The sequence below is a fragment of the Streptomyces sp. NPDC045846 genome (assembly GCF_056431605.1).
The window spans coordinates 1-224933 of record NZ_JBWKKJ010000004.1 but is presented as its reverse complement, the minus strand read 5'-3'; the positions used below and the strand labels follow the sequence as shown (position 1 = coordinate 224933).

Here is a 224933-nt window from a genome sequence, read left to right as displayed (position 1 = left end):
TGAACGGGTCGAGCAGCGCGCTCCCGCCGAAGCCGAGGTTGACCAGTTCGACGCCGCCGAGCGACGCGGCGAGGGCGGGCCACGTGGTGGTGGGGCTCGCCGCGTCGGAGCCGTGGCTGATCGAACTGCCGTGGTGCAGCCACATCTTGCGGCCCCGGTCGGACGCGGGTTCGACGGGCGCGTCGGTGCGCAGCGCCACGAGCTCGGTGGTCTCGTTGTACGGCAGCCAGATCTCGACGTCCTTGGCGGCGGGGGACAACCCGTCGAAGCGCAGGGTGCCGGGCTCGCCCGGCCGGTGCTCGGCGGTTCCGGCGGCCATGTCGACGGTGAGGGTGTGCCCGCCGGACACGCTGCCCTGACCGGTCAGGCGGCCGTCGACGAGCAGGTCGTACAGGCCGTCCGGCCGGGCCGGGGCGCCGACGTACACCCGCTTGGTGGGCAGCGTGTCCAGCTCGATGGCGGTGGCCCGGGTGCGGAAGGCGAGGCGCACGCCGGAGGGCTGGGACTCGGCCATGGCGAGCTGCGCATCCGCCCCCTGGGCGAGAGCCCAGGCAGGCAGCCGATGCGGCAGCACGCCGCGCTCGGTCTGCTCCAACTCGATGACGCCACGCAGGAGTTGAGCGGTGAGGGGCGTAGTGATCCAGCCCCGTACGGGCTCGGCGTCGCGTACAGGCTCGGTCATGATGCCACCGGCCAGTTCCGCAGCAGGGTGTCGAGGGCGTCCAGGGCGCGGGTCCAGCTCTCCTCGGGCTCCGGGGCGCTGTGGCTGAAGCCGCCCGCCGACTCCAGGTCGACGAAGCCGTGGAAGACGCTGCCCAGGAGCCGGACGGCGTGGGTCTGGTCCGGTTCGGTCAGCGAGTAGCCGCGCAGGATGGCCCGCATCATCAGGGAGTGGCGGAAGGCGGCGCTGTCCGCCGCGGTGTCGGGGTCGAGCCGGAACCGGGTCGCGGCGTAGCGGCCGGGATGCTCGCGGGCGTAGTCGCGGCAGACGTTCGCGAAGCCCGCGAGCGCGTCCTTTCCGGCCCGCCCGGCCACGGCGTCGGCGGCCAGGTCGGCGAGTTCCTCCAGGGCCAGCAGGGCGATCCGGGTCTTGAGGTCCTGGGCGTTCTTGATGTGCGAGTACAGGCTCGCGACCTTCACGTCGAACCGCCGGGCGAGTGCCGACGGGGTCACCTGGTCGAAGCCGATCTCGTCGGCGAGTTCCGCACCCGCCCGGACCAGGCGTTCGGTGGTCAGTCCTGCGCGCACCATGCTCGTCATCCTCCCGTTCCCCCCATTCTCCTTCAACGATTATGCAGTTGCCTAAAGCGTTTAGGCAACTTAGCATCATGTTTATGAAGCCGCTGACCGAACAAGAGATCCGTGCCGCGTTCCTGAACTGCACCAAGGGCGAGGCCAAGCGCCTGTCCGTGCCGCGCGACCTGGCCGACCGGCCCTGGGACGACCTGGACTACCTGGGCTGGCGCGACCCGCAGGCGCCGGACCGCGGCTACCTCGTCGTGGAGCTGGACGGCCGCCCGCAGGGGCTCCAGCTGCGCTGCTCCAGCCCGGCCGTCGGGCAGCAGCGCCGCAGCATGTGCTCGCTGTGCCTGACCACCCACTCCGGCGGCGTCTCGCTGATGGTGGCGCCCAAGGCGGGCAAGCCCGGCCAGCAGGGCAACAGCGTGGGTGCCTACATCTGCGCCGACCTCGACTGCTCGCTCTACGTACGGGGCAAGAAGGACGCGGGCATCGGCGCGCGGCTGCACGAGACGCTCACCGTGGAGGAGAAGATCGAGCGGACCGTGGCGAACCTCGCCGCGTTCGTCGCCAAGGTGACCAAGGTGACGGCCTGAGCGTGTCCGGCCCGGCGGGACCGATCGACCGAGTGCGTCCGTCCGGCGTGTTGGGCCGTCGGTATCCGCGTAGTCCCTGAGGCGGACCTCGAAGGATCCCCATCGCGCCGGACGCCCCGGCCCCCCTCGCCGCCTACCTTGGAGCCTGTGAACGAGACGACCAGGCTCCGGCAGGGGAGCGGCAAAGCAGCGGGCGGCGCGGGCGGGCGCACCCCCGAGTTCCGGCTCGCCATGGGTCTCTACGGCGGGCTGCGCCGGGACCTGTTCGAGGACGCCTTCGCCTACCGACCGCTGGGCCGGAGGCGGACGGACGGCCCGCTGAGCCGGCGGCTCCCGGGCCGGATACGCGAGGCCGTCTCCTGGGCCCCGCACGCCGCGGTGGGCTTCCTCGCCTTCTTGGCGATGATGACGGAGCTCTCCCAGGGCTCCGGCGGAGTGGGCAGCAGCGTCGGCTGGCTGATCGGGGGGCTCGTGATCGCCGCCCCGATGGTCATGACGCTGGTCCGGCCGATCGGCGCGTTCTGGCTGGCCTGCGCGGCGACCGTCGTCGTCGGCGCGGTGGCCGGGCGGCACGGCGGGATGGGCCCCTGGACGCCGGGCACCTACATCATGTACCTCACCGTGCTCGCGGTGGTGGCGCTGCGCACCCGCCCCCGGGTGGCGGGCTGGATGTGGCTGATCACGCTCGTCCTCGGCCTCGCCACCGGCACCTTCACCGGCAGCTACGGCGACAACACCGGCCCGATGGCGGTCCTCTCCGCCCTGGTGCTGCTGGTGGCGTCCCTCCTGAACACCCGGCGGGACGCGCAGCGGCAGGTCAGCGCGGAGAAGTCGGTCACCGCCGTGGAGCGGGACAAGCGGACGGTCCTGGAGGAGCGCACCAACATCGCGCGCGAGCTGCACGACGTGGTGGCCCACCACATGTCGGTGGTCGCCATCCAGGCCGAGGCCGCGCCCTACCGGGTGGAGAACCCGCCCCCCGAGCTCGCCCAGGCCTTCGCGACGATCCGCGAGAACGCGGTGGCGGCCCTCACCGAACTGCGCCGGGTGCTCGGCGTCGTACGCGCGGAGGACTACGAGGCGCCGGACGCCCCCCAGCCCACCCTCGCCGACCTGGACGGCCTCCTCGCGAACGTGCGCGAGGCCGGTCTTCCGGTCGAGAAGATCGTCACCGGTGCGGTGCGCGAACTCCCGCAGGGCGTCGAGCTGTCGGCGTACCGGATCATCCAGGAGGCCCTCAGCAACACCCTGCGGCACGCGCCCGGGGCGGGGGCGCGGGTGGAGATCGGGTACGTTCTGGGCGGGCTCGGCCTGCGCGTGGTCAACGGCCCCGCGACCTCCGAGGCGGGCCCCTCGCAGGGCTCCGGGCACGGGCTGACGGGCATGGCCGAGCGGGTGGCGATGCTCGGCGGCGCGATGACGGCGGAGCGCACGCCGGAGGGCGGGTACGAGGTGACGGTCTTCATCCCGGTCGAGGCGGCCGAGCCGGTGGAGCCGGTCGCGGGAGCGGCAACGGGTACGGGCACGGGCGTGAGCATGGAGAAGGAAGACCAGTCATGACGATCCGGGTGCTGATCGTCGACGACCAGATGATGGTGCGCGAGGGCTTCTCCGTGCTGCTCGGCGCGCAGCCGGACATCGAGGTCGTCGGCGAGGCCGTCGACGGCCGCGAGGCGGTCGCCCAGGTGCAGGCGCTCCGCCCCGACGTGGTCCTGATGGACATCCGGATGCCCGGCATGAACGGCATTGAGGCGACGCGGGAGATCGTGGCGGCGGGCGACGCGTCGAAGGTGCTCGTCCTGACCACCTTCGACCTGGACGAGTACGTCTACCAGGCGCTGCGGGCGGGCGCGTCCGGCTTCCTCCTGAAGGACGCCTCGGCGCGCCAACTCGCCGAGGGGGTACGGGTGGTGGCGTCCGGAGAGGCGCTGCTCGCCCCCTCGGTGACCCGGCGGCTGATCAACGAGTTCGCCCGGGTCGTGCCGGCGCAGCGGGCGGGGGCGTCGGCGACGGGGCAGGTGGAGGAGCTGACCGACCGCGAGACGGAGGTCCTCGTCCTGATCGCCCAGGGTCTGTCGAACCAGGAGATCGCGGATCGGCTGGTGGTGGCGGAGTCGACGATCAAGACGCATGTCAGCCGGGTGTTGGTGAAGCTGGGGCTGCGTGACCGTACGCAGGCGGCGGTGTACGCGTACGAAACCCGCCTGGTAACCCCCAACTAACCCCCTGGGCCTGCGCCCCAGCCCCCTAACCCCTGGGGCTCCGCCCCAGACCCCGTTCGCGCCTTGAGGGCGCTCGTCCTCAAACGCCGGACGGGCTGAAGATGCTCATGCCGACCAGCACTTGCCCTGCTAGGGGCGCGGGGAACTGCGCGAGCAACCCAGCACGGTCCGCAGGGGCCCTGGGGCTCCGCCCCAGACCCCGTTCGCGCCTTGAGGGCGCTCGTCCTCAATCGCCGGACGGGCTGAGGTTGCCCCTGCGGGCCAGCACCATGCCGCCGAGGCGCGCGGCGGAGGCATGCCTGCATGGGCACCCCGTCAAGCACGGCCCTGCTAGGGGCGCGGGGAACTGCGCGAGCAACCCGGCACGGTCCGCAGGGGCCCTGGGGCTCCGCCCCAGACCCCGTATCGCGCCTGAACGGCGCTCGTCCTCAAACGCCGGACGGGCTGAGGATGCTCATGCCGACCAGCACTTGTGCTGTTAGGGGCGCGGGGAACTGCGCGAAGGGACCGTACGGCCCGCACCCGTACGCACCGCACCCGCACGCACCCAGCACGGAAGCGCACCCCGCACGCAAGCACCCCCCCTTGATCCCCGCGGAGCGACGCCGCATTGTCGAGGGCATGGACGCCACCCCCCTCTTCCGCCCCCACGCCCCGGACTTCGTCGCCGATCCCTACCCCGTGTACGCGGAGCTCAGAGCGGCGGGCAGGCTGCATTACTACGGGCCCACGGGGCAGTGGCTCGTCCCCCGTCACGAAGACGTCTCCGCGCTCCTGCGCGACCGCAGGCTCGGGCGGAGTTACCAACACCGCTTCACTCACGAGGAGTTCGGCAGAACACCCCCGCCCCCGGCGCACGAGCCCTTCCACACCCTCAACGACCACGGCATGCTCGACCTGGAGCCCCCGGACCACACCCGCATCCGCCGCCTCGTCTCGCAGGCGTTCACCCCCCGCACCGTGGAGCGGCTCGCCCCGACCGTGCGGCGGCTCGCCGCCCGGCTCGTGGACGACTTCTGCGCGGCGGGCGGCGGCGACCTGCTGGCGGAGGTCGCCGAGCCCCTCCCCGTCGCGGTCATCGCCGAGATGCTGGGCATCCCCGAGCCGGACCGCCCCCTCCTGCGGCCCTGGTCCGCGGCGATCTGCGGGATGTACGAGCTCAACCCGGGGGAGGACACCGCCGCCCGCGCCGTACGTGCCTCCCTTGAATTCGCCGCGTATCTGCGGGAGTTGATCGCCGCGCGGCGCAAGCAGCCCGGCGAGGACCTCGTCTCCGCGCTCATCGCCGCGTACGACGACGAGGACGGCGGCGGTCGGCGCCGCCTCTCCGAGCAGGAGATGGTCTCCACCTGCGTGCTGCTGCTCAACGCCGGTCACGAAGCCACCGTGAACACCACCGCCAACGGCTGGTGGACGCTGCTGCGCGACCCCGGGCAGCTCGCCGCGCTGCGGGCCGCGCCCGAGGCGCTGCTGCCCACCGCCGTCGAGGAGCTGATGCGGTACGACACCCCGCTCCAGCTCTTCGAGCGCTGGGTGCTCGACGACATCGAGTTCGCCGGGCACACCCTGCCGCGCGGCAGCGAGGTCGCGCTGCTCTTCGGCTCCGCCAACCGCGACCCGGACCGGTTCGCCGACCCCGACACCCTGGACCTCGCCCGCGCCGACAACCCGCACATCTCCTTCGGCGCGGGCATCCACTACTGCCTTGGCGCCCCCCTCGCCCGCCTCGAACTCCGCGCGTCCTTCGGCGAGTTGCTTGCCAAGGCGCCCGGCCTGCGTCTCGCCGCCGAACCGGAGTGGGGCCCGGGTTTCGTCATCCGGGGCCTCACCGCGCTCCAAGTGGAGTGCTGAGAGGAGCCGTTCACGACAGCATGTCCCGGCGGCGCAGCGCTCCCAGCCCCGTCGCCACCAGCGCCGCCGCGACCGCCGTCAGGACGAGCACCGGTGTCCACGCCATCTCCGTACCGGGCAGCTTGGGCAGATGGCCGAAGGGGGACACGTCCAGGACGGTCCGCGGCAGGTTCAGCGCGGGGCCGATCCAGCCGAGGGACAGGCACAGGCCCGTCACGCCGAGCGAGGCCTGCGCGATCCTCGGGAACGCCCCGAACAGCAGCACCGCGAGGCCCGCGAGCGTCCAGATCGCGGGGAGCTGGACCAGGGCCGCGCCCAGGATCGGACCGGGCTCCCGGCCGTAGCCCGCGGCCAGGCCGAGCCCGCCCACCACCATGATCAGGGCCGCCCCGCCGAACGCGATCACCAGGTGACCGGCCGCCCAGCGGACCCGGCCGACCGACGCCGCCAGGACCGGTTCGGCGCGCTGCCCCGTCTCCTCGCCGTGCAGCCGCAGCACCGACGAGGTGGCGTACAGGGCGGCGACCATCCCCAGCATGCCGACCATCGTCGCGAGGAACGCGTCGGTCAGGCCCGACTGGCCACCCATCCGCTGGATGATCTCCTTGGTCTGCGCGTTGTCGCCGACGAGGTCGGCCGCTCCGTCGGTCATGCCGCCGAACAGCAGCCCGGCCAGGGCGAATCCGAGGGTCCAGCCGACGAGCCCGCCCCGCTGGAGGCGCCAGGCGAGTCCGTACGCCGTCGAGAGGCGGCCCTCGGCCGGTCCGGGGCGCGGCGGCACGAAGCTCATCCCGATGTCGCGCCGCCCGGCGAGGAGGTAGGCCGCGGTCCCCTGCGCGAGGGCCGCCGCCCCGATCAGGATCAGCGCCCACCACCGTTCGCCCGCGTAGGGCCGCACGTTCTCGGCCCAGCCGAGCGGGGAGAGCCAGTCGAGCACCGAGGAGGCATCCCGCGTCGCCGTGTCGCCCGCAGCCTTGAGGAGGAACGCCGCGCCGAGGACCGCGCCCGTGAGTCCCTTGGCGAGCCGGGCGCTCTCCGTCAGCTGGGCCATGATCGCCGCCAGGCCCGCGAACAGCATGCCGATGGCGCCGGTCGTCAGGCCGAGCGCCACCGAACCCGCGGCGCTCCCGGTCGGCCGGGCGAGCCCCGCCGCGATGATCACGGCGACCGCCGCATTGGCGACCAGCGCCGCGAGCAGGGCCGAGGTCAAGGGTGCCCGGCGGCCCACCATCGCGGAGGACAGCAGTTCCTGGCGGCCCGTCTCCTCCTCCTCGCGGGTGTGCCGCACCACGATGAGCAGGCTCATCACCGCCGCGAGTACGTATCCGAACCCGCCGAACCGCCATGCGGTGAGCCCGCCGAGCGAGTCGTCGAAGACCGGCCCGTACAGCGCCCGCAGCGAGCCGTTGCCGTTCATCGAGTGCGCCACGTCCGCGCGCTCGGCGGCGGTCTTGTACACCTTCTCCAGGGTGCTCGCGCCGCTCGCGACGAGGCCGCCCAGTGCGAGGGCCCACACCGGGATCATCATCCGGTCCCGGCGCAGCGCCAGCCTCAACAGGGCGCCGCTGCCCGTCAGTTCGCGCGTGGCGCGCAGGGGCGCCGCCAGGGTGGTCATCGGACCGCCACCTCCGCGTCGGCCCCCGTGTAGTGGCGCAGGAACAGCTCCTCCAGCGTGGGCGGGGTGGAGGTCAGGGAGCGTACGCCCGACGCGGTGAGCGAGCGGAGCACCGCGTCCAGCTTGTCGGTGTCGACCTGGAGCTTGACCCGGCGGCCCTGGACGTCGAGGTCGTACACGCCGGGCAGGCCCGCCAACCCGTTGGGCGCGCCCGCCAGTTCGGCCGTCACCGACGTACGGGTGAGGTGGCGCAGCTGGGCGAGGGAGCCGGTCTCCACCGTGCGGCCCCGGCGGATGATGCTGACCCGGTCGCAGAGGCTCTCCACCTCGCTGAGGATGTGCGAGGAGAGCAGCACGGTGCGGCCCCGGTCGCGCTCCTCCTCCACGCAGCTCTGGAAGACCTCCTCCATCAGCGGGTCGAGACCCGAGGTCGGCTCGTCCAGGATCAGCACGTCCACGTCGGACGCGAACGCGGCGACCAGGGCGACCTTCTGCCGGTTGCCCTTGGAGTAGGTGCGGCCCTTCTTCGTGGGGTCGAGCTCGAACCGCTCGATGAGGTCGTGCCGCCGGGACCGGTCGAGCCCGCCCCGCAGCCTGCCGTACAGGTCGATGACCTCACCGCCCGAGAGGTTCCGCCACAGGGTGACGTCGCCCGGTACGTACGCGACGTGCCGGTGCAGTTCCACGGCGTCGGCCCACGGGTCGCGGCCGAGCAGCTGGGCCGCGCCGGAGTCGGCGCGCAGCAGGCCGAGCAGCACGCGGATGGTGGTGGACTTTCCGGCGCCGTTGGGTCCGAGGAAGCCGTGGACCTCGCCGGTCTCGACGGTGAGGTCGAGCCCGTCGAGGGCGTGGGTGCGCCCGAACGACTTGTGCAGCCCGGAGACCGTGATTGCCTTCGTCATGTTTTTGAACGTACTGTACTTTCACGAAGTTGTGAAGTTAAGGAAGCGTATAAAGTCGGCGGCGGAACCGGGGCGGGGCGGCGAGGGGAGACGATGAGGCCATGAGCGGCGTGGACAGCGAGCGGGAGGTGCCGGGCGGCATGGCGGTCGAGCGGGACGAGGACGCGGTGGGCCGGTTCGTCGAACGGTTCGCCTCCGAACTGGCCGAGGCGGGCATGCAGCGGATGGCGGCCCGCGTCTTCGCGGCGCTGCTCGTCTCCGAGAACGGCTCGATGACCTCGGCGGAACTGGCCTCGGCGCTGCGGATCAGCCCCGCCGCCGTCTCCGGCGCGGTCCGCTACCTCTCCCAGGTCAACATGGTCGGCCGCGAGCGCGAGCCCGGCTCCCGGCGCGACCGGTACGTCCTGCACAACGAGCTCTGGTACGAGACCTTCACCAACCGCGACCGGATCCTGTCCCGCTGGGAGCAGGTCATGAAGGACGGCGTGGCGAGCGCGGGCGGGCCGGACACGGCGGCCGGGGCGCGGATGGCGGAGACGGCCGCGTTCTTCGCCTTCCTGCACGGCGAACTGTCCCAGCTGATGGACCGCTGGCGGCAGCACCGCACCACCCTGGACCTCCCCCCGATCCCGCCCCGCTGAGCCCGCTGCGGACACCGGTCACGTCGGCAGACCTGCCTCCGATCCCGGCCCGCCGACGCCCGCTCCGGACGCGGACCGCGTCGCCGGGACCTGCGCCGATCCCGGCCCGCTGAGCCCAGTGCGCACGCGGATCACGTCGGCAGGACCAGCTCCCACGCGTCCGCGAGGGCGGTCCAGGTGCGGGTGCGCACCGGGCCCGCCACGGTCTGGTCCGCCCGGTAGCGGAAGCCGCCCACCGGGCCCGAGATCGTCACGGCCCGCGCGGCCGCCCGCACCCGCTCCCCGGTCCGCCCGTGCACCACGACCTGCGCGAGCCCGCCCGCGGAGGCCACCGAGACTCCCGCCACCGGGCGGTCCAGGTCGCTGAGCAGCTTTCCGTCGGCCTCCACGCGCAGCCGGTGGGCGACCGCCGCGGCCACCGGCGCGGGCGCCCGCACCAGGGTGCGGACCAGGGAGCGGGCCGCGCCCCACACCGACGGCGGCTCGGGCCGGGCGACGGGCGGGCCCAGCGCCGGGATCCGCAGCGCGCCGATCACCACCTGGTCGCTGTCGTCCACCAGCAGATCGAGCCTGCGCCCGGTGCCGTCCAGGGCGGCCCGGGCCGCGGCCACCGCGCCGAGCGGCACCCCCAGCGAGCGGGCCAGCTCAAGGGAGTCGGCCGCGCCCACCGGCACCAGGGCCAGCGGCCCCCGACCGAGCTCACGCTCCTTGTGCAGCAGCGTCACGGTGCGTAGCAGCGCCTGGTCGTCACCGACCACCACGGTGCGCCGGCCGGCCCGGCGGGCCAGCGCCCTGGCAAATTCCTCCGGCCCCTGTGGCCAGCAGATCTTCGCCTGTGCTCCCGCACACAGCACATCCTTCGCGATCCGTACGGACTCGCCGTCAATACGGCGGGCGACCGGGTCGATGAGCACGACGAGCTGGTGCGCAGCCGACACCTCGGTCCTTCCTCGGGTAGCATCTTTGTGCAAGAGCCCCTTGCGCTATTGCGCCAGGGGCTTCGTCTATTCCGGGGCAGCTTTCTACGGTTCAGGCCCATGGTGTACGCATCCACATGTGGAGCGCGTATGCCCCTGACCTTGGACATGCCCCGCCCGGAAGGGGTGTACGCCTGTGCCCGCACTTGTGCTGCTCGGTGCTCAGTGGGGTGACGAGGGCAAGGGAAAGGCCACCGACCTCCTCGGTGGATCCGTTGACTATGTGGTGCGTTACCAGGGCGGCAACAATGCCGGCCACACGGTTGTCGTAGGCGACCAGAAGTACGCGCTGCATCTTCTCCCTTCCGGGATCCTCTCGCCGGGGTGCACCCCGGTGATCGGTAACGGAGTCGTCGTCGACCCGGCGGTCCTGCTCTCCGAGCTGAGCGGGCTGAACGAGCGCGGCGTCGACACGTCCAAGCTCCTGATCAGCGGCAACGCTCACCTGATCACGCCGTACAACGTCACGCTCGACAAGGTCTCCGAGCGCTTCCTCGGCAAGCGGAAGATCGGCACCACCGGTCGCGGCATCGGCCCGACCTACGCCGACAAGATCAACCGCGTCGGCATCCGCGTCCAGGACCTCTACGACGAGTCGATCCTGGAGCAGAAGGTCGAGGCGGCCCTGGAGGGCAAGAACCAGCTGCTCGCCAAGGTCTACAACCGCCGTGCCATCGAGGCCGGCAAGATCGTCGAGGAGATGCTCCAGTACGCGGAGCAGATCAAGCCCTTCGTCGCCGACACCACGCTGATCCTGAACCAGGCGCTGGACGACGACAAGGTCGTGCTCTTCGAGGGCGGCCAGGGCACCCTGCTCGACGTCGACCACGGCACGTACCCCTTCGTCACCTCCTCGAACCCGACCGCGGGCGGCGCCTGCACGGGTGCGGGCGTGGGCCCGACGAAGATCAGCCGCGTCATCGGCATCCTGAAGGCGTACACGACCCGCGTCGGTGCCGGTCCCTTCCCGACCGAGCTCTTCGACGAGGACGGCGAGGCGCTGCGCCGCATCGGTGGCGAGCGCGGTGTGACCACCGGTCGCGACCGTCGCTGCGGCTGGTTCGACGCGCCGATCGCCCGCTACGCGACGCGGGTGAACGGCCTGACCGACTTCTTCCTCACCAAGCTGGACGTGCTGACCGGCTGGGAGGAGATCCCGGTGTGCGTCGCGTACGAGATCGACGGCAAGCGGGTCGAGGAACTCCCGTACTCCCAGACCGACTTCCACCACGCGAAGCCGATCTACGAGAAGCTGCCGGGGTGGTCCGAGGACATCACCAAGGCGAAGACCTTCGGTGATCTGCCGAAGAACGCGCAGGCGTATGTGAAGGCGCTGGAGGAGATGTCGGGGGCGCCGATCTCTGCGATCGGGGTTGGGCCTGGCCGCACCGAGACGATCGAGATCAACTCGTTCCTCTAGCAGCCCGCCCTGAGCGGGGCCACCCGGCCCCGCTCACCCCCCCGGGGCCGGCCCCCTTCCGGGGCTGCCCCGGCCCCCTTTCGTCCGCGGACCGTGCCCGCTTCTCGCGCAGTTCCCCGCGCCCCTTAACCCGTTTTCGTCTGCGGGCCGTGCTCGCTTCTCGCGCAGTTCCCCGCGCCCCTGGCGGTACTGGTGCTGGCCTGCATAGGCATCTTTAGCCCGTCCGGCGATTGAGGACGAGCGCCGTTCAGGCGCGAACGGGGGGCTGGGGGCGGAGCCCCCAGGGGCCTTCCGGGGGGTGGTTACGTCGGGAACTCGCCGAGCCAGGCGCGGCGCAGGAGCTCTCCCGGCAAGTAGGGCGTCTCGACGCCGATCTCGAAACCCGCGTCGAGCGCGAGGCACGCGATGGCGAGCGGCCCGAGAGCGAGGTACCCCTCCACGCTTCCCTCCCGCTTCTCGGTAGCCGTCCAGTACGCCTTGTGCGCCTGAACAGCCTCCAGCAGAGCCTGGTTGAAAGCCTCGTGGTCCTTGGTGAGGAAGCGGTGGAAGAGGCTGATGGGCTGGTAGAGGATGTTCTGGAGCAGGTCGCGCGGAGCGATGGTGGCCACGTCGGGGTGCGAGGTCTGGATGGCCAGGGTCAACTTCTCGACCAGGCCCGGCCGTTCGAGCCAGTACGTCTGGAGCGCGTCCACCCAGTGGTGGACGTACTCGTCGCCCTCGGCGCCCGAAGCGCGCAGGACGTCGAGGGGGATCTCGCAGAGCTGGGTCATCCGGGCCTGGTCGCGGCAGACGATCGCGAGCCAGAACGCGGTCAGCCAGTTGCCCGCGTTGGCGTAGTACTGCGGCCCGGTCGCCGGGATGGTGTGGATCTCGTGGTTGATCCGGTACTCGCCGCTGCCCTCCGTGGCATTGGCCGCGGCGAACGCGGCGGAGTGCACCTGCATGGCGGTGACCACCGCCTCCCAGGTTTCCAGCTGGGAGCCGTCGGGATTGACGGCGAGCCAGGCGTGCACGCAGGAGAGCGATTCGCTCAGTGCGAGGCTGAAATTGCGCGGCGTCTGCGGAAGGGTCTCGATCGAGTCCGCCAGGTCCTCTCCGAGTTCCCGTGCGTACTCCTCGTCGTCGGGTCCGGGGCTGCCGTGCCGAGATACGTTCACCGTCATCAGAAACTCCCGTTCAGCCCAGGTTGAAACGCCGCATGGAATACCCAGCGTACGTTCCTGCCTTGGGGTTCCCCTTCACGAGGATGTAGTCGATCTTCCCCTGCTTGAGGGCCTTGCTGAGCTCTCGGTAGAGCCGGCGTTCATTCGGGTTGGTACGCCCGCGCTCCTTCATTTCCTTGAGGATGTCCTCGAAGTATTCGCGTGACCCCTGCCGTGCGTTGAATCCGTTCGGCAGTCGGCGCTGGCCGAGTTCCGTGTCGAGACTGCTCTTCGCCTCGACCACCACGAAGCGGCCGTCGTCGCGCTTCCACACCTGGTCGAACTGGTCGTTTCCGTTCTTGGGGCCGTCGAGCGTCTCCCACTTCGCGTCGGGATAGTGCTCCGGGATCACGTGATGCCGGGCGACCGCCTCACCGAAGGCCTCGGTGTCCTTCGTCATCTTCTCGTGCAGCGGCGCGTGCTCGGCCTTCGCTTCGTTCCAGGCGTCGAGGTGCTCCGGGGTCGGGTGCGCCTCGTAGAGCTCCTTGGCGGCGGTGACCTTCGGGTGGATCGCGTTGTCGGCGGAGACCGAGGCGTGCCGGTCGCGGGCGGCCTGGTCGAGGATCTCCCGGCCCTTGGGCGTGACCACCGTCGAGGCGTCGCGCTTCAGGTCACCGCCCGGGACGTACTTCTCCGGGATCGGCGGCGGCTCGTCGCTCTTGGCTATCCACTCACCCGTGGTCGGGTGCTTGACGAGCTGCGGCGGTACGAGGCCGCTCTCGTCCGGAATGTTGGAGTACTTCCGGTAGGCGCTGACCTTGTAGTCCTTGTAGTACTTCTGGAAGTAGCCGGGCTCGTGCCGGGCGCGCTGGACCTGGTGGTCCATGATTTCGCGTGCGCTGGCGCCGTTCCACCGGCTGGGGCCGTCGTAGTTCGGGTGCGGGCCGCTGCCTCCGTGCCCGCCGGTCGGCGGCTCGTCGCCCGACCCGCCTCCGTGCCCGCCGGTGCCACCGTCGTGCCCGCCGGTCCCGCCGTTGTGCCCCCCAGTACCCCCGTCATGCCCGCCGGCCCCGTGCCCGCCGTGCCCGCCCGCGTCCGCCGAGGGGCCCGTTGTGTGGCCCGCTGTGTCTCCGGCTGAGGGGGTGCCGCCGCGGGAGTTGCCCGTGGCGCCTCGGTCGAGGTCGTTGGTGGGGCCGTGGCCGAGGTCGTGGGCGGTGCCGCCCGGGGTTCGTGTGCCGGGGTTCGCGGGGTGGTCGCCCATGTGGCCCGCGCGGTCGCCCGCACCGACCAGGACCGGTTCCTTCACGCTCGCGGGGACGGTTTCGCCGACGTGGGGCAGGGAGCTCTTGAGGCGGGCGATGTCGTCGGCGCTGAGCTCGACCTTGGCTTCCGAGACGGTGCCGTCGGGCTTGTAGACCTTGCCGTCGTCGAGGTTGAGGCGGCTGCCGCCGGGCCATTCGACGTAGTTGCCCTTGATGGTGGGCAGGTCCGCGGTCTTGGGGAAGGTGCCGTCGAGGTTGACCTTGCCGCCGTTCGCGAAGATGTCGGCGTAGTGGCCGTTGGTGATGTTCTTGATGCCGGTGAACAGGTCGCCGACCTTGATGATGCCGAACTTTCCGGCCTTGGCGACGTAGGTCATGGGGTCGACGACCTTGGCGACCTTGCCGGTGACGGACAGCACCTTGGCGACGGCGCCGCCCTTGGCGGCGCTGCCGGAGCCGCCGGTGAAGACGGTGGTCAGGACGTTGAAGGTGACCCCGCCCGCAGCGCGGGCCGGGTTCTTGCCCCACTCGTCCCAGGCGACCAGCGCCTTGCCGGTCTCCTTGACCGCGGTGCGCGAGTCGCGCAGCCAGCTGGGCAGGTCCTTGTCGGGGGCCGTCCAGTAGGCGGCGGCGAACGGCGTGGAGGAGATCGCGAGACCGGTGGCGAGCTTGGCGAGGCCCGTCCAGGCCTGCCCGGCCTTGTCCCAGCCGTCGGTGCCGACCAGGGTGCCCAGGCCTTTGACGGTGCCCCAGATCCCGTCGACGATGAAGCCGTCCCACACGAAGGACTTGACCTGGTGCCAGACCCAGGACAGGCCCGTGTACTCGCGTTCGGCGTGGCCGCCCCAGGGAGTCTCCTCGGCGTGCTGGAGCGCGTCGGCGGTGTACCCGTACATGCCGGGCTTGTGGCTGCCGTCGTCGACGGTGAGCTTGCTGCCGTTCACCAGCGCGGTGATCTTGTCGTGGCAGGCGCGCTCGGCGTCGGTGAACGCGGCGATGGTCGCGCCGACCTCGCTCATCAGCCGCTCGTTGTGGTCGATCTTCTTCTGGTCACGGCGCCAGTGGTCGTCCCCGGCGATGCTGTCGGTGAACGCGAACGCCTCGGTGCGCAGCGACGCCAGCTTCGCGACCAGCGGGCGCACCACGCCCTCGTACTCGGTCAGCGCCGCGGCGGCCTTCTCCAGGCCGCCCGCGAAGTCGTCCGCCTTCGTCTTGACCGGCAGGGTGGTCGCGAACAGCTGGTCGGCCTCCGGCGCGTGGTAGCAGGAGGACAGGCCCTGGAACTCCTTGTGGACGTTGGCTCCGCCGTCGCGGAAGTCGCCGGCCTGTTTGGTCAGGGCGGCGGCGTCCTTGGTGAGCTGCTCCAGGTTCCCGGTGAACATCGGGATCCCGCCGGGCTCGATGACGTCCTTGCTCACTTGGGTGCCCCCGGCTTCTCGACCGGCTTGCCGTCCGGGCCGATCTCCTGTCCCTTGTCGTCGATGACGGGTTCCTTGATCGCCTGGCTCTGCTTGTTCGCGGCCATGGCCAGGTCGCCCTTGGCGTACTCCGTCGTCGCGTCGTACGCGCCGTTGAGCGAGTGCTCGGTGCGCACCGCGATGTAGCCGAGCTCCTGCGCCTTGTGCTCCATGAACTCGCCCAGCGCGCCGCCGACGGGGCCCATCGGAGCCTCCACGCCGCAGTACGGGCCCGACAGGGTCCCCGCCGACGAGGCGGCCGATTTCAGGCTCTCCTGCATGGCCGTTCCGGCGTTCGACATGGCCTCGGCCGCGGTGGCCGTCTTCTTCAGTACGCCCGACACGTCGGACGGTTTGATGTCCCAAGCCGACACGAAAAAATCCCCCGTTCCCTGCCTGCTGCCCAACTACCCTGCATCAGCGCCGAGTTGCTGCCGAACCTGTGCTCAGCCGATGGCGTCGACGGCGGACTTCGCCTTCGACAGCGTCGACTGCGCGGTGCCGTCGTTGAGTTCCAGCGTGCCGCGCACGAGGCGGATGATCTCGCGGACCTCGTTCGCGGCCTTGTTCCAGCGCAGTTCCTTGCCGTGGTACTCGTCGGAGACGCCGTCGGCGGTGAACTCGGCCATGGCGGCCTTCACCGCGCGGTCGCGGTCGTTGAGGACGCGCTCCAGATTCCCGACGATTCCGGCGAGACCGCCCTGCACCTCGGTGGAGGCACCCGTGTCGTAGCTGAGCCGGTCGTGATTCTGACCCATGATCCTGATCCCCCGGTTAGTGACGTCCGCCGAAGCGGGCCGCGTCGAAATTGGCCGCCGACATGTTCTGGTGCGCGTTGGACTCCTGCTCGTGATCACCGGTGCCGAACGCGGAGTCCATCCCGGACTGCCCGCCCAGAATGTCCTGGAGCGAACCGTTCAGGTCATTGGTGATCTCGTCCGCGTGCGCCTTGAACGAGTCGAACGCGACCTTTCCGGCCCCGTTGAACTTCCCCTCCAGCGGATCGGCCGCCGCGATCAACTGCCGGATCAGCGCACCGAGATCACCACTCGACCCCTCGGTGCTCTTTCCCAGATCGGACAGAGTCGTGGACCCCATGTCGAACTTCACGCACACACCCCCGTAATCGTCCTTGTCGTGATCGTCGCGGTTTCCGCGAATCGCCCCACGAGCCTCGTGCGACGACATATATGTCTATCGAACGCGTGTCGCGGGTGCAACGCGCTTCCGTCGCAGGTTTGTCACCAGAGTTTGTCGATGGGGCCCGGGTGCAGGGCGATGCGGGCGGCTCGCAGGGTGGGTTCCGCGGCGCGGGACCTCGGGGTGAAGAAGGCGGCCAGGGTCACCTTGTCGAAGCCCGCGGCGTCGCTCGGGAAGGGGTCGTCCGCGGTGCCGCCCACGAGTACGGTCCCCGCCAACCGGCGCCAGCCCGCTGCCTCGTAGAACCCGGCGAGCGGGCGGTCGCAGGTGAACAGGCCCAGGTCGATCCCGTACCCGGGCATCGCCTCCCGGGCCGCGCTCACCAGGCGGTGGCCGTGGCCCCGGCCGCGTGCCGACCGGCGGGTGACCACCGTGCTGAGGCCGCCCGCGCGCAGCCGGTGGCCCGCGTGCTCGATGTCCTTGCGCAGGATGTCCAGCGCGGCCAGCACCACGCCGTCCTCCACGAGCAGCATCGACAGCGGGTCGAGCGCCGGGTCGTGGCTCAGCCCGCTGCTCGGTACGTCCGGCGGCCACGCCTCGTCCTGGAGCGCGAGCACCTGGGCGCGCAGCGGGGCCGGGGTCTCCGCCTCGGGGTACGTCAGGATCGGCATCGCTCGATTATGAGCCCGATGACGGAGCCCGATGACGGAGGCCGGTTCCGGAGCCCGATGACGGAACCCGATGGCGGATCCCGGTCACGGAGCCCGATGACGGAGCCCGATGACGCGGCCCGGTCACGGAGCCCGAACACGGGCTCCTGGTGGGCGGCTTCCTACGGCAGGCCCGGCAGGCTGACCGTGACCTGGAGGCCTCCCGCCGGGCGGGCGGCGAGCTCCAGGGTTCCGGCGTGGGCACGGACGACGCTGTGCACGATGGCGAGGCCGAGGCCCACGCCCGCGTGCTCGTCGCCGCGTACGCGTTCCGCGCCGCGCTGGAAGGGCTCGGTGAGGGTGGGCACCAGCTCCGGCGCGAGCGGCGGGCCGGTGTTCTCGACCCGCAGCACGCTCGCCCCGCCCCGCGTCCCGGTGTGGACCGTCACGGCGCCGCCGCCGGGCAGGTTGTGCACGATGGCGTTCTGGACGAGGTTCGTCACCATCCGCAGCAGGAGCTCCGCGGAGCCGCCGGTCCGGGCCGCCGTGCCGGTGACGTCGAGCGTGATCCGGCGCTGTTCGGCGAGCGGGAGCAGGGTTTCGGCGACCTCTTCCGCGACGAGCGAGAGGTCGACGCTCTCCCGCGTGAACGTCCCGCGGTCGCTGCGGCTGAGCAGCAGGAGCGCCTCGGTCAGGCCGATCGCGCGCGTGTTGACGCTCTGGAGGCGGGCCAGGACTTCGTCCCGGTCCCGTGTCGGGTCCTTGCGGGCGACGTCGAGCAGCGTCTGCGAGATGGCCAGCGGGGTGCGCAGTTCGTGGGAGGCGTTCGCGGCGAACCTCTGCTGCTCGGCCACGTGCGACTCGACCTGTTCCAGCATCGCGTCGAAGGCGTCCGCGAGTTCGCGGAACTCGTCCTGGCGGCCCTCCATGCGGATCCGGTGGGACAGCGACCCGCTCCCGGCCAGCCGCGCCGCCCCCGTGATCCGCGTGAGCGGTGCGAGCATCCGGCCCGCGAGAACCCATCCGCCGACGAGGCCGAACACCAGCAGGAAGGCCATCGCCACGGCCGCGGCGGGCGCGAAGACGCGCAGCAGGACGTGGCGGTTGGGCGAGATCCCCAGCAGCCCCTTCGAGGTGTCGGGTACGTAGCGCAGCAGGAACCACCACACCACCGCCAGCAGCAGGGCCCCCGCCACGGCGAGGAACCCGGCGTAGCTGAGGGTGAGTTTCAGGCGGGCGCTGAGCCCCGGGCGCCTACGCATGCGTACGGTCCCCGGGTCCCGCGGTGCCGATGCGGTAGCCCACCCCCGGCACCGTGGCGATCACCCAGGGTTCGCCGAGCCTCTTGCGCAGGGCGGAGACCGTGATGCGGACGGCGTTGGTGAAGGGGTCGGCGTTCTCGTCCCAGGCCCGCTCCAGGAGCTCCTCGGCGCTGACCACTCCGCCCTCGGCGGCCATCAGGACGTCGAGCACCGCGAACTGCTTCCGGGTCAGCGCCACATGGCGTCCGTCGCGGAAGACCTCCCGGCGGAACGGGTCCAGGCGCAGCCCCGCGATCTCGCGCACCGGCGGCCGGGCGTGCCCGCGCCTGCGGTCGAGCGCCCTCAGCCGCAGCACGAGCTCCCGCAGCTCGAACGGTTTGGTGAGGTAGTCGTCGGCGCCGAGCTCGAACCCGGACGCCTTGTCGTCGATCCGGTCGGCCGCGGTCAGCATGAGGATCGGGATGCCGCTCCCGGACGCCACGATCCGCCGCGCGACCTCGTCGCCGGAGGGCCCCGGGATGTCGCGGTCGAGGACCGCGAGGTCGTAGGAGTGGGTGCCGAGCAGTTCCAGGGCCGAGTCCCCGTCGCCGGCGATGTCGGCGGCGACGGCCTCAAGGCGGAGCCCGTCCCGGACGGCTTCCGCCAGGTAGGGCTCGTCCTCCACGATCAGTACGCGCACGCCCGCAGCCTAGGCACCCCGACATATCGCCGACGTATGCGAAGACGCGTACACACCGGACACGTCCCTCAGCCCACCGGCGCCGAAGCGGGACGAGGCGCCTGAGGCCCCTCCTGCTCCGCGGTACGCCACCAGCGGCGCGACGCCAGCGCGGCCAGTACGGCGCCCACGGTGTTGACCAGTACGTCGTCCACCGACGACACCCGGTCGAGCCGCAGCACGTACTGCGCGACCTCCACCAGGGTCGAGCACCCCGCCCCGAGCGCCAGCACCCTCGGCACGGACGCCAGCGCCGCGAACCGCACCGGGGCGAAGAACCCCAGCGCCGCGAAGACCAGCAGATTGCCCGCGATCCCCAGCGGCCCCATCGTGACCAGGTCCCGCAGCGGCACCAGGCTGACCCGGCCCGGTACGACGCCCGCCCCCGACCCCGGGATCATGGTCAGCCAGACGAACGGCACCGTCCCGTGGACCATGCCCACCTCGGCCAGCGAAAGCCGCCCCGCCCCCGCGACACCCGCCGCCCGCCGACGCACCGCCAGAGCCCACGCCACCAGCGCGGCCAACGGCAGCGTGACCAGCGTCATGAGCACCACGCCGTTGAACGTGTCGTAGCAGCCGTGCCATCGCCCGGCCACGCAGCGCGGAGCGGACATCATGAGCGGCCGCCGCATCACGACGAGGACGCCCGCCAGGGCGACGACCATCAGGACCGGGAGCACGAGGCCGCCCGCGCGGCGGAGCGGCTTCGACGGGGACGCGTTCTGGTTCATGCCCCCATGAGAGACGGAGCGCGGTTGCGGGGGCGTATGCGGTTTTCGATACGTCCGCGATATGCGGCAGCACCAGCGGTGTGCTCGCCCCGCTGGTGCCCGCGCCCACTCCGACCGGACCGGCCTCCCGACCGGCCCCGCCTCAACCGGCCGCCGCACCTTCCCAGTTCAGGAAGGCCGTCCACGCGCCCGGATCGACGGCCAGCGAGGGCCCGTCACTCACCTTCGAGTCCCGTATGTGGACGGCTCGGGGGCAGGCGGCCACCTCTACGCAGTCCCCGCCGCTGTCACTGCTGTACGAGGACTTGTGCCAGGGGAGGGCTACTTCTACGCACTCGCCGCCGCTTGCGTTGCTGTACGAGGACTTGCGCCAGGCGACGGCCACCTCTATGCACTGCCCGCCGCCGCTGTCGCTGTAGCTGGACTTGAACCACTGGAGGGTGTTGCTCATCTCTGCTCTCCTGCCAACTGCTCGATGAGGCCCAGTGATTTGCGAGGGCCCAGGGCCTGTGCCCGGATCTTCGCATAGCGCCGGGCGTACGTACTCACCTTTGCAGGGTCGGAGATCAGCAGCCCTTCGCCCTGGACTTCGAAGAACGCCAGGTGGTCATGCTCTGGGGTCTCCACCAGGGTCATCCCACCACGGTCTCCCGCGTATTCGCCATCCGCGCCGCAGTCCAGGGGCAGCACATTGAGGGTTACGTTGCGCCGCCGCGCGCATGCGGCTAGGTGGCGCATCTGGTCTCGCATGATCTGAGGGCTGCCGATCACCCTTCGCAGCACCGCCTCTTCCAGGATCAACTCGATCGACACGACCGGCTGTCGGTCGAAGAGGGCCTGGCGTTCCATACGTGCCTGTACCAGTTCCTCGACCCGCTGCTCAGGGAGCGGTGGAAACCCTCCGCCGATCAGGGCGCGTGCATACGCCTCGGTCTGGAACAGCCCGTTGATGACCAGCGTCTCGTACATCTGGAGAACTACCGCCTGCTGTTCCAGGAGCGCGAAGCCCTTGAACTGCTCCGGGTACTTCTCAAGCCGCACCGGGGTCCGGGCATCCTCGAAGATCTCCATGCCATCGCCGAGCACCCGCTCCAACTCCACCAGCATCTGGTCGCTGGCAGGCTGGGCCAGCGTTTCCATCGCGCTGACCGCCGCGGCGGAGAAGCCGATTTCGGTGCCCAGCTTCTCCTGCGTCCACCCCTTCCGCAGACGCAATTTGCGGGCCAGTTTGGCCACCATCTGGGCGGTCGGTCCCGCCGTCTCCTTGTTTTCCGCTCGTGCCATGTTCGATCACGCTCCGACTCAACCGGTCTCAACCGGTCTCTACTCAGCCCCGCCGAATTCGACTCGCCTCAAAGGGAGTTGGGGCTGATCAACGGCTGCCCGACGGTCCCTATGCGGCCATGGAAAACGCTAGCGGCGCGGAACGAAACTGTCCTTGTGGATACGCGAACTGGCGAGGAAAAACTCGAATGGATTCCGCTCTCCGGGTTCCATCTCAGAAAGGCGGGCGTGGAATTCGACGCCGTACGGATCGACGGGGACGCCGGGCGGTGCGTGGCGGACGTGATGGAGGAGCTGACCGGGGGCGACCCGGGGCCGATCGTCGCGGATGCCGCAGGGCGGCGGTCGGTGTACTTCCTGGTGCCACCGCGCAGCACGTCCCACCGGTCGTGGCCCGCTGTGGCCGTGCCGTTCAACTCGGGCCCGGGAAAGGTGAGTTACGTTCCGGTCCCGGCGATCGGCGGGCGGACCTGGCCGCTGTCGTGGTGGTGTCTGCCGTCGGGGCCGGACCGGTTCGTGCACACGCCGCTGCTGTGCTCGGTGGTGCGTCAGCTCCGCTGAGGGGGCTACCAGGGGACGGTCTCGCCGTGGCGGTCGAGGAACTGGAGCCCCGGGGCGCCCGCCTGCGCTTCGAGGACGTCGACGACGGCCGGGATGCTCTCCTCGGGGTCGAGCGGGGCGTCGGGTCCGCCGAGCCGGGTCCGGTTGTGGCCGGGGTCGATGAGCAGCTTGGTGTGCCCGTCGTCGCCGTGGCGGGTGGCGTAGCTGCGCATCAACTGGTTGAGCGCGGCCTTGCTCGCCTTGTAGAGCTCGTACCCCTCCTCGGTGTTGCGCGAGATGCTGCCCTGCTCGGAGGACATGACGGCGACGGTGCCGCCGGGTGCGACGAGCGAGCGCAGGGCCTCCAGGGCGCGCAGCGGGCTCAGCGCGTTGGTGGTCATGACCTCGGTGAACATGTCGGTCGGGACCTGGTCGATGGGCAGGTCGCCGCGGTCGATGGCGGCGTTGACGAAGAGCAGGTCGAGCCGGGTGTCCGCCAATGCCTGGCGCAGGGTGGCCAGTTGCTCGGTGCTGGTCATCTCCAGGGAGACGATCTCCAGCCGGTCCTTCCAGGTGTCGGCGCGCTTCTTCAGCTCGCTGCCGTCCTGGCGGGTGGTGGCGATGACGTGCCAGCCGCGGCGGGCGAGTTCGTCGGTGAGGACGAGCCCCAGGCCCCGGGAGGCGCCGATGACCAGGGCCTGGCGGTGGGGTGCGGTGGACATGGCGGGCTCCTTCTTGGTGCCTCCGGCGGCCGCCTTGAGTCGCTGTCTTCGGGGGCCGTCTTCGGCATTCGTCTCTGGCGTTTGTCTTGGGCGTTCGACTCGGTGGGCGTCTCGGTGGTCGTCTTCCGGGTCCGTGCCCTTGAATCTAGACGAGACGGTGCGTCTCGTCTAGACGGGACGGTGCGTCTAGGCAACCGTGGGCCGCGCCTGCCCGGGTACTGTGGTGCGCATGCCCGCCACCAGCCCATCGCCGGCCGCCAGACCCCGCTCCGGCCCCCGGCGCGACGAAGCCGCACGCCTGGCCGTGCTGCACGCCGCGGACGATCTGCTCGTCGAGCACGGTTTCGGCGGGCTGACCGTCGAGGCCATCGCGCGCCGTGCGGGCGTCGCGAAGCAGACGATCTACCGCTGGTGGCCCTCGAAGGTCGAGATCCTGCTCGACACCCTCATCGAGGACAGCGGCAAGAGCCTGCCCGTACCGGAGAAGGCCACGGCGGCGAGCATCCGCGGCTATCTGCGCGGCTTCGCGCGGTTCCTCACCCGCGACCCGGCGGGCAAGGTCCTGCTCGCGCTCCTCGCCGAGGCCCAGCACGACCCGGCCACGGCCAAGAGCTTCCACCAGCGCTATCTCGGCCCGCGCCGCGCCCAGGAGCGCGAGCTGCTGACCCGGGCGACGGAGGCGGGCGAGATCGCGCCCGTGCTCGGCCCCGACGCCGCGCTGGACGCGCTGCTCGGCCCGGTCGTCTACTGCGCCCTGACGGGTTCCGCCGTCCCGCGCGCGCTGGTCGACACCCTCGTCGGAGAGCTGCTGCGGCCCCGCGCGAAGTGAGGACCGCCCGCCCTGCGCGGGGCTACTGGCCGTTCGCTCTCGTGTAGTCGAGGAACTCGCCGGTGCCGTCGGTCTGGCGGTGCAGGCGGCCGTCCGGCAGCAGGCTGAGGGTGCTGGCCCTGCCCGGGTTGCAGGCGCCGGTCGAACCGGGGCCGACCCGGGACGGCCCGATCCGGACCGGACCGTCGCCCGAGGCGGGCGCGGCGGCCAACTCGGCCTGGAACACGCAGTGGTAGCCGCTTCCGTCGGCGGTGAGGGTGAGCACGGGCTCGCCCACCCGGCCTGCGCGGATCACCAGACGGCGGGGGTCGCCGCCGGTGCCGGTGGGCACGGTGGCGGACCAGGCACCCACGTACCGCTGCGGTACGCCGCTGGTGGAAGGGGTCGGCTCCGGATGCGAACTGCCTGATGGTGAAGGTGAGTTGGTGCCGCTCGGGGCGGTGCTCGCCGTGCTGGGTCCGGTGTCGTCCTTGGCGTTCCTCGGGTCGCCGCTGCTCATGAACGCGTACACCGAGCCACCCGCCCCGACCGCCACCACCAGGGCCACCGCGATCAGCGCCACCGTGGACTTCGCGCTGCGGCGCGGCGGCGGCTCGGGCGCGGGGGAGGGGTAGTACGGGTCGTACGGCGGGGGCGCGGGGCGGTACGGGGCCGGGGTCGGTTCCGGGGCGGTCCGCGTGGGGGCGGCGGAGGGCGGCTCGGCGGTGTCCGGCGGGTTCTCTATGTCCAGCAACTGGGCTGCGTGGCTGCCCAGTTGGGCCACCAGGGGCGCGGGAAGCCACGGGTCGGGGGCGGCGTCGGGGATGCGTTCCAGGATGCGGTCGAGACCGGGGCGGGCCGCCGGATCCTTGTGGAGGCAGTCGCCTATCAGCTCCTGGAGGGACTCGGGGACGCCTTCGAGGTCCGGCGGCTCCTGCGCGATGCGGAACATCAGCGCGTGCACCCCGCTCCCCGCCTCCCCGAACGGCAGCCTGCCGCTCGCCGCGTACGCCAGGACCGAGCCGAGGCAGAACACGTCGCAGGCCGGGGTGACCCGGTCGCCGCGCACCTGCTCCGGTGCCATGAAACCCGGCGAGCCGACCAGCGCGCCGGTCCGCGTCAGGCCCGCTTCGGTGCCCGCCTCCAGGGCGCGGGCGATCCCGAAGTCGATCACGCGGGGGCCGTCGATGGTGATCAGGACGTTGGAGGGCTTGAGATCGCGGTGGACGAGCCCGGCCGCGTGGATGTCCTTGAGGGCGAGGGTGAGTCCGCGCGCCAGGGCGGCCGCGGAACGTTCCGGCAGGGGGCCGTGCGGGCCCGTCACCACGGACTGGAGCGAGGGGCCCGCCACGTAACCGGTCGCGACCCACGGCACCGGCGCCTCGGTGTCCGCGTCGAGCACCGGCGCCGTCCACCGGCCGCCGACCCTGCGCGCGGCGACGACCTCCTGGCGGAACCGGCCCCGGAACTCGTCCTGTTCGGCGAGGTCGGGGCGGACCAGCTTGACCGCCACCGTGCGGCCCCGGTCCGAGCGGGCGAGGTAGACCTGTCCCATCCCGCCGGACCCGAGCCGGGCCAACAGCCGGTAGCTGCCTATTCGTTCCGGATCGCCCGGTTCCAGCCGCTGTGTGCCGCCCATGCCCATGTCGGACGCGCCTCCCCGCTCACACCGCCCCAACGGGCCGAGGATAGTGCCGCCTCCCGGCCCGCGGACGCGGGGTCGCCCCGTGGGTTCAGTACGCGGTGGCCCGGTCGGGCTCGGGGGCGGGGTGCGGGTGGCTGTCCGCGGCGGGGCGCGGGCGGACCGGCCACCACAGGGACCGGCCCAGGAGGGCGGCCAGAGCGGGGACGAGGACCAGCGACAGGACCAGCGCGGAGAGCATGATGCCGAGCGCCATCGCGAAGGCGACCTGCTCGCTGCCCGGGCTCGTGGCGAGACTGGCGAAGGACGCCGCGAGCACCAGACCGGCCGTCGCGATGGCCGGGGCGGTGTGCCGCACCGTGCGGGCCACGGCGGCGCGGGCCGGGCCCGGGCGCCGCATCTCCTCCCGGATCCGGTCGGAGATCAGGATGTTGTAGTCGGTGCCGAGCGCCACGACGAACAGGAACAGCACCAGCGGGAGCGTGAAGCTGACGCCCGGCCTGCCCAGGGTGTGCTGGAAGAGCAGGGTGGCGGCGCCGAGGGTGGCGACGAAGCCGAGGCCCACCGAGATCATGAGGACGACCGGCGCGAGCAGGCTGCGCAGGAGCAGCAGCAGGATCAGCGCGATCAGCGCGGCCGCGACCGGGAACACGATCCTGAGGTCGTGGTCGACGGCGGTCGCGATGTCGGCGATGATCGCCGGGGTGCCGCCCACGTGCGCCGTCGTTCCGGCGGGCGTGTGCCGGGCGACCGCGTCCCGGACCGGCCCGGACGCCAGGTCGCGGGCCTCTTCGCTGTGCGGGTCGGCCGTCGGGTAGAGGTCGATGCGGGCGGCGCGGTGGTCCTTGCTCAGGACGGTCGGCGCGACCTGGCCGATGCCCTGGACCCGGCCGAGCGCATGCGCGAGGCCGTCGAGCCGGGCGGTGGTCAGGGCGCCGCCGTCGTCGGCGGTGACGAACACGCTGGTCGGGTCCGACACACCGGCGGGCAGCGCGCGTGAGATCTCGGCCGCGGTGGCGGCGGCGGGGGTGGTGGCACCGGCATCGCCCCGGCCGTAGTCCATGCGGATGCCGATCAGCCCGGCGGCCAGTGCGGCGAGCAGGGCGGCGCAGGCGCAGAGCATGGCCACGGGCCGCCGGGTCACCAGCGCGCCCAGCCGGGCGGCACTGCCCCCGCGCGGCGCGCGGCGCAGGGCCCGGGAGGGCCAGAACATCTTGCGTCCGGCGGCCGCGAGCAGCGCGGGCATCAGGGTGAGACTGCCGAGCAGCATCACCAGGACCGCGACCGCGATGGCGGGGCCCAGCGAGCGGAACTGCCCGAAGGTCGCCACGCCCAGCGTCGCGAACGCGGCCACGATGGTCAGCGCCGCCGACGTGATCGCGGTGCCCACCCGGGCGCAGACCTCCGCGGCCGCCTCGCGCGCGGGCTGCTCGGGCCGGGCCCGCAGGTGCTCGCGGAAGCGGAACAGGAGGAACAGCAGGTAGTCGATGCCGATGCCGAGCAGCACCACGTTGATCAGGCTCGGGGTGCTCGCGTCGAGCTTGAGCCCGGTGAGCGCCGCCGCGCCCGCGACCGCCCCCGACGCCGCGCCGCCGATCACGGCCACCGCGAGCAGGGGCAGCACGGCCGCGAGCACACTGCGGAACACCAGCACGTTGAGCAGGACGATGAGCCCCGTGACGAGGGCGCCCCCGATCGTCGTGGCGGTCTCGTTGGCATCGGCGGCGTCCACGGTGTCGGCGAGCGCGCCCGTGAAGCCCGTCCGCATCCCCGCCTCGGAGAACTGCGTGCGGGCGGCGTCCCGGAAGGCCCGGTAGACGCCCTGGACGCCGGTGTCCGATGCGCTTCCGGTCAGCTCGACGGAGAGCAGCTCGAAGCTACGGTCGGGCGCGGTCATCGCCGGGGCGACCCGCGGCGTCTGGGAGCGGTCCGGGATCAGGAACTTCGGCTCGCCGCCCTTGACGGGCATGACGACCCGCCGCCCGCCCAGCTTCGCCGCCTCCGCCGCGACGCGCTCGTGGTCGGCGGCGCCCAGCGCCTTGCCGTCCGCCCGGGCGACCAGGACGGTCACGGTGGTGGCGTCGGGGTCCACCCCGAACCGCTCCTCCGCTATGTGCAGGGCCGCCGCCGAGTCGTAGCTGCGGGGCAGGAAGTTGCCGGTCTGGTTCTGGGTGACGCGGGCGAACAGGGTCGGGGCCAGGGCGATCAGGGCGAAGCCCAGCACGGCCCAGAGGGCGATCACCTTCCAGGGATGGCGGGTGGAGCATCTGGTCAGGGCGCGGATCACGGTGTCCTCCGGGGGACGGGCTGGAGTGTTGCGTGCGGGTGGGCCGGGGTTCGCGGCCGCTTCGCCCGGTGCTGCCGGGGGCTCCCCCGGACGTTCTCCAGACCATCAGCCGCGGGGGCGGGTCGGCGTCCTGGCAGCGGATGATCCGCACCGGGGCCCTGGGTCCCCGCCGGGCCCGTGACCAGGACCCTGGTCCTGGTCGCGATCCCGTCCCGCCGTCGGCGCGGTCGCCACCGGTGACGTGACAGGCTGGTGCGGGGGAGGCCGACGGACCGGACACAGAGGGCGGGCATGAGCGGAAGTCGGGACGACGCGGGGTCCGGTGGTGCGACGGTGGCCGTCGGGTCCGGTGCGGGAGCGCCCGGGAGGCCGGGCGGCGTGCGGGAGTCGTGGCGCGGCACAGTGCTGTCGCGCCTGGACGGCACCGATCCGCCCTGGACCCGCAACGACGCCCTCGTGGCCGGTGGGGCCTGCGCGATCAATCTGCTCAGCTACGTGTTCGTGAACGACCCGGGCGGTCAGCGCGCGGTGAGCGCGCCCGGGTTCCTCCTGGTCGCGCTGGCCGCCGTGCCGCTGCTCGCCCGGCGCACCCGCCCGGTGGCCGCGCTCGCCGCGGCCCTCGCCCTGGACGCGGCGGCCTCCCTGACGCTGCCGCTGTCCGCCCACTTCGGCGCCGTCCTGATGGTCGCCCTGTACTCGGTCGCCGGGCTCGGTCGGGTCCGGGTGACGGTGCCGGCGACCCTCGCGACGGCCGCGGTGACGCTGGCCAGCCAGAACGGCGGCCGGGTCCCGCCCTGGCAGCACACCGTGTCCGCGGTCCTCTCGCCGCTGATCGTGGTGGGCGCGGCCCTGGTGGTCGGACGCTGGCAGCGCGAGGTGGCGGCCAACCGCAGGCTCCTGGCCGACCGCGCGGTGGCCGACGAACGCCGCCGCATCGCACGGGAGTTGCACGACATCGTGGCGCACCACATCACCACCATGCAGCTGATGTCCGGCGGAGCCCGGGCCAACCTCGCCCGGCCGGAGGTGGCCCGGGACGCGCTGGTCACCCTGGAGGCCTCCGGACGGCTCGCGCTGAGCGAGATGCGCCAGCTCCTCGACGTGCTGCGGGCCGGGGACGAGCCCGAGGCCGCCTCCGCGCAGCCCCAGCCCGGCGCCGACGACCTCGAACGCCTGGTGGACGAGTCCCAACTGGCCGGACTGCCAACGGAGTTGACCGTGCTCGGGACGCCGCGCCCGCTGCCGCCCACCGTCGGGCTCACGGTGTTCCGGATCGCCCAGGAGGCCCTCACCAACGCCCGCAAGCACGCGGGGCCCGCCCGGGCCACCGTGCGGCTGACCTACCGTCAGGACGGTGTTCTCATAGCCGTGTTGGACGACGGCAGGGCGGCGCCGCAGGAGTCGGCGGGCTCCGGCGGGTACGGCCTCATCGGCATGCGCGAGCGGGTCGCCCTGCACGGGGGCACCCTGACCGCCGGGCCGCGGGCCGACGGCGGGTTCGCGGTGGTGGCCGACCTGCCGCTGAACACGGCCGAGGCGGACGCCGCGGCCGAGGAAGGGGTACGCCGATGACCGGGGCCCCGATCAGGGTGCTGATCGCGGACGACCAGCCGCTGGTGCGGCGCGGCCTGTCGCTGATCCTCTCCCCCGACCCGTCCTTCGAGGTGGTGGGCGAGGCCGAGAACGGGGCGCGGGCCGTCGCGCTGGCCCGCGACCTGCGGCCCGACGTGGTGGTGATGGACATCCGGATGCCCGTCCTCGACGGGGTCGCCGCGACCGGGGAGCTCACCGCCGCCGTGCCCGGCTGCCGGGTGCTCGCGCTGAGCACCTTCGACCTGGACGAGTACGTGGTGGGCGCCCTGCGCGCCGGGGCCTGCGGGTTCCTGCCGAAGGACAGCTCGCCGGAGGACCTGAGCGCGGCGATCCGCACCGTGCACGCGGGCGAGGCCGTCGTCGCGCCGCGCCTGCTGACCCGGCTGATCTCCACGTACGTCACGCCGCCGCGGGAGGCGCGCCCCGCCCCCACGGGCCTCGGCGAGCTCACGCCCCGCGAGGTCGAGGTGTGGCGGCTGATGGCGACCGGCCTCGACAACGGCGAGATCGCCCGGGGTCTGGACATCAGTGTGTCCACGGTCAAGAACTACATCACCAGCATCTTCGACAAGCTCGCCGTCCGCGACCGCGCCCAAGCGGTCATCGCGGCCTACGAGTCGGGTCTGGTGAGCGCGCGGGCGGCGCCCGGCGGCGGGTCGGCCGGATAGCGGGGCGCCGCACCCGACACCTTGCCGAGCCGGGCCGGTCTCGGTGGACAGGATGGCCATGGCCGTTCCCACCTGGGCGTCCTTACCCTGGGGGCATGACCCCTCAAGGCACTCCCGATCCCCAGGCCGGCGCGGCAGTGAAGGCCGCCGACCGTGCGCACGTGTTCCACTCCTGGTCCGCCCAGGGATTGATCGACCCGCTCGCCGTGGCCGGCGCGGAGGGGTCCTACTTCTGGGACTACGACGGCAACCGCTACCTCGACTTCACCAGCGGGCTCGTCTTCACCAACATCGGGTACCAGCACCCGAAGGTCGTCGCCGCGATCCAGGAGCAGGCCGCGACGATGACGACCTTCGCGCCCGCGTTCGCCGTGGAGGCCCGCTCGGAGGCGGCCCGGCTGATCGCCGAGCGCACCCCCGGCGACCTCGACAAGATCTTCTTCACCAACGGGGGCGCGGAGGCGGTCGAGAACGCGATCCGCATGGCCCGGCTGCACACCGGGCGCCCCAAGGTGGTGAGCGCGTACCGCTCGTACCACGGCGGCACGCACACGGCGATCAACGTCACCGGCGACCCGCGCCGCTGGGCGTCGGACAGCGGCGCGGCCGGTGTCACCCGGTTCTGGGCGCCGTTCCTGTACCGCTCGCCCTTCCACGCCACCACCGAGGCGGAGGAGTGCGAGCGGGCCCTGAAGCACCTTGAGGAGACCATCGCCTTCGAGGGCCCCGCGACCATCGCCGCGATCATCCTGGAGTCGGTGCCGGGCACCGCGGGCATCATGACGCCGCCGCCCGGCTACCTGCCCGGGGTGCGCGAGCTGTGCGACAGGTACGGGATCGTTCTCGTCCTGGACGAGGTCATGGCCGGGTTCGGCCGGACCGGCAAGTGGTTCGCCTGCGAGCACTTCGACGTCGTGCCGGACCTGCTGACCTTCGCCAAGGGCGTCAACTCCGGCTATGTGCCGCTCGGCGGCGTCGCCATCAGCCAGAAGATCGCCGAGACCTTCGAGCACCGGCCCTTCCCCGGCGGGCTCACCTACTCCGGGCACCCGCTGGCCTGCGCCGCGGCCGTCGCCACCATCAACGTGATGGAGGAGGAGGGCATCGTCGAGCAGGCCGCGCGCATCGGCGCGAGCGTGCTGGAGCCGGGCCTGCGCGAGATCGCCGAGCGGCACCCCTCGGTCGGCGAGGTGCGCGGCATGGGCGTGTTCTGGGCCCTGGAGCTCGTGCGCAGCAAGGAGACGCGCGAGCCGCTCGTGCCGTACAACGCGACCGGCGCGGACGCGGCGCCGATGGCGGCGTTCGGCGCGGCCTGCAAGAAGAACGGGCTCTGGCCCTTCATCAACATGAACCGCACCCACGTCGTGCCGCCCTGCAACATCACCGAGGCCGAGGCCAAGGAAGGCCTCGCGGCGCTCGACGAGGCGCTCACCGCGGCCGACGGACACACCGTGTGACACGCCCCTGATCCGGGGGTAAATACCCGCTCTCCTTTGTCCGGTTTCCGGGCACCCCATAGGGTGGCCCGAAGCCGGAGGAGGGGAGCGAGTCATGCCCGCTAGCGGAGCGGTCACCCGCAGCACCCTTCGACAACAGATCGCGGACGCACTGCGTGACGAGGTGCTCGCGGGGCGTATGCAGCCCGGCGAGGAGTTCACGGTCAAGCAGATAGCCGAGCAGTACGGCGTCTCCGCCACCCCCGTCCGCGAGGCGCTCGTCGACCTCTGCGCCCAGGGCCTGCTCGACTCCGACCAGCACCGGGGCTTCAGAGTGCGGGTGTTCTCCGTCGAGGACTACAAGGGCATCGTCGAGGCGCGGGCCCTGGTGGTCGACGGGATATTCCGGCGGGCCGCGGTCCCCGGCTCGCTCGAAGCGTACGGACCGGCCCTGGTGTCGGTGCGACGGCGCGGCGAGGAGGCCGCGCGGGCCGCCCGCGGCGGCGACCTGAACATCCTGGTCGGCTACGACCTGCGGTTCTGGCGGGAGTTGTGCGCGCTCGCCGGGAACTCCTACATCTCCGAGTTCCTGCACCGCCTGCGCATGCAGAGCTGGGTCTTCGCGGTGCCCTACCTGCGCGGCCACGGCGAGCTCAGCGACTGGCTCTGGACCGGGCACGACGAGGTGGTCTCCGCGCTCGCCCTGGGCGACTTCGAGGCGGCGCGGGCCCTGATCGCCGCGTACAACGACGAATCCCTGATGTGGGCGGAGCGGCTGCCTCGGTGATCACAGACCCGGCCGGACAGGTCGAACTGAGCGTGGTGGTCCCCGCGTACAACGAGGAGCAGCGCCTCGCGCCCACCCTGGAGGCGATCCGCGGCCACCTCGGCGACAGCTGCTCCTGGGAGCTGATCGTCGTCGACGACGGATCGGCCGACGAGACGGTGCGGGTGGCCCGCGAGGCCGCCGCCGTCGACCCCCGCATCAACGTGGTGGTCAGCGAGTCCAACCGCGGCAAGGGGCACGCCCTGCGGCTCGGGGTGCTCGCCTCCTACGGCCGCCGCGTCCTGATCACGGACGCCGATCTGGCCACCCCCATCGAGGAGTTGGACCACCTCGCCAAGGCGATGACCGAGGGCGAGACGGCCGCCGCGATCGGCTCGCGCGCCCACCCCGAGGCGAACATCGAGGTCCACCAGAGCCGGCTGCGCGAGGTGCTCGGCCGGATGGGCAACCGGCTGATCCGGGCCGTCGCCGTGCCCGGCATCCGCGACACCCAGTGCGGCTTCAAGCTGTTCGACGGCGACAAGGCGCGCGCCGCGTTCGCCGACGCCCGCCTGGACGGCTGGGGCATCGACGTGGAGATCCTCCAGTTCTTCCGCCGCAGGGGCTGGGCGGTCGCCGAGGTGCCGGTGCGCTGGTCGCACCAGGAGGGCTCGAAGGTGGGGGCGGCGGACTACGGCAAGGTGCTGTGGGAGCTGGCCCGCCTCAAGGCGCGGGCGATACGCCGCGCCGACCTCGTGCTCGGCGCCCTCTACCTGCTGTCCTCGGTGCTGCTCTACAAGAACCTGTGGGGCGACCTCGGGCGGAGCTACCTCAGCGACTCGATGCAGGACCAGAACCAGTGGGAGTGGTTCTTCGCGGTCACCGCCGACAACGTGGCCCATCTGCGCGACCCGCTGTTCACGACCGTCCAGAACTTCCCCGACGGCGTGAACCTCATGGGCAACACTCCGATGCTGGGCCTGTCCGTGCCGCTCGCGCCGGTCACCCTCGCCTTCGGGCCGACCGTCACCTGGGCGCTCGTCCTCACCCTGGGGATGTCCGCGACCGCGTACGCCTGGTACTGGCTCTTCGCGCGCCGGGTCACCGAGAACCGGTGGGCGGCCGGGCTCGGCGGGGCGCTCGCGGCCTTCGCGCCGCCGGTGGTCTCGCACGGCACCGCCCACCCGAACTTCTGCGTCCTGTTCATGATCCCGCTGATCATCGACCGCGCGCTGCGCCTGTGCGAGGGCCGGAACGTGCGCCGCGACGGCGTGGTCCTGGGCCTGTTCACGACGTACCAGATCTTCCTCGGCGAGGAGGTGCTGCTGCTCGCCTCGGTGGGCATGGCCCTGTTCGCCCTCTCCTACGCCCTGGCCCGGCGCGACACGGCCCGCGCGGCGATCCGCCCGCTGGCCACCGGACTCGGGTACGCGCTCGGGGTCTGCCTGGTCCTCGTCGCGTATCCGCTCTACCGGCAGTTCGCCGGGGCGCAGAGCTACCACAGCGTCCTGCACGGCGACGACGCGGGCAACTCGCCGCTGGCGCTGATCGAGTTCTCCGGCCGCTCGCTGTTCGGCGACGAGGCGACCGCCGACAAGCTGGCCCTCAACCGCACCGAGCAGAACGCGTTCTACGGCTGGCCGCTGGTGGCGCTGGCCTGCGCGCTCGTCATCCGGCTGTGGCGGCGGCCCCTGGTCAAGGCGCTGGCGTTCACGGGCGCGGCGGCGGCGCTCCTCTCGCTCGGGCAGAAGATCCGCGTCCCGTACACCGACGTGGTCCTCCCCGGCCCCTGGAAGGTGCTGGCCCACCAGCCGCTCTTCGAGTCGGTGATCGAGGGCCGGGTCGCGATCATCTGCGCGCCGGTGCTCGGCGCGCTGATCGCGCTGGCCGCCGGACGGCTCGCGCTCAGCCGGACGCGGGCGACCCGGGCGTTCGGCTTCGCCGCCATCGCGCTGGCCCTGCTCCCGATCGTGCCGACGTCGTACCCGACCCACGCCCGCCCGGAGATACCCGAGTTCATCTCCGCGGGCCTGTGGAAGAAGTACGTGAAGCCGGGGGAGTCGCTCGTCCCGGTGCCGCTGCCCGACCCCGGCTCGGCCGAGGCGCTGCACTGGCAGTCGGCGACCGGCCTCGGATTCCCCGTCCCGGGCGGCTACTTCAACGGCCCCTGGGGCCCGGACCGCATCGGCATCTACGGCGCCTCCCCGCGCTGGACGTCGAACCTGTTCAACGACATCCGCTCCGGCAAGCCCCTGCCGGACATCGGCACGGACTGGCAGAACCGGGCCCGGGCGGACTTCGCGTACTGGCGGGCGGGCGTCCTGGTCCTGGAACCCCAGCCGCAGGCGCCCCAGTTGTACGAGGCGGTGACCCGGCTCGTGGGCCGCGAGGGCGCGAAGGTCGGCGGGGTGTGGATCTGGGACGTCTCGCGCCTGCGCTGAGGTCCCGCGGCCTTCCGGCCGGCGGGCCGTCGCCGGGTCCGAGTAACGGACGGTCTCGTGGGTAAACCCTCCCGACCGGGGCGCGGGGGGATCCGGTCACCCCGCACCGGGAGTTGACGGGCACTCTTCGCGCGGCGTGCCCAGCGCACTACGCTGTCCCGACCATCGCATGAAACGAGTTGAGAGCGAGCCCGTCTTGGCCTGTGACCTGTGGCTGGTCCCCCTCGTCGATGTGCTGTGCCACAGCCCCGACAATCCGTTCGCGGAGGAGATCGCCTCGTACGACAAGGCGCTCGGCGACGCCGGGCTCCCGCCCGTACCGGTCTTCGCGTACATGCCGGGCCTCTCCGGTGACGTGGCCCCCGTGGCGGGGTTCGACTACGACGCGCTGCACTTCCTGCGCCGCGCCTACCTGCTCCAGCTGTGCGGCCTCGCGGTGACGCCCGTCGACGAACTCGGCGGCGACTACGAGCAGCTCCTGGAGATGTTCGAGCCGACCGCCCAGCAGTCGCACCTGGTGTGGCACTACGACCACGCCGGGGCCTATGTGCCGGTCGACTTCACGGTCCCGCTCTCCAACGAGGAGCTGCTCGCGGGCGGCGGCCCGCTCGGCTCGGCGCAGGGGCTGCTGCGGGAGCTGGAGTTCGTGGCGCCCGCGATCGGGATAGATCCGGCCAACCCGCCGACTGCCCCCGCCCCGCCGGACCGGCCCACCTCGCTCGAGGAGCCCGCGGGACCCATCCCGTACGACGAGAGCCCCTTCGCGCGCGAGCGGCACGTGTGGCTCGGGCTGCACGCGGCGGCGACCCGCAGCCTCGCCCAGGGCTCGATGATCATCTTCAGCTGAGGGCGCCCGCCCCCGGCCCCGTCCCTACCGCGGTCCCTCCGGCGGACGCTGGCGCGGCATGTTCGGCCGGGTGGCCGGGGGCAGCGGGAGGCGGCCGGGTCCGGGGGCCCCGTCGGTGCGCGGGGCCGCCGCGCTCAGCGTCTGCATGACGAGCGGCGCGGGCCCCGAGCGGAACTCCACCATCCAGTCCGCCGTCTCCGAGCGCACCAGCTCCGTCACGTCCTCGGTGAACCGGCGCAGCACCGACAGACAGCGCTCGGCCGCCTCGCTCGCGGTGCCCTCGGTCGGCCCGAGCACCTCCCGCACGCTCTCCGAGGCCCAGTCGAACTGGAGGGCCTGGAGCCTGCGCTGCACGGCCTGCGCGGTGGCCACGTCCCGCATCCAGCCCGAGGTGAGCCCGAAGTAGCGGTCGCAGGCCATGCAGGCCGCGCCGAGCAGCAGGCACAGATAGCCCCAGCCCGCCGCCCCCTTCAGGGCGCCCGTCAGATCGAGCAGCGGCAGGACGGCGCCCGCGATCGCGCCGGAGGCCGTGCCGCAGCGCAGGGCGCGGGCGCCGCGGCGCTTCCAGAGCCGGTCGGCGAGGTACCAGTCCGCGATGCGCAGGGCGTCGTTCTCGACCCAGCGGTAGAGCTCGTAGAGGCGCTCGGCCGGCTCGCCCCAGTCGCCGAGCGGGAACGGCCTCCCGGTCAGATCGCCCGTCTGTGCGCCCTCGTCCCGCCGGGCCGGGCCCGGGGGCCCCTCGGGCTGCATGTCCGGCTGGCTCACCCGGCCGCTCCCTCCGCGCTTGCTGTGACCCTCTGTGACGTCGAGTGACGTAAGGGCACCTGGCTGTGTGCCTGACGTACTGGACGTCTACAGGACGTAGTAAATGACGTCACGCCCGGCGACACCGGAGGTGCGCGTGCGCGTATTGACGCGTAGTGATGCGCCCGACCGCCATTCCTACCGCCGAATGGAGGGCCCAGGGGGCGATATCCAGGTATTTCCCCCCGGAAGTGGCCCTTGATCAGGTATAGGAACACGCACGGCGTCACTCGAAAGAGTTGCGGAGCAGGGCGCCTGTCGACCACGTAGGCTCGGAGTGCCGAAAGGGACGGCGCGGTCCGGCCGTCCTTGTGAACCGTTCTACCGAAACCCGGAGTGAAACGTGATCCCTGGTGGTGGCCAGCCCAACATGCAGCAGCTTCTCCAGCAGGCCCAGAAGATGCAGCAGGATCTCGCCCTCGCCCAGGAGGAGCTGGCGGCGACCGAGGTCGAAGGCCAGGCCGGCGGCGGTCTCGTCAAGGCGACCGTGACCGGCTCGGGCGAGCTGCGTGCCCTCGCCATCGACCCGAAGGCGGTCGACCCGGAGGACACCGAGACTCTCGCGGACCTGATCGTCGCGGCCGTGCAGGCCGCCAACGAGAACGCCCAGCAGCTCCAGCAGCAGAAGCTGGGCCCGCTGGCGCAGGGCCTCGGCGGCATGCCGGGCCTGCCGTTCTAGGTCCCCGACACCGGGCGTACGCCCGGCCTTCGGGGCCCGGCCGTGCGCCTGCCCTACTGGGGCGGACGCACACCAACTACCGTAGGCACCAGAGCAACCCACGAGAGGCGTTCCGTTGTACGAAGGCGTGGTTCAGGACCTCATCGACGAGCTGGGCAGGCTGCCCGGCGTCGGTCCCAAGAGCGCGCAGCGGATCGCCTTCCACATCCTCCAGGCCGAGCCGACCGACGTGCGCCGCCTCGCGCACGCCCTCCTCGAGGTGAAGGACAAGGTCCGGTTCTGCGCGGTGTGCGGCAACGTGGCGCAGGAGGAGCGGTGTGCCATCTGCCGCGACCCGCGCCGCGACCAGAGCGTCATCTGCGTCGTGGAGGAGCCCAAGGACGTGGTGGCCATCGAGCGGACCCGCGAGTTCCGCGGCCGCTACCACGTGCTCGGCGGGGCCATCAGCCCGATCGAGGGCGTCGGCCCGGACGATCTGCGCATCCGCGAGCTGCTCGCCCGCCTCGCGGACGGGACGGTCACCGAGCTGATCCTGGCCACCGACCCGAACCTGGAGGGCGAGGCCACGGCGACGTACCTCGCCCGCATGATCAAGCCCATGGGCCTCAAGGTCACCCGGCTCGCCAGCGGCCTGCCGGTGGGCGGCGACCTCGAGTACGCCGACGAGGTCACCCTGGGCCGGGCCTTCGAAGGAAGGCGGCTGCTCGATGTATGACGCCCAGCAGGAGTACGCCCGGCAGGGGTACGAGGAAGGTCGACTCGATGTCTGACGCAACGCTGCACGCGACCACCCAGGACCCGGACTCCTTCGCGGTCCAGATCGCCGACCAGGTCGAGTCCTTCATCGTCGCGGTCACGGAAGTGGCCAAGGGCGACGAGCCCGACAGCGCGGTGCCGTTCCTCCTCCTGGAGGTCTCCCAGCTCCTGCTGGCCGGCGGCCGCCTCGGGGCGCACGAGGACATCGTCCCCGACGAGCGCTACGAGCCGGACCTCGGCCCGGAGGCGGACGTCGACGAGCTGCGCGAGCGGTTCGCCCGGCTGCTCGAACCCATCGACGTGTACTCCGAGGTCTTCGACCCGTACGAGCCGCGCAAGGCGCCGGTGCCGTGCCGGATCTCCGACGACCTCGCCGACGTGGTCACCGACCTGCGCCACGGCCTGGCCCACTACCGCGCGGGCCGCACCACCGAGGCCCTGTGGTGGTGGCAGTTCTCGTACTTCTCCAACTGGGGCTCGACGGCCTCCGCGGCGCTGCGCGCGCTCCAGTCGCTCGTCGCCCACGTCCGCCTCAACCAGCCGCTCGAAGCGCTGGACGGCCTCGACACCGACGAGGACCTGACGGAGGACGCCCTGGCGGAGGAGGCGGGCCGCGTCATGGTCGAGGAGCTCTCCGGTCCGCTGGGGCTGCGCCACCTCAAGTAGGCCTGGTTCCGGGCGAGTTGGCGCGGGCCCCGGCCCGCGCCCGCCGCGGGCCCGGTCGCGGCCCCCGCTGTGACCCCGCCCACAAGTCGCGTACAACGGACCGGCCCGGGCAGATGGACCCTCGCGAGCGGTCCGGAGAACGCCCGGTGATCATGGTGTGAGCGGGACATCTCACGAAGTGATACGGCGCGGGCGATTCCGGCCCGCTCGTTAGACTGAGCCGACCAGGAATGAACTGAGCGAGGAGCGCACGTGGGCCTTGTCGTGCAGAAGTACGGAGGCTCCTCCGTTGCCGATGCCGAGGGCATCAAGCGCGTCGCCAAGCGGATCGTGGAAGCCAAGAAGAACGGCCACCAGGTGGTCGTCGTGGTTTCCGCGATGGGCGACACGACGGATGAGTTGATCGAGCTCGCGGAGCAGGTGTCGCCGATGCCTGCCGGGCGGGAATTCGACATGCTGCTGACCGCCGGAGAGCGGATCTCCATGGCCCTGCTGGCCATGGCGATCAAAAGCCTGGGCCACCAGGCCCAGTCCTTCACGGGCAGCCAGGCCGGTGTCATCACCGACTCGGTCCACAACAAGGCGCGGATCATCGACGTCACCCCGGGCCGCATCCGGACCTCGATCGACGAGGGCAACATCGCCATCGTCGCCGGGTTCCAGGGTGTCAGCCAGGAGGGCAAGAACATCACCACGCTCGGGCGCGGTGGTTCGGACACGACGGCCGTCGCGCTGGCCGCGGCCCTCGACGCCGAGGTCTGCGAGATCTACACCGACGTCGACGGCGTCTTCACCGCGGACCCCCGCGTAGTGAAGAAGGCGAAGAAGATCGATTGGATCTCCTTCGAGGACATGCTGGAGCTGGCCGCGTCCGGCTCCAAGGTGCTCCTGCACCGGTGCGTCGAGTACGCCCGCCGGTACAACATCCCGATCCACGTGCGCTCGTCCTTCAGCGGACTTCAGGGCACCTGGGTCAGCAACGAACCACGTTCCCAGTCGGAGGGTCAGCAGGTGGAGCACGCCATCATCTCCGGAGTCGCCCACGACGTCTCCGAGGCGAAGGTCACGGTCGTCGGGGTGCCCGACAAGCCGGGCGAGGCCGCGGCGATCTTCCGCACCATCGCGGACGCCGAGATCAACATCGACATGGTGGTGCAGAACGTCTCCGCCGCGTCGACGGGGCTCACCGACATCTCGTTCACGCTGCCCAAGGCCGAGGGCCGCAAGGCGATCGATGCCCTGGAGCGGTCCAAGCCGACCATCGGCTTCGAGTCGCTGCGCTACGACGACCAGATCGCCAAGATCTCCCTGGTCGGCGCCGGCATGAAGACCAACCCGGGCGTCACGGCGGGCTTCTTCGAGGCCCTGTCCGACGCGGGCGTCAACATCGAGCTCATCTCGACCTCCGAGATCCGCATCTCGGTCGTCACGCGTGCCGACGACGTGAACAACGCCGTCCGCGCGGTGCACTCCGCCTTCGGCCTCGACTCCGACAGCGACGAGGCCGTCGTCTACGGGGGCACCGGGCGATGACCCGCAGACCGGCGCTCACGGTCGTCGGAGCGACCGGGGGCGCCGGTGCGGTGATGCTCCAGATCCTGTCCGAGCACGCCGACGTGTGGGGCGAGGTCCGCCTCGTCGCCTCGGCGCGCTCGGCCGGCCGCAAGCTGCTCGTACGGGGCGAGGAGTGCGAGGTCCTCGCGCTGAGCGAGGAGGCCCTGGACGGCTCCGACGTGGTCGTCTTCCTCGTGCCCGCCGACATCGCCGCCCGCTGGGCGCCGGTCGCCGCCGCCAAGGGCGCGGTGGTGGTGGACAGTTCGGCCGCCTTCCGGATGGACCCGGACGTGCCGCTCGTGGTGCCCGAGCTCAACCCCCATGCCGTACGGATGCGTCCGCGCGGCATCGTCGCGAGCCCGCACGCCAGCACCCTCGCCATGATCGTGGCGGTCGGCGCGCTGCACGCCGAGTTCGGCCTGAGCGAGCTGGTCGTCTCCACGTACCAGGCGGTCAGCGGGGAGGGGCGGCCCGGGGTCGAGGCGCTGCGCCGGCAGATCTCGCTGGTGGCCGGGACGGGGCTCGGCACGAGCCCGGGCGACGTGCGCCGGGCCGTGGGCGACGACCTCGGCCCGTTCCCGGCGCCGGTCGCCCTGAACGTGGTGCCCTGGACCGGCGAGCTCGCCGAGGACGGCTGGTCCTCGCAGGAGCTGGGGCTGCGCGACGAGTTGCGCAAGCTGCTCGACCTGCCGCGGCTCCCGGTGGCCGCGACCTGTGTGCGGGTGCCGGTCGTCACCACGCACTCGGCGTCCGTGCACGCCCGCTTCGAGAACGAGGTGGACGTGGCGCGGGCCCACGAGATCCTGGCGACCGCGCCCGGCGTGGTGCTCTTCGACGACCCCGCCGCCGACGAGTACCCCACGCCCGCGGACGTGGTCGGGACCGACCCCACGTGGGTCGGCCGGGTGCGCAGCTCGCCGGACGATCCGCACGTACTGGAACTTTTCGTCTGCGGCGACAACCTGCGCAAGGGGACGGCCCTGAACGCCGCGCACATCGCCGAGTTGGCGGCTCGCGAATTCACCGCGCGGTGAGCTCCACCGATTTGTAGGATCTGTGAACGCTCTGTGAGCAAGTCGCTGGTCTGTACCACTTGAACTGCGCCAAGCCCTTGTTACACGATTCATTTCCGTGTCCCTGCAACCGCAGTCCGGCATGGAGCGTCTATGCGGTCGCCCCTCAAGGTGCCGTAAAAATCGGGGCATTGGGGAAGAGCGGGTACGGATGAGGGCATGTGGCGCACCGCCAAGAACAGTGTCGTACGCGTACAACCCTGACGGGGAGGAACGTGTCCAACAGGCGTGGCAGAGGTACTCGACTTCAGAGCGGTACCGGCGCGCGGTGGCACGGTCGTCCGCCCGCGTCGGCGCCTCGGCGTGCCCGGTGGCATGCCGGTGATCGCGCCCATGCCCGCCACCCGTCCGGCCCGTGTTCCCGCGCAGACGACCACGCGCGAGAGCGCTGACGAGGCCATGGCGGCCGGCACCACCGTCGATCACCTCACCGAGACCTACCGCGCGCACTACCGCTCGCTGCTCGGGCTCGCGGCCCTGCTCCTGGACGACACCGCCTCCTGCGAGGACGTCGTGCAGGAGGCCTTCATCCGGGTCCACTCGGCGCGCAGCCGGGTGCGCGAGCCGGAGAAGACCCTCGCCTACCTCCGCCAGACCGTCGTCAACCTGTCGCGGTCCGCGCTGCGCCGCCGCATCCTCGGGCTCAAGCTGCTCTCCAAGCCGATGCCCGACATGGCGAGCGCCGAGGAGGGCGCGTACGACCAGCTGGAGCGCGACGCCCTGATCAAGGCGATGCGCGGACTCCAGCGCCGCCAGCGCGAGGTGCTCGTGCTGCGGTACTTCGCGGACATGACCGAGGCCCAGGTCGCCGAGACGCTCGGCATATCCCTGGGCTCGGTGAAGGCGTACGGATCGCGCGGCATAGCCGCCCTGCGCGTCGCCATGGAGGCGACGGCATGAACGGGCCCGACGGCGACAGGTGGCAAGGGGAGCACGGGGCACACGGGGCACACGGAAAGAAAGGGCCGGACCAGCGGCCCAGGAATGACCTGAACGACCTGACTGGATACGGATTCGTGGACAAGACGCCGGAAAAGAACAGCACCGGCACCCCTCCCTTCGGCCTTCCTCCGGCCGAGGCGGGCCCCGACGCGGCCGACGAACAGGCGCTGCGCAGGCTGCTGCACGGCGCGGTGGACGGCCTGACGCCCTCGGAGGGGGCGCTCGACCACCTGCGGGCCGCGGTGCCCGCGCGGCAGGCCCGCAAGCGGCAGGCCGTCGTCGGCTCCGTCGCCGCCGCGCTGCTCGTGGCCACCGCGGTGCCCGCGTTCATCCATGTCGCCAACACCTCGGGCAGCGCGGGCGACCGGCCGGCCGTCGCCGGGCACGGCGAGCGGACGCACGGCACCTCCGGCGGCGCCAGGGGCGCGGCGGACGGCGTACAGGAGGGCGACCAGCCTCCCGGCGCCGGGAGCCGGCCCGGCAGCCCCGGTGCCACGGGTCCCAGCGCGCTGCCCAGCAGGGGCCCCACGGGCGCCACCGCGGGCGGGGCGACCGGCACGGGCGGCGGGCCCGTGCAGGCGAACTCGCCGGTGTGCGAGGCGGGCGAGCTCAGCGTGAAGTCGGCGAAGGTCGGCCGGCCCGACGCGACCGGCAAGGTGTACGGCGCCTTCCGCATCGTCAACGCGTCCAACAAGCAGTGCGCCATAGGAGGCGTCGGCAAGTTCAACGTCAAGGCGCAGGGCGCGGCCGACCCGGCGAAGATCACGGTGGTCGAGCACGCGGCGGGCGACCCGGCCCCCGGGCTCCCCGACCCTTCGCAGGACGCCACCCGCCTGGTCCTGAAGCCGTCCGGGGCGTACGAGGTGCGGTTCGCCTGGGTGCCGTCGGACACTTGCCCCAAGCCCCCGCCCTCGCCCGACCCGAGCCCGTCGGGCGGCAGCTCCGGCAGCACCAGCGGGGTCGTCGCCCCGACCACGGCGTCGGGCGGCGCGACCACCCAGCTCGGCGCGGACGGCGGCACCCCGACGGCCACGGCGGGCGGCACGGTCGCGGTCACCCACGTCGCCGAGCCGGGCGCGCCGTCCGCGGAGGCGAAGATCCCCAACGCCTGCGCCGGAACGATCTACAAGACGGGCGTCCTGGACGCGGGCACGGGCACGCCCGCGGCGGTCACGCCGTAGGCGGCATCACGACGGCTCCTCGTTCGCGGAGGGGGAGGAGCACGAAGGGGGCCGCTGTCGGCGGCCCCCTTCGCACGTCGTGTTCGCTGCTGCTGTTCGCTGCCTGCCGCTCGCTACTTGAGGGCGGGCGCCGCGGGTGCCTCGTCCGCGTCCGGGACGAGTCCGAGCTCGGCGTCCTCCAGGGCCTCCGCCTCGCGCCGCACCAGGCGGAACCACATGAAGACCACGAACCCGGCGAAGACGAACCACTCTCCGGTGTAGCCGAGGTTCTGGAACGCCTTCAGGTCGAGCCCGCTGTTCTGCGGGGCGCTGGCGGGCACCGCGGTCATCCCGGCGTCCGCGCGGGGCAGGGTCACCCAGGCGTCGTACACCTGGTACGGCACCAGGTTGACCAGGGAGGCCGCGCTGATCATGCCGACCTGGCCCCGGGGCAGCCCGCCCTGTGCGTGCACCCCGTCGGAGCCCGCGTTCTCCGAGGCCTGGAGCACCCCGGTGACGTCCACCTCACCGGCCGGCGGGGCCGGGGCCTTGGCGCCCTGCGGGATCCAGCCCCGCACGACGGGCAGCGCCTTGCCGCCGTCGGTGCGCAGCAGGGTCAGCACATAGCTGCCCGACCTGCCGTCGACCTCGCGGCCGGGGACCAGGAACTGCTCGGCGTACCGCCCGTGGGCCGCGGCGGGGCGGCCGGAGGTGCGCTGGTCCACGGGGAGCAGCGAGGCGAGCGGCTCCGCCTTCTGCGTGGCGGGGTCGGGGGCCTTCTCGGCCGCGTCGTGGGACTGCACGCGGTCCTCGAAGCGGCCCAGCTGCCAGGAGCCCATGAAGATGCATACGGGGATGGCCAGCAGGACGAAGACGTGGATTCCCCACCAGCGGGGTGTGAGCAGGAACCGGTACACACCCCCACGGTACGGCCCCCTCCGCCCCCGGGGTCCCCCCGCCCCCCTGCGGGCTCCGCCCCCAACCCCCCTTGGGGGCTCCGCCCCAGGACCCCGTCTCCCGCTTGGCCGCGGACCGTGCCCGCTTGTTCGCGCAGTTCCCCGCGCCCCCAACCCTCGTCCGTCTGCGGGCCGTGGTCGCTTCTCGCGCAGTTCCCCGCGCCCCTAGCAGGGTCGTGCTGGCCTGCATGGGCATCAGCCCGTCCGGCGTTTGAGGACGAGCGCCGTTCAGGCGCGAACGGGGGTCTGGGGGCGGAGCCCCCAGGAGCACCTTCACCCCCGGAGGGTTTAGGGAAGGGGCGGGGTGGGGGCCTCCGGGGTCTGGGGCGGAGCCCCAGGGTCAGGGGGTCAAGTGGCGGGCGGCGAAGTCGAGTTCGAGGCGGACCTGCTTGATGCGTTCCTCCACCACCAGCGACCCGTGCCCCGCGTCATAGCGGTACACCTCGTGCCGGGCCCCCCGCGCCGCGAGCCGGTCGACGTAGTTCTCGACCTGCCGGATCGGACAGCGCGGATCGTTGACCCCGGCCGAGATGTACACCGGCGCCCGCACCGCGTCGACGTACGTCAGCGGGGACGACGCGCGGAAGCGGTCCGGCACCTCCTCCGGCGTGCCCCCCAGCAGCGTCCGGTCCATCGCCTTCAGCGCCTCCATCTCGTCGTGGTACGCCGTGACGTAGTCCGCGACCGGCACCGCCGCGAGCCCGAGCGCCCACGCGTCCGGCTGGGTGCCGAGGCCGAGCAGGGTGAGGTAGCCGCCCCAGGAGCCGCCCGCCAGGACGAGCCGCTCGGGGTCGGCGAGGCCCGAGGCGACCGCCCATTCGCGGACCGCCGCGATGTCCTCCAGCTCGATGAGCCCGACCCGGTGCTTGAGCGCGTCGGTCCACGCCCGCCCGTACCCCGTGGAGCCGCGGTAGTTGACCCGGATCACGGCGTACCCGTGGTCGACCCAGGCCGCCGGGCCGGAGGCGAAGGCGTCGCTGTCGTGCCAGGTCGGGCCGCCGTGGATCTCGAACAGGGTGGGGAAGGGGCCGTCCCCCGCGGGGCGCTGCACCAGGGCGTGGATGCGCCCGCCCGGGCCCTCCACCCAGGCGTCCTCGACGGGCACGGAGGGCGGCGCCTTGAAGCCGGGCGGGTCGAGCACGATCCGGCCCGTCGTGGAGCGCACCTCGGAGGGGCGCTGGGCCGACGACCACAGATACTCCACCGTGCCGTCCGGCCGGGCCGTCGCGCCCGACACCGAACCGGCCGGGGTGTCGATCTCGATCAGCGAGCGCGTGGCGAGGTCGAAGCGGAACAGGCCGCTGCGGGCCTCGAAGCTGTGCACGACGAGCAGCGCCGAGCCGTCCGGGTACCACTCGGCCGAGACGTCGCCGGGCAGGTCGAGCGCGAGGTCGCTCTCCTCGCCGGTGGCCACGTCCCAGATCATCGGCTCCCAGCGGCCGCGCCGCTGGTGGGCCACGAGCAGCCGGGTGTCGCCCGCCAGCGGCGCGAAGCCGAGCACTTCGAGCCCGAGCTCCTCGGTGCCGCCCTTGGTGTCGTCGAGCTCGGCGACCGGCGTACCGTCCGGGCGCACCACGCGCACCGCCGAGTGCATCGCGTCGCCGTGCTCGGTGTGCTCGACGGCGATCAGCGTCCCGTCGTGCGAGAGGTCGCCCACGCCCGCCGACTCGTGGTGCCGGTAGATCTCGACGGGGGCGGAGCCGGGGCGTACGACGTGGATCGTGGTGCCCTCGTCGTCGGTGGAGCGGCCGACCACCGCCGTGCCGTCCCGGCCGAGCGCGAGGCCCGCCGGGTAGGACGGGGCGAGGCCGGGCACGGCCGGCTCGTCGGGGCCGCCCCCGAACGGCTGGCGCTGCCACACGCCGAACTCGTCGCCGTCGGTGTCGCAGAACCACCAGATCCACTCGCCGTCGGGCGTCAGCACCCCGTCCGTGGTGCCGTTGGGGCGGTCGGTGGCCCGCCGCTGCGACCCGGTGGCCCGGTCCCAGGCGTACAGCTCGTACGTCCCTGTCGCGTTGGACACGAACAGCGAGCGGTCCGGGGCGTCCTCCGCCCAGTCGGGCAGCCCCACCCTGGGCGCCCTGAACCGCTTCTCCCACTCCGGCATCTCGTTCATGCCCCCCATCATGCGCCGTGCCGCTGTGCCGGGGTGGGCGGGGTTTCGGCCCGGCGGCCGCCGGGGGCCCTGCGCCCGGTCCCCGCGCGCCTAGCGGGATTCCCTCCGGGCGGGGCGCCCCGCCTGTCCCACCAGCTCCGCGAACCGCGCCACGTCCACGTTCCCGCCGCTGATGATCACGCCGACCCGCCCGCCCCGGTACCGCTCGGCCAGAGCCGTCGCCGCGGCCAGGCCCAGGCAGCCGGTCGGCTCGACGACGATCTTCATGCGGCTCGCGAACAGCCGCATGCAGTCGGTGAGTTGGGCGTCGGTGGCCGTGAGGATGTCGGTCACGTGGTCGCGGATCAGGGGGAAGGTGTGGGCGCCCAGGTGCTGCGTCTGGGCGCCGTCGGCGATGGTCGCCGGGGTGTCGATGTGCACGATCCGGCCCGCGCGCAGCGACCGCCGCCCGTCGTCACCGGCCGCGGGCTCGACCCCGTACACCGCGCAGGACGGCGAGAGCGCGCCCGCCGCGAGCAGGGTGCCCGACAGGAGCCCGCCGCCGCCGAGCGGGACGAACAGCGCGTCCAGGGGGCCGGTCTCCTCGAAGAGCTCCTTGGCGGCGGTGCCCTGGCCCGCGATCACGTCGGGATGGTCGTACGGCGGGATCAGGGTGAGGCCGCGCTCCTCGGCCAGCGCGGTGCCGATCTCCTCGCGGTCCTCGCGGTAGCGGTCGTAGGGGACGACCTCCGCGCCGTACCCCCGGGTCGCGGCGAGCTTGGCCGCCGGGGCGTCGTGCGGCATGACGATGGTGGCCGGGATGCCGAGCAGCGCGGCGGCCAGCGCGACGGCCTGGGCGTGGTTGCCGGACGAGTAGGCGACCACGCCCGCGCGGCGCTGCTCCGCGTCGAAGCGGGACAGCGCGTTGAAGGCACCGCGGAACTTGAAGGCCCCCATCCGCTGGAGGTTCTCGCACTTGAAGTGGAGGCTCAGGCCGAGCTCGGCGTCGGTGAGCCGCGAGGTCAGGACCGGGGTGCGGTGGGCGTGCGGGGCGATCCGCTCATGGGCGCGGACCACGTCGGCGTACGTCGGCAGCTGTTCCATGCCTGCCGAGCGTACGGCCGGGTCACTGGGCCGGGCGCGCGGGCGCGTCCGTGGTGGTGTGGACCGTCTGGACCGGGGCCGGAGCCGGGGTGACCTGCGGGGCCGGGGCGGCGGCGGCGGCGGGGGTTGGCTCGGTGCCGTCCTCGCGCATCGCCTTGGTCTCGCTCTTGAGGATGCGCAGGGACTTGCCCAGCGCGCGTGCCGTGTCGGGCAGCTTCTTCGAGCCGAACAGCAGGATCAGTACTACGGCCACGATCAGCAGGTGCCAGGGCTCGAGCCCGTTGCGCAGGAACATCCCGCCGTCCTCCCTCGTTCGCGTCCTACAGTCGTTTTCTCTGAACGACTGGGGCTGATGACTCTCCATGAGACTTGCTACATTGCGCAACTGTACAACCAGAGTGTGCGACTCACCGTCTCCTCTACAGAAGAGGCGTGAATGAGGGATGAGGGGTCCGATGGCCGGCAGCCACAAAGCGGGAGCGGCAAGCAGGCGTGAGAGCGGCAGCGCCGCCGCGCCACGGCGCCGCAACAGACGCAGCCGAGCCCGTCTCGTGGGCGTCACGGTGGCCTCGGTCCTGGTCCTGGCGCTGGCGGGCGGTGGCTGGATCTACTTCCAGCTGAACGGCAACATCAGGACCTTCGACGACGGCGGCGTCTCCGCCAACCGGCCCGCCGCCTCGACCAAGGGCTCGAACGTCCTGGTCATCGGCTCGGACACCCGCTCCGGGGACAACGCCCAGTACGGCCACGGCACGGGCGACATCGGCCGCTCGGACACCGCGTTCCTGATGCACGTGTACGCCGACCAGAAGCACGCCGTCGCGGTGTCCATACCGCGCGACTCCCTGGTCGACATACCTCCCTGCAAGCTGCCGAACGGGAGCTGGACCAAGGAGAAGCACGATGTGATGTTCAACTCGGCCTTCGAAGTAGGAGAAACGGTTCAGGGGAATCCCGCCTGCACCCAGAACACCGTCGAGAAGCTGACCGGGCTGCGCGTGGACCACACCGTGGTGGTGGACTTCGCGGGCTTCGCGAAGATGACCGAGGCCGTCGGCGGCGTCCAGGTCTGCGTCCCCAACGACGTCTACACCGGCGACCTCAACCCCAACCTGCACCACAAGGGCACCCTGCTCTTCTCCAAGGGCCCGCAGACGGTCTCCGGCCAGAAGGCCCTCGACTACGTGCGCATCCGGCACGGCATCGGCGACGGCTCGGACATAGGCCGCATCCAGCGCCAGCAGGCCTTCGTCGGCAGCCTGCTCAAGAAGGTGAAGAGCAACGGCCTCGACCCGACCAGCCTGCTGCCGCTCGCCAACGCCGCCACCAAGTCGATGACCGTCGACCCGGGCCTCGGCTCCCCGAACAAGCTGATCTCGTTCGCGATGTCCATGAAGGACATCGACCTGCACAACACCAAGTTCGTGACCCTGCCCTGGCGGTACGAGGGCGCGCGCGTCGCGGTCGTCAAGCCCGAGGCCGACGCCCTGTTCGCGGCGCTCCGCGCGGACCGCACGGTCGACGGCCAGAACGCCTCCGCGAAGGGGTCCGACGCCTCGCCGAGCCCGTCCCCGTCCGCCGAGGCCCCCGCCTCCGGCAAGGGGATCAGCGTCGCCGTCTACAACGGCACCACCGAGAAGGGCCTGGCGGGCAAGGCCGCCGACGAGCTCAAGAGCGCGGGCTTCACGGTGACCGGCGCCACGACCGCCGCGACCCAGGACTACACGCACACCGTCATCGAGTACGGGGCCGGAGACGAGGCCAAGGCCAAGACGCTGGCCACGCACTTCCCCGGAGCGCTGCTGCGCACGGCGAAGGCGCCGGGCCTGAACCTGATCCTCGGCACCCAGTACAAGGCGGGCGGCGCGGACGCGGCGCCCAGCGCCCCCGCAGCGGTGCCGTCCTCCGTCGCGGACAAGGCCCGCTCGGCCGACGACAACATCTGCTCCAACCTCTCCTACGGGTGAGGACGGCCCGGGTCCCCGGGTAAGGGCGGCGCACAGAGCGGGCAAAGGGCAGGGACGGGAAGGTTATGGATAAGGCAAAGGCGTTCGCCTCGCGGCCGCCTGAACCTCCCGGTCCGTTCACATGCGACTCATAGCTTCACCGCCATGACACACAAGGCAATGAAGACGCTCGCGGTCCTCGCGGCGGCCTCCGCGGTCGCCGCGGGCCCGGCCGTCACCGCCAACTCCGCGCCCCAGCACGGCGGTCACGGCAGCCGCGAGATACGCAACGTCATCTACCTGCTCGGCGACGGCATGGGCCGCACCCACGTCACCGCGGGCCGCGAGCGCTACTACGGTGCCCAGGGCAAGCTGAACATGGAGCGCCTGCCCTACACCGGCGCCGTCGCCACGTACGCCGTCGAGAAGGGCGGTGACCAGCCCGCCCTGGTCACCGACTCGGCGAGCGCCGCCACCGCCTGGGCCTCGGGCGTCAAGACGTACAACGCCGCGATCGGCGTGGACAGCTACGAGAAGAAGCGCGCCACGCTGATGGAGCAGGCCAAGGCGGCCGGCTTCGCCACCGGCAACGTCTCGACCGCCGAGATCACGGACGCCACCCCGGCCGCCCAGTTCAGCCACGCGCTGCTCCGCGGCTGCCAGGGGCCCACGTACTCGGACGCGGCCTGCCTGCCGAAGAACGCCGACGGCAGCTACGAGAAGGCGCCCGCCGACAAGACGCTGATCACCCCCATCGCCGAGCAGATCGCCCGCAACGGCACCGCCGACGTGATCCTCGGCGGCGGCCTCGCCCGCTTCGAGCCGGACGACCAGAAGGCGCTCCAGGCGCAGGGCTACCAGGTGCTCGGCTCGTTCGGCGACCCGAAGCTGCCCGCGCAGACCGCCGCCACCCAGAAGGTCGCCACCAGGGCCGACCTCGACAAGGCGCGCGGCAAGAAGGTCGTCGGCCTGTTCAACCGGGGCAACCTGACCGTCGAGCAGGCGAAGGCCTCGCTGCCCGCGGGCGCCCCGCAGAAGCAGGAGCCGACGCTCGCCGAGATGGCGAAGAAGTCGATCGACCTGCTGGACGGCCGCTCCAAGAAGGGCTTCTTCCTCCAGGTCGAGGGCGCCCAGATCGACAAGCGCTCGCACGCCAACGACGCCGCCCAGACGCTCGCCGAGGTCAAGGCGTTCGACGACGCGGTCAAGGCGGCCACCGACTTCGCGAAGCGGGACGGCCACACGCTGGTCGTCGTGACCGCGGACCACGAGTGCGCGGGCTTCAACATCATCGAGAAGGGCACCTACACCAACGCCGAGGCGGCGGCGCCCCCGGCGAACACCGACGCGGGCAACCCGGCGAACAACTCCCTTCCCTCGCGCGCCACTTCGGGCGCCAAGGACCCGGCCCGCTCGACCGGCATCGTGAACGGCGCGGGCTCCGGTGACGCGAAGAACTTCGGCCCGGCGACCTTCCGCACCCCGGACGACCCGAAGGGCGTCAAGGACGGCAGCCCCGAGGCGAGCCTGTGGCTGACCTACCTGTCCGGCAACCACACCGGCGCGGACGTCCCGATCTTCGCGTACGGCCCGGGCGCCGACCGCTTCGCGGCCAGCCAGCTCAACACCGACCTGTACGGGAAGATGTACGGCTCGCTGTTCGGCCGCGCCCCGCGCGGCTGACCACCCCGCCCCGCCGCAGCGGGGCCGCTTCCGGGGCCCGGGCGCACTGCCCCCGGGCCCCGTTCACCGCAGCACCCGAGGAGCAGGAGCACCCACCATGCGACGCATCGCCCCGGCCGCCCTGGCCGTCCTCACCCTCGCCCTGGCCACCGCGTGCGGCGGCGGCACCGGCGTACGCGTCGAGGACTCCCCGAGCCCCGTCCCCTCGGTGAGCTTCGCCGCCCCCAAGCAGGCCGCCGCCCCGGCCGCGTACCAGAAGCTGGGCCGGGGCGAAGTCCGCCTGGAACAGGGCCCGTTCACCGACCGGGTGAAGGTGACCGGCAGCGCGCTCGGCGCGGGCTCCGCCGTCACCGGGCACCTCGCCGTCACCTCCGACGTCAGCGAGCTCATCGCCCTGGAGCTGCGCGCCGCCTACTACGACGCGGACGGCAGGCTGCTCGGCACCGGGTCGTTCCAGTACGCGGAGGAGGGTCACGACGAGCACAGGGGCGGCCACACCCCCGCCGCCGAGGGGGCCGGAATCGACTTCAAGGTCGAGCCCGGCGCCCTGACCGGTACGCCGACCAGCGCGGTGCTCTCCATCCCCGTGCTGGTCAACGAGTAGTCGGCCGCCGGGAGTTCAGAGCTGGGACGCGGCCACCGCGCTGAGCTCGCGCTCGATGTCCGGACCGGCGTTCCAGCTGCCCACGCCGATCTCCGCGGTGATGCCGGGGCCGAAGCCCGCGATCAGGCCGCGGGCGCCGTCGGCCATGCCGCCCTCGTCGAAGAGGCGGGCCAGTGCGTCGAAGACCACCGAGCTCGCGATGTTGCCGCGCTCGGTGAGGGTGCTGCGGCTGAACCGGAACATCTCAGGACCGAGGTCCAGGAAGTGGCACAGGTCGTCCAGGATGCGCGGGCCGCCCGCGTGCACGATGTAGAAGTCGAGCGCGCCGACCTCCCAACTGTGCTGCGCCACCAGGGTCTTGAGGGCCGGGGCGAGCATCTCCATGGTGCCCGGCACCCGCTTGTCGAGCTGGAAGTGGAAGCCCGTCTCGCGCACCGCGTACGAGATCCAGTTCTCGGTGTCCGGCACCAGGTGCGAGCCGTTGCGCTCGATCCGCATGCCGGTGCCGCCCTCGCCGCGTACCACCGCCGCCGAAAGGGCGTCGCCGAACAGGCCGTTGGACAGCAGCGAGCCCACCCCGATGTCGGTGGGCTGGTAGAGCAGCGAGCAGAACTCGCACGACACGATCAGCACGTTGGAGCCCGGGTAGGCGGTGATGAAGTCGTGCGCGCGGTTGATCGCGGCGCCGCCCGCCGCGCAGCCGAGCTGGGCGATGGGCAGCTGTCTGGTGTCGGAACGGAAGCCCATCGTGTTGATCAGCCAGGCGGTGAGCGAGGGCATCATGAAGCCCGTGCACGACACGTAGACGATCAGGTCGATGTCGGCGGCCTCGACCTCGGCGTGCGCGAGCGCCTCGCGCACCACCGCGGGCACCCGTTTCTTCGCCTCGGCCTCGTACACCCGGTTGCGTGTCTCGAACCCCGGGTGGGACAGGGTCACTTCGAGGGGCTGGACGAGGTGGCGGGTCAGGACGCCGGTGTTCTCGATGAGGCGCAGGACCAGATCACGCTGCGGGTGCCCGCCGTGCATCTCACGGGCGAGCGCCAGGGTCTGCTCCTGGGTGATGACGTGGTCGGGAACGGCGACCGCCGGTCGGCACAAGGTGGCCATCTGACTGCCTTTCTACGAGGGGGAGTTGGTCACCAGGCGACCGGAAGGCTCAGCGGGTGGCGCCAGATGGAGTGGGTGTTCCAGGGCACGTCGCCGGGGGCGGCGGCCAGGCGCAGGTCCGGGAAGCGGGCCAGCAGGGAGGTGAACGCCACCTCCAGTTCCATCTGGGCGAGCGGGGCGCCGAGGCAGTGGTGCGCGCCCCAGCCGAACGTCATGTGCGGGACGGAGCCCCGGTCGAGGTCGACCTCGTGGGGGCGGTCGAACTTGCGGCCGTCCCGGTTCGCGGTGAGGTAGGAGACGTGGACGATGTCCCCGGCCCGGATGGTGACCCCGCTCAGCTCCACGTCCTCGGTGGCGACGCGGGGGATGCCGACGCCCTTGCGGAACGGGATGTAGCGGAGCAGTTCGTCGAGGACGGCGGGGAGGCGCTCGGGGTGCGCACGCAGGGCGTCGAGGACGCCGGGCCTGGTCAGCAGCGTGTACGCGATGTTCCCGAGTTCGTAGGTCGTGGTGTCCTGGCCGGTGATGAGCAGGACCATCGCCATCACGGCGAGCTCCTGGTCGTCGAGGAGCTCGTCGCCGTCGCGGGCGGTGGCCAGGGTGGAGATGAGGTCGTCGCCCGGGTCGCGGCGGCGGGCGGCGGTGAGGTCGGTGAAGTAGGCGCGCAGCTCGGCCTTGGCCCGGACGGCCGCCTCCCGGCCCGCGGCGCCGATGTTCATCATGGTCAGCGCGTGACTGCGCAGCCAGTCCCGCTCGTCGTCCGGGATCGCGAGGACCTCGCAGATCGTGACGAGCGGGAGCGGGGCGGCGACGTGCTCGACGAAGTCGGCGGGCGAGCCGTGCGCGGCCATCGTGTCGAGCAGCTCGTCCACCACCCCCTGGGTGCGCTCCCGCATCCGTGCCACGTGCTTGGGCGCGAAGCTCTTGGCGACCAGGCTGCGCAGCCTGCTGCTGGCCGGCGGGTCCATGAGGTTGATCGACTCGGCCTGCACGATGGGCTCGGGCGTCATCCGCGGGAAGTCCCGCCCGATGACGGCGCTGCGGCTGAAGCGGCGGTCGGTGGTCACCGTCCGCACGTCCTCGTACCGGGTGACCAGCCAGGCCTCGCCCTCGCCGTACGCCATCCGGATCCGCGCGACCGGTTCCTCGGCCAGCATCCGCTGGAGCTGCGGGTCGAATTCGAGCGCATCCGCAAAGTCGAAAGGGCAGCTCCACACGGTGTCTGTGGTCTCCACGAGGCGTACTCCGGGGTGTCGGGGACAGACTGGGCAGCGGACTAGCCCTGTATCCCCGACCAGGGTCATGAGCATGTCCGCATTCCCCTGAATTAACCGATTAGAGGGAGAGCGCGGGGAGTCGGGATGACAAAAGTGCGGCGGGGGCCACCGCGCTCCGGCGCCCTGCGGGCCGGGCGGCACGGGCGTTCTGGTGACGGCAGCGGGTCCGGCGGGCGCGGGCGTTTCGCTTACGGCAGCGGGGTCCGGGTGGCCGAGACGTCTCGCGTCACGGCAGTGGGGTCCGGGTGGCGTGGGCGCGTCGCGTCGCGGGAGTGAGGTCCGGGTGGCGCGGGCGTTTCGCTGACGGCAGTGGGGTCTGGCCAACGCGGGCGCGTCGCGTTACGGCGGTGGGGTCCGGGTGGCGCGGGTGCGTCGCGTCAGGACAGCGGGGTCCGGCAGTAGCGGCTCGTCACGTGCAGCTCGGTCTCGATGGCGGTGGCCGTGGCGCGCAGGGCGGGCAGCACCTCGGCGAGGCACTCCGGCACGGTCCGCCGGGTCGTGTGCATGGCCACGTTGACCGCGGCCACCGCCCGCCCCGCGGCGTCCCGCACCGGCACGGCGAGCGAGCGCAGCCCCTCCTCCAGCTCCTCGTCCACGAGCGCGTACCCCTGGTCCGCGACCCGGTCCAGGATCGGGGCGAGGGCGGCCGGTGAGGTGACCGTGTGCGGGGTGAGCGCCGACAGCTCCGTACGGCCGAGCCGCGCCGCGCGCTCCGTCGCGTCCAGGTCCGCGAGCAGCACCCGGCCCATCGAGGCGGCGTACGCGGGGAAGCGGGTGCCCAGGGTGATGTTGACGCTCATGATCCGGGTGGTGGCGACGCGAGCCGTGTACTGGATGGCGTCGCCGTCGAGCACCGCGAGCGAGGCCGAGTCGTGCACGGTGCGCACCAGCGCGGCCAGGTGCGGCGCCGCGATGTCGGACAGCGTCGTACGCGACAGCGGCGGGCAGCCGAGCGCCAGGACGCGCGGGGTGAGGCGGAAGGCGCGGCCCCGGGTGGTGACCAGACCCAGATGGTCCAGTGTGATCAGGGCGCGCCGGGCCGTGGCGCGGGCCAGGCCCGTGGCCTCGGCGACGGCGCTGAGCGTGAGCTCGGCCCGGTCGGCGCCGAACGCGGTCAGCACGGTGAGCCCGCGGGCCAGCGATTCGACGAACTCCGCGCCGAGCTCCTGCTTCGAGGCGGAGGTCCAGGCCGCGAGCGCCCGGGGCGCGTCCGGGGCGGGGGTGTGGTCGCGGGCGAGCTCCGCCTCCATCGCGCGGGCGGCGGCCCGCAGGCGGGGCAGGACGGCCGCGCGCAGGGACGCGGCGCTGTGCCTGCTGGTGTGGCTGACCACGCTGAGCGCGCAGAGCGGGGTGCCCGCCGGGTCGCGGAGCGGCACGGCCACCGCGACGAGGCCCGGCTCGATGAGCTGGTCGTCGACGGCCCACCCGGCGGTGCGGGCCGCCTCGGCGCGCTGCTCGAAGTCGGGGGCCGCGCCCTCGGTGGGCGGGGCCGCGGGAAAGGCGTGGCCCGCCGGGTCGGCCGTACGCCGAGCCCGCCAGGCCGTCCACTGCGCGGGCGTCCAGTGGGCGGCGAACAGGGGGCCCGGCGCGGTGCGTTCGGCGGGGAGCAGGTCGCCGATGCGGAAGGTGAGGGACATCGCGCGGCGCCGGGTGCTCTGGTGCACGAAGCGGATGCCGTCGCCGTCGGGCACCGCGAGGGACACCGACTCGTCCAGTTCCTCGGCGAGTTGGACCGCGTACGGGCCGAGCAGGGCGGGCAGGCGCAGCGCGCCCAGGTAGGCGTTGGCGAGCTCCATCAGGCGCGGGGCGAGGCTCGCGGTCGGGCCGTCGAGCCGCAGGTATCCCATGCGGGCCAGGGTCGCGGCGACCCGGTCGACGGTGGAGCGCGCGAGCCCGGTCACCCGGACCAGCTCCCCCAGGCTGAGCCGCCCGTCGGCGTCGCTGAGCGCGCGCAGGACGGCCACCCCGCGCATCAGGGGGCCCACGGCTTCGGCGGGGGCGGTGCTCATCTTGCCTCCGGGACAGGGGTGTTGAGGCCCGCGTGCTGCGGGTGCACGGGGCGTTGACACACGTACGGGCTGAACGCACACTCGGGGCACACGCATTATGAACTCTAGTTCATCTGGCGAACAAGCCACGAGAGCCCAGGACGCGATCCTCCAGGCAGGGTGTGAGCTTTCCATGGACAAAGTCGTACGGACCGCCGCCGACGCGGTGGCCGACATCCCCGACGGGGCCTCGCTCGCCGTCGGCGGCTTCGGTCTCAGCGGGGTGCCGAACGTGCTGATAGCCGCCCTGTACGCGCAGGGCGCCACCGCTCTGAGCGTGGTCTCCAACAACTGCGGGGTGGACGGCGGCGGGCTCGGCGTCCTGCTCGCGGCCGGGCGCATCGCCCGCGTGACCGGCTCGTACATCGGCGACAACAAGGAGTTCGCCCGCCAGTACCTGGGCGGCGAGATCGAGGTGGAGCTGGTCCCGCAGGGCACCCTCGCCGAGCGGCTGCGGGCGGGCGGCTGCGGCATCCCCGCGTTCTACACCCCGGCGGGCGTCGGCACCCCGGTCGCCGACGGCGGGCTCGCGCTGCGCCACGGCCCCGACGGTGAGGTGGCCGTGGCCTCGCCGCCCAAGGAGGTGCGCGCGTTCGGCGGCCGCGAGCACGTCCTGGAGCACGCCATCACCACGGACTTCGCCCTGGTACGGGCCTGGAAGGGCGACCGGCACGGAAACCTGGTCTTCCGGCGCGCGGCCCGCAACTTCAACCCGCCGGCCGCGATGGCGGGGCGGACCACCCTGGCCGAGGTCGAACATCTCGTGGAAGTGGGCGAGTTGGACCCAGACACGGTTCACGTGCCGGGGATCTTCGTGCAGCGGGTCGTCCCCCTGACACCGGCCCAGGCCGCCGACAAGGGGATCGAGAAGCGCACGGTACGGGAAGGCGGGACGGGCCGGTGAGCGGGTGGACACGGCAGGGCATGGCCGCACGGGCGGCCGCCGAACTGGCCGACGGCAGCTGTGTGAACCTCGGCATCGGACTGCCCACCCTGATCCCGGGCCATCTACCCCCGGGGGTGGATGTGGTGCTCCACTCGGAGAACGGCGTCCTCGGCGTCGGACCGTACCCCCTGGAGGAGGACGTGGACCCGGACCTCGTCAACGCGGGCAAGGAGACGGTGACCGTGCTGCCGGGCGCCGCGTTCTTCGACTCCGCGCTCTCGTTCGGGATGGTCCGCGGCGGCCACGTCGACACCGCGGTCCTCGGCGCGATGCAGGTGTCGGCGGACGGCGACCTCGCCAACTGGGCCGTTCCCGGGCGCCTGGTGAAGGGCATGGGCGGCGCGATGGACCTGGTGCACGGCGTGCGCCGGGTGATCGTGCTGACCGAGCACACCGCGAAGGACGGCACCCCCAAACTCGTGCGGCGCTGCACCCTGCCGCTCACCGGCCGGGCCTGCGTGCACCGCGTCGTCACCGACCTGGCGGTGCTCGACGTGCGGCCCGGCGACGGCTTCGTCCTCGTCGAGACGGCGCCGGGCGTCGGAGTGGAGGAGGTCCGCGCGAGGACGGGGGCGCCGGTCCACATCCGTACGAAGACCGCATCAGGAGAGGGAGAGGTGGCAGGGCGATGACGCTCACGCAGGGGGAGGGCCTCGTACCGGGGCAGGACGCCACGGCGCCGGCGGGGGTGCCCGCGCCGCGCCGCGTGGACGCGTACCGCAGCGGCGCATTGCGCGTGCCGACGCGGGCGCCCCTGGCCCTGGGCCGCGACCCGGAGGCGGTCGAGCTGTACGGCCCGGTCTTCGGCGCCACCGAGGTCACGGCGCTCGACGCGGACCTGACCCGTCGGCACGCGGGCGACCCGCACGGCGAGCGCATCACCGTGTCCGGACGGGTCACCGACCGTGCGGGCCGGCCCGTCGGGGGCCAGCTCGTCGAGATCTGGCAGGCGAACGCGTCGGGCCGCTACGCCCACCGCCGCGACCAGCACCCGGCCCCGCTCGACCCGAACTTCACCGGGGCGGGCCGGTGCCTGACGGACGCCGAGGGGAGGTACGCCTTCACCACGATCAGGCCCGGCGCCTACCCCTGGGGCAACCACGAGAACGCGTGGCGCCCGGCGCACATCCACTTCTCGCTCTTCGGCCGTGCCTTCGCCCAGCGCCTGGTCACCCAGATGTACTTCCCGGGCGACCCGCTGCTCGCCCACGACCCGATCCTGCACACGGTCACCGACCAGGCGGCACGCGACCGCCTGGTGGCCGCGTACGACCCCGAACTGTCCGTGCAGGACTGGTCGTTGGGCTACCGCTGGGACATCGTGCTCGACGGCCCGGCCGCCACGCTGCCCGACCCGGAGGTGACCGCGTGATGCCCGCACCCCGGCGCCTCGCCCCGACCCCGACCCAGACCGTCGGCCCGTTCTACGGGTACGCCCTGCCCGTCCCCGGCGGCGGGGAGATCGCGCCCACCGGGCACCCGGAGGCGATCACGGTCCACGGGTACGTGTACGACGGCCACGGCGAGCCGGTGCCGGACGCGCTCCTGGAGTTCTGGCAGGCCCGCCCCGACGGCTCCCTCGCGGGCGCCCCCGGCTCCTGGCGCCGGGACCCGGCCACCGGCGACCTCCTCGGCCGCGACGGCATCGGCTTCACGGGCTTCGGCCGGGTGCCGACGGGAGCGGACGGCCACTGGTCGGTGCGCACCCTGCCCCCGCCGCCGTCCGCTCCCTACCTCGCGGTGTGCCTGTTCGCGCGCGGCCTCTCGCGCCACCTGTTCACCCGGGCCTACGTCGAAGGTCTTGGCGGAGAGGGCCAGTTGAAGGCGCTGGCAGGGGAGCGGGGCGAGACGCTGCTGGCCCGGCGCGAGCCCGGCCGGGACGGGCTCTTCCGCTTCGACATCCATCTCCAGGGCGAGAAGGAGACGGTCTTCCTTGACTTCGACGCCGCCTGAACCGCTGCCGGAGGGCGCGTACGGGGATGTCGGTCTGCTCACCCCGGTGAGCGCGGGGAGCCCAGCCGACGGGGCGACCGGCGACCGGGCGGTGCTGCGGGCGATGCTCGACGCCGAGGCGGCGCTGACCCGGGCCCAGGCCGGTCTCGGCGCGGTGCCGGACCGGGCCGCGACGGCGGTGGCCACGGCGGCCGCTTCCGCCGCCTTCGACGCGCGGGGCCTCGCGCTGCGGGCCGGGGCGGGCGGCAACCCGGTGATCCCGCTTGTCTCCGACCTCAGGGAGGCGGTCGCGCACCTGTCGCCGGGCGACGAGGAGTTCGTACACCGGGGTGCCACCAGCCAGGACGTCCTGGACACCGCGCTGATGCTGGTCGCCGCCCGCACCCTCGACCTGATCGCCTCCGACCTGGCGGCGACGGCCGCCTCGCTCGCCACCCTCGCCGACCGGCACCGGACCACCCTCATGGCGGCCCGCACCCTGACCCAACACGCCGTCCCGACGACGTTCGGCCTGAAGGCGGCGGGCTGGCGCTCCCTGGTGCTCGACGCGCACGACCGGGTCGTACGGGTCCGGGACGGGCTGCCCGTCCAGCTGGGCGGCGCGGCGGGCACGCTGGCGGCGTTCGAGGCGTACGGAATGCCGGGACCGGCCCTGGTGTCGGCCTTCGCCGCCGAACTCGGCCTGCGCGCACCTCAGTTGCCCTGGCACGTGCTGCGGACGCCGGTGGCCGACCTGGGCGGGGCGCTCGCGTTCTGCGCGGGGGCGCTGGGGAAGGTGGCGGCGGACGTCCTGGTGCTGTCCCGCACCGAGGTGGGGGAAGTGGCGGAGGGCACGGGCGGGGGCTCCTCCACCATGCCGCACAAGAGCAACCCGGTGCGCTCGGTGCTGATCGCCTCGGCGGCCCGGCAGGTACCGGCGCTGGCCTCGGTCCTGTACGCGTCCCTGGCCGCCGAGGACGAACGCCCTCCCGGCGCCTGGCACGCGGAGTGGTCCCCCCTGCGCGAGGCCCTGCGCCTGTGCGGTGGCGCCGCGCGGGCCGCGTCCGTGCTCTGCGGCGAGCTGCGGCTCCTTCCCTCCCGCATGCGGGCGAACCTGCTGCTGACGGGGGGTGGGGTGCTGGCCGAGTGGGGGCGGGTGGCTCCGCCGGGGAGCCTCGAGGGTGGGTCGCTCGATCCCGGGGGGTATGTGGGGGCGGCGGGATTGTTGGTCGAGGGGGCGTTGGGGAGGGCGGTGGAGGGGCCGGGGTGTCGGAGCGGGCCGTGAGGGCCCGGGGCCCCCTGGGCGTCCTGGCCCCCTCCCCGGTTGCCTTGGGGAGGCCCGCCTTTGCGGGGAGGCCCGCCTCTGGGCTGCTTTTGTCTGCGGGCCGTGCCGGTTGCTCGCGCAGTTCCTCGCGCCCCCAACGGGGTTGGCCTTGGCGGGGTTTGCTCCGTGCTGTCGCTGCTGGCGAGCTGTTTTTGTCTGCGGGCCGGGGGTGGTTGTTCGCGCAGTTCCCCGCGCCCCTGGCGGGGTTGTTCTGGGCGGGGTGGTGGCTGGCCCTTGCTGGCGCCGGGCCTGTTCGGCTGCGGGCCGTGCCGGTTGCTCGCGCAGTTCCCCGCGCCCCCAGCAGGGTTGACCTTCGCCGCATGTGTCGAGGGCTTCTCCTGAGCTTCTGGCCACAGCTCCTCAATGACCCCCTACTCCCCAAGGAGTTCCGTGTTGCATCACCGCCTCACACCCGGGCCCGGCCCGGCCGCTCCCACTCTCGTGTTGGGGCCCTCTCTCGGTACTGGGCCAGGCGTTTGGGAGGCTCAACTCCCGCTCCTTTCCGCGCACTTCAATGTCGTCCGCTGGGACTTGCCCGGGCACGGAGGCTCCCCCGCGTCCGAGCTGGGGCCGGGGCGGGCCACGCTCGAAACGCTGGGTGGGCTCGTTCTGGGGGTTCTGGACGGGCTTGGGGTTCGGCGGTTCGGGTATGCCGGGGTCTCGCTGGGCGGGGCGGTCGGGGCCTGGGTGGCCGCGCGGTGCCCCGAGCGCGTCGAGGCGCTCGCGCTCCTGTGCACCTCCGCCCACTTCGGCCCGCCCGAACCCTGGCTGGCGCGGGCCGACGCCGTACGGCGCGAGGGGATCGGGGAGCTCGCCGACAGTGCGCCGGGGCGCTGGTTCAGTCCCGGGTTCGCCGCCCCGCAGCGCCTCCTCGCCGAGCACCACCGCGTGGACCCGGAGGCGTACGCCGCCTGCTGCGAGATCCTCGCCGGGCTCGACCTGCGCCCCGAACTCGCCCGCATCGCCGCCCCCACCCTGGTGATCGCGGGCCGCAACGACCTGGCGACCCCGCCCTCGCACGCCCGCGAACTCGCCGACGGCATCAGGGACGCCCAGCTCGTCGAGCTGCCCCACGCCGGACACCTCGCCCCTGTCGAGCGTCCCGGACCGGTGACCGACGCCCTGCTCCACCACTTCACGGGCGCCCGCCCCGACCCGCTCCGGCAGGTGGGCGAGGCCGCTCGCCGGTCGGTCCTCGGCGACGCCCACGTGGACCGGGCGCGGGCCCGCACCACACCCTTCACCGCCCGCTTCCAGGACTTCATCACCCGCTACGCCTGGGGCGAGATCTGGGGCGAGGGCACCCTGGACCGCCGTACCCGCAGCGTTGTCACGCTCACCGCGCTGGTCGCGGGCGGCCACAAGGACGAACTGGCCCTGCATGTGCGGGGCGCCCTGCGCAACGGCCTCAGCCCCGAGGAGATAGGCGACGTGCTGCTCCAGTGCGCCGTGTACTGCTCGGTGCCCGCCGCCAACGCGGCCTTCGCCGTCGCGCAACGGGCGATCGACGAGTACGCGGACGCCCCCGAACGGAAGGACGCCTGACATGGCCCCCGCCCACACCACCGTCGGCATAGTCGGCGCGGGCCCGGCCGGGCTGCTGCTCGCCCGCCTGCTGCACAACGCCGGGATCGACTGCGTGGTCCTGGAGAGCCGCGACCGCGCCTACGTGGAGCGACGCCAGCGGGCCGGGATCCTGGAGCAGACCACCGTGGACGTCCTGCGGGCGGCCGGTGCGGGCGGGCGCATGGACCGCGAGGGGCTGGCGCACGACGGGATCGAGCTCCGCCACGACCGCCGCTCCCACCGCGTCGACTTCCCCTCCCTGACCGGTGGCCGCCGGGTGATGGTCTACGCCCAGACCGAGGTGGTGAAGGACCTCGTCGCCCTGCAACTCGCCGATGGCGGGCCTCTGTTGTTCGGCGCCGAGGTCACGGGCGTCGAGGGGGTGGGCGAGGCCGAAGGTGCGCGGGGTGGCGGCGGTGCCACCCTGCACTACCGCCGCGCCGGCCGCCCCGCCACCCTCACCTGCGACTACGTGGTCGGCTGCGACGGCTTCCACGGCGTGGCCCGGGACGCCGTCCCGGCCGCACTCCGCAGGACGTACGAGCGCACGTACCCCTACTCCTGGCTCGGCGTCCTCGCCCAGGCCCCGCCCCGGTACGACGAGTTGATCTACGCCCACTCCTCGCGCGGCTTCGCGCTGGCCAGCATGCGCTCGCCCTCCGTCAGCCGGCTCTACCTCCAGGTGCCCAACGGCACCGACCCGGCCGACTGGCCCGACGCGCGCGTCTGGGACGAGCTGGACGCCCGCCTGGCCACCGACGCGGACCCGGGGTGGAGACTGGAGCGCGGTCCGATCACCGCCAAGTCGGTGCTGCCGATGCGGAGTTGGGTGGTCGAGCCGATGCGGTACGGGCGGCTCCTGCTGGCCGGTGACGCCGCGCACATCGTGCCGCCGACCGGCGCGAAGGGGCTCAACCTCGCGGTCGCCGACGTCGTCGTCCTGTCCCGGGCCCTGGTCCAGCGCCACGTCACCGGCTCGACGGAGCTCCTCGACGCCTACTCCGAGACCTGCCTGCGCCGGGTCTGGCGGGCCGAGCACTTCTCGTACACCCTGACCGAGCTGCTGCACACGGACCCGGCGCACTCGGCGTTCGAGGCCCGGCTCCAGCTCTCCCAGCTCGACCGCATCGCCCACTCGCGGCACGCCGCCGCCGAGCTGGCCGAGAACTACACGGGCCTGCCGATCGCCCCGCCGTCGCCGCAGGCGGGCTGATCACCCCGGCAGCAGATCTCCCCGTACGCGGTCGAGGCTCGCGCAGGCGCGCAGCCGCACCTGGGTGATGCCGCTGATGTAGCGCGCCCCGCAGCGGTCGGACGGCACCACCAACTGGGCGCCCGCGCCGTCCAGTTGGACTCCGTCCAGGGCCGTGGCGAGCAGGACGGGGGAGTCGCCGAAGTCCTGGTCGATCTCGGCCCAGGACAGCACGGTGCCGTGCCCGTCCTCGCCGGTGACCTCAAGCAGGAAGCGGGAGCGGTCCTTGCGGCGGGCCGGGTCGAAGCCGGGGCCCGCCGTGGTGATCACCTCGCGCAGCAGCGGGCCGCGGAAGGTGTGGGCGCGCGGCCCGCTGGTCGCGCAGTCGAAGGTGACGGCCGCCGTGTGCTGCGGCCACCGCTCGCGCAGCTCGGCCACGCTCAGCCGCACCGGCCGGTCGACCGCACCCACCACCGCCACGAGCCGCTCGGCCACGCGTTTATGAGTCATGTACGAGAGTATGGCTCGCATCTGCCGTTTTGCATCAGGGCGTGCGCGGGGTTCTCGCGGGAGCGCGCCGCCGTCCGGCTCAGAGGGTTCCCTCCAGCTCGCGGGCGCGCAGCCCGGCCTGGAACCGGGAGCTCGCCCCCAGCGCCGTCATCAGCTCGGCGACCCTTCTGCGGTACGTCCGCAGCGACATCCCGAGCTGACGCGCGGCCGCCTCGTCGGTGTGCCCGGCGCCGAGCATCCGCAGGATCCGCCGCGCCTGCGCGCTCAGCGCCACGGGCCGGCGGCGCAGGTGGTCGTCGAGGTCGGGGGAGGACTCCCAGGCGGCGTGCACCAGCGACCTGAGCCCGGCCACGACGTCCGGGGTGCGGATCACCGTGTACGTGCGCGGGCCGGAGCCGGGTGCGCTCGCGAGGATCGCGATCCGCCGGTCCAGGACGATGGTCTCCTGGGCGAGCGGCGCCGCGCAGATCCGGATGTGCGCCCCGCCGGAGGCCATCCTGGTGAGCCGTCGCTCGGCCCGCGCGTCGGGCAGGGCCTGCGGGGTGTAGAGCTTGCGCAGCGCGACCCCGCCGGGCTCCGTGGCGGGGCGCAGCCCGGCGGCGAAGGCGGTGCGCACCCCGGACGACCAGGTCAGCGGGTCGGCGGCGGCGACGAGGAACTCGTGCCGCGCCCCCGCGAACAGGTGCCCGGCCCGGTCGATGAGCGCACGCTCGCCGTGCAGTGTCACGATCTGTGCGTCGTCCATGGTCCGGCCAGTCTGAGCGGCCCGGCGAATCCGGTCAACGAGGGGCGGAAGCGGGGGCGTCCTCGATCGATCTTCTCCCCTCACCCTGTTCCGAGAACCGCCGTGACCTGCCACGCTGTTGCGATGACAGAGGTGTTCTTGCGGCGGCTGTCCCGATGGCAGGCCGAGCAGCAGCGGGAATCCGTCGCGGATCTGTACGTAGCGGCGTACGAAGGTGTGCGGGGCGGGGAGTCCCTGGATCGGGGGGAGTTCCTGCGCCGTTTCGCGCAGGACGTGCAGCGGCCGGGCTTCGACATGGTCATCGCGGGCGACCCGTTCCTGGTGGGCTGCGCCTACGGCTATCCGCCCGGGCGCGAGGGCGAGTGGTGGCACGGCTTCCGCGGTGCGAAGACCGACGGCGACGAGGAACTGGCCACCGCGGACCGGGTGTTCGCGCTCGCCGAACTGATGGTGCTGCCCTCGCGCAGGCGCACCGGCATAGCGACGCGCTTGCAGCAAAGACTCCTGGAACGCCAGGAGGCCGACGTCCTGACCACCCTGATCGCCCCCGACAACGCCCCGGCGGCAGCGGCGTACAGGTCCTGGGGCTGGACCAGAACCCCCCGCCCGGCCACCCCCACCTCCACCCCACCCCTGGACGCCTGGAGCCGCCGCCACCCGGGATGAGGCCCTTCACGAAACCCCGGGCGGACCGTGACCACCCGGCCCGCCCGGGGCCGCTTCAGACCTGGCCGAGGTCGATCTCCACGGAGAAGGGGACCGAAGCCCTGACCGTGCCGGTGAAGACGTCGCCGTCCCGGTAGGCCCTCGTGGCAGGGTCGAGAACGTAGGTGTAGACGAGGGGCACGCCGGTCGCGGCCTGCTCGACCCGCCAGTAGAAGGCGATGCCGGACCGGGCGTACTGGTCGGTCTTCACGATCCGGTCGGTGGTCTCCGAGCCGGGTGAGACGACCTCCACGACCATCAGCACGTGCTCAGGACGGGTGGGTGTGACGTCGAGGGTGTCCGCGCGATACACGACGACGTCCGGGCGGCGATTGGTGAGCGGGACGTCCTGGAGCCGTACGTCGAAGTCGGTGTCGGCGTTCCAGTCCGGCCCGGCAGCGGCTTCCAGGGCATTCGCCAGGATCCGGGCCAGCCGGTTGTGCCGCTTGGACGCGCTGGGACCCACGACGACCATCCCGTCCACGATCTCGATTCCCGCGCACTGTTCCTCGGTCCAGGAGTCGTACTGCTCCGCCGTGATCTGCTCGTGCATCCACGCTGGGGCCACCATCGCGGCAGTCATCACACACCTCCCGGACACCATGCGGCGGGCCCGATCCCGCTGGGTTCAGCGTACTGGCCGGGCCCTCGGGCCCGCCCGGTCGGCGGTGTGGGCTCAGCCGCCCACCTCCCGGTAGGCCTCGCCCAGGGCCAGCATGCTCTGGGTCAGGCCCGAGCACGGGACCGTGGCGTAGCTCAGGACCAGGGCGGGTGGGCGGGTCGGGTCGGACAGGGTGTAGAAGGCGCCGCCCCGGGTCAGGACCGAGCGCTGGCGGGCGGCGCGCACCAGGGGCTGCTCGGGTATGTGGGGCGGGAGTTGGACGTAGGCCTGGAGGCCGCTGTCGCCTCCGACGAGGCGGGCGCCGGGCAGGCACGCCTCCACCTGGCGGCGGACGGTCTGGCGGCGCCGGTGCAGTTCCGTACGCAGCTGGCGCTGGTGGCGGTCGAGGGCGCCGGTCTCGATGAAGCGGGCGAAGGCGAGCTGCTCCAGGCCCGAGCAGCCGATGTCCCAGCCCGCGCGGACGTACTCGACGGAGGCCATCAGCTCCGAGGGCGCCGCAAGCCAGCCCAGGCGCAGCGCGGGGGCCAGCGTCTTGCTGGCGCTGCCCGCGTACACGACCCGGTCGGGGGCGAGGCTCTGGAGGGCCGGGAGCCGGTCCGAGCGGTGCAGGAAGGCGTTGTCGAAGTCGTCCTCGATGATGTATCCGCCGACCTCGCGCGCCCAGGCGATGAGCCGCTCGCGGCGCGCCACGCCGAGCCGGACGCCGGTGGGGAACTGGTTGGCGGGGGTGAGCAGCACGGCGCGCACGCCGCTCCGCTCCAGGAGGTCCACGCGCATCCCGTCCTCGTCGACGGGGATGCCGACCACCTTCAGGCCCGAGCTGGTGACGAACTCGCGCTCGCCCGGGTGCCCCGGGTCCTCCACCGCGAGCCGGGTGTGCCCGCGGTCGAGCAGCACCCGGCAGATCAGGGCGAGCCCCTGGGCGAAGCCCGCGGTGACCATCAGGTCCTCGGGGCGGCTGCGCACGCCGCGCACCCGGCCGAGGTAGCCGGTCAGCACCCGCCGGGTCTGGGAGACCCCGGCCGGCGGGGAGTAGCCGAGTTCCTGGTGGCCCGCGTCGGCGACGACCGCGCTCATGCAGCGGATCCACTCCTGGCGGGGGAAGTCGACCACGTTGGACGTGCCGGTCCGCAGGTCCCACATCGCCTCGGGCGCGGACTCCGGGTCCGGCGGCACGAGGGTGGAGGCGGTGTGCGGAGCCCCGGCCCGCTCGGCGACCGTCGTGCCCGACCCGTGCCGTGTCCGCAAATAGCCCTCCGCCGAGAGCTGCTCATACGCCTCCACCACGACGCTGCGGGAAACCCCGATATCCAGGGCGAGTTGGCGGCTCGACGGGATCCGGGTGCCCGGCCATAAAGTTCCGTCCTCAATTAGTTTGCGCAGCGAATTGCGGATCTGAACGGCCAGCGGGAGGCGTGATTCCCGGTCCAGGGCGACGTCGAGCTGCAACGACAAAGTGGTCTCCTCTCCGGAGGCCGAAGTGGTATGGCTGGGCCGGTGCCCCTTTTGATGAAGTCGTCGCGAACACACATTCGTCGCCGGGGGGAAATCGCCGAGCGGGTGGCGCGGGGGGAGTCCGGACGGAGCGGTCCGGACCTGTGTGACGTGCGGAGCCGGGCCTTCGGCGCACCGCCGACGTGCTTGCTCATTCCCGAAGCCCCTACGGTCCGGCCGGATCAGGAAGGCTTTCGACGTGTCCTTGTTGTCGGACCTATCAAAAGAGTTGGAACTCCCAGCTTACGATGACGAATTGAGCCGCACACAAGTGGCCGACACCATTCCGGTCCGGGTCGTTTCCGAGGAACTTCCGCAGGTCGACGCGCTGGGACTGTACGAGGCCCTGGCCCGTACGCGCCAGGACGGTGACGTCTACCTTTTCGAAAGCCTCGACGGTCCCGACCAGGACCGGCACTACGCCGCCGTCGGCTACGGCCGCCTCGCCGAACTGCGCGTTCACGCCGACCGGCTGGAACTCGTCGCCGCCGGGCCGCTCGGCGACCGGCTCGCCCACGCCCTCTCGGCCGCCGTGGGGGAGCCGGGCACGGTCGCGGACGCGACGGGCCGCGCCCGGCGGTGGGCCGTGGCCGACCAGCGCACCGTCTGGCGCGTCCTGCGCTCCGTCCAGGCCCTGTTCGCGGTCGAGACCGCGATACCCACCGGCACCTTCGCCTTCGGCTTCCTCACCACGCTGTCGTACGAGGCGGCCTGGGCGATGGAGGAACTGCCTTCGAAACAGCCCGAGTCGGGCCTACCGCGCTGCACGCTCACCCTGTTCAAGGACACCGTCTGGTACGACCTGAAGCGCGGCGGCGTCCACCACCTGGCCGCATCCGGGCCCCAGCTGCCCGACGGCGCGGGGCAGGAACCGCTGCGCTCCGTCGTCGACGCCGTCCGCGCCCGGGGCGCCCACGACGACCTCGTGCCGGAGGCCCCCGTCGCGACCTCCGTACGGGACACCGTGGACGAGGCCACGTTCATCGAGCGCGCCGAGCGGTGCCTGCACCACATCGGCATCGGTGACAGCTACCAGATCCAGATCGGCCACCGCATCGACGTCGAGACGGAGTTGACGCCCCTTCAGGTCTACCGGCGGCTGCGGCACCGCAACCCCTCCCCGTACATGTACCTCGTCCCCTGGGCGGACCGCACCGTCATCGGCGCCAGCCCCGAGCTGTTCATCCGGGTCGAGGACGACGCCATCTCCATGCGGCCCATCGCCGGGACCGCGCGCCGCGCCGCCGACCCGGCCGAGGACGCCCGCCGGGTGGCCGAGCTGCGCGGCAGCGCCAAGGAACAGGCCGAGCACATCATGCTGGTCGACCTGTGCCGCAACGACATCGGCCGGGTCTGCGAGCCCGGCACCCTCTCCGTCGACACGATGATGGAGGTCGAGCCCTTCGCGTACGTCCACCACCTGGTCTCCACCGTCTCCGGCAAGGTCAGGAGCGGTACGGACGTGTGGGCGGCGATCTGCGCGACCTTCCCCGCCGGCACCATGACCGGCGCGCCGAAACTGCGCGCCATGGAGATCATCAACAACCTGGAGGACCACCCGCGCGGCATCTACGCCGGGGCGCTCGGCCTGGTCGACGTCCGGGGGTTCGCGGTGCTCGCGCTGTGCATCCGCACCGCCGTCCACGACGGCGTCCGCTACAGCACCCAGGCGTCGGCCGGCCTGGTCGCCGACTCCGAGCCCGCCGCCGAATGGCGCGAGACCCTGGCCAAGATGAGCGCCACGTACTGGGCGCTGACCGGCGAGGAGCTCCAGAAGTGAAGGTCCTCCTCGTCGACGCGTACGACAGCTTCAGCCACATCATCGACCAGTACCTGCTCAGCCTCGGCGCCGAGACCGACGTGGTGCGCTCGCGCACCCGCACGGTGGCGCAGCTGCTCGCCTCGGCGCCGGACGCGGTGGTCCTCGGCCCCGGCCCCGGCCACCCGGCGGACTCCGGGCACGTGGAACTCGTGCACGCCTTCGCCGGGCGGGTGCCGCTGCTTGGCGTGTGCCTCGGGCACCAGGCGATCGGGCTCGCGTACGGGGCGAGGATCGCCGTCGCCCAGCGTCTGATGCACGGCAAGACCAGCCCCGTCGAGCACGACGGGCAGGGGGTGTTCGCGGGCGCCGCGCGGCCGCTGACGGTCACCCGCTACCACTCGCTGATCGTCACCGACCCCCCGGCCGACCTGACCGTGACGGCGACCTCGGGGGACGACGGCTACGTCATGGGAGTACGCCACCGGACCCTCGCCGTGGAGGGGGTGCAGTTCCACCCGGAGAGCGTGATGACCGAGGACGGCACGCGCCTGTTCGCCAACTTCCTGAAGTCGGCGGCAGCCCCGAGCGTGGTCGGCTGAGACGCCCGTGAGGGGCGCGCTCCCGCCGAACCGCCCCGGAGCGGGCGCTCCCGCTGAGCCCTGAGTCCCCCTGACGGGGCGCGGGTCGACCCCGCAAGTGGACTTCTGGAATTGCCGGGAATTGGCCACAGCCGGGCCGCCGCCCGCTCCCTACTGTCGGACCGTCATCAGCGGTCCGCCTGGTACCAGCCAGGGAATCGACGGAATCGAAGGAACCCACGTTCATGGAGACCTCCCCCAGCAGCACCGGCAGCGCCACGGCCCTGACCGTCACGATCGACGCGCGGCTCTCCGAGCGGGTGCCCGGCTATGTGCTCGGTCTGATCGCGGTGCCGGACGTCGACGTCGTCCGGGAGTCCGGGCTCGTGGCCCAGTGGCTCACCGCCGCCGAGGACGCGCTGCACGGGGCCGGGCTCAGCAAGGCGGACGTCTCCGCGCTGCCCCCGATCGCCGCCTGGCGGGACGCCTACCGCACGGTCGACGTCAACCCGAACAAGTTCCCCTGCGCCGCCGAGTCGGTCCTGCGCCGGGTCGCCAAGGGCGACCGGCTGCCCCGGATCAACGCCCTCGTCGACCTCTGCAACGCGGTCTCCCTGGACAGCCGCCTGCCCGTCGCCTCGTGCGATGCGGGCGACATCCAGGGCGAGTTGGCGGTGCGGCTCGCGCACGGGAACGAGGTCTTCGCGCCGCTGGGCGCGCCCGACGCCACCGAGAACCCCGACCCGGGCGAGGTCGTCTACGCGGACGGCCGGGGCCGGGCCCACTCGCGGCGCTGGAACTGGCGCCAGGGCGACGTGGTCAAGACCGACGTCGGCCGGCGCAGGCTGCTGCTCACCGTGGAGTCCGCGCACGAGGGCGGCCGGGCCGTCGTCGAGGAGGCCCTCGACCGGCTGGTGTCGGCACTGACCGAGCTGGGCGCCGAGCCCGGACGGCCGCTGGTCCTCGACCGGTCCGCCCCGGCCGGCGAGCTGTTCACCGCCGCGTCGCCCGCGAGCGTCCGCTGATGGCGCATCCCACTCCGCTGGACCCGGACTCGCCCGAGGAGCACCGCATGAACCCCTCGATCCTGGTGGTCTACCGCCCCGCCGCGGGGCGCTACACCGCCCAGTTCCGCAGTGTCGTCGCGGCCGCCGCCGAACTCGGCAGGACCACCGTGGTGCTGTTGCCCACCGGCTGGGAGGCGCCCGAGGCGGACGGGCTGCCCCAGTACCACGCCGACCTGGACGACACGGCGGCCGTGCGCGCGGCGGTCGACACCATCGTCGCCGAGCACCGCATCGAGCGGATCTTCCCGCTGTTCGAGGGCGACGTGCTGCCCGCCAGCCGCGCCCGCCGGGACCACGCGATCCCCGGCCTGACCCCCGACCAGGCGCTCAACTTCCGCGACAAGAACGTGATGCACCGCAGGGCCGAGGAGCTCGGCGTGCGGGTGGCCCGCTCCTGCCGTCCCGACACCGTCACGACGGTCGCCGAGTTCGCCGAGGAGGTCGGCTATCCGGTCGTCATCAAGCCGTACGCGGGCTGGGCGTGCGGCAACACCTACTGCGTCGACGACCGGGACGAACTCGACCGCGTCTGGGCCGAGATGGGGGATGACCGGCACGAGTACCGGGTCGAGGAGTTCATCCGCGGCACCGAGTTCCACGTCGACTCGCTCTTCCAGCGCGGCGAGGCCGTCTTCGAGCAGCTCTCCCAGTACACGTACTCCGTCCTCGACTACCGCGACGAGCCCGGCGGCACCATCTCCCGCAAGCACGACCTCACGCCGAGGGAGCGGCGCATCCTGGAGCTGAACGCCGTGGTGCTGCGCGGCTTCGGCCTGAGCACCGGTGTCGTGCACGCCGAGTTCTTCCTCCTGGACGACGGCGAGATCGTCTTCGGTGAGGCCGGTGCACGGGCGGGCGGCGGCTCGATCGTGCCCGCCATCGAGGCCGGGCGCGGCATCAACCTCGCGGGCGAGTGGTGCCGTCTCGAACTCGACCCCGACCACCGCCCCGCGGCCCGCCTGGGCCCGGAGATCGGCACCGAGTACCTGTCGTCCGGCGAGTACGGGCGGATCACCGCCATCACCTCGGCGGCCGAACTGACCGCCCTGGACGGCGTGGTGGACGCGGACGTGTGGAAGCGCGTCGGCGACGTGCTCGCCCCGCCGACCGCCTCCAACGACGTGCTCGGCTGGTACGTGTGCGAGGGCGTCGACTTCGAGGACGTGAAGGCCCGCTTCAAGACGGTGCGCGACAGCTTCCGCGTAGAGACCGGGGCGTAGCCATGGTGTGGATCGCGCGCTTCAAGGAACTGCCGCTACCCTTACGGGTGTTGTTCCTCGCCTCCTTCGTCAATCGCGCCGGGATGTTCGTGTTCCCGCTGCTCGCCGTCTACCTGGTGCGCGGCAAGGACCTCAGCCCCGGCGAGGCGGGCCTGCTCATCTCGGTGGGCAGCACCGGCCTCCTGGTCGGCAGCCTGCTGAGCGGCCCGCTGTGCGACCTGAGGGGCAGGCGCACGGCGCTCCTGAGCGCGCTGATCCTCAACGCCGCCGGCTACCTCGGCCTCGCGCTGCTCGACGGCGCGCCCTGGACCTACGCGGCGCTCCTGTTCGTCGCCCTGGTCGGGATGGGCATGTTCAGCCCGGCGTCCAACACCCTGGTCGCCGATCTGACCACCCCCGAGCAGCGCCCGTTCGCGTACACGATCAGCTACGTCGGCAACAACCTGGGCATGGGCGTGGGCCCGCTGCTCGGCGGGGTCGCCGCCGCGTACTCGTACCACGTCATGTTCGCCGGGAACATCCTGGCGGGCCTGGTGTGCGCGGCGATGATCACGCTCTGGGTGCCGCGCGACCGCAGGCGGCCACGCGCCGACTCCCGTTCCAAAGGCCCGGGTTCGGGACCACTCGGGCACGGCCACGTGCTGCTGATCGTGCTGGTCTCCTTCTTCTACGTCGTGCCGCTCATCGGTCTCGAATACGCGCTGCCGCTGGCGGTCACCACGGTGCTGCACGACTCGGCCGGTCTGGTCGGGGCCGTGTACACGATCAACAGCGTCGTCGTGGTGAGTCTCGGACTGCTCATGGAGAAGCACCTGCGCGGGTACGGCACCAAGGCGCTGCTCCTGGTCGCGGGGGCGCTGTGGACGCTCGGGCTCTCGGTGATCGTCTTCGGTTTCTCGCTGCCCGCGCTGCTCCTGTCCACGGTGGTGTGGACGCTCGGCGAGATCATCGTGTCCGTCGTCGTGCCCACCTATGTCGCCGACCACGTGGACGCGGGCCGGGTCGGCGGCTTCATGGCGCTCAACGGTTTCGTCCTGGGCCTCGCCCGGCTCGTCGTGCCGGTGGGCCTGGGCGTCCTGTGGACGGCCGACGGCTACCGCCCCGTGTTCGTGACGCTCCTGATCGCCCCGCTCGTGGGCATGGCCGCGTTCGCGCTGCTGCGGATCAGGCCCTCCACCACCGCCCCCGCCGCCACCGCGCCCGAGCCCGACGCGGCCCCGGCCGGCACCTAGACCTCCCGCACGCTCCACCGCTCCGCACCGGTTCCACTTCACTCACAGGAAAGTTTTCATGTCCCAGACGAAGTTCCTGCTGTCCGAAGCCCAGATCCCCACCACCTGGTACAACGTGGTCGCCGACCTGCCCAAGCCGCTGGACCCGATGCTGCACCCCGGGACCCGCGAGCCCCTCACCCCGGCCGACCTGGAGCCCCTGTTCCCCGCGGAGCTGATAGCCCAGGAGTTCTCCACGGCCCCCGAGGTCGACATCCCCGGCGCCGTCATCGACGTCTACCGGCAGTGGCGGCCGAGCCCCCTGGTGCGGGCGCGGCGCCTGGAGAAGGCGCTCGACACCCCGGCCCGCATCTACTTCAAGAACGAGGGCGTCAGCCCGGCGGGCAGCCACAAGCCCAACACCGCGATCCCGCAGGCGTACTACAACAAGCAGGCGGGCGTGGAGCGCCTCACCACGGAGACCGGCGCCGGACAGTGGGGCTCCTCCCTCTCGCTCGCCTGCCAGTACTTCGGCCTCGTCTGCGAGGTCTACATGGTGAAGGTCAGCTACCAGCAGAAGCCCTACCGCCGCGGTCTGATGGAGACCTTCGGGGCCAGCGTCACCGCGAGCCCGAGCGAGCTCACCGAGGCGGGCCGCGCGGCCCTGGCGGCCGACCCCGACTCGCCCGGCAGCCTGGGCCTGGCCATCTCCGAGGCGGTCGAGGCGGCGGTGAAGAGCGGCGGCACCGCCAAGTACGCCCTCGGCTCGGTGCTCAACCACGTCCTCATGCACCAGACGATCATGGGCAAGGAGGCCCTGCTCCAGATGGAGCTGGCCGAGGACTACCCGGACATCGTGATCGGCGCGGCCGGCGGCGGCTCCAACTTCGGCGGGCTCGCCCTGCCGTTCCTGGGCGAGCAGCTGCGCGGCGGCCGTCCGGTGCGGGCCATCGCGGTCGAGCCGTCGTCCTGCCCGACCCTGACGAAGGGCACGTTCGAGTACGACTTCGGTGACACGGCCGGCATGACCCCGCTCACCAAGATGCACACGCTCGGCCACGACTTCGTGCCGCCGAGCATCCACGCGGGCGGGCTGCGCTACCACGGCATGTCGCCCATCATCAGCCAGCTCAAGGAGCTCGACCTCCTCGAGGCGCGGGCCGTGCCGCAGACCGCCTGCTTCGAGGCCGGGGTGACCTTCGCCCGCAACGAGGGCATCGTGCCCGCCCCCGAGTCGACGCACGCGGTGCGCGCGGCCATCGACGAGGCGCTGGCCTGCAAGGAGTCCGGCGAGTCGAAGAGCATCCTGTTCTCGCTCTCGGGCCACGGCCACTTCGACATGCAGGCGTACATCGACTACTTCGCCGGAAAGCTCAAGGACTGACCGTTCGCGCCCATCGGCCGGCGGCCCGGGGGTACCGGCCGACGGCGGGAGGGGCGGGTCCGGGCGGCCCGCCCCCGTGGGACCCGCAGGCAAGGGGGGAAGCACATGCAGGACGCAGTAGGCGGTGAGATGCCCGTCATCCTCGGCATATCGGGGTCCGAGCGGGCGGGGGGAAACACCGATCTCGCACTCGACTACGCGGGGGAGCTGGTGCGGGCCAGAGGAGGCACGTTCCGCGCACTCCACCTGCGCGACCACCGCATCTCGCCGTGCAGCCCGTGCGGCGACTGCAACAACCGGATCAGCCCGTGCGCGCTGCCGGACGACATGCCCGCCATCGTCGAGGAGATGAAGCGGGCCGACGGGATCATCTACGCGGTGCCGGTGCACGGATTCGGCCTCGCGCACCTGATGCAGATCTTCATCGAGCGGGCGGGCGTCGGTTTCCTGCGCTTCGACCGCCCGCTGGCCAACAAGGTCGGCGGCATCATCGTGACGGGCCGCCGCTACAGCGACGCCTCCGTGCACAACCAGCTCGTCGACAACCTGCTGCTCAACCGGATGATCCTGGTGGGCAGCGGCTTTCCCGCGCTCCTTCGCAACACCTCGGCGGAGCCGGGCCTGCACGACACCGAGGGCCTCGACGCCCTGGAGCGGATGGCCCACCGGATGATCGACATGACCCTGCTGCTGCGCAAGCACCGCACGGCCACGGGGGAGCCGGTGCTGCCGCTGGACGACCGCAACGAGCGCGCGGCGCGCAGCCGTTCGGCGTCCTGAACCACCCGGGGCCCCGGCCGCCCCGGCACACCCTTCGCAACGACACTCCGAGGAGAACCCTGCCCATGACCACCACCACCCCCGCCCTGGTCGGCATCGACTTCGACGCCATCCCGTGGGAGAAGTGGCACAAGCCCGGCGCCGACGGCCGGGTGAAGATCGCGTACACCGGCGGACTGCGGGTGCGCCTGATGGAACTCCCCGCCGGTTTCAACGAGTTGGAGTGGTGCGAGCGCGGCCACCAGGGCTACGTCCTGCAAGGCGAGTTCACGATCCACTTCGACGACCGCTCGGTGCCCTGCCGCCCCGGCATGGGCTTCATCATCCCCGGCGACGAGCGGCACCGCTCGCAGGGCTCCGACCGCGAGCAGACCGTGGTGTACGTGATCGACGAGGTTCCCGCGCCGTGACCGGGCCGGAACGCATCGACGAGCTGCGGCTGTCCATCGACGTGCTGGACCGCCAGATCATCGCCCTCCTGGCTCAACGCACTGCCGTGGTACGGGAGTTGACGGAGTTCAAGAACGACGAGGAGACCGTGCGCTCGCCCGGCCGGGTGGCCCAGGTCATCGAGAAGGTGCGGTCCATCGCGGCCGACGAGGGCATGCCGCCGGGCATCGCCGAGAACGTCTACCGCACCCTCATCACGGAGCTGACCGAGCTCCAGCTGGAGCGTCTTGCCGAGCGCAGGGCCGCCGCGGCCCGGGGCGAGGGGGCGCCGGCCGCCGCCCGCGAGGGCGCGGCATGACACGCCGGTTCGCCGATCTGCGCACCGCGCTCGCCGGTCTCGACCTCCTGCCCGGCGAGCTGGTGCGGGAGCGGGAGGAGGTCCCGGCCCGGTTCGGGGTCTCCTCCCGCTACGCGAAGTGGGCCGGAACGCCCGCCCCGCCGCCGACCGGGCCGGGCCCCGCCGTGCTGTTCGAGCGGGTCGCGCCCGGCGGCGGGGCCGCCTCCCGGGCCGTCCTGATCGGCCTGTACGGGACCCGGCGCCGGGCGGCGGCCCTGCTCGGCACCACCCCGGCCGAGCTGCCGGGGCGCATCCTGGACGCGGTCGCCGCCCCGCTGCCGCCCGTGCGCGGCCGGGAGCCGGTGCGCACGCTCCTCGCCCCGGACCTGACGGCGCTGCCCGTGCCGGTCCTCACCGACCAGGACGCGGGCCCGTACCTGACGCTGGGCGCGGTCCTGGCGACCGACCCCGACACCGGCGTACGCAACCTCTCGGTCCACCGGATGTGCGTGCAGGGCCCCGACCGGCTCTCCCTGTGGATGGTGCCGGGCCGCGACCTGGAGGCCGCGCACCTCGCGGCGCGCCGCCGGGGCGAGAACCTGCCCGTCGCGATCCACCTCGGCCTGGGCCCGGCCGCTCTGCTCTCCTCATGCTGCCCAACTTCCTTGGTTCCGGCCGTGGTTGACGAGCTCGCCGTGGCGGGCGCGCTGGCCGGGGCACCGGTGGAGCTCACGGAGTGCCGGACCGTGGCGGCGGAGTGCGTCGCGCACGCGGAGTACGTGATCGAGGGCGAGCTGCTGGGCGATCTGTCCCCCGAGAACCCCCAAGGCCCGTTCGCCACGCCGGAGTTCCTCGGCTATCAGGGCCGGGCGCATCCGGCGCTGCCGAGCGTGCGGGTCACCGGGATCACCGCCCGCGAGGGCGCGATCCTCCAGACCGTCTCGGGCCCCGGGCACGAACAGTCTGTGCTGCTCGGCTTCGGCATGGAGGCGGCGGTCCTGGCCCGGCTGCGGGAGCTGGACGCGCCGGTGAAGGCCGTGCACTGCCACACGGCGGGCGGCGGCCAGCTCATGGTGGTGCTCCAGTGGCGGGCCAAGCGCTCGCCCGCGGACGACGGGGCGGTCCGCAAGGCGGCCGAGTCGGTCCTGGAGGAGTTCCGGATGGCCAAGCTGGTGGTCTCGGTGGACGAGGACGTCGACGTGGAGTCGGACGCCGACCTGTGGTGGGCCATGACCACCCGGCTCCAGGCCGACCGCGACGTGGCGGTGCTGCCCGACCGCCCCGGCTTCCCGCTGGACCCGACGCAGTCCCCCGCCTACTCGCCCGCCCTGTCGGCGGACGGCCGCACCGCGAAGGCGCACTTCGACTGCACCGTCCCGCACGACCAGCGCTCCCGCTTCCACCGACCGCGCTTCACCGAGCCGTCGGCGTAAGGGGGTTGGGCGACCCCGTACCGGCGTCGCCCGCCCGGCCCGTCGCCTCCCGCACGGCGTCGGCGAGCAGGGCGACGCCGCGGGTGATGCGCGGGGCGGGCAGGGCCGCGTAGCCCATGAGGAAGGTGGGCTCGGCGGGCGGATCCTGGACGAAGTAGCCCGACGCGGGATAGATCCGCACCCCCCGCCCGGCCGCGACCCGCGCGATGCGCTCCTCCGGGACGCCGCGCGCGCCGGTCAGCGTGACCAGGACGTGCAGGCCCGCCGCCTCCCCGGAGATGCGGACCTCGGCCCCGAAGTGCTCGTACAGGGCCTCCAGGAGGCGGCTGCGGCGCTGGCGGTACAGGCGCGTCATGCGGCTGATGTGGCGGGCGTAGGCGCCGGTGGCGACGAAGTCGGCGAGCGCGTCCTGGGCGACCGTGGGCGTGAGCCGGTCGGTGATCCACTTGATGCCGAGGAAGGGCTCCACCAGGTGCGGCGGCAGGACCGCGTAGCCGATGCGCAGCGCTGGGAACAGCGTCTTGCTGAAGCTGCCCACGTAGACGACGGTGTCGCGGTGCCGCTCGGCGGCCAGCGCGGGCAGGCGTTCGCCGGTGAACGTGAACTCGTTGTGGTAGTCGTCCTCCAGGACGATCGCCCCGTGGTCGTAGGCCCATTGCAGCAGCCCGCGCCGCCGCGCGCCGGACAGGATGAACCCGGTGGGGAACTGGTGCGAGGGCGTCACGTACACGAGCTTCACGCGCGCCGGGTCGTGCCCGTGGGCCCGTACGCAGGCGTCGATGTCGCCGACGCGCAGCCCCTGTTCGTCCACCGGAACCGGCACCACGTGGGCCTGCGAGCAGCCGAAGACCTGACGCAGCACGGTGTGGCTCGGGTCCTCGATCACCACCACGTCACCCGGCCCGACCAGCATGCGGACCAGGATGTCGAGGGCCTGGGTGGCGCCGCTGGTCACCATGATGTGGTCGGGCGAGGCGTCCAGGGCCCGGCTCTGGCGGACCAGCGTGGCGATCTCGGTGCGCAGCGTGGGCGAGCCCTCGGCGGGCCCGTAGCCGAGGGAGGCGACGTCGGCGCGGCCGTACGCGTCGTGCAGCGACTGGCGCCAGCGGGCCACGGGGAACTCGGCGAGCGCCGGGGTGCCGTGCCGGAAGTCGAGGGCGCTGCTCGGATGGTGGGTGGGCGGCGGCTCCCAGGGCTGCCACAGCGCGCTGCTGCCGTCGGTGGCCCGGGGCGGCCGGGGAGCCAACACGCCCTTCGGTGACGGGAGTTGGGTCGGGGTCGCGGCATCCGCCCGCTCGGCGACCTTCGTGCCGGAGCCGCGTTTCGCGGTGATGACGTTGTTGGCGCGCAGCAGTTCGTAGGCCCGGGTGATCACCGTGCGGGACACGTCGAGCTGGTGGGCGAGCTCGCGGGAGGCGGGCACGCTGTCCCCCGGCCGCAGCTGCCCGGCCCGGACCAGCGCCGTGATCTGGTCGCAGACCTGCTGCTGCAACGGCGTGCCGCCGTCCCGGTCGAGGACGATGAGCAACTCCGACGACCCCACGGCCTCCCCCTCCGTCGGCTGACCTCTGCCGAGTCTGCCACTGCGGGGACGGGAAGCCGTGGGGTGGGCCGGGTCAGCGCTCGGCGACCGCCTCCAGCGGGCCGAGGGCGGCGGCCCGGCGGGCCGGGACGGCCGCCGCGAGGGCGCCGACCGCCAGGGACACCAGGCACAGCAGGAGCAGGGTGCCCCAGGGCGGCGCGAGGGAGTACTCGCGCATCGCGCCGTTCGCGAGGGCACCCACCGCCCAGGCCCCGAACAGCCCGCCCGCCAGGCCGAGCAGGGTGCCGAAGGCGGCCACGGTCACGGCCTCCAGGCGGATCATCCGCCGCACGGCGGCCCGGCCCATGCCGACGGCGCGCAGCATCCCGATCTCGCGGGTGCGCTCGCCGACCGACATGGCCAGCGTGTTCACGATGCCGAGCAGGGAGATCACCCCGCCGATGGCGAGCAGCCCGTACATCAGGGTCAGCAGCTCGCCCATGGTGCCCGCCGCCTCGTCGACGAGTTCCGCCCGGTCCTTGACCTCCACCAGCGGGCTGTTGCCGGTGGCGGCACGCAGCCGCTCCTCGGTCGCCCGCGAGACCGCGCCGCCCTCGGTGCGGACCAGGATGCGCTGCACCGAGCCGGGCAGGAAGCTGCCGCGCTGCACCTCGGCGCGGTCGCCCAGGGCGTCCTGGGCGGTGGGGTTGTCCTGGTAGACGCCGACGACTCTGTACGGCGTGAAGCCCTGGCCGGGACCGATGCGGGCCTCGACGACGGCGCCCGTGCCGACGCCCTGCTCCCGGGCCACGGTGCTTGAGAGCGCGATCCGGCCCGGCCCGAGGTCCTTGGCGGAGCCGCTGACGAAGTCGAGCTTCATGACGGCGTCCACGGTGGCGGGGTCGACGCCGGACACGGACCGGACCTGGCCGCCGGTGAACAGGGTGGAGTCGGCGACGGCGGACGCCGTGCGCACCCCGGGGAGGTCCGCCACCCGGCGCTGGGCGGCCGGGTCGATCGCGGTCGTCGGGGTGCGGCTCGCGATCACGTAGTCGGCGCCGAGACCGGCCGCGGCCTGCCGGTCGAGGGCCTGCTCGCTGGAGTTGCCGATGACGGCGAGCCCGGCGACCAGCGCCGTGCTGACCATCAGCACGGAGGCGGTGGCCGCGGTGCGCCGCGGGTCGCGCAGCGCGTTCTCGCGGGCGAGCCGCCCGGTGATCCCGAAGCGTCCGGTCAGCCGCCCGGCCAGGCGGATCACGGGGACGGCGAGCAGCGGCGCCAGCGCGATCAGGGCGGCGACGAGCAGGGCGCAGCCGGCCATCGCGTTCTGGAGGTTCGCGTCCGAGGCGTCCTTCGCCCCGGTCAGCGACACCAGCAGCCCCGCGCCGGCGACCAGCAGGACCAGGCCCGCGATGCCACGGCGGCGGGACGCGGTGGCGGTCGGCTGCTGCTCGGCCGAGCGCAGCGCCTCGATGGGCGCGATCTTCGCCGCCCGCCGGGACGGCAGCCACGCGGCGAGCACCGTGACGCCCACGCCGACGCCGAGCGCCGCGAGGACCGGAAGCGGTCCGATCACCAACGGGCCGTGCGGGAGAGGGCCTTGATCGGTGCCGAGCAGGTCGGGCAGCGCGGAGGCGATGCCGAGCCCGAGCACGAACCCGGCCGCCGACGCGACGAGCCCGACCAGCGCGGCCTCCCACAGGATCGAGCGGACCACCTGGCGGCGCGAGGCACCGATCGCCCGCAGCAGCGCGATCTCACGGGTGCGCCGCGAGACGAGCATGGTGAAGGTGTTGACGATGAGGAACGACCCGATGAACAGCGCGACCCCGGCGAAGATCTTCGGCATCTTCTGGTAGCCCCGGGTCCTCAGGTCCACGCTGATGGCCTGCTGGGCGGCCTGGGCCGCGCCGCTGGTGACCTCGGCCCGGTCGGCCGGGAGCACGCCTGCGACCTCGGCGGCCAGCGCGGACGGCGCGGTGCCGGGCGCGGCCGCCAGATCGATCGCGCTGTAGTGCCCCGGGGACGCGAACAGCTTCTGCGCGCTCGCCAGGTCGAACAGGGCGAGGGTGCCCCCGGCGGTCACCCGGGTGTCCCCGCTGGAGACGATGCCGACCAGCCGCTTGGTCATGACGGGCCCGTCGACGGCCAGCGTCACCGTGTCGCCGATGCGCAGGTGCCCGGCCTCGGCGGTGCCGCGGTCCATGGCGAGCTCTCCGCCGTTCGCCGGAGCGCGGCCCTCGACCAGCGGGTACCGGCCGTCCTTGCCGTCCTTGCCCGGTACGTACCCGGCGGCCAGGTGCGCCCAGCCCCGGCCCGCCCGCAGCGGGCTGCCGTCGGCGGCGTTCAGGGTGGCCGAACCGTCGGCCGACGGCCGCACGGACGCGACCCCGGGCAGAGCGGCCAGCTTCCGTACGAGCGCGTCGTCGAGCACCTCACCGCGCGGGCCCGCGGCGGTACCGGGCGGGGGCTCCTTCGCGGTCACGGTGACCGCGATGTCCGCGAAGTCCTTCGACGCGGCCGCGCGGTGGGCCGCGGCGGAGGAGTCGGCGAAGACGAGGGTGCCGCAGACGAACGCGACCCCCAGGCAGACCGCAAGCACGGTCATGACCAGACGGGCCTTGTACGCGAGGACGTTGCGCAGGGCGGTTCTCAGCATGAGGGGCTTTCGGGGTGGAAGGGGTCCGCCTGGCGGCGGAGGCGCGAAATGGGGTGAACGTGAAGTGAATTGACGAACCGTCAATTAACAGGCGCGCGGGTGTCGAAGGCCTTCATCCGGTCCAGGACGCGGTCCGGGGAGGGGCGGATCATCTCGTCCACGAGGCAGCCGTCGGAGAGGAAGACCACCCGGTCGGCGAAGCCCGCCGCGACCGGGTCGTGGGTGACCATGACGACGGTCTGGCCGAGCTCGCGCACGGAGTCGCGCAGGAAGCCGAGGACTTCGGTCCCGGTGCGGGAGTCGAGGTTGCCGGTGGGCTCGTCGGCGAAGACGATCGAGGGCCGGGAGGCCAGCGCGCGGGCGACGGCGACGCGCTGCTGCTGTCCGCCGGAGAGCTGGGCCGGACGGTGGCCGAGCCGGTCGGAGAGCCCCACCATGGCGACGACCTTCTGGAGCCAGTCCCGGTCGGGCGCGCGGCCCGCGATGTCCATGGGCAGTGTGATGTTCTCCAGGGCGGTCAGCGTGGGCAGCAGGTTGAAGGCCTGGAAGACGAAGCCGATCCGGTCCCGGCGCAACTCGGTGAGCTGCCGGTCGTCGAGCGTGCTCAGCTCGGTGGTGCCGATCCGCACGGACCCGGAGTCGGCCGTGTCGAGCCCGGCGGCGCAGTGCATCAGGGTGGACTTGCCGCAGCCGGAAGGCCCCATGATCGCGGTGAACTCGCCCTCCCGGAAGCCGATGCTGACCCGGTCGAGGGCGACGACGCGGGTGTCGCCACCGCCGTACACCTTCGACAGGTCGGTGGTGGCGGCCGCGATGCCGGGCATCGGATGCGGGGCGTACGGGGCAAGGGGTTCGGCGGTCACGAGGACTCCTCTTCGGGTGCGCGGGGCTGCACTTCGAAGGGTGTCCGGGCCACGTATCGGAGCCTGGGCCGCTGTGTATCGGCGGGGGCGCCGGTTCGTAGCGGTTGTGTAGGGGCGGGGCCCGGGGTGTCAGTCGGGCAGTCGCAGGGTGGCGACGGCGCCGCCGTCCGGGGCGTTGTCCAGGCGGAGTTCGGCGCCGAGGAGGCGGGCCTGGCCGAGCGCGATGGTCAGCCCGAGGCCGTGGCCCGCACCGCGTTCCCTGGCACCCGTGTGGAACCGGCGCGGACCGTCGCGCAGCAGCTCGGCGGGGAAGCCGGGCCCGTGGTCGCGCACCACGACCGTACGGTCCTCGACGCTGACCTCGACCGGGGCCGCACCGTGCCGGTGGGCGTTGACGACGAGGTTGCTGACGATGCGTTCGAGACGGCGCGGGTCGGTCTCGACGGTGGTGCGGGGGCGGGCGCCTGGGCTGGTGCTGGTGCGGGGGTCGGTGTCCGTTCCGGTGCGGGTGCCTGTGCTGGTGTCGGTGGGGGTGCCTGATGGCGGGGCGGCCTCGACGAACTCGACGTCGAAGCCGGTACGTGCCACGGCCTCGCGTACGACGGCGTCGAGCGGGACGTGGGCGCGGACCGGCTGTTCGGCGCCGGCGTCGAGGCGCGAGATCTCCAGGAGGTCCTCGACCAGGGCGCGCAGATCGCGTACCCGCCCGCGGACCAGGTCCTCGGTCTCGCCCGGCGGCAGCAGGTCGGCGGCGGCCAGCAACCCGCCCACGGGGGTGCGCAGTTCGTGGGCGACGTCCGCGGTGAACTGGCGCTCGGTACGCAGCCGTCGGCCGAGGCTGTCGGCCATGAGGTCGACGGTGGCCGCGATGTCGGCCACCTCGTCGCCGCCCTTGGTGGGCCCGGTCCGGGCATCGAGGTCGCCCGCGGAGATTCGGCCCGCGGTCTCGGAGACCCGCCGCAGCCGGCGGCCGAGCAGCCCGGCCCCGTACACCGCGAGCGGCACGGCCGCGGCGAGGGCGACGAGCGAGGCCACCGCCATGACCGCGTCGAGGCGGCGCAGGTCGTGCAGCTCCGAGCTCATGTTGGCCCGGACCGCCAGCAGCGGGCTGCCCGGACCGCCGGTCCGCTGGGCGGCCCAGACGCTGGGCCCGATGTTGCCGTCGACGCGCCCGTCGTAGGCGGTGTGCCGGGTGCCGTCGGAGGGGTGGCGCAGGGCGTCGGGCAGCTCGGGGGGATCGAGCTCGGCGCCGTCGACGAGCGCGCCGGTGCGCCGGTAGACGTCCACGGCCGAGTACACGGAGTTGAAGGCCCGCATCTCGGCCCGCTCGCGGATGTCGGTCGCGGTCCACACGTGGACGAGGACGCCCACCGCGGCGGCGACGAGACAGGCCGTGGCGGCGGCCAGCGCGGCGATCTTCCAGCGAAGGGACGCGCGGGAGCGGCGCGGCCGGGGGAGGGAGGGCACGGGCTCAGCGCCTGAACTTGTAGCCGAAGCCGCGGACGGTCTCGATCCGGTCCCGGCCCAGCTTCCTGCGCAGCCGCTGCACGCACAGGTCCACGACCCGGCTGTCCCCGTCCCAGCCGTACTCCCAGACGTCGCGCAGCAGGGTGTGCCGTTCCAGGACGACGCCGGGGTGGGCGGCGAACTCGAGGAGCAGCTTCAGCTCGGTCGGGGTGAGCGCGACGGGGCTTCCGGCGACGAACACCTCCAGGCCCTCGGTGTCGATGCTGAGGTCGCCGAAGACCAGCGGCTCTCCCTCGGCGGGGTCCGGCCGCCCGTCCCCCGCGGCGGTGGCGGGCGCGTAGGTGGCCCGCCGCAGCAGCGAGCGGATCCGCGCCACGAGGACGTAGGTGTCGACGGGCTTGACCACGTAGTCGTCGGCCCCGGCTTCGAGCCCGGCGACGACATCGAGCCCGTCGCCGCGCGCGGACATCATCAGGACGGGCACCAGGCTGCTCTCCCGCACCCGGCGGCACAGCCCGATCCCGTCGAGGCCGGGCAGCATCACATCGAGAATGAGCAGATCGAAGGCGTCGTCCCGGAAGGCCTCCAGCCCGGCCAGTCCGTCGGCCGCGACCCGCACCTCGTAGCCGTACCGCTCAAGGGCGACGGCGAAGGACCGGCGCATCAGGTCGTCGTCCTCCACGAGCAGCACGCGTACGGGACTCGGAGAGGCCGGGGCCGGGGCGGGCGACGACGACACGGGGTGGCTCCTAGCTCGACGGTCCGATTGACCCGCGGCCCGCACACGGCGCGGCGCGCCTGGTACGCGGACGGCGACTCGAAGGATCGAAGGGAACGATACGGCAGAGACCGGGCAGGCAGCCCGCCCCGAAACGGCCCCGCGCCCCCTCCCCGACGAACAAACCCGCAGGCCAAGCCCGCCCCCGAGCCATTCCGGCTTCCCACCCCGATGACGAACGGAGCGCTGCGCGATACACACCGGATACAAAGGGAGCCCCCGGCGCCTTCCGCGGCATGGCGGAAAAATTCGGCCCGATCACCGCATAGGGCCGGGGCCGACGGCAAGAGCTTCAATCGCTCCCCGAAGCCACCTCACCCGACCGGAGCCGACCCCCCTCCCACCCCCGCGGAGCCCGCCACGCTCACACCCGTGCGCTTCCCGGCCCGCCATTCGAGGGCTTGGGGCTCCGGTGTCGCTGAGGTCGACGCCCTTGCACACGGGGCAAGCGGCCGGGTGATCCGAGGTCGGTCAGAAGTGCATCATCGCCATCACGTCGGCGCTGCGCGTGCCGGTGGGGACCTGGGGGATCTGCTCTCCCGGGCGCATCCAGCCCGCGGCCTCGGCGGCCGCGACGGCGGTCTTCTCGGCCGTGTCCGCCTGGGAGTTCAGGGTCTCGTTCTCTCCCAGGGCCCCAGCGGCCGCGGCGGCTCCGGCGGCCTGGGCCGCTTTGACGGCGGCCTGGAAGGCGGCGGCGGAAAGCTCGCTGCCGCCGTCGTGGAGCCGGCCCATCTGGGCCGCCTGGGAGGCCGCGGCCGCGCAGTTCCTCGCGCAACGGGAGTCGGCGGCGGGGTTGGAGGTGCCTTCGGAGAGCACCGCGAGAGCCTGGGCCGCTACGCGGGCGGCGTGGGTGGTCTTGAAGAGGATCTCGGCCCTCTGGGGCTCGTCGGCGGCCGCCGCGTCGGCATCCGGCACTTCGACGTGGCGGAAGACCGCGGCAGCGCGCGAGGCAGCGCTCCGGGCCCGCGCCAGATGGCCCGCCCTGAGGGCCTCCGCCGCCCCCTGAGGCGCGCCACCTTCGGCAGACGCGCCCGCCTCTCGGTCGTGGTGCTGCTCGCTCATGCCGTCTCCTCCTCGCCCAGGACCGACCGTGCAGGTGCCGCTCTCCACATCGGCCGGAGATCACGTGCGTGCCGCTCTCCGCACCGGCTCACACCGGAGAGCGGACGATGCGGGGCAGGGTGACATGCCGGGCACCAACAGGCCAGGGATGCGCGGGAGTTCGGATCATTTGGCACTCCCTCGGTGACGGGCTCAGGGGCCCCGCGTGACCCGTGTCCGTGACGTGGCGGCAGGTTGGCTCTGCCAGGGGGATCGCGAAGCCGCCGAGTTCGACAGGAGCGCTTGCCGTCGGGGCCGCCGCGCCCATACGCTGAATCTGATGGGTCGTCAGAAACGGTCGGGAACGGGCAGGCAGTAGGGGGCAATCGCGTGGTCGGCAACGGAGTTGGCACCAAGGAACTTCCCCGGGTCATCAGCGTGGACGACCACGTGATCGAGCCCGCGCACCTCTTCGAGCGCTGGCTGCCGGCCAAGTACCGGGACCGGGGACCGAAGCCCTTCACCGCGGGCATCGGTGAGCTGGCCTACGTCGGGGGGAAGTACCGGTTCACGACGGATCCGGAGGGCCAGATCACCGACTGGTGGGAGTACGACGGCGCGATCTTCCCGTACAAGCGCATCATCGCGGCCGTCGGCTTCTCGCGGGACGAGATGACGCTCGACGGCATCACGCGCGAGCAGATGCGCCGCGGGTGCTGGGACCCGAAGGCGCGCCTGGCGGACATGGACCTCAACCACGTCGAGGCCTCGCTCTGCTTCCCGACCTTCCCGCGCTTCTGCGGTCAGACCTTCGCCGAGGCCAAGGACAAGGAGGTGGGCCTCGCCTGTGTGCGCGCGTACAACGACTGGATGGTGGAGGAGTGGTGCGGGGACAGCGGGGGGCGGTTGATCCCGCTGTGCCTCATCCCGCTGTGGGACGTGGAGCTCGCCGTCGCCGAGATCAGGCGCAACGCCGCGCGCGGGGTCCGGGCGGTGACGTTCTCCGAGATCCCGACCTACCTCGGCCTCCCGTCCATCCACTCCGGCTACTGGGACCCGTTCTTCGCGGCCTGCGAGGAGACGGGGACGGTGGTGAACATGCACATCGGCTCGTCGTCGCAGATGCCCGCGGCGTCCCCCGACGCGCCCCCGGCGGTCCAGGCGGCGCTCAGCTTCAACAACGCCATGGCCTCGATGATGGACTTCCTCTTCTCCGGGGTGCTCGTGAAGTTCCCCCGCCTCAAACTCGCCTACAGCGAGGGGCAGATGGGCTGGATCCCGTACGCCCTGGAACGGGCCGACGACGTGTGGGAGGAGCACCGGGCCTGGGGCGGCGTGAAGGACCTCGTCCCCGAGCCGCCGTCCACCTACTACTACCGGCAGATCTTCTGCTGCTTCTTCCGCGACCGGCACGGCATCGAGGCCATCGAGACCGTGGGCGTGAACAACGCGACCTTCGAGACGGACTACCCGCACGTCGACTCGACCTGGCCGCACACCAAGCGGGTGGCCGCCGAGCACATGGCGGGCCTCTCCGACGACGTGGCGTACAAGCTGCTGCGGGGGAACGCCATTCGCATGCTGGACCTGCCGCTCGATCGGGACCGCGCCTGACCCGGCGTCAGGGGCCGGGGGGGGGGCTCAGGCGCTTCTCGGCCGGGAGTCATGTGCCCCGGTCGCGCCGGGGGGTTACGGTGACCGGGCCCCACGGAAGGCAGGCACATGGCCACCCCCCTCACCGACACCCTGGTCACCCTCGGCCGCGGATACGTGCGTCACGCTCCGGGCACCCTCGGCAAGGCCCGGCTGGCGGAGCGCGTACTGAACTCCCACCTTCGCGACCACCCCCGGCAGCGCGTGGTCCAGGACCGCTCCGGCGCGCGATTCGCCGTCGACACCACCGACCTGATCCAGCGCTTCCTGTACCTCTTCGGGGAGTGGGAGCCCCACATGACCCACTGGCTCCGCGGCCGGCTGCGTCCCGGTGACGTGTTCGTGGACGTCGGCGCCAACATCGGGGTGTTCGCGGTGCTCGGCGCCCGGCTCGTGGGCAGCGCGGGGAAGGTGGTGGCGATCGAGGCCTCGCCCACCTTCCACCGCAGGCTGCTGCGGCACGCGGCCCTCAACGGGTGCGACACCATCCGCGCGGTCAACGCAGCCGTGTCGGACGAACGCAGGACGCTGACGTTCGTGCTCGCCAGCTCCCACAACACGGGCGCCAACTCGATCGTGCCGTACGACGGTCCGGCGGAGTCCGCCTTCGACATGGAGGCGCTTCCGCTGGCGGACGTCCTCCGGCCGGACGAGGTGGCCCGGGCGCGCGTCATCAAGATCGACGTGGAGGGCGCCGAGGGCGCGGTCGTACGAGGCCTCGCCCCCGTGCTCGACCGGCTGCGGCCGGACGTGGAGATCGCCGTGGAGGTCACCCCGGAGCGCATGGCCCAACTGGGCGACAGCGTCGAGGAGTTGGTGGCGACCCTGAGCGGGCACGGCTTTCACCGCTACCGGCTGCCCAACGACTACTCCCCGGCGGGCTACCCGCGCGCGATGCGGCACCCGGTGGCGCCGGTCCGCCACCGGGGGCCGATCGAGGGGGAGACGGAGCTGGTCTTCTCGCGCGTGGACGCCGAGGAGCTGACCGCTCTCCCCGGGGCCCCGCAGGCGTGAGGCCGGCTGTTCGCGGCAGCGGGCAGCCCGGTGTCCGGCGTCCTACTCCCCGTCGGCCGGGTAGCGCCACCGGAAGCCCGCGAGCGCGCGCGTCCGGGCCTCCACGACGGCCATGCGGGCGTCCCGTTCGGCGGTGTCGGTGTGCGCGGCCTGGCCGGTGACCTGGCCCTCCCACTTGCGGTAGTAGAGCCCGACCTCGGACGAGAACCAGCCGCGCGCCACGGAGTTGAGCGCGAGCAGGAGGCCCGTGTCCTCGGAGGCGGGAAGCGCCATCCACCCGCCGAGCGCGACCAGGAGGTCACGGCGGACGAACAGGGTGGCCGGGTGCACCGGGGCCCGGTAGTCGTGTGCCGCCCAGTGGTCGAGCACCGTCGTGCGCTCGATCGGGCCGTGGTCCGGGTCGCCGGGGAACCCGGCCGTGCTGCCGTCGGGGAGCAGATCGAGCACACGGGACGTCGCCCACCCCAGGGCCGGGTCGCCTTCGAGCGCCGCGAGGTCACGTGCCAGGGCGCCCGGGGCGAGCTGGTCGTCGGCGTCCAGGACCTTCACATACGCGCCGTCGGCGCGCGCGAGGGCCATGGTGCGGGCGACCCCGGGGCCGCCGCGCCGCCCCTGCCGGAACGAGATCCGCTCGTCGTCGGGGACGTGCGGCGCGACCTCGTCGCCCGTGCCGTCCTCCTGGATGAGCCAGCGCCACTCCCACCCCTCGGGAAGCTCCTGCGCGCAGAGCGACTTGTGGGCCTCGGGCAGGAAGCGCGCCGAAGGGGCGTGTACGGCCGTGACGATGATGATGCGCCGGCTCACGGCTCACCACCTTTCCCAGTGCGTGGTGAAGGCTGTCCGCGGAGGTCGGAGGCTTCGGTGGGTCCCGCTCAACGTCGTGGCTCCTCGGCCCGCGCGGTCCTTCCATGGGGTGCTCACCGATCCGTCGTCCGACCCGCCTCAGCTTACGACTCCTCAAGAAGCCCCGATGAGCGGCCTCGTACGGGATCACGGGACGGCAGCGGTAATTGCGGAGGGTTTCCCGCCGGTTGCCCCAGCGGTAATCGAGCCCTGGTCGAAGACAAGCGGAGCCGGGCTCGAATCCGCGATATACGGGGCATTGAGTGCGGCGATTGCCGTAATGCGGGCTCGTTATCCGCCGTATCGGAAAGCGCCCCGGCTATTGGACGCGGCGCGACAGACGGGTTCACGGCGACCGTTGGACGCGAGGTCCTGCCACGTCAGAGGGTGTGATGGACGGCTGTGACGGACCCTTCCCGACCCCGATGGGGCATGAAAGTGCCCGATCGCTGGCGACGGGGGATGCACCAGCGATCGGGCTGACGCCAAGACTAGCAACGCTGCTCGCGGGGTGGGAATCGGCTGCTCGACCGGAACGGCGATTTGTGATCGGGATCACAGCGCGTGTTAGTGCCCGCAAGGAGGCGCGTACGAGAGGCGGGGAAGATTTTCCCGCCATTTCTCCGGGGTCAGGACACCCTGTGTGGTGGAGCAAATACGGCTGATGGCCTCGTTCGCGTCCAAGTTCCACAGCCGGACGGTATCGCTGCCGCTCGACACCCCGAGCATGTGGGTTTTCGGACTGAATGACAGAAAATTGCCTGTCTTGGCGTTGGGGCTCATCGACTGCCCGATCGGCGAGGCCGTGGACGGATGGGCGATGTCCCAGAGCCGGACCGTGTTGTCGTTGCCCCCGCTGGCCAGGGTGCGGCCGTCCTGGCTGAACGTCAGGGACACCACCGCCTCGGTGTGGCCGGTGAGCGGGGCCCCCAGGCGGGTCGCCTTCGCGGGGTGCGCGATGTTCCAGAGCCGGACGGTGTCGTCGTCGCTGCCACTGGCGAGGGTCTTGCCGTCCGGGCTGTACGCGAGCGCGTTGACCGGGCCGAGATGTCCGGTGAGCGGCGCGCCCAGCTGGACGGTGTGCCCTGGATCGGCCACGTCCCAGAGGCGGATGGTGTCGTCCGCGCTGCCACTGGCGAGCGTCCGGCCGTCCGGGCTGAAGACGAGGGAGTTGACGTAGCCCTTGTGGCCGGTGAGCGGGGTGCCGAGCGCGCGATGGCGCGACGGGTCGCTGATGTCCCACAGCTGGATGGTGCGGTCGTCGTAGGCCGTCGCCAGCGTGCGCCCGTCGGGGCTGAAGGCCAGCGCGTCGGGGCCCGAGAACCGGGTCATCAGCTCGACGGGCGGCCCGTAGGGGCTGGGCCTGGTCGGGTCGGTGACGTTCCACAGCCGTACGGAGTGGTTTCCCATCAGCACCGCCAGCGTGTGGCCGTCGGGGGAGAACACGAGCGAACGCGCCTCGCCGTCCCCGGGCGTGAACGGCTTGCCCAACGACACCGGCCGGTCGGGGGCCTCCACGTTCCACAGCCGGACCCGCTCGTCCCGCGCCGCCGTGGCGAGTACGCGCCCGTCCGCGCGGAACGCCCCGACCCGGCCGATCATGTCCGACGTCGGGATCGACCACAGGCGGACCTTGCTGTCGCCGCTCCCGGTGGCGAGGGTGCGGCCGTCGGGGCTGAAGGACAGGGCGTACATCTCGCCGCTGCTCCCCGCCAGCGGCTCACCGACCTGGGAGGGGTAGGCCGGATCGCTGACGTTCCACAGGCTCGCGGTGCTGTCCGCGCTGCTGGCGGCGAGCATGGTCCCGGCCGGGTTGAAGGCCACGGACCAGATGGGTCCGGTGTGCCCGGTGAGCGGCGAGCCGATCGCCGCCGCGTGCCGGGGGTCGGCCACGTTCCAGAGGCGGATGGTGTCGTCCGAGCTGCCGCTGGCGAGCGTGCGGCCGTCGGGGCTGAAGGCCACCGAATGCACCGTGGCCGTGTGGCCGGTCAGCACCGCGTCGATCGGCCCGGGTCGGCCCGGGTCGGCCATGTCCCACATCCTGATCGAACCGTCGTCGCCCCCCGCCGCCAGCGTCCTTCCGTCCGGGCTGAACGCCACGGAGCGTACGGCGGAGGTGTGGCCCGTCAGCACGCCGTGGGCCTCCGGGCGGCTCGGGTCCGTCACGTTCCACAGGTGGACGGTGTGATCCTCGGTGGCACTGGCCAGGGTGTGCCCGTCGGGGCTGAAGGCGAGCAGGTAGATCGTGCCGTCGTGGCCGGACAGGGGTGTGCCCAGCGGCCGTGGCCGACTGGGGTCGCGTACGTCCCACAGGCGGATCGTGCCGTCGTCCGAGGCGCTGGCCAGGGTGGTGCCGTCGGGGCTGAAGACCGCGCTGCTCACCCAACTGGTGTGGCCGGTGAGCGGGTTGCCCAGCTGTTTGGGGCGAGCCGGGTCCGCCACGTCCCACAGCCGGACGGTCCGGTCGTAGCTGGCGGTGGCCAGGACCCGGCCGTTCGGGCTGAACGACGTGAGGTAGACGGCGCCGGTGTGGCCGATGAGCGGCGTGGCCAGCGGCGCGTTCACGATCGAGATCAGCCGGTTGTTCACGCCCTCGTCGTCCGGCCGCAGATGGTGCGCCACCAGGGCGAGCTGGGCGGACAGCGACGGATCGGAGTGCTGGACGCGGTCGGATTCGGCGACCACCTGCTCGAAGACGGCGTCGTCCCGCTGCTGCCAGGCGACCACCGCCGCGCCGACGGCCAGCAGCGCGAGGACGACCAGCGCCGAAATCGCGCTGCGGCGGATCCGGACGGTGCGCCTGCGCAGCTTGACCGAAGCGGCCAGGAACTCCACGGCGGCCCGGGCCAGAAAGGTGTCACCGGCGGACTTCGCCCAGGAATCGGCCTGTTCGAGGCGTGAGCCCCGGTAGAGCAGGGACGCGTCGCGGTTCGACTCCTCCCAGGTCCTGCCGTCCTCCTCCAGCCGCTGGCGCAGCAGGTTGCCTGCCCGGTCCTCGTCGATCCAGTCGCGCAGCCGCGGCCAGGCGTGCAGCAGCGCCTCATGGGTGATCTCGACGCTCTCGGCGTCGAGCGTCACCAGCCGGGCGCGCACGAGGGCTTCGAGCGATTCCTCCGTCTTGCCGGAATCCGCCGACTCCTCCGACAGTTGGCGACGCGTCCCGCGCCGACGGGTGGCCTGGGTGTCCTCGCCCAGCCTGACCAGCCGGAGCAGGAGCAGCCGCGCGGCCGTGCGCGCCGCCGGGTCGAGGCTCGACCAGGCCCGCTCGGCGGTCGCCGCCACCGCTCCCTGGATTCCGCCGGCCGCACGGTAGCCGGCCAGCGTCAGCCTTCCCGCCTTGCGCCGCTGCCAGGTGGCGAGCAGGGCGTGGGAGAGGAGCGGCAGTGCCCCGGCGTTCTGTGCGCCCCGGGGGCCGTCGGCGCTCACCTCCCGGACGATCAGCTCGGTGAGCCCGGGTTCCAGTTCCATGCCCACCGCCTTGGCGGGGCCGGTCACCGCTTCGCGCAGCTCGGTGGCCGTCAGCGGACCGAGCACCATGTGCCGGTGCTGCAACGCGTCGGCCAGTTCCGGGTGGGCCAGGCACTGCTCGTAGAAGTCGGCGCGTACGCCGAGGACCACGAGCACCGGGGCGTCCTCGCCCGTGCACGCGGCGTGGAGGACCTGGATGAAGGTGCGCTTGTCCGCCTCGTCCGAGCAGAGGGTGAACGTTTCCTCAAACTGGTCCACGATGACGACCGGAGGGCCGGACGAGGCCGGTTCGCGCCGCGCCCACGCCGCGACGGCCTCCCGCACGGCGTGGATGAAAGCCGCGCTGCCGGGCTCCTTCGCGGCCGAGGCGGAGAGGACGGGTGCGAGCTCGGGGATCTGACGGGTCAGCTCCGCGAGGGGATCGACGCCCGGCACGAGCTGGAGCGCCTTGCGCGCCCGCCCGTCCTCGTCGAGCGCGCCGTTCTGCAGCGTGGGCACCAGGCCCGCGTTCAGGAGCGAGGACTTCCCGGCCCCCGAGGCGCCCACGAGCATGACCAGGCCGCCGGTCTTCTCCACCGCGCGCAGCTGGGCCACCAGGGCCTTGGTGCTCCGCTCCCGCCCGAAGAACCACCGGGCGTCCTGCTCGCGGTACGAAGCGAGCCCCCGGTACGGACACACGCCACTGGGGACCGCCGGGGTCTCGGCCGGGGCGTGCTCCTTGTCCTCTCCGGACGGCGCGGGGCGGTCGCCGACCGGATCGGCGACGGCGCGCTCCCACAGGCGCTGCCACTGGGCCAGGTCGTACAGCCCCGCCGACACGGGCGCGGGGCGTGCGCGCCGCGCCTCGGGTATCAGGATGTGCAGCACCACCGCGAGGGCGGCGAACTGGGCGGGCACGTTCTTGGCCCGCCGCCAGTCGCTGATCCGCTGAGCGGACACCCGCACGGGCCGCCCCCGTTCGTCGACCCGCTGGAGCCGGACGACCGCCTCGGCGACGCGCTTGAGGGGAGGATCACCGGCTTCCTTGTAGAGCAGCGCGAGCCGTTCCGCGAAGGCCGTGCGTGCCCCTGAGTCGTGACTCAAGGTCTCCACCCCCTACTTCACCTCCGCCTGAACGTCCGGACCGGAAAACTCGCCCTACTGGGCTGACCTGCGGTTAAGCCGTGGACCCGGTGCCGGAGCCTCTGCGGCGGGGGCGACTGATGACAGGATCGCGACGTAACAGCGCATCAACCGGGGTGCCGCCCGCAGGGGCGGCCGGCTCAGCGCTCGACGAGACAGCTCATGATGCCGCATGTTCTCGCAAGGCTTCCGAGGAGTCGCGAGGCGGTGGCGACTTCTCGCCGCGCGAGGCCGGGCAACCGTGCACCCGTCCCCCTCCGGACGGCCCCCGCACAACCCCGGCCGCACCTCGACCCGCGCCCCACCGGCGCGGATCGACACCGACCGGATGGTTCGGCACCGGTCCCCACAGGGGAGGGACTGGCGCCGAACCAAACGGTCGAGGGTGGGGGCTGTGTTGGGTATGGGCGTGCCCGGGGAGCCCTTCGGGAGGGCTGGGTATGGGCGTGCGCCTGTGGAGCCCTCCGGCAGGGCTGGGTACGGGTATGCGCGTGGCGCTCTCCGGTAGGGCTGGGTACGGGTGTACGCCTGTGGAGCCCTCCGGCAGGGGCTGGGGATGGGCGTGCCCGTGGCGCTCTCCGGTAGGGCTGAGTACGGGTGTGCCCGTGGAGGATCCGGCAGGGCTGGGGGACTCGGTATCGGGGCCGTTCGCCTGCGGGCAGAGTCGGCCTCCCCCTACGCTGCGACCCACGGCACGCACGCCGCGGTCGTGGTGGTGGCCAGGGGGAGCGTGGTGGAGTGTGGTGGAGTAGCTTCAGAGACTCGTTGCCCGTCACCGCGGACGCGTACAGAAACCCGTGCCCTTCCGTCCGGCAACGTGGCGCCCGCGACTGGCGTCGCACGGTGCGGCGCATGTACTGGACATCGGCGTCGCGTCCACCAAGGGGCAGGACGGTGACCGTGAAATCTCGCGGGACGACCTGGCCCGGCTCCGTAAGCACGGAGGCGATGACCCCGACTCCCTGCGTGACCTGTTCGTGGCCGTGATGATCTGGGGCTCGGGGCTCTCCAACGGGCGTGGCCCGCGCTACACCGGTGCGGCCCTGGCCGACCCTTGCATGCACACCGTCCTGCGGACCACGCGGGATGCGGTCCGGGGCGGCGATCTGAGCGGGGCCTACCGTCAGTTCGCCCTCGCCGGAGTGGGGCGGTCCTTCTTCACCAAGTGGTTCGCGGCCGTGGACGACCGCGAAGCCCCCGATGACCGGGCCCTGATCCTCGACACCCGGGTCTTCCGCTCGCTGAACGCCCTCGGCTGGACCAGCTGGGAGGCGGCCGGCACCCGCCATTGGCCGACCCGCTACGCCACCTACGTCAGCTCCATGAACGCCTGGGCCGCGACTCTCGGCGTCCAGCCGGACTGGCTGGAGTGGCTTCTCTTCGACCGGAACGGCCGGGTGGACGAGGGTGATCCTTGCGGTGCCTGAGCGTTCGGGACGGCAGGGTGCCGCCTCGGCGGCGCCAGCCACGGAGGCGACGCACACGCAGCAACAGGTGAGGGCACTTACAGTTTTCTGTAAGTGCCCTCACCTGTTGCTTCAGCTGTCGGGGTGGCGGGATTTGAACCCACGACCTCTTCGTCCCGAACGCGATCTAGGGCTATCTGGCCTGGTCACGCGCCCTGCGAGCTACCCATTCACCATGTGGGCGCGTCCGTTGGCGTCCATCGCCGTATGGCGGGGGCTGCTGCGCTTGGCCCCCTGTTTGGCCCCCCGAAAAGACCAGGGAAGCGCAGATCAGGGCCTACGAAGAGCCCAAGGCGTCAGCCACCGACGACATGGTTGTGACGACCACGTCGGCGCCCGCATCGACTAGCGAACGTTCCTTGCCGGGCTTATTCGCGAAGCCGATCGATTGCCCGCCGATCGCCTTCGTGGCCTCCACGTCTGTTACGGAGTCCCCGATCAGGGTGCAGTCGTGCGGGTGCGTCTCCAACTCGGAGGCGGCCCGCAGCAGCGAGTGAGGATCGGGCTTCATGAAGTCGGGCCGGAACGGGGCCCGGCCAACAACGGCGTCGACGAGATGCCGGAGTTCATGGAGCATCAGGAACGCTCGGACGCACGCGGTCGAGTTGTTGCTGACGATGGCGACCTTCCGGCCGGAAGCGCGCACCGCCTTCAGCGCGGCGACGGCACCCGGAATCGGCGGGCCCGCTAGCCGGACGGCTGTCACCTCAGCCTTGGTCAGCTCCTCCTCGATCGCCCGCAGGGCAGACTCGCCGCCCTGCGGAGACAGCCGCAAGATCTCCATTGGGTCATCCGTGCCGTACGCCTTGCTCCCCAAGTCGGCGTCGTACGTGGCCAGGGTCTCTGCAAGGTGGCGCGCGACTTCCGGGGCGGGGCGCCCCGCGAACACATCGCAGAGAGGCCCATCGAAGTCGAACAGGACCGCTCGGGTCGCGCCGAGGATGGTCGAGACGGTACTACTTCCCATCCGGGTCAAAGTCCCTTCCGATGGTCTCCCACACGCTGTCGAACCACATGCGCGCCTGGCTCACCTGCTGTGCGCCGCTGGACGATTCGCCCTCGTTCAGCGAGTAATGGAACAGCGTTGCATCGGCTCCCACAAGGTCGTAGATCTCTATGACTTCGCCCTGGGTGACGACCTTGTTCGGCCGGATCGGGTAGTACCCGAAAAACGCGTCTTCCTGGTTGATTACGTAGAGCTTGAAGAACTGTGTGCCGCTGTGGACTCGCACACTGACCTTCGCCTCACTGACCAGTCCGAGCACGCTCAGCTCGTGCATCGTGTTGGCGATGCTGCGGGTGAAGCTGACCATCATGTCGTGCATCCGGGCCCGGAGACGCGGGTCGTCGGAGCCATCCTCGCGCCGGACAGGCGCAGCCTGGGGCACTGACATGTCCGGCACCAGGATGCGGATGTTGATGGTGGATGGCGTCAGGCGCCCGATCCGGATCTTGTCGATCGGCTCCTGAAGCGCCCCGTGCAGCGTCTCGCTGGAGAACCCCGCGAAGTCGATCGAGACGTTGGGGTTGGCGAAGGCCTGTTCCACGTACGGCCGCAGGCCCGCCGGACGTTCGGTGCGATTCCGCACGTACACGCCGCTTCCCTTGCGGGAGACGATTAGCCCCTCATCCTCCAACTCGCGAAGGGCGCGTTGGATCGTCGCGCGGGCGAAGCCGTACGCCTCGGTGAGTTCTTTCTGCGACGGGATCTTGTCGCCGGGACCAAGCTTCCGGGTCCTGATGGCGGCGCTCAGACTGCTTGCCACCTGCTCGTACGGCGGCCGGTCGTCGTCCGGGTCCAGGGGTTCAGGCGTGAACGTCATGCCGTCGATGCTACGGCCTCCTCCATCGATTGGGACAGCCAAGATAGTCAGGTGTTGACGTGGCTAGCCAGGATGGCTACGTTGTTCTCATCCGAACCGGGCTAGCCAGGTTGGTCAGGTCGATTCGGGTTGCAGTACCGCATGACCCAGGAGCCCCGCGTTGGTCGGGGGGAGGGTGCCGGACAGCCGTTGCCGAAAGGCGCGGTCCCTTGTCAGTCCGGACGGTCTGTCTCACCTGAGACGGGGCCACGACCTGTACCTGATACGGCAGGCGCGGTCCCGAACGAGACACCTGATCTACCAACAGCCCCGGCCCGGCCGATCCCGGGCCTACGCCTCGAAAGCAGGCCGGGGCACTCCCGCTGACCAGCGGGCCACTCACCCACAAAGGGAGACCGCCATGTTCCGTACCTCCTCTGCCGCGTCCGACACGCAGAACCGCACCAGCGACGACTTGCAGCGCGAGTACGACCTGATCACCCGCGAGCGCGACGGGGGCCACAACTCGCTCAGCGCGATCAACGCGCAGAACGACATTGCCCGCGAACTGGAGCGCCGGGAGCGCTGACCCGCCCGACATCACCGGTCAACTCCTCTGGAGTTCGCATGAGCACTGTCGAGATCGTTTCGTTCGGCTACCTGCACGACGCCGCACCGTCGGCGCACCTGACGATCGACCTGCGTCACCACTTCCGCGATCCGCACGTGTCGCCTGAGCTGCGCTACATGACCGCCGACGACGAGCCGGTACGCGCCGCCGTGCTGGCCACGTCCGGCATCACGGACCTGGTGGAGGCCACGGCTACGGCGGTCGCCGCCTTCGCTTCGGGCCCGAGCGCCGGAGCCGTGACTGTCGCCGACGGATGCGTCGGCGGCAGGCACCGAGCCCCGACCTTCGCCCGCGCACTCGCTGAGCGGCTGCGCGCGGAGGGCCACCGCGTCACGGTCACCCACCGGGACATGCACCGCCCCGTCGTCCAGCGCTGACCAAAGCCGCACGTCCCTTCCAAGCCCCGACCCCGCTGTACGGGGGCCGCGACGGCGCCGGATCGAATCCGGCCCGGCGCGCCGGCCGCACCCGCGGCCCGCCGCACCGCTCGCGTGCGGCTTCCACTTCAACGGCGCGCGGCCCCGGTGCTCCAACACCGGGGCCGCTGTTCGAGCCGTACCACCTGCTAGGGAGACCACGACTCATGAAGAACATCGCTGCACTTCAGACGGCCGTTACCAGCGTCCTGCCGGACATCGAGCCGACGCCGGCCGAGCTGGACGCGATCGAGAACGAGATGCCGCTGATCCTGGCGGAAGTCGAGTTGCTCGACGCACAGATCATCACGCTCGACCGCACCCCGAACGAGCTGGACACCCGCCGCATCCGTCGGGCCCGCCGCAAGGTCCTCGCCGCCCGCCGTGCTCTCGCCAACCACGTTGGTGCGCCGGAGGTGGCGTGATGACCACGCTTCCCGCGCAGATCTCCAACAGCGGCGGCCGGTGGCACCTGTACGTGCCGCTGCTGAACGTTCCGGTCTCGACGTGGCCCGCGCACGAGTGGCCCCCGGCCGCTCCCGTCCCCACGCTCGCTGAGCGTGAGCGGGTGCTGAACGCGCTCGGCTACAGCATCCCGGCCGACGACCAATGGTCCTGGACCGAGGACAGCGACGCCCCCGGGGACCCCACGACGCGGGTCCGCCTCATCGCCACCGTCACCGTCCACCCTGTCGCCGGGAGCGCACGATGAACCGGGCCCCCAAGACGCTGTTGGTACTCGCGCTCGTGGCTGTGGTCGGCATGGCGTTCCGGGTCTCCTGGAACGCGCTGCGGGACGTGGCCCGTGCGATCGGCGCGGACCACACCGCCGCGACGCTTTACCCGTTCGTCGTCGACGGTCTGATGGCGCTCGCGCTGGTCGCCACGCTCGTACTGACCGCCGACGCCCGCCGGTTCGCCCTGCGCGTGCTCGGCACCTACACCGGCGCCTCTCTGGTCCTCAACTACGTTCACGGTCTGGTCCCCGCGCTGCACGGCGCGTCGGTCGACTGGGGACGGCTTGCCGACTGGAACCCGGCGAACTGGACGCTCGTACTGCTCGCCACGTCGCTTCCGGTCGGCTCGATCTACTTCGGGTCCGACCTCGTCGCCAAGGTCCTCCACCACCGGCCCGCCCCGACCGAAGAGGCGGACGAACCGGCCGAGATCGTAAGTAATCGGTCGATGGCTGAGCAGGGCGGACCCGCCCCGGAGACCCGCGTGGTCAACGCGGTCCCGATTCCCCGGGCGGTACAGGTCGGCTTCCTCAAGCCGACTCTCCCGCTCAAGCCGCTGCCCGCGATCGAGCCGGTTGCGGTTCGGGCCGCGTCCACGGTCGCGGCCGACTCGACTAGGCCCCGTCGGGCGACCGGTCGGGTCCCCGACGTCGCGCGGTCGGCCCGACCGAAGCGCACCCCGGCCGAACTCCTGCAAGAGGCGCGGGCCGCGTCGGCCGACTGGCCCGACGCTCATCTGACGGCCGATCGCATCCGTAAGACGGTCCACACGTCGGCGGAGAAGGCGCGCGGACTGCGGGACACGCTGATCGCTGAGCGGGCCGCCTGATGGTCGCCGCGTACGCGCAGTGCTTCGACCCGTCCGGCGTCCGCTACGGCATCCCCACGTTTCCGTGGAAGTTCGCCCCGGACGGCTACGCGACCCGTCGCCAACTGCGGGCCCAGGGCCTGCGGCCCGGCGGTCAGCCGGTGGCGGCCCAGGTGATGCGCCGCTCGCGCCGCCGCGCGTCGGGGGTGAGTGTCGCGCACCTGTACCGGGTCGAACTGGCCTTGCCGGTGCGGCCGATGACGTCGCGGAAGTGGGGTGCGCTCGCGCTCGCGATGCTCGCCCGCCGCACCTGCCCGGTCTGCCGCGTCACGTACTCCTACTGCCTTCCCACGTCGCTCGGCATGTGTCTGCTGTGCGCCGACTCCGAGAGGACGAGCCATGGACTCGCTGCCTGAAGTCGCCCGGGTCGTACAGCTCCCGGAGGGCCGTTACGTTTACGCCGACCCTGGCGCGCTGCCCGCCGTACGGCAGGAGCAGGGGCCGCAGATCATCCACCAGCACATCCACCAGGCCCCGCCGGACCGCACGGTGCAGCGTCTCGCACTGGGTTCGGGCATGGGCGCCGGGGCGGTGGCGGCCGGGGTGTACTTCGGCCCGCTGCTGGTCGGCGTGCTCACCGCGATCGCCGCGAACCTCGCCCTGCTCGCGTTCCTGTGCGTCGCCCTGGCCTGGGGCGTTGTCACCGTCGTCCGCTCGGTGGGCGGCAGTGACGGCAAGGCCGCAGGCCAGTCCCTGCGCAAGGCGCGCCGCCGCTGACCCTCCGCCCCACGGGCGGGACAGGAGACATCGCCATGAGTGAGAACGTCGTCCAGCTCTTCAAAAACCCTCCCCACACCGACCCCCAACCGCCCCTGACGCCCGTCGAGTCGGCGCCGACCGGGGCGGCGCCGAAGGTAGCCCTGTGGCGCCGCTCGGGCCATGCAGTACGCCGCGTGGCCCGGCACGAACGCACCCGCGCGGCGGGGCGATCCGTGGTCCGCAACGGCATGTACGTCATCGGCGGCACGAGGATCGTGGCCCGCCGGGCCTGGGACGGCCGGACCGCTGCCCGCTACGAGCGGATGCTGCGCGCGGCGGAAGCCGAAGGCAACTACGAGGTCGCCGCCGAATGGGAGGAGCGCGGCCGGCAGTTCCGTGCCGCCCGCCACCAGCGCCGCATGGACCTCCTGATGGCCCCCCAGCGCATCGCCAAGGGCGCGCTGGTCGACACTGGCGCGACCGTCGCCGGGCTGTTCCTGCTCGGCATCATCCTGGCCATCGCGAACAAGCACCTGGCGGACGTGGTCGGCCCGACCATGGCGGTGATCGAGCTGATCCGCTGGATCGTCGTCATCGTCACGGTGGTGTGGGGCCCCGCGGTAACGCTCGGCCCGTGGCTGGCCCTGCTCGCCCTGTGGGGCGTGGGCCGCCACCAGCACGCCGCCCCGCGCTGGACCCTGCCCACCACCGACCCCGCCTCCCGTGACCTGGTGCCCGACGAGGGCGCGATCCTGGACGCCCTGCGCCACCTGGGCATCCCGGCCCTGAACAAGGCCGTCAAGGACGGCTGGCAGCCGCGTTGGGTGTCCGGCACCGGACGCGTCGGCAACGGCTGGCACACCCAGTTGCAGCTCCCCCTCGGTGTCACGGTGCAGATGGTCAACGCCAAGAAGACCGTGCTGGCCCACAACCTGCTCCGCAAGCCGGTCGAGGTCTGGCCCACCGAACCGAGCAGCCTGCCCGGTGTCCTGGACCTGTGGGTCGCCGACCAGGGCTCGCTGTCCGGCCCGGTGCCGCCGTGGCCGCTGCTCACCGACGGCGAAGCCGACTACTTCACCGGCGTACCCGTCGGCGTCTCCCAGCGCGGTGAGCCGATCATGGGCAAGCTCATGGCCGCCAACTACATGGTCGGCGGCATCATGGGATCGGGTAAATCGTCCCTGGTCATCAGCCTGTTGCTCGGGGCGATCCTGGACCGCCTCGTCGAGATCGACGTCTACGTCATGGCCTACAACGTCGACTACGACGTCCTGAAGCCCCGACTGCACACGCTGGTCAAGGGCGACGAGGACGAACAGATCGAAGCCGCGCTCAAGGCCCTGCGCGCGCTCCGCGACGAGGTCACCCTGCGCGGCAAGCTGCTGGACGAGATGGGCGGCGAAGAGGTCCGCCTCACCCGCAAGATCGCCGAGAAGGACGCCCGGATGCGGCCCCGGGTCGTGGTCTTCGACGAGTGCCACGAACTGTTCATGCACAAGAAGTACGGGCCGGAAGCCGAAGAACTCGCCATCAAGGTCATGAAGAAGGCACGCAAGGTCGGGATCACGCTGATCTGGGTCACGGTCTCCCCGACCGCCGACAGCATCCCGAAGGACGTCACCCGCAACACCTCCCACCGTGTCGCCTTCGCGGTCGGCGACCACGTCGCCAATGACGGCCTGCTCGGCACCGGCAAGCACAAGGCCGGGATCACCGCCACCACCCTCAACCCGGCCGAGAACATCGGCACCGCGCTGACCGTCGGCTTCAACAAGAACCCGTTCGAGCTGATCCGCTCCTACTACGTCCGCAAGGACTCCAAGACGGACGAGATCAGCCCCGTCGTGCGCCGCGCCCTGGCCCTGCGCGAAGGCATCACCCCCGCCGACGCGCCGGTTGTCGAGAAGGCGGACCACCTCGCCGACATCGCGGCCGTCCTCGCGGACGCGCCCCGGATGCGCAGTGACGAGGTCCGCCAACGCCTGGCCGAACGCAACCCCGGCGAGTACCGCGCCTGGACCGCGTCCGACCTCACCCAGGCCCTGGAGCCGTTCGGCGCCGCCCCCTACAAATCCCACGGCGTGATGGTCATCAGCCGCGCCCGCGTCCTGGAAGCCCTGGCCGACCGGGACGACGACACCCGCGAAAACCCGGCCGTCTGAAGGGGAGGCGACCGGGGAGCCGGGGAGAACTCCCCACCCGCCTCCCCACCCGGCCTCCCCCGCACTGACCTGCACGAACAGGCATCCGGGGAGGCGGGGAGGCACCCCGCCCACACCCCCGAAAACAGCCCCAGGAACACCCGCGCGGGCCTTCGCCCGCCTCCCTCCCCAACCGGCCGGACACACCGTCCGCATGCCCTCCCGAAGGAGCGCTCACCTCATGGCACTGACCGACAAGGACCCGCACAACCTCCGCGAAACCCTCCGCGTCATGCGCCTGTCCGCCCAAGCCGCCAAGCGCCAAGGGCGCGGCAAGCCCATCAAGCGCATTGAGAACGAGATCGACCGCATCCGCGAGACCGCTCAGGCCCGCGAAGACGCCCGCCGCAAGCACTGACCCGCGAACCGACAGGAGACCCCGATTCATGCGACTCCGCTTTCAGCTCACCGGCTGGTCCCGCCGAACGCTGATCCTGACCGACACCCCCCGCCCCGACTGCCCCGACTGTGAGGGCGACGGCGGCATCGCATACGACTACGGCGACCACGAGGGCGAGTACGCGGGCATCGACTGGGAGCCCTGCGGCTGCTGGACCGAATGGCGCATGCCCCTGCTGCCCCTCCCGCTCCTGCGCCGACACGCCGACCACCGCGACCCGTGGATCGACGAACCCCCGTTCTAGCTACGCCAAGGGCGGCCCCCGCATCTCGCCAAAGAACGGGGCCGCCCTTGTCCACCAGTACTTCTCACAGAACTGGAGACACCCAGCATGACGCAACCCACCCGCATCGGGCGAGCGGCCGACCGGCCGGCCCTGCTCGACCTGTTCTCCTGCTCCGGCGGTATCGCCATGGGCTACCACCGGGCCGGCTTCGCAGTGGACGGCGTCGACATCGTCCAGCGCCCCCGCTACCCCTTCCCCCACCACCAGGGCGACGCCCTGGAAGCCCTCGCCCGCCTCATCGCGTCCGGCGAGATCCAGGCGTACACCCTCATCCATGCCTCCCCGCCGTGCCAGCACGGATGCGCACTGACCGTCGGCACGAACCGAGCACGCGGCTGGGGCCGCACCCACGTTCAACTCATCCCCGAACTCCGGGTACTGCTGAACGCCACGGGCCTGCCCTACGTCATCGAACAGCCCACCGGCCGGGCCCCCGTCCGCCGGGATCTGTCGCTGTGCGGCGAGATGTTCGGGCTCGGCGTACTGCGGCACCGCAACTTCGAACTCGGCGGCTGGAACGTCCCGCAGCCGGCCCACCCCAAGCACCGTGGCCGGGTGCGCGGTTGGCGCCACGGCCAGTTCTACGACGGCCCCTACGTCGCCGCCTACGGCTCCGGCGGGGGCAAGGCCACCGTCGCAGAGATGCAGGAAGCCATGGGCATCGACTGGACCGACGTCCGCGAAGAACTCACCGAAGCCGTCCCCCCGGCATACGGCGAATGGATCGGCCGCGCCTTCCTCACCCAGGCCACGGCGGTGGCAGCATGAGCGACCACCTGCACATCGCGCTTGAGCTGGCCCACGCGGGCCTACCGGTCCTGCCCCTGCGGGCGGGCAAGGTCCCCTTCGGGAACTGCCGCACCTGCGCCAACAACGCGTGCGGCGGCCGGCCGAACATGAAGAACGCCGGCCCCTGCCAGTGCCCCAACGTGTGCCACGCCTGGGCCGCCGCCACCACAGATCCGAACGTCATCAACTCCCCGGCCTGGGCACGGGCCTGGCGCCGGGCGGTCGGGATCGGCTACCACCCCGGCGGCGCCGGGCTCACCGTGGTCGATCTGGACTCCCCGGCCGCCGTGGCCTGGGCCCGTGAAAGCCTGCCGGCCACCCGGACCGTCGCCACCACCCGGGGCGAGCACTGGATCTACCAGGGCGCCACGCGCTCCGTGAACGGCGTCCGGGACGGTGTCGACATCAAGTCGGCCATGGCCTACGCCAGGTGGCTTGGTGCTGGCTCCGGTCCGCTCGTGGCGCTGCCGGACGCGGTCCGCTCCCTGGCCGTGAAGGCAGCCGTGCACCGGCCCGCCCCGCCCGTCGTTGGCCTGGCCGCGCGATCTGCGGGCGGGATGTGCCCGCACCGGACCCCCGCCTACCTCCGCCGGGGCTTGGAGATGGCGGAGCAGCGGATCACGGACGCGTCCGCCGGTGTGCACGCCACGGTCTACGCCACGTTCCTGGCGGTGCTCTCCCGCCACGGACGGTGCGGGTGCCTCACGGACGTCCACGTGGCCCGGCTGTTCACCGCCGCTCAGGCCAAGGGCGAGAGCGCCCGGCACTGCGCGGACGCGTGGTCCAACGCCCGCACCGCACTGGGGATGTGAGCGCCATGTCCGACGAGGACAAGACCCCGGCCCGCGAGATCATCACCGACTACGCGCAGGGGCACTTCCGGTACTTCCGCACCGTCGACGGCACCGTCTACGCCCAGCGCACCGGCCACCCCGTGGCCCGGCCCATCCGCTCCCAGGGCACCAGCGGGAGCCACCGTCAGGAACTCATGGTCGGCCTCTTCCGTGACGGGGTCGGCGTCTTCAACGGAACCGCTCTCAAGGAGGCGTTGGACTTGATCGAAGCGCTCGCCCTCACCGAGCCGGTACAGCCCACCCACATCCGCGTCGCCCCTGGATTCGACGGGGCGACGTGGTTGGACCTGGGACGCGATGACGGCCAGTCGGTGCGCATCCACCCCACCGGATGGGACGTCCGCGTTCCCGATCCTGAAGAGGTGTGCTGGCGGCGCACCCAGCTCACCGGTGAGCTGCCCCTGCCCGCCAAGGACACCAACGGCAAGGGCCTGGACCTGTTGCTGCGGTTGTGCAACTTCGCCGACGCCAAGACCGAAGCCCTGGCCATCGCGTGGCTCCTCGGCTGCCTCGGGCCGTCCGTCCCCGTCCCCGCCCCGTTCCTCACCGGCCCCCAGGGCGCGGGCAAGTCGACCGGCGGACGGATGCTCGTGCGGATCATCGAGGGCATGACCGGCGACCTGCGCCGGGCCCCCAAGGACGAAGAGAACATGATCACGGCCGTCGCCGCCGGATGGATCACCGCCCTGGACAACCTCTCCCACCTGCCCCCGGACCTGTCCGACCTGATGTGCTGCGTCATCACCGGCGCCGAGTCCATCAAGCGTGCGCTGTTCACCGACGGGGACGTGGTGCGCTCCCGCTACCGGCGCCCCATGCTGCTGACCGGCATCGACGTGGGTGTCATCCGCCCCGACCTTGCAGAACGCCTCCTCACCCTCCGTCTGGAAAGGCCCAAGGTGCGACGCACCGAAGCGGAACTGTGGGCGGAGTACGCCGAGATCCTGCCCAACGTCCTTGGCTCCCTGCTCGACCTGGCCGTCAAAGTGCGCGCCGTGCAGGCAGAGACGCCGACCGACCTGCGCATGGCCGACTTCGCCCACCTGTGTGCCCAGCTCGACACGGCCATGGGGTTCGGGACGCTGGCCGCCTACCGGGCCAGCCTCGACGACCTCAACGACGACGTCATCGAAGGTGACCTGCTCGCGCAGACGGTTCTCAAGCGCGCGGAGGAGCTGGCGCCGGGCGAGGAGGTACGGATGACGTCGGCTGAGTGGCTGCACGCTCTGACCGCCCTCTACAGCGGTGAGGAGTGCCGTCCGCTGCCCAAGGGGTGGCCGACCACCGGCAAGGTGCTGTCCGACCGGCTGCGGCGCATCCAGCCCACCCTGGCCGCCCGGGGTGTCCTGGTGGACTGGGGACGCACCAGCGCCGCCCGCTACATCGAGATCACCCGCCAGGCCCCGCCCCCGGAACCGGAGCAGCAGACCGCGTTCTGACCGCCACTGGGCCGACAAGCAAGAGGAGCACGCCGCGCCGGGAGTGCTCCTCTTGCTGTCCCGGCGGCGCAGCCGCCCGGCACGAGTCGCGCCGCGAAGCGGCTCCTTCTTCAAGCCCTGACAGGGCGACGCAAGACCACAGACACCCCCCCTTTTTTTGTCCTAAGAGGGGAAGACCTGCGTCACTACGTCACCACAGGCCCGACAGACGGCCCCTGACCTGCGGCAACACGAGGTGACGCACCCGGCGAATCGTGCGTCATCACGCGTCACCCGCGTCATCCCCCTGACGAAAGCGCGTGTCATCGATGACGCAACCCCCGCCCTGCTGCGTCACCAAAAACCGCAGGTCAGAACCCTGATTGACGCACGTGACGCGATGACGCAGAAATCCCCGCTTCGGACAGCACAGCCCACCTGAGAACACCCAAAGGAGTCGAAGCGTGGCCACCCTCGTCGAATCCACCGATCAGATCCTTTACAAGCCGGAGGAGGCCGCCACGGTCCTCCGCGTCGGGCGCTCGACGGTCTACGAACAGATCCGGCTGGGCCGTCTTCGGTCGGTCACCATCGGTCGCCGCAGGCTCGTCCCGCCCGAGTACGTCGCCGAGTACATCGAACTTCTCAAGCACGAGGCACAGACCGCCGCATGACCCGGCTTCCCCATCAACGATTCGACAGGCCGCGCCAATCGGCGCGGCCTGTCCCTTTGGAGCGCACCGCATGACTGAGACACCCAAGCGTGCCCGCCGGGCCGGACACGGCGAGGACACGATCTACTGGGATGCCGCGAAGAAGAGCTACGTCGGCGCCGTGTCCCTTGGCTACGCCCCGAATGGCAAGCGGCGCCGCCCGAAGGTCTACGGCAAGACCAAGACCGAAGTTCGCCAGAAGATCAGGGACTTGAAGAAGGAAGTGCAGTCCGGGGTCAAGGCGCCCGTGAACTACACCGTGGCCGAGGCCGTGGGTGACTGGCTTGAGCGCGGACTCAAGGGGCGGGACGAGAAGGGAACTATCGGCAAGAACCGCTCGATGGCCAACAAGCACCTGATCCCGTTCATCGGCCGGGCGAAGCTCAAGGATCTCAGTGCGGACGACGTGGATGACTGGCTGGACGACCGGGCGGAGTTCCTGGCGACCCGCAGCCTGCGTGATCTGCTCGCCATCCTCCGTCGCTCCGTCGCTCACGCTCAGCGTCGGGACAAGGCCGCGCGGAACGTCGCGCTGCTTGTGACCGCACCGGAAGGGCGCCCCGGCCGGCCGAGCAAGGCCATGAACCTGGAGCAGGCGCGAGCAGTGCTCACGGCCGCGCGCCCGTCGCGGCTGTACGCCTACCTCGTGCTGTCCTTCCTCGGGGGTGTACGTACGGAGGAGGCGCGCCCGCTCACCTGGGATTACGTCTTCCTGGATACCAAGGACGCCATCCCGCCCCACGTCGCTGTGTGGCGCTCGGTGCGCAAGCACGGAGAGACCAAGACGCGGAAGAGCCGTCGGACCATCGCCTTGCCGAGGATGGTCGTTGAAGTCCTTGAAGAGCACATGCTGCAGCAGAAGAAGGAGAGGGCGGCCAAGGGGCTGGACTGGGACCCGGCGGGCAGGGTCTTCACCACCCGGAATGGTGAGCCGCTCGATGCGGCGAACATCCGGCGAGACTTCCGCGCCATCATCGCCAAGGCGGCCAAGATGTCCGGCGTCGACCTGAAGCCGCACGAGTGGACGACCCGGGAGACGCGCCAGAGCTTCGTGTCATTGCTCTCCGATCATGGGGTCCCGTTGGAGACCATTGCGCTGCTCGTCGGACACACCAGTCAGGCGACCACGGAAGCTGTCTACCGCAAGCAGCTACGACCGGTGATCACGAAGGGGGCAGAGGCCATGGATGTGATCTTCGGAGCGGAGCAGGAGGGGGGTGAAGAGGGCGACGAGGGCATGGCCCCCGCTGAAGCGTGACCAATTCTCTTTGGCCCCCTGTTTGGCCCCCAGACACGAAAGAGACCACCTACTAGTTACTAGTAGGTGGTCTCTGACCAGCGTCGGGGTGGCGGGATTTGAACCCACGACCTCTTCGTCCCGAACGAAGCGCGCTGCCAAGCTGCGCTACACCCCGATTGTCTCCGCTTGTCGCGGCGACGTCGTTTACTTTAGCCCACTGGCGGCCGGAGACGAAATCCGGTTTTCGGGGCCCCGCAGGTAGGGGCGCACGCGGTCCAGGCCCACGATCGTCATGGCCAGTGCGTAGAAGGCCAGGCCGAGGACGACCGCGTTGCCCAGGACGCCCGCGTAGCCGTGCTGGTCGACGTCCAGGAAGGGGTACGGGTAGCGGGCCGCGCTGCCGGGGTGCAGCAGGGCGCCCCTGGTCAGGGCGAAGGCGAAGTACGCCAGGGGGTACAGGAGCCACTGGGCCGCGTGGCGCGGGCGCAGGCCGCCGGGGCGGGTCAGGAGCAGCCAGTCCAGGGCCGCACCGAGCGGCGTGACGGTGTGCAGGAGCTGGTTCGACACCGTGCGCCAGCCGGTGACGGCCACCGTCTGGTCATCGGTCATCGAGAACCCGCTCGCGCTGTTCGCCAGGATCAGGTGGTACACGAGGCCGGTGATCGCGATGCAGAGGAGTACGCCGCCGGTGACGCGGGCGGGTAGGGGTGGGCCACCCCTCCAGGCACGTACCGCCGACCAGCCGAATGCCACCGCGACCAGTACGTTCGACTGGATCGTGAAGTAGCTCAGGACGCGGCCCGGGCTGCCCACGGCCAGGTCGATCACGATCCCCGCGACGGCCGCCGCGCAGATCAACGCCCGGAAGGCGGCGGCGTACGGGCGGCGGGGCGCGGGTGGCAGGACGACGGAGGCCGGGACGTCGGACAGACGAGTAGATATCTGGTCGTACCGCATCAGTTCACGGTAGGGGGTGTTCCTTGTCGCCGCAGGGTCCGGGGGCGTCGCCCGGTGCGGAGGGCCGAGACCTCCTGGCGGCGTCGGCCCCGCCGGACCCAGGGCCGAGACCTCTTGGCGACGTCGGCCCCGCCGAACCCAGGGCCGAGACCTCTTGGCGACGTCGGCCCCGCCGAACCCAGCGCGAGTCCCCCTGGCCGCGCCGTTCAGGCCTTCCGTTCCACCAGCGTCAGGAGGGTTGCCTCCGGGGGGCAGGCGAAGCGGAAGGGGGTGTAGCGGTTGGCGCCGCAGCCCGCTGAGACGTGGAGGTAGGCGCGGCGGCCCCCGGCGGAGTGCGTGGACAGGCCCTTCACGCGGTCCGTGTCCAGGTCGCAGTTGGTGACCAGGGCGCCGTAGAAGGGGATGCACAGCTGGCCGCCGTGGGTGTGTCCGGCCAGGATCAGCGGATAGCCGTCCGCCGTGAAGGCCTCCAGGGTGCGCAGGTAGGGGGCGTGCACCACGGCGATCGACACGTCGGCGTCCGCCTCCGGGCCGCCCGCCACCCGCGCGTACCGGTCGCGCTTGATGTGCGGGTCGTCCAGGCCGGTGAAGGCCAGCTCGAGGTCGTCGAACTTGAGGCGGCCCCGGGTGTTGCTCAGGTTCACCCAGCCCGCCGTGTCGAACGCGTCCCGCAGGTCCTCCCACGGGTTGTGGATGACCCCGACGGCCGGCGCGTTCCCGTTGAGGCCGTGGCGGCCCTGGGCCTTCTCGAACAGGTACCGGGCGGGATTGCGCAGCTTCGGGCCGTAGTAGTCGTTCGAGCCGAAGACGTACACACCGGGGAACTCCATCAGCGGCCCCAGCGCGTCGAGCACCTCGGGGACGCCCTCCGGGTCGGACAGGTTGTCGCCCGTGTTCACCACGAAGTCGGGGCGCAGGCCCGCCAGCGACTGGAGCCACGCCCGCTTCTTGCGCTGGCCGCTCACCATGTGGATGTCCGAGACCTGGAGCACGCGCAGCGGGCGGACCCCGGGAGGCAGCACGGGCACCGTCACCCGCCGCAGCCGGAACGATCTGGCCTCGAAGCCGGCCGCGTAGGCGAGACCGGCGGCCCCGATCGCCGTGACACCCAAGGGAATTCCGTATCGCGCGCGCATAAGCCCATCGTCGCAGACACCGACGGTGGCAGAAATCGGCGGGCGGGTCCGGCGGTGCACCTGACACACTGGGGTCATGACCACGCTCAAGGCCCGACTCAAGGACGACCTCACCACCGCCATGAAGGCGCGCGACGAGCTGCGCTCGTCCACGCTCCGGCTGACCCTCACCGCCGTCGCCAAGGAAGAGGTCGCCGGTACGGCCGCGCGTGAGCTCTCCGACGACGAGGTCCTCAAGGTCATCGCCAAGGAGGCCAAGAAGCGTCGCGAGGCGGCCGAGGCCTTCGACAAGGGCGGCCGCGCCGAGTCCGCCGCGCGCGAGCTGGCCGAGGGCGAAATCCTGGACGCGTACCTGCCCAAGCAGCTCTCCGACGACGAGCTCGGCGCGATCGTCGCCGCCGCCGTCGAGGAGGCGAAGGCGGCCGGTGCCGAGGGGCCGCGCGCCATGGGCGCCGTCATGAAGATCGTGAACCCCAAGGTGGCGGGCCTCGCCGACGGCGGCCGCGTCGCCGCCGCGGTCAAGAAGCTCCTGGTGGGCTGAGGCACGCACCCCGAGGCCCGAGAGGGCCTCGCTCGCTGAGCGACGCTCCTTCGCGGGAGCCCATGCGCCGCGGCAAGGTCGCGCGCACATGAGGCACAGGAAAGGGGCGTCCCGGGAAGTGAATCCCGGGGCGCCCCTTTCCCGTACCTGACTTCACGTACGTGACCTCATGGGCGTAACGCGAGCCGCGTAGGCCCTACTGCGGCCAGCCGCCCGTGCCGCCGCCGATCACGCCCGGCGGGAAGGAGATGCCGGGGAACGGCTGGCCGCCCTGGTTCGGGGGCTTGTTGTCGCCGCCCGGCTTCGGCTTGTGCTTGCCCTTGTTCTTGCTCTTGTCGTTGTTGTTGGCCGGCGGCGCGGCGGTCCCCGGGTCGCCGGCCGGCTTCTGGCCGCTGTCGGGGACGTTGGCTCCGGCGAACGGCGCCGAACCCTGGCCCTGGAGCGCGCCCGTCATCGCGTCGCGCCAGATGGGACCGGGGACCTGGCCGCCGTACACCTGGTCGTAGGTCTGGCCGCCGATGGTGATGTTGTTCATCTCGACGCGCTGGGACGGGCTGCCGACCCAGACGGCGGCGGACAGGTTCGAGGTGTAGCCGACGAACCAGGCGTTCTTGCGGGCGTCGGTGGTACCGGTCTTGCCCGCGTTGTCCCGGTCCTTGAGCCCGGCCTCCTGACCGGTACCGGAGTCGACGACGCCGCGCAGCAGGCTGTTGATGCTGTCCGCGGTGTTCTGCGACATCGCCTGCGAGCAGGACGACTTGGGCACCGGCAGCGCCTTGCCGTCCGCCTTCTTGATCGACTCGATGGCGATCGGCGTGCAGTACGTGCCCCGGTTGGCGAAGGCCGCGTACGCCGAGGCCATCGTCAGCGGTGACATGCCCGTGGAGCCGAGGGTCAGCGCCGAGGGCACCATCGGCAGCTTCTCGCCGTTGCCCTGGACCACGTGCAGCTTGTCGGTCATCTGCGAGACCGGGCACATGCCGATGTCGCCGAGCATCTGCACGAAGTACGTGTTGACCGACTTGGCCATCGCGTCCTTCAGCGAGAACGGCCCGACCTCGGACTCGTTCTCGTTCTCCAGGTGGTACGGGTTGGGCTTGCCGTCGTTGACCCACGGCTTGCCGGTGCACGTCTGGACGGACGCCGGGTAGTCCATCTCGTACGGGGAGGGGTACTGCTGGGTCGGCGGCTTGCCGCCCTCGATCGCGGCCGCGGCCAGGAACGGCTTGAAGGTCGAGCCGACCGGGAAGCCGTAATTGGAGCCGCCCATCTGGCGGTTGACCGAGAAGTTGATCTGCGTCTCGTTGTCGCCGAAGCCGTACGGCTTGGACTGGCCCATCGCGAGGACCTTGCCGCTGCCGGGTTGGACCAGCGTGACGGCCGTGGCCACGCTGTCCTTCTGGTAGACGTGGCTCTTGATCGACTCCTGGGTCGACTTCTGCGCCTGCGGGTCGAGCGTGGTCTGGACGGTGAGCCCGCCCTGGTTCCAGAGCTTGGCCCGCTCCTCCTTGGTCTTGCCGAAGACCGGGTCGGAGAGGAACACCTCGCGTACGTAGTCGCAGAAGAAGCCCGCGCCGTCGACGGCGGTGATGCAGCCGTTCTTCGGCTTGCTCACGTTCAGCTTGATCGGCGCTTCCTTGGCCTGGTCGGCCTCGGCCTGCGAGACGTCCTTCATGTCGACCATGCGCTGGAGCACCGTGTTGCGGCGCTTCTTGGCCTCCTGCGCGTCGTTGACCGGGTCGTACCGGCTGGGCGACTGCACGATCCCGGCGAGCATCGCCGACTCGTCCAGGGTGAGGTCCTTGGCCGGCTTGGAGAAGTAGCGCTTGGCGGCGGCCTCGATGCCGTACGCCTGCTGCCCGAAGAACGTGATGTTGAGGTAGTTCTCCAGGATCTTCTTCTTGCCGAGCTCCTCCTCGACCTGGATCGCGTACTTCAGCTCCTTGACCTTGCGGCCGATCGTCTGCTGGGTGGCCTCGGCGACCTTGTCGGGGTCGTCACCGGCCTCCTCGACGAAGACGTTCTTCACGTACTGCTGGGTGAGCGTGGACGCGCCCTGGGCCACGCCGCCGCTCGTCGCGTTCTTGTTCATGGCGCGCAGGACGCCCTTGAGGTCGATCGCGCCGTGCTCGTAGAAGCGCGAGTCCTCGATCGCGACGATCGCCTTCTGCATGTACGGGGAGATGTCCGCGAGCGGTACGACGGTGCGGTCGCGGGAGTAGACCTGGGCGATCGTGCCGCCCTTGCTGTCCAGGATCGTCGTGCGCTGGCTCAGCGGCGGCGTCTTCAGATTGGCCGGGATCTCGTCGAACCCCTCGACCGTGCCCTTGGCCGCGAGCCCCAGCGCGCCGGCCGCCGGAAGGGCGATCCCGGCGAGCACGGCCCCCGCCAACGCACTCACGCCGAGGAACTTGGCCGCCTGCTGGGTCCCGGTCAGGCCTCCGCCCGATCGCTTCTTTGCCATGGGGGCAGCCTACGTTCTCAATCGCCGGACACAGGTGAAGGCTCTGGCCTAAGCTGCTCTCAACTGTCACAGCAGTGCGGTTCCGTATCAAGCCCCCGGCCCTGCGCTGGAGTGTTCCGCCGTCCCCGAATCCGGCGGGAATCAACCCGGTTGGTGTCCGATTGCGCCTCATGCGTCGTCTGGCGTCCGTTGTGACTCAGCTGATTCGTCCCGTTATTTCGGATTGGTCACGCATGTCCTCGGCTCACTCCGTTGGGTGATCTGCCGCGTACGCATAGTCCGTTCGGACCATTCAAGATTGGGCCCGACGGGGGTGTTGCGCTGTGCCCACCTTCCGTAACGTCCTCAACTGGCAGCGGTGAATATGCCGCTGCCGCCGTGGGGGAGCCTCGATTCGGGAGAGGACGGCGCCGGCATGGGCTGGGTAACCGACTGGAGTGCGCAGGCAGCCTGCCGCACTACCGATCCGGACGAACTGTTTGTACAGGGCGCAGCGCAGAACAGGGCCAAGGCGGTGTGCACCGGTTGCCCGGTGCGGACCGAGTGCCTGGCCGATGCGCTCGACAATCGCGTCGAGTTCGGCGTGTGGGGCGGAATGACGGAACGGGAGCGGCGCGCACTCCTGCGCAGGCGCCCCACCGTCACCTCCTGGCACCGCCTCCTCGAAACAGCGCGCACCGAGTACGAGCGCAGCACGGGAATCCTGCCCGTGTGCGCGGAGGAGGAGTCGGAGTACGACTACCGGCATTCCTTCGGAGACGAGGCGTACGCGGCAGCGGGCTGACGAGGTCGGAGGATCAGGCAGCTCCGGCCGGGGCACCACCGGCCGCGAGCCGGTCCCCGATGGTCCGCAGTCCTTCGAGATCGTGCACGTCACCGGGCAGGGCGGCCACTTCGGCGACCGCCACCTCGGGATGGAGCGCGGTGAAACGGTCGCGCGTCCGCTGTTCACGCGCGAGCACCTGCATCCGCTCGGCGTGCAGCCGCAGGAGCCCGGCGGTCAGCCGCTCCACGGAATCCTGGTCAGCCTGGTCAGCGCTCCCATCGGCTGCGCGGGCATCGTCCGCCGTACGGGAACGGGCCGGTGACTCGACCGCGCCGTCACCGGGTTCGGCGCCAGCGCCGGGAGAGGAATCGCTGGGGCCACGATCTCCAGCCTTCCCGGCCTTCTGATCCACAATGCGACGGTCGTCAAGATTTTCCGCACGATGGTCCGGATCCGCCTCCGCGTGATCCGGAAGGTCCGGTGCCCCGGGCGGGTCCGGCAGCTCCTCCAGGCTCTCCGCCGCCGCGAGGGCCCGCTCGGCCGAGAGCCGGGCGGCCGCGCTGCCGTGCACACGGTTGAGTACGAGCCCGGCCAGCGGCATGTCATCGGCGGCGAGGCGCTCCACGAAGTACGCCGCCTCGCGCAGCGCGTCCCGTTCCGGCGCGGCGACGACGAGGAACGCGGTGCCCGGCGCCTGAAGCAGCCGGTAGGTGGCGTCCGCCCTGGTCCGGAACCCGCCGAACATCGTGTCCATGGCCGCCACGAAGGTCTGTACGTCGTGCAGGAAAGGGCCGCCGAGCAGCTTGCCCAGCGTGCCGGTCATCATCGACATGCCGACATTGAGGAACTTCATCCCGGCCCGGCCGCCCATCTTCGCGGGTGCCATGAGCAGCTTGATGAACTTGCCGTCAAGGAACGACCCGAGGCGCTTGGGCGCGTCCAGGAAGTCGAGCGCGGAGCGCGAGGGCGGGGTGTCGACCACGATCAGGTCCCACTCGTCCCTGGCCCGCAGCTGCCCCAGCTTCTCCATCGCCATGTACTCCTGCGTGCCCGCGAAACCGGCCGACAGGGACTGGTAGAACGGGTTCGTCAGGATCGCCTTGGCCCGGTCCGGATCCGCGTGCGCCTCGACGATCTCGTCGAAGGTCCGCTTCATGTCGAGCATCATGGCGTGCAGCTCGCCCTCGCCCCGGACCTCCTTGACCCGGCGCGGGGTGTTGTCCAGCGAGTCGATCCCCATCGACTGGGCCAGCCTGCGGGCCGGGTCGATGGTGAGCACCACGACCTTCCGGCCGCGCTCGGCGGCGCGAACTCCCAAGGCGGCGGCGGTAGTTGTCTTGCCCACCCCGCCCGAGCCGCAGCACACGATGATGCGGGTGCCCGGATCGTCAAGCAGCGGATCGATCGCCAGCGGCTCGGCCGCGTCCAAAGTCACTCACCCACCCCGAGCTTGCGCAGTTCCGAGGCCAGGCGGTAGAGCCCGGCCAGATCCATTCCCTCGCCGATCAGCGGCAGTTCGTACGTCGGGAGCCCCAACTCGGCCAGCACTGACCGCTGTTCGCGCTCCAGCTCCACCCGCTCCGCGTGCTCGGAGGCCTGCTCCAGGAGCGGCGTCACCAGCTTCGCCGAGCCGGTCACCCCGGAGCGTGTCAGCGCCTTGGCGACCTCCTTGCGCCGGTCGCCCGTGACCCCGCGCAGTGCCGCCCCGTCCAGGACGTGCGGCCGGACCATGTTCACGATGACCTTGCCCGTCGGGAGCTCCGCGCCCCGCAGCTCGGCGATCCCGTCCACGGTCTCCTGCACGGGCATCTCCTCCAGCAGCGTCACCAAGTGCACCGCCGTCTCGGGAGACTTGAGGACCCGCATGACGGCCTGGGCCTGATTGTGTATCGGGCCGATCTTCGCGAGCCCGGCCACCTCGTCGTTCACGTTGAGGAAGCGGGTGATGCGCCCGGTGGGCGGTGCGTCCATCACGACGTAGTCGTACGCGTACCCACCCTGCTTGTTCTTACGGCGCACCGCCTCGCAGGCCTTGCCGGTCAGGAGCACGTCGCGCACGCCCGGCGCGATGGTGGTGGCGAAGTCGATCGCGCCGAGCTTCTTCAGCGCCCGCCCCGCGCCGCCCAGCTTGTAGAACATCTGGAGGTAGTCGAGCAGGGCCCGCTCGGCGTCGATGGCCAGCGCGTACACCTCCCCGCCGCCGGGCGCGACCGCGATCTTGCGCTCCTCGTACGGAAAGGCCTCCGTCTCGAAGAGCTGCGCGATGCCCTGTCTGCCCTCGACCTCGACGAGGAGCGTGCGTCTGCCCTCCGTCGCGAGGGCGAGCGCGAGTGCTGCGGCGACCGTGGTCTTGCCGGTACCGCCCTTGCCGCTGACGACCTGGAGCCTGCTCACACCTTCGAGCCTAACCAGTCCGCCCACGGCTCACGCATGTGGTCCGCGTAAGGCGCCCGCGCGAGCGGGCGTCGGCCAGCGGCTACAGTCGGGCCCATGACCAAGTGGGAATACGCGACCGTGCCCCTTCTCGTGCACGCGACCAAGCAGATTCTGGACACCTGGGGCGAGGACGGCTGGGAGCTGGTCCAGGTCGTCCCCGGGCCGAACAACCCCGAGCAGCTGGTGGCCTACCTGAAGCGGGAGAAGCAGGCATGAGTGCCGTCGAAGACAAGCTGGCCGAACTGGGCCTGACCCTTCCGTCGGTCGTCCCGCCGCTCGCCGCGTACCAGCCCGCCGTGCAGTCCGGGGTGTACGTGTACACCGCCGGTCAGCTCCCCATGGTGGAGGGCAAGCTGCCCGTCACCGGCAAGGTCGGCGGCGAGGTCACCCCGACGGAGGCCAAGGAACTGGCCGCCACCTGCGCCCTCAACGCGCTCGCCGCGGTCAAGTCCGTCGCGGGCGACCTGGACCGCATCGCGCGCGTCGTGAAGGTCGTCGGCTTCGTGGCCTCCGCCCCCGACTTCACCGGCCAGCCCGGCGTCATCAACGGCGCCAGCGAACTCCTCGGCGCCGTCCTCGGCGACAAGGGAGTCCACGCCCGCAGCGCGGTGGGCGTCGCGGTACTGCCCCTGGACGCCCCGGTCGAGGTCGAGATCCAGGTGGAGCTCGTCGAGGCGTGAGGCCAGGTGCTGATCGCTGACCGCGGATCGCGGATCGCTGACTGCTGATCGTTGGCTGTCTGCTGTCTGCTGTCTGCTGTCTGCCGTCTGACGCCCGGCGCCTGACGACCGGCCGCTGATTGTTGGCCGCTGACGTCTGACCGCTGATTGCTGATTGCTGATTGCTGGCTGCTGGTCGGTCGGTCGGTGGCTGGCGGGTGATATCTGTCGGCTGATACCTCACGAGTGTCAGTCGACAGATGTGGGCCGGTGGGTGGCTGCTGTCGGATGACAGACGCCGGTTTCTGTTCGGCTGTGCGTGTCAAAGGGATGTCACCTACACGGACCCCCTCGAACATCCGCACGCCACCCCGTAGCATCCGCCCATGCCCAATGGTCAGTGGTACCCGCCGGAGTGGCCGGACCGCATCCGTGCCCTAACCGCAGGCGAGCTCATCGCGGTCGAGCCGCGGCGGGCCGCGACCGTGATGCTGCTCCGGGACGGGGCGGTCGGCGCGGACTCCGGCCCCACCGTGCACATGCTGCGCAGACGCGCCTCCATGGCCTTCGCCGGGGGCGCGTACGCATACCCGGGCGGCGGCGTGGATCCCCGCGACGCCGAGGACGCCCAGCTCGGCTGGGCCGGTCCGTCCCGCGAGACCTGGGCCGAACGCCTCGGCACGGACCCCGCCTCCGCCCAGGCCATCGTCTGTGCCGCGGTGCGCGAGACCTACGAGGAGGCGGGCGTCCTCCTCGCGGGCCCCGACGCCGCCACCGTCGTCGGCGACACCACGGGCGACGACTGGGAGGCCGACCGCCAGGCGCTGGTGACCCGCGCCCTGAGCTTCGCCGAGTTCCTGGAGCGGCGCGGCCTGGTGCTTCGCTCCGATCTGCTCGGCGCCTGGGCGCGCTGGATCACCCCGGAATTCGAGCCCAGGCGCTACGACACCTGGTTCTTCGTCGCCGCGCTCCCCGAGGGCCAGGTCACCCGGAACGCCTCGACCGAGGCCGACCGCACCGTCTGGATCCGCCCCGCCGAAGCCGCCGCCGGCTACGACAAGGGCGAGCTCCTGATGATGCCGCCGACCATCTCGACCCTGCGTGACCTCCTTCCGTACGCCACCGCGGCCGAGGCCCTCGCGGCCTCCGCCGACCGCGATCTGACCCCCGTACTCGCCCAGGCCCGCCTGACCGACACCGGGGAACTCGTCCTGAGCTGGCCGGGCCACGACGAGTTCACCAAGCACATCCCGGCAGAGGGCCGACCGTGACGAACCCCGCCGCCACCCTCATCGGCCTCGCGCGGGACGGCCTCGCGAGGCGCGGTCACCGCACCCTGGCCCGTTCCGCGAGGCTTGCCCAGGTGACCACCGACTCCGTCACCCCTGGAGGTGCCGTATGAGTGATGCCGCCGCTCTTCCCGGGCAGCCGCGCGGCGGGGTCCTTTCGGGCCCGGCGACCGACCGCGCGACCAACGTCCTCGCGCCCAACGCCTCCGCGATGACCCTGGACGGCACCAACACCTGGATCGTCGCCGAGCCCGACTCCGACCTGGCCGTCGTCATCGACCCCGGGCCGCTCGACGACGCGCACCTCAGTCACGTCATCGCGGCGGCCGAGAAGGCGGGGAAGCGGGTCGCGCTGACCCTGCTCACCCACGGGCACCCCGACCACGCCGAGGGCGCGGCCCGCTTCGCGGAGCTGACCCGTACCCCCGTGCGCGCCCTGGACCCGGCCCTGCGCCTGGGTGACGAGGGCCTCGCCGCGGGCGACGTCATCACCACCGGCGGCCTGGAGATGAGGGTGGTGCCCACCCCGGGCCACACCGCGGACTCGCTCTGCTTCCATCTGCCCGCCGACCGAGCCGTCCTGACGGGCGACACGGTCCTGGGGCGCGGCACGACCGTCGTGGCCCACCCCGACGGCCGCCTGGGCGACTATCTCGACTCCCTTCGCAGGCTGCGTTCGCTGACGGTCGACGACGGCGTGCACACCGTCCTGCCGGGGCACGGCCCGGTGCTCGACGACGCGCAGGGTGCCGTCGAGTTCTATCTGGCCCACCGCGCCCACAGGCTCGCCCAGGTGGAGACGGCGGTGGAGAACGGCCACCTCACGGCGGCGGATGTGGTGGCCCTGGTCTACTCGGACGTCGACCGGTCGCTGTGGCCGGCTGCCGAGCTGTCGGTGCGCGCGCAGCTCGAGTATCTGCGCGAGCACGGCCTTATCTGACGACCCTGGGCCCTTGGCCCGGGCTCAGTTCAGGGTCATGGCTCGACCCGCGGGGAGGGTGGGTCGGAGGCCTTCCCCGGGATGTGAACTCGGCGAGCTGTGAACTCGGCGTTCCGCAGAGGAGAGTTGGGCGAGGTGGGTCTCAACTCTCGTACGGACGCGGCGTCTTGGCGCCATGGACCGTGAGGAATTCGGCGGCGAGCCACGGCCCGAGATCTTCGGTGTACATCTCGAGAACGGACCGGTCCGCCACCGGGTTCCCGGCCAGCGCGGCAATTTTTCTCAACTGCTCGGCCCGGTCCGGGTAGTAGCGGCCGAAGACCTCCGCCTGCTCCGCCAGATCGCTGGTCCAGCCGCCGTGCCGCGGCATGACGAGCGTGAACGCGGTCCGCACGATCTTGCGCGAAGCGCCGCGCACGAGTGACCGGAGCTGGGTGTCGTCGGTGGCCTCGGCCGCCTGCCGACGCCAGCGTGCCAAGGCGTCGCCGAGGTCGCCGTTGGTCTCCCGGGCGAGCATTGAGGTCGGCCGGTAGCGCGGCAGGTGCTCGGCGAGGTCGTCCCCGAGCAGCGGGGTGCACAGGCAGGCCACGAACCAGCCGAGGTCGTACCGCTCCAACTCGCTCAGCAGCACGTTCCGGCCGAACAGCAGCATTCCGACACCGTCGATCACACCGAACCCGGCGTCCAGTTCCACTGCGACGGCCTGTGCCTGAGCCCGGTCGGCCGGGGTGGGCTCCTCGTGCAGCGCGAGCAGCACATCCAGGTCGGACCGGCCGGGACGTGCGGTGCCGCGCGGCACGGACCCGTACAGGTACGCACTGTGCAGGCGCGCGCCGAAGCGGCGCTCCACCTGGTCGCAGAGGGCGGCGACGACGGGCCGGAACTCCGGTTGCACCAGCCGGAGCGACCCCTCGCGCTCGATGTATCCGTTGTATCCGTTCAATCGGCTGCCCTCACGGTTCGTTCCGTGTCCCCTTCCGTGCTGTCCGGCGCGCGCGAGCGCCGGGCGGTACCTTCACGGACACGGCCCCATCGCGATGCGTCCATGCGCCCACGCGTCCATGCGCCGTCAGCCCGTCGACGTGCTGCTCGACATGCCGCTCGGCATCCTCCACCGAGGTCCGCCGCCCATGCGAAAGAGGCCGGTCCTGCGTGGACCGGCCCCTCAGGCGCGTGGGCGGCGGCGGCCGCCGTGAGCGGCGTCGCTCAGCGCGAGCGCTTCGCCAGGCGCTCCACGTCCAGCAGGATGACCGCGCGGGCCTCCAGGCGCAGCCAGCCGCGCTGGGCGAAGTCGGCGAGCGCCTTGTTGACCGTCTCGCGGGAGGCGCCGACCAGCTGGGCCAGCTCTTCCTGCGTCAGGTCGTGCACGACGTGGATGCCCTCCTCGGACTGCACGCCGAAGCGGCGCGACAGGTCGAGGAGCGCGCGGGCGACACGGCCCGGAACGTCGGAGAAGACCAGGTCGGACATCTGGTCGTTGGTCTTGCGCAGGCGGCGGGCGACGGCGCGCAGCAGGGCCGTGGCCACCTCCGGGCGGGCGTTCAGCCAGGGCTGAAGGTCGCCGTGGCCCAGGCCGAGCAGCTTGACCTCGGTCAGCGCGGTCGCGGTGGCGGTGCGCGGGCCGGGGTCGAAGAGGGACAGCTCGCCGATGAGCTCGCCGGGGCCGAGGACCGCCAGCATGTTCTCCCGGCCGTCGGGTGAGGTGCGGTGCAGCTTCACCTTGCCCTCGGTGACCACGTACAGGCGGTCGCCGGGGTCGCCCTCGTGGAAGAGGGCGTCGCCACGGGCGAGCGTCACCTCACTCATCGAGGCGCGGAGCTCCGCGGCCTGCTCGTCATCGAGCGCCGCGAAGAGCGGGGCGCGCCGCAGAACGTCGTCCACGAATCTCTCCTTGTCGACCGGTATCAGAGGAGCGTGCTCCCCATTTTGCCGGACGGTCTAAACAGTGCGATCAATCACAAGGATGACGTACTGGAGTGCCGGACCGTGAGTCAGGGGGCCGATTGGGGCGCTGATTCGCTGTGGCCGGGGCGGATGTCGGTGCCGGGCTTTAGGCTGGCCGGGTGTCCAATTCGCCGGTGAGAGCGCAGGCCAGGGGGGCTGGAAGAGTGTCCGCAGAGAACGATTCCGCTGTGGGCGAACAGCCCGCGTCCGCGGCGAAGGAGCCCGTGAAGAGGGCCGCCAAGCCCCGGAAGCGGGCCGCCGAGCCCGCGAAGAAGGCCGCGCGGGTGAGTTCCGCCGCCGCGGAGCAGGCCACGGGTAAACCCGCCGCCAAGACGTCCGCGGCCAAGGCGTCCGCGGCCAAGGCGTCCGCGGCCAAGGTGGCGGCGTCCAAGGGCTCGGCCGCCAAGCCCGAGTCGCGTGTCGCGATGGTGCGCCGGGCGCGCCGGATCAATCGGGAGCTCGCCGAGGTCTATCCGTACGCCCATCCCGAGCTGGACTTCCGCAACCCGTTCGAGTTGCTCCTCGCCACCGTGCTCTCCGCGCAGACCACCGACCTCCGGGTCAACCAGACGACGCCGGGGCTGTTCGCGGCGTACCCGACGCCCGAGGACCTCGCGGCGGCGAACCCCGAGGACGTCGAGGCGATCATCCGGCCCACCGGGTTCTTCCGGGCCAAGACCAAGTCGATCATGGGGATCGCGACCGCCCTCAGGGACGAGTTCGGCGGCGAGGTGCCGGGCCGTCTGGAGGACCTGGTCAAGCTCCCCGGGGTCGGCCGCAAGACCGCGAACGTCGTGTTGGGCAACGCTTTTGGGGTACCGGGGATCACTGTCGACACCCACTTCGGCAGGCTGGTGCGCCGCTTCAAGTGGACCGAGCAGCAGGACCCGGAGAAGGTCGAGGCCGAGATCTGCGCGATCTTCCCGAAGAGCGAGTGGACGATGCTCTCGCACCGGGTCGTCTTCCACGGCCGTCGCATCTGCCATGCCCGCAAGCCCGCCTGCGGCGCCTGTCCGATCGCGCCGCTGTGCCCGTCGTACGGCGAGGGCGAGACCGACCCCGAGAAGGCGAGCAAGCTGCTCAAGTACGAGAAGGGCGGTCTCCCGGGCCAGCGGCTGAGCCCGCCGCCGGACTACCCGGGGCGGCCCGCGCCGCCGCTCGGAGCGGGCTGACGTCACCCGGAAGGCGGACGCTGAGGCCGGCCGGAACGAAAGCGACCGGCACAGGCGTTGTGGACGATGAACGACGGGGGTGCAGATGACGCACACGAGCGAGACGTACGACGGTGATCTGAGCGGGATCGAGGGCCTCGGCCGCGTCGGCGGCCCGGTGGGCCGCGCCGACCGGGGCCGCACCGGCGGCCCGAGCGGTCGCGTCGGCGGTCCCGGCCACGCCCATGCCGCGAACGGCGAGCCCGCCGGGCCCGGTACCGCGCGCGGCATAGGCGTACCCGCCCCGGACGCCGCCGGACACTCCGCCCCCGACACCACGGCGGCCCCGGGTGCCGCCACGACCCGGCCCCCCGGCCGCCCGGACCCGGGCGCAGCGGCAACCGGCACCGCGACCACCGACCGCCCCCGTCCGGGCGGGGGCCCAGTTGGCGTGAGTGCGGGCGACCTCGTCGTGACCAGCGAGGGGCTGCCCGACTGGCTGGAGCCGGTCGCCCGGGCCGCCGAAGCCGTCGAGCCCGAGCAGATGAGCCGGTTCCTGCCGCCGGAGAGCGGTGACGGGCGGCAGTCCGCGGTGCTCATCCTTTTCGGCGACGGCCCGCGCGGCCCCGAGCTGCTCCTCATGGAGCGGGCCAGCCAGCTCCGTTCGCACGGCGGCCAGCCCTCCTTCCCGGGCGGCGCCCTCGACCCCGAGGACGGCGACCCGGCCACCACGGGGCCGCTGCGGGCCGCGCTGCGCGAGGCCGAGGAGGAGACCGGGCTCGATCCGGCCGGTGTGCAGCTCTTCGGCGTGCTGCCCCGGCTCTACATCCCGGTCAGCGGCTTCGTCGTGACGCCCGTGCTGGGCTGGTGGCGCGAGCCGACACCGGTGCGGGCGGTCGACAGCGGGGAGACGGCCCGCGTGTTCACGGTGCCCGTGGCGGATCTCACGGACCCGGCCAACCGCGCGACCGCCGTTCACCCGAAGGGCCACGCAGGTCCGGCATTCCTGGTCGAATCGGCGCTGGTCTGGGGCTTCACGGCCGGTGTGATCGACCGGATCATGCACTACGCGGGCTGGGAGCGCCCCTGGGACCGAGCCAAGCGGGTGCCGCTCGACTGGCACGCGTGACAGGCTGGGCCCGTGAACGTGCTGGACATCCTGTTGCTGGTCGCCGCCGTGTGGTTCGCGATCGTCGGCTACCGCCAGGGCTTCGTCGTCGGCATCCTGTCGGTGATCGGGTTCCTCGGCGGTGGTCTCATCGCCGTGTACCTGCTCCCGGTCATCTGGGACCAGCTGACCAACGAGTCCCAGGTCTCGACGACCGCGGCCGTCGTGGCGGTCGTCATCGTGATCGTCTGCGCCTCCGTGGGCCAGGCCTTCACCACGCACCTCGGCAACAAGCTGCGCCGGTACATCACCTGGTCGCCGGCGAGAGCCCTGGACGCCACGGGCGGCGCCCTGGTGAACGTGGTGGCCATGCTGCTCGTCGCGTGGCTGATCGGTTCCGCGCTGGCCGGGACGGCCCTGCCGACGCTGGGCAAGGAGGTCCGCAACTCCAAGATCCTGCTCGGGGTCTCCAACGTGATGCCGCCCCAGGCGTCCACCTGGTTCAGCGACTTCTCCTCGGTCCTCGCGCAGAACGGCTTCCCCCAGGTCTTCACGCCGTTCTCGAACGAGTCGATCACCGAGGTCCAGGCGCCCGACCCGAAGCTCGCGGGCAGCCCGGTCGCGGCCACCGCCAAGAAGTCGATCGTCAAGGTCGTCGGCATGGCACCGAGTTGCGGCAAGCGGCTCGAAGGCACCGGCTTCGTGTTCGCCGACCGCCGTGTCATGACCAACGCGCACGTGGTGGGCGGCGTCGACGAGCCGACCATCCAGATAGGCGGTCAGGGGCGTACGTACGACGCGAAGGTCGTGCTCTACGACTGGCGGCGTGACATCGCGGTGCTCGACGTGCCGGACCTGAAGGCGCCGCCGCTCCAGTTCACCTCCACCGACGCCCGCAGCGGCAACAGCGCGATCGTCGCGGGCTTCCCCGAGGACCACCCCTACGACGTCCGCTCCGCCCGCGTCCGCGGCCGCATCAGCGCCAACGGGCCGGACATCTACCACCGCGGCACCGTCCGCCGCGACGTCTACTCGCTGTTCACCACGGTCCGGCCGGGCAACTCCGGCGGCCCGCTGCTGACCCCCGAGGGCAAGGTGTACGGGGTGGTCTTCGCGAAGTCGCTCGACGACCCGGACACCGGATACGCGCTGACCGCCGACGAGATCCAGGCCGACATTCAGCAGGGCCGCACGGCAAGCCAGCAGGTCGACAGCCAGCAGTGCGCCCTATGACCCCCTGACGAGAAGGCTGCGATGCGACTGACGATCCTCGGCGGCGGCGGCTTCCGCGTCCCGCTGGTGTACGGCGCCCTGCTGCGCGACCACGCGCCCGGGCGCGTCACCGAGGTGGTCCTGTACGACCTGGACGGGGCCCGGCTGCACGCGATCGGCAGGGTCCTCGCCGACCGGGCGTACGGAATCGAGGACGCGCCCCGGGTGCGCACCACCACCGACCTCGACGAGGCGCTGCGCGGCGCCGACTTCGTGTTCTCCGCGATCCGCGTCGGAGGTCTGGAGGGCCGGGCCGCCGACGAGCGGATCGCGCTCGCCGAAGGCGTCCTCGGGCAGGAGACGGTCGGCGCGGGCGGCATCGCCTACGGGCTGCGCACGGTGCCGGTCGCCGTGGAGATCGCCCGCCGGGTGAAGGCGGTCGCCCCCGGGGCCTGGGTCATCAACTTCACCAATCCGGCGGGCCTGGTCACCGAGGCGATGGCCGAGCACCTCGGCGAGCGCGTGATCGGCATCTGCGACTCGCCGGTGGGGCTGGCCCGCCGGGTCGCCCGCACGATCGGCGCCGACCCCGACGCCGTGCGCCTGGACTACGCGGGCCTCAACCACCTGGGCTGGCTGCACGGGCTGTACGAGGGCGAGAAGAACGTCCTGCCGCGCCTGTTCGAGCAGGGGGACGAGCTGCTGACCTCCTTCGAGGAGGGCAAGCTGTTCGGCGCCGACTGGCTGCGCTCGCTGGGCTCGGTGCCCAACGAGTACCTGCACTACTACTACTTCAACCGCGAGGCGGTGAGCGCCTACCAGCGGGCCGAACAGACCCGCGGCGCCTTCCTGAAGGACCAGCAGGCACGTTTCTACGCCACGGCGGAGACCGTCCCCGACGCGTCGGTGTGGGCGGCCTGGGACCGCACGCGGGCCGAGCGCGAGGCCACGTACATGTCGGAGAACCGGGACGTGTCGGGCGCCGGTGAGCGCGCGGCCGACGACCTGGAGTCCGGCGGGTACGAGAACGTGGCGCTCGCCCTCATGCGGGCCATCGCCAGGGACGAGGCGGCGACGCTCGTCCTGAACGTGCGCAACGGGAACTCCCTGCGCGCGCTCGACGAGCGGGCCGTCATCGAGATCCCCTGCCGCGTTGACGCGGCGGGCCCCCGCCCGCTGCCCGTGTCGCAGCTGACGGGCCATGAGGCGGGCCTGGTCAACGCGGTGAAGGCGGTCGAGCGGTGTGTCCTGGAGGCGGCCGCGAGCGGGTCGGCGCGGGCGGCGGTGAAGGCCTTCGCGCTGCATCCGCTGGTCGACTCCGTCCAGGTGGCCCGAAGGCTTCTGGACGGCTACCGGGGCGCGCACCCCGGCCTCGGCTACCTCAGGGCCGACTAGGCACCGCGCCCGCTACGTACGGGCGTGCCGCAGCCGGGCCGAGACCCAGCGGGCCCGGCGGCGCAGAATGCGCGGAATGCCCACCTCCCGGGAATCGGGGGAGGGGTGTTGTGGCCCCTGCCCCTGCGGGCCGCCCCTCTCGTACGAGACCGGCCCTGCGGCCGTTCGGCGGTTGCGTGCTGCGTCACCGTAGTCGTGCGTCCAGCCCATACCCCGACGTGTGCCCGGGGCCCATGGTCGGTAACCGCTTCAGAGGGGGCCAATTGGCCTATGCGCCGGGCAAGTGGCCGTTTGTAGGACAGCAGTTCCCCCGCGGCCCTCGGAACTCAGCGATCCGGTTCCGGATCCTTCAGCCAGTTGACCAGTTCGGTCGAGAACGCGACCGGGTCCTCCTCGTGCGGAAAGTGCCCCAGACCGTCGAACAGCCGCCAGCGGTACGGCGCTTCGACGTACTCGCCCGACCCGGCCGCGCTGCGGGTCCGCATCACCGGGTCCAGTGAGCCGTGCAGATGGAGCGTGGGGACCCGGACCGGCCGCTTCATCCTCCGGTTGAACTGGATGCCGTCCGGCCGTGCCATCGACCGCACCATCCAGCGGTACGGCTCGATCGAGCAGTGCGCGGTGGACGGGATGCACATGGCGCGCCGGTAGGTCTCCACGGCCTCGTCCTCGGGCTGGCGCGGGCCCGACCAGTCCCGTACGAGCCGGGCCACCAACGCGCCGTCGTCCGCGACCAGTTGACGTTCCGGCAGCCACGGGCGCTGGAAGCCCCAGACGTAGGATCCGGCCGAGGTCTGCTTGACGTCGGCGAGCATCGCCGAGCGCCAGCGGCGCGGGTGCGGCATGGAGGACACCACGAGCCGGCGCACCACCTTGGGCCGCATCACGGCCGCCGTCCACGCCAGATAGCCGCCGAGGTCGTGACCGACCAGTGCCGCGTCGGGCTCGCCCAGGGACCGTACGACGCCGGTGATGTCGAGCGCGAGGTTGGCCGGGTCGTAACCGCGCGGGGTGCGGTCGCTGCCGCCCACCCCGCGCAGGTCCATCGCGACCGCCCGGAACCCGGCGTCGGCCAGCGCCGTCAGCTGATGGCGCCAGGTCCACCAGAACTGCGGGAAGCCGTGCAGCAGCAACACCAGGGGTCCCTCGCCGAGTTCGGCGATGTGGAAGCGCGCCCCATTGGCCGCCACGTCCCTATGGGTCCAGGGACCATCGATGCGGACGGGGCTGCCGGTGCCGCCAGGGCTTCCGGTACCGGGATCGGGTGCGGTCATGCAGACGAGCGTGCCACAGTGGCGCCGGTGTCCGTGACCGTCACCTCGACGGTGGCCGGACGCGGGTGGGGCTTGACGCCCTGGAGGGCCGCGGCCGTCGCCTTGGCGGAGGCGATGGACTTCTCCGGCGGCTTCACCTTCTTGAACTTGGCCACGGCGATCACCCCGAGCAGCGCGGCCAGCACCAGGAACGCACCGCCCACGATGAGGAACGACCAGGCGAGCCCGAGCCCCAGGTTGTGGATGCCGTACGCCGCCGCGAAGCTCAGCACGGGCAGCGAGAACAGCGCGAGCACCCCGGCCGTGCTGATGGCCAGGCCACCGATCGCGCCGCGCTTGGCGTCCTGGCGCAGCTCGGCCTTGGCCAGCGCGATCTCGTCGTGCACCAGCGCGGACATCTCGGCGGTCGCGGAGGCGACCAGCTGGCCGAGGCTGCGCTCGGCGCTGCCGGCGTTGTGGCTGGGGTCGCTCATCGCTGACTCCCTCATCTCTCTCGAATACCGACGGGTCGAACAGGGCCCACGGGTCCAACAGGTCCGTTGTCAGATCATGCCGGACTGTCGCCGCCGTCGCGCCCCGCCCCCGCCACTTGCGCCAGCCTGCGGTGCTCGGCCGCCTTGTTCTCGTAGATCTCGGCCATCCGCAGGTGGTACTCCGGCTTGTCCAGTTCGTACATGTCGGGGATGCCGTCCTGGTCGTCGTCGCGCTCCTCGTCCTCGACGAGCGCCTTGTACTTGCGCACCCGCATCTTGAGCAGGGCGGAGGCGATGACGGCCGCCGTCAGAGAGCCCACGAGGACGGCCGCCTTGACCTCGTCCGTCAGCGTGGGCCGCCCGTCGAAGGCGAGTTCGCCGATGAGCAGCGAGACCGTGAAGCCGATGCCGGCGAGCGCGGCGACGGCGAACACGTCCGGCCAGGCCAGGTCGTCGTTGAGCTCGGCCTTGGTGAACCGGGCGGCGAGCCAGGTGCCGCCGAAGATGCCGAGCGCCTTGCCGACGACCAGGCCGAGGACGACGCCGAGGGTCTCGGGCCGGGTGAAGACGTCGGCCAGCGTGCCGCCGCTGATGCCCACCCCGGCCGAGAAGAGCGCGAAGAGCGGGACCGCGAGACCTGCCGAGACCGGCCGTATCAGGTGCTCGATGTGCTCGCCGGGGGAGTGCTCCTCGCCCTCGGTGCGGTGGCAGCGGAGCATCAGGCCCATCGCGACCCCGGCGATGGTGGCGTGGACGCCGCTGTTGTACATCAGCCCCCAGATGACGAGCGCGAGGGGGAGGTAGACGTACCAGCCGCGCACGCCCTTCCTCAGCAGCAGCCAGAAGACGGCCAGGCCGACGACGGCGCCGCCCAGGGCCGCGAAGTTGATGCCGCTGGTGAAGAAGACCGCGATGATCAGGATCGCGAAGAGGTCGTCGACGACGGCGAGGGTGAGCAGGAAGGCGCGGAGCGCGGAGGGGAGCGAGGTGCCGATGACCGCGAGGACGGCGAGCGCGAACGCGATGTCCGTGGCGGTCGGTACGGCCCAGCCGTCGAGGGAGCCGTCGCCGAGGACGTTGACGAACGCGTAGACCAGTGCGGGGACCGCCATGCCGCACAGGGCCGCGATCACGGGCAGTGCGGCGGCCTTCGGGTCGCGCAGATCACCGGCGACGAGTTCGCGCTTGAGCTCGATGCCGGCGACGAAGAAGAAGATGGCGAGCAGCCCGTCGGCCGCCCAGTGCTGGACGGAGAGGTCGAGCCCCAGGGAGCCGACTCCGAGGTGGAAGCCGCGCACCGACTCGTAGCTCGAACCCAGCGTGTTCGCCCAGATGAGGGCGGCGATGGCGGCCACGAGCAGCAGCACGCCGCCGACGGTCTCGGCACGCAGGGCGTTCGCGACGAAGGTCCGCTCGGGGAGCGAGAGCCGTCGGAGGAACTTCTGCTGGGGCGGGGTGGGTGTGGCCACGGGGGCGACCTCCGGTCGGTTCGGCGGGCATGACTGAGCACGTTGCCGACCAGACTTCCCGGCGCACCTGACGTTCTTGTCGCGTCATTGACGCTTTGCTTACTTTACCTAACTTTACGGAGAGGCGTGCGGCGGGGTGGATCCGGTGATCAACACTTTAGGGGCATAGCGGTCACGGGGCGCGCGAACAGGGGCCGACGGGAACACGCGCAGGGCCCGGCCGAAGCCCGGCCGGGCCCTGCGATCGGCTGTCCTGGCTCAGTCCTCGCTGGCGGCGCTCGGCAGCTTGTTCTGGATCAGCGCCATCACCGAGGAGTCGGTCAGCGTGGTGACGTCGCCCAGCTCGCGGTTCTCGGCGACGTCGCGGAGCAGTCGGCGCATGATCTTGCCGGAGCGGGTCTTGGGCAGCTCGGCGACCGGCAGGACGCGCTTCGGCTTGGCGATCGGGCCCAGCGCCGAGCCGACGTGCGCCCGCAGCTCCTCGACCAGGCCCTCGCTCTCGGCGGCGGTGCCGCGCAGGATGACGAAGGCCACGATGGCCTGCCCGGTCGTCTCGTCGGCGGCGCCGACCACGGCCGCCTCGGCGACCGAGGGGTGCGAGACGAGGGCCGACTCGACCTCGGTCGTCGAGATGTTGTGGCCGGAGACGAGCATGACGTCGTCGACGCGGCCGAGCAGCCAGATGTCGCCGTCGTCGTCCTTCTTGGCGCCGTCACCGGCGAAGTACCGGCCCTCGAAGCGCGACCAGTACGTGTCGATGAAGCGCTGGTCGTCGCCCCAGATGGTGCGCAGCATCGAGGGCCACGGCTCGGTCAGGACGAGGTAGCCGCCTCCGCCGTTCGGGACCTCGTGCGCCTCGTCGTCGACGACGGTGGCGCTGATGCCGGGCAGCGCCCGCTGCGCCGAACCGGGCTTGGTCTCGGTGACGCCGGGCAGCGGCGAGACCATGATCGCGCCGGTCTCGGTCTGCCACCAGGTGTCCACGATGGGGCACTTGTCGGCGCCGATGTGCTTGCGGTACCACATCCACGCCTCGGGGTTGATCGGCTCACCTACCGAGCCCAGGACCCGCAGACTGCTCAGGTCGAACTTGGCGGGGATGTCGTCGCCCCACTTCATGAACGTACGGATCGCGGTCGGCGCGGTGTAGAGGATGGTCACGCCGTACTTCTGCACGATCTCCCAGAACCGCCCCTGGTGCGGGGTGTCCGGGGTGCCCTCGTACATGACCTGGGTCGCGCCGTTGGCGAGCGGCCCGTAGACGATGTACGAGTGTCCGGTGACCCAGCCGATGTCGGCGGTGCACCAGTAGACGTCGCTCTCCGGCTTCAGGTCGAAGACGGCGTTGTGGGTGTACGCGGCCTGGGTGAGGTAGCCGCCGGAGGTGTGCAGGATGCCCTTGGGCTTACCCGTCGTACCCGAGGTGTAGAGGATGAACAGCGGGTGCTCGGCGTCGAAGGCGGTGGGCGTGTGCTCCACCGACTGGCGGGCGACGATGTCGTCCCACCACACATCGCGTCCCTCGGTGAACGCGGTGTCCTGGCCCGTGCGGCGCACCACCAGGACGTGCTCGACCTGCGGGCACCTGGCGACCGCCTCGTCGATGGCGGGCTTGAGGGCGGACGGCTTGCCGCGCCGGTAGCCGCCGTCGGCGGTGATGACGAGCTTGGCGTCGGCGTCCTGGATGCGGGAGGCGACCGCGTCGGCGGAGAACCCGCCGAAGACCACGGAGTGCGCGGCGCCGACCCGGGCGCAGGCGAGCATCGCGACGGCCGCCTCGGGGATCATCGGCAGGTACACCGCGACCCGGTCCCCGGCCCGGACACCCAGCTCCGTCAGGGCGTTGGCGGCCCTTGACACCTCGTCCTTGAGCTCGGCGTAGGTGAGGGAGCGGCTGTCGCCCGGCTCGCCCTCGAAGTGGATGGCGACGCGGTCGCCGTGGCCGGCCTCGACGTGCCGGTCGACGCAGTTGTACGCGACGTTCAGCTTGCCGTCGGCGAACCACTTCGCGAAGGGCGGGTTCGACCAGTCGAGGGTCTCGGTCGGTTCGGTGGCCCAGGTCAGGCGCCGGGCCTGCTCGGCCCAGAACCCCAGCCTGTCCGCCTCGGCCCGCTCGTACGCCTCCGCCGTCACGTTGGCGTTCGCGGCCAGCTCGGCGGGCGGCGCGAACCGCCGCTCCTCCTTGAGCAAGTTGGCCAGGCTCTCGTTACTCACGACATCTCCCTTTCCCAGGGCGTCCTCATGTGCCTATGTGTCCCGGCCCTAGCTCATCAGGCCTGCGGCCGGGTGACAAGAGTCTCCAGGAAATTGGTTTAGACCTGTAGAAGTGGCCGGTCATCGGCGTGGCGCGCGTACGGCCCCTCCCGCGGGCAGGGAGCCGTGCGGGAGGGGCCGTACGCGATCGGAGGAGCGAGGCGGATTCAGGCGCGCGTGTCCTGAAGGAGGTTGACGCCGACGCCCTCGAACACCTCCGCGTGGTCGTCCGGAGCGAGCAGGTACGCCTGCGCCTCGCCGACGTGGAAGTACATGCCGTGCAGCGTGAGGGTGCCCGCCGCGAGCGCGCGGGCCACCGAGTCGTGCCGCCGCAGGTGCTCCAACTGCTGGACCACATTGGTCAGACAGAGCTGCTCCACGGCGTCGGCGGGCAGCCGCCCGGCGATCCGGGCCCAGGAGTGCCGTCGGCTCGCCATCCGCTCCAGGCTCGGCTGCCCGTACCGCAGCCAGCGGCGCAGCGGGGTCATCGGCGCACCGGGGCTGCTGTTGAGCAGCGCCTGCATCGCGCCGCAGCCGGAGTGCCCGCAGACGGTGATCGACTCGACCCGGAGGATGTCCACGGCGTACTCGATGGCCGCCGCGACGGAGTCGTCCGCGCCCTCGGTGCCCGGCGGCGGCACCAGGTTGCCGATGTTGCGCACGGTGAACAGATCGCCCGGACCGCTGGAGGTGATCATGCTGGTGACCAGCCGGGAGTCCGCGCAGGTGATGAAGAGCTGCTGCGGGCGCTGGCCCTCGCGGGCGAGCCGGGCCAGCTCGTCGCGCACCAGCGGCGCGGTGTTGCGCTGGAACGAGCTCAGCCCGCTGGCCAGTTGGTGCTGGTGGGTGCGCTGCGGCGGGCGGTCCTGACAGTGGTGGTTGCGCCACGGCGTCCACGGGCGGCAGCAGGTGTACGCGCTCGACGCGGGCTCGGCGATCCGGCCCCCGGCGCGCCCGGTGATCCTCACGGCGCCGCCGCGCGCCTGATGGGTGTCCTGCCAGCCCTGCAGCGCCTCGAAGGCGGCGTGATCCATGAACGACCCGTCCAATTCCACGATGGCGTCGGCCCCTTGGGGGACCTGGCCGAGCGCCCGGGTCAGCCGGGGCACGGCCAGGAACGTCAACTGGCCGCGCGCCCGCACCACATGGGTGCCGTCGGCCTCCTCCTGGACGGTGATCCGGGTGCGCGCGAGCCGGTGCAGCGCGACGGCCACGGCGACCGCGATGCCCAGGACCACCCCTTGCAACACGCCCAGGACGAGCACCCCGCCCACGGACGCCACGTACACGAGGAACTCGCGGTGTTGGTGAACATTGCGGATGTGCGCGAAGTTGACCATCTGGATGCCGACCATCATGACCAGGGCGGCGAGCGCGGCGAGCGGGATCCATTCGAGCACGGAGACGAGCAGCCCGGCCGCGAGCAGCACCCACACGCCGTGCAGCACGGTCGAGGCGCGGCCGGCCGCGCCCGCCCGGACGTTGGCGCTGCCGCGCACCGCGCCGCCGGAGATGGGCATTCCGCCGAGCAGCCCGGAGACCGCGTTGGCGATGCCCTGCCCGCGCAGCTCGCGGTCCAGGTCGGCGCGCGGCGGGGCGGTGGCGCCCGGCCGCTCGGACGCCAGCCGGTCGACGGCGACGGCGGAGAGGAGCGACTCCAGGCTCGCGACGAGCGTCACCGTGAGCACGGCGGCGACGATGCCGAGCGCCGGGCCGTGCGGCAGCTCGGGCAGCACATGCGCGTCCCAGGAGGGCAGTTCGACCCGGGCGATGCCCGGCGCCGCGAGCGCGGCGACCCCGGTGGAGACCACGACGCAGGCCAGCGCGGCCGGAACCTTGCGCAATGCTTTTCCGGCCCGCCCGGGAACGCGGGGCCACAGCAGGAACACGGCGATGGTCAGCGCCCCGATGAGCGGCGCGGCCGGGCCTACGTGGGCCAACTGGCCGGGCAGCGCGAGGGCGTTGTCCACCGCGGAGCTCTGCGGGGAGCCGCCGAGGACGATGTGGAGCTGGGCGAGCGCGATGGCGGCGCCGATGCCGGCGAGGGTGCCGTGCACGATGGCGGGGCTGACCGCCAGCGCGGAGCGCGCCGTCTTCAGCGAACCCAGGGCGACTTGGAGCAGCCCGGCGCACACGGTGATGGCGCAGCTGGTGCGCCAGCCGTACGTCTGGATCAACTCGGCGGACACCACGGTCAGTCCGGCCGACGGGCCGCTGACGAGGAGGGGCGAGCCGCCGAGGAGGCCGGCGACGATCCCGCCGACTCCGGCGGCGATGAGGCTGGCCTCCAGCGGCGCGTCGATGGCGACGGCGAGGCCGAGCGACATCGGGACGGCCAGCAGGAAGACGGTGATGGACGCCGACAGATCGGCGCCCTGGAGGCGGAAGCGGCGGCGCCCGGGTCCGTCTCCAGGGGGAGCCGGGCGGTGCGGGCGCCGGATACGAGGTGTGCGAGCTGGGGTCTTGGCGCGGATGGGGACGCAAGCAGGCATGGTTCCCGTCTCCTCCGGGGCAGCGCGGTCGCGGAACGTGGGGTCGCGGCCGTGGGTCACGGCAGTGCAGCGGCGGGATTCTCAACTCTCGGTAAATGAATCGTAATGCAGAGTAAAGCCGCTTACGTATCATTTGGGGCATTCAGGGCAACGATTCACTCTCAGGGGTGAATAGGCAGCTTTTCGTGCGGCTTGTCGTGCCGTTGTCCCTCAGTCTGCGTGCGACTTTTGCGGCGCCGTGACGGCATTCAACGCACATAACCGCAAGGAAGAGGTGGGCGGATGATCGCCGCCACGCACGCCAGGAAGAGGATCGCTGTCGGCGTCATCGCCGCGGCGCTGGCCGCCGGAGCCGCGGGCTGCTCCTCGGACCCCGCCCCGACCAAGCCGGGCGCCCCCGTCGGTCACCGGGGCGCCGCCGCCCCCAACCTCGCCCCGCACCTCATCGGGGATGGCTCCACCGCGTACACCGGGCTCCAGCCGCACCTGCTCAAGCCCCAGAAGCTGAAGCCGGGGCAGCAGCCGCCGCAGTTCGTGGTGTTCTCCTGGGACGGCGCCGGTGAGGACAGCCAGAAGCTCTTCTCGCACTTCCGCCAGGTCGCCAAGGAGTCCAACGCGACCATGACGTACTTCCTCAGCGGCGTGTACATGCTCCCGGACGCCAAGGCGAAGCTGTACACGGCGCCCAAGCACTCCGCGGGCACCTCGGACATCGGCTTCAACGACCTCAACGGAATCAAGGACACCGTCACCCAGCTGCGCGCCGCGTGGCAGGAGGGCAACGAGATCGGCACCCACTTCAACGGCCACTACTGCGGGCCCGACGGCGGTGTCGGCACCTGGTCGGTGGACGAGTGGAAGAGCGAGATCGCGCAGGCCAAGTCCTTCGTGAAGAACTGGAAGACCAACTCCGGCCTGAAGGCGGAGGCTCCGCTTCCGTTCGACTACGACAAGGAACTCGTGGGCGGCCGCACCCCGTGTCTCGAGGGCCGCAAGAACTTCGTGGCCGCCGCGGGCCAGCTCGGCTTCCGGTACGACACCAGCGCCGTCAACGACCAGGTGTGGCCGAAGAAGAACGACAACGGCGTCTGGGACCTGTCGATGCAGCTGGTGCCGGTCCCGGGCCGCGACTTCGAGACGCTGTCCATGGACTACAACTTCTACATGAACCAGTCCAACGCGCAGACCGGTGACGCCGATCAGCACGAGTACTGGGGCAACCAGATGCGCGACGGCCTCCTCCAGGCCTTCGACCGCTCCTACAACGGCAACCGCGCCCCGCTGATCGTCGGCAACCACTTCGAGTCCTGGAACGGCGGCGCCTACATGCGCGCCGTGGAGGAGACCATCAGGACGGTGTGCGTGAAGCGCGACGTCCACTGCGTCTCGTTCCGCCAGCTCGCCGACTGGCTCGACGCCCAGGATCCGGCGGTGCTCGCCAAGTTCACCTCGCTGAAGGTGGGCGAGGCGCCGAAGGGCGGCTGGGCAGCCCTGGAGGCCGCCCAGCCCGCGGCCCCGGCGAAGCCGCTGGCTCCGCTGAAGCCGGCCGCGCCCCAGCCCGCCGTCAGGCAGGCTGCGGCTCACTGACCTCGGCGATCAGAGCCTCGCTCAGCACGAAGGCGGGGTCGACCTGCGCGGCCAGGTCGGCCCCGGTCTTCGCGTTGCCCCAGCTCTCCGCGTTCTTCAGGTGGAAGTGCACCATCTGCCGCGTGTAGCGCCCCCAGTCCCGGTTTCCGTACGAGTCGTCCGCCGCGTTCTGCAGCGTCTGCAGGGCGAGCCGGTTGTCGGCCTCCAGGAGCTCGAAGCGGGGCGGGCGGCCCTTCTCCATGGCGCGCACCCAGTCGGAGTGGCCGATGGTCACCAGCAGGTCGTCGCCGACCTCGGCGCGCAGGAAGTCCACGTCGTCCTGGCCCTGCACCTTGTTGCCGACGACCTTGAGCGCGACCCCGTAGTCCCGGGCGTACTCCTTGTACTGGCGGTAGACCGAGACGCCCTTCCTGGTCGGCTCGGCCACCAGGAACGTCATGTCGAAGCGCGTGAACATGCCGGACGCGAACGAGTCGGAGCCCGCCGTCATGTCCACGACCACGTACTCGTCCGCCCCGTCCACCAGGTGGTTCAGGCACAGTTCGACCGCGCCGACCTTCGAGTGGTAGCAGGCCACCCCGAGGTCGGACTCGGTGAACGGACCCGTGGCCATCAGCCGGATGTCGCCGTCGTCGAGCACGACCCGGCGCGCGCACGCCTCGTACACCGGGTTCGCCTCACGCACCCGCAGCAGCCGGGAGCCGTGGCCGGGCGGGGTCGTCTTGATCATGGTCTCGGTCGAGGCGATCCGCGGGTTGGTGCCGCGCAGGTACTCCTTGATGAGCGGCAGGTGCGCGCCCATCGCGGGCAGCGCCGCGGCCTCCTCGTCGTCGAGCCCGAGCGCGGCTCCGAGGTGCTGGTTGATGTCGGCGTCGACCGCGACGACGGCGGCCTCGTTGGCGGTGAGGTGGCGGATGAAGAGCGAGGACAGCGTGGTCTTGCCGCTGCCGCCCTTCCCCACGAAAGCGATCTTCATGTTCACCAACGGTAATCGAATGGTGCCGTTGTGTATGCGAGGTGAGTGAAGAAGACCACTCGAAGGTGGGGCGCGGCTTGCGGACGCGTAGCCTCCTTACCTATGAGTACGAACGCCGCTGACCCTCTAGTCGCCCTCGGCGGGCTGCCGGGCGTCCCGGACGCCGTGGACTCCGTGCGCAAGGCCGTGGACCGGGTCTACGGGCACCGTGTGATGCGGCGCCGCAGCAACGAGATCACCTCGGAGGCGGCGCTGCGCGGGGCGCGCGGCAGTGCCGCCCTGTCCGGTGCGGACTGGGCGCTGGAAGAGGTGCGCAGGCGTACCGACTTCGGCAGCGAGCCCGAGGCGCGCGCGGTCGGTGCCGCGCTGCGGCTGAGTGCCGAGGCGGGCCAACTGCTCTCCATCTGGCGGCAGTCGCCCCTGCGGGTGCTGGCCAGGCTGCACCTGGTGGCCGCCGCGGACGCGGATGACGCGGTCGGGCGGCCGAGGCAGCACGGCGAAACGGTCGACGAGCCGCTCATCGAACTTCCGCTGCCGGACGCGGACGAGGTCGCGGGCCGCCTCGAAGGGCTCTCCCGGCTGATCATCGCGGGCGGCTCGGCCCCCGCTCTGGTGACGGCGGCCATCGTGCACGGCGAACTGCTCGCGCTGCGGCCGTTCACCTCGTACAACGGGCTCGTCGCGCGCACCGCCGAGCGGATCGTGCTGATCGGCAGCGGTCTGGACCCCAAGGCCATCTGCCCCGCCGAGGTCGGCCACGCGGAGCTGGGCCGGGCGGCCTACGCGGCGGCGCTCGAAGGCTATGTGTCGGGGACGCCGCAGGGCATGGCGGCCTGGATCACCCACTGCGGCAAGGCCGTCGAGCTGGGCGTGCGCGAGTCGACGGCGGTGTGCGAGGCGCTCCAGCGCGGCGCGGCGTAGGCGTCGGCCCGCGGTTCGCGGGGGCGGGCGCCGTGTTCGGGGCCCGGGCGCTTGTCCCTTGTGTACGTGTCGTGCCTTACGTACGGAAAAAGGGTTGCGGCGGTATCGATGTCCGATACCGCCGCTGGCATGTCCACCGTGTTACCAAGCGTCCTCGAATGTTGCCCATCAGGCCGGGATTCTCTGCCCGTTCACCTGGTGCGGCTGGCCCGTAATCGACGGGTCGACGTCGCGTGGGTGCTCGATGTTCATGCTCGGTCCGTGGGGCCTTTATTGCGTAGAAGGTGATCCTCTCGGATGTCCCAGGTCTCGCGGGCCGTTGAGTCCTTTCTACTCCCGTCCGGCGAGAAGCGAAACCCCTGCCCACAGTTCTTTACTTTTGGGTTCAAACAGGGGTGAAACGGGCGTCTGTTTTCAGATGTGTTCCCCGGACACGCCCTTCGAGCACGTTGACGCGCCGCCTCACGCGGAGCCGGAGCCGCGCCGACGGCTGGCGTACCAGACGAGGCCGGCGGTCGCCGCGGCCGCGCCGACCCCCGCCGCGACCAGCAGGGCCGACCGGGGCGGCATCGAGAGGGCGGGCAGCCTTTGCTTGAGGCTGACCGGCCTGTTGAAGACGAGAACCGGCCATTCCCGCGCGGTCGCTTCACGGCGCAGGGCGCGATCCGGATTGACGGCGAAGGGGTGGCCGACCGACTCCAGCATCGGGACGTCCGTCGCCGAGTCGCTGTAGGCGTAGCACCGCGCCAGGTCGTATCCCTCGGACGCGGCCAGCTCCTTGACGGCCTCCGCCTTCGTCGGCCCGTAGGCGTAGTACTCGACGTCCCCGGTGAAGCAGCCGTCGTCGCCGACCACCATCCTGGTGGCCACCACCCGGTCCGCGCCGAGCAGTTCGCCGATCGGCTCGACGACCTCGGCGCCCGAGGTGGACACGATCACGACGTCGCGGCCCGCGGCATGGTGCTCCTCGATGAGGGAGGCGGCCTCGTCGTAGATGATCGGGTCGATCAGGTCGTGCAGGGTCTCGGCGACGATCTCCTTGACCTGCTGCACGTTCCAGCCCTTGCAGAGGGCGGACAGATACTCGCGCATCCGCTCCATCTGATCGTGGTCGGCACCACCGGCGAGGAATACGAACTGCGCGTACGCGGTGCGCAGTACGGCGCGACGGTTGATCAGTCCTCCTTGATAGAAGGACTTGCTGAAGGTCAGGGTCGACGACTTGGCAATGACTGTCTTGTCCAAGTCGAAGAAGGCGGCGGTACGCGGCAACGAGTGGTTTTCCACGAGCCCGAGCATAGGCGCCCACCATTCGGCGTAAGCTGGGGCGCGTGGGTTTGCCTGAGAAGGCTCTCGGGTACACCATGGAAGTCACGGATCGTTCGCGACCGTGCTAACCCGGTCCGACTCCTCCCCCCCCGAGTCGGCCGTGGGGACGACCCCCGCTCTCCCCCCCGGCGGGGGTCGTCGCATGTCCGGACGCGTTTTCGGCCCCTGGAGCCGACCGTCGTCCCCTCGCCTCGGCCTCGTTCTCGCCGCTCTGCGGCACCCAAGACTCGTCACTGTGTGTAGTGGTTGCGCTGCGCTCCGGAAGTCACCGGTATAGGTGAACGGGATATTCACAACCGGGATAGTTGTCCACAGCTTTTGACCAAGATCCACATTATTTCGAGTCGCCCTCCACCGTGATTCCAGTTCGCGAAGTACGCGGACGCAGGAATCCGACTGAGAGGGGGCGGAAATCGTGGACGGAGCCATGGCATCCGACCGGCCGCCGGGCGCGGAGGGGCAGCGCGGCGGACCGCTGATCGTGACCGAGGACGAGGAACTGCTCGACGATCTGCTGCGGCTGTGCGCCGCGGCGGGCGCGGAGCCCGAGGTGTGCCACGGGGTGCCCGACCGCAGGGGCGGCTGGGAGAGCGCGCCGCTGATCCTGGTCGGTGACGACGCCGCTCCCCGGCTGCTCGGAGCGGCCCGCAGACGCGGGGTGCTCCTGGTGGGGCGGAACCAGGACGACCCGGGTGTCTGGCAGACGGCGGTCGAGCTCGGCGCGGACCATGTGCTGCGCCTGCCCGACGCCGAGCCGTGGCTCGTCGACCGGATCGCGGACGCCGCCGAAGGCGTGGGGCGACCCGCGCTGACGGTCGGCGTGATCGGCGGACGGGGCGGCGCAGGGGCCTCGACGCTCGCCTGCGCCCTCGCGGTGACCGCCGCCCGTACGGGGGTGCGCACCATGCTGATCGACGGCGATCCGCTCGGCGGCGGCCTCGATGTGCTGCTCGGCGGCGAGCAGGCCGACGGCCGACGATGGCCGGATTTCGCCGCTTCGCGGGGCCGGGTCGCCGGCGGAGCCCTGGAGGAATCGCTGCCTCGGCTGCACCAGTTGAGGGTGCTGAGCTGGGACCGCGGGGACTCGGTGGTGATCCCGGGGGAGGCGATGCGGGCCGTGCTCGCGGCGGCCCGCCGCCGGGGCGGCGTGGTCGTCGTGGACCTGCCGCGCCGGATCGACGACGCGGTGGTCGAGGCGCTCGCCCAGCTGGACCTGGGGCTTCTGGTGGTCCCGGCCGAGCTGCGCGCGGTCGCGGGGGCCAACCGGGTCGCCTCCTCGGTCGGCATGGTGCTGCGCGATCTGCGCGTGGTCGTACGAGGTCCGTACGCGTCCGGGCTCGACGAACAGTGGGTGGCCGGGGCGCTCGGCCTGCCGCTTGCGGGTGAACTCCCGGTGGAGCCGGGCCTGTTGGAGGCGCAGGAGTGCGGCGCGCCACCGGGGAGCGTCCCGCGCGGGCCGTTGGCCCGATTCTGCACGGCCTTCTGGGACCAGGCCCTGGCCGGTGGCCTCGCCGGGGGAGCGCTCTCGTGAACGCGGTGCGCGATACGGGCCGCCCCTCCCCGGGCGCATCGGCGGTGGCCGCGGGAGGGGAGCGGCCTCAGGGGTGGTCCGTACGGGGCGCCGGGCCGCCGCTGCTCGACGCGGTGCGGCAACGGCTCGCCGAGAGCGGCGCCGAGCCCACTCCGGCCAGGGTCGCGGCGGCGCTGCGTGCGCAGGGGCGGCTCCTGGGCGATGCGGAAGTGCTCGGCGGTGCCGAGGAGTTGCGGTCCGAGCTGGTGGGGACCGGGCCGCTTGAACCGCTGCTGGCCGACCCCGAGGTGACCGACGTGCTGGTCTCCGCGCCCGACCGGGTGTGGGTGGACCGGGGCGCCGGGCTCGAACTGACCGGGGTCCGCTTCGCCGACCCGGCGGCCGTGCGCAGGCTCGCCCAGCGGCTCGCCGCGGTCGCGGGCCGACGGCTCGACGACGCACGGCCCTGGGTGGACGCACGGCTGCCCGACGGCACCCGGATGCACGCCGTCCTGGAACCGGTGGCCGTCGGCTCGGCCTGCCTCTCGCTGCGTGTGGTGCGTCCGAGGGCGTTCTCCCTGGCCGAGCTGACCGCCGCGGGCACGGTGCCGCCCGGGGGCGAAAAGGTGCTGCGGGCGCTGCTCGAAGCCCGCGTGTCGTTCCTGGTGAGCGGCGGCACAGGGACCGGGAAGACCACGCTCCTGGCGACGCTGCTCGGCCTGGTCGGAGAGGGCGAACGCATCGTACTGACCGAGGATTCGGCCGAGTTGAGGCCCGACCATCCGCATGTGGTCCGCCTCGAAGCCCGACCGGCCAACCAGGAGGGCGCGGGGCTGGTGACCCTGCGGGACCTCGTCCGCCAGGCCTTGCGGATGCGACCGGACCGGCTGGTCGTGGGCGAGGTCCGGGGCGCCGAGGTGACGGATCTGCTGAGTGCTCTCAACACGGGCCACGAAGGAGGATGTGGGACGGTTCATGCCAATTCCGCCGCCGATGTCCCGGCCCGCCTCGAAGCGCTGGGCACGGCCGCCGGGCTCGACCGGGCCGCACTGCACAGCCAGTTGGCGGCCGCGCTGTCGGTGGTGGTCCATCTCGTACGCGACCGCGCCGGGCGGCGTCGGATCGCCGAGGTGCGCGTCCTGGAGCGGGACGCGGCGGGACTGGTGGTGACGGTGCCCGCGCTGCGGTGGGGCAGGGCGGGGTTCGCGCGGGACTCGGGCTGGGAGCGGCTGCGGGCGCTGATCGGGGGTGCGTGGTGAGGGATCTTTCGATGGGGCTGCCCGCCTGGGCGGCGATGTGCGCGGGCGCGGCCGCATGGCTGTGGGCCGGTCAGGACCAGGGGGTGCGGCGGGCCCGGCTGATGTTCGCGGGCGCCGGAAGCGGAGGCGTGGCCGGGACGGGCACCGCATTCGATGGCACACCTCTCGGGCGGTGGTTCACGCGGGCGAGGGTCCGAGCCCGGTGGCGGATGGAGTGGCTGTGCCTGCCGCTGGGCCTGGTGCTCGCCCTCCTGGGCGGGTCGGTGCTGCCGCTGGTCGCGGGGGCGGTGGCGGTGCCTGTGGTCGGGCGGCGGCTGCGAGCCCGGGAGCGCGAGCGGGCGAAGGCGCGGCGGGCCGACGAGGTGATCGCCTGGTGCGCCGCGGTGGCCTCGGAACTGCGGGCGGGCCGCCAGCCTGGCCAGGCCCTGGCGGCGGCCGGCCGGGACGCGACGGCCCTGGGCGCGGCGACGGCCCCGGTGGTGGCGGCCGCGAAGTTCGGCGGCGACGTGCCAGGAGCGCTGCGCCAGGCGGCCAGGGAGCCGGGCGCCGAGGGGCTGGCCGGAGTCGCCGTGTGCTGGCAGGTCGCGGTGGACGGCGGGGCGGGCCTCGCCTCGGGTCTTGAGCGCCTGGAGAGCGCGCTGCGGGCCGAGCGGGAGCAACAGGAGGCGCTGCGTTCGGAGTTGGCGGGAGCGCGCACCACGGTGCTGCTTCTCGCTCTGCTTCCGGTCCTGGGGATCGTGCTCGGCACGGCGATGGGCGCGCGCCCCCTGCGGGTGCTGCTGCACAGCCCGGCCGGGTTCGGTTGCCTGCTGATCGCCGGGGTTCTGGAGGCCGCCGGAGTGTGGTGGGCGGCGCGGATCGTCCGGGCGGGGGAGGGGCGATGAGCCCGCCGGCGCCGGAGGTTGTCCACAGGCTGGGGGTGGCGGTGGGGACGGCGGCACTCGTGTGGTGGGCGGCCCTCGCGGTGGCGCGGCGGCGCGACGAACGCGGGCTTCGCCGCCGGATGGCGGCGCTGCTCGCCCTGGAGGCCCTGACCCCGCCCTCCCGCAGGCGCTGGAGCCCGGCATGGAAGGCGCGGACCCAGCAGTGGGGGCCGCCTCTGGGGGCGCTGGCGGTCTGTTGGGTGCTGGTCGGTGGGGTCGCGGGCGTGCTGGGCGGCCTGGCGGCGGCGTACGCGGCGTGGCGCTGGGAGCGCCGGCGTCGGGCGCGCGGGAGCAACGCCGAGGAGCTCCGTGCCGCAGCGCATGCCGCGGCGCATGAACTCCCGCTCGCCGCCGACCTGTTGGCGGCCTGCCTCGCGGCCGGGGCCGGGCCGCGCGAGGCGGCGGGGGCTGTCGGCGCCACCCTGGAGGGCCCCGTCGGAGCGCGCCTCGGCCGGGCCGCCGCCGAACTGCGCATGGGCGGTGAACCGGCCGACGCGTGGGGGAGGTTGGGGGCGATACCGGGCGCGGCCGAGCTGGCCCGCTGTCTGGAGCGGGCCGCGTCGTCCGGGGCGCCCGCGGCGGAGCCGGTCGCCCGGGTCGCCGAACGCTGCCGGGCCGAGCGGACCAGGCAGGCATCGGCGCGGGCCCGACGTGCGGGCGTGCTGATCACCGGCCCGCTGGGCCTCTGCTTCCTCCCGGCCTTCCTCGCGGCGGGCGTCGCCCCGGTGGTGATCGGGCTGGCGGGCGGGTTGCTGAGGCGGTGAGGGGGCCGCGCTGAGCGGCGCAGGTGCCGGAGGCGCCGGTAGTGCTCCCCCCGCCGGGGGCCTCGGGCTTGGCGTCCGACGCTCGACCGGCCAAGCCCAGATGCAGGTCATCCCATGTCCACACACAGCACAACACATCAAGGCGCGCGAAAGCGCTTATAAATCAAGGGAGTTGGGATCAATGAACACGGTTTCCCATCGGCAGGCGAGTGCCGTGACTCGGCGGATGCGGCTCTGGGGCAGTGCGGTGCGGCGGCGGGTGCGGGGTGACGCGGGGATGACGACCTCGGAGTACGCCGTGGGCACTCTCGCGGCCTGCGCCTTCGCGGCGATCCTGTACAAGGTCGTCACCAGCGGTGGCGTGGTGACCGCGCTGACCCAGCTGATCACCAAGGCGCTCGATGTGCAGTTCTGAGCGCGGCAGGCGGTGGCGGGGCGACCGGGGGTTCGTGACGGCCGAGGCCGCCGTGGCCATTCCGGCGCTCGTCGGATTCGCGCTGGCGCTGCTCTGGGCGCTGACGGCCGCCTCGGCCGAGATCCGGTGTGTGGACGCCGCCCGGGCCGGGGCCCGGGCGGTCGCCCGCTCCGAGCCGGAGGCCGTGGCGGTGGCGGCGGCCAGATCGGCGGCGCCCAAGGGGGCGACGGTCACGGTGCGGCGTACCGGGGAGCTGTGGCGGGTCCGGGTGGAGTCCGCCACCCCGGGCCCGCGCCACCTGGCCCTGACGCTGAGCGCGGAGGCGGCGGCCCTGGCCGAGGACACGGTGGGGGGCGTGCCGTGAGCGGTTTCCTGGAGTGGTCGGGGCCGGGAGCTCTGGCCGGGCGGGCGCTGGATCGTACGGGCTCGCTCGCCCGCGGCCTGATGAACCGGCTCACCCGCAGCGGAAGTTGCCCCGACCGGGGCTCGGCCACGGTGTGGGTCGCTCTGACGGCCGCCACGATGTGCGCGGTGTTCGCCGCCGTGCTGGGCCTCGGCCAGGCCGTGGCCGCGCGGCACCGGGCCGGCGGGGCCGCCGACCTGGCCGCGCTCGCGGCGGCCGACCGGGCCCTGTGGGGCTCGCCGGACGCCTGTGCCAAGGCCGCCGAGGTGGCCCGGGCGCAGGGTGCCCAGCTGGTCCGCTGCTCGGTCGCCGGGGAGATCGCGGACGTACGGGTGCGGGCGAGGTTCGGCCCCTACGCACCCAGCGTCAGGGCCCGGGCGGGGCCGTCCCCGGCGGTCCCGTGAGGGCGCGGCCGGTCAGGGCGCGGGCGGGGCCGGGTCGGGTTCGGCGGGGGCTCCCCGCAGCAGTTCCGTGAGGAGCCGCACGGCGCCCCGCTTGTGCAGGGGGTCGTTGCCGTTGCCGCACTTGGGCGACTGGATGCAGGACGGGCAGCCGGACTCGCACTCGCAGGACGCGATCGCCTCGCGGGTCGCGGTCAGCCAGCGCGCGGCGGTGTGGAAGGCGCGCTCGGCGAATCCGGCGCCGCCCGGGTTGCCGTCGTACACGAAGACGGTCGGCAGCAGGGTGTCCGGGTGCAGCGGGATGGAGACGCCGCCGATGTCCCAGCGGTCGCAGGTGGCGAAGAGCGGCAGCATCCCGATGGAGGCGTGTTCGGCGGCGTGCAGGGCGCCGCCGAGGATCTCCGGGTTGATGCGGGCGGCATCGAGCTGGTCCTCGGTGACCGTCCACCACACGGCCCGGGTGCGCAGGGTGCGGGGCGGCAGGTCGAGCTTGGTCTCGCCGAGCACCTCGCCGGTGATCAGTTTGCGGCGCAGGAAGGAGACGACCTGGTTGGTGACCTCGACGGAGCCGTAGCAGAGGCGGCCCGATCCCCACGGGATCTCGGTGTCGGTGGACAGGACGGAGATGGAGGTGGTGTCCCTGGCGACGGTCGAATAGGGCGGCACGGCCTCTTCGACGAGGGCGACGGAGTCCTCCAGGTCCAGCCGGTTCACCAGGTACGTACGGCCCTGGTGGAGGTGGACGGCGCCGTCGTGGACGGTGGTGTGGGCGGCGGACTCGTCGACCGTGCCGAGCAGTCGTCCCGTCGAGGCTTCGACGACCTGGACGGGGCGGCCGCCGCCGCCCCGGATGTCGGTGAGGTCGGCGGCCCGCTCGCGGCGGGTCCAGAACCATCCGTTGCTGCGGCGCCGGAGCAGCCCGGCCCGCTCCAGCTGCGGCATGAGTTCCGGGCTCGCCGGGCCGAAGAGGTTGAGGTCGGCCTCGGTGAGCGGGAGTTCGGCCGCCGCCGCGCACAGGTGGGGGGCCAGGACGTACGGGTTGTCCGGGTCCAGCACGGTGGACTCGACGGGCTGCTGGAACAGCGCCTCGGGGTGGTGGACGAGGTAGGTGTCCAGCGGGTCGTCGCGGGCGATCAGAACGGCCAGGGCGCCCTGGCCCGACCGGCCGGCCCGGCCCGCCTGCTGCCACAGGGAGGCCCGGGTGCCCGGGTAGCCCGCGATGAGGACGGCGTCGAGGCCGGAGACGTCGATGCCGAGTTCCAGGGCGGTGGTGGCGGCCAGTCCCAGGAGCTCGCCGGAGTGCAGGGCCTGCTCCAGGGCGCGGCGTTCCTTGGGGAGGTAGCCGCCCCGGTACGCGGCGACACGCCGGGCGAGGGTCCGGTCGACCTCGTACAGGCGCTCCTGGGTGATCACGGAGATGAGTTCGGCGCCGCGCCGGGAGCGGACGAAGGCGACCGTGCGGACCCCCTGCACGGCCAGGTCGGTGAGGAGGTCGGCGGTCTCGGCGATGGCGGTGCGGCGCACCGGGGCGCCCTTCTCGCCGGGCAGCTCGGTGAGCGGGGGCTCCCACAGGGCGAAGACCAGCTCGCCGCGCGGGGAGGCGTCGTCGGCGACCTCGACGACGGGCAGGCCGGTCAGGCGTCCGGCCGCGAGGGCGGGCTCGGCGGCCGTGGCGGAGGCGAGCAGGAAGACCGGGTCGGCTCCGTAGCGGGCACACAGGCGACGCAGCCGGCGCAGGACCTGGGCGACGTGGGAGCCGAAGACGCCGCGGTAGGTGTGGCACTCGTCGATGACGACATAGCGCAGGGCGCGCAGGAAGGAGGCCCACCTGGGGTGGGAGGGCAGGATGCCCAGGTGCAGCATGTCCGGATTGGTGAGGACGTAGTTCGCGTACTGGCGCACCCACTCGCGTTCCTCGACCGGGGTGTCGCCGTCGTACACGGCGGGCCGCACCGCGTTGCCGAGCGGGGCCGCGAGGGCCTTCACCGAGCGGCGCTGATCGGCGGCCAGGGCCTTGGTGGGGGCGAGGTACAGCGCGGTCGCGCCGCGCCCGTTGGGGGCCTCGGAGCCGTCCAGGAGGGTGCTGAGGACCGGCGCCAGATAGGCCAGCGACTTGCCGGACGCGGTGCCGGTGGCGATCACCACGGACTCGCCGTTCAGGGCGTGCTCGGCGGCGGTGGCCTGGTGGGCCCAGGGGTGCTCGACGCCGACGGCCTGAATGGCGTTGATCACTTCCGGGCGGATGAGGTGCGGCCAGACTGCATGACGTCCCGCACGCGGGGGCAAGTGCTCCGTATGAGTGATGCGCGCAGCCCGGCCCACCCCTGCGGTGAGCCGGTCGAGGACCGTGCCGGGGTCGGGTCGTTCACCCGTGCTGTCGGCGGGTGTTCTGGGGCTGTGTTTCCTGGCCATCGGCACCGAGTGTGTCACTGGCGTAGCGGACAATGGTCCCAAGGCGTCGTGCAGCGCTGCCGGTAAGTGATTGAATGCCATCGCGGCTGGCTATCCGTTCTCTGGCTCCGCCGGGGAGACTCAGGGGGCGGCCGCTCGATAGCAAGGTGCTGGAGGATCCGTGGACCTGTCCCTGTCGACTCGCAATGTGTCCGGCCCTGGTGGCGACCGTACGGTCGTCGAGGTCGGTGGCGAGATTGATGTGTATACCGCGCCCAAGCTGCGCGAGCAGTTGGTCGAGTTGGTGAACGACGGCAGCTACCACCTGGTTGTCGACATGGAGGGCGTGGACTTCCTCGACTCCACGGGCCTGGGCGTGCTCGTGGGTGGGCTCAAGCGTGTGCGCGCCCACGAGGGCTCGCTGCGCCTGGTCTGCAACCAGGAGCGCATTTTGAAGATCTTCCGGATCACGGGGCTCACCAAGGTGTTCCCGATCCACGGCTCGGTCGACGAGGCCGTCAACGCGACCGACTGACGGTGGCCGTCCGCGGACGGCTCCGGAGGAAGGACAGGGGCGCCGGGCGGCACTGTGGCCCGGGGCCCCTGAGATGTACGCCCGTACGTTCGAGGGGGATCGCCCATGGCCACCGTTGAACTCCGTTTCAGTGCCCAACCCGAGCACGTCAGGACGGCCCGTCTGGTGGCGGCCGCGGTGGCGCGCCGGGCCGGGGTCGACGAGGCAGTGCTCGACGAGGTCAGACTCGCGGTCGGTGAGGCGTGCAGCCGGGCTGTCGGGCTGCACCACTCGCACGGCATCGAGGCCCCCATCCGGGTCGTCCTGACCGAGGAGGAGAAGCTCTTCTCCATCGAGGTCGGCGACGAGGTGCCGGGTTCGGGCGGTGGCGCCGCGGCGGTGCCGGGCGTGCGCGGCCCGGGGCCCGACGAGGAGCTCGACGACAGTGGGGAGGACGAAATGGGCCTCGCTGTCATCAGTGGGCTTGTGGACGATGTGGAGGTCACCTCCGGGGCGTCGGGTGGTGTCATCCGGATGAGCTGGCCCACCACACCGGCCTCGGTGCTTCCCTGATCCACTTGTTTTCGCTATTGAGACGGGCCCTGCTGAGCAGGGCCTTTTTCATTTCTTGATCCAGATTCCGGCCCTCGGTTCCTAGATCGATGATCAAGCGTCAATGCTTTTGCCCCATTACCGCTTTCGGGGGCATTCTCGTGACCGGATCTCTCTCTGAGGAGCCGATGAAGGTCAATTCCATTTGCGGCGCCCTGTTTTGATCGTGTTCCGCTACCTACAATCCGTCCACATCTTGAGCTCTGAGCGTCAAGGAGGACGAATGGCGGGGCTCTTCAACCCAACGGAACTCGACCACCCCACATCCCTGGCTGCCGCGGTCCTGACCGACGGCAACCGAACGATCGTCATCGTCATCGCGGCCGTCGCGCTGGCGGCCCTGATCGTGGCGCAATTGCTGGTGCGCCAGGTCCTCGCGGCCGGCGAGGGCACCGATTCGATGAAGAAGATCGCGGCGGCCGTACAGGAAGGCGCGAATGCCTATCTGACCCGGCAGTTGCGCACCCTCGGCATCTTCGCCGTCGTGGTGTTCTTCCTGCTGTTCCTGCTGCCGTCCGACAACTGGTCGCAGCGCGTAGGCCGTTCCGTGTTCTTCCTGATCGGCGCCGTCTTCTCGGCGACGACCGGATACATCGGGATGCGCCTCGCCGTCCGCGCGAATGTGCGCGTAGCGGCAGCCGCCCGAGAGGCGACTCCCGCGGAAGGCGAACCCGAAAAGGATCTCACCGCGGTCTCCCACAAGGCCATGAAGATCGCTTTCCGCACGGGCGGTGTGGTCGGCATGTTCACGGTGGGCCTCGGCCTGCTCGGCGCCTCGTGCGTCGTGCTCGTGTACGCGGCCGACGCGCCCAAGGTCCTGGAGGGCTTCGGCCTGGGCGCGGCCCTGATCGCGATGTTCATGCGTGTCGGCGGAGGCATCTTCACCAAGGCCGCCGACGTCGGCGCCGACCTGGTCGGCAAGGTCGAGCAGGGCATCCCGGAGGACGACCCGCGCAACGCCGCCACCATCGCGGACAACGTGGGCGACAACGTCGGCGACTGCGCCGGCATGGCGGCCGACCTGTTCGAGTCCTACGCCGTGACCCTGGTCGCGGCGCTGATCCTCGGCAAGGCGGCGTTCGGCGACTCGGGCCTCGCCTTCCCGCTGATCGTCCCGGCGATCGGCGTGGTCACCGCGATGATCGGTATCTTCGCGGTCGCCCCGCGGCGCGCCGACCGCAGCGGAATGTCCGCCATCAACCGCGGCTTCTTCATCTCCGCGGTGATCTCGATGGCCCTGGTGGCCGTCGCGGTCTTCGCCTATCTGCCGTCCTCGTACGCCAAGTTGAACGGTGTCACGGACAGCGTGATCAAGGGTCACGACGGCGATCCGCGGATCCTCGCGCTCGTCGCCGTCGCCATCGGCATCGTGCTGGCGGCGCTGATCCAGCAGCTGACGGGGTACTTCACCGAGACCACCCGGCGTCCCGTCAGGGACATCGGCAAGTCCTCGCTGACCGGCCCCGCCACCGTCGTCCTGGCCGGCATCTCCATCGGTCTCGAATCCGCCGTCTACACCGCCCTGTTGATCGGCCTCGGCGTGTACGGGGCCTTCCTGCTCGGCGGCACCTCGGTCATGCTCGCGCTGTTCGCGGTGGCGCTGGCCGGCACCGGTCTGCTCACCACGGTCGGCGTGATCGTCGCCATGGACACGTTCGGGCCGGTCTCCGACAACGCGCAGGGCATCGCGGAGATGTCCGGCGACGTCCAGGGCGCGGGCGCGCAGGTGCTCACCGACCTGGACGCGGTGGGCAACACCACCAAGGCCATCACCAAGGGCATCGCCATCGCCACCGCCGTGCTCGCGGCCGCGGCGCTCTACGGCTCCTTCAAGGACGCCATCGGCACGGCCGTCAACGACGTCCACGCCAAGGCGAGCGAGCTGACCCTGAACATGGACATCTCGCAGCCCAACAACCTGGTCGGCCTGATGCTGGGCGCCGCGGTCGTCTTCCTCTTCTCGGGGCTCGCGATCAACGCCGTTTCCCGGTCGGCCGGTTCGGTGGTCTTCGAGGTGCGGCGGCAGTTCCGCGAACACCCCGGGATCATGGACTACAGCGAGCAGCCGGAGTACGGGCGGGTCGTCGACATCTGCACCAAGGACGCGCTGCGCGAGCTGGCCACCCCCGGCCTCCTCGCGGTGCTCGCCCCCATCGCGGTCGGCTTCACCCTCGGCGTCGGCGCCCTCGGCTCCTACCTGGCGGGCGCGATCGGCACCGGCACCCTGATGGCGGTCTTCCTCGCCAACTCGGGCGGCGCCTGGGACAACGCCAAGAAGATGGTCGAGGACGGCCACTTCGGCGGCAAGGGCAGCGAGGCGCACGCCGCCACGGTCATCGGCGACACGGTCGGCGACCCCTTCAAGGACACGGCGGGGCCCGCGATCAACCCGCTGCTCAAGGTGATGAACCTGGTGGCGCTCCTGATCGCGCCGGCCATCGTGAAGTTCTCCTACGGGGACGACGCGAACCCGGCTGTCCGGGCCATCGTGGCGGTGCTGGCGCTGCTCGTCATCATCGGCGCGGTGTACGTCTCGAAGCGGCGCAGCGTGGCCGTGGGCGACGACGGCAACAACGAGCGGGTCGCGAAGTCACCGGACCCGGCGGTGGTTTCGTAACCGTCGGCAGGACAAAGGGCGGGCGGACGGTGGGGTTTGACACACCGTCCGCCCGTTCTGCTTGGTGCAAATGGCTGCAAAAGGGAACAGATCGCACAGGCGCCAGGCGTTTGTCGCCCACTTGGCGTGTATGTTCCGGGGCCGAGAGCCTTGGAAGGGACCAAACCGGTGAACAAGAAGCTTGCAGCCGCACTGTCCGGCGGTGCGGTACTGATGCTGACGTTGTCGGGCTGCAGCGACGACTCCAGCAAGAAGGTCGACGACTGGGCGAAGACCTTCTGCAACTCGGCCCAGCCCCAGTTCAAGAAGATCACCGACGCCAACGCCGCCATCCAGGCGCAGACGCGTGACGACAGCAAGCCGGCCGACGTGCAGAAGACGGACTCGGGCGCCTTCCAGCAGATCTCGGACGCCTACAAGGCGCTGGGCGCTGCCGTCGACAAGGCCGGCGCCCCGCCCGTCAAGGACGGCGCCACCACGCAGCAGGAGGCCGTCAAGGAACTGAACGCCTCCTCCGTGTCGTACGCGAACCTGAAGAAGAAGGTCGACGCGCTCAACGCCGGTGACCAGGCGGCCTTCGCCAAGGGTCTGGAGGACATCGCGACCGAGCTCGGCAAGATCAGCTCGTCGGGCGACGCCTCGCTGAAGAAGCTGGAGTCCGGCGACGTCGGCAAGGCGATGCAGAAGCAGCCCGGCTGCCAGAAGCAGACGCCCTCCTCGCCCGCGCCCTCCGGGTCCGGTGCGGGTGCGCCGGCCGCCTCGCCGTCGCAGTCGGCCTCGCCTTCGGGGTCCGCGTCGCCCTCGGCCTCGGGCAGCCCCAAGTCGTAGGCCCGCGTACGCGCGTGACCGCGGCCCGGTCCCCCAGCGGGGGCCGGGCCGCGGCCGTGATGGGGTGATTGTCAGTGGCAGCGGCCACAATGGGCGGGTGAGTACGACCAGTCTTCCCGCGCCCACTCACGCAGCCCGCCTGCGTGACGCCCTGCTCGCCGCCGCCTTCACCGCCGACGGCCTGCTCGATCTGCTCGGCGCGCCCGCCTACGCCGCGCTGGCCCGCAGCGAGACCGTCCCCGCCCTGCGCGCCACCCGGGGGCGCACCCCGCTCGACACGCTGGCGCGGCTCTTCCTGCTCCAGCAGCCCGTTCCCTACGAGAGCGCCCGCGCGGCCCTGCCGCTGGAGGAGGCCCTCGCGGACGGCTGGGTGGTCCGCGCCGGCGAGGCGGTGCGGGCCACGGTGGACGTGCGGCCCTACGGCGGACCCGAGGGGCAGGACTGGTTCATCGTCTCCGACCTGGGCTGCGCGGTCGGCGGCGCGGGCGGGGCGAGCGGGCGCGATGAAGCCATGGTGCTCGGCGTCGGCGGCGCGTCCACGACCCTGGCCGGCCTCACCGTCCGGCTGCCCGTCGGTTCGGCCCTCGACCTCGGCACCGGTTCCGGCATCCAGGCGCTGCACGCCGCGCAGCACGCCACCCGGGTCACCGCCACCGACCTGAACCCGCGTGCCCTCGACTTCACCCGGCTCACGCTCGCGCTCTCCGGTGCCCCGGAGGCCGAGCTGCGGACGGGCTCGCTCTACGAGCCGGTGGGCGAGGAGACGTACGACCTGATCGTGTCCAATCCGCCGTTCGTGATCTCGCCCGGCGCCCGGCTGACCTACCGGGACGGCGGCATGGGCGGGGACGATCTGTGCCGCTCGCTCGTTCAGCAGGCGGGGGAGCGCCTCAACCCCGGCGGGTACGCCCAGTTCCTGGCCAACTGGCAGCACGTCGAGGGCGAGGAGTGGCAGGACCGGCTCCGCTCCTGGGTCCCGCGCGGCTGCGACGCCTGGATCGTGCAGCGCGAGGTCCAGGACATCACCCAGTACGCCGAGCTGTGGCTGCGCGACGCCGGGGACCACCACACCGACCCGGCCCGGTACGCGGAGCGCTACGAGGCGTGGCTGGACGAGTTCGAGGCGCGCAGGACGACGGCGGTCGGCTTCGGCTGGATCACCCTGCGCCGCACCGACAGCGAGCAGCCGTCCATCGTGGCCGAGGAGTGGCCGCACCCGGTCGAGCAGCCGCTGGGCGACGCCGTGCACGCGCACTTCGAGCGTCAGGACTACCTGCGCGGCCACGACGACGCGGCGCTGCTCGCCGACCGGTTCCGCCTCGCCGACGAGGTGGTGCAGGAGCAGGTCGGGCTGCCGGGCGCGGAGGACCCGGAGCACGTGGTGCTGCGGCAGAACCGCGGCATGCGCCGGGCCACGAAGGTCGACACGGTGGGCGCCGGGTTCGCGGGCGTCTGCGACGGACAGCTGCCGGCCGGACGGATCCTGGACGCCATCGCCCAGCTGATCGACGAGGACCCGGTCCGGCTGCGGGACCGCACACCGGAAGCCATCCGGCTCCTGGTCGAGCAGGGCTTCCTGGAGCCGGTGGGGGAGTAACCGATCGAGGAGGGGCGGGAGGGGGAGCGGTGATCCGGATCGAGCTGGACGAGGCGGTCCTGGGTCCGTCCCGGACAACCGCCAGCCGCTGAGCCTGGGCGCGACGAGCAGCCCGGCATGCTGCCCGGGCGTGGACGGGCCACCGTGCTGCGGCAGTTGGGCGGTCGGCTGACCCCCGCGCACGGCCGCGGTAACCGCCCGCCGGGACGGCAGCCGCCCGCGCTGCCGCCACGCTCGCCGTCGCGCGGGAGGCGCCTCCATGCGTCAACTCCCGCGTACCGGACGGCTGGTCGTGGTCGGCGGCGTCCTCTCGTGCCGCGGCCCTGTTCAACTGGGCGCCCCCGCCCATGCGCATCGCGACCGTGCTCGTAGTGCCCGCGCTCCGGCTCCGCTTCTTCGTCCCGCTCGGCGCTGCCCGGGTGGACGCGTACGACGGGTGACGTACTGGCGCTGACGCATGCGGCGGACGCGGCCCGCCGACCGGCCGAGGGCGGCGGCATCACCCGCCTTAGGCCCGCTCGGGTGCGGAGTACGGGGTGGGGGCGGGTAAGGGCCGCTCGCGGTGGGGCTGCTCGCCCGTTTTCGAGCGGGGCGGCAGGGGGTGGGCCGCGCGCAATGTGATGTGACGCTCGACGCGTCCTGTGACGTCCGACGCGTCGAAGAGAGGGGATCTGGCTGAAATGTGCATGATCGGGTGACCGTTCACCCGGCGTTCTCCGGAATGCGGCCCCGGTTCTGCCCGGGGGTGCCGCGCGGTGACCAGGATCGCGCGCATGAACGCAATGGGTGGGACCGAGACGGGGCCGGCCGTCTTCGCGGGGACGGTGTTCGCGCTGTTCGGGGGCGCTCTGCTGCTGTGGACGGCGTCCTGTCTGCGCCGCCGCACGCCGGTCGCCCACGGGGTTTCGCCCGTCACCTCCGCCGTCCTCACGAGCGTCTCCGGCGCGGTCTTCCTGCTGCTCGGGCTGTGGTGCTTCGCCCGCATCTAGCCCGAAAGGGGATGAAACGCTTTTCGGAAGGCTTCGGGACGGTCCGGGCGGCAGGATCGCGGTAAGTCGGGTTACCGTTCGAGTGGCCGCTGCGGGCTTTTGCTGTTTGACACGGGGGCGGGTTGTACCGTCACACTCCGCAGCGTCACGTACTGACACCCGAGTGCCGACCGGAGAGAAGAGCGAAGTTGTCCCCGACCAGCGAGACCGCAAAGGGCGGCCGCCGACTCGTCATCGTCGAGTCTCCTGCCAAGGCGAAGACGATCAAGGGCTACCTCGGCCCCGGTTATGTCGTCGAGGCGAGCGTCGGGCACATCCGCGACCTGCCGAACGGCGCCGCCGAGGTGCCCGAGAAGTACACCGGCGAGGTGCGCCGGCTCGGAGTGGACGTCGAACACGACTTCCAGCCGATCTACGTCGTCAACGCCGACAAGAAGGCCCAGGTCAAGAAGCTCAAGGAGCTTCTGGCCGAGTCCGACGAACTCTTCCTCGCCACCGATGAGGACCGCGAGGGCGAAGCCATCGCGTGGCACCTGCAGGAAGTGCTCAAGCCCAAGGTCCCGGTCCACCGGATGGTCTTCCACGAGATCACCAAGGACGCGATCCGGGACGCCGTCGCCAACCCGCGCGAGCTCAACCAGCGCATGGTCGACGCCCAGGAGACCCGCCGCATCCTCGACCGCCTCTACGGCTACGAGGTCTCGCCGGTCCTGTGGAAGAAGGTCATGCCGCGGCTGTCCGCCGGGCGCGTCCAGTCGGTGGCCACCCGGCTCGTCGTGGAGCGGGAACGCGAGCGCATCGCGTTTCGTTCCGCTGAGTACTGGGACCTGACCGGGACGTTCTCCACCGGCCGGGCGGGCGACGCCTCCGACCCGTCCACGCTGGTGGCACGGCTCAACACGGTCGACGGCCGGCGCGTGGCGCAGGGCCGCGACTTCGGTCCCGACGGACAACTCAAGAGCGACGTCCTGCACCTGGACGAGGCGAACGCGCGGGCCCTGGCCGCGGCGCTCGCCGACTCCTCCTTCGCCGTGCGCTCGGTGGAGTCCAAGCCCTACCGCCGCTCGCCGTACGCCCCGTTCCGTACGACGACGCTCCAGCAGGAGGCCTCGCGCAAGCTGGGCTTCGGCGCCAAGGCGACCATGCAGGTCGCCCAGAAGCTGTACGAGAACGGCTTCATCACCTATATGCGTACGGACTCCACGACGCTGTCCGACACGGCCGTCACGGCCGCCCGGGCCCAGGTGACGCAGCTGTACGGCGCCGACTACCTGCCGGACAAGCCGCGCACGTACGCCGGAAAGGTCAAGAACGCGCAGGAGGCGCACGAGGCGATCCGCCCTTCGGGTGATCGTTTCCGCACCCCCGCCGAGACCGGCCTGACGGGTGATCAGTTCCGGCTCTACGAGCTGATCTGGAAGCGCACCGTCGCCTCCCAGATGAAGGACGCGGTCGGCAACTCGGTGACCGTGAAGATCGCGGGGCGCGCGAGCGACGGCCGCCAGGCCGAGTTCACCGCGTCCGGCAAGACGATCACCTTCCACGGCTTCATGAAGGCGTACGTCGAGGGCGCCGACGACCCGAACGCCGAGCTCGACGACCGCGAGCGCCGGCTGCCGCAGGTCGCCGAGGGCGACGCCCTGTCGTCCGAGGAGATCTCGGTGGACGGCCACGCGACCAAGCCGCCGGCCCGTTACACCGAGGCCTCGCTGGTCAAGGAGCTGGAAGAGCGCGAGATCGGGCGTCCTTCCACGTACGCCTCGATCATCGGCACGATCCTGGACCGCGGCTATGTGTTCAAGAAGGGCACGGCGCTCGTCCCGTCGTTCCTGAGCTTCGCCGTGGTCAACCTCCTGGAGAAGCACTTCGGGCGGCTCGTCGACTACGACTTCACCGCCAAGATGGAGGACGACCTCGACCGCATCGCGCGGGGCGAGGCCCAGGCGGTGCCGTGGCTGAAGCGCTTCTACTTCGGCGAGGGCGACGCGACGACGGCCGGGGCCGCCTCCGACGCCGGAAACGGCGACGGCGACCACCTCGGCGGGCTCAAGGAGCTCGTGACCGACCTCGGCGCGATCGACGCCCGCGAGATCTCCTCGTTCCCCGTCGGCGAGGGCATCGTGCTCCGCGTCGGCCGCTACGGCCCGTACGTCGAGCGCGGCGAGAAGGACTCCGAAGGCCACCAGCGCGCGGACGTCCCGGACGACCTCGCGCCCGACGAGCTGACCGTCGAGTACGCGGAGGAGCTGCTCGCCAAGCCGAGCGGCGACTTCGAGCTGGGCGCCGACCCGGTGAGTGGCCACCAGATCGTCGCCAAGGACGGGCGCTACGGCCCGTACGTCACCGAGATCCTGCCCGAGGGCACGCCGAAGACCGGCAAGAACGCGGTCAAGCCGCGCACCGCCTCGCTCTTCAAGTCGATGTCCCTGGACACCGTCACGCTGGACGACGCCCTCAAGCTCATGTCGCTGCCCCGCGTGGTCGGCGCCGACGCCGAGGGTGTCGAGATCACCGCGCAGAACGGCCGCTACGGCCCCTACCTGAAGAAGGGCACCGACTCGCGCTCCCTGGAGACCGAGGACCAGCTCTTCTCCATCACGCTCGACGAGGCGCTGGCGATCTACGCCCAGCCCAAGCAGCGGGGCCGCGCCGCCGCCAAGCCGCCGCTCAAGGAGCTCGGCGTCGACCCGGTCAGCGAGAAGCCGGTCGTGGTGAAGGACGGCCGCTTCGGCCCGTACGTCACCGACGGCGAGACCAACGCGACGCTCAGGACCGCCGACAGCGTCGAGGAGATCACGCCGGAGCGGGGCTTCGAGCTGCTGGCCGAGAAGCGCGCCAAGGGCCCGGCCAAGAAGACGGCGAAGAAGGCTCCGGCCAAGAAGACGGCAGCCAAGAAGACCGCCGCGAAGAAGGCCCCGGCCAAGAAGACGGCGGCGGCGAAGAAGACCGCCGCGTCCAAGACGACCGCGGCCAAGAAGGCTCCCGCGAAGAAGGCGGCCGCCAAGAAGGCGACGGCTTCGGAGTAGAACCGAGCGCGAACGGGGGGCCGGGGCACACGCCCCGGCCCCCCGTTTCACGTGGAACATCCGGTGGAGTCCCGGTGGTTCGCCCGCCCATATGTTCGGGCGCCCCCGCGAGGACCCGCGCGCTCCGGATAGGCTGGGCGGATGACGCGAGGAGCCGAGCCCGAGCATCCCCCAAGCTCTGCAGGACCAGGGGCAGGGGGGACCCCCACGGTCGTGAGCCCCATCTCCGACTCCCTGGCCGCAGATTCACGCGAGCGCGCCGTCCGCGCCCTGCTGCGCGTCCCTTCGCTGCGGCGATTGTGGAGCGCCCAGCTCGTCGGCGGGATCGGCGACGCGCTCGCCGTACTCGTCACGCTGCTGCTGGCGTTGCAGGCCGCGGTGGAGCAGCAGTCCTTCGGCGGCGGATACCGGGGCGCGGCGTTCGCCGTCGCCGCGGTCCTCGGCGCCCGGGTGTTCGCGACGGTGCTCTTCGGCGCCGCGCTGCTCGGTCCGGTCTCCGCGCTCACCGCGCCGGGCGGACCGCTGGACCGGCGCTGGACGATGGTCGGCGCCGACGGCGTACGGGCCGCGCTCCTGATCGTCGCGCCGCTGTGGATCGACTGGACGCCGGCGCACGCGCTGCTCCTCATCCTCGTCACCGCCTTCCTCACGGGCGTGGCCGAACGGTTCTGGACGGTCGCCAAGGAGAGCGCGGCGCCCGCGCTGCTGCCCGCGCCCCCGTTGGAGGGCGCCGCTGTCCGCCCGCTGCCGGACCACCTGGACGCGCTGCGCAGGCTCTCGCTGCGTACGAGCTTCGTGGCGATCCCCCTGGGCGCGGCCGCCCTGCTCGTCGCCGCCCTCGTGAGCAATCTGCTCGGGACGGGCGTCGACTGGTTCAAGCTGCACCAGGCCGCGCTCGGTTCGTACCTCGCCGCCGGGCTGTTCGCCGCCTCGATCTCCGTCGTCGCGCTGCTCGAACTGCCCGGCACCCAGACGCCGCGGGCCCGTTCGCCCCTGGAGGGGCTGCGCAGGCCCAGCACCGGCAACGGCCCCGACAAGGGGCGCACCGGCGCGGTTCCGCTGCTCGTGCTCGCCTGCGCCTCGGTCGCGGCGGCGATCGCCGCGGCCGCGTCCGTCGCCGTGCTGCACGCGGTGGACCTGGGCGGCGGCCCCGTCGCGTTCGCGCTCCTGATCCTCACGCTGGCCGGCGGCACGGTGCTCGGCATCCGCGCCGCCGCCAAGATCCTTCCGGTGCTGTCCCGGCGGCGTCTGCTCGCTCTCGCCATCGCCGTCACCGGCGTCGCGCTGCTCGCCCTGGGCCTGGTTCCGGACCTGGCGACCGTGCTGTTCATCGCGCTGATCGCGGGCGTCGCCGCCGGTGTCGCCGCGAACACCGGGCACGTCCTGATCGACCAGGAGACCGAGGAGTACCGCAGGGCCCGCACCACCGAGCACCTCCAGGCGGTCGTACGGGTCGCGGTCGGGCTCGGCGCCATCGTCGCGCCGCTGCTCGCCGCCGCGATCGGCAGCCACCGGGTGGAGTCGGGTTCGTTCGTCTTCGCGCACGGCGGCGCCGGGTTCACGCTGATGCTGGTCGGCGCGCTCCTGCTGCCGCTGGCCGCCGTGGTGCTCGCCAAGGCCGACGACCGCCAGGGCGTGCCGCTGCGGCGCGATCTGGCCGATGCGGTGCGGGGCGCCGACCCGGTGCAGGCACCGGCCGCGACCGGCTTCTTCATCGCCCTGGAGGGCGGCGACGGCGCAGGCAAGTCCACCCAGGCCGAGGCGCTCGCCGAGTGGATCCGGGCCAAGGGACACGAGGTCGTGGTCACGCGCGAGCCCGGGGCGACGCCGGTGGGCAAGCGGCTGCGGTCGATCCTGCTCGACGTGTCGTCGGCGGGCCTGTCCAACCGCGCCGAGGCGCTGCTGTACGCCGCCGACCGGGCCGAGCACGTCGACTCGCTGGTACGCCCCGCCCTGGAGCGCGGCGCGATCGTGATCTCGGACCGCTACATCGACTCGTCCGTGGCGTATCAGGGTGCGGGTCGTGATCTGTCCCCGACCGAAGTCGCCCGGATCAACCGGTGGGCAACTGGCGGACTCGTACCGCATCTGACCGTTCTGCTCGATGTTTCGCCCGAAACGGCGCGCGAGCGCTTCACCGAGGCGCCGGACCGGCTGGAGTCGGAGCCGCCGGAGTTCCACGGCCGGGTCAGGTCCGGGTTCCTCACCCTGGCCGCCGGCGACCCCGGGCGCTACCTGGTCGTCGACGCGGGCCAGGAGCCCGAAGCCGTCACCACCGTCGTACGCCACCGGCTCGACCAGATGCTGCCGCTCTCCGAGGCCGAGATCAGGGCCCAGGAGGAGGCGCGCAGGAAGGCCGAGGAAGAGGCCAGGAAGCGCGCCGAGGAAGAGGCCGCGCGCAAGGCCGAGGAGGAGCGTCTGGAGCGCGAGCGCCAGGCACAGCTCGCCAAGCTCCGCGCCGAGGAGGAGGAGCGCAAGCGGCGCGAGCTGGAGGAGGCCCGCCGCCGTGAGGAGGAGCGTCAGGCGGAGGAGGCCCGGCAGCGGGCCGAGGAGGCCAGGCGGCTCGCCGAGGAGGAGCGCGTCCGGCGCGAGGCCGAGGAGAAGGCCCGCGCGGCCGAGCAGGAACGGCTGCGCAAGCAGGCGGAGGAGGAGGCCCGGCTGCGCGCCGAGGCGGAGGCCCGCCGTCGGGAGAAGCAGCGCAAGGCCGAGGAGGCGCTGCTGCGCGCGGAGGAGGCCCGTCGGCTGGCGGAGGCCGCCGCCGTGGCCGCCGCGGCCGAGGCGGCCGCCAAGGAGGGCGGCGCGAGTGCGGCCCGCGGTGCCGTGGCTCCGGGCACGCCCACGTCGTCCGGCTCTTCCGGTGTCGCCAAGGCGGCCGGTTCCGCGGGCTCTTCCGGCGGCGCGGGTGCGGCCCGGTCCGGCGGTTCCGCCGCCGAGTCGGCCTCGGAGACCACCGTGGAGACCCCGGTCGTCAGCCCGAACGAGGTGACCCAGACGGTGCCGGTCGCCGGCTCCAGCGAGGTCACCCAGCCGGTTCCGGTGGCCGAGCCGGACGCGGACGCGGCGCCCCGCACCTCCGACGCCGAGGAGACGACCGTGCTGCCGTCGGTGCCGGACGCGGCGCGGGGCACCTCCCGCACCACGGGCCGCGACACCGGTCCGGCCGCCCGGGACGCCGACGAGACCGCGGTGCTGCCGCCCGTGCGCGACCGCGATCCGGCGGACCGGGTACCGCCGGGCCTCTTCCGCGACGAACGGGACGCCGCCCACCACGCCGAGGGAGGCAACGAGCGCACGCGCGAACTGCCCCAGATCGACCCGGTGACGGGCCAGGAGCGGCAGCGTCGGCGTTCGGACTGGGCGGAGGAGACCCCGCTGGACGACCTGCCCACGCTGGCGGACGAACTCCTCGGCCCGCACGACGACGAGGACGACAACCCGCGGGGCGGGCGCCGCGGCCGCTGACCGCGGCGGAGCCTCGACCCGATCGCCGGACCGGATTCGGTCCGGCGATCGGCGTTCCTCCGGACGCGCTCTTCCCCCGCGATGTCAGCGCTGAAGTCCCTGACCGGCGGGATGTGCCCGCTGGCGTCCGTTGTCAGTGGGGTGCCGCACAATGGGGCGCAGGAGTGACGCAGGTACGGAGGGGCAGTCGATGGCCGTATGGGACGACCTGGTGGGCCAGGAGCGGGTGCAGGAGCAGCTGGGTGCCGCCGCCCGGGATGCCGATGCGCTCGTCACCGCCGAGCGTTCCGGTCTGCCGCGCCCCGAGGCGTCGAAGATGACGCACGCCTGGCTGTTCACCGGCCCGCCCGGCTCGGGCGGCCCCACCGCGGCCCGCGCCTTCGCGGCCGCCCTCCAGTGCGTCAGCCCGGACCGGGCGCTGGGCGGCGCCCCGGGCTGCGGCTTCTGCGACGGCTGCCACACGGCCCTGATCGGTACGCACGCCGATGTCACGGTCATCACCACCGAGGGCCTCACCATCGGCGTCAAGCAGACCCGTGAGCTGGTGCGGGGCTCCCAGCTGTCGCCGTCGGGCGGCCGCTGGCAGGTGATCATCATCGAGGACGCCGACCGCTTCACCGAGCAGGCCGCCAACGCCGTCCTCAAGGCGGTGGAGGAGCCCGCCCCCCGCACGGTGTGGCTGCTGTGCGCGCCCTCCTTGGAGGACGTGCTGCCCACCATCAAGTCCCGCTGCCGCCACCTCACCCTGCGCACACCGCCGGTCGAGGCGGTCGCCGACGTGCTGATCCGGCGCGACGGCATCGAGCCCGAGGCCGCGTACGCGGCGGCCCGGGCCACCCAGGGCCACATCGGCCGGGCCCGCCGCCTGGCCACCGACGCCTCGGCCCGGGCCCGGCGCGCCGCGGTCCTGAAGGTGCCGCTGCGGGTCGACGACGTGGGCGGCTGCCTGAAGGCCGCGCAGGAGCTGGTCGACACCGCGGCGGAGGACGCCAAGCAGGTGGCCGAGGAGGTCGACGTCAAGGAGACCGAGGAGCTCAAGGCCGCCATGGGCGGGGTCGCCGGGGGGCGCATGCCGCGCGGCACCGCGGGCGTGATGAAGGAGCTGGAGGACCGGCAGAAGCGCCGCAAGACCCGCACGCAGCGCGACAGCCTGGACCTGGCGCTGACCGAGCTGACCGGCTTCTACCGCGACGTCCTCGCGCTGCAACTGGGCACCAGGTCGGCCATCGCCAACGAGGACGTACGGGACGCGGTGGACCGGATCGCCCGCTCGTCGGGCCCCGAGCGCACCCTGCGCCGCATCGAGTCGATCCTCGCCTGCCGCGAGGCGCTGGACCGCAACGTGGCCCCGCTCCTCGCGGTCGAGTCCATGACGCTGGCCCTGCGAGCGGGCTGAAGCGGCCGGGAAGGGGGGACCGGGGGAGAACTTGTCGGGGCGGGCGAGGTTGACGGGATCACCCGTACGAGCCGCACCGCCGCGCACCGCATACATCACGTCACCGGGCGGATACGCTCCGGAGATGGACTCCAGGCGCCTGCTCCGCACTTCAGCCATCGCCGCCGCGACGGCCGGCCTGCTCATCTCCGGCTGTTCGTCGGGCAGTTCGTCCACGTCCGCGACCGCCTCCCCGCACGCCGTGACGAAGGCGGGCCCCGCCGACGCCCCCACGGCCGAGGCGCTCGCCCCGTACTACACACAGAAGCTGAGCTGGCGGGCCTGCGGAGTCGCCAAGTTCGAGTGCGCCACGATGAAGGCGCCGCTGGACTACGCGAAACCCGCCGGCCCCTCGATCGACCTCGCGGTGGCCCGGGTCAAGGCGACCGGCCCCGGCCAACGGATCGGATCGCTCCTGGTCAACCCGGGCGGCCCGGGCGGTTCGGCGGTCGGCTACCTCCAGTCGTACGCGGGCATCGGCTACCCGGCGCCGGTCCGGGCCCGCTACGACATGGCGGCCGTGGACCCGCGCGGCGTGGCCCGCAGCGCGCCCGTCGAATGCCTCTCGGGCAAGGAGATGGACGCATACACGGAGGTCGACCAGACCCCCGACGACGCGGCCGAACAGGCCGCCCTGGCCAAGGCGTTCAAGGACTTCGCCAACGGCTGCGAGGCCAAGTCCGGCAAGATCCTGCCCCATGTCTCCACGGTCGAGGCGGCCCGTGACATGGACATCCTGCGGGCGGTCCTCGGCGACCAGAAGCTGTACTACGTCGGCGCCTCGTACGGCACGTTCCTCGGGGCCACGTACGCGGAGCTCTTCCCGGCCCGCACCGGGCGGCTCGTCCTCGACGGGGCGATGGACCCCTCCCTGTCCTCCCTCGACATGAACCGCGACCAGACGGCGGGATTCGAGACGGCGTTCCAGTCCTTCGCGGCGGACTGCGTCAAACAGAAGGAGTGTCCGCTGGGCACCGACTCGCCCGCGGACGCCTCCGACCGGCTGCGGCGGTTCTTCAAGGCCCTCGACGCCAAGCCGATCCCCACCGGCCAGAGCCGACAGCTCGGCGAGGCCCTGGCGACCACGGGCGTCATCGCGGCGATGTACGACCAGGCCGCCTGGCCGGAACTGCGGACCGCCCTGACCCGCGCCATGAACGGCGACGGCGCGGGACTGCTCGCCCTGGCCGACTCCTACTACGAGCGCGACGCGAGCGGGAAGTACGCGAACCTGATGTTCGCCAACGCCGCCGTGAACTGCCTCGACCTGCCGCCGTCCTTCTCCGGCCCGGCCGACGTGACGGCGGCCCTGCCCTCCTTCGAACAGGCCTCCCCGGTGTTCGGCGACGGCTTCGCCTGGTCGGGCCTGAACTGCACGTACTGGCCGGTCAAGGCGACCGGCACCCCGCACCGCATCGAGGCGAGGGGCGCCGCCCCGATCCTGGTCGTCGGCACCACCCGCGACCCGGCGACCCCCTACAAGTGGGCCCAGTCCCTCGCCGCCCAGCTTGCCTCCGGCACCCTCCTCACCTACGAGGGCGACGGCCACACCGCGTACGGCCGCGGCAGCGACTGCATCGACACCGCGATCAACACCTACCTCCTGGACGGCACCCCGCCCGCCAAGGGAAAGCGCTGCTCATAGCTCCACGGCCCCCGCCCCGGAGGCTGGTCGGGACCACTCCAGAAACTGTGTAGACTTGGCGACGCTGCTGCTCGCACCATGGTGCGCAGAGCGGTGCCGCCTTAGCTCAGTTGGCCAGAGCAACGCACTCGTAATGCGTAGGTCTCGGGTTCGAATCCCGAAGGCGGCTCTGTGGAAGCCCCAGGACTCACTCGCCGTGACCTGGGGCTTTTGCTTTGCTTCTGGGGGTGGGGGGCTCACCGCACCGACCGGATCCGCGCCACGAGGACCGATCCGGCCACCCCGATCGTCCCCGCCAGTACGTACAGCGCGGTGTAGCCGCCCAGGTGGGTCACCACGGGGGCGGCTGTCGCGGGGGCCAGGACCTGGGGGAGGGCGTTGGCTATGTTGATGACGCCCAGGTCGCGGCCGCGGTCGGTGGCGCTGGGGAGGACGTCGGTGAGGAGGGCGAAGTCCACCGACGTGTAGACGCCGTAGCCGACGCCCAGGACCAGGGACGCCACCACCGCGCCCGTCCACGTCTGCCACACCGCGAGCAGCATCGTGGCCGCCGAGATCACCAGGCCGGACCAGACGACGAAGACCTTGCGCCGGCCCGTGCGGTCCGACCAGATGCCGCTGATCACCACCGTGCCGAGCAGCGTGACCGCGTCCAGGGCGGTCAGGATCAGCACCCCGGTGTCCGCGTCGCCCGCGTAGTGCACCGCGTCGGTCAGGTAGTACAGCAGGTACATCGTGCTGATCGAGTACGACAGGTTCATCAGGAAGCGCGTCAGCCAGGCCCAGCCGAAGTCCGGGAACTTTCGCGGGTCGATCCAGAAGCCGGACAGGAACGCCCGCCAGTGGAAGGGGTGTTGGGCCGACGGCGGTAGGGGTGTGTCGCGGCGCATGGTTATGTACGGCACGGCCGCCAGAAGGGAGAAGGCCGCGCAGGCCACGTACCCCGCACTGATCCCGCCCGCCGCCGTCGCCAGGGCCGTGCCCACCAGGATGCCGCCCACCTGCGACACCCCCAGCCAGCCGCCGACCATGCCGCGCTGCCGGGGCGGGACCTGGTCGGGGACGGCGGCCGTCAGCGCGGCGAACGAGGCGTTCAGGGCCAGCTGCACCAGGCACCAGCCCGCCGCCATCGTCGGCACGTCCGGCGCCCACGCGAGGACGAGCAGTCCCGCGAACCCGCCCGCGCCACCCGCCACGACCCACGGGATCCGGCGGCCCACCCGCGCCCTCGTGCGGTCGGACAGTGCGCCGAACACCGGGTTCGCCACCATCGACACGGCGGCGCCGAGTCCCGTCACCAGGGCGAGAGTTGACGCTTTGTGATCGGGCGAGAACCGTTCGGCCTGGCGGGCCAGCAGGAGTTGCAGGGGGCCGAACCAGCCCACCCACACGCCCAGGTTGGCCAGCGACAGTGCGCCCACATAGCGTCCACCGGCCCGTTCCCCGCCGTCCTCCACCGGCGCGCCCAGAGCTCTGGCCCCGGGCTCCGCCGTCACCGGACGTCCCCGGCGGCGCGTCCTGTGCCGCCCCGAACGACGTCCCGGTACCAGTGGTAGGAGTCCTTCGGGGTGCGTGCCAGCGTCTCGTAGTCGACGTGGACGAGGCCGAAGCGCTGCCGGTATCCCTCCGCCCACTCGAAGTTGTCCAGGATCGACCAGATGAAGTACCCGCGCACGTCGACGCCCTCGGCCATCGCCCGGTGCAGGGCGCGCAGATGACCGTCGTGGTACGCGATCCGCCGGGTGTCCCTCACCCGGCCCGGGGCGGCGGGGTCGGGCCCGTCCCCGTACGAGCAGCCGTTCTCCGTGATGACGACCGGCGGCAGCGCGTCCCCGTAGCGGGTGCGGAAGGTGAGCAGGAGCTCGTGCAGGCCGTCCGGGACCACCGGCCAGCCGAAGTCGGTGCGCTCGTGTCCTTCCATCTCGTGCAGGCCGAACGGCAGGTCCGGCGGCAGCGCGATCCCGGCCAGGCTGGTGACGGCGTCCGGCTTCGGCGCGCCGACCAGTGCCGGGTTGTAGTAGTTGATCCCGTACCAGTCGAGGGGGGCCGAGATGACCTTCAGGTCCTCGGCGACCGGGCCCGGCATCAGCTCGGCCCAGCCCTCCGGGTAGGCGCCGGTGAGGATCGGGTCGGCGAAGAGGCGGTTCATCAGGGTGTCGTAGAGATCGGACGCCGCGCGGTCCTCGTCGGTGTCCCCGGCCGTCCGTACCGGGCTGTGCGAGGCCGCGATGCCTATCTCCCGCGCCCCGGCTGCCCGCAGCGCCTCAACCCCCCTGCCATGGGCGAGCAGTTGGTGGTGGGCGACGGGCAGGGCGTCGAAGATCAGCCGCTTGCCGGGGGCGTGTTCGCCGAGCCCGTACCCGAGCAGGGTGATCTCCGCGGGCTCGTTGAGGGTGATCCACCGCGGCACCCGGTCCGCGAGCCGGTCCGCGACGACCGAGGCGTACGCGGCGAACCGCTCGGCCGTGTCCCGGTTGAGCCAGCCGCCGCGCTCCTCCAGGGCGAGGGGAGTGTCCCAGTGGAACAGGGTGGGCACGGGCGTGATCCCCGCGGCGCACACCTCGTCGACCAGGCGGTCGTAGAAGTCGAGGCCCCGCTCGTTGACCCGGCCCTGCCCGGTCGGCATCACCCGGGACCACGCGATCGAGAACCGGTAGGCGCCGACGCCCAGTCGGGCCATGAGCGCGACGTCCTCGCGGTAGCGGTGATAGTGGTCGGTGGCCACGTCCGCGTGCGAGCCGTCCTTGATGCGGCCGGGCTCCCTGGTGAACGCGTCCCACGTCGATGGGCCCCGGCCGTCGGTGTCCACCGCGCCCTCGATCTGGAACGCGGAGGCGGACACCCCCCAGAGGAAGTCGGACGGAAATGCGGGCAGCGGCGGCAGCGGCGGCGGCGTCATGGGGGAACCTTTGGGCTCCAGGATGTGTCCTGTCAATGGAAAGTGAACAATTTTCATGTTCGGAACGACGGCACGGAGCAGCACGTTGAGCACGCGGCACCCCGCACCCACCGCCACCCGCTACCTCTACCTGGCCCGTCACGCCGACGCCGGGCGCGAAGGGCCCGCGCTCAGCGAGGCCGGGCGGCGCCAGGCTCGGCTGCTCGGGCGGCGGCTCGCCCGGGTGCCGCTCGACGCCGTGCACCACGGGCCGCTCGGCCGGGCGGCCGAGACCGCGCGGATCGTCGCCGCCGAGCTGGACGGGGTGGCGCCGACGGAGGCCGCATGGGCCGGGGACTACGTGCCGTACTGGCCGGAGCGCGCGGAGCTCCCCGACGCCGACGCCGACCGCGTCCTCGGCTTCCTCGGCGCGCCCGGCCCGGGGGAGCGCGAGGCCGGGGACCGGCTCGTACGGGAGGCGACGGCGCGCTGCACCGGCCCCGTCGCGGGCACCGCCCCGCGGCACGAACTCGTCGTCACCCACGCCTTCCTCATCGGCTGGCTGGTGCGCGCCGCGCTCGACGGACCCGACTGGCGTTGGATCGGGCTCAGCCCTGCCAACACGGGCCTCACCGTCATCCGCCACGTCCCGGACCGGCCCGCCTCCGTGCTGCTGTACAACGACCTGGCCCATCTGCCGGACGAGCTCAAATGGACCGGATTCCCCGCGGAGTTCGGCGCCGAGTTCGGGCATCTGGCGGTGTGAGGCGCGGGCGACCGTCGCCGGGGGCAACGTTTCCCGGAACCGGTTGAAACATCGCGGGGGGCCCGGCGCGTCAGTGAGGTGTAGGGGAACGCAGGTGAGGGGTGGGGGCGGCCGTGCGGCAGCGGTGGAGACAGATGGAACCGGACCGGCCGGGCCGATCGTCGCGGGCCGATGCGTTCCTGGAGTTCGCGTCGGGCCGGGCGGGGCAGCTCTTCCGCTCGGCCTGCCTGCTGACCAGCGGCGACACCCATCTCGCCGAGGACCTGGTGCAGGAGACGCTGGGGCGGATGTACGTGCTGTGGGGGCGCGTCTCCAGGATCGACAACCCGGCGGGCTATGCGCAGACGGTGCTCGTACGGACCTTCCTCACCCACCGCCGTCGCCGCTCGGCCACCGAGCGGCCGCTGGGTGAACTCCCCGACCGCGCGGCCGACATGAGGCACGACCCGGCCCTGCGCGTGGCCCTCCTCGACGCGCTCGGACAGCTCTCGCCCAAGGACCGGGCGGTGGTCGTGCTCCGCTACTGGGAGGACCGCAGCATCGAGGAGACGGCGGACGCCATGAACGTGAGCTCGGCCGCCGTCCGCACCCGCTCGGTGCGCGCCCTCGCCAAGCTCCGTGAGCGCCTCGGCGGCTCCCTCGCGGAGTACGCCGCCCACTGACCGCGCCCACCGTTCCCGCCCCGCTCAACTACCGACTTCCAGCGACCAGAACAGGAAGGTGTGGTTCGCCATGCCCTTTGAGGACCGACTCGGCGAGGCCATGCGCCACACCGGAGACAGCTTCGAACTCGGCGACCGTCGTGCCCTGGTGGATTCCGGTCTGCTCCGAGGGCGGCGCCGACTGGCCCGGCGCCGTATGGCCGCCGTCACCGGCAGCGTGCTCGCGCTCGCCACGGTGGGGCTCGGCGGCGCGTACGCCGCGGGCTTCGTCGGCGGCGACGGCGCGGGCGCCGCGGTGGCCGCGCCGCCCACGCCCACGCGCCAGACGGCCGTGGCCATCGGCGGGGAGCAGATGATCGGGCTCTTCAAGTCCTCGCTCCCTCCGGGCACGGTCACCCAGGCACAGGGGCGCGGACCGGCTGACCCGCAGGCACCGGGCAAGCCGGGCGGAGGCTCCATGGCGTCCGCGTCCGGCGTGTTCGACGACGGCAAGGGCGCGGGACTCGTCTCGCTCGGGGTGAGCAGGGTCGACCCGGACGCCGAGTCCAGCGGGCAGCAAGTCACCTGCCCCGCGCGGGCGTTCGTGGACTTCGACGCCTGCAAGGCCGAGCAGCTGGCCGACGGCTCCCGCTACATGCTCTTCCAGGGGTACGAGTATCCCGACCGGCGCGAGCCGACCAAAGAGTGGCGGGCCGTTCTGATCACCCCGAAGGGCGCGATGGTGGACGTGAGCGAGTGGAACGCGCCCGCCGAGAAGGGGGCCGGGGTCTCCCGGGACACCCCGCCGCTCACCGCCGAACAGCTGAGGACACTGGTCACCTCGCCCAAGTGGCTCTCGGTCGCGGACGGACTGCGCGCACCCGGGAAGCCGGAGAAGCCCTCCGCGAACCAGCCGTCCGGCGAGGCGGTCCAGAAGCAGTTCCTCGCGCTGCTCCCCTCGGGCAAGGGGCTCAAGGTCGTCGAGCGCGGAAACCAGGACGGCTATGCCTTCGCCGTGGTCGACGACGGCAGGGGCAAGAGCCTCGTGGAGATCAATGTGCAGCCCCGGATGGCGGACGTCTCGCCGCAGGGCGAGACCTCGACCCTGCCGGACGGCACCCGGATCGGCCTGGACAAGAAGCCGGGCGAGAAGGGCGGCGGCGGGGTGGTCGGGTGGACCGCCGACACCGTGCGGCCCGACGGGTTCCGTGTCGTCGTCTCCGCCTACAACACCGGCAACCAGAGCAAGCCCGCCACTCGCACCGAGCCCGCCCTCACCCTGGCCGAGCTGAAGGCCATCGCCTTGGACCCGCACTGGCTCACCTTCAAGTGAGGGGGGTGCGGCGCCGGTGCGGGGGCGTTCTGCTCTGACACCGGCGCCGCCCCGCTCGGCACCCCCTCGCGTGACCCGAGTTCGTGGCGCCCGGGCGTGGCTCAACTTCGCGCCGTCCCGCTTGGCGTGCCAGCCCGAAGCGGCCCGAACCCGCCCAGCCCAACCCCTACTTCGCGTCCGAATAGCGCTCCACGACCGCCGTCGTGAACGGGAACCGCACCGGCGTGTTCCCGAAGGTGATCCGCCCGGCCAGTTCGCCCGCCTCGCGGATCGCCTTCGCCACCTGCTCGGCTTCCTCGGCGGGACAGTGCACGATCACCTCGTCGTGCTGGAAGAAGACGAGCTCGGCCCGGAGCCCGGCGGTGGAGATGGCCTGGCGCAGGGCGGCGAGCATCAGCAGCGCCCAGTCCGCGGCGCTGCCCTGCACCACGAAATTCCGGGTGAACCGGCCGCGCGCCCGGGCGTCGCTGGAGGCGTACCCAGAGGTGAACTCACCTCCGGTGTCCGTGAGTTGGTCGTCCTGGCTCTGCGGGATGCCCGCCTCGTCCGTGTCGCCCGCGCCGGCGGCGGGCGGGCTGGTCCGGCCGAGCCAGGTGCGTACCAGCCGCCCCTCCTCGCCCGCCCTCGCCGCGTCGTCCACGTACGCCACCGCGAGCGGGAAGCGTCTGCGCAGCGCCGCCAGGTTCTTCAGGCCGTCGCCCGAGGTCTGGCCGTAGATGGCGCCGAGCAGTGCGAGCTTGGCGTGTTCGCGGTCGCCGGAGAACGCCCGGTCGGACAGCGAGGTGTACAGGTCGCCGTCGTGGCCCGCGACCTCCATCAGGCCGGGGTCGCGGGAGATCGCGGCGAGGACCCTGGGCTCCATCTGGTCGGCGTCGGCGACCACCAGGCGCCAGCCCGCGTCGGCGACGACCGCCTGCCGTATCACCTTGGGGATCTGGAGGGCGCCGCCGCCGTTGGTCGTCCAGCGGCCGCTGACCGTGCCGCCCGGGGTGTACTCCGCGCGGAAGCGGCCCTCGCGCACCCAGTCCTGCAACCAGCTCCAGCCGTGCGCGGTCCAGATCCGGTACAGCTTCTTGTACTCGATCAGCGGCTCGACCGCCGGGTGGTCGAGCTCGGCCAGCTCCCAGCGGCGGGTGGACCTGACGCGGATGCCCGCCTCGCCGAAGGCCCTCACCACATCGGCGGGCAGGTCCGGTCTGACCCGGCGCCCGAAGGCCGCCGACACCTGCTCCGCCAGCTCGGCCAGGCGGCGCGGCTCGCCCCCGCCCCCCGTACGGGGGGAGCCGCTCGCGTAGCGCTCGCCGAGCAGGCCGTGCAGCACCTCGCGGTGCACGTCGGCCCGCCACGGCAGGCCCGCGCGGTTCATCTCGGCGGCGACCAGCATCCCCGCCGACTCGGACGCCGTGAGCAAGCGCATCCGCCCCGGGTGCTCGGCGCGGTCGTGGCGCCGCTGCTGGTCCGCGTACACCTCCAGGAGCGCCTCGAAGGGCAGGGCCGTGCTGCCGTGCGCCTCGAAGAGCGAGGACTGCGCGCCCGGTTCGGCCGCCCGGGGCGGCGGGTCGGCCGGGACGGGTCTGTGGTGCAGCCGGGCCCAGGCGGCCGCCGCCGAGCGGGGCTCGCCCGACCGGCCCTCGTGGCCGAGCAGCAGCAGCTCGGCGTCCTCGATGTCGTAGCACCGCTCGACCCGGACCCCGGCCGCCAGCAGCCGGGGGTAGATCGCGGTGGTGGACCGCCACACCCAGCGGCCGACCTCGGGGCGTCCGCGGACGGCCTCGACCAGGTCGGCCTCCTCGCGCACCCCGCCCGTGGGCAGCCCGTCGTCCCCGAGGGGTGCCAGCCGTGCCCCGCCGCCCTCGGTCGCCTCGATGGCCCACCGTTCGTTCACGCGATCGAGTCTGGCACCCGCCACTGACAACGCCCCCGCGACGAGGCCGGGCAGCGGGCGCCGCCGTACGTAGCATCACCCCGGTGGCGGCTCCGCCCCGTACGGCTCGCGGACCTCCTGGCTTGTGCTCAAGCCACCGCGTGCAGGATCGCCGCCGCCTCGCCGCGGGAGCTCACCCCGAGCTTGGCCAGGATGTTCGCCACGTGGAACTTCACGGTCGACTCGCTGATGTGCAGCTCCTGCGCGATCGTCCGGTTGCGGTGGCCCCGGGCGAGATGGGCGAGCACCTCGGCCTCGCGCGGATGCAGCCCCGCCAGCGGATCGGCGCGCGGGGTCTCGGGCGCGCCGAGCGGCAGGGTCGCCGTCACCGTCGTGCCCCAGCCGGGCAGCGCGTCGACGGCCAGGGTGCCGCCGAGCGCGGCCAGGCGCCGACCCACCCGGTGGGTGTCGAGCACGGAGCGCGGCAGCTCGCCGGGCCCGTCGTCCCGTACGGACGCGAGGAGTTGGCAGCCCGAGAGCTGCCAGCGGACGTGGATGCGGCGCACCCCTTCCTGGGCGGCCATGGCCAGGACGACGGCGCGTACCGCCGCGCGCGTGAGGTGCACGACGTCCCCCGGGACCGACATCTCGGCGGTCTCGGCCTCCGGCGGCGCGAATTCGAGCCGCACGTCGCTGTGGCGCAGCAGCGGCTTCAGCGAATCGGCGAGCCGGGCGAAGGCCTCGCCCGCCGGTTCCTCCGTGAGCTCCTGGTCGCGGTCGGCCTCGGCGCGCAGCGCGACCAGGGCGGACACGGCGAGGTCGACGGCGCGCGAGCGGGCCGCCCGGTCGTCGAGGTTCTTGGCCCGCAGCACCCCGAGCAGCGCGGTGAGCGCGGCCTCGTGCGCCTCGCCCAGCTCGGCGATCACGCGGGCCCGCTCCCCGGCGGTGGCCCGCGACTGGGCGAGCGCGCTCGGCACGGCCTCGTTGGTGATGCGGTTGCGGTGCCCGGTCACCAGGTCCCACAGGTGCTGGACGGCCTCGGTGTCCGCCGTCGGCAGCTCGGTGTCCGACCGCTCCCGCACCAGAACGAGCAAGGCAGGACGGTCCGTTGACGATCCCGCCTCGGACGCGACCGCGAGGACCGTCCGCTCCTCGTCGCCGACCACGGCCGTCCCCTGCCAGGGGTGGCCCGGCACGACCCGCGGGCCCAGCGCCTGGAGGTCGGTGACCGCGACCCGCGGGGCCGGACCCGCCTCCCCGTGCGTCTTGAACGGCGAGTGGGCGCACTGGAGGGACAGCTCGGCGGCGACGGTGTGCCCGATGAGCGGGGCCAGTCCTTCGGAGAGGACCGGCAGGATCTCCTCCATCGGCACGCGCACCAGCTCCGCGGCGACGACGAGCAGGTCGGGGGCGCCGGGGGTGCGGGATGTACTGCGAATCGTGCGGGGCTCCATCACCTCAGCCTACGGTCGGCGCGGCTGTCCGCGCCCGGCCTTGTGCCCAGGTCGAACCGGCCATAAGGCGGGCCGGGTTGGGCCGGGTGACGACGGACGCTTGAGCCACGACGAGAAGCACCACGGCGTGACGGCGTGGTGGGCGATGTGAGGAGTGCAGTGATGGAAGCGATCGTGTACGAGCGGTTCGGCGGTCCCGAGGTGCTGGCCCTGGGCGAGGCCGCGAAGCCGAGTCCCGGCGCCGGCCAGGTGCGGGTGAAGGTGGTCGTGGCGGGCGTCAACCCGGTCGACTACAAGATCCGGAACGGCTGGATGCAGGGCCAGTTCCCGACGTCCTTCCCTGCCGTGCCCGGCCTGGAGCTGGCCGGTGTCGTCGACGAACTGGGCGAGGGCGTCACCGGGTTCGCGGTCGGCGACGAGGTGTTCGGCCACGCCGACACCGGTGCGTACGCCGAGTACGCCCTGGCCACCCACATCGCGCTCAAGCCGGCCGCGCTGACCTGGGAGCAGGCCGTGGCGCTGCCGGTGGCGGGCGAGACCTCCCAGCGCGTGCTCGACCTGCTCGAACTCGCCGCGGGCGAGACCCTGTTGCTGCACGGCGCCGCCGGTGTGGTCGGTTCGGTCGGCGTACAGCTCGCGGTGGCCCGGGGCGCCACGGTGATCGGCACCGCGTCCCCCGAGAACCACGCCTTCCTGCGCGAACTGGGCGCGATCCCGGTGGCGTACGGGCCGGGCCTGGTCGAGCGGGTGCGCGAGCTCGCCCCGCAGGGCATCGACGCGGTGTACGACGCGGCCGGTCAGGGCGCGCTGCCCGACTCGATCGAGCTGCGCGGCGGCACCGACCGCATCGTGACCATCGCCGACACGGCGGCCGCCGACCACGGCGTGGTCTTCAGCGGGGGCGGTACGCAGGCCCCCGAGCTGGTCTACGCGGCCCATGCCCGCCTCGCCGTCGAAGGGCGTCTGCGCGTCCGTCACGCCGAGACCTTCCCGCTCGCCGACGCGGGCAAGGCCCTGGAGCTGAGCGAGGGCGGCCACACCAAGGGCAAGCTGGTCATCACGGTGTGAGGCCCGCCCGACGGCACCCGGGCGTGAACTCCGGGGCGGGACACACCGGTTCGCGGCCCGGAGCCCGGCAGCCCGGCTCGCGGCCCGGAGCCGGGCAGGCCGGTTCGCGGTCCGAGCGAGGCCTCCTACAGCGGGTAGCGGCCGCCCAGTTCCCAGGCGCCGTGCAGCGCGTCGGCGAAGGCGGCCGCCAGCTTGTGCTCGCCGCTGGGGCCCGGGTGCGTACCGTCGTAGGTGTCGCGGTGGATGTCGTACGTGTCCGGCACGGTGGCCAGCAGCAGCGGGGACGCGGCCGTGTCGAGGTCGGCGACCGCCTTGGCGAGCAGCTCGTTGAAGCGGTCCACCTGGGCGGCGAACGCCGCGTCCCCCTCGGCCCGTACGTTCGGGATGACCGGCAGCGCCACGACGCGGACCCGCGGGTTGGCCTCACGGGCGCCCGCGACGAACGCGCGCACGTTGGCCGCGGTCTGGTCGGCGTCCGTGTAGAAGCCGAGGTCTATCAGGCCGAGCGAGACGAGCAGCACGTCGGCCCGGCTCTCGGCGACCGCCCCGCCGATGACCGGGGCCATGTGCAGCCAGCCCTCGCCCCAGCCCGCGAGGTGGCGGCGGGCGGCGGGCGGGAAGGCGGGGTCGGCGTAGTCGTGCGAGACGGGCGCGCCGGCCGCCGGGTCGTAGAGCGCGGTGCGCGGTCCGACGATCTCGTACGGGCCGTCGAAGGTGGCTTCGAGGTGGCACCACATGCGGTGGCGCCAGGTGAAGTCGCCGGGGCACCCGATGGTCATGGAGTCGCCGACGAAGAGAAAACGCATGGGGGTCATCATTACCGATCGGTACGGCGGGCGGCGACGTGATGGTGGACACCCCGGGTCCCGAAGGCGCCCGTGGACACTGGGGGGATGCGTTCGCTTCTGAGGGTGTGCGGGGTGGCCGGGTTCGTCCTGGCGTGGGCGGCGGGGCCGGCCGTGGCCGACGACGGCGGGTTCACCATCGAGGACCCCCGGATCACCGAGTCCAGCGGCCTGGCCGCCAGCCGGACCCACCCCGGCGTCTACTGGACGCACAACGACAGCGGTGACGGCCCCTACGTCTACGCCGTCGACGCGCGGACCGGGCAGACCGTCGCCCGGGTGACCATGGAGGGCGTCGGCAGGCCGCGCGACGTGGAGGCGATCTCGATCGGGCCCGACGGCGACCTCTACGTCGGGGACATCGGCGACAACCTGGACGGCTCCTGGAGCCACGTCTGGATCTACCGCTTCCACGAACCGGCCCGGCTCGGGGACCAGACGGTCAAGGCCACGCAGTACGTCGTCCAGTACGCCGACGGGCCGCGCAACGCCGAGGCGCTGATGGTCCATCCGAAGACCGGCCGCGTCTACATCGCCTCGAAGCGCGAGAGCGGAGGCGGCCTCTACGAGGGCCCCGCCCAGCTCTCCGCCTCCGGCACCAACGTCTTCCGCCGGGTGAGCGAGGTGCCCTGGGTGACCGACGGCGCCTTCTCGCCGGACGGTACGAAGCTGGCCCTGCGGGGCTACTTCGCGCTGGCCGAATACGCCTGGAAGGGCGGGTCCGGCGACCCGCTCGGCGACTGGGACGCGGTGCCGGGCACTCCGGTGCAGCCCCAGTCCGAATCCGTGACCTACACGCCGGACGGCTCGGCCCTGATGGTGGGCACCGAGGGCGTGGGGAGCAAGGTGGTGCGCGTCCCCCTGAAGAAGGCCGGGGACAACTCCGGCTCCGGGGGAGGAGGTTCCACCGGATCGGGTGACAGCGCGGGCCGGGGGAACTTCGTGTGGGGCGCGGTGGTTCTGGCGGGCGCCACGGCGCTCGGCCTGGGCGCCAAGCGGGCGCTGCGGCGCCGGGCCGGCTGACCCGGGACCTGCCGCCGAGGGGCCCGCGCCTCGCGGTGCGGGCCCCGGGGAGCGCGGTCAGTGCTGGGTCGGGCACTCCTTCCAGGCCATGTGGTAGATGGTCTGGATGTTGCCGTCGGTGGAGTCCATGGCGATGAAGCTGTTGGTCGTCGGGTCGGAGGTCCCGGCGTTCGCGCGCAGTTCGGTGTTGATGTTGAAGTTGCGCTGGACGCCGCAGGGGGCCCAGACCAGCTGCCCCCAGTCGGTGGAGTCGGTGGCTTCCCAGTTGTCGTCCAGGGGGCCGTTGAACGGGTGCGATCTGCTTGCCGTGTCGGGCGAGCCCTGGAAGTAGTACGACGCCTTCTGGGTGGCGCTGGCGCCGTTCTCCAGGTGGGCGAAGCCCCGGTAGTCGGCGCTGGCGATGGCGTAGGTGAAGCCGGAGGGGACGTGCACGATCAGGTTGAGCTGGCAGTTCTTGCGGAAGTCGGTCGGCTTGGAGCCGCGGCCGACCTGCGCCATGTACTGGCTGTAGGTGACCGTGAAGGCCGTGTTGTCCGGGGCGACGGCGACCGCGGCGGTGCCGATCGGACAGCCGGAGCCGTTGACCGTCGCGATCTCGATGACGATCTTGTCGGGCGGCGCGACGATGCCGGACGGTGCGGCCGGGGCCGCCTGGGTGAAGAGCGAGGACGCGAGGAACGCGGCGGCCGCGCCGCCCGCGAGGAGTGCACCGGGCATGATGCTCCGATCGGTTGTCGGTGGCCTTGCGTGGATGTGGGGAGTCCAGCCGAACGTCCGTGTCCCGGATGTGCCGTCGGAGCGGGGTGCCTTCGAAGCGACATAGTTGAGACATGGACATGTCAAACCTTCGGATCGGTCCGGCCGTGGTGCGGAACGCGCCGGATCGCTTTGGATGGTAGGGACCGAGTCCCTTGTGGCATAGGGCGGTTATCGGCCGTGGCGCTCCGCCGGGCGGCGGGTGCCGGTCGCGTGGTTTCCCGTACCCCTTCAGGGCGGGCCAGTGCGGTCAGGACCTGCCCACCCGGACGTGGCCGGGCGTGGGGAAGGGCCCGGCACCTGTGACGGTGCCGGGCCCTTGTCCGTGGAGCCGGTGGGTGCTCAGAGCTGCTCGATGACGTAGTCGACGCAGGCCGTCAGGGCCTCGACGTCCGCCGGGTCGATCGCCGGGAACATCGCGATGCGCAGCTGGTTGCGGCCGAGCTTGCGGTACGGCTCGGTGTCGACGATGCCGTTGGCGCGCAGCACCTTGGCGACGGCGGCGGCGTCGATGTCGTCGGCGAAGTCGATCGTGCCGATCACCTGCGAGCGCTTGGCCGGGTCGGTGACGAACGGGGAGGCGTGCTTGGAGTCCTCGGCCCAGCCGTACAGGGTGCGCGAGGAGGTCGCGGTGCGCCGCACCGACCAGTCGAGCCCACCCTGGCCGTTGATCCACTTCAGCTGCTCGTTGAGCAGGAACAGGGTGGACAGGGCGGGGGTGTTGTACGTCTGGTTCTTCAGCGAGTTGTCGATCGCGGTGGGCAGCGAGAAGAACTCGGGCACGTGACGGCCGCTCGCGTGGACGCGCTGGGCGCGCTCCAGGGCGGCGGGCGAGAACGCCGCGAGCCACAGGCCGCCGTCCGAGGCGAACGACTTCTGCGGGGCGAAGTAGTAGACGTCCGTCTCGGTGATGTCGACGGGCAGGCCGCCCGCGCCGGAGGTCGCGTCCACCAGGACGAGGGCGCCCTCGTCGGCGCCCGCCACGCGCTTGATCGGGGCGGCGACACCGGTCGAGGTCTCGTTGTGCGTGAACGCGTACACGTCCACACCCGCCTCGGCCTTCGGGTCCGGGTGCGTTCCCGGGTCGCTGCTGATGACGGTCGGCTCGGCCAGCCAGGGGGCGAGCTTGGCGGCCTTCGCGAACTTGGACGAGAACTCGCCGAAGTTCAGGTGCTGGGACTTGTTCTCGATCAGGCCGTGCGTCGCGACGTCCCAGAACGCGGTCGAGCCGCCGTTGCCCAGGATCACCTCGTAGCCCTCGGGGAGGGAGAAGAGGTCCCGGATGCCCTGGCGCACCTCGCCGACCAGGTTCTTGACCGGGGCCTGGCGGTGGGAGGTGCCGAGGAGGGAGGTACCGGTGGCGGCCAGGGCGTTCAGCGCCTCCGTACGCACCTTGGAGGGGCCCGCGCCGAAACGGCCGTCGGCGGGCTTCATGTCAGCGGGAATCTGGATCTCAGCCACGGGCGGAGCGTATCCGGTTCCGGGGTGGCGGGGATTCCGGGTCCGCCCGATGAGACGCCCCCGCCCGGGCCCGGTGGGTTACGCCCGTGAGGGGCTCCGCCCCTCCTACCCCGGCGGGGCTCCGCCCCCACACCCCCGTTTCGCGCCTGAACGGTGCTCGTCCTCAAACGCCGGACAGGCTGAAGACGCCAGCACTGGCCCGCCCCAGTACTGATAGGGGCGCGGGGAACTGCGCGACCAGCCACGCACGGCGCGAGGACGAAGGCAACGTCAGGCAGGGGCGGGCCCCAAGCGGGCGGGGTGGGTCAGGTCAGGCGGGCCGGGAGGGCGTGGAGGTCGTTCTGGGTCACTATCGGCTTGTTGCGGAGCTCGGCCCGCGGGACCGCCAGGGTCAGGGAGGGGAAGCGGGCGTACAGCGCCGGGAGGGCCACGCCGGCCTCCAGGCGGGACAGGGCCGCGCCCGGGCAGACGTGCGGGCCGTGGCCGAAGGAGATGTGCCGGGCCGGGGCGCGGGTGACGTCGAAGTCGCCCGCCGTGGGCCCGTGCTGCGCCTCGTCGCGTCCTATCGCCCCGAAGGAGACGATCAGCGCCTCACCCGCGGGCAGCACCCGGTCGCCCACCACGACGTCCTCCGTCGCGAAGCGGAACAGGACGTGCGAGGTGGGCGTCGACCACCGCAGGGTCTCCTCGATCACGTTCTCCCACGGCACCGCCCCGTCGAGCACCAGCTTGCGCTGCTCGGGGTGGGTCTCCAGGGCCACCACCGCGTTCACGACGAGGCTGATCGTGGTCTCGTGCCCCGCCGCGACCATCAGCTGGAGGGTGTTGGTGATCTCCTCCGTGGTGAGGTGGTCGCCGTCCTGGGACGCGGCGATCAGCGCGCTGGTCAGGTCGTCGCCCGGCGCCTCCCGCTTCGACGCGACGATCCCCGCGAACAGCTCCCCGAGGTCCGCCATCATCCGCGGCACCTCCTCGGGAGGCGTCTGCGTGGAGAAGAACTTGTCGAAGAGGGCCTTGAGGCGAGGGTGGTCGGCCGCGTCCACACCCATCAGCCGGCCGATCACGTTCATGGGCAGCGGGTAGGCGAACTCGGCCTTCAGGTCCACCACTTCACCGGCGGGCCGCTCGGCGAGCCGGTCGAGCAGCGACTCGGTCAGCGCCTCGATGCCCGCCCGCAGCCGCTCCACCCGGCGTACGGTCAGCGCCTGCGCGACCAGGGTGCGCAGCCGGCGGTGCTCCTCGCCGTCGACCGTCAGCATCGAGCGGCCCGGGTTGGCGAGCCCGATCAGCGGCCAGTCCAGCGGGATCTCGCCGCGCTGCCAGGCGCCCCACACGTTGATGTCCTTGACCAGACGCGGGTCGGTCAGGAGCTGGCGGGCCTCCGCGTGGTGCGTCACGGAGTAGCAGGCCACCCCGCCCGGCAGCACGACCCGTGCCAGCGGACCGGCCGCGCGCAGCGCCGCGCTCTCGGCGTCGAGGTCGCCGACGAACGGGTCGAGGGTGATCGCGCCGGAGTGGTCCACGGGGCACTGCGTCGGTCTGCTCGTCGGTCTGCTCGTCGGTCTGCTCATCGGTCTGCTCCAAGGGCGGGAGTGGGAGTGAACGTCACGGGAAGCTCGGTCAGGCCCCGCAGCCAGGGGGACGGGCGGCGCGTCAACTCCTCGGCGGCGGTGGCGAGATCGACGTCGGGCAGCCGGTCGAGCAGCACCTCGATCCCGGTGCGCGCGATGACCTCGGCCACCTCCTGGGCGGGGAAGGGGCAGCGGTGCTCGCCGTGCCCGAAGGAGAAGAAGGCGCTGTTGCCGCCGGTCAGCGCGCCCGCGTCGGTGCGTACCTGCGGATCGCCGTTGGCCGCGGCCAGACCGAGCAGCAGGAGGTCGCCGGCCCGGATGTGCTGGCCGCCGAGCCGGTTGTCGCGGGCGGCCCAGCGGCCCGCCACGTTCTGGGTGGGGGTGTCCTCCCACAGCACCTCGTTCATGGCCTCGCCCACGCTGTGCCGGCCGCCCGCGAGCGAGGCCGCGAACCGGTCGTCGGTGAGCATCAGGCGCAGCGAGTTGCCGATCCAGTCCGCGGTGGGCTGGTGCCCGGCGGCCATCATCACCATCAGGTCCTGGCCGACCTCCTCGACGGTGAAGCCGTACGGGTTGGCGAGCATCCGGGACGCCACGTCGTCGCCGGGCTCGACCTGCTTGGCGGTGAGCAGCGCGTACATCGACTCGGCGAGGTGGCGCTGGCCCTCCAGGGCGCCCTCCCTGCCGTTGATCATGTCGTTCATGGCGGTGACCAGGCCGGGGCCCTGCTCGTCGGCGAATCCGTAGAGCCGGGCCAGGACGCGGACCGGCAGGAGCATCGCGTACTGGCCGACGATGTCGCAGCCGCCGGCGCCGCACAGCGCGTCGATGAGCTCGTCCGCGAACCGCTCGGCGTGGCTGCGCAGTTCGAAGGGGTCGACCGCCTCCAGGGCGTCGGAGACCATCGCGGCCCGCTCGCGGTGGCGCTCGCCGACGGTGTAGAGGATCGACGGCTGCTTGCGGCCGATCATGGGGAGCAGCGGCCAGTCGGCGGGGATGCGGTCCCACTGGTTCCACAGGTCGGAGTCGCGCGAGAACAGCACCGGGTCGCTGGTGACCTGGTGCAGCTCGCGGTAGCCGAGCACCAGCCAGGCCGGCACGTCGCCGTCCAGGACGACGGGCGCCACGGCTCCGTGGTCGCGCCGCAGGTCGCGGTACAGCGCGTTCGGCTCGGTCTGGAACCGGGGGCCGCTCAGCGGGACGGGGGCGGGGATCGGGCACGTCACGGTATGAGCTCCGGGGCCTTCTGCAGGCGTGCGAGATGTTCTACGAGGGTGATCAGGACGGTCTTGCTGGACTCGCGGGCGCGGGCGTCGCAGCGCAGCAGCGGCACCTCGGCGGGCAGGTCGAGCGCCTCGCGGACCTGGGCTTCGGTGTGGGCGGGCCCGCCGAAGTCGTTGCAGGCCACGACGAACGGCGTGCCGTGGTGCTCGAGCCGGTCGATGGCGTACCAGGAGTCGGCCAGGCGCCGGGTGTCCACGAGGACGACCGCGCCCAGCGTGCCCGCGAACAGCCGGTCCCACAGGAACCAGAACCGCTCCTGGCCGGGCGCGCCGAACAGGTACAGGACGTTGTGCGCGTCCAGGGTGATGCGGCCGAAGTCGAAGGCGACGGTGGTGGCCGTCTTGGCGCGGACGCCGTCGAGGTGGTCCACGGCCTCGCCCGCCTTGGTCATGGTCTCCTCGGTGTTCAGCGGACGGATCTCGCTGACCGAGCGCACCATGGTCGTCTTTCCGACGCCGAAACCACCGACGACGACGATTTTCAGGCCGTTGTCCGCGGTCCCCGCGAGGGCGGGCCGTTCAGAGATTTCGGAGGCCAACGAGCACCTGCTCCAGGATGTCGGGGTCGGGAAGGCGGTGGGCGGAGCGCGGGTGGCGGGCGCTGATGCCGCCGGTGGCGTGCAGGTCGGCGAGCAGGATGCGGACCACCGTGACGGGCAGGCGGAGCTCGGCCGCGATCTCCACCACCGCCGTGGGGAAGCGGCACATCCGCAGGATCGCCGCGTGCTCGGACTGCATGCCGGGCGTCGGGTCGGACTCGGTGACCACCAGCGTGACCAGGTCGAAGGCGTCCGAACCGGAGCGGCTGCGGCCGCCGGTGAGGGTGTAGAGCCGGTCCGGCGAGTCGTCCCGGCCCGGCCTGCTCATGCCCGCGGCTCGGCGCTGAGGTGTTCGCCGAGCTGCTCCACCAGCTCGGACATGTTGTGGCCGACGAGCCCGGCGTCCGCGTCCTCGGCGGCGACCACGGCGAGGTGCGCGCCCTCGCCCGCCTCGACGATGAAGAGGATGCCGCCGTAGAACTCGGCCATCGCGGAGCGCACCCCGCCGGTTCCGTCGCCGAACTCGATGGACGCCCCGTGCGACAGGCTCTGGATGCCCGCGGAGATGGCGGCGAGCTGGTCGGCCTGGTCGACGGAGAGCTCCGGCGTGCGGCACAGCTTGAGGCCGTCGCGGGACAGGACCAGGGCGTGCCGGGCGCCGGGGGTGCGCTCCAGCAGGTTCTCCAGGAGCCAGTTGAGCTTCTCGTCGGTGGTGGTGCCGGTCATTCGGAGTTGCCTTCCGGGGTGGGTGAGTTCGCGCGTACGGCCTGGCGGAAGCTGCTGAAGCGGGCGGCCGCGTCCGACGCGGCGGTCGAGGCGCGGGCCGGGGCGGCCGGTGCGTCGGGGCCCTCGGGGTGAGCCGCGGCCAGCGCCCGCCCGCGCTTGCGCTTGGGCAGCCCGCTCTCGCCGAACTGCGGGAACTCACCGCTGGTCTCGGCGTCGGTCTCAGCGCCGGGATCACCGAGGGTGCCGGTGGTGGAGCTCGTGCCGGTGGCGGGCTCGGTGGCCGGTTCGTGCGTGGTCTCGGGCTCGGTGACCGGCTCGCGCGGGGTCGGGGACTCGCCGGCGGCCGCCCTGGCGGGGAGCTGCGGCGGCGCGGGTACGACGGGGACGGGTGTGGCCGTGGTGACGTGGGTGATCAGCTCGTGCGGGAGCAGCATCAGGGCGCCGGTGCCGCCGCGTGCGGAGGGGCGGAACGAGACCGTGAGGCCGTGCTTGCGGGCCAGGCGGCCGACGACCGCGAGGCCGAGCCGGGTGCCGGAGAGCCCCGCGAGGTCCGACGACCGCCCGGACACGGCCTGTTCGGCCCGGCGCAGCTGCACCTCGCTCATGACCAGACCGCTGTCCTCGACGGTGATGATCACACCGGCGGGCACTTCCTCGACGTACACGTGGACCTCGGCGGTCGGCGGCGAGAAGTTGGCCGCGTTGTCGAGGAGTTCGGCCAAGGCGTGCATGACGCCCTCGGCGGCGTGCCCGGCGACGGCCGCGTCACTGGTGGAGTGCAGCCGCACGCGCTGGTAGCCGCCGATGCGGCCCATGGCGCCCCGCAGGATCGACTCCATCACGATGGGCCTGGCCCAGCGGCGGCCCGAACGCGCCCCGGTCAGCACGGCGATGGAGTCCGCGAGGCGGCCCGCCTGGGCGGTGCGGTGGTCGAGGTGGAGCAGGTCGCCGAGTACGTCCTCGTCGGCGTGCCGGTGCTCCATGTCGCGCAGGTCGGCGAGCATGCCGGTGGCGAGCGCCTGCATGCGGCCCGCCGCGTTGGCGGTCGCGGCGAGCGCCGCGGCCCGCGCGGACTCGGCCCTGCGCAGTTCGGCGGTGTGAGCGGCGATCAGGGCCTTGCGCTCGGCGGACTGGGCCGCGTCCAGGCGCACCGCGTCGGCGCTGCGCCGGGCGGCGTTGGCCTCCTGGGCGCTGATCTGGCCGTTGAGCGCGGTGAGCCGGGAACGCAGGACGCGGTTGCGCAGCACGGTGTGGGTCATGGCGTACGCACCGGCGCTGAGCAGGGCCGCGGCGGCCCCGAGGCTCCAGCCGAGTACGGCACGGGTGCCGGGCGTGGCCGAGACCACCGCCACCGTGCAGAACGCGCCGGTGACCACCGCGGTGATCAGCAGGGCCAGCGCGGAGGGGCGGGTGGGGGAGGGCGACGCCGTCATCGATCAATGCCTCGGAGCGCTCATGGCGGGCGAAAGGGAAGGTCGTGTTCCTGTTCCAAGGGGAACGAGGGGCAACTATAGGAGAGTTGGTGATCGATTTGGATAGTTCTTGGTGAAGATTCCCGCTCCTTGGAGTCGTTGACCGGCCACATTCGGCTCATCTTGGGCTGTTTCCGGACAGTCGGCGGGAGATGACGGCCCGTCGGCGGCCGGATCGCGCAGCGGTGGGGGACGAGTGACGGGCGGGCCGGAACCGGTGGGTGGACACGCGGCCGCACCGCGCGGTGCGGGACCCGCGCGGACACCCGTGCCGAGGCATCCTGGCCCCATGGCGGATGGCGAGGGCCCACGACCGGACGGTTCACGGGAGCGCGGGCGACGGCGTGAGCGGGTGCGGATGCCGGACGGCGCACGGGAGCGCGACCTGGAGCGCGAGTTGGCGCGGGTGGTGCGGGGCCGGGTGGACTTCGGTGGCACCGCCCGCGCCCTGACGACGATGGACGCCTCGAACTACCGCCGGGTGCCGCTGGGCGTGGTCGCGCCGCGCGACGCCGAGGACGTGGCGGCGGTGCTCGACGTCTGCCGGGCGTACGGGGTGCCGGTGGTGCCGCGCGGCGGCGGCACCTCGATCGCGGGCCAGGCCACCGGGACCGGGATCGTGCTGGACTTCACCCGCTTCATGCGCTCCCTCGTCTCCGTGGACGCGGCGGCCCGAACCGCCGTGGTTCAGCCGGGCGTTGTGCTCGACACCCTGCGGGACGCGGTCGCGCCCCACGGGCTCACGTTCGGCCCCGACCCGTCGACGCACAGCCGGTGCACGCTCGGCGGGATGATCGGCAACAACGCGTGCGGGGCGCATTCGGTCAGCTGGGGGACGACGGCTGACAACATCCGCGATCTGACAGTCGTCAGCGCACAGGGCACGCTTCACCGGTTGTCGCAGGGATGGCAGAACTCGACAGCGCCTGTTGGTCTACGCGATTTCGTCAGCCGTCATCTGTCGATCCTCCGCACCGGCTACCCCCAGGACCTCCCGCGCCGCATCTCCGGCTACGCGATGGACGCCCTGCTCCCCGAGCGCGGGACCGATCTGGCCCGCGCGTTCTGCGGCAGCGAGGGCACGTTGGGGGTGGTCACCGAGGCGACGGTCCGCCTGGTGGAGGTGCCCCGCGCCCGCGCCCTCGCGGTGCTCGGCTACGCCGACGAGAGTGCGGCCGCCGAAGCCGCCCCCGGGCTGCTCCCGTACCGTCCGCTGACCGTGGAGGGCATGGCCGCCGATCTCGTACGGGTCCGGGGCGATGCCGGGCTGCCGCGCGGCGCGGCGTGGCTGTTCGTCGAGGCGGGCGGCGCGACCGAGGCGGAGGCCCGGTCCCGGGCCGAGGAGCTGGCGCGGGCGGGCGACGCGCTCGGCACCGCCGTGGTGAGCGATCCCGCCGGGATGCGCGCACTGTGGCGGATCCGCGAGGACGCGGCCGGCACCGCGACCCGGATGTCCGACGGCACCGAGGCCTGGCCCGGCTGGGAGGACTGCGCGGTTCCGCCTGCCCAACTGGGCGCCTACCTACGGGAGTTCAGAAGCCTGCTCGCCTCCCATCAGCTGCGCGGCACCCCGTACGGGCACTTCGGCGACGGCTGCATCCACGTCCGCATCGACTTCGACCTGCTCACCCCGGCCGGGGTCGCCCGCTTCCGCGCCTTCTCCGAGGACCTGGCCGACCTGGTGGTCGCGCACGGCGGCTCGCTCAGCGGCGAGCACGGCGACGGGCAGGCCCGCGCCGAACTGCTCCCGAAGATGTACGGGCCCGAAATGGTCGCCGTGTTCGCCGAGTTCAAGGACCTCTGGGACCCGGAGGGCCTGCTCAACCCCGGCATCCTGGCCAGGCCCGCCCGGCTCGACGAGAACCTGCGCTTCGAGGTGCTGCCGAGGCGCCCGGTGGACGTGGAGTTCGGCTACCCGCACGACGGAGGCGACTTCGCGGCAGCGGTGCGCAGATGCGTCGGAGTCGCCAAATGCCGTACGCAGCACGTGAGTTCCGCAGAGGTCATGTGCCCGTCCTTCCGCGCCACCGGAGAGGAGGAGCACTCCACCCGGGGCCGGGCCCGGCTGCTGCACGAGATGCTGGCGGGCGAGGTGATCACGGACAGCTGGCGTTCCACGGAGGTGCGGGACGCGCTCGACCTGTGCCTGTCCTGCAAGGGGTGCCGCAGCGACTGTCCGGTGGGTGTGGACATGGCGACGTACAAGGCGGAGTTCCTGCACCACCACTACGCGGGGCGCCGCCGCCCCCTCGCGCACTACGCGCTCGGGCGGCTCCCCGAGTGGCTGCGGGCGGCGGCCCCGCTGGCCCGCCCCCTGAACGCGGCGGCCCGGGTGCGCCCGCTCGCCGCCCTGGCGAAGCGGCTCGCGGGGATCGCGCCGGAGCGCACGATCCCGGCCCTGGCGCCGCGTACGTTCCTGCGCGGGACGCGGAAGCGGCCGGAGCCGCGCGAGGCGGCGGTGACGCTCTGGCCGGACACGTTCACCAACCACCTGTCCCCGGAGGTGGGTCATGCGGCGCTGAGGGTGCTGTCGGACGCGGGCCTGGAGGCGGCGATCCCGGCCGGGCGGGTCTGCTGCGGCCTCACCTATGTGTCCACAGGACAGCTCGACCGCGCGAAGGTGGTGATGGGCCACACCCTGGACGCGATGGAGCCGTATCTCGCCGAGGCGGAGCGGCCCGTCGTCGTACTCGAACCGAGCTGCGCGGCCACCCTGCGCACGGACCTGCCGGAACTGTTGCCCGCCGACCCGAGAGCGGCCCGGCTCGCCGCCGCCGTGCGCACCTTCGCCGAGGCGCTGGAGGAGTACGCGCCGCACTGGACCCCGCCGCGCCTGCACCGCCCCGTGGCGGGCCAGACCCACTGCCACCAGCACGCGGTCCTGGGCGACGGGGCCGACGGCCGCCTGCGTGCCAAGGCGGGTCTGACGGGCGGGCTCAGCGGAGGCTGCTGCGGTCTTGCCGGGAACTTCGGGTTCGAGCGGGGCCACTTCGAGGTGTCGGTGGCCTGCGCGGAGGACCAGCTGCTCCCGTCGGTACGGGCGGCCGCGCCGGGCACGGAGATCCTGGCCGACGGCTACTCCTGCCGCACGCAGCTGGCGCAGCTGGCGGGCCGCAGGGCGAGGCACCTCGCGGAGGTACTGGCCGAGGGCCTGGAGGGTGAGGGGTAGAGCGGCCGGGCGCCGCTTACATTGGATGGAGTGCTTCATTCCGCTCGCCGGAAAGGTGGTTGCGGGAGTCGGCACGTAAGGTCCAAGATATTAAACAAACAGGTCCACCAAAGTGGACCAACTGATGGATGACACCTTCGAGGGGAGTACCGGTGGACACGGGCAAGGGCGTGGGTGCGGCGGAGCCGGTCGCGGCGGCCGCCGTCGCCGTGCCGGAGGCCGCCGGTGCGCTGAAGGGCGAGGGCCGCGCAGGCCGCCGGGCGGCGCTCGGACCGGTGGCGCTGGTGGTGGCGGGCGGCATATCGGTGCAGTTCGGCGCGGCCGTGGCCGTGACGCTGATGCCGAGGGCGGGCGCGGCGGGAGTGGTCACGCTGCGGCTCGTCGCGGCGGCGGTCGTGCTCATGCTGGTGTGCCGTCCGAAGCTGCGGGGGCACGCGCGGGCCGACTGGGGCACGGTGATCGCGTTCGGGGTGGCCATGGCCGGGATGAACGGGCTGTTCTACCAGGCCGTGGACCGCATCCCGCTGGGTGTCGCCGTCACCCTGGAGGTGCTCGGCCCGCTGGCCCTGTCGGTGTTCGCCTCCCGGCGCCTGGTCAACGTCCTCTGGGCCGCGCTGGCCCTCGCCGGTGTCGTCCTCCTGGGCGGGGGCGGCTTCGGCGACCTGGACCCGGTGGGCGTGGCGTACGCGCTGGGGGCGGGCGCGTGCTGGGCGGTGTACATCCTGTTCAGCGCGCGTACGGGACGAAGGTTCCCGCAGGCCGACGGCCTGGCCCTCGCGATGGCGGTGGCGGCCGTCCTGTTCCTGCCGATCGGCATCGCGCAGGCGGGCGCCACCCTGCTCGTCCCGTCCACGATGGCGCTGGGCGCGGCCGTGGCGATCCTGTCCTCGGTCCTGCCCTACACCCTCGAACTCCTGGCCCTGCGCCGCCTGCCCGCCTCCACCTTCGCGATCCTGATGAGCCTGGAACCGGCGATAGCGGCGACGGCGGGCTTCCTCATCCTGAACCAGTCCCTGTCCTGGCCCCAGGCCCTGGCCATCGCCCTGGTGATCGGCGCGAGCATGGGCGCGGTGCGGACCCAGATCAGAACGGTCTCGGCCTAGCCCCGGCCGACGGCGGTGTGGCTCCCTCGGCGGGGGCGGCCGTAGCGCGGGGGCCTGAACGGTGGGATGGCGGGCTGGGGGGGGCGCCCGTAGAGCCCGAGTTGGCGGGGCGGCTCCCTCCCGGGGTCCCGCCGAGGACTCTCTTCGGGCCGGGCGAACCAAGGCCGGAAATAAATGCAAGCACGCTTGCTTGTTTCTGGGTGGGGTGCCATGCTCCGGGGCACGCCCGCTGTCCCGGAGGGGAGCGCACCGTGTCCGAACCGGTCGGTCCAACCGACGCCGTTCTCGCCGTCCTTGACGACCTGCGTGCCGAAGGGGGTGAACTCGACGTCCTCATCGGTGAGTTGAGCCCGGTCCAGTGGGGCACGGCCACCGCCGCGCCGGGGTGGACCATCGCGCACCAGATCGCCCACCTCGCCTGGACCGACACCGCCGCGCTGCTCGCCGTCACCGACCCCGACGCCTTCGCGGCCGAGGTCGAGAAGGCCGTCGCCGCGCCGGACAGCTTCGTGGACGACGGGGCCGAGGCGGGGGCCCTGCTTCCGCCCGCCGAACTGCTCGCCTGGTGGCGGGACGGCCGCGTACAGCTTCAGGAGGCGTTGCGGGCGGCGCCCGCCGGGGCGCGGTTCCCCTGGTACGGGCCGCCCATGTCCACCGCGTCCATGGCCACCGGCCGGCTCATGGAGACCTGGGCGCACGGCCAGGACGTGTTCGACGCCCTCGGCCGCACCCGCAGGCCGACCGACCGGCTGCGCCACGTCGCCCGCATCGGCGTCCGCGCCCGCGACTACGCCTTCTCCGTACGGGGATTGACGCCTCCGGGCGAGGAGTTCCGGGTCGAGCTGACCGCGCCGGACGGCGAGGACGTCTGGACGTACGGCCCCGAAGACGCCCAACAGCGTGTCACCGGGCCCGCGTTGGACTTCTGCCTGCTGGTCACCCAGCGGCTGCACCGCGACGACACCGCCGTACGCGCGCAGGGCGCCGACGCCGACCGCTGGCTCGACATCGCCCAGGCCTTCGCGGGCCCGGCGGGCCCCGGCCGCGCCCCCAAGGCCGCCCGATGAACCAGGACGGGCGAATACTGCGCATCGGCAACGCCTCCGGGTTCTACGGCGACCGCTTCGACGCGATGCGGGAGATGCTGACCGGCGGCCCCCTCGACGTGCTGACCGGCGACTACCTCGCCGAACTCACCCTGCTGATCCTCGGCCGCGACCGGCTGCGCGACCCGCGGCTCGGGTACGCCAAGACCTTCCTGCGCCAGCTGGAGGAGTGCCTCGGGACCGCGCGCGAGCGCGGGGTGCGCATCGTCACCAACGCGGGCGGGCTCAACCCGGCCGGACTCGCCGACGCCGTACGGGAGTTGAGCGAGCGGGTGGGCGTTCCGGTACGGGTCGCCCATGTCGAGGGCGACGGGCTGCCGCTCCCCGAGGGCGCGCTCACCGCCAACGCGTACCTCGGTGGCGGCGGGATCGCGGCCTGTCTGCGCGGTGGCGCGGACGTCGTCGTCACCGGGCGGGTCACGGACGCGGCCCTCGTCACCGGCCCGGCCGCGTGGTGGTTCGACTGGGGGCCCGAGGAGTACGACGCGCTCGCTGGCGCGGTCGTCGCCGGGCACGTCCTGGAGTGCGGCACCCAGGCCACCGGCGGGAACCACCCCTTCTTCGTGGGCCGCGACCTCACCCGGCCCGGCTTCCCCCTCGCCGAGCTGCACGCCGACGGCACCTGCGTCATCACCAAGCACCCCGGCACCGGCGGCTTCGTCGACACCGGCACGGTCACCGCGCAGCTCCTGTACGAGACCGGGGGCGCCCGGTACGCCGGGCCCGACGTCACCGCGCGGCTCGACACCGTACGGCTCGACCAGGAGGGGCCCGACCGGGTGCGCGTCAGCGGGGTGCGCGGCGAGGCGCCGCCGCCGACCCTCAAGGTGGGGGTCAGCCGGATCGGCGGCTGGCGCAACGAGGTCGTGTTCGTCCTGACCGGACTCGACATCGAGGCGAAGGCCGCGCTGGTGCGGGAGCAGGTCGAGGACGCCTTCGCGCGCGCCAAGTCCCGTCCTCTGACGGTTGGTTGGGAGCTGTCCCGCACCGACCGGGCCGACGCGCCCACCGAGGAGGGCGCGAGTGCGCTGCTGCGGCTCGTCGTCCGCGACACCGACCCGGACGCGGTCGGCCGGGTCGTGAGCGGCGCGGCCGTCGAACTCGCCCTCGGCAGCTACCCCGGCTTCCACGTCACGGCCCCGCCGGGGAAGGGGGCGCCGTACGGGGTGTTCTCGGCGGTGTACGCGGACGCGGGGTCGGTGGAGCACGTGGCGGTCCACGCGGACGGCGTACGGGAGTTGATCCCCCCGCCCGCCCGTACGGCGCCCCTGGCAACGGTCCCGGAGCCGCCCCTCCCGCCCTTCACCCCGGCGGGGCCGACCCGGCGGGTGCCGCTCGGGACGGTGGCGGGGGCGCGGAGCGGGGACAAGGGCGGGGACGTGAATGTGGGGGTCTGGGCGTTGTCGGAGGCGGGGTGGGAGTGGTTGGCCCATGCGTTGACAGTCGACCAATTCCGTCAACTGCTGCCTGAAGTTGGTGAATTGAACGTCACTCGTCACCTTCTGCCGAACCTGTGGGCGCTCAACTTCGTGGTGGAGGGGTTGTTGGGGGAGGGCGTCGCGTCTCAGGCGCGGTTCGATCCGCAGGGGAAGGGGGTGGGGGAGTGGTTGCGGAGCCGGGAGGTGGCGGTGCCGGTGGATCTGCTGGGCTGACTTTCCCCCACCCCACCAGGCCCACCCACCCCTCATCCCCACCACCCCCATCCCAAAAAGGAGCCGTCCCATGCCCGTCCTCCCCAGCACCCTCGACCCCGCCGCCCCCGAGTTCCGTCGGGCCACCGCTGCCATGCGGGGCAGGCTCGCCGAGCTGGAGGGGGAGCACGCCAAGGCTCTTGCCGGGGGCGGGCAGAAGTACACCGACCGGCATCGAAGGCGCGGCAAGCTACTGCCCCGCGAGCGCATCGAGCTGCTGCTCGACCCCGACACCCCCTTCCTGGAGCTGTCCCCCCTCGCGGCCTGGGGCAGCGACTATCCCGTGGGCGCCTCGATGGTCACCGGCATCGGCACCGTCGAGGGCGTCGAGTGCCTGATCACCGCAAACGACCCCACCGTCCGGGGCGGCGCCTCCAACCCCTGGACGCTCAAGAAGGCCCTGCGCGCCAACGAGATCGCGTACACCAACCGCCTCCCCTGCATCAGCCTGGTCGAGTCGGGCGGCGCCGACCTGCCCTCGCAGAAGGAGATCTTCATCCCGGGCGGCGCGATCTTCCGGGACATCACCCGGCTGTCCGCGGCGGGCATCCCGACCATCGCCGTGGTGTTCGGCAACTCGACCGCCGGCGGGGCGTACGTCCCCGGCATGTCGGACCACACCGTGATGATCAGCGAGCGGTCCAAGGTGTTCCTCGGCGGGCCGCCCCTGGTCAAGATGGCCACCGGCGAGGAGAGCGACGACGAGTCGCTCGGCGGGGCCGAGATGCACGCCCGCACCTCCGGCCTCGCCGACCACTTCGCCGTCGACGAGCAGGACGCGATACGCCAGGCCCGCCGCATCGTCGCCCGCCTCAACCACCAGAAGGCGCACCCGGACCCGGTACGGCTCGTGGAGCCGCCCAAGTACGCCGAGGACGAGCTCCTCGGCATCGTCCCGGAGGACCTGAAGACCCCGTTCGACCCGCGCGAGGTCATCGCCCGGATGGTCGACGGGTCCGAGTTCGACGAGTTCAAGGCGCTCTACGGGCCGAGCCTTGTCACCGGCTGGGCCGAGCTGCACGGCTACCCGATCGGCATCCTCGCCAACGCCCAGGGCGTCCTCTTCTCCGCCGAGTCGCAGAAGGCCGCCCAGTTCATCCAGCTCGCCAACCAGCGCGACATCCCGCTCCTCTTCCTCCACAACACCACCGGCTACATGGTCGGCAAGGAGTACGAGCAGGGCGGCATCATCAAGCACGGCGCGATGATGATCAACGCGGTGTCCAACTCCCGCGTGCCGCACCTCTCCGTCCTGCTCGGCGCCTCCTACGGAGCCGGTCACTACGGCATGTGCGGCCGCGCCTACGACCCGCGCTTCCTGTTCGCCTGGCCGAGCGCCAAGTCCGCCGTCATGGGCCCGCAGCAGCTCGCGGGCGTGCTGTCGCTCGTGGCCCGCGCCTCCGCCGAGGCCAAGGGGCAGCCGTACGACGACGACGCGGACGCCGCGCTGCGCGCGATGGTGGAGCAGCAGATCGAGGCCGAGTCGCTGCCGATGTTCCTGTCCGGGCGGCTGTACGACGACGGGGTCATCGACCCCCGCGACACCCGGACCGTCCTCGGGCTCTGCCTGTCGGCGATCCACACCGCCCCCGTCGAAGGCGCGCGCGGCGGCTTCGGCATCTTCCGGATGTGAGGGCCATGATCCAGTCCGTACTTGTCGCCAACCGGGGCGAGATAGCCTGCCGGGTCTTCCGCACCTGCCGCGACCTGGGCATCTCCACCGTCGCGGTGTTCTCCGACGCCGACGCGGGCGCCCTGCACGTGCGCGAGGCCGACGCCGCCGTACGGCTGCCGGGATCGGCGCCCGCCGACACGTATCTGCGCGGCGACCTCATCGTGAAGGCGGCCCTCGCGTCGGGCGCCGACGCCGTGCACCCGGGATACGGCTTCCTGTCCGAGAACGCCGGTTTCGCGCGGGCCGTCACCGACGCCGCACTGACCTGGATCGGCCCGCCCCCCGAGGCCATCGAGGCCATGGCCTCCAAGACCCGCGCCAAGGAACTCATGGGTCTGCCACCCCTCGACCTGGCGGACGTCACCGAGGCCGACCTCCCCCTGCTCATCAAGGCCACGGCGGGGGGCGGGGGACGGGGCATGCGTATCCTCCGTCAACTGACAGATGTTGACGGTCAGTTGACAGCGGCGCGCTCCGAGGCCCTCGGCGCGTTCGGGGACGGCGACGTGTTCGTCGAGCCGTACATCGAGGGCGGACGCCATGTCGAGGTGCAGATCCTCGCCGACGCCCACGGCACGGTGTGGGTCCTCGGCACCCGCGACTGCTCGCTCCAGCGCCGCCACCAGAAGGTCGTCGAGGAGGCCCCGGCCCCCGGCCTCGCCCCCGAGACCCTCGCCGGACTGCACACCCTCGCCGTACGGGCCGCGCGGGCCACCGACTACCGGGGCGCGGGCACCGTCGAGTTCCTGGTCGCCGGAGCGAAGGCCCACTTCCTGGAGATGAACACCCGCCTCCAGGTCGAACACCCCGTGACCGAGGCCGTGTTCGGCATCGACCTGGTCGCCCTCCAGCTCCGCGTCGCCGAGGGCGAGGCGCTCCCGCCGACGCCGCCCGAACCCCGGGGTCACGCCATCGAGGCCCGCCTGTACGCCGAAGACCCGGCCCACGACTGGGCTCCGCAGACCGGCACCGTCCATGAACTCGCCGTCGACGGCGTGCGGTTGGACACCGGGTATGCGAGCGGCGACGCCGTGGGCGTCCACTACGACCCCCTGCTCGCCAAAGCCGTGGCCCACGCCCCGACCCGCGCCGAGGCCGCCCGCACCCTCGCCCGCGCCCTCGAACGCGCTCGTATCCACGGCCCGGCCACCAACCGCGACCTGCTCGTACGCTCCCTGCGCCACCCCGACTTCACCGAGGGCCACCGGAGCGCCGCGGCACCCGGCGCCGCGCAGGCCGACCCGCCCCGCCTCGACACCTCCTTCTACGACCGCAACCTCCCCGAGCTCACCGCACCCGCCCCCGGCGCCCGGTACGCCGCCCTCGCCGCGGCCCTCGCCGACGCCGCCTCCCGGGCCGGACGGTTCGGCGGCGGCTGGCGCAACGTACCGTCGCAGCCGCAGGTGAAGCGGTACGGCGAGCACGAGGTCCGCTACCGGCTCACCCGCGACGGCCTCGAAGCCGACGGTCATCCCGAGGTCCGTCTGGACGCGGCCGGGCCTGAGCGCGTGCGCCTCGAAATCGACGGGGTCATAAGGGAGTTCAGCGTCCGGCGGTACGGCGACAGCGTCTACGTCGACACCCCGGAAGGCTCCCACGCCTTCACCGCGCACCCCCGCTTCACCGACCCCAGCGACCTGGTGGCGCCCGGCTCCCTGCTCGCCCCCATGCCGGGAGTGGTCGTGCGGGTCGCCGACGGGGTCGAGGAGGGGTGCCGCGTCAGCGCCGGGCAGCCGCTGCTGTGGCTGGAGGCCATGAAGATGGAGCACCGCGTCTGTGCCCCCGCCGACGGCACCCTCACCGCGCTCCACGCCGCCCCCGGCCGCCAGGTCGAGGTCGGCGCCCTGCTCGCCGTGGTCGTCCCGTAGCCGATCCGCAGTCGTCGTTCCGTATCCGTTCAGGAGGCCCGAACAGCATGACCGGAGTCATCGAGAGCCAGGAGAACAAGGATCTGCGCGCCGCCGTCGCCGCACTCGGCGCCCGGCACGGCCGCGGGTTCGACCGCGCGGCCCTGTGGTCGGAGGCGGCCAAGCTCGGCTACCTCGGCGTCAACCTGCCCGAACGGCACGGCGGCGGGGGCGGCGGAATGGCCGAACTGTCCATCGTCCTTGAGGAGTTGGGTGCGGCGGGCTGTCCGCTCCTGATGATGGTGGTCTCGCCCGCCATCTGCGGCACGGTCATCGCCCGCTTCGGCACCGAGGCGCAGCAGCGCACCTGGCTGCCCGGTCTCGCCGACGGGTCGATCACCATGGCCTTCGGCATCACCGAGCCGGATGCCGGGTCCAACTCGCACCGCATCACCACCACCGCCCGGCGCGACGGCGACGACTGGGTCCTCACCGGCCGCAAGGTGTTCATCTCCGGCGTCGACATGGCCGACGCCACCCTCATCGTCGGCCGCACCGAGACTGTGTCCGACGAGAAGACGGGCCGCACCGGCGGCCTCAAGCCCTGCCTCTTCATCGTGCCGCGTGACACCCCCGGCTTCCACCGCTCGCAGATCGACATGGAACTCCAGGCCGCGGAGAAGCAGTTCGAGCTCGTCCTCGACGAGGTGCGGCTGCCCGCCGACGCGCTGGTCGGCGACGAGGACGCGGGGCTGCTCCAGCTCTTCGCCGGGCTCAACCCCGAGCGGATCATGACGGCCGCGTTCGCGATCGGCATGGGCCGCTACGCGCTCGCCCGGGCCGTCGACTACGCGACCACCCGCCAGGTGTGGAAGCTCCCCATCGGCGGCCACCAGGCCATCGCGCACCCCCTCGCGCAGGCCCACATCGAGCTCGAACTGGCCCGCCTGATGATGCAGAAGGCGGCCGCGCTGTACGACGCGGGCGATGACGCCGGGGCGGGCGAGGCGGCCAACATGGCGAAGTACGCGGCCGCGGAGGCCTGCGTCAAGGCCGTCGACCAGGCCGTCCACACCCTCGGCGGCAACGGCCTGACCCGCGAGTACGGCCTCGCCTCGCTGATCACGGCGGCCCGCGTCGCCCGGATCGCGCCGGTCAGCCGCGAAATGATCCTCAACTACGTGTCGCACCAGTCCCTGGGCCTCCCGAAGTCGTACTAGGCGTTCCGGGCGGCGGGCGGGGCGTGGTGCGATGCGGCCGCGGGTCCGCCCGTGTTCCGGTCGCGCGACTCCCCGCGCGCCCCTCGGGGCGCCTTCCACAAGCCCGCCGAGACGCAGCAGGAGACGCCATGGACTCCCGTATCTTCCGCAGCGAGTACGCCGACGTACCCCTCGTCGACGAGCCCATCCACGAGGCGGTCCTCGCCCGCTCGACCGCCACCCACCCCGACGCCGTCGCCCTCGTCGACGGCACCGAACCGAGCGGCGCCGCTCAGCTCACGTACGGCCAACTGGACTCCATGCACCGCACGTTGGCGGCCTCCCTCTCGGCCTCCGGGGTGCGCAAGGGCGACGTGCTCGCCCTGCACAGCCCCAACTCGGTGCTCTACCCGGTCGTGCTGTACGCGGCAAGCCGGGCGGGCGCGTCCGTCACCACCGTCCATCCGCTGTGCACGGCCGAGGAGTTCGCGAAACAGCTGGCGGACTCCTCCGCGCGCTGGATCGTCACGGTGTCCCCGCTCCTGTCCGTCGCCCGCCGGGCCGCCGAACTCGTCGGCGGCATCGAGGAGATCCTCGTCTGCGACCGGGCCGAGGGGCACCGCTCGATCGTCCACGACCTGCTCACCGCAGACGCCCCCGAGCGGCACGTCCCCATCGACCCGGGCGAGGACATCGCCGTCCTGCCGTACTCCTCGGGCACCACCGGCGTACCCAAGGGCGTCATGCTCACCCACCGCAGCATCGCCACCAACCTGGCCCAGCTGCACCCGCTGGTCCCCATGGTGCCCGGCGAACGCATCCTCGCGGTGCTCCCCTTCTTCCACATCTACGGCATGACCGCCCTCATGAACGCGCCGCTGCGCTGCGGCGCCACGGTCGTCGTGCTGCCGCGCTTCGACCTCGACCAGTTCCTCGGCGCGATCGAGAGACACCGCATCACCGGCCTGTACGTGGCCCCGCCCATCGTGCTCGCCCTGGCCAAACACCCGGCGGTCGCCCGGTACGACCTGTCGTCCCTGGAGTACGTCGTGAGCGCGGCGGCCCCGCTCGACGCCCGCCTCGCGGCGGCCTGCTCGGCCCGCCTCGGGCTGCCGCCGGTGCGTCAGGCGTACGGCATGACCGAGCTGTCCCCCGGCACCCACACCGTCCCGCTGTCCGCCCCCAGCCCGCCGCCCGGCGCGGTCGGCAAACTGCTGCCGTCCACCGAGATGCGCATCCTGCGCCTGGACGACCCGTCCCGCGACGCCGGACCCGGCGAGGAGGGCGAGGTCGCGATCCGCGGGCCCCAGGTCATGAAGGGCTACCTGGGCCGCCCCGACGCCACCGCCGCCCTGATCGACGCGGACGGCTGGGTGCACACCGGCGACGTGGGCCGCGTCGACGACGACGGCTGGCTGTACGTCGTCGACCGGGTCAAGGAACTCATCAAGTACAAGGGCTTCCAGGTCGCCCCCGCCGACCTGGAAGCCCTCCTGCTCACCCACCCCGCCATCGCGGACGCGGCCGTCATCGGCGTGTACGACGCGGACGGCAACGAGGTGCCCAAGGCCTACGTCGTACGCCAGGCGATCGCGCCGGACCTGGGCGCGGACGAGGTGATGGCGTACGTCGCCGAACGCGTCGCCCCGTACAAGAAGGTCCGCCGGGTCGAGTTCGTCGAGAGCGTGCCCCGGGCCGCGTCCGGCAAGATCCTGCGGCGCGAACTGCGCCGACGAGAGAAGGACCACACGTGAACCGAGACAAAAGGGCCCGCGCATGACACTCGTCCGGGCCGCCCACGACCGGGGCATCACCACCCTCGCCCTCGACTCGCCCGCCAACCGCAACGCCCTGTCCGCCGATCTGGTCGCCGAGCTGCGCGCCGAGCTCGCACGCCGCGCGGGGGACCCGGACGTACGGGCCGTCGTGCTCACCCACACCGGCACCACCTTCTGCGCGGGCGCCGACCTGAAGGCGCCGCCGGACCCGGCGGCCTTCGTGGCGCTGATGCGCGCCGTGGTGGAGCTCCCCAAGCCGGTGGTGGCCCGGGTCACCGGCCACGTCCGCGCGGGCGGGCTCGGCCTGCTGGCGGCCTGCGACATCGCGGTCGCCGGCCCCGGCTCCTCGTACGCGTTCACCGAGGCGCGGCTCGGCCTCGCCCCGGCCGTGATCTCCATGCCGGTGCTGCCCCGCATGGACCCGCGCGCGGCGAGCCGTTACTACCTCACCGGTGAGCGGTTCGACGCGGCGGAGGCGGCCCGCACCGGGCTCGTCACGCTCGCCGCCGACGACGTGGACGAGGCCCTCGCTCCGGTCCTCGACGGGGTGCGCAGGTCCTCACCGCAGGGCCTGGCCGCGTCGAAGGCTCTGGTCACGGCTACCGTGGCGGAGACCTTCGACCGCTGGTCCAAGGAACTGACCGCCCGCTCGGCGTCCCTCTTCGCCTCCGCCGAGGCGCGAGAGGGAGTGACGGCCTTCCTCGAACGACGGGACCCCGCATGGGTGTTGTGACCCCACCGAAGACCCCGAAGCAGGACCGCAGCCGGGCCACCCGGCAGCGCCTCCTGGAAGCCGCCGTCGCCTGCCTGGCCGAGCACGGCTGGGCGGGCTCGACCGTGTCGGTGGTCGCCGAGCGGGCCGGGGTCTCGCGGGGCGCCGCCCAGCACCACTTCCCCACCCGCGAGGACCTGTTCACGGCGGCCGTCGAATACGTCGCCGAACAGCGGTCCTCCGCCCTGCGGGCCCTGGACCGCACCGACCGCCGCGAGGTCGTGGCCGCCCTCGTCGGCCTCTACACGGGCCCGCTGTTCCGGGCCGCGCTGCACCTGTGGGTCGCCGCCGCCAACGAGCCCCAGCTGCACGCGCGGGTCACCGAGCTGGAGGCGAGGGTGGGCCGCGAATCGCACCGCATCGCGGTGGAACTGCTGGCCGCCGACGAGTCCGTGCCCGGCGTACGGGAGACGGTGCAGGGCTTCCTCGACATGGCGCGCGGCCTGGGCCTGGCCAACCTGCTCACCGACGACGCGGCCCGGCGGGGGCGGGTCGTGGCGCAGTGGGCGGTGCTGCTCGACGAGGCGCTGCGCTGAGCGCGCCAATAGGGGCGGGACGACGAGAACGGCCGGCCCGGGTCACCCGGGCCGGCCGTTCTCGGTCTTTCAGCTGCCGGCCGCGCCGTTGCCGGAGAGGACCGGGATGTCGTCCAGGATGTGCGACAGCGCCTCGTCGCGCTTGGCCTGGGTGGAGTTCTCGGTGCACTGCTGGGTCTGCGGCGAGGACAGGACCGGGATGTCCTGGACGCCGACGTTCACCAGGGCGAGGATGGACTGCACGTCGGCCTTGGCCGGGAGGCCGACACACAGCTTGTTCAGGGAGCCCTGGACCAGGGTCATCTGGGGGCTCATGTCGCCGTCGGTCTTCGAGTTGCCGAAGGCCTGCTTGGCGTCGTTGCCGCTGAGCGACGTCGTACCGGTGTCATTGCCGATGGCCATCGCCTGCGGCGCTGCCATCATCGCGACACCGGAAACGGCTGCGGCGACGGCTGCGGCCGACCACAACTTCTTCATGTCTACTCCTGTTGGTCTGACCCATTGATGGGGATCTGTGAAGAGAACGGTGAGAACTTCTTTTGGTTGCGCCGTGTCCCCCGGACAGGGCATTGCGGAATCGGCTCCGCCCGTCCGTGGTAATGAGGAAGTGACCACGGACCGATAGTGAGGACATGACTGAAACGCAGGGCGCCTGGCACAGGGGGGCATTCGTCCCGGTCACTCGTCGACGATTCGAGAGCCGGGCGGCGGCCGAACCCGTCTACGCGGACCTGGTGCGTTCCTGGGCCGCGGAAAGGCGTACGGTTCCGGGCCGGCCCGACTGGGAATGGAATGCGCTTGTCAACGGTTTCCACTGGCCGGACTGAATGGTCGCGACGTCGCCCCGTGAGGTGCCGGGCGCGAAAAAGCCGGATCGTCGGAGTGCGCTGGCGATCCGGCCGAGGACATCAGGGCGTCGGGCCACCGAAGGGATTGACAGCGGCCCGGACGACCTGAAATCGCAGAACTCAACTGTGCGTGGCGCCGTTGCCGGAGAGGACCGGGATGTTGCTCAGGATGTGCGACAGCGCCTCGTCGCCCTTGGCCTGGGTGGAGTTCTCGGTGCACTGCTGGGTCTGCGGCGAGGACAGGATCGGGATGTCCTGGACACCGACGTTCACCAGGCCGACGAGGGATTGCAGGTTGGCCTTGGCCGGGAGGGCGATGCAGGGCTTGTTGAACGAGCCCTGGATCAGGCCGATCTGCGGGCTCATGTTGCCGTACGTGGCCGAGTTTCCGTACGCCTGCATCGCGTGGTTGCCGCTGACCGAGGTGGTGCCGCTGTCGTTGCCGATCGCCATCGCCTGCGGCGCCATCGCCCCGGAGGCACCGACGGCGGACACGCCGACGGCTGCTGCCGCCATAGCCTTCTTGATCACGCTTGTCCCTTTCTGGTGGATGCCCCAGACGGAGCCTCCTGACCAACCGTCCGGACGGCGGATCGGTTTCTTCTCTTCACTCTTTCGGCCGTACGAAAATAGGGCCGAACAAGTTCTGTGCATCTTTGCGGGTTGAGATTATATGGAGATCCGACGGAGTGTTTCCGGTGCAATGTCAGGGCCCCTTTTTGGGAACCGTTCGGGTGATGTGGCGGAACCAAACCGGTTCGGGGAAGTTGACCGTGCAGTAGTACGGCGCAGTGGATATGGGCGCGGTACTGCACGTGCTCTCCACCAACAAAAGGGAAGAACATGCTCAAGAAGGTTATGGCCGCGTCCGCTGCCGCCGTTTCGCTTGTCGGAGCCTCCGCCATGCTGGCCCCCCAGGCAATGGCCATCGGCAACGACTCCGGTACGACGTCGCTCAGCGGCAACGGCGCGAAGCAGGCCTTCGGCAACTCGAAGACCGACGGCGACATGAGCCCGCAGCTCTCGCTCGTCCAGGGCTCCCTGAACAAGCCGTGCATCGGTCTCCCGCTCAAGGCCGACGTGCAGTCCCTCGTCGCCCTGGTGAACGTCGGCGTCCAGGACATCCCGATCCTGTCCTCGCCGCAGACCCAGCAGTGCACCGAGAACTCCACCCAGGCCAAGCGCGACGAGGCGCTGTCGCACATCCTGGACGACATCCCGGTCCTCTCCGGCAACGGCGCCGCCGGCAGCTGAGTCCTTGCCGCCGCTCGGGCCGCCGCAGTCCTCTGTTCGGGCTGCGGCGGCCCGAGTTCTTTGGGCGCGTATCGCAGGACGGCTGAGTTGACGAGGCGTGGCGCGAACAGCCGTTCCTCCTGCCATTTGGGTGAGGAAAGCAGCCGCGCGATTCCGCCTCGGTTTCTTTTGCCGGAATAAATCGTTACCAAGTCGTCAGCGGCTCCTTGGGCGAAAGCTCTGGCAACGCGCCGTGAGCAACGACTGGTTGCGCGACTTTTTGACTGAGGGAAGGAAATCCACGTGAAGTACATGAAGGCTGCGACGGTTCTGGCCGGTCTGGTCATCGCCGCCGGTGGTGCCGCCCCGGCGTTCGCCGACGCCAACGCCGACGGTGCCGCCGTCGGCAGCCCGGGTGTCCTGTCCGGCAACCTGCTCCAGATCCCGGTCCACGTGCCGATCAACGTCTGCGGCAACACCATCGACGTCATCGGCCTGCTGAACCCGGCGTTCGGCAACGTCTGCGTCAACAAGTGACGTAGAGCCGGACTCTCCACTCTGATTTTGGGGCGTGCCCATCGCACGCCCCAAAGTCGGTTCTTCCCCCACTTTCTCACCCCCCACGACACGGAAGACAGCCCATTGCGCCAGGTCATCAGCAAGACCCTGTTCACCGCCGTGGCAGCCACGAGCGTCCTTTCGATGAGCGGCACCTACGCTCAGGCGGCCGGCACCGATGCCGAGACCATGGGCTCGCCGGGCCTGCTGTCGGGGAACACGATCTCGGCGCCGGTGGATGTCCCGGTCCAGGCGTGCGGCAACACCGTGGACCCGGTCGGAGCGCTCAACCCCTCCTTCGGCAACCACTGCGAGACGCTCTCGCCGCCCCGCGAGGAGCGGGCCGACGAGCGCGCCGAGGAGCGGGCCGACGACGCGGGCGGTTACGGCTCCGACGAGGGGGGCTACGGCTCCGGGTACGGGCGTTCGTACGAGGAGGAGTACGCGGAGGCGTACCGGCCCCGGCACGAGCGGCCCGCCGCGAGCGAGGCCCGTTCCGTGACGAGCGATTCGCCGGGTGTCCTCTCGGGGAACTCCGTGGCGGCGCCGGTCGACGTGCCCGTGCAGGCGTGTGGGAACACGGTGAACGTCATCGGCCTGCTCAATCCGGCGATGGGCAACCACTGCGCGACCGGGTCGGCCGAGACTCCGCACACGCGCCACGCCCCGCCGGTCCACCACGCACCCCCGACCCGCCACGCACCCCCGGTGCACCAGGCCCCGCCCGTGCATCACGCGCCGCCGACCCGCCATGCGCCTCCGGTGCACCACGCGCCTCCGGTCCACGAGGCTCCGCCCGTGCACCACGCACCGCCTGTGCACCACATGCCCCCTGTGCACCAGGCACCTCCGGTCCACCAGGCCCCGCCCGTGCATCACGCACCTCCGGTCCACCAGGCGCCTCCGGTGCACCACGCGCCTCCGGTCCACCACGTACCCCCGGTTCACGAGGCCCCGCCGGTTCACCACGCACCCCCCGTGCACCACGCCCCGCCGGTCCACCACGCACCTCCCGTCCACGAGGCACCCCCGGTCCACCAGGCGCCCCCGGTCCACCACGCACCCCCCGTCCACCAGGCGCCCCCCGTGCACCAGGCACCTCCCGTCCACGAGGCACCCCCGGTCCACCAGGCGCCTCCGGTCCATCAAGCCCCGCCCGTCCACAAGGCGCCCCCGGTTCACGAGGCCCCGCCCGTGCATCACGCACCCCCCGTGCACCACGCGCCCGCGGCCCCGCACGCTCCCGTGGTTCGGGCGGTTCCGCAGGTGCCCGCTGCTCCGGCCGTGCATCAGGCGCCCCCGGTCCACCACGCCCCGGCCGTGCACCCGGCGCCCGTGGTGCGGCACGCTCCTCGGGTCGTCGCTCCCGCGGCCTCGGCGCACGCTCACGCCGTTCCGCAGCTCGCCGCCACCGGGTCCGACCCCGCGCTCCTCGCGGCCGCGGGCGGAGCCGTCGCTCTCGTGCTCGGCGGGGGCGTCCTCTACCGACGCGGCAGGGTGATGGCCCGCGTCTGACCCGCGGCGCCCGCCAGCCCCCCACCCGCGGCAAGTGACGGCCGAGGGCTCGGGGTGGGGGTCACGGTCCGGGCCGCAGGCGTAACTAGAGCACCAACTACCCTGTCAGGTAAGCAAGTTGGGCGTCCCGGCGGCGCTCGTTGAACCGTACGTCGAAGGGCTCGGCTCCTCTCCGGAGCCGGGCCCTTCGGCGTACCGTCGCGCCCCGGCACGGATTCTGATGGAGCCTCAGATGGCGGAATCGACGGGTTCCCCCGTTCGAGGGGCTTACGGCGTGGGCTGCTTATCTTCCCTATCGGCGCAATAAGAATATTTTCCAACCGGGAGTCCGGGGAGGTTCTCAGAAACAAGGGAGCGCACATGCGTCTGCGACGTCGTCGAGCGGCGGCCTTCACCACGAGCATTCTGTCGGTGGGCGCCCTTTTCAGTCTGGCACTGGCACCCGGTGCGAGCGTCCAGCAATCCGGGGCGGGCAACGACCCTCCCCCCGCCCACCCCTCGGTTGCGAATTTCGGGGCCTTTCTGGATTCCGGCCCCCTCGGCGTGAAGCGGATCGCGGCCCTGGAGAAATGGCTCGGCGGGGCCGACATCCGGGTCGGCCACACCTACCTGCCCGGGAACACCTGGTCCGACATCGAGGGCCGGGCGGGGTTCCTCGACTCCTGGGCCACCTGGCGCCGCGAGCGCGCCGACCGCACCCTCGTCCTCAACGTCCCGATGCAGGCCCTCAACGAGGCCGGAATCCCCGACGGCCGGGTGCGCCAACTCCTGGCCAACGGGGCCGCGGGCGACTACGACGAGCACTTCAAAAAGCTGGCCGAGCGGCTCGTCGACCTCAAGATCCCCGACACGGTGATCGTGCTCGGCTGGGAGATGAACGGCACCACGTACACCCACCGCTGCGGCCCCGATCCGGCGGCGTGGAAGAAGTACTGGAAGAACGCGGTCACCGCGATGCGTTCGGTGCCGGGGCAGAAATTCCGGTTCGACTTCGCGCCGAGCCGCGGGCGGGACGCGGTGCCGTGGACCGAGTGCTATCCGGGCGACGACGTCGTCGACATCATCGGAATGGACTCCTACGACCAGCCCCCCGGCGAGGATTTCGACCGGCAGGTCAAGGAGCCCTACGGGCTCCAGCAGCACGCCGACTTCGCCGCCGCGCACGGAAAGCCGATCTCCTTTCCGGAATGGGGGCTCTTCCGCAACGGCGACAATCCGGAATACATGCGGCGCATGCTGGCCTGGATGGACGCGCACAAGCCGGTCTACAACACCATCACCGACTACTGCCCGCACGGCGTGTGGGAGTGCACCGACAACCCCCAGGCCTCACAGGTCTACCGCTCGCTCCTGTACGGACGCACCGAGCCCACCCCGCAGCCTTCGGCGCCGGTGAGCCCGCGGCCGTCCGCCGAGCCGAGCACGGGACCGGGCACGAAACCGGCCGCGCCCGTCACTCCGACGCCGCCCCCGAACTGCTCGCCGATCGACCTCGGCCCCTGGGTCGAGCACTGGATCGGGGGCAAGCTCTGCCTCCGCCTCGACTGGTACTCACACCGGTCCTGACGACTCAGTGGCGGGGCGGCGGCGCCTTCCGTCCCGCCACTGTCTCCACGCCCGCAGTGCCGCGCCTGCCCGGCGGCGCAGCTCCGCGTGCAGCCCGGCGGCCCACAGCAGAGGCAGGGTGCGCCGCCGGGCCAGCAGGAAGCGCTGGTTGAACCGCACCTCGGGCCGCCAGTGCTGCTTGTACGGCTCGTTGCCGCGCAGCATGCTCAGCGCGGCCCGCCCGCTGCCGTCGACGCGCTGGGCGCAGGCGCGGAGCAGCATCGTGGCCACGTCGACCTTGCGGCCGCGCAGCCCCGGGTGCGCCCCGTACAGATAGCCGCCCGCGAGCGCCGGGGAGAGCAGCGTCAGATCGGCCGCGACGACCTCGCCGTCGAGGCGGAACTCGGTGACGACCGCGTCGCCCTGCCGCGTCATCTCGCCCACCGCGCGCGCCAGATGCTCCTCGAACCGGGGCCGCAGGTGCTCGCGCGTCACCCCCCGGCCCTGCCACTGGAGACCGTGCAGTTCGAGCAGCGTCCGCAGCGCGCCGGGCACCTCCTCGGGCGGCACGTCGCGCTGCTCGATGCCCAGCGCGTCGATCTTCCGCAGCTTGGCGCGGGCCCGCTGGGCCCGGTTCGAGGGCAGCCGGGCGAGCAGCGTGTCCATGTCCGCCGCGGGCAGCTCCAGGCACCGCGAGTCGCTCAACTGCCGTTTCAGGGAGGGCCAGTTGGCGTGCAGGCGCTCGGCTCCCGCGCCCGGGCGCACCTCGCCCAGGTCGATCAGGGCGCCGCGCGCCGAGCCCATCAGGGCCTCGGTGAGGGCACGGGCCGCCTCCTCGGCGCAGGCGTCGTCCAGGAGTACGTCCGCGTAGTCCGAGATGGTGCCGCCCAGCGGGACCAGCGCCGGAAACGGGCGCAGCACCCGCATCAGCGGGGCCGCGCCGATCAACTCGCCGTCCTTGTGGACCACATGGACCCGCAGCCGCCCCCGCACCCCGTACGAGAGCCACCACGAGTGCAGCCACGTGTGGCTCTGGAACGGGGTCGCGGTGCCGCAGCTCCGATGCAGCCGGTGCCAGGCCGGAGCGAGGTCCGCGAAGCGCAGGTCGTCGGTGCAGACCTCCACGCGCGGCCCGCTCACTGGCCGACCTCCTGCGGCACCGACGCGGCACCGGCCGGGCCCGGCACCGCCGCGGTGATCCCGGGCTCGGGCTCGTGGCGCCGGCGCGGCCGGGCCAGCAGGGCGAGGCCGCCGAGCAGCCCGCCCGCGCACCCGCCGACCAGCGTGGTCAGCGAGGCCGACGGCGACGAGGGGGCCAGCGGCTTGGCCGCGCGCGAGAACTGCACCACCCGCACGCCGGTGTCGGCCTGGGTGTGCCTGCCGTTCAGGGTCAGGGCCCGGGCCACCGCGTTGGCCATGCCCGCGGCGTCCGTCGCCCGGGCGGAGGTCGCGGTGATCGCGATCATCGGCGCGTCGGGGGAGGTCGCGGTCTGCACGCTGCCGCGCAGCGTGGCCGCGCTCACCCCCGCCCAGACCTGGGCGTCCCCGATGACGGCGACCTCGGTCGCGACCCGGCCGTAGGCCTGCGCGAAGCCGAGGGCGACCGAGGGGTCGGCCTTCTCGGCCGGGGTGACCACCACATAGCTCGTCGCGCTGTACTCGGGCGTCTTCACCACGCCGTACACGCCGCCCGCACTCGCGCCGAGCAGCGCGCACACGGGCAGCGGCCACCAGCGCGGCAGCGGCCGGGCGCGCAGCGGACCGCGGGTGCTCTGACGCTGCCGCGGGCCGGAGACTCTGCTCATCTGGACTCTTCTTTCTCCGAGAGGTTCGCCGGGAGGTTCGTCGGGGTGGTCTGCGGGTCCTGAGGGGGCGCGGTCCTCGCGTCCGGCAGCGGCGCGGGCGCGGGGCAGGGCAGGGGAGCGCGGGCCGCCGCCGCCTCGTACACCCGGACCAGCTGGGTCGAGGTCGCGCTGACGCAGTAGCGGCGTACGGCGTCGGGAACGGGCAGCCGCGGGCCGCCCGCCCGGCGGAAGCCGTCCAGCGCCTCGGCGAACGCGGCGGCCGTACGGTCCGTGCGCAGTGCGCCGGGTGCCGAGGCGGCCGGCAGGTCGTCGATCGCCGGGCAGGTCACGTACGCCACCGGGAGTCCGGCGGCCAGGCCCTCCACGACGGCGAGGCCGAAGGCCTCCTCGCCGGAGGGGGAGGCCAGGCAGTCCACCGCCGACAGGATTCCGGCCAGGGTGGGGCGGTGGCCCGCCGGGGAGGTGCCGTCCTGGACGCACTCGCCCGCGAAGACGACCCGTTCGGCGAGACCGAGCCGTTCGGCTCGGGCCCGCAGCGGCTGCTCCTGTTCGCCGCCGCCCGCGAACACCAAGTGGGCGTCGGGGAGTTCGGCGAGCGCGTCGACGAGGGTGTGGAACCGCTTGCCCGCGGCGAGCCTTCCGACCGCGCCGATCACGAACGCCCGTGGCGGCAGCCCGAGTTGGCGGCGTACGGAGTCGCGGGCGCGGGCGCTGAAGGCGAACTGGGCGGCGTCGATCCCGTTCGGCACCACCTGGATGCGGCGCTCCGGCACGCCCCAGCGGGCGAGGCGGCGCGCGATGGTGGGGGAGACCGCGACGGTCGTGGTGCCGAGCCGTTCGCTCGCGAGGTACAGGCCGCGGACGCCGGGGCCGAGCGGGCGGCCCTCCATGCGGGCCTCGCCCAGGGAGTGCTCGGTGGCGACGATGGTGCGCACCCCGGCGAGCCGCGCGGCCAGGCGGCCGTACAGGCAGGCCCGGTAGAGGTGGGTGTGGACGACGTCGTAGCGGCCGCGGGCGATGAGCCGGGTGAGGCGGGGCAGCGCCGACAGGTCGCGGTTGCCCGCCATGTCGAGGTTCCGCACCCGGCCGCCGTCGCGCACGATGGCGCGGGCCACGGCGCCGGGGTTGGTGAGGGTGACCACGTCCGCCGGATACGGCAAGTGGCCGAGCAACAGCCGGAGTTGTTGTTCGGCGCCGCCCACGCCGAGGCCGGTGATGACGTGCAGGACCTTCACGAGCCCTCCGGGAGGTCGGCGGGCGTCTCGCGGCGCCAGCGGTGCAGGCCCCGTTTGAGGTGCAGCCGCCAGCTGGTGTCGCGTTCGCCGACGTGGACGCGCGGCAGGGCGTAGCGGCCGGTGAGCGGGCCCGGGTCGATGGCGCAGGCGTACTGGTATCCGGCCGCGCGGACCGCGTCGACGGCCCGCAGGTCGACGGCGCCGTACGGGTAGCAGAAGCCCGTCACGTCGTGCCCGGTGAGGTCGAGGAGGAGCTGACGGCTCTCCCGCACCTCGCGGCGCAGGGTGTCCGCGTCGGTGTGGGTCAGATCGAGGTGGCGCAGGCCGTGCGAGGCGACCTCCATGCCCCAGGTGGCGGCCTGCTGGATGCCCCGCTCGTCGAGCAGTGGCCGGCGCGGGCCCAGGGGGTCCCACTCGTTGGTGGCGCCGAGCAGCCCCGGCAGGACGAACACCGTGGCCGTGCACTCGTAGCGGCGCAGCAGCGCGAGGGCCTCGGCGGTGAAGTCGGCGTAGCCGTCGTCGAAGGTGAGGCCGACCAGGCCCTGGGCGGCGCCCGCCGCGCGGGCCCGGATGAGTTCGGCCATGCTCACCCCCTTGAGGCCGTGTCGGCGCAGCCAGCGCAGCTGCCGTTCGAAGCGGCTCGGGGAGACGGTGATGTGGTACGGATCCTCCGTGGTGTGGGTCACCGAGTGGTACATGGCCACCCACAGCGGTGCGGCGGGTCGGGGTCTCGAACCAGTCAGTGGACCCCTCGGGTCGCCGACTGCCGTGTCAACGGGCATGCCAGAGCTTTCGTGTGACGGGACGGAACAGCAGACAGAACTCCCGGACCCGCAGCAGCCGCGCCACCACCGCGAAGACGAGCGTCGCGGCGACGGCCCCAACCACCAGGGCGAGTACGGGATTTGAGAGTGCCGATGCCCCCCACCAGCAGACGGCCGTCGCGCCGCACGCGGCCGCGACGAGCCGGGCGAGCTGGCCGCACACCCAGCCGCTGGGCAGTGCCATGCTTCGGCGCCCGCTGCCCCACAGGAGCAGCAGCGCGGTCAGCGTGATGCCGAGCGCGTTGGCGGCGGCGATGCCGGGCGCCCCCCACACCGGTACGGCCAGCGCCCCCGAGACGGCGGTCGCGGCGAGCCCGGCGAGCATGGCGCACGCCGGGAACCACAGGGGCCGGGCCTCGGAGAAGTACGAGCGGGCCAGCACCCCGACCAGGGTCTGGCCCAGCAGACCGAGCGCGTACACCCGCATCACGGCCGCGGTGGCCGCGGTGTCGTGGACGGTGAACGCGCCGCGCTGGAAGAGGACCTCGATGATCCGCGGGGCGCCCGCCACCACCACCGAGGCGCCGAGCAGCACGATGGTGCCCGCCACGATCAGGTCGCTTTCCACCCGGCGCCTGGCCCGCTCGGTGTCGCCCGCGGCCAGCGCCCGCGCGATCACCGGGAAGGTGACCGTGCACAGCATCAGCGAGAGCACCATCGGCATCTGCGCCACCTTCTGGGCGTAGTTCAGATGCGAGATGGCCCCGGCGGGCAGGGGCGCGGCCAGGAACCGCTCGACGAGGACCTGGCTCTGGCGGCTGAGCGCGAACACCACGACCGGCGCGACAAGGGCGAGCCGCAGCGCCTGCGCCGTGGCCCGGGCGGGCCGGCGGGCGGCGGGCAGGACGACCGCGGGCTCCCGGCGGCGCCAGCTGCGCCACAGCGCCGGGAGTTGTACGAGCACCATGAGCACCCCGCCGAGCGCGACCCCGGCCGCCGCGGCCCGCACCCCCCACGCGCCGCCGAACAGCAGGAGCAGGGCGATGATGCCCACGTTGTACGCCACGTAGATCGAGGCGGGGGCGAGGAAACGGCCGTGGCCGCGCAGGGCGGCGCTGCAATATCCCGCGAGTCCGAAGGTGAACACGCAGGTCGCGGTCAGCCGGGTGCAGTCGACCGCCAGGTCCGGGCGGGGCAGCCCGGGCGCGAGCACCGCGACCACGGCGGGCGCCGCGACGATCAGCACGGCCGCGCCCGCGGTCAGCACGAGCACGAGCCGGGGCAGGGTGGCCGCCACCAGGGCGCGTACCGGATCGGGTCCCGGCCGGGGGCCGCGCCCGGCCAGCGCGAGGCTGAACGCCGGTACGAGGACGAAGGCGAGCCCGTCCTCGATGAGCAGGGTGGCCGCGACCTCCGGGACCGTCCAGGCGACCAGGAAGGCGTCGGTGTCGGTGTCGGCGCCGAAGACGTGCGCGAAGGCCTGGTCGCGCAGCAGGCCGAGGAGGGCCCCGGCCACGGTGAGGACGGCGGTGAGCAGGGCGGCCCGCGCCAACAGCCGCCCGGACGGGCCGGGTTCGGGGGTCGCGGTCGGGGCCGCCAGGAGCGGACGGGCGGTCTCCGTCACGGCCGTACCGCCCCTCGCGCGGCCAGCGCCCACCAGGCGGCGAGGCCGAGGACGAGCGCGGTCAGGGCGGTCGAGGGGCCGCCGATGTCGCCGTAGAAGAAGTCGACGAGCAGCCACACCAGCAGCCCGACGGCGACCAGCGCGCAGTCCATCGGGGTGCCCAGCCCGCGCGTGATCCGCAGTCTGCGCACCCCGCTGACCAGGAGCGACGCCCAGCAGCCGACGAGGGTGACCACGCCGAGCAGGCCCTGCTCGCTGAGGACGAGCAGGTACATGTTGTGCGGGGAGAGCAGCGGCTGGCGCTTGAAGGCGGCACCCGCGCCCGCGGTGTCGCTGCCGGAGGACAGGGCGAGCGAGGAGTTGGCGTCGCGGTGGTCCGGGAAGCCCTTCAACCCGACGCCGGTGACGGGAGTTTGACGCCACATCAGTTCCGCGGCGGCCCACATCGTGTACCGGTCGGTGACGGACTGGTCGGGGGCGCTCTCGACCTGCGTGATGCTGGCGAGCCGCTCCTGGAGCAGCTGGGTTCCGGTCCCGCTCGCGCCGACGAGGACGACGGTGGCCGCCGCGGTGACCGCGAGGACGGCCAGCGCCCGGCGCACCCCGGACAGCAGCAGCAGGGCGCAGGCCGCGACCGCCGTCGCGATCCAGGCACCCCGGCTGAACGACACGGCGAGCGGCAGGAGCAGCAGCGCCGCGCAGCCGAGCGCGGCCCGGCGCTGGGCGCGGCTGGTCCCGGGCGCGGGATCGAGGGCGAGGCCGACCGCGCAGAGCAGCCCGCAGGAGACGACGGTGGCCATGCCCATGATGTCCGAGGCGCCGAAGGTGCCGACCGCCCGGATGTCCTCGCCCATGTAGGAGGCACCGGTCGAGGTCAGGTACTGCTGGACGCCGACGCCGCCCTCGAACAGGGCGAGCGCCACCACGGCCGCCGCCACCAGGCGGAAGTCGTCGCGGTCGCGCAGCAGGAGCAGCACGGCGAGCGGCACGAGGACGAAGATCTGGAGGTAGCGGCCGAGCCCGGCGACCGCGGTGGCGGGGTCGGCGGCGCCCATCGCGGCCACGCAGATCCCGGTCACCGGGAGCCCCATGACGATCGCGGCCGTACGGGTCAGCGGCCGGGCGCCCGACCGCAGGACCCGTACCAGCGTCCACACCACGAGGACCCCGCAGGCGGCGTCGGCCGCGGTCGCCGAGCCGTCGCCGCCCAGCGGGGGAGTGGCGAGCAGGGCGATCACGGCGAGCAGCGGCGACAGGTGCGCGGCCCGGCGCAGCGGGGCCGACAGGGGGGCCGGCGGCGCGGCGGCGAGGGCGTGCACGCTCAGCTCCCGGTGGGGCGGACGAGACAGGCGGCGGTGCGCAGCAGGATGCACAGGTCCTGCCACAGCGACCAGTGGTCGATGTAGTAGTTGTCGTAGCGGGCCCGGTCCTCGATCGAGGTGTCGCCGCGCAGCCCCTGCACCTGGGCGAGCCCGGTGAGGCCGACGGGCATCCGGTGCCGGGCCGCGTAGCCGGGGTGCGCCTGGCTGAACTGGGCCACGAAATAAGGGCGTTCGGGCCGCGGGCCGACGAGGCTTATGTCGCCCCGGATCACGTTCCACAGCTGGGGCAGCTCGTCCAGAGATGTACGCCGCATGAAGTGTCCGGCCCGGCTCATCCGCTGGTCGTCGGCGATGGTCCAGCGGGTGGCGGCCTCGTGCGCGGTGTCGGGGCGCAGCGTGCGGAACTTGAGGAGGGTGAAGGCCCGGCCGCGCAGCCCGATGCGCTCCTGCCGGAACAGCACGCCGGGTCCGTCGCTGTGGCGCAGGACCACCGCGCACACCAGCAGCACCGGCGCCGCCGCGATCAGCGCGGGCACGGTGACGACCAGGTCGACGAGCCGCTTGAAGAAGAGTCCGGGCGCGGAGGCGGGGGTGCTGGTCAGCGGACGGCAGGGGAAGGCGGCGAGCTCGTCCGGCTGGCGCTGGGCCACGACGTGCCCGGGCGGCCGCGTGTCGAGCTGCCACAGCGTGCAGCCCATGGCCTCCAGGAGCGCCGGGGGAGCCGCGGTCGGGATTTCGGGGGCGTACGTGAACAGGCAGTCGCGCACCCCGTTCTGGACGACGGCGCGCTGTACGTCCTCCAGGCTGCGGAGCACCGGCACGGGGGGCGCCTCGACCGCGGTCTCGGAGGGCGGCACGACCATCCCGACCGGCCGGATGCCGCCGCCGGACCGGCGCGCGAGCGCGGACGTGACGCGTACGGCGGTGGCCGCCGGGCCCACCACCAGGGCGGGCCGGGGCCTGCGGACCGCCTGCCTGCGCCGCAGCCACAGCGCGGCGCCGCGGCCCGCGGAGCTCACCAGCGTCTGCACCGCGCACCCGGCCGCGACCACGGACACCGACAGCGGTACGGCCGACTCGTGCACGAGGGCGCTCTGGTGGGCGAGGACCGTCGAGAGCACGCACCAGGCGATCAGGGCGCGGAAGAACAGCGCGGGCACGTCGCCGAGCACGCCCCGCGCCAGCGTCGGCCGGTAGAGCCCGGCCTGGGCGTTGAGCCCGAGCACCGTGGTCACGAGCAGCCCGGCGGGCCCCGGCGGCAGCCCGGAGTACGGCAGCACGAGCATGCCGAGCAGCCCGGCCGCGCAGTCGGCGGCGAGCAGCACGGACACGAACGCCTGCGCCGCGCGCGGCCGCCCGGCCGGGGGGACGAAGTGGTCCGGCGCCTCGCGGGGCGTGACCACCGCGACGCTTCCCGATGACATCCCGGAGCCGTGGGGCGGTCCTCCGGCGGAGGGGACGATGCTTTCCGCGGTCACTGGCTGATGGGTTCCCTGTGCTCGGAGCGCTGCAGAGCGGCCACGTCGCGGTACACCTCCGCGATGCTTCGGGCCGTCTGCCGCACGTCATGGGTGGTGGATACGTGCTCGTGCCCCTGGCGGGCCAGGACGCCGCGCAGCGAGGGGTTCGTCAGCAGGTGCGTCACGGCGCGCGCCAACGCGTCCGGCGCGTCCGGCGGTACGAGGCACAGCGGGGCGTGTCCCGGCGCGAGGCTCTCGGCGGAACCCCCGACGTCGGTCACCACCACCGGCCGACCGCACGCCATGGCCTCCAGCGGGGCGAGCGCCATGCCCTCCCAGCGCGAGGGCAGCACGACCAGATCGGCCGCCCGGTACCAGGCGGCCGTGTCGGAGACCGAGCCGACGAAGGACACCGAGCCCGGCGCCGCCGCGCGCAGCGCCGCAAGGTCCGGGCCGTCCCCGACCAGCACCAGATGCGCGCCGGGCACCGACGCGTGGACGTCCCGCCAGGCGCGGAGCAGCACGTCCTGGCCCTTCTGGCGGCACAGCCGCCCCACGCACACGACCAGGGGCGCGCCGCCCTCGCCGGGGGGAGCGTCGGGCGCGCTGTAGTGCTCCAGGTCGACGCCGTTGGGGATCACCGAGCAGGACGCCCGCACCCCGGCCCGCAGCCCGGTGGCCCGCTCGCCCTCGCTGACGCACACCACGCGCGAGGTCCACCGCACGGCCGCGCGCTCCCAGGCGCGGGTCAGCAGCGCGACGACCCCGCCGACGGCCTCGAAGGACCAGGCGTGCGGCTGGAAGACGGTGGGCACCCGGCCGCGCACGGCGAGCCGGGCGGCCACCCCCGCCTTGGCGCTGTGCGCGTGGACCACGTCGGGGCGTACGCGCCGCACCAGCCGGGCCGCCCGCAGGGTCTCGCCGAGCAGCGCGGGTCCGGGCGAGCGGGTGGCCCGCCAGGGACACACCCGGGCGCCCAGGCGCGTCAGTTCGGTGCTCAACGGGCCTCCCTCGGGGCATGCCACGGTGACCCGGAATCCGCTGCGCAGCTGGTCCCGCACCAAGTCCGTGACGACTCGGGCTACGCCCCCCTCAACGGGCTGAACCAGGTGCAGGACACTCAAGCCCTCCGCGGACCCAGGCCCGCCGGGGGTGTTCGCTCTCGTCGGCATGTGCGCTCACTCCGGTCCGGCGCTCGAAATGAAAGCTGAACAAAGATGCTGCGGGACTCGCCCCGCAGTGCGGCCCGCCCATTGAATTCCGCATGGTCCGGTGCCCCGGCCACCGGAGTTCCCGGCCTTCACCGGCGCCTGGGCGGGGGCAACTGTAACCGTATTTACAACCCGGTCCCGTCATGAATGCGTGCGCCGGAGTGTCCCCTTCGGGCTATCCGCCGTATCCCGTTGACGACACGGTCGTTGTATCGGTGGCCTCATCTCCACCCGAAGGGAAAAGCCATGAATCGAATTGCGAAGTCCGTCGCGACCGCGGGCGCCGGGGCGGCGGTCGTGCTGCTCGGAGCCGGTATGGCCGCGGCCACGGGCCACGGCAGCGGGGCGAGCGCCGAAGGTGTCGCCGAGGGCTCGCCGGGCGTCCTCTCGGGCAACCTGCTCCAGGTTCCGGTGCACGTGCCGGTGAACGTCTGCGGAAACACGGTGGACGTCATCGGGCTGCTCAACCCGGTCTTCGGCAACACCTGCGTCAACAAGTAAGCCGCCGGGGTGAAAGGCCCCGGGCCGTGGACGCGGTCCGCGTCCACGGCCCGGACAAGCCCCTTGGCCATTCCCGCGGGCCTGGAAACCCGGGTTCACCCGTTAGGGGCAAAACCGGGCGCCCGGGTCCGCGTTGAGGTGTAGGTCGAGTGACAACACCCGGTCAATGACTTTCTCAACCTAGGAGTACTTCTCCATGTCGCGTACCGCGAAGGCCCTGGTCCTGTCCACCGCTGCCGTTGCCGCCATCGCCGGTGGGGCCGGCGTCGCTTCCGCCGACGCCGACGCGCACGGCGCGGCCACCCACTCCCCCGGCGTCCTGTCGGGCAACATGGCGCAGGTTCCCGTCCACGTGCCGGTCAACGTGTGCGGCAACACGGTGAACATCATCGCCCTGCTGAACCCGTCCTTCGGCAACACCTGCGTCAACAAGTAGTCCCCGGCGAAGCCCCGGATGGCCCCTTCCAGGGGCCGCCGGGGCTTCGTGCTGCCCCGGATGGCCGTAGCCCCCGAAGCCGGTCGCGGCGCGGAATTGTGCCGGTTGGGCGCGGTGGGGACGGGATCTGACGGTCACGCAGGACGATCATCCGGTTGCGGGGGGTGCGGGTCGCCAGCACGGTGAGGGAAATTCGCGAGCCCCTCACCGAAGGAGACCCGTTCCATGCGTGCACGTACACCGCGGCGCCTGGCCGCAGTGGCGCTTTCCACGGCGATCGTCGTCGGATCCGCCGGAACCGCGATGGCCGCCGACTTCCAGCCGCCGCGCTCGGTCCGTGCCGAAGCACCGGTGCCGGGTGCCGACGCCCTGCTCGCACAGGTCAAGTCCCTCGCCAGCCTCGGAGGGGTGATCACGCCGGTGACCGACCTGGTGACCGGCGTGCTCGGCGGGGCCTCCCCGACCGATGCCACGGCACTCGCGGGCAAGGCCACCTCCGCCCTCGACGCCGCGAAGTCCGCGGCCCCGGCGACGCCCGCCAAGCCGGCCGCGCCCGCCACCCCCGCACTGCCCGCGCTGCCGGGCCTGCCGCTGGGCGGCGCGGAGCGGGCCGCCGCTCCCCTGGACGTCAAGGACGACGCCGTCGCGGCGCTCAAGAAGTCCATCGACGACCTGGTCAAGGCCGTCACCAGCCTCAATGTCGCGGCCATCCTGCCCGCCGCGACCGGCGTGGTCACCGGCCTCGTCGGCGTCGTCCTGGCCACCGTGCTCGGCGGCGGTCTGCCGCTGCCCTCGCTGCCCGGCCTGCCCCCGCTCCCCAAACTGCCCGTCTGAATCCGTACCCCGCCGAGAGCGCCGGCCCGAGAAGGGGACCGGCGCTTTCGGCCGTCCGGAAGCGTTCCGAGCCGGACAACTGCTTTTGCGGCGGCCGGAATTCATGAAATCCCATACGACAATCGACGGGTTTCCGCAGGGGAACGGCGGCCCACGAATCCGTGTCACAACGGTTTCCCAACCGCCCAAGAGTCGTTACCCAGGACGAAGCAGCGCAATGCATTCAGCGACACGCGCGGTGCCAGCGGTGCGCCGTGCGTGCGGCCCACACGGCGATCGAAATCGCCGCGGAAGGATTGATGATGAAGTCGATGAAGGTTGCTGCGGCACTCGCCGGTTCCCTCGCGGTCGTGGGTGCGGCGGCTCCGGCCTTCGCGTCCGGTGACATCCCGCGCATGAGCCTGAACGGCGGTCTCGACACGATCGCCCAGAACGTCGCCACCGCGCCCGTGACCGACCTGGCACCGGTTCACACCAACCTGCTCGACCCCAAGTCGGGCGATTCGCTGCTCCACACGGTGGCCAGCACGGCCAAGGACCTCAACAAGACGAATGGGGCGCCGAGTACGGGCCAGCTCCTCGGTGGCCTTCCGCTGGGTTAGTCACCAGGGGCGAACAAGTCTTTCGCCACAGCGAATTGATCGGCCGAGCGGCCCATCCGTGCGCTGTACGAGGGAAAGACAATAAACCCGGCGTGTTCGCCTCCGGCGGCTTCCAGGCATTTGCCTACGCTGAGGCGACCCCCGAATGGAAGGTTTCACCATGAATTCTGTCAAGAAGACCGCGCTCGCCCTTGCCGCCGCCGGCCTTGCCACGGGTGCCGCCTCCGGTGCCGCCTTCGCCGACGCGGACGCCCAGGGCGTGGCCGCGCACTCGCCCGGCGTCCTGTCCGGCAACCTGGCGCAGGTCCCGGTGCACGTGCCGGTCAACGTGTGCGGCAACACGGTCGACGTCATCGCCCTGCTGAACCCGGCCTTCGGCAACACCTGCGTCAACTCCTGACGCGCGGCCGGTTCACGCCGGACGGTACGCAAACGTGGTGGAGCGGCTCCGTGGAGTTGGGGATCCCGGAGCCGCTTCGCTGTGCCTGGAGGCACGTGCCTCGGCAAGGGGCCCGAGCCCGGTGCGACCCGTGTCGGACGATTCATCCGGATGAGTGACGGCTGCGAAGGGCTCGGCCCGGAATGTCCTAGAGTCCCGGCATGACTTCAGCCACCAGTGCCGTACAGCCGTCCCGGGCAGCCCTGTTGGGCTCGCTCATCGTCATCGCGTGGAGCGGTGAACATCCCGACGAGTCCGGCGACGTGCCCTTCCTCATGGCGTACCCCCTCGGTGACGGGGCCCAGGGTCCCGAGGGCGCCGAGGCCGCGGCACGGGCGCTCCTCGAAGAGCTCGGCATGCCGGCCGGCAGTGTGGTCGACCAGAGTCACGGCGGCTCGTTCCCGCTGACTCTGATCGTGCAGGCCGGGCGGGCCGTTTTGACCTTGCCGACCATGGTCGCCCAGTGCCCCGCGCCGCCCGAATGGCTGGAGGCCGCCGCGAAGCGCGGCACCGTGCAGTTCATGTTCGCCACCCGCTGCTGGCCGGATGCCGTGCCCGGAGTCGCCGTCGACGACGAGCAGTTGAGGGCGTTCGCGGGCGCGGAGGAGACCATCACCACCGCGGGCCACTGCGTGCTCCCCGTCCGCCGCCTGCGCGGCTGACCCCAGCGCCGGACGAGAAGGGAGCCCAGGGCCATGTCCCTCCACGGGATGCTTCCGCGGCAGGCCGTCACCGAATCGTCCGGCCCCCCGCGCCCGGGCCGCGCCGCGTACGGAGCCGGGCGCGGCTTCGCCCGGCTGGTCGTGCTCACCGGCGCGGCCGGCCTGCTGGCGTCGTGGGTCATCACCCTCGACGAGTTCGAACTGCTGCGGAACCCGCACTTCGTGCCCGGATGCAGCCTCAACCCGGTGATCTCCTGCGGCAACATCATGAAGAGCGCGCAGGCCTCCGTCTTCGGATTCCCCAACCCGATGCTGGGGCTGGTCGCGTACGGGATCGTCGCCTGCGTCGGCATGAGCCTGCTCGGGGGCGCCAGGTTCGGGCGCTGGTACTGGCTGACGCTCAACGCGGGGGCGCTGCTCGGCGTCGGATTCGTCAGCTGGCTCCAGTTCGAGTCGCTCTACCGGATCGACGCGCTGTGCCTGTGGTGCTGCCTGGCGTGGGTCGCCACGATCGTTCTGTTCTGGCAGGTCACCTCGCTCAATCTCGTCAAGGGGGCGCTGCCCGCGCCGAGTTGGGCGCGCGGGCTGTTCGCCGAGTTCGGCTGGGCTTTGCCCGTGCTGCACATCGGGGTCGTCGGCATGCTGATCCTGACCCGCTGGTGGGACTTCTGGACCGGCTGAGGGTGCAGGAACGTTGGGCCGACCGCGTGAATCGTCCGCCCCCGCCGCCACGCCCCGCGCGCGGAAGCGTTGACCCCACTGACCAGTCGCATGGTTGAAGCCTCCCCGGGCCGTGCAACCAGTACCGGCCCGGGGAGAGCCCGGCCGCCGCGGCATCACGGCGGCGGCCGTTTCCTGAGACCCCGGGACTCGTTGAACCCGGCATCGATCAAGGGAGAGCGGACGCTTGGACGGGCCCCGGAACCAGCACGGTTGCCGGGGCTCACGCATGTGCCGGACGGGTCCGCGCGAGCGAGCACGAGGGAGACGCCCATGAACGACGCGACACACTTCTGGCGCGCATGCCGGACCGGCCGCACCCGCCCCCGAGGCCGGGCCCCCGAGCCCACCAGGCCCGGCGCGCCCCCACCCCGTACCAGCTGGCGCATCGCGCGGCGCGGCCTGCTGCGCGCCCTGTTCGCCTCGGCGACCGTCGCCTTCACCGCGACCGCGCTCTCCCGCATCCCCGCCGCCGAGCCCTACGGCGAGCCGACGGGCGCGGCCGGGCCGGAGCGCGGGGCCGGGCCTGAGGGCTCCACCTTCGACGAGATGTACGCCGGGCACCGCATCCAGGGCTGGCCGGTCCAGACCGAGAGCGCCGGGATCGCCGTGTTCGTGGACGGCCGGCAGCTGAACCTGATGCGCCGCGCCGACGGCGGCTACCTGAGCTCCGTCGACCACTACGCGTCGTACGCCACCGCCCGGGAAGCCGCCCGCGCCGCCGCCGCCGAACTGGGCCCGGCCCGGCTCAGCTCCGTCCCCGTACACGGCAGCCACGGAGGGGGAGCCGCTCATGGCGTACACGCGTAAGAACCAGCGGAACCTGACCGGCGCCGAGCGCAGGGCCTTCGTGAACGCCGTGCTCGAACTCAAACGGCGCGGTGAGTACGACGAGTTCGTCCGCACCCACATCGAGTTCTACGTCCCGGACGGCGACGAGGGGCTGCGGGTCGCGCACATGGCGCCGTCCTTCCTGCCCTGGCACCGCCAGTTCCTGCTGGAGTTCGAACGGGCCCTGCAAAAGATCAACCCCCGTGTGACGGTGCCCTATTGGGACTGGACGCGGGACAACTCGCCCGCCTCCACGGTGTGGGGCGACGACTTCATGGGCGGCAACGGGCGCCGCGGCGACCTCCAGGTCATGACCGGGCCCTTCGCGTACGCGCACGGGAACTGGGAGATCTCGGTCAACGTCACCGAAGGCCGCTTCCTGACCCGTGACATGGGCCGCCCCAAGGACCCTATCGCCCTGCCCACCCCCGCCGACGTCGCCCAGGCGCTCGCTGACCCGGTGTACGACGTCGCGCCGTGGAACTCCACCAGCAGGAGCGGCTTCCGCAACAAGCTGGAGGGCTGGACCACGGGTTCGGGCAACGCCCGGTTCCGTACGCACAACCGGGTGCACCGCTGGGTCAGCGGCGTGATGCTCGGGGCGGCCTCCGTCAACGACCCGGTGTTCTGGCTCCACCACGCGTACATCGACAGCCTCTGGTCGCGCTGGCAGGCCGCCCACCCCCGGTCCAAGCGGTACCTGCCGGACGTGGCCCCGCCGGCGGGGGACCCGCAGCACGGCCGGGTGGCCGCGCTGGGCGAGCCGATGCCGCCCTGGGACGTGGCACCCGCCGCGCTCCTCGACCACAGCAGGATCTACCGGTACGCCTGACACGGCGACGGCCTCCCGGGGGGAGAAGTCCGGGAGGCCGCGGGCACCACACTCATCGACGGTCCGGGCGCCGTCACGACGGCGCCCGGACGGAGCCGGGGAACTACTCCCCGTAGCCGCCCTCGTGGTGGTGGCTGTCGGCGTTGACGCAGTTGTTGCCGAACGCCGGGTTCAGCAGCCCGATGACGTTGACGGTGTTGCCGCAGACGTTGATCGGGATGTGCACGGGAACCTGCAGGAGGTTGCCGGAGAGGACTCCGGGCGAGTGCGCAGCGACGGCCTCGGCGTTTGCGTCGGCAGCGGCAATACCCGCACTGGCAAGCGCCACGGCGCCCGCTCCGGCGACGACGGCGGCCGTCTTCGCGATACGAGACATCAAAGTTCTCCTTGAATGGACACGCGACCGCAGACTCGCAGTCGTCATTTCACTTCAACGTGTCGATCGGCCATAAGTAACGGACACCATCGCCCAAAACGGTTCTTGCCCGCTTCCGGGCGAGCGCCGGGCGGTCGCTACTTCCCGTACTTGCCGCGTGAGGCGCGCCGGGACAGCGCGAGGGCCGCGGCTCCGGTGACGACCGCGCCCACGCTCAACGCGCCCAGGAGCGAGGCGTTGGAGTCCGCGCCGGTCTGCGCGAGGTGCGGCGGGGACGACGGGGACGGGCTCGTCTCGGGGGTGCCCGGCGGGGCCGTCTCGGGCGTGGTCGGCGTCTCGGACGGCGTGGTGTCCGGGTACGTCGGCGTGGGAGTCGGCGTCCCGGTGGCCGGGGGAGAGGTGGGCGGCCGCGTCGGCGGGGTGCTGGCCGGCGGGGTCGGCGCGGGCCAGGTCGGCGTGCCGGTCGGGGTCGGGCCGGTGGGCCAGGTGGGGCTGGGGACGGGGGTGGGGGTCTGCTCGGGGGGCGTGCTCGGGGCCGGTGAGCACGGCGTCTCCTGGCCGTACCCGGACTCCTCGGTGAAGCCGCCGTAGCCGGGCGGCGGTTGCTCCTCCTCGCCCCACATGCCGGCGAAGGGGTGGCGTCCGCGGTCCTTCGCGCCGTGCTGCCCGGCGGTGCGGGGGCCGGAGCGCGAGTCGTACCCCGTTCCCTCCCCGGCGCCGGAGTGATGGGCGCACGTGCCGTGCCGAGACGCCGTGACGGGGTGGCCCGCGGCGTGCGCCGCATACCCAGAGCCCAGCGCGGAGACCAGGCCCGCGACGAGGGCGGCCCGCGCTGCGGGACCCGTGAACTTGTACATGCCTGCGACCCTTCAACAGGAAATCCGGAGGGGGATCAGATGCTGATACGCATAATTGGGATCGGCGCCGACACGGCCCTTCGACCACGCGAGCCGCGAGGCACAGACAACCCGTCCGGCGCAGCCCGCACCCCCGCACGGCCCACAGCGGGACCGCCGGATCAGGTTGCGGGAGGTCACGGCTCGCGGTAGGCGCGCGCCGCCGCGGGATTGACGCCGCACTCCCACACGCCGTGCGGGCAGTAGTCGGTCAGCGTCTGGTAGACGGGCCGGTACCGGTGGAACCAGGCGGCCATCCGGCGGACGTACTCCGCGTCGTCCCCGTTGCGGAAGAGCCCCCACTCCGGGTACGAGACCGGCTTGCGGTGCCGGGCGGCGAACACCACCTGCGCCCGCAGCCCGTACGGCTCCTCGACCTGGTCCCAGAACGACAGGCCCGCGGGCTGGTCGTAGGAGTCCATGCCGACGATGTCCACGACGTCGTCGCCCGGATAGCACTCCGTCCACGGCACGGCGTCCCGTCCGCGGTTCGGCGCGAAGTCGAAGCGGAATCTCTGCCCCGGCACCGAGCGCATCGCCGTGACGGCGCGACGCCAGTACGCCCGCCACGCGGCGGGGTCGGGGCCGCACCGGTGGGTGTAGGTGACGCCGTTCATCTCCCAGCCCAACACCACGACGGCGTCCGGGAGTTGGAGGCCCATGAGGCGCTCGGCCAGTCTCGCGAAGTGGCCGTCGAAGGCACCCCGGGCCCCTTGCGCGAGCAGGTCCCGTACCCGCTCGTCGGGTACGCCGTCCTCGTTGTGGTCCAGCATCGGCACATTGAGGACGAAGAGCCGGTCCGCGCGCTGGTGGCGCCAGCGGGCCCAGGGCGCGAGCAGCTCCGGCGGGCCCTCGATGTCGCTCCAGGTCCCGCCCGGCAGATAGGTGTGCCCCGCGCGCAGCGGGCCCCGGCCGCGCCACTTCTCGACCGCCGCGATCCGGGCCACGCCCTCCTCGTCCGACCCGGTGAAGACGCCCGCCGCCGTGCTGGACGCGGGGGGCATCGGGCGCGGGGGGCGGCGGTCGTCCGAGGCGAGCGGGAGGAGCGCGGAGACCGCCAGGACCAGCGCGCACAGCGCGGCCTTCCACGAGGGCGGACCCGCCGGGGTCCCGCGGCGGGCCCGGGCCGTCAGAGCTCCCCGGGCGTGGCGCCCCCGCGTTGGAGGGCCCCGCTCAGCGAGGCGACGCCGGAGGTCAGCGTCTCGGCGACGTCGCCCTGGCCGCCCAGGACCTTGGGGTGGCCGAACTCGGTGACGCTGCCGTGGCCCGAGCCGGTGTCGGCCGCGGCGACCCCGGGCGCGGCCAGGAGGAGGAGCGAGGCCGCGGCGGTGGCGGCCCTGAGGCGGTGGTGAGTGTTCATGCCCGGTACAACGCCCTGTGCGCGGGGAGGGTACGCGCGGCGGGGCGGGCCGGGGGGTCAGGGCTTGGTCACATCAAATGCGAAGTGCTGCCTGCGGACGCGGTGGTCGAAGTTGGACGTGCCGAGCTCCGGGGCGCCGAGCGCGCGCACGGCCAGCGGCCTCGTCAGCAACTCCCGCAGCACCGCCTTGATCTCCAGCCGCGCCAGATGCGCGCCCAGGCAGTAGTGCGGTCCGCCGCCGCCGTATCCGAGGTGCGGATTGGGATCGCGGGTGATGTCGAAGGCGTCGGGGTCGGTGAAGACGGACGCGTCGCGGTTGGCGGACGCGTACAGCAGCATCACCTTGTCGCCGGGCAGGAAGGTGTGGCCCGACAGGACGTAGCGCGTGGTGACGGTCCGGCGGAACTGGATGATCGGGGTCGAGTGCCGCACGATCTCGTCGACGGCGCCGTCCGCGTACCGCTCGAAGTCGCCCATCAGCAGGGCGAGTTGATCCGGATGGTCGGTCAGCAGGGCGAGCGCGTGGGCGATGGCGTTGCGGGTCGTCTCGACGCCCGCCACCAGCAACAGCGAGAAGAACGAGCCGAGTTGGCGGTAGCTCAGCGACTGGCCGTCCAGGTCGGCGCGGACAAGCGCCGAGATGAGGTCGCCGGTCGGCCGGAGCCGCCGCTCGCGGCCGAGCCGGGCCACCGTCAGCTCCATCCGGGCCAGCGCCCGCAGCCCCTTGCCGGGGCTCAGCAGCCGGGCGCCGAGGCCGCGCCGCACCCCGGCGTGCTCGGAGGCGCGGTCGATCTGGCGGGCGATCCGGTGCCGGTACGCGTCGGGCACCCCCAGCATCGCGCAGATGACCTCGAACGACATGCGGGAGGCGACCGCGGAGACGAACTCGTCGGGCCGGTCGGCGACCATGTCGTCCACGATGCGTACGGCCAGCTCGCGGATGCTGACCTCGGTCTCGGCGAGGAGCCGCGGCGTGAAGGCCTGCTGGACGATGCGGCGCAGCCGGGCGTGGTCGGCGCCGTCGAGGTTGACCATCGAATCGCCGAACACCGCGCGCACCCAGCGCGCGGGCTCCGGCGAGGTGACGCCCGGAGCGCTCGCGAAGACCCGCGGCAGCCGACTGGCCTTGAGGACGTCGGCGTGCCGGACCAGCGCGTAGAAGCCCCGCTCGGGGCGGTGCCGGGTGGCCCGGCGCTCGGTGAAGAACGCCGGGCGCGGCTCGGCGCGCAACTCGGCGAAGCGCGCCAGGCGTTGAGCCGGGGGCAGCTTCCAGAACGCCGGGTCGGCGAGGTCGGCGGTGGGGGCGGACGCCGTCCGGGGGTGTGTCACGCTCGCACCGTCCTGGCCGCCGCGCGGCTGTGGGGAGGGGGGATTCGGGGCGGAAAGCAGCGGGCCGGGGTCAGCTGACCAGGTCGTGCCCGGCCTTCACGGCGTCGCGGGCGGCGGTGACCGCCTCGGTCCCGGCCTTGACGCCGCCCTTCACGGCGGTCACCTTCTCGCCCACCTTGTCCCCGAGGACGCTTTCGGCCGCGGGCTTGATCTGCCCGCCGGCGGCGCTCGTGGTCCGGGCCGCACTGCTGAGGGTGCCGCCCAGGTCGAAGGCGTGAGCGGACGGGGACAGGGCGGCGGCGAGCGCGGTTCCGGCTGCGGCGGCGGCAAGGTATCGACGTACGTTCATGTCGCCTACAACGCACGAGCCGGGCCAAGGGCACGCCCCGTCGAGCCACGCCCCGCCGATGGGCTCCGCATTGCTGCAAGCAGGCGAATTTTGCACTGATCCGGCAACCGGGGTCGTTCTTGCAGGGCGACACGGCCGAGTAGGCCAGGGAAGGAAAAGAACATCCATGGGAATCACCTCACGCGCGGGTCTGGCGAGCGTCATGGCATGCATGGCGACCGCGGCGGCCGTGGCGCCGGCCGCGGCGGCCCCGGCCGTTCCGGTCGTCGTGCCCCTCGGCGCCCTGAACACGGTCCTTCCGTTCGAAGCCCCCACCCTGAGCACGGGCATGCCCCTCCCCGTCCCCGGCACCCCCGACGGGCCGCGCTATGTGAAGGGCAACCTGGTGCCGAAGAACATGGTCCCGGCGGTGCCGATCGAGTCCGCGGTGCCCGACACCCACCTCGGTGCGCCGCTGCCCGACCCGCTGTCCTCCGGCGTCCTCGGCACCCCCGCGCTGATCAGCCCCGGCAGCGCGCTGCACGCCGTCACGCCCGGCGCGGACCTCGGCGCCCCGCTCAGCCAGCCGCGCGCCGCGCTGTTCGGGCTGCCCGCCGTCACCCTGCCGAAGGCCGGTCTCACCGCCCCCGCCGTCCAGGGCGCACCCGGCGCCACGGCGAGCTTCTGACCTTCCGGCGCCCCGCGCACCGGTCCACCCCCACGCCCAGGAGCCCGGCCATGCCCCGTCCGCCCAGAACCGTCCTCGCCGCGCTGCTCGCGCTCACCGCCGTCACGGCCCTCGCGACCGGGGACGCGGCGGCCGCGCCCGGGCGGCCCGACCCGCAGCGGGCGGGCGTGAGGGAGGACGCGCTGCCGCCGTGGCCCGCGCCCGCCGACGCGTCCGCCGCGGTCGCGGCGGCGGGCCTGGAGATGCTGACCGCCGAGGGCATGGTGCAGCACACCCACACCCACCTGGACGTCCTCGTGGACGGCCGGCCCGTCACCGTCCCCGCCTCCATCGGCATCGACGAGCCGCGCCGCCGTATCAGCCCCCTGCACACCCACGACACCAGCGGCGTGATCCACGTCGAGTCGCCGCGGCGGGCTGACTTCACGCTCGGTCAGTTCATGGCCGAATGGCGGGTGCCGCTCGGCCAGGACCGCATCGGTGGCCTGCACGCGGGCCGCGGCCGCCATCTGACGGCGTACGTCAATGGCCGCAAGGTCGCCGGGAACCCCGCGGCGATCGTGCTGCGCGCCCACGACGAGATCGCCCTCGTGTTCGCGCGGGACACCGACCGCGGGCCCATTCCCAAGGGCTACGCCTGGCCGCACGGCCTGTAGGAGGCGCGGCGCCACCAAGTGCGAGCGGTCCGACAGAGCGTTTCTCCGCACGGGTCGTCGGACCGTGCGGAACAGGATCCGTGGCGCGGCGCGGACAGTGGGCCGGCAGCTCCTGCCCGGGGTTCTACTCCCCCCGGACAGGAGCTGCTGTCCTCTACGGCCGTCCGGGGAGGTAGGCCTGTCGGGTGAGAGCGGGGGTCGGCCGTGTCCGCTCCCGCCGCTCCCCGTTGTGCACACGTGATCTCAACACGACGTATCGCCACAGTCCTTGCCGTCGCCGCCGGTGTCTCGGGCCTCGCCCTGTCGACGGCGAGCGCCGCCGGGCCCCTCGACAAGCTGGTCAAGCCGATCAACCCGGTCAGCGAGCTCGACACCATCGCCACGACCAACATCCCCGCGCAGTACACGGCCCAGCTCCCCACGGTCAAGAACCAGCTGGCCGGGCTCAATCACCTCAATGACCTGCGCCAGCTGACCCAGCTCACCGACCAGGCCGCTCCGGTGCTCAACCTGCTGCCCACGGCGGGATGACGTACGCCCGCGGCCGGGGACGGTACACGGGCGGGGGGGGGGGGGGGGGGGGGGGGGGGGGGGGGGGGGGGGGGGGGGGGGGGGGGGGGGGGGGGGGGGGGGGGGGGGGGAAGGGGGGGGGGGGGGGGGGGGGGGGGGGGGGGGGGGGGGGGGGGGGGGGGGGGGGGGGGGGGGGGGGGGGGGGGGGGGGGGGGGGGGGGGGGGGG

The 224933-nt window shown here is 72.3% G+C and carries 207 protein-coding genes and 2 tRNA genes (1 of these 209 running past the window's edge); 122 read left to right on the top strand and 87 right to left on the bottom strand.

Going from position 1 to position 224933, the window contains the following annotated elements; all coding sequences use genetic code 11:
- Nucleotides 1–682 carry the 5' portion of a GDSL-type esterase/lipase family protein gene (locus tag AC07F3_RS13260; protein ID WP_479113479.1) on the bottom strand. Its footprint begins 515 nt before the window's first position, so only the first 682 of its 1197 coding nucleotides appear in the window; its start codon is at nucleotides 680–682; its stop codon lies beyond the left edge, outside the window.
- Nucleotides 679–1251, bottom strand: coding sequence for a TetR/AcrR family transcriptional regulator (locus AC07F3_RS13255; protein WP_479113477.1), 573 nt, complete (start codon nucleotides 1249–1251; stop codon nucleotides 679–681). Before AC07F3_RS13255 ends, AC07F3_RS13260 begins: the two co-directional genes overlap by 4 nt.
- Nucleotides 1252–1334: 83 nt before the next feature.
- On the opposite strand from AC07F3_RS13255, the gene AC07F3_RS13250 reads away from it, so the two are divergent.
- From AC07F3_RS13250 to AC07F3_RS13235, 4 genes are all read left to right on the top strand, one after another.
- On the top strand, nucleotides 1335–1835 hold the full coding sequence (locus AC07F3_RS13250) for an FBP domain-containing protein (protein ID WP_479113476.1): 501 nt from the start codon (nucleotides 1335–1337) through the stop codon (nucleotides 1833–1835).
- 147 nt (nucleotides 1836–1982) lie between these two features.
- Nucleotides 1983–3395 (top strand): sensor histidine kinase, encoded by a 1413-nt coding sequence (locus tag AC07F3_RS13245; RefSeq protein WP_479113474.1) that lies wholly within the window; start codon nucleotides 1983–1985, stop codon nucleotides 3393–3395.
- Complete coding sequence (locus AC07F3_RS13240) at nucleotides 3392–4057, top strand: response regulator (protein WP_479113472.1); 666 nt, start codon at nucleotides 3392–3394, stop codon at nucleotides 4055–4057. The genes AC07F3_RS13245 and AC07F3_RS13240 overlap by 4 nt, the downstream gene beginning before the upstream one ends.
- Nucleotides 4058–4678: 621 nt before the next feature.
- Nucleotides 4679–5908 carry a cytochrome P450 gene (locus tag AC07F3_RS13235; protein WP_479113470.1) on the top strand — a complete coding sequence of 410 codons (1230 nt, stop codon included), beginning with the start codon at nucleotides 4679–4681 and terminating at the stop codon, nucleotides 5906–5908.
- Between the two features lie 10 nt (nucleotides 5909–5918).
- Here AC07F3_RS13235 and AC07F3_RS13230 read toward each other — a convergent pair whose 3' ends face one another.
- Nucleotides 5919–7523, bottom strand: a complete 1605-nt coding sequence (locus AC07F3_RS13230; protein ID WP_479113468.1) for an ABC transporter permease — start codon at nucleotides 7521–7523, stop codon at nucleotides 5919–5921.
- Nucleotides 7520–8425, bottom strand: coding sequence for an ABC transporter ATP-binding protein (locus AC07F3_RS13225; RefSeq protein WP_479113466.1), 906 nt, complete (start codon nucleotides 8423–8425; stop codon nucleotides 7520–7522). Before AC07F3_RS13225 ends, AC07F3_RS13230 begins: the two co-directional genes overlap by 4 nt.
- A 101-nt stretch (nucleotides 8426–8526) precedes the next feature.
- On the opposite strand from AC07F3_RS13225, the gene AC07F3_RS13220 reads away from it, so the two are divergent.
- Nucleotides 8527–9066, top strand: a complete 540-nt coding sequence (locus tag AC07F3_RS13220) for a GbsR/MarR family transcriptional regulator (RefSeq protein ID WP_479113464.1) — start codon at nucleotides 8527–8529, stop codon at nucleotides 9064–9066.
- Nucleotides 9067–9197: 131 nt separating this feature from the next.
- Here AC07F3_RS13220 and AC07F3_RS13215 read toward each other — a convergent pair whose 3' ends face one another.
- Entirely contained in the window at nucleotides 9198–10004 is an 807-nt protein-coding gene (locus tag AC07F3_RS13215; RefSeq protein WP_479113463.1) for a diacylglycerol kinase, read from the bottom strand.
- Nucleotides 10005–10179: 175 nt separating this feature from the next.
- Here AC07F3_RS13215 and AC07F3_RS13210 point away from each other — a divergent pair, with 175 nt between their 5' ends.
- A complete protein-coding gene (locus AC07F3_RS13210) occupies nucleotides 10180–11463 on the top strand; it encodes an adenylosuccinate synthase (protein WP_469840218.1) in 1284 nt (427 codons plus the stop codon).
- A gap of 302 nt (nucleotides 11464–11765) precedes the next feature.
- On the opposite strand, the gene AC07F3_RS13205 is transcribed toward AC07F3_RS13210, so the two are convergent.
- The 11 genes from AC07F3_RS13205 to AC07F3_RS13155 form a co-directional block, all read right to left on the bottom strand.
- Complete coding sequence (locus AC07F3_RS13205) at nucleotides 11766–12626, bottom strand: immunity 49 family protein (protein ID WP_479113460.1); 861 nt, start codon at nucleotides 12624–12626, stop codon at nucleotides 11766–11768.
- Between the two features lie 13 nt (nucleotides 12627–12639).
- On the bottom strand, nucleotides 12640–15285 hold the full coding sequence (locus AC07F3_RS13200; RefSeq protein ID WP_479113459.1) for a hypothetical protein: 2646 nt from the start codon (nucleotides 15283–15285) through the stop codon (nucleotides 12640–12642).
- Nucleotides 15282–15698 carry a DUF6507 family protein gene (locus tag AC07F3_RS13195; protein WP_479113457.1) on the bottom strand — a complete coding sequence of 139 codons (417 nt, stop codon included), beginning with the start codon at nucleotides 15696–15698 and terminating at the stop codon, nucleotides 15282–15284. Before AC07F3_RS13195 ends, AC07F3_RS13200 begins: the two co-directional genes overlap by 4 nt.
- A 72-nt stretch (nucleotides 15699–15770) precedes the next feature.
- Nucleotides 15771–16082: a pore-forming ESAT-6 family protein gene (locus AC07F3_RS13190; RefSeq protein ID WP_479113455.1), complete on the bottom strand. Its 312-nt coding sequence runs from the start codon at nucleotides 16080–16082 to the stop codon at nucleotides 15771–15773.
- Nucleotides 16083–16098: 16 nt separating this feature from the next.
- Nucleotides 16099–16434, bottom strand: coding sequence for a hypothetical protein (locus AC07F3_RS13185; RefSeq protein WP_479113453.1), 336 nt, complete (start codon nucleotides 16432–16434; stop codon nucleotides 16099–16101).
- 131 nt (nucleotides 16435–16565) lie between these two features.
- A complete protein-coding gene (locus AC07F3_RS13180; protein WP_479113451.1) occupies nucleotides 16566–17135 on the bottom strand; it encodes a GNAT family N-acetyltransferase in 570 nt (189 codons plus the stop codon).
- Between the two features lie 161 nt (nucleotides 17136–17296).
- Nucleotides 17297–18376, bottom strand: a complete 1080-nt coding sequence (locus tag AC07F3_RS13175; protein WP_479113449.1) for a sensor histidine kinase — start codon at nucleotides 18374–18376, stop codon at nucleotides 17297–17299.
- On the bottom strand, nucleotides 18369–19055 hold the full coding sequence (locus AC07F3_RS13170; RefSeq protein WP_479113447.1) for a response regulator transcription factor: 687 nt from the start codon (nucleotides 19053–19055) through the stop codon (nucleotides 18369–18371). The genes AC07F3_RS13175 and AC07F3_RS13170 overlap by 8 nt, the downstream gene beginning before the upstream one ends.
- Nucleotides 19056–19123: 68 nt before the next feature.
- A complete protein-coding gene (locus AC07F3_RS13165; protein ID WP_479113445.1) occupies nucleotides 19124–19828 on the bottom strand; it encodes a VanZ family protein in 705 nt (234 codons plus the stop codon).
- 142 nt (nucleotides 19829–19970) lie between these two features.
- A complete protein-coding gene (locus tag AC07F3_RS13160; protein WP_479113443.1) occupies nucleotides 19971–20279 on the bottom strand; it encodes a DUF397 domain-containing protein in 309 nt (102 codons plus the stop codon).
- Nucleotides 20276–21112 carry a helix-turn-helix domain-containing protein gene (locus AC07F3_RS13155; protein WP_470950007.1) on the bottom strand — a complete coding sequence of 279 codons (837 nt, stop codon included), beginning with the start codon at nucleotides 21110–21112 and terminating at the stop codon, nucleotides 20276–20278. Before AC07F3_RS13155 ends, AC07F3_RS13160 begins: the two co-directional genes overlap by 4 nt.
- Nucleotides 21113–21340: 228 nt before the next feature.
- Between AC07F3_RS13155 and AC07F3_RS13150 the strand changes: the two genes are divergently transcribed.
- Nucleotides 21341–21673, top strand: coding sequence for a hypothetical protein (locus AC07F3_RS13150; RefSeq protein ID WP_479113441.1), 333 nt, complete (start codon nucleotides 21341–21343; stop codon nucleotides 21671–21673).
- Nucleotides 21674–21678: 5 nt separating this feature from the next.
- Here the strand turns inward: AC07F3_RS13150 and AC07F3_RS13145 are convergent, their stop codons facing one another.
- Nucleotides 21679–22374: an SDR family NAD(P)-dependent oxidoreductase gene (locus tag AC07F3_RS13145; protein WP_479113440.1), complete on the bottom strand. Its 696-nt coding sequence runs from the start codon at nucleotides 22372–22374 to the stop codon at nucleotides 21679–21681.
- 229 nt (nucleotides 22375–22603) lie between these two features.
- Here AC07F3_RS13145 and AC07F3_RS13140 point away from each other — a divergent pair, with 229 nt between their 5' ends.
- Complete coding sequence (locus tag AC07F3_RS13140) at nucleotides 22604–23203, top strand: TetR/AcrR family transcriptional regulator (protein ID WP_479113439.1); 600 nt, start codon at nucleotides 22604–22606, stop codon at nucleotides 23201–23203.
- Between the two features lie 22 nt (nucleotides 23204–23225).
- On the opposite strand, the gene AC07F3_RS13135 is transcribed toward AC07F3_RS13140, so the two are convergent.
- Both AC07F3_RS13135 and AC07F3_RS13130 read right to left on the bottom strand, forming a co-directional pair.
- Complete coding sequence (locus AC07F3_RS13135) at nucleotides 23226–24821, bottom strand: serine/threonine-protein kinase (protein ID WP_479113438.1); 1596 nt, start codon at nucleotides 24819–24821, stop codon at nucleotides 23226–23228.
- A gap of 94 nt (nucleotides 24822–24915) precedes the next feature.
- Nucleotides 24916–27111, bottom strand: a complete 2196-nt coding sequence (locus AC07F3_RS13130; protein ID WP_479113436.1) for an MMPL family transporter — start codon at nucleotides 27109–27111, stop codon at nucleotides 24916–24918.
- Between the two features lie 291 nt (nucleotides 27112–27402).
- On the opposite strand from AC07F3_RS13130, the gene AC07F3_RS13125 reads away from it, so the two are divergent.
- The 6 genes from AC07F3_RS13125 to AC07F3_RS13100 all read left to right on the top strand — a co-directional run bounded on the left by AC07F3_RS13125 (nucleotide 27403) and on the right by AC07F3_RS13100 (nucleotide 34862).
- Nucleotides 27403–28683: a sensor histidine kinase gene (locus AC07F3_RS13125; protein ID WP_479113434.1), complete on the top strand. Its 1281-nt coding sequence runs from the start codon at nucleotides 27403–27405 to the stop codon at nucleotides 28681–28683.
- Complete coding sequence (locus AC07F3_RS13120; RefSeq protein WP_479113432.1) at nucleotides 28680–29372, top strand: response regulator; 693 nt, start codon at nucleotides 28680–28682, stop codon at nucleotides 29370–29372. Before AC07F3_RS13125 ends, AC07F3_RS13120 begins: the two co-directional genes overlap by 4 nt.
- A gap of 95 nt (nucleotides 29373–29467) precedes the next feature.
- On the top strand, nucleotides 29468–30829 hold the full coding sequence (locus AC07F3_RS13115) for an aminotransferase class III-fold pyridoxal phosphate-dependent enzyme (RefSeq protein WP_479113430.1): 1362 nt from the start codon (nucleotides 29468–29470) through the stop codon (nucleotides 30827–30829).
- Between the two features lie 94 nt (nucleotides 30830–30923).
- A complete protein-coding gene (locus AC07F3_RS13110) occupies nucleotides 30924–31595 on the top strand; it encodes a GntR family transcriptional regulator (RefSeq protein ID WP_479113428.1) in 672 nt (223 codons plus the stop codon).
- Nucleotides 31592–34015: a dolichyl-phosphate beta-glucosyltransferase gene (locus AC07F3_RS13105; protein WP_479113426.1), complete on the top strand. Its 2424-nt coding sequence runs from the start codon at nucleotides 31592–31594 to the stop codon at nucleotides 34013–34015. The genes AC07F3_RS13110 and AC07F3_RS13105 overlap by 4 nt, the downstream gene beginning before the upstream one ends.
- A gap of 196 nt (nucleotides 34016–34211) precedes the next feature.
- Nucleotides 34212–34862 carry a hypothetical protein gene (locus tag AC07F3_RS13100; RefSeq protein ID WP_469487389.1) on the top strand — a complete coding sequence of 217 codons (651 nt, stop codon included), beginning with the start codon at nucleotides 34212–34214 and terminating at the stop codon, nucleotides 34860–34862.
- 24 nt (nucleotides 34863–34886) lie between these two features.
- On the opposite strand, the gene AC07F3_RS13095 is transcribed toward AC07F3_RS13100, so the two are convergent.
- Nucleotides 34887–35627 (bottom strand): SLATT domain-containing protein, encoded by a 741-nt coding sequence (locus tag AC07F3_RS13095; protein ID WP_479113424.1) that lies wholly within the window; start codon nucleotides 35625–35627, stop codon nucleotides 34887–34889.
- A 382-nt stretch (nucleotides 35628–36009) separates the two neighbouring features.
- Between AC07F3_RS13095 and AC07F3_RS13090 the strand changes: the two genes are divergently transcribed.
- The 7 genes from AC07F3_RS13090 to AC07F3_RS13060 all read left to right on the top strand — a co-directional run bounded on the left by AC07F3_RS13090 (nucleotide 36010) and on the right by AC07F3_RS13060 (nucleotide 42517).
- Nucleotides 36010–36345 (top strand): YbaB/EbfC family nucleoid-associated protein, encoded by a 336-nt coding sequence (locus AC07F3_RS13090; protein ID WP_114039697.1) that lies wholly within the window; start codon nucleotides 36010–36012, stop codon nucleotides 36343–36345.
- Nucleotides 36346–36460: 115 nt separating this feature from the next.
- Complete coding sequence (recR, locus tag AC07F3_RS13085) at nucleotides 36461–37060, top strand: recombination mediator RecR (RefSeq protein ID WP_114039698.1); 600 nt, start codon at nucleotides 36461–36463, stop codon at nucleotides 37058–37060.
- Between the two features lie 47 nt (nucleotides 37061–37107).
- Nucleotides 37108–37767 carry a DUF5063 domain-containing protein gene (locus AC07F3_RS13080; protein WP_479113421.1) on the top strand — a complete coding sequence of 220 codons (660 nt, stop codon included), beginning with the start codon at nucleotides 37108–37110 and terminating at the stop codon, nucleotides 37765–37767.
- A 252-nt stretch (nucleotides 37768–38019) separates the two neighbouring features.
- Nucleotides 38020–39300: an aspartate kinase gene (locus tag AC07F3_RS13075; RefSeq protein WP_479113419.1), complete on the top strand. Its 1281-nt coding sequence runs from the start codon at nucleotides 38020–38022 to the stop codon at nucleotides 39298–39300.
- Entirely contained in the window at nucleotides 39297–40355 is a 1059-nt protein-coding gene (locus tag AC07F3_RS13070) for an aspartate-semialdehyde dehydrogenase (protein ID WP_479113417.1), read from the top strand. Before AC07F3_RS13075 ends, AC07F3_RS13070 begins: the two co-directional genes overlap by 4 nt.
- A 267-nt stretch (nucleotides 40356–40622) precedes the next feature.
- Complete coding sequence (locus AC07F3_RS13065) at nucleotides 40623–41294, top strand: SigE family RNA polymerase sigma factor (RefSeq protein ID WP_479113415.1); 672 nt, start codon at nucleotides 40623–40625, stop codon at nucleotides 41292–41294.
- A 116-nt stretch (nucleotides 41295–41410) separates the two neighbouring features.
- Complete coding sequence (locus AC07F3_RS13060) at nucleotides 41411–42517, top strand: hypothetical protein (protein ID WP_479113413.1); 1107 nt, start codon at nucleotides 41411–41413, stop codon at nucleotides 42515–42517.
- Nucleotides 42518–42630: 113 nt separating this feature from the next.
- Here AC07F3_RS13060 and AC07F3_RS13055 read toward each other — a convergent pair whose 3' ends face one another.
- The 4 genes from AC07F3_RS13055 to tatA all read right to left on the bottom strand — a co-directional run bounded on the left by AC07F3_RS13055 (nucleotide 42631) and on the right by tatA (nucleotide 46946).
- Nucleotides 42631–43413, bottom strand: a complete 783-nt coding sequence (locus tag AC07F3_RS13055) for an SURF1 family protein (RefSeq protein WP_479113411.1) — start codon at nucleotides 43411–43413, stop codon at nucleotides 42631–42633.
- Nucleotides 43414–43792: 379 nt separating this feature from the next.
- Entirely contained in the window at nucleotides 43793–45559 is a 1767-nt protein-coding gene (locus tag AC07F3_RS13050; protein ID WP_479114037.1) for a S9 family peptidase, read from the bottom strand.
- A 99-nt stretch (nucleotides 45560–45658) separates the two neighbouring features.
- A complete protein-coding gene (locus AC07F3_RS13045; protein WP_479113409.1) occupies nucleotides 45659–46651 on the bottom strand; it encodes a threo-3-hydroxy-L-aspartate ammonia-lyase in 993 nt (330 codons plus the stop codon).
- Nucleotides 46652–46673: 22 nt separating this feature from the next.
- Complete coding sequence (tatA, locus tag AC07F3_RS13040; RefSeq protein ID WP_479113407.1) at nucleotides 46674–46946, bottom strand: Sec-independent protein translocase subunit TatA; 273 nt, start codon at nucleotides 46944–46946, stop codon at nucleotides 46674–46676.
- Nucleotides 46947–47106: 160 nt separating this feature from the next.
- On the opposite strand from tatA, the gene AC07F3_RS13035 reads away from it, so the two are divergent.
- The 3 genes from AC07F3_RS13035 (at nucleotide 47107) to AC07F3_RS13025 (ending at nucleotide 50884) form a co-directional block, all read left to right on the top strand.
- The gene (locus AC07F3_RS13035; RefSeq protein WP_479113405.1) at nucleotides 47107–48618 is read left to right on the top strand and encodes an LCP family protein; all 1512 of its coding nucleotides are present in this window, start codon (nucleotides 47107–47109) and stop codon (nucleotides 48616–48618) included.
- 144 nt (nucleotides 48619–48762) lie between these two features.
- The gene (locus AC07F3_RS13030; RefSeq protein WP_479113403.1) at nucleotides 48763–50280 is read left to right on the top strand and encodes an alkaline phosphatase; all 1518 of its coding nucleotides are present in this window, start codon (nucleotides 48763–48765) and stop codon (nucleotides 50278–50280) included.
- 97 nt (nucleotides 50281–50377) lie between these two features.
- Nucleotides 50378–50884 carry a hypothetical protein gene (locus AC07F3_RS13025; protein ID WP_479113401.1) on the top strand — a complete coding sequence of 169 codons (507 nt, stop codon included), beginning with the start codon at nucleotides 50378–50380 and terminating at the stop codon, nucleotides 50882–50884.
- A 15-nt stretch (nucleotides 50885–50899) separates the two neighbouring features.
- Here AC07F3_RS13025 and AC07F3_RS13020 read toward each other — a convergent pair whose 3' ends face one another.
- The 3 genes from AC07F3_RS13020 to AC07F3_RS13010 form a co-directional block, all read right to left on the bottom strand.
- The gene (locus AC07F3_RS13020; RefSeq protein WP_479113399.1) at nucleotides 50900–51994 is read right to left on the bottom strand and encodes a type III polyketide synthase; all 1095 of its coding nucleotides are present in this window, start codon (nucleotides 51992–51994) and stop codon (nucleotides 50900–50902) included.
- A gap of 29 nt (nucleotides 51995–52023) precedes the next feature.
- Nucleotides 52024–53229 (bottom strand): cytochrome P450, encoded by a 1206-nt coding sequence (locus AC07F3_RS13015; RefSeq protein WP_479113397.1) that lies wholly within the window; start codon nucleotides 53227–53229, stop codon nucleotides 52024–52026.
- Nucleotides 53230–53648: 419 nt separating this feature from the next.
- Complete coding sequence (locus tag AC07F3_RS13010) at nucleotides 53649–55280, bottom strand: IclR family transcriptional regulator domain-containing protein (RefSeq protein WP_479113395.1); 1632 nt, start codon at nucleotides 55278–55280, stop codon at nucleotides 53649–53651.
- Between the two features lie 172 nt (nucleotides 55281–55452).
- Between AC07F3_RS13010 and AC07F3_RS13005 the strand changes: the two genes are divergently transcribed.
- The 7 genes from AC07F3_RS13005 (at nucleotide 55453) to AC07F3_RS12975 (ending at nucleotide 62300) form a co-directional block, all read left to right on the top strand.
- A complete protein-coding gene (locus tag AC07F3_RS13005) occupies nucleotides 55453–56223 on the top strand; it encodes a CoA transferase subunit A (RefSeq protein WP_479113393.1) in 771 nt (256 codons plus the stop codon).
- Between the two features lie 20 nt (nucleotides 56224–56243).
- Entirely contained in the window at nucleotides 56244–56897 is a 654-nt protein-coding gene (locus AC07F3_RS13000) for a 3-oxoacid CoA-transferase subunit B (RefSeq protein ID WP_479114036.1), read from the top strand.
- Nucleotides 56894–57637, top strand: coding sequence for a protocatechuate 3,4-dioxygenase subunit beta (gene pcaH, locus AC07F3_RS12995; RefSeq protein ID WP_479113391.1), 744 nt, complete (start codon nucleotides 56894–56896; stop codon nucleotides 57635–57637). The genes AC07F3_RS13000 and pcaH overlap by 4 nt, the downstream gene beginning before the upstream one ends.
- The gene (pcaG, locus tag AC07F3_RS12990) at nucleotides 57637–58218 is read left to right on the top strand and encodes a protocatechuate 3,4-dioxygenase subunit alpha (RefSeq protein ID WP_479113389.1); all 582 of its coding nucleotides are present in this window, start codon (nucleotides 57637–57639) and stop codon (nucleotides 58216–58218) included. The genes pcaH and pcaG overlap by 1 nt, the downstream gene beginning before the upstream one ends.
- Nucleotides 58199–59482, top strand: a complete 1284-nt coding sequence (gene pcaB, locus AC07F3_RS12985) for a 3-carboxy-cis,cis-muconate cycloisomerase (RefSeq protein ID WP_479113387.1) — start codon at nucleotides 58199–58201, stop codon at nucleotides 59480–59482. The genes pcaG and pcaB overlap by 20 nt, the downstream gene beginning before the upstream one ends.
- Nucleotides 59483–59884: 402 nt before the next feature.
- Nucleotides 59885–61066: a bifunctional 3-oxoadipate enol-lactonase/4-carboxymuconolactone decarboxylase PcaDC gene (pcaDC, locus tag AC07F3_RS12980; RefSeq protein WP_479113385.1), complete on the top strand. Its 1182-nt coding sequence runs from the start codon at nucleotides 59885–59887 to the stop codon at nucleotides 61064–61066.
- 1 nt (nucleotide 61067) lies between these two features.
- Nucleotides 61068–62300 (top strand): 4-hydroxybenzoate 3-monooxygenase, encoded by a 1233-nt coding sequence (locus AC07F3_RS12975; RefSeq protein ID WP_479113383.1) that lies wholly within the window; start codon nucleotides 61068–61070, stop codon nucleotides 62298–62300.
- On the opposite strand, the gene AC07F3_RS12970 is transcribed toward AC07F3_RS12975, so the two are convergent.
- Both AC07F3_RS12970 and AC07F3_RS12965 read right to left on the bottom strand, forming a co-directional pair.
- Complete coding sequence (locus AC07F3_RS12970) at nucleotides 62301–62789, bottom strand: molybdopterin-dependent oxidoreductase (protein WP_479113381.1); 489 nt, start codon at nucleotides 62787–62789, stop codon at nucleotides 62301–62303.
- Between the two features lie 79 nt (nucleotides 62790–62868).
- On the bottom strand, nucleotides 62869–63534 hold the full coding sequence (locus AC07F3_RS12965; protein ID WP_479113379.1) for a helix-turn-helix transcriptional regulator: 666 nt from the start codon (nucleotides 63532–63534) through the stop codon (nucleotides 62869–62871).
- A gap of 123 nt (nucleotides 63535–63657) precedes the next feature.
- On the opposite strand from AC07F3_RS12965, the gene AC07F3_RS12960 reads away from it, so the two are divergent.
- Nucleotides 63658–64200, top strand: a complete 543-nt coding sequence (locus AC07F3_RS12960; RefSeq protein WP_479113377.1) for a GNAT family N-acetyltransferase — start codon at nucleotides 63658–63660, stop codon at nucleotides 64198–64200.
- Between the two features lie 55 nt (nucleotides 64201–64255).
- Here the strand turns inward: AC07F3_RS12960 and AC07F3_RS12955 are convergent, their stop codons facing one another.
- Both AC07F3_RS12955 and pdxR (AC07F3_RS12950) read right to left on the bottom strand, forming a co-directional pair.
- Nucleotides 64256–64822 carry a Uma2 family endonuclease gene (locus tag AC07F3_RS12955; protein ID WP_479113375.1) on the bottom strand — a complete coding sequence of 189 codons (567 nt, stop codon included), beginning with the start codon at nucleotides 64820–64822 and terminating at the stop codon, nucleotides 64256–64258.
- 93 nt (nucleotides 64823–64915) lie between these two features.
- Complete coding sequence (gene pdxR, locus AC07F3_RS12950; protein WP_479113373.1) at nucleotides 64916–66316, bottom strand: MocR-like pyridoxine biosynthesis transcription factor PdxR; 1401 nt, start codon at nucleotides 66314–66316, stop codon at nucleotides 64916–64918.
- A gap of 295 nt (nucleotides 66317–66611) precedes the next feature.
- Here pdxR (AC07F3_RS12950) and AC07F3_RS12945 point away from each other — a divergent pair, with 295 nt between their 5' ends.
- The 10 genes from AC07F3_RS12945 (at nucleotide 66612) to AC07F3_RS12900 (ending at nucleotide 76517) form a co-directional block, all read left to right on the top strand.
- The gene (locus tag AC07F3_RS12945; RefSeq protein ID WP_479113371.1) at nucleotides 66612–68135 is read left to right on the top strand and encodes an anthranilate synthase component I family protein; all 1524 of its coding nucleotides are present in this window, start codon (nucleotides 66612–66614) and stop codon (nucleotides 68133–68135) included.
- Nucleotides 68132–68716, top strand: coding sequence for an anthranilate synthase component II (locus tag AC07F3_RS12940; protein ID WP_479113369.1), 585 nt, complete (start codon nucleotides 68132–68134; stop codon nucleotides 68714–68716). The genes AC07F3_RS12945 and AC07F3_RS12940 overlap by 4 nt, the downstream gene beginning before the upstream one ends.
- A gap of 224 nt (nucleotides 68717–68940) precedes the next feature.
- Entirely contained in the window at nucleotides 68941–69720 is a 780-nt protein-coding gene (locus AC07F3_RS12935) for a B3/B4 domain-containing protein (protein WP_479113367.1), read from the top strand.
- The gene (locus AC07F3_RS12930; RefSeq protein ID WP_479113365.1) at nucleotides 69720–70982 is read left to right on the top strand and encodes an ATP-grasp domain-containing protein; all 1263 of its coding nucleotides are present in this window, start codon (nucleotides 69720–69722) and stop codon (nucleotides 70980–70982) included. The genes AC07F3_RS12935 and AC07F3_RS12930 overlap by 1 nt, the downstream gene beginning before the upstream one ends.
- A gap of 2 nt (nucleotides 70983–70984) precedes the next feature.
- Entirely contained in the window at nucleotides 70985–72214 is a 1230-nt protein-coding gene (locus tag AC07F3_RS12925; RefSeq protein WP_479113363.1) for an MFS transporter, read from the top strand.
- Between the two features lie 58 nt (nucleotides 72215–72272).
- Nucleotides 72273–73577, top strand: a complete 1305-nt coding sequence (locus tag AC07F3_RS12920) for a TrpB-like pyridoxal phosphate-dependent enzyme (RefSeq protein WP_479113361.1) — start codon at nucleotides 72273–72275, stop codon at nucleotides 73575–73577.
- Nucleotides 73578–73682: 105 nt separating this feature from the next.
- Nucleotides 73683–74357, top strand: a complete 675-nt coding sequence (locus AC07F3_RS12915; RefSeq protein WP_479113360.1) for a flavodoxin family protein — start codon at nucleotides 73683–73685, stop codon at nucleotides 74355–74357.
- 65 nt (nucleotides 74358–74422) lie between these two features.
- Nucleotides 74423–74767 (top strand): AraC family ligand binding domain-containing protein, encoded by a 345-nt coding sequence (locus AC07F3_RS12910; RefSeq protein ID WP_114039721.1) that lies wholly within the window; start codon nucleotides 74423–74425, stop codon nucleotides 74765–74767.
- Nucleotides 74764–75105, top strand: a complete 342-nt coding sequence (locus AC07F3_RS12905) for a chorismate mutase (protein ID WP_479113358.1) — start codon at nucleotides 74764–74766, stop codon at nucleotides 75103–75105. Before AC07F3_RS12910 ends, AC07F3_RS12905 begins: the two co-directional genes overlap by 4 nt.
- Nucleotides 75102–76517, top strand: coding sequence for a UbiD family decarboxylase domain-containing protein (locus tag AC07F3_RS12900; protein WP_479113356.1), 1416 nt, complete (start codon nucleotides 75102–75104; stop codon nucleotides 76515–76517). Before AC07F3_RS12905 ends, AC07F3_RS12900 begins: the two co-directional genes overlap by 4 nt.
- Here the strand turns inward: AC07F3_RS12900 and pdxR (AC07F3_RS12895) are convergent.
- The 6 genes from pdxR (AC07F3_RS12895) to AC07F3_RS12870 form a co-directional block, all read right to left on the bottom strand.
- Nucleotides 76498–78060: a MocR-like pyridoxine biosynthesis transcription factor PdxR gene (gene pdxR / locus AC07F3_RS12895; protein ID WP_479113354.1), complete on the bottom strand. Its 1563-nt coding sequence runs from the start codon at nucleotides 78058–78060 to the stop codon at nucleotides 76498–76500. The genes AC07F3_RS12900 and pdxR (AC07F3_RS12895) overlap by 20 nt on opposite strands.
- 73 nt (nucleotides 78061–78133) lie before the next feature.
- A complete protein-coding gene (locus AC07F3_RS12890) occupies nucleotides 78134–80698 on the bottom strand; it encodes an ABC transporter permease (RefSeq protein WP_479113352.1) in 2565 nt (854 codons plus the stop codon).
- 80 nt (nucleotides 80699–80778) lie between these two features.
- Nucleotides 80779–81522 (bottom strand): ABC transporter ATP-binding protein, encoded by a 744-nt coding sequence (locus AC07F3_RS12885; protein WP_479114034.1) that lies wholly within the window; start codon nucleotides 81520–81522, stop codon nucleotides 80779–80781.
- Nucleotides 81523–81690: 168 nt separating this feature from the next.
- On the bottom strand, nucleotides 81691–83028 hold the full coding sequence (locus AC07F3_RS12880; protein ID WP_479113350.1) for a sensor histidine kinase: 1338 nt from the start codon (nucleotides 83026–83028) through the stop codon (nucleotides 81691–81693).
- Between the two features lie 4 nt (nucleotides 83029–83032).
- Nucleotides 83033–83767 (bottom strand): two-component system response regulator CseB, encoded by a 735-nt coding sequence (gene cseB / locus AC07F3_RS12875; protein ID WP_479113348.1) that lies wholly within the window; start codon nucleotides 83765–83767, stop codon nucleotides 83033–83035.
- A gap of 510 nt (nucleotides 83768–84277) precedes the next feature.
- Nucleotides 84278–84868 carry a hypothetical protein gene (locus tag AC07F3_RS12870; RefSeq protein ID WP_479113346.1) on the bottom strand — a complete coding sequence of 197 codons (591 nt, stop codon included), beginning with the start codon at nucleotides 84866–84868 and terminating at the stop codon, nucleotides 84278–84280.
- A gap of 369 nt (nucleotides 84869–85237) precedes the next feature.
- Between AC07F3_RS12870 and AC07F3_RS12865 the strand changes: the two genes are divergently transcribed.
- Nucleotides 85238–86461, top strand: a complete 1224-nt coding sequence (locus AC07F3_RS12865; protein ID WP_479113344.1) for an amidohydrolase family protein — start codon at nucleotides 85238–85240, stop codon at nucleotides 86459–86461.
- A 108-nt stretch (nucleotides 86462–86569) separates the two neighbouring features.
- Nucleotides 86570–87514: an FkbM family methyltransferase gene (locus AC07F3_RS12860; RefSeq protein ID WP_479113342.1), complete on the top strand. Its 945-nt coding sequence runs from the start codon at nucleotides 86570–86572 to the stop codon at nucleotides 87512–87514.
- Between the two features lie 42 nt (nucleotides 87515–87556).
- Here the strand turns inward: AC07F3_RS12860 and AC07F3_RS12855 are convergent, their stop codons facing one another.
- Nucleotides 87557–88318 (bottom strand): glycosyltransferase family 2 protein, encoded by a 762-nt coding sequence (locus AC07F3_RS12855; RefSeq protein WP_479113340.1) that lies wholly within the window; start codon nucleotides 88316–88318, stop codon nucleotides 87557–87559.
- Nucleotides 88319–88924: 606 nt separating this feature from the next.
- On the bottom strand, nucleotides 88925–92917 hold the full coding sequence (locus AC07F3_RS12850) for an nSTAND1 domain-containing NTPase (RefSeq protein ID WP_479113339.1): 3993 nt from the start codon (nucleotides 92915–92917) through the stop codon (nucleotides 88925–88927).
- An 827-nt stretch (nucleotides 92918–93744) separates the two neighbouring features.
- On the opposite strand from AC07F3_RS12850, the gene AC07F3_RS12845 reads away from it, so the two are divergent.
- Complete coding sequence (locus AC07F3_RS12845) at nucleotides 93745–94374, top strand: 8-oxoguanine DNA glycosylase OGG fold protein (RefSeq protein WP_479113337.1); 630 nt, start codon at nucleotides 93745–93747, stop codon at nucleotides 94372–94374.
- 316 nt (nucleotides 94375–94690) lie between these two features.
- On the opposite strand, the gene AC07F3_RS12840 is transcribed toward AC07F3_RS12845, so the two are convergent.
- Together AC07F3_RS12840 and AC07F3_RS12835 are read right to left on the bottom strand one after the other, a co-directional pair.
- Entirely contained in the window at nucleotides 94691–95380 is a 690-nt protein-coding gene (locus tag AC07F3_RS12840; protein ID WP_479113335.1) for an HAD family hydrolase, read from the bottom strand.
- Nucleotides 95370–96236 carry a winged helix-turn-helix domain-containing protein gene (locus AC07F3_RS12835; protein ID WP_479113333.1) on the bottom strand — a complete coding sequence of 289 codons (867 nt, stop codon included), beginning with the start codon at nucleotides 96234–96236 and terminating at the stop codon, nucleotides 95370–95372. Before AC07F3_RS12835 ends, AC07F3_RS12840 begins: the two co-directional genes overlap by 11 nt.
- A 400-nt stretch (nucleotides 96237–96636) precedes the next feature.
- On the opposite strand from AC07F3_RS12835, the gene AC07F3_RS12830 reads away from it, so the two are divergent.
- The 15 genes from AC07F3_RS12830 to AC07F3_RS12760 all read left to right on the top strand — a co-directional run bounded on the left by AC07F3_RS12830 (nucleotide 96637) and on the right by AC07F3_RS12760 (nucleotide 107485).
- Nucleotides 96637–96804 (top strand): hypothetical protein, encoded by a 168-nt coding sequence (locus AC07F3_RS12830; RefSeq protein WP_365443268.1) that lies wholly within the window; start codon nucleotides 96637–96639, stop codon nucleotides 96802–96804.
- Between the two features lie 38 nt (nucleotides 96805–96842).
- Nucleotides 96843–97223, top strand: coding sequence for a RapZ C-terminal domain-containing protein (locus AC07F3_RS12825; protein WP_479113331.1), 381 nt, complete (start codon nucleotides 96843–96845; stop codon nucleotides 97221–97223).
- 206 nt (nucleotides 97224–97429) lie between these two features.
- Nucleotides 97430–97687: a DUF6284 family protein gene (locus tag AC07F3_RS12820; protein ID WP_479113329.1), complete on the top strand. Its 258-nt coding sequence runs from the start codon at nucleotides 97430–97432 to the stop codon at nucleotides 97685–97687.
- Complete coding sequence (locus AC07F3_RS12815) at nucleotides 97687–97974, top strand: DUF6303 family protein (protein WP_479113327.1); 288 nt, start codon at nucleotides 97687–97689, stop codon at nucleotides 97972–97974. The genes AC07F3_RS12820 and AC07F3_RS12815 overlap by 1 nt, the downstream gene beginning before the upstream one ends.
- Complete coding sequence (locus AC07F3_RS12810) at nucleotides 97971–98828, top strand: DUF2637 domain-containing protein (protein WP_479113325.1); 858 nt, start codon at nucleotides 97971–97973, stop codon at nucleotides 98826–98828. Before AC07F3_RS12815 ends, AC07F3_RS12810 begins: the two co-directional genes overlap by 4 nt.
- Nucleotides 98828–99223: an RRQRL motif-containing zinc-binding protein gene (locus tag AC07F3_RS12805; RefSeq protein ID WP_479113323.1), complete on the top strand. Its 396-nt coding sequence runs from the start codon at nucleotides 98828–98830 to the stop codon at nucleotides 99221–99223. The genes AC07F3_RS12810 and AC07F3_RS12805 overlap by 1 nt, the downstream gene beginning before the upstream one ends.
- Entirely contained in the window at nucleotides 99207–99584 is a 378-nt protein-coding gene (locus AC07F3_RS12800) for a DUF6251 family protein (RefSeq protein WP_479113321.1), read from the top strand. The genes AC07F3_RS12805 and AC07F3_RS12800 overlap by 17 nt, the downstream gene beginning before the upstream one ends.
- A gap of 35 nt (nucleotides 99585–99619) precedes the next feature.
- Nucleotides 99620–101728 (top strand): FtsK/SpoIIIE domain-containing protein, encoded by a 2109-nt coding sequence (locus AC07F3_RS12795; protein ID WP_479113319.1) that lies wholly within the window; start codon nucleotides 99620–99622, stop codon nucleotides 101726–101728.
- A 220-nt stretch (nucleotides 101729–101948) separates the two neighbouring features.
- Nucleotides 101949–102125: a hypothetical protein gene (locus AC07F3_RS12790; protein ID WP_479113317.1), complete on the top strand. Its 177-nt coding sequence runs from the start codon at nucleotides 101949–101951 to the stop codon at nucleotides 102123–102125.
- 28 nt (nucleotides 102126–102153) lie between these two features.
- On the top strand, nucleotides 102154–102411 hold the full coding sequence (locus tag AC07F3_RS12785; protein ID WP_479113315.1) for a hypothetical protein: 258 nt from the start codon (nucleotides 102154–102156) through the stop codon (nucleotides 102409–102411).
- 87 nt (nucleotides 102412–102498) lie between these two features.
- On the top strand, nucleotides 102499–103221 hold the full coding sequence (locus AC07F3_RS12780; protein WP_479113313.1) for a DNA methylase: 723 nt from the start codon (nucleotides 102499–102501) through the stop codon (nucleotides 103219–103221).
- Nucleotides 103218–104054 (top strand): bifunctional DNA primase/polymerase, encoded by an 837-nt coding sequence (locus tag AC07F3_RS12775; protein WP_479113311.1) that lies wholly within the window; start codon nucleotides 103218–103220, stop codon nucleotides 104052–104054. The genes AC07F3_RS12780 and AC07F3_RS12775 overlap by 4 nt, the downstream gene beginning before the upstream one ends.
- A 5-nt stretch (nucleotides 104055–104059) precedes the next feature.
- Nucleotides 104060–105535 carry an ATP-binding protein gene (locus tag AC07F3_RS12770; RefSeq protein WP_479113309.1) on the top strand — a complete coding sequence of 492 codons (1476 nt, stop codon included), beginning with the start codon at nucleotides 104060–104062 and terminating at the stop codon, nucleotides 105533–105535.
- Between the two features lie 443 nt (nucleotides 105536–105978).
- Nucleotides 105979–106188, top strand: a complete 210-nt coding sequence (locus tag AC07F3_RS12765) for a helix-turn-helix domain-containing protein (RefSeq protein WP_470035678.1) — start codon at nucleotides 105979–105981, stop codon at nucleotides 106186–106188.
- Between the two features lie 70 nt (nucleotides 106189–106258).
- On the top strand, nucleotides 106259–107485 hold the full coding sequence (locus tag AC07F3_RS12760; RefSeq protein ID WP_479113306.1) for a site-specific integrase: 1227 nt from the start codon (nucleotides 106259–106261) through the stop codon (nucleotides 107483–107485).
- Between the two features lie 83 nt (nucleotides 107486–107568).
- Here AC07F3_RS12760 and AC07F3_RS12755 read toward each other — a convergent pair.
- The 3 genes from AC07F3_RS12755 to AC07F3_RS12745 form a co-directional block, all read right to left on the bottom strand.
- Nucleotides 107569–107642 (bottom strand) — tRNA-Pro (locus tag AC07F3_RS12755).
- Nucleotides 107643–107671: 29 nt separating this feature from the next.
- Nucleotides 107672–108424, bottom strand: coding sequence for a Pr6Pr family membrane protein (locus tag AC07F3_RS12750; protein ID WP_479113304.1), 753 nt, complete (start codon nucleotides 108422–108424; stop codon nucleotides 107672–107674).
- Between the two features lie 206 nt (nucleotides 108425–108630).
- Nucleotides 108631–109560 carry a metallophosphoesterase gene (locus tag AC07F3_RS12745; protein ID WP_479113302.1) on the bottom strand — a complete coding sequence of 310 codons (930 nt, stop codon included), beginning with the start codon at nucleotides 109558–109560 and terminating at the stop codon, nucleotides 108631–108633.
- Nucleotides 109561–109636: 76 nt separating this feature from the next.
- Between AC07F3_RS12745 and AC07F3_RS12740 the strand changes: the two genes are divergently transcribed.
- Entirely contained in the window at nucleotides 109637–110101 is a 465-nt protein-coding gene (locus tag AC07F3_RS12740) for a GatB/YqeY domain-containing protein (protein ID WP_479113300.1), read from the top strand.
- Nucleotides 110102–110297: 196 nt separating this feature from the next.
- On the opposite strand, the gene AC07F3_RS12735 is transcribed toward AC07F3_RS12740, so the two are convergent.
- Nucleotides 110298–112565 carry a transglycosylase domain-containing protein gene (locus AC07F3_RS12735; RefSeq protein ID WP_479113298.1) on the bottom strand — a complete coding sequence of 756 codons (2268 nt, stop codon included), beginning with the start codon at nucleotides 112563–112565 and terminating at the stop codon, nucleotides 110298–110300.
- Nucleotides 112566–112980: 415 nt separating this feature from the next.
- Here AC07F3_RS12735 and AC07F3_RS12730 point away from each other — a divergent pair, with 415 nt between their 5' ends.
- Nucleotides 112981–113349, top strand: coding sequence for a WhiB family transcriptional regulator (locus AC07F3_RS12730; RefSeq protein WP_189390014.1), 369 nt, complete (start codon nucleotides 112981–112983; stop codon nucleotides 113347–113349).
- A 13-nt stretch (nucleotides 113350–113362) separates the two neighbouring features.
- Here the strand turns inward: AC07F3_RS12730 and bagB are convergent, their stop codons facing one another.
- Both bagB and bagA read right to left on the bottom strand, forming a co-directional pair.
- Complete coding sequence (gene bagB, locus AC07F3_RS12725; protein WP_479113296.1) at nucleotides 113363–114766, bottom strand: ATPase BagB; 1404 nt, start codon at nucleotides 114764–114766, stop codon at nucleotides 113363–113365.
- Nucleotides 114763–115725: an ATPase BagA gene (bagA, locus tag AC07F3_RS12720; RefSeq protein ID WP_479113294.1), complete on the bottom strand. Its 963-nt coding sequence runs from the start codon at nucleotides 115723–115725 to the stop codon at nucleotides 114763–114765. Before bagA ends, bagB begins: the two co-directional genes overlap by 4 nt.
- Before the next feature lie 96 nt (nucleotides 115726–115821).
- Here bagA and AC07F3_RS12715 point away from each other — a divergent pair, with 96 nt between their 5' ends.
- From AC07F3_RS12715 to AC07F3_RS12695, 5 genes are all read left to right on the top strand, one after another.
- On the top strand, nucleotides 115822–115983 hold the full coding sequence (locus AC07F3_RS12715; protein WP_003975360.1) for a Sp36 family protein: 162 nt from the start codon (nucleotides 115822–115824) through the stop codon (nucleotides 115981–115983).
- Complete coding sequence (locus AC07F3_RS12710; RefSeq protein WP_479113292.1) at nucleotides 115980–116447, top strand: RidA family protein; 468 nt, start codon at nucleotides 115980–115982, stop codon at nucleotides 116445–116447. Before AC07F3_RS12715 ends, AC07F3_RS12710 begins: the two co-directional genes overlap by 4 nt.
- Before the next feature lie 365 nt (nucleotides 116448–116812).
- Nucleotides 116813–117697 carry an NUDIX hydrolase gene (locus AC07F3_RS12705; RefSeq protein ID WP_479113290.1) on the top strand — a complete coding sequence of 295 codons (885 nt, stop codon included), beginning with the start codon at nucleotides 116813–116815 and terminating at the stop codon, nucleotides 117695–117697.
- Nucleotides 117694–117828: a hypothetical protein gene (locus AC07F3_RS12700; protein ID WP_479113288.1), complete on the top strand. Its 135-nt coding sequence runs from the start codon at nucleotides 117694–117696 to the stop codon at nucleotides 117826–117828. Before AC07F3_RS12705 ends, AC07F3_RS12700 begins: the two co-directional genes overlap by 4 nt.
- A complete protein-coding gene (locus AC07F3_RS12695; protein WP_479113286.1) occupies nucleotides 117825–118655 on the top strand; it encodes an MBL fold metallo-hydrolase in 831 nt (276 codons plus the stop codon). The genes AC07F3_RS12700 and AC07F3_RS12695 overlap by 4 nt, the downstream gene beginning before the upstream one ends.
- A 142-nt stretch (nucleotides 118656–118797) precedes the next feature.
- Here AC07F3_RS12695 and AC07F3_RS12690 read toward each other — a convergent pair whose 3' ends face one another.
- Together AC07F3_RS12690 and AC07F3_RS12685 are read right to left on the bottom strand one after the other, a co-directional pair.
- Entirely contained in the window at nucleotides 118798–119598 is an 801-nt protein-coding gene (locus AC07F3_RS12690) for a nucleotidyltransferase domain-containing protein (protein WP_479113284.1), read from the bottom strand.
- A gap of 263 nt (nucleotides 119599–119861) precedes the next feature.
- The gene (locus AC07F3_RS12685) at nucleotides 119862–120536 is read right to left on the bottom strand and encodes a Crp/Fnr family transcriptional regulator (RefSeq protein WP_017947815.1); all 675 of its coding nucleotides are present in this window, start codon (nucleotides 120534–120536) and stop codon (nucleotides 119862–119864) included.
- A gap of 251 nt (nucleotides 120537–120787) precedes the next feature.
- Between AC07F3_RS12685 and nth the strand changes: the two genes are divergently transcribed.
- The 4 genes from nth to AC07F3_RS12665 all read left to right on the top strand — a co-directional run bounded on the left by nth (nucleotide 120788) and on the right by AC07F3_RS12665 (nucleotide 125465).
- Complete coding sequence (gene nth / locus AC07F3_RS12680) at nucleotides 120788–121771, top strand: endonuclease III (protein WP_479113282.1); 984 nt, start codon at nucleotides 120788–120790, stop codon at nucleotides 121769–121771.
- A 430-nt stretch (nucleotides 121772–122201) separates the two neighbouring features.
- Nucleotides 122202–122879 carry an NUDIX hydrolase gene (locus AC07F3_RS12675; RefSeq protein ID WP_479114032.1) on the top strand — a complete coding sequence of 226 codons (678 nt, stop codon included), beginning with the start codon at nucleotides 122202–122204 and terminating at the stop codon, nucleotides 122877–122879.
- Between the two features lie 12 nt (nucleotides 122880–122891).
- Nucleotides 122892–124091: a MarP family serine protease gene (locus AC07F3_RS12670; protein WP_479113280.1), complete on the top strand. Its 1200-nt coding sequence runs from the start codon at nucleotides 122892–122894 to the stop codon at nucleotides 124089–124091.
- A 21-nt stretch (nucleotides 124092–124112) separates the two neighbouring features.
- A complete protein-coding gene (locus AC07F3_RS12665) occupies nucleotides 124113–125465 on the top strand; it encodes a 6-phospho-beta-glucosidase (RefSeq protein WP_479113278.1) in 1353 nt (450 codons plus the stop codon).
- 12 nt (nucleotides 125466–125477) lie between these two features.
- Here AC07F3_RS12665 and AC07F3_RS12660 read toward each other — a convergent pair whose 3' ends face one another.
- The 6 genes from AC07F3_RS12660 to AC07F3_RS12635 all read right to left on the bottom strand — a co-directional run bounded on the left by AC07F3_RS12660 (nucleotide 125478) and on the right by AC07F3_RS12635 (nucleotide 133426).
- The gene (locus AC07F3_RS12660) at nucleotides 125478–125675 is read right to left on the bottom strand and encodes a hypothetical protein (RefSeq protein WP_479113276.1); all 198 of its coding nucleotides are present in this window, start codon (nucleotides 125673–125675) and stop codon (nucleotides 125478–125480) included.
- A 116-nt stretch (nucleotides 125676–125791) separates the two neighbouring features.
- The gene (locus tag AC07F3_RS12655) at nucleotides 125792–126739 is read right to left on the bottom strand and encodes an alpha/beta fold hydrolase (RefSeq protein ID WP_479113275.1); all 948 of its coding nucleotides are present in this window, start codon (nucleotides 126737–126739) and stop codon (nucleotides 125792–125794) included.
- On the bottom strand, nucleotides 126736–127212 hold the full coding sequence (locus AC07F3_RS12650) for a phage holin family protein (protein ID WP_479113273.1): 477 nt from the start codon (nucleotides 127210–127212) through the stop codon (nucleotides 126736–126738). The genes AC07F3_RS12655 and AC07F3_RS12650 overlap by 4 nt, the downstream gene beginning before the upstream one ends.
- A gap of 74 nt (nucleotides 127213–127286) precedes the next feature.
- The gene (gene nhaA, locus AC07F3_RS12645) at nucleotides 127287–128681 is read right to left on the bottom strand and encodes a Na+/H+ antiporter NhaA (RefSeq protein ID WP_479113271.1); all 1395 of its coding nucleotides are present in this window, start codon (nucleotides 128679–128681) and stop codon (nucleotides 127287–127289) included.
- A gap of 258 nt (nucleotides 128682–128939) precedes the next feature.
- Nucleotides 128940–130895, bottom strand: coding sequence for an acetate--CoA ligase (gene acs, locus AC07F3_RS12640; RefSeq protein ID WP_479113269.1), 1956 nt, complete (start codon nucleotides 130893–130895; stop codon nucleotides 128940–128942).
- 206 nt (nucleotides 130896–131101) lie between these two features.
- A complete protein-coding gene (locus AC07F3_RS12635) occupies nucleotides 131102–133426 on the bottom strand; it encodes a bifunctional SulP family inorganic anion transporter/carbonic anhydrase (protein WP_479113267.1) in 2325 nt (774 codons plus the stop codon).
- A gap of 282 nt (nucleotides 133427–133708) precedes the next feature.
- Here AC07F3_RS12635 and AC07F3_RS12630 point away from each other — a divergent pair, with 282 nt between their 5' ends.
- Complete coding sequence (locus AC07F3_RS12630; protein ID WP_479113265.1) at nucleotides 133709–135013, top strand: polysaccharide deacetylase family protein; 1305 nt, start codon at nucleotides 133709–133711, stop codon at nucleotides 135011–135013.
- Here AC07F3_RS12630 and AC07F3_RS12625 read toward each other — a convergent pair.
- The gene (locus AC07F3_RS12625) at nucleotides 134991–135989 is read right to left on the bottom strand and encodes an ATP-binding protein (RefSeq protein WP_479113263.1); all 999 of its coding nucleotides are present in this window, start codon (nucleotides 135987–135989) and stop codon (nucleotides 134991–134993) included. The two genes, AC07F3_RS12630 and AC07F3_RS12625, sit on opposite strands and share 23 nt — an antisense overlap.
- Nucleotides 135990–136091: 102 nt before the next feature.
- On the opposite strand from AC07F3_RS12625, the gene AC07F3_RS12620 reads away from it, so the two are divergent.
- Complete coding sequence (locus AC07F3_RS12620) at nucleotides 136092–136910, top strand: Fic family protein (RefSeq protein WP_479113261.1); 819 nt, start codon at nucleotides 136092–136094, stop codon at nucleotides 136908–136910.
- A 462-nt stretch (nucleotides 136911–137372) separates the two neighbouring features.
- On the opposite strand, the gene AC07F3_RS12615 is transcribed toward AC07F3_RS12620, so the two are convergent.
- Nucleotides 137373–138209, bottom strand: a complete 837-nt coding sequence (locus AC07F3_RS12615; protein WP_479113259.1) for an HAD family hydrolase — start codon at nucleotides 138207–138209, stop codon at nucleotides 137373–137375.
- A 457-nt stretch (nucleotides 138210–138666) separates the two neighbouring features.
- On the opposite strand from AC07F3_RS12615, the gene ssd reads away from it, so the two are divergent.
- The 7 genes from ssd to AC07F3_RS12580 all read left to right on the top strand — a co-directional run bounded on the left by ssd (nucleotide 138667) and on the right by AC07F3_RS12580 (nucleotide 143917).
- Nucleotides 138667–139770 carry a septum site-determining protein Ssd gene (gene ssd, locus AC07F3_RS12610; RefSeq protein WP_479113257.1) on the top strand — a complete coding sequence of 368 codons (1104 nt, stop codon included), beginning with the start codon at nucleotides 138667–138669 and terminating at the stop codon, nucleotides 139768–139770.
- 101 nt (nucleotides 139771–139871) lie between these two features.
- A complete protein-coding gene (locus AC07F3_RS12605; RefSeq protein ID WP_479114030.1) occupies nucleotides 139872–141008 on the top strand; it encodes a TadA family conjugal transfer-associated ATPase in 1137 nt (378 codons plus the stop codon).
- An 11-nt stretch (nucleotides 141009–141019) separates the two neighbouring features.
- Nucleotides 141020–141892: a type II secretion system F family protein gene (locus AC07F3_RS12600; protein WP_479113255.1), complete on the top strand. Its 873-nt coding sequence runs from the start codon at nucleotides 141020–141022 to the stop codon at nucleotides 141890–141892.
- Complete coding sequence (locus AC07F3_RS12595) at nucleotides 141889–142695, top strand: type II secretion system F family protein (protein ID WP_479113253.1); 807 nt, start codon at nucleotides 141889–141891, stop codon at nucleotides 142693–142695. Before AC07F3_RS12600 ends, AC07F3_RS12595 begins: the two co-directional genes overlap by 4 nt.
- A 277-nt stretch (nucleotides 142696–142972) precedes the next feature.
- Complete coding sequence (locus AC07F3_RS12590; protein WP_469486439.1) at nucleotides 142973–143110, top strand: DUF4244 domain-containing protein; 138 nt, start codon at nucleotides 142973–142975, stop codon at nucleotides 143108–143110.
- Nucleotides 143097–143474 carry a TadE family type IV pilus minor pilin gene (locus AC07F3_RS12585; RefSeq protein WP_479113251.1) on the top strand — a complete coding sequence of 126 codons (378 nt, stop codon included), beginning with the start codon at nucleotides 143097–143099 and terminating at the stop codon, nucleotides 143472–143474. The genes AC07F3_RS12590 and AC07F3_RS12585 overlap by 14 nt, the downstream gene beginning before the upstream one ends.
- A complete protein-coding gene (locus AC07F3_RS12580; RefSeq protein WP_479113249.1) occupies nucleotides 143471–143917 on the top strand; it encodes an Rv3654c family TadE-like protein in 447 nt (148 codons plus the stop codon). Before AC07F3_RS12585 ends, AC07F3_RS12580 begins: the two co-directional genes overlap by 4 nt.
- A gap of 12 nt (nucleotides 143918–143929) precedes the next feature.
- Here AC07F3_RS12580 and AC07F3_RS12575 read toward each other — a convergent pair whose 3' ends face one another.
- Nucleotides 143930–146407: a DEAD/DEAH box helicase gene (locus AC07F3_RS12575; RefSeq protein ID WP_479113247.1), complete on the bottom strand. Its 2478-nt coding sequence runs from the start codon at nucleotides 146405–146407 to the stop codon at nucleotides 143930–143932.
- A 79-nt stretch (nucleotides 146408–146486) separates the two neighbouring features.
- Here AC07F3_RS12575 and AC07F3_RS12570 point away from each other — a divergent pair, with 79 nt between their 5' ends.
- From AC07F3_RS12570 to AC07F3_RS12520, 11 genes are all read left to right on the top strand, one after another.
- Nucleotides 146487–146840 (top strand): STAS domain-containing protein, encoded by a 354-nt coding sequence (locus tag AC07F3_RS12570; RefSeq protein ID WP_053728100.1) that lies wholly within the window; start codon nucleotides 146487–146489, stop codon nucleotides 146838–146840.
- Nucleotides 146841–146945: 105 nt separating this feature from the next.
- The gene (locus tag AC07F3_RS12565; protein WP_479113245.1) at nucleotides 146946–147392 is read left to right on the top strand and encodes an ATP-binding protein; all 447 of its coding nucleotides are present in this window, start codon (nucleotides 146946–146948) and stop codon (nucleotides 147390–147392) included.
- Nucleotides 147393–147654: 262 nt separating this feature from the next.
- Nucleotides 147655–150048, top strand: coding sequence for a sodium-translocating pyrophosphatase (locus tag AC07F3_RS12560; protein WP_479113243.1), 2394 nt, complete (start codon nucleotides 147655–147657; stop codon nucleotides 150046–150048).
- 168 nt (nucleotides 150049–150216) lie between these two features.
- Complete coding sequence (locus tag AC07F3_RS12555) at nucleotides 150217–150876, top strand: small secreted protein (protein WP_479113241.1); 660 nt, start codon at nucleotides 150217–150219, stop codon at nucleotides 150874–150876.
- Between the two features lie 97 nt (nucleotides 150877–150973).
- A complete protein-coding gene (locus AC07F3_RS12550) occupies nucleotides 150974–152473 on the top strand; it encodes a DUF7059 domain-containing protein (protein WP_479113239.1) in 1500 nt (499 codons plus the stop codon).
- A 773-nt stretch (nucleotides 152474–153246) separates the two neighbouring features.
- Nucleotides 153247–153462 (top strand): hypothetical protein, encoded by a 216-nt coding sequence (locus AC07F3_RS12545; RefSeq protein WP_479113237.1) that lies wholly within the window; start codon nucleotides 153247–153249, stop codon nucleotides 153460–153462.
- A gap of 188 nt (nucleotides 153463–153650) precedes the next feature.
- Nucleotides 153651–156488: a type I DNA topoisomerase gene (gene topA, locus AC07F3_RS12540; protein WP_479113235.1), complete on the top strand. Its 2838-nt coding sequence runs from the start codon at nucleotides 153651–153653 to the stop codon at nucleotides 156486–156488.
- Between the two features lie 213 nt (nucleotides 156489–156701).
- Complete coding sequence (gene tmk / locus AC07F3_RS12535) at nucleotides 156702–159950, top strand: dTMP kinase (RefSeq protein WP_479113233.1); 3249 nt, start codon at nucleotides 156702–156704, stop codon at nucleotides 159948–159950.
- Nucleotides 159951–160140: 190 nt separating this feature from the next.
- Nucleotides 160141–161346 carry a DNA polymerase III subunit delta' gene (locus AC07F3_RS12530; protein ID WP_479113231.1) on the top strand — a complete coding sequence of 402 codons (1206 nt, stop codon included), beginning with the start codon at nucleotides 160141–160143 and terminating at the stop codon, nucleotides 161344–161346.
- A gap of 124 nt (nucleotides 161347–161470) precedes the next feature.
- A complete protein-coding gene (locus AC07F3_RS12525) occupies nucleotides 161471–163030 on the top strand; it encodes an alpha/beta hydrolase (RefSeq protein ID WP_479113229.1) in 1560 nt (519 codons plus the stop codon).
- Nucleotides 163031–163125: 95 nt separating this feature from the next.
- Nucleotides 163126–163199, top strand: a tRNA-Thr gene (locus tag AC07F3_RS12520).
- 67 nt (nucleotides 163200–163266) lie between these two features.
- On the opposite strand, the gene AC07F3_RS12515 is transcribed toward AC07F3_RS12520, so the two are convergent.
- Complete coding sequence (locus AC07F3_RS12515; RefSeq protein WP_479113227.1) at nucleotides 163267–164526, bottom strand: MFS transporter; 1260 nt, start codon at nucleotides 164524–164526, stop codon at nucleotides 163267–163269.
- Nucleotides 164523–165929, bottom strand: coding sequence for a GH1 family beta-glucosidase (locus tag AC07F3_RS12510; RefSeq protein WP_479113225.1), 1407 nt, complete (start codon nucleotides 165927–165929; stop codon nucleotides 164523–164525). The genes AC07F3_RS12515 and AC07F3_RS12510 overlap by 4 nt, the downstream gene beginning before the upstream one ends.
- 85 nt (nucleotides 165930–166014) lie before the next feature.
- On the opposite strand from AC07F3_RS12510, the gene AC07F3_RS12505 reads away from it, so the two are divergent.
- The 3 genes from AC07F3_RS12505 (at nucleotide 166015) to AC07F3_RS12495 (ending at nucleotide 168648) form a co-directional block, all read left to right on the top strand.
- On the top strand, nucleotides 166015–166674 hold the full coding sequence (locus AC07F3_RS12505) for a histidine phosphatase family protein (protein ID WP_479113223.1): 660 nt from the start codon (nucleotides 166015–166017) through the stop codon (nucleotides 166672–166674).
- 134 nt (nucleotides 166675–166808) lie between these two features.
- Entirely contained in the window at nucleotides 166809–167336 is a 528-nt protein-coding gene (locus tag AC07F3_RS12500) for a SigE family RNA polymerase sigma factor (RefSeq protein ID WP_479113221.1), read from the top strand.
- Between the two features lie 70 nt (nucleotides 167337–167406).
- A complete protein-coding gene (locus AC07F3_RS12495) occupies nucleotides 167407–168648 on the top strand; it encodes a hypothetical protein (protein WP_479113219.1) in 1242 nt (413 codons plus the stop codon).
- A gap of 166 nt (nucleotides 168649–168814) precedes the next feature.
- Here the strand turns inward: AC07F3_RS12495 and AC07F3_RS12490 are convergent, their stop codons facing one another.
- Nucleotides 168815–170533 (bottom strand): bifunctional 3'-5' exonuclease/DNA polymerase, encoded by a 1719-nt coding sequence (locus tag AC07F3_RS12490; RefSeq protein WP_479113217.1) that lies wholly within the window; start codon nucleotides 170531–170533, stop codon nucleotides 168815–168817.
- Nucleotides 170534–170661: 128 nt separating this feature from the next.
- Nucleotides 170662–171966, bottom strand: a complete 1305-nt coding sequence (locus AC07F3_RS12485; protein WP_479113215.1) for a LuxR C-terminal-related transcriptional regulator — start codon at nucleotides 171964–171966, stop codon at nucleotides 170662–170664.
- 162 nt (nucleotides 171967–172128) lie between these two features.
- Here AC07F3_RS12485 and AC07F3_RS12480 point away from each other — a divergent pair, with 162 nt between their 5' ends.
- Nucleotides 172129–173034 (top strand): NADP-dependent oxidoreductase, encoded by a 906-nt coding sequence (locus AC07F3_RS12480; RefSeq protein ID WP_479113213.1) that lies wholly within the window; start codon nucleotides 172129–172131, stop codon nucleotides 173032–173034.
- Nucleotides 173035–173159: 125 nt separating this feature from the next.
- Here AC07F3_RS12480 and AC07F3_RS12475 read toward each other — a convergent pair whose 3' ends face one another.
- The gene (locus AC07F3_RS12475) at nucleotides 173160–173840 is read right to left on the bottom strand and encodes a GDSL-type esterase/lipase family protein (protein ID WP_479113211.1); all 681 of its coding nucleotides are present in this window, start codon (nucleotides 173838–173840) and stop codon (nucleotides 173160–173162) included.
- An 87-nt stretch (nucleotides 173841–173927) separates the two neighbouring features.
- Here AC07F3_RS12475 and AC07F3_RS12470 point away from each other — a divergent pair, with 87 nt between their 5' ends.
- Complete coding sequence (locus AC07F3_RS12470) at nucleotides 173928–174902, top strand: WD40 repeat domain-containing protein (protein ID WP_479113209.1); 975 nt, start codon at nucleotides 173928–173930, stop codon at nucleotides 174900–174902.
- Nucleotides 174903–174959: 57 nt separating this feature from the next.
- Here the strand turns inward: AC07F3_RS12470 and AC07F3_RS12465 are convergent, their stop codons facing one another.
- From AC07F3_RS12465 to AC07F3_RS12430, 8 genes are all read right to left on the bottom strand, one after another.
- Nucleotides 174960–175619: a DUF4360 domain-containing protein gene (locus tag AC07F3_RS12465; protein ID WP_479113207.1), complete on the bottom strand. Its 660-nt coding sequence runs from the start codon at nucleotides 175617–175619 to the stop codon at nucleotides 174960–174962.
- A gap of 381 nt (nucleotides 175620–176000) precedes the next feature.
- Nucleotides 176001–177119: a phosphoserine transaminase gene (serC, locus tag AC07F3_RS12460; protein WP_479113205.1), complete on the bottom strand. Its 1119-nt coding sequence runs from the start codon at nucleotides 177117–177119 to the stop codon at nucleotides 176001–176003.
- A gap of 305 nt (nucleotides 177120–177424) precedes the next feature.
- The gene (locus AC07F3_RS12455) at nucleotides 177425–178690 is read right to left on the bottom strand and encodes a cytochrome P450 family protein (RefSeq protein WP_479113203.1); all 1266 of its coding nucleotides are present in this window, start codon (nucleotides 178688–178690) and stop codon (nucleotides 177425–177427) included.
- Nucleotides 178687–179916, bottom strand: a complete 1230-nt coding sequence (locus AC07F3_RS12450; RefSeq protein ID WP_479113201.1) for a cytochrome P450 — start codon at nucleotides 179914–179916, stop codon at nucleotides 178687–178689. The genes AC07F3_RS12455 and AC07F3_RS12450 overlap by 4 nt, the downstream gene beginning before the upstream one ends.
- A complete protein-coding gene (locus tag AC07F3_RS12445) occupies nucleotides 179913–180512 on the bottom strand; it encodes a GTP-binding protein (protein ID WP_479113199.1) in 600 nt (199 codons plus the stop codon). The genes AC07F3_RS12450 and AC07F3_RS12445 overlap by 4 nt, the downstream gene beginning before the upstream one ends.
- On the bottom strand, nucleotides 180493–180840 hold the full coding sequence (locus tag AC07F3_RS12440; protein ID WP_114039783.1) for a DUF742 domain-containing protein: 348 nt from the start codon (nucleotides 180838–180840) through the stop codon (nucleotides 180493–180495). The genes AC07F3_RS12445 and AC07F3_RS12440 overlap by 20 nt, the downstream gene beginning before the upstream one ends.
- Nucleotides 180837–181238 (bottom strand): roadblock/LC7 domain-containing protein, encoded by a 402-nt coding sequence (locus tag AC07F3_RS12435; RefSeq protein WP_114039784.1) that lies wholly within the window; start codon nucleotides 181236–181238, stop codon nucleotides 180837–180839. Before AC07F3_RS12435 ends, AC07F3_RS12440 begins: the two co-directional genes overlap by 4 nt.
- Complete coding sequence (locus tag AC07F3_RS12430) at nucleotides 181235–182671, bottom strand: sensor histidine kinase (protein WP_479113197.1); 1437 nt, start codon at nucleotides 182669–182671, stop codon at nucleotides 181235–181237. Before AC07F3_RS12430 ends, AC07F3_RS12435 begins: the two co-directional genes overlap by 4 nt.
- 397 nt (nucleotides 182672–183068) lie before the next feature.
- On the opposite strand from AC07F3_RS12430, the gene AC07F3_RS12425 reads away from it, so the two are divergent.
- The 10 genes from AC07F3_RS12425 (at nucleotide 183069) to AC07F3_RS12380 (ending at nucleotide 197586) form a co-directional block, all read left to right on the top strand.
- Nucleotides 183069–185879 carry an FAD-binding and (Fe-S)-binding domain-containing protein gene (locus AC07F3_RS12425; protein ID WP_479114028.1) on the top strand — a complete coding sequence of 937 codons (2811 nt, stop codon included), beginning with the start codon at nucleotides 183069–183071 and terminating at the stop codon, nucleotides 185877–185879.
- A 128-nt stretch (nucleotides 185880–186007) separates the two neighbouring features.
- A complete protein-coding gene (locus tag AC07F3_RS12420; RefSeq protein WP_479113195.1) occupies nucleotides 186008–186982 on the top strand; it encodes an EamA family transporter in 975 nt (324 codons plus the stop codon).
- A 251-nt stretch (nucleotides 186983–187233) separates the two neighbouring features.
- The gene (locus tag AC07F3_RS12415; protein ID WP_479113193.1) at nucleotides 187234–188049 is read left to right on the top strand and encodes a TIGR03084 family metal-binding protein; all 816 of its coding nucleotides are present in this window, start codon (nucleotides 187234–187236) and stop codon (nucleotides 188047–188049) included.
- On the top strand, nucleotides 188046–189740 hold the full coding sequence (locus AC07F3_RS12410) for an acyclic terpene utilization AtuA family protein (RefSeq protein WP_479113191.1): 1695 nt from the start codon (nucleotides 188046–188048) through the stop codon (nucleotides 189738–189740). Before AC07F3_RS12415 ends, AC07F3_RS12410 begins: the two co-directional genes overlap by 4 nt.
- A gap of 70 nt (nucleotides 189741–189810) precedes the next feature.
- Complete coding sequence (locus AC07F3_RS12405) at nucleotides 189811–191412, top strand: acyl-CoA carboxylase subunit beta (RefSeq protein ID WP_479113189.1); 1602 nt, start codon at nucleotides 189811–189813, stop codon at nucleotides 191410–191412.
- A gap of 5 nt (nucleotides 191413–191417) precedes the next feature.
- A complete protein-coding gene (locus AC07F3_RS12400; RefSeq protein ID WP_479113187.1) occupies nucleotides 191418–193322 on the top strand; it encodes an acetyl/propionyl/methylcrotonyl-CoA carboxylase subunit alpha in 1905 nt (634 codons plus the stop codon).
- Between the two features lie 47 nt (nucleotides 193323–193369).
- A complete protein-coding gene (locus tag AC07F3_RS12395) occupies nucleotides 193370–194521 on the top strand; it encodes an acyl-CoA dehydrogenase family protein (protein ID WP_479113185.1) in 1152 nt (383 codons plus the stop codon).
- 128 nt (nucleotides 194522–194649) lie between these two features.
- Nucleotides 194650–196254, top strand: a complete 1605-nt coding sequence (locus AC07F3_RS12390) for a 4-coumarate--CoA ligase family protein (protein ID WP_479113183.1) — start codon at nucleotides 194650–194652, stop codon at nucleotides 196252–196254.
- A gap of 22 nt (nucleotides 196255–196276) precedes the next feature.
- Nucleotides 196277–197011 (top strand): enoyl-CoA hydratase family protein, encoded by a 735-nt coding sequence (locus tag AC07F3_RS12385; RefSeq protein ID WP_479113181.1) that lies wholly within the window; start codon nucleotides 196277–196279, stop codon nucleotides 197009–197011.
- On the top strand, nucleotides 196999–197586 hold the full coding sequence (locus tag AC07F3_RS12380) for a TetR/AcrR family transcriptional regulator (protein WP_479113179.1): 588 nt from the start codon (nucleotides 196999–197001) through the stop codon (nucleotides 197584–197586). The genes AC07F3_RS12385 and AC07F3_RS12380 overlap by 13 nt, the downstream gene beginning before the upstream one ends.
- Nucleotides 197587–197655: 69 nt before the next feature.
- Here AC07F3_RS12380 and AC07F3_RS12375 read toward each other — a convergent pair whose 3' ends face one another.
- On the bottom strand, nucleotides 197656–198063 hold the full coding sequence (locus AC07F3_RS12375; RefSeq protein WP_479113177.1) for a rodlin: 408 nt from the start codon (nucleotides 198061–198063) through the stop codon (nucleotides 197656–197658).
- A 491-nt stretch (nucleotides 198064–198554) separates the two neighbouring features.
- Nucleotides 198555–198965: a rodlin gene (locus AC07F3_RS12370; RefSeq protein WP_479113175.1), complete on the bottom strand. Its 411-nt coding sequence runs from the start codon at nucleotides 198963–198965 to the stop codon at nucleotides 198555–198557.
- Nucleotides 198966–199277: 312 nt separating this feature from the next.
- Here AC07F3_RS12370 and AC07F3_RS12365 point away from each other — a divergent pair, with 312 nt between their 5' ends.
- The 4 genes from AC07F3_RS12365 to AC07F3_RS12350 all read left to right on the top strand — a co-directional run bounded on the left by AC07F3_RS12365 (nucleotide 199278) and on the right by AC07F3_RS12350 (nucleotide 203306).
- Nucleotides 199278–199688: a rodlin gene (locus AC07F3_RS12365; RefSeq protein WP_479113173.1), complete on the top strand. Its 411-nt coding sequence runs from the start codon at nucleotides 199278–199280 to the stop codon at nucleotides 199686–199688.
- A gap of 291 nt (nucleotides 199689–199979) precedes the next feature.
- On the top strand, nucleotides 199980–200204 hold the full coding sequence (locus AC07F3_RS12360; protein ID WP_114039837.1) for a chaplin: 225 nt from the start codon (nucleotides 199980–199982) through the stop codon (nucleotides 200202–200204).
- 165 nt (nucleotides 200205–200369) lie between these two features.
- Complete coding sequence (locus tag AC07F3_RS12355; protein WP_479113171.1) at nucleotides 200370–201740, top strand: chaplin; 1371 nt, start codon at nucleotides 200370–200372, stop codon at nucleotides 201738–201740.
- Between the two features lie 360 nt (nucleotides 201741–202100).
- Nucleotides 202101–203306, top strand: coding sequence for a glycoside hydrolase family 26 protein (locus AC07F3_RS12350; protein WP_479113169.1), 1206 nt, complete (start codon nucleotides 202101–202103; stop codon nucleotides 203304–203306).
- On the opposite strand, the gene AC07F3_RS12345 is transcribed toward AC07F3_RS12350, so the two are convergent.
- Genes AC07F3_RS12345 through AC07F3_RS12310 form a run of 8 tightly spaced genes read right to left on the bottom strand, consistent with a single transcriptional unit; the run spans nucleotide 203292 to nucleotide 212667 of the window.
- Nucleotides 203292–204425: a GNAT family N-acetyltransferase gene (locus AC07F3_RS12345; RefSeq protein WP_479113167.1), complete on the bottom strand. Its 1134-nt coding sequence runs from the start codon at nucleotides 204423–204425 to the stop codon at nucleotides 203292–203294. The genes AC07F3_RS12350 and AC07F3_RS12345 overlap by 15 nt on opposite strands.
- Complete coding sequence (locus AC07F3_RS12340) at nucleotides 204422–205090, bottom strand: YveK family protein (RefSeq protein WP_479113165.1); 669 nt, start codon at nucleotides 205088–205090, stop codon at nucleotides 204422–204424. Before AC07F3_RS12340 ends, AC07F3_RS12345 begins: the two co-directional genes overlap by 4 nt.
- The gene (locus AC07F3_RS12335) at nucleotides 205087–206325 is read right to left on the bottom strand and encodes a glycosyltransferase (protein WP_479113163.1); all 1239 of its coding nucleotides are present in this window, start codon (nucleotides 206323–206325) and stop codon (nucleotides 205087–205089) included. Before AC07F3_RS12335 ends, AC07F3_RS12340 begins: the two co-directional genes overlap by 4 nt.
- Nucleotides 206322–207107, bottom strand: a complete 786-nt coding sequence (locus AC07F3_RS12330) for a polysaccharide deacetylase family protein (protein ID WP_479113161.1) — start codon at nucleotides 207105–207107, stop codon at nucleotides 206322–206324. The genes AC07F3_RS12335 and AC07F3_RS12330 overlap by 4 nt, the downstream gene beginning before the upstream one ends.
- Nucleotides 207097–208713: a murein biosynthesis integral membrane protein MurJ gene (murJ, locus tag AC07F3_RS12325; RefSeq protein ID WP_479113159.1), complete on the bottom strand. Its 1617-nt coding sequence runs from the start codon at nucleotides 208711–208713 to the stop codon at nucleotides 207097–207099. The genes AC07F3_RS12330 and murJ overlap by 11 nt, the downstream gene beginning before the upstream one ends.
- Complete coding sequence (locus AC07F3_RS12320; protein WP_479113157.1) at nucleotides 208710–210032, bottom strand: O-antigen ligase family protein; 1323 nt, start codon at nucleotides 210030–210032, stop codon at nucleotides 208710–208712. The genes murJ and AC07F3_RS12320 overlap by 4 nt, the downstream gene beginning before the upstream one ends.
- A 2-nt stretch (nucleotides 210033–210034) precedes the next feature.
- Nucleotides 210035–211459, bottom strand: a complete 1425-nt coding sequence (locus AC07F3_RS12315) for a sugar transferase (RefSeq protein ID WP_479113155.1) — start codon at nucleotides 211457–211459, stop codon at nucleotides 210035–210037.
- Nucleotides 211460–211509: 50 nt separating this feature from the next.
- Nucleotides 211510–212667, bottom strand: coding sequence for a glycosyltransferase family 4 protein (locus tag AC07F3_RS12310; RefSeq protein ID WP_479113153.1), 1158 nt, complete (start codon nucleotides 212665–212667; stop codon nucleotides 211510–211512).
- A gap of 285 nt (nucleotides 212668–212952) precedes the next feature.
- On the opposite strand from AC07F3_RS12310, the gene AC07F3_RS12305 reads away from it, so the two are divergent.
- The 9 genes from AC07F3_RS12305 to AC07F3_RS12265 all read left to right on the top strand — a co-directional run bounded on the left by AC07F3_RS12305 (nucleotide 212953) and on the right by AC07F3_RS12265 (nucleotide 218563).
- On the top strand, nucleotides 212953–213207 hold the full coding sequence (locus tag AC07F3_RS12305; protein WP_479113151.1) for a chaplin: 255 nt from the start codon (nucleotides 212953–212955) through the stop codon (nucleotides 213205–213207).
- A gap of 196 nt (nucleotides 213208–213403) precedes the next feature.
- Nucleotides 213404–213643 carry a chaplin gene (locus AC07F3_RS12300; protein ID WP_479113149.1) on the top strand — a complete coding sequence of 80 codons (240 nt, stop codon included), beginning with the start codon at nucleotides 213404–213406 and terminating at the stop codon, nucleotides 213641–213643.
- Between the two features lie 225 nt (nucleotides 213644–213868).
- Nucleotides 213869–214477, top strand: a complete 609-nt coding sequence (locus AC07F3_RS12295) for a hypothetical protein (RefSeq protein ID WP_479113147.1) — start codon at nucleotides 213869–213871, stop codon at nucleotides 214475–214477.
- 311 nt (nucleotides 214478–214788) lie between these two features.
- Entirely contained in the window at nucleotides 214789–215079 is a 291-nt protein-coding gene (locus AC07F3_RS12290; RefSeq protein ID WP_479113145.1) for a hypothetical protein, read from the top strand.
- 160 nt (nucleotides 215080–215239) lie between these two features.
- Nucleotides 215240–215479: a chaplin gene (locus tag AC07F3_RS12285; RefSeq protein WP_479113143.1), complete on the top strand. Its 240-nt coding sequence runs from the start codon at nucleotides 215240–215242 to the stop codon at nucleotides 215477–215479.
- 200 nt (nucleotides 215480–215679) lie between these two features.
- The gene (locus AC07F3_RS12280; RefSeq protein WP_479113141.1) at nucleotides 215680–216180 is read left to right on the top strand and encodes a DUF5949 family protein; all 501 of its coding nucleotides are present in this window, start codon (nucleotides 215680–215682) and stop codon (nucleotides 216178–216180) included.
- Nucleotides 216181–216213: 33 nt separating this feature from the next.
- Nucleotides 216214–216861 (top strand): vitamin K epoxide reductase family protein, encoded by a 648-nt coding sequence (locus AC07F3_RS12275; RefSeq protein WP_479113139.1) that lies wholly within the window; start codon nucleotides 216214–216216, stop codon nucleotides 216859–216861.
- A 312-nt stretch (nucleotides 216862–217173) separates the two neighbouring features.
- Nucleotides 217174–217710, top strand: a complete 537-nt coding sequence (locus tag AC07F3_RS12270; RefSeq protein ID WP_479113137.1) for a tyrosinase family oxidase copper chaperone — start codon at nucleotides 217174–217176, stop codon at nucleotides 217708–217710.
- Complete coding sequence (locus tag AC07F3_RS12265) at nucleotides 217694–218563, top strand: tyrosinase family protein (RefSeq protein WP_479113135.1); 870 nt, start codon at nucleotides 217694–217696, stop codon at nucleotides 218561–218563. The genes AC07F3_RS12270 and AC07F3_RS12265 overlap by 17 nt, the downstream gene beginning before the upstream one ends.
- A gap of 103 nt (nucleotides 218564–218666) precedes the next feature.
- Here the strand turns inward: AC07F3_RS12265 and AC07F3_RS12260 are convergent, their stop codons facing one another.
- The 6 genes from AC07F3_RS12260 to AC07F3_RS12235 form a co-directional block, all read right to left on the bottom strand.
- Nucleotides 218667–218939 carry a chaplin gene (locus AC07F3_RS12260; protein WP_479113133.1) on the bottom strand — a complete coding sequence of 91 codons (273 nt, stop codon included), beginning with the start codon at nucleotides 218937–218939 and terminating at the stop codon, nucleotides 218667–218669.
- A 137-nt stretch (nucleotides 218940–219076) separates the two neighbouring features.
- Nucleotides 219077–219796: a hypothetical protein gene (locus tag AC07F3_RS12255; RefSeq protein ID WP_479113131.1), complete on the bottom strand. Its 720-nt coding sequence runs from the start codon at nucleotides 219794–219796 to the stop codon at nucleotides 219077–219079.
- A gap of 176 nt (nucleotides 219797–219972) precedes the next feature.
- Nucleotides 219973–220839, bottom strand: coding sequence for a glycoside hydrolase family 26 protein (locus AC07F3_RS12250; RefSeq protein ID WP_479113129.1), 867 nt, complete (start codon nucleotides 220837–220839; stop codon nucleotides 219973–219975).
- A 125-nt stretch (nucleotides 220840–220964) separates the two neighbouring features.
- Nucleotides 220965–221195, bottom strand: coding sequence for a hypothetical protein (locus AC07F3_RS12245; protein ID WP_479113127.1), 231 nt, complete (start codon nucleotides 221193–221195; stop codon nucleotides 220965–220967).
- A 57-nt stretch (nucleotides 221196–221252) separates the two neighbouring features.
- Nucleotides 221253–222524 (bottom strand): cytochrome P450, encoded by a 1272-nt coding sequence (locus AC07F3_RS12240; RefSeq protein WP_479113125.1) that lies wholly within the window; start codon nucleotides 222522–222524, stop codon nucleotides 221253–221255.
- Nucleotides 222525–222594: 70 nt separating this feature from the next.
- Nucleotides 222595–222873, bottom strand: a complete 279-nt coding sequence (locus AC07F3_RS12235) for a hypothetical protein (RefSeq protein ID WP_479113123.1) — start codon at nucleotides 222871–222873, stop codon at nucleotides 222595–222597.
- Between the two features lie 166 nt (nucleotides 222874–223039).
- On the opposite strand from AC07F3_RS12235, the gene AC07F3_RS12230 reads away from it, so the two are divergent.
- From AC07F3_RS12230 to AC07F3_RS12220, 3 genes are all read left to right on the top strand, one after another.
- Nucleotides 223040–223540, top strand: a complete 501-nt coding sequence (locus AC07F3_RS12230; protein ID WP_479113121.1) for a hypothetical protein — start codon at nucleotides 223040–223042, stop codon at nucleotides 223538–223540.
- A 50-nt stretch (nucleotides 223541–223590) separates the two neighbouring features.
- A complete protein-coding gene (locus AC07F3_RS12225) occupies nucleotides 223591–224196 on the top strand; it encodes a hypothetical protein (protein ID WP_479113119.1) in 606 nt (201 codons plus the stop codon).
- 237 nt (nucleotides 224197–224433) lie between these two features.
- The gene (locus AC07F3_RS12220) at nucleotides 224434–224727 is read left to right on the top strand and encodes a hypothetical protein (RefSeq protein ID WP_114039821.1); all 294 of its coding nucleotides are present in this window, start codon (nucleotides 224434–224436) and stop codon (nucleotides 224725–224727) included.
- The last annotated feature ends 206 nt before the right edge of the window (nucleotides 224728–224933 follow it).

Excerpts from the sequence above, each read along its gene's own strand:
- AC07F3_RS13255 (WP_479113477.1), bottom strand. The coding sequence starts at position 1,251 with ATGGTGCGCGCAGGACTGACCACCGAACGCCTGGTCCGGGCGGGTGCG.
- AC07F3_RS13250 (WP_479113476.1), top strand. The coding sequence starts at position 1,335 with ATGAAGCCGCTGACCGAACAAGAGATCCGTGCCGCGTTCCTGAACTGC.
- AC07F3_RS13240 (WP_479113472.1), top strand. The coding sequence starts at position 3,392 with ATGACGATCCGGGTGCTGATCGTCGACGACCAGATGATGGTGCGCGAG.
- AC07F3_RS13235 (WP_479113470.1), top strand. The coding sequence starts at position 4,679 with ATGGACGCCACCCCCCTCTTCCGCCCCCACGCCCCGGACTTCGTCGCC.
- AC07F3_RS13230 (WP_479113468.1), bottom strand. The coding sequence starts at position 7,523 with ATGACCACCCTGGCGGCGCCCCTGCGCGCCACGCGCGAACTGACGGGC.
- AC07F3_RS13225 (WP_479113466.1), bottom strand. The coding sequence starts at position 8,425 with ATGACGAAGGCAATCACGGTCTCCGGGCTGCACAAGTCGTTCGGGCGC.
- AC07F3_RS13220 (WP_479113464.1), top strand. The coding sequence starts at position 8,527 with ATGAGCGGCGTGGACAGCGAGCGGGAGGTGCCGGGCGGCATGGCGGTC.
- AC07F3_RS13205 (WP_479113460.1), bottom strand. The coding sequence starts at position 12,626 with ATGACGGTGAACGTATCTCGGCACGGCAGCCCCGGACCCGACGACGAG.
- AC07F3_RS13190 (WP_479113455.1), bottom strand. The coding sequence starts at position 16,082 with ATGGGTCAGAATCACGACCGGCTCAGCTACGACACGGGTGCCTCCACC.
- AC07F3_RS13180 (WP_479113451.1), bottom strand. The coding sequence starts at position 17,135 with ATGCCGATCCTGACGTACCCCGAGGCGGAGACCCCGGCCCCGCTGCGC.
- AC07F3_RS13175 (WP_479113449.1), bottom strand. The coding sequence starts at position 18,376 with ATGCGTAGGCGCCCGGGGCTCAGCGCCCGCCTGAAACTCACCCTCAGC.
- AC07F3_RS13165 (WP_479113445.1), bottom strand. The coding sequence starts at position 19,828 with ATGAACCAGAACGCGTCCCCGTCGAAGCCGCTCCGCCGCGCGGGCGGC.
- AC07F3_RS13160 (WP_479113443.1), bottom strand. The coding sequence starts at position 20,279 with ATGAGCAACACCCTCCAGTGGTTCAAGTCCAGCTACAGCGACAGCGGC.
- AC07F3_RS13155 (WP_470950007.1), bottom strand. The coding sequence starts at position 21,112 with ATGGCACGAGCGGAAAACAAGGAGACGGCGGGACCGACCGCCCAGATG.
- AC07F3_RS13145 (WP_479113440.1), bottom strand. The coding sequence starts at position 22,374 with ATGTCCACCGCACCCCACCGCCAGGCCCTGGTCATCGGCGCCTCCCGG.
- AC07F3_RS13140 (WP_479113439.1), top strand. The coding sequence starts at position 22,604 with ATGCCCGCCACCAGCCCATCGCCGGCCGCCAGACCCCGCTCCGGCCCC.
- AC07F3_RS13135 (WP_479113438.1), bottom strand. The coding sequence starts at position 24,821 with ATGGGCGGCACACAGCGGCTGGAACCGGGCGATCCGGAACGAATAGGC.
- AC07F3_RS13125 (WP_479113434.1), top strand. The coding sequence starts at position 27,403 with ATGAGCGGAAGTCGGGACGACGCGGGGTCCGGTGGTGCGACGGTGGCC.
- AC07F3_RS13120 (WP_479113432.1), top strand. The coding sequence starts at position 28,680 with ATGACCGGGGCCCCGATCAGGGTGCTGATCGCGGACGACCAGCCGCTG.
- AC07F3_RS13115 (WP_479113430.1), top strand. The coding sequence starts at position 29,468 with ATGACCCCTCAAGGCACTCCCGATCCCCAGGCCGGCGCGGCAGTGAAG.
- AC07F3_RS13110 (WP_479113428.1), top strand. The coding sequence starts at position 30,924 with ATGCCCGCTAGCGGAGCGGTCACCCGCAGCACCCTTCGACAACAGATC.
- AC07F3_RS13080 (WP_479113421.1), top strand. The coding sequence starts at position 37,108 with ATGTCTGACGCAACGCTGCACGCGACCACCCAGGACCCGGACTCCTTC.
- AC07F3_RS13070 (WP_479113417.1), top strand. The coding sequence starts at position 39,297 with ATGACCCGCAGACCGGCGCTCACGGTCGTCGGAGCGACCGGGGGCGCC.
- AC07F3_RS13050 (WP_479114037.1), bottom strand. The coding sequence starts at position 45,559 with ATGCCGGAGTGGGAGAAGCGGTTCAGGGCGCCCAGGGTGGGGCTGCCC.
- AC07F3_RS13045 (WP_479113409.1), bottom strand. The coding sequence starts at position 46,651 with ATGGAACAGCTGCCGACGTACGCCGACGTGGTCCGCGCCCATGAGCGG.
- tatA (WP_479113407.1), bottom strand. The coding sequence starts at position 46,946 with ATGTTCCTGCGCAACGGGCTCGAGCCCTGGCACCTGCTGATCGTGGCC.
- AC07F3_RS13035 (WP_479113405.1), top strand. The coding sequence starts at position 47,107 with ATGGCCGGCAGCCACAAAGCGGGAGCGGCAAGCAGGCGTGAGAGCGGC.
- AC07F3_RS13030 (WP_479113403.1), top strand. The coding sequence starts at position 48,763 with ATGACACACAAGGCAATGAAGACGCTCGCGGTCCTCGCGGCGGCCTCC.
- AC07F3_RS13025 (WP_479113401.1), top strand. The coding sequence starts at position 50,378 with ATGCGACGCATCGCCCCGGCCGCCCTGGCCGTCCTCACCCTCGCCCTG.
- AC07F3_RS13020 (WP_479113399.1), bottom strand. The coding sequence starts at position 51,994 with ATGGCCACCTTGTGCCGACCGGCGGTCGCCGTTCCCGACCACGTCATC.
- AC07F3_RS13010 (WP_479113395.1), bottom strand. The coding sequence starts at position 55,280 with ATGAGCACCGCCCCCGCCGAAGCCGTGGGCCCCCTGATGCGCGGGGTG.
- AC07F3_RS13005 (WP_479113393.1), top strand. The coding sequence starts at position 55,453 with ATGGACAAAGTCGTACGGACCGCCGCCGACGCGGTGGCCGACATCCCC.
- AC07F3_RS13000 (WP_479114036.1), top strand. The coding sequence starts at position 56,244 with ATGGCCGCACGGGCGGCCGCCGAACTGGCCGACGGCAGCTGTGTGAAC.
- pcaH (WP_479113391.1), top strand. The coding sequence starts at position 56,894 with ATGACGCTCACGCAGGGGGAGGGCCTCGTACCGGGGCAGGACGCCACG.
- pcaG (WP_479113389.1), top strand. The coding sequence starts at position 57,637 with ATGCCCGCACCCCGGCGCCTCGCCCCGACCCCGACCCAGACCGTCGGC.
- pcaDC (WP_479113385.1), top strand. The coding sequence starts at position 59,885 with ATGACCCCCTACTCCCCAAGGAGTTCCGTGTTGCATCACCGCCTCACA.
- AC07F3_RS12975 (WP_479113383.1), top strand. The coding sequence starts at position 61,068 with ATGGCCCCCGCCCACACCACCGTCGGCATAGTCGGCGCGGGCCCGGCC.
- AC07F3_RS12970 (WP_479113381.1), bottom strand. The coding sequence starts at position 62,789 with ATGACTCATAAACGCGTGGCCGAGCGGCTCGTGGCGGTGGTGGGTGCG.
- AC07F3_RS12965 (WP_479113379.1), bottom strand. The coding sequence starts at position 63,534 with ATGGACGACGCACAGATCGTGACACTGCACGGCGAGCGTGCGCTCATC.
- AC07F3_RS12960 (WP_479113377.1), top strand. The coding sequence starts at position 63,658 with ATGACAGAGGTGTTCTTGCGGCGGCTGTCCCGATGGCAGGCCGAGCAG.
- AC07F3_RS12955 (WP_479113375.1), bottom strand. The coding sequence starts at position 64,822 with ATGACTGCCGCGATGGTGGCCCCAGCGTGGATGCACGAGCAGATCACG.
- AC07F3_RS12935 (WP_479113367.1), top strand. The coding sequence starts at position 68,941 with ATGGAGACCTCCCCCAGCAGCACCGGCAGCGCCACGGCCCTGACCGTC.
- AC07F3_RS12930 (WP_479113365.1), top strand. The coding sequence starts at position 69,720 with ATGGCGCATCCCACTCCGCTGGACCCGGACTCGCCCGAGGAGCACCGC.
- AC07F3_RS12925 (WP_479113363.1), top strand. The coding sequence starts at position 70,985 with ATGGTGTGGATCGCGCGCTTCAAGGAACTGCCGCTACCCTTACGGGTG.
- AC07F3_RS12920 (WP_479113361.1), top strand. The coding sequence starts at position 72,273 with ATGTCCCAGACGAAGTTCCTGCTGTCCGAAGCCCAGATCCCCACCACC.
- AC07F3_RS12915 (WP_479113360.1), top strand. The coding sequence starts at position 73,683 with ATGCAGGACGCAGTAGGCGGTGAGATGCCCGTCATCCTCGGCATATCG.
- AC07F3_RS12910 (WP_114039721.1), top strand. The coding sequence starts at position 74,423 with ATGACCACCACCACCCCCGCCCTGGTCGGCATCGACTTCGACGCCATC.
- AC07F3_RS12900 (WP_479113356.1), top strand. The coding sequence starts at position 75,102 with ATGACACGCCGGTTCGCCGATCTGCGCACCGCGCTCGCCGGTCTCGAC.
- AC07F3_RS12890 (WP_479113352.1), bottom strand. The coding sequence starts at position 80,698 with ATGCTGAGAACCGCCCTGCGCAACGTCCTCGCGTACAAGGCCCGTCTG.
- AC07F3_RS12885 (WP_479114034.1), bottom strand. The coding sequence starts at position 81,522 with ATGCCCGGCATCGCGGCCGCCACCACCGACCTGTCGAAGGTGTACGGC.
- AC07F3_RS12870 (WP_479113346.1), bottom strand. The coding sequence starts at position 84,868 with ATGAGCGAGCAGCACCACGACCGAGAGGCGGGCGCGTCTGCCGAAGGT.
- AC07F3_RS12860 (WP_479113342.1), top strand. The coding sequence starts at position 86,570 with ATGGCCACCCCCCTCACCGACACCCTGGTCACCCTCGGCCGCGGATAC.
- AC07F3_RS12840 (WP_479113335.1), bottom strand. The coding sequence starts at position 95,380 with ATGGGAAGTAGTACCGTCTCGACCATCCTCGGCGCGACCCGAGCGGTC.
- AC07F3_RS12835 (WP_479113333.1), bottom strand. The coding sequence starts at position 96,236 with ATGACGTTCACGCCTGAACCCCTGGACCCGGACGACGACCGGCCGCCG.
- AC07F3_RS12830 (WP_365443268.1), top strand. The coding sequence starts at position 96,637 with ATGTTCCGTACCTCCTCTGCCGCGTCCGACACGCAGAACCGCACCAGC.
- AC07F3_RS12825 (WP_479113331.1), top strand. The coding sequence starts at position 96,843 with ATGAGCACTGTCGAGATCGTTTCGTTCGGCTACCTGCACGACGCCGCA.
- AC07F3_RS12820 (WP_479113329.1), top strand. The coding sequence starts at position 97,430 with ATGAAGAACATCGCTGCACTTCAGACGGCCGTTACCAGCGTCCTGCCG.
- AC07F3_RS12815 (WP_479113327.1), top strand. The coding sequence starts at position 97,687 with ATGACCACGCTTCCCGCGCAGATCTCCAACAGCGGCGGCCGGTGGCAC.
- AC07F3_RS12810 (WP_479113325.1), top strand. The coding sequence starts at position 97,971 with ATGAACCGGGCCCCCAAGACGCTGTTGGTACTCGCGCTCGTGGCTGTG.
- AC07F3_RS12805 (WP_479113323.1), top strand. The coding sequence starts at position 98,828 with ATGGTCGCCGCGTACGCGCAGTGCTTCGACCCGTCCGGCGTCCGCTAC.
- AC07F3_RS12800 (WP_479113321.1), top strand. The coding sequence starts at position 99,207 with ATGGACTCGCTGCCTGAAGTCGCCCGGGTCGTACAGCTCCCGGAGGGC.
- AC07F3_RS12795 (WP_479113319.1), top strand. The coding sequence starts at position 99,620 with ATGAGTGAGAACGTCGTCCAGCTCTTCAAAAACCCTCCCCACACCGAC.
- AC07F3_RS12790 (WP_479113317.1), top strand. The coding sequence starts at position 101,949 with ATGGCACTGACCGACAAGGACCCGCACAACCTCCGCGAAACCCTCCGC.
- AC07F3_RS12785 (WP_479113315.1), top strand. The coding sequence starts at position 102,154 with ATGCGACTCCGCTTTCAGCTCACCGGCTGGTCCCGCCGAACGCTGATC.
- AC07F3_RS12780 (WP_479113313.1), top strand. The coding sequence starts at position 102,499 with ATGACGCAACCCACCCGCATCGGGCGAGCGGCCGACCGGCCGGCCCTG.
- AC07F3_RS12775 (WP_479113311.1), top strand. The coding sequence starts at position 103,218 with ATGAGCGACCACCTGCACATCGCGCTTGAGCTGGCCCACGCGGGCCTA.
- AC07F3_RS12770 (WP_479113309.1), top strand. The coding sequence starts at position 104,060 with ATGTCCGACGAGGACAAGACCCCGGCCCGCGAGATCATCACCGACTAC.
- AC07F3_RS12760 (WP_479113306.1), top strand. The coding sequence starts at position 106,259 with ATGACTGAGACACCCAAGCGTGCCCGCCGGGCCGGACACGGCGAGGAC.
- AC07F3_RS12750 (WP_479113304.1), bottom strand. The coding sequence starts at position 108,424 with ATGCGGTACGACCAGATATCTACTCGTCTGTCCGACGTCCCGGCCTCC.
- AC07F3_RS12745 (WP_479113302.1), bottom strand. The coding sequence starts at position 109,560 with ATGCGCGCGCGATACGGAATTCCCTTGGGTGTCACGGCGATCGGGGCC.
- AC07F3_RS12740 (WP_479113300.1), top strand. The coding sequence starts at position 109,637 with ATGACCACGCTCAAGGCCCGACTCAAGGACGACCTCACCACCGCCATG.
- AC07F3_RS12735 (WP_479113298.1), bottom strand. The coding sequence starts at position 112,565 with ATGGCAAAGAAGCGATCGGGCGGAGGCCTGACCGGGACCCAGCAGGCG.
- AC07F3_RS12730 (WP_189390014.1), top strand. The coding sequence starts at position 112,981 with ATGGGCTGGGTAACCGACTGGAGTGCGCAGGCAGCCTGCCGCACTACC.
- AC07F3_RS12715 (WP_003975360.1), top strand. The coding sequence starts at position 115,822 with ATGACCAAGTGGGAATACGCGACCGTGCCCCTTCTCGTGCACGCGACC.
- AC07F3_RS12710 (WP_479113292.1), top strand. The coding sequence starts at position 115,980 with ATGAGTGCCGTCGAAGACAAGCTGGCCGAACTGGGCCTGACCCTTCCG.
- AC07F3_RS12705 (WP_479113290.1), top strand. The coding sequence starts at position 116,813 with ATGCCCAATGGTCAGTGGTACCCGCCGGAGTGGCCGGACCGCATCCGT.
- AC07F3_RS12695 (WP_479113286.1), top strand. The coding sequence starts at position 117,825 with ATGAGTGATGCCGCCGCTCTTCCCGGGCAGCCGCGCGGCGGGGTCCTT.
- AC07F3_RS12665 (WP_479113278.1), top strand. The coding sequence starts at position 124,113 with ATGCGACTGACGATCCTCGGCGGCGGCGGCTTCCGCGTCCCGCTGGTG.
- AC07F3_RS12660 (WP_479113276.1), bottom strand. The coding sequence starts at position 125,675 with ATGGGCTGGACGCACGACTACGGTGACGCAGCACGCAACCGCCGAACG.
- AC07F3_RS12655 (WP_479113275.1), bottom strand. The coding sequence starts at position 126,739 with ATGACCGCACCCGATCCCGGTACCGGAAGCCCTGGCGGCACCGGCAGC.
- AC07F3_RS12650 (WP_479113273.1), bottom strand. The coding sequence starts at position 127,212 with ATGAGCGACCCCAGCCACAACGCCGGCAGCGCCGAGCGCAGCCTCGGC.
- AC07F3_RS12635 (WP_479113267.1), bottom strand. The coding sequence starts at position 133,426 with ATGCCTGCTTGCGTCCCCATCCGCGCCAAGACCCCAGCTCGCACACCT.
- AC07F3_RS12630 (WP_479113265.1), top strand. The coding sequence starts at position 133,709 with ATGATCGCCGCCACGCACGCCAGGAAGAGGATCGCTGTCGGCGTCATC.
- AC07F3_RS12625 (WP_479113263.1), bottom strand. The coding sequence starts at position 135,989 with ATGAAGATCGCTTTCGTGGGGAAGGGCGGCAGCGGCAAGACCACGCTG.
- AC07F3_RS12620 (WP_479113261.1), top strand. The coding sequence starts at position 136,092 with ATGAGTACGAACGCCGCTGACCCTCTAGTCGCCCTCGGCGGGCTGCCG.
- AC07F3_RS12615 (WP_479113259.1), bottom strand. The coding sequence starts at position 138,209 with ATGCTCGGGCTCGTGGAAAACCACTCGTTGCCGCGTACCGCCGCCTTC.
- ssd (WP_479113257.1), top strand. The coding sequence starts at position 138,667 with ATGGCATCCGACCGGCCGCCGGGCGCGGAGGGGCAGCGCGGCGGACCG.
- AC07F3_RS12600 (WP_479113255.1), top strand. The coding sequence starts at position 141,020 with ATGGGGCTGCCCGCCTGGGCGGCGATGTGCGCGGGCGCGGCCGCATGG.
- AC07F3_RS12595 (WP_479113253.1), top strand. The coding sequence starts at position 141,889 with ATGAGCCCGCCGGCGCCGGAGGTTGTCCACAGGCTGGGGGTGGCGGTG.
- AC07F3_RS12590 (WP_469486439.1), top strand. The coding sequence starts at position 142,973 with ATGACGACCTCGGAGTACGCCGTGGGCACTCTCGCGGCCTGCGCCTTC.
- AC07F3_RS12585 (WP_479113251.1), top strand. The coding sequence starts at position 143,097 with ATGTGCAGTTCTGAGCGCGGCAGGCGGTGGCGGGGCGACCGGGGGTTC.
- AC07F3_RS12575 (WP_479113247.1), bottom strand. The coding sequence starts at position 146,407 with ATGGCATTCAATCACTTACCGGCAGCGCTGCACGACGCCTTGGGACCA.
- AC07F3_RS12565 (WP_479113245.1), top strand. The coding sequence starts at position 146,946 with ATGGCCACCGTTGAACTCCGTTTCAGTGCCCAACCCGAGCACGTCAGG.
- AC07F3_RS12560 (WP_479113243.1), top strand. The coding sequence starts at position 147,655 with ATGGCGGGGCTCTTCAACCCAACGGAACTCGACCACCCCACATCCCTG.
- AC07F3_RS12545 (WP_479113237.1), top strand. The coding sequence starts at position 153,247 with ATGAACGCAATGGGTGGGACCGAGACGGGGCCGGCCGTCTTCGCGGGG.
- AC07F3_RS12530 (WP_479113231.1), top strand. The coding sequence starts at position 160,141 with ATGGCCGTATGGGACGACCTGGTGGGCCAGGAGCGGGTGCAGGAGCAG.
- AC07F3_RS12525 (WP_479113229.1), top strand. The coding sequence starts at position 161,471 with ATGGACTCCAGGCGCCTGCTCCGCACTTCAGCCATCGCCGCCGCGACG.
- AC07F3_RS12510 (WP_479113225.1), bottom strand. The coding sequence starts at position 165,929 with ATGACGCCGCCGCCGCTGCCGCCGCTGCCCGCATTTCCGTCCGACTTC.
- AC07F3_RS12500 (WP_479113221.1), top strand. The coding sequence starts at position 166,809 with ATGGAACCGGACCGGCCGGGCCGATCGTCGCGGGCCGATGCGTTCCTG.
- AC07F3_RS12495 (WP_479113219.1), top strand. The coding sequence starts at position 167,407 with ATGCCCTTTGAGGACCGACTCGGCGAGGCCATGCGCCACACCGGAGAC.
- AC07F3_RS12485 (WP_479113215.1), bottom strand. The coding sequence starts at position 171,966 with ATGGAGCCCCGCACGATTCGCAGTACATCCCGCACCCCCGGCGCCCCC.
- AC07F3_RS12480 (WP_479113213.1), top strand. The coding sequence starts at position 172,129 with ATGGAAGCGATCGTGTACGAGCGGTTCGGCGGTCCCGAGGTGCTGGCC.
- AC07F3_RS12475 (WP_479113211.1), bottom strand. The coding sequence starts at position 173,840 with ATGCGTTTTCTCTTCGTCGGCGACTCCATGACCATCGGGTGCCCCGGC.
- AC07F3_RS12470 (WP_479113209.1), top strand. The coding sequence starts at position 173,928 with ATGCGTTCGCTTCTGAGGGTGTGCGGGGTGGCCGGGTTCGTCCTGGCG.
- AC07F3_RS12465 (WP_479113207.1), bottom strand. The coding sequence starts at position 175,619 with ATGCCCGGTGCACTCCTCGCGGGCGGCGCGGCCGCCGCGTTCCTCGCG.
- AC07F3_RS12455 (WP_479113203.1), bottom strand. The coding sequence starts at position 178,690 with ATGAGCAGACCGACGAGCAGACCGACGAGCAGACCGACGCAGTGCCCC.
- AC07F3_RS12440 (WP_114039783.1), bottom strand. The coding sequence starts at position 180,840 with ATGAGCAGGCCGGGCCGGGACGACTCGCCGGACCGGCTCTACACCCTC.
- AC07F3_RS12435 (WP_114039784.1), bottom strand. The coding sequence starts at position 181,238 with ATGACCGGCACCACCACCGACGAGAAGCTCAACTGGCTCCTGGAGAAC.
- AC07F3_RS12430 (WP_479113197.1), bottom strand. The coding sequence starts at position 182,671 with ATGACGGCGTCGCCCTCCCCCACCCGCCCCTCCGCGCTGGCCCTGCTG.
- AC07F3_RS12425 (WP_479114028.1), top strand. The coding sequence starts at position 183,069 with ATGCCGGACGGCGCACGGGAGCGCGACCTGGAGCGCGAGTTGGCGCGG.
- AC07F3_RS12420 (WP_479113195.1), top strand. The coding sequence starts at position 186,008 with ATGACACCTTCGAGGGGAGTACCGGTGGACACGGGCAAGGGCGTGGGT.
- AC07F3_RS12410 (WP_479113191.1), top strand. The coding sequence starts at position 188,046 with ATGAACCAGGACGGGCGAATACTGCGCATCGGCAACGCCTCCGGGTTC.
- AC07F3_RS12405 (WP_479113189.1), top strand. The coding sequence starts at position 189,811 with ATGCCCGTCCTCCCCAGCACCCTCGACCCCGCCGCCCCCGAGTTCCGT.
- AC07F3_RS12400 (WP_479113187.1), top strand. The coding sequence starts at position 191,418 with ATGATCCAGTCCGTACTTGTCGCCAACCGGGGCGAGATAGCCTGCCGG.
- AC07F3_RS12395 (WP_479113185.1), top strand. The coding sequence starts at position 193,370 with ATGACCGGAGTCATCGAGAGCCAGGAGAACAAGGATCTGCGCGCCGCC.
- AC07F3_RS12390 (WP_479113183.1), top strand. The coding sequence starts at position 194,650 with ATGGACTCCCGTATCTTCCGCAGCGAGTACGCCGACGTACCCCTCGTC.
- AC07F3_RS12385 (WP_479113181.1), top strand. The coding sequence starts at position 196,277 with ATGACACTCGTCCGGGCCGCCCACGACCGGGGCATCACCACCCTCGCC.
- AC07F3_RS12380 (WP_479113179.1), top strand. The coding sequence starts at position 196,999 with ATGGGTGTTGTGACCCCACCGAAGACCCCGAAGCAGGACCGCAGCCGG.
- AC07F3_RS12375 (WP_479113177.1), bottom strand. The coding sequence starts at position 198,063 with ATGAAGAAGTTGTGGTCGGCCGCAGCCGTCGCCGCAGCCGTTTCCGGT.
- AC07F3_RS12365 (WP_479113173.1), top strand. The coding sequence starts at position 199,278 with ATGCTCAAGAAGGTTATGGCCGCGTCCGCTGCCGCCGTTTCGCTTGTC.
- AC07F3_RS12360 (WP_114039837.1), top strand. The coding sequence starts at position 199,980 with ATGAAGGCTGCGACGGTTCTGGCCGGTCTGGTCATCGCCGCCGGTGGT.
- AC07F3_RS12355 (WP_479113171.1), top strand. The coding sequence starts at position 200,370 with ATGAGCGGCACCTACGCTCAGGCGGCCGGCACCGATGCCGAGACCATG.
- AC07F3_RS12350 (WP_479113169.1), top strand. The coding sequence starts at position 202,101 with ATGCGTCTGCGACGTCGTCGAGCGGCGGCCTTCACCACGAGCATTCTG.
- AC07F3_RS12340 (WP_479113165.1), bottom strand. The coding sequence starts at position 205,090 with ATGAGCAGAGTCTCCGGCCCGCGGCAGCGTCAGAGCACCCGCGGTCCG.
- AC07F3_RS12330 (WP_479113161.1), bottom strand. The coding sequence starts at position 207,107 with ATGCCCGTTGACACGGCAGTCGGCGACCCGAGGGGTCCACTGACTGGT.
- AC07F3_RS12315 (WP_479113155.1), bottom strand. The coding sequence starts at position 211,459 with ATGTCATCGGGAAGCGTCGCGGTGGTCACGCCCCGCGAGGCGCCGGAC.
- AC07F3_RS12310 (WP_479113153.1), bottom strand. The coding sequence starts at position 212,667 with ATGCCGACGAGAGCGAACACCCCCGGCGGGCCTGGGTCCGCGGAGGGC.
- AC07F3_RS12305 (WP_479113151.1), top strand. The coding sequence starts at position 212,953 with ATGAATCGAATTGCGAAGTCCGTCGCGACCGCGGGCGCCGGGGCGGCG.
- AC07F3_RS12300 (WP_479113149.1), top strand. The coding sequence starts at position 213,404 with ATGTCGCGTACCGCGAAGGCCCTGGTCCTGTCCACCGCTGCCGTTGCC.
- AC07F3_RS12295 (WP_479113147.1), top strand. The coding sequence starts at position 213,869 with ATGCGTGCACGTACACCGCGGCGCCTGGCCGCAGTGGCGCTTTCCACG.
- AC07F3_RS12290 (WP_479113145.1), top strand. The coding sequence starts at position 214,789 with ATGAAGGTTGCTGCGGCACTCGCCGGTTCCCTCGCGGTCGTGGGTGCG.
- AC07F3_RS12285 (WP_479113143.1), top strand. The coding sequence starts at position 215,240 with ATGAATTCTGTCAAGAAGACCGCGCTCGCCCTTGCCGCCGCCGGCCTT.
- AC07F3_RS12280 (WP_479113141.1), top strand. The coding sequence starts at position 215,680 with ATGACTTCAGCCACCAGTGCCGTACAGCCGTCCCGGGCAGCCCTGTTG.
- AC07F3_RS12275 (WP_479113139.1), top strand. The coding sequence starts at position 216,214 with ATGTCCCTCCACGGGATGCTTCCGCGGCAGGCCGTCACCGAATCGTCC.
- AC07F3_RS12270 (WP_479113137.1), top strand. The coding sequence starts at position 217,174 with ATGAACGACGCGACACACTTCTGGCGCGCATGCCGGACCGGCCGCACC.
- AC07F3_RS12265 (WP_479113135.1), top strand. The coding sequence starts at position 217,694 with ATGGCGTACACGCGTAAGAACCAGCGGAACCTGACCGGCGCCGAGCGC.
- AC07F3_RS12260 (WP_479113133.1), bottom strand. The coding sequence starts at position 218,939 with ATGTCTCGTATCGCGAAGACGGCCGCCGTCGTCGCCGGAGCGGGCGCC.
- AC07F3_RS12255 (WP_479113131.1), bottom strand. The coding sequence starts at position 219,796 with ATGTACAAGTTCACGGGTCCCGCAGCGCGGGCCGCCCTCGTCGCGGGC.
- AC07F3_RS12250 (WP_479113129.1), bottom strand. The coding sequence starts at position 220,839 with ATGCCCCCCGCGTCCAGCACGGCGGCGGGCGTCTTCACCGGGTCGGAC.
- AC07F3_RS12245 (WP_479113127.1), bottom strand. The coding sequence starts at position 221,195 with ATGAACACTCACCACCGCCTCAGGGCCGCCACCGCCGCGGCCTCGCTC.
- AC07F3_RS12235 (WP_479113123.1), bottom strand. The coding sequence starts at position 222,873 with ATGAACGTACGTCGATACCTTGCCGCCGCCGCAGCCGGAACCGCGCTC.
- AC07F3_RS12230 (WP_479113121.1), top strand. The coding sequence starts at position 223,040 with ATGGGAATCACCTCACGCGCGGGTCTGGCGAGCGTCATGGCATGCATG.
- AC07F3_RS12225 (WP_479113119.1), top strand. The coding sequence starts at position 223,591 with ATGCCCCGTCCGCCCAGAACCGTCCTCGCCGCGCTGCTCGCGCTCACC.